Source organism: Paenibacillus sp. FSL R7-0026, from assembly GCF_038004485.1.
GTDB lineage: Bacteria > Bacillota > Bacilli > Paenibacillales > Paenibacillaceae > Paenibacillus > Paenibacillus xylanexedens_A.
On sequence record NZ_JBBORG010000001.1, the window covers coordinates 4,612,035 to 4,842,720 of the forward strand.

189 protein-coding genes (2 of these 189 only partly in view) are annotated in these 230,686 nt (G+C 45.0%); 63 read left to right on the forward strand and 126 right to left on the reverse strand.

All coding sequences use genetic code 11. The features are described from left to right. A protein-coding gene (locus MKY44_RS20320) for a hypothetical protein (RefSeq protein ID WP_017687129.1) crosses the window boundary here: on the forward strand, positions 1–277 show its 3' portion. The gene continues 74 nt to the left of window position 1, outside the view; only the last 277 of its 351 coding nucleotides appear in the window; its start codon lies beyond the left edge, outside the window; it ends in the stop codon at positions 275–277. Positions 278–575: 298 nt separating this feature from the next. Here MKY44_RS20320 and MKY44_RS20325 read toward each other — a convergent pair whose 3' ends face one another. The 4 genes from MKY44_RS20325 to MKY44_RS20340 form a co-directional block, all read right to left on the reverse strand. After that, a complete protein-coding gene (locus MKY44_RS20325) occupies positions 576–755 on the reverse strand; it encodes a hypothetical protein (protein ID WP_341008291.1) in 180 nt (59 codons plus the stop codon). A gap of 219 nt (positions 756–974) precedes the next feature. After that, entirely contained in the window at positions 975–1,922 is a 948-nt protein-coding gene (locus MKY44_RS20330; RefSeq protein ID WP_341008293.1) for an alpha/beta hydrolase, read from the reverse strand. Between the two features lie 402 nt (positions 1,923–2,324). Continuing rightward, positions 2,325–3,572: an MFS transporter gene (locus MKY44_RS20335; protein WP_341008294.1), complete on the reverse strand. Its 1,248-nt coding sequence runs from the start codon at positions 3,570–3,572 to the stop codon at positions 2,325–2,327. Between the two features lie 26 nt (positions 3,573–3,598). Beyond that, positions 3,599–4,525 carry an ADP-ribosylglycohydrolase family protein gene (locus MKY44_RS20340; RefSeq protein WP_341008295.1) on the reverse strand — a complete coding sequence of 309 codons (927 nt, stop codon included), beginning with the start codon at positions 4,523–4,525 and terminating at the stop codon, positions 3,599–3,601. A 504-nt stretch (positions 4,526–5,029) separates the two neighbouring features. Between MKY44_RS20340 and MKY44_RS20345 the strand changes: the two genes are divergently transcribed. Beyond that, a complete protein-coding gene (locus tag MKY44_RS20345) occupies positions 5,030–5,698 on the forward strand; it encodes an HAD family hydrolase (protein ID WP_091013734.1) in 669 nt (222 codons plus the stop codon). 47 nt (positions 5,699–5,745) lie between these two features. Continuing rightward, on the forward strand, positions 5,746–6,918 hold the full coding sequence (locus tag MKY44_RS20350; RefSeq protein WP_341008296.1) for a mannitol-1-phosphate 5-dehydrogenase: 1,173 nt from the start codon (positions 5,746–5,748) through the stop codon (positions 6,916–6,918). A gap of 244 nt (positions 6,919–7,162) precedes the next feature. Here the strand turns inward: MKY44_RS20350 and MKY44_RS20355 are convergent, their stop codons facing one another. The 3 genes from MKY44_RS20355 to MKY44_RS20365 all read right to left on the reverse strand — a co-directional run bounded on the left by MKY44_RS20355 (position 7,163) and on the right by MKY44_RS20365 (position 9,789). Further along, positions 7,163–8,053, reverse strand: coding sequence for a hypothetical protein (locus MKY44_RS20355; protein WP_341008297.1), 891 nt, complete (start codon positions 8,051–8,053; stop codon positions 7,163–7,165). Positions 8,054–8,195: 142 nt separating this feature from the next. Continuing rightward, positions 8,196–8,849: a YkyA family protein gene (locus MKY44_RS20360; RefSeq protein WP_341008299.1), complete on the reverse strand. Its 654-nt coding sequence runs from the start codon at positions 8,847–8,849 to the stop codon at positions 8,196–8,198. A gap of 37 nt (positions 8,850–8,886) precedes the next feature. Next, positions 8,887–9,789 carry a polysaccharide deacetylase family protein gene (locus tag MKY44_RS20365; RefSeq protein ID WP_235193735.1) on the reverse strand — a complete coding sequence of 301 codons (903 nt, stop codon included), beginning with the start codon at positions 9,787–9,789 and terminating at the stop codon, positions 8,887–8,889. 228 nt (positions 9,790–10,017) lie between these two features. On the opposite strand from MKY44_RS20365, the gene MKY44_RS20370 reads away from it, so the two are divergent. Further along, positions 10,018–10,962, forward strand: a complete 945-nt coding sequence (locus MKY44_RS20370; protein WP_341008301.1) for a DMT family transporter — start codon at positions 10,018–10,020, stop codon at positions 10,960–10,962. 63 nt (positions 10,963–11,025) lie between these two features. Further along, positions 11,026–11,865 (forward strand): sulfurtransferase, encoded by an 840-nt coding sequence (locus MKY44_RS20375; RefSeq protein ID WP_341008302.1) that lies wholly within the window; start codon positions 11,026–11,028, stop codon positions 11,863–11,865. A 498-nt stretch (positions 11,866–12,363) separates the two neighbouring features. Here the strand turns inward: MKY44_RS20375 and MKY44_RS20380 are convergent, their stop codons facing one another. After that, complete coding sequence (locus MKY44_RS20380) at positions 12,364–12,786, reverse strand: hypothetical protein (protein ID WP_341008304.1); 423 nt, start codon at positions 12,784–12,786, stop codon at positions 12,364–12,366. Between the two features lie 435 nt (positions 12,787–13,221). Between MKY44_RS20380 and MKY44_RS20385 the strand changes: the two genes are divergently transcribed. Further along, complete coding sequence (locus MKY44_RS20385; RefSeq protein ID WP_341008305.1) at positions 13,222–18,195, forward strand: discoidin domain-containing protein; 4,974 nt, start codon at positions 13,222–13,224, stop codon at positions 18,193–18,195. A 383-nt stretch (positions 18,196–18,578) separates the two neighbouring features. Further along, the gene (locus tag MKY44_RS20390) at positions 18,579–19,025 is read left to right on the forward strand and encodes an OsmC family protein (protein WP_076332250.1); all 447 of its coding nucleotides are present in this window, start codon (positions 18,579–18,581) and stop codon (positions 19,023–19,025) included. A 344-nt stretch (positions 19,026–19,369) separates the two neighbouring features. Here MKY44_RS20390 and MKY44_RS20395 read toward each other — a convergent pair whose 3' ends face one another. Next, entirely contained in the window at positions 19,370–20,929 is a 1,560-nt protein-coding gene (locus MKY44_RS20395; RefSeq protein WP_341008306.1) for an acetamidase/formamidase family protein, read from the reverse strand. Positions 20,930–21,186: 257 nt separating this feature from the next. On the opposite strand from MKY44_RS20395, the gene MKY44_RS31545 reads away from it, so the two are divergent. Beyond that, on the forward strand, positions 21,187–21,369 hold the full coding sequence (locus tag MKY44_RS31545) for a hypothetical protein (RefSeq protein ID WP_445670659.1): 183 nt from the start codon (positions 21,187–21,189) through the stop codon (positions 21,367–21,369). A 159-nt stretch (positions 21,370–21,528) separates the two neighbouring features. On the opposite strand, the gene MKY44_RS20405 is transcribed toward MKY44_RS31545, so the two are convergent. Beyond that, a complete protein-coding gene (locus tag MKY44_RS20405) occupies positions 21,529–22,176 on the reverse strand; it encodes a CPBP family intramembrane glutamic endopeptidase (RefSeq protein ID WP_341008307.1) in 648 nt (215 codons plus the stop codon). A 3-nt stretch (positions 22,177–22,179) separates the two neighbouring features. Further along, the gene (locus tag MKY44_RS20410; RefSeq protein WP_341008309.1) at positions 22,180–22,431 is read right to left on the reverse strand and encodes a hypothetical protein; all 252 of its coding nucleotides are present in this window, start codon (positions 22,429–22,431) and stop codon (positions 22,180–22,182) included. A 131-nt stretch (positions 22,432–22,562) separates the two neighbouring features. Here MKY44_RS20410 and MKY44_RS20415 point away from each other — a divergent pair, with 131 nt between their 5' ends. Further along, positions 22,563–23,141, forward strand: coding sequence for a TetR/AcrR family transcriptional regulator (locus MKY44_RS20415; protein WP_341008311.1), 579 nt, complete (start codon positions 22,563–22,565; stop codon positions 23,139–23,141). Between the two features lie 188 nt (positions 23,142–23,329). Here the strand turns inward: MKY44_RS20415 and MKY44_RS20420 are convergent, their stop codons facing one another. The 3 genes from MKY44_RS20420 to MKY44_RS20430 form a co-directional block, all read right to left on the reverse strand. Then, on the reverse strand, positions 23,330–23,917 hold the full coding sequence (locus MKY44_RS20420) for an imm11 family protein (RefSeq protein WP_341008312.1): 588 nt from the start codon (positions 23,915–23,917) through the stop codon (positions 23,330–23,332). A gap of 68 nt (positions 23,918–23,985) precedes the next feature. Continuing rightward, entirely contained in the window at positions 23,986–25,665 is a 1,680-nt protein-coding gene (locus MKY44_RS20425) for an AraC family transcriptional regulator (protein ID WP_341008314.1), read from the reverse strand. A 389-nt stretch (positions 25,666–26,054) separates the two neighbouring features. Then, positions 26,055–26,888, reverse strand: coding sequence for a helix-turn-helix transcriptional regulator (locus MKY44_RS20430; protein ID WP_341008315.1), 834 nt, complete (start codon positions 26,886–26,888; stop codon positions 26,055–26,057). 126 nt (positions 26,889–27,014) lie between these two features. Between MKY44_RS20430 and MKY44_RS20435 the strand changes: the two genes are divergently transcribed. The 3 genes from MKY44_RS20435 to MKY44_RS20445 all read left to right on the forward strand — a co-directional run bounded on the left by MKY44_RS20435 (position 27,015) and on the right by MKY44_RS20445 (position 29,913). After that, positions 27,015–27,788: an SDR family NAD(P)-dependent oxidoreductase gene (locus MKY44_RS20435; protein ID WP_341008317.1), complete on the forward strand. Its 774-nt coding sequence runs from the start codon at positions 27,015–27,017 to the stop codon at positions 27,786–27,788. 527 nt (positions 27,789–28,315) lie between these two features. After that, a complete protein-coding gene (locus MKY44_RS20440; protein ID WP_341008319.1) occupies positions 28,316–29,086 on the forward strand; it encodes a phosphotransferase in 771 nt (256 codons plus the stop codon). A gap of 32 nt (positions 29,087–29,118) precedes the next feature. Continuing rightward, positions 29,119–29,913 carry an ankyrin repeat domain-containing protein gene (locus MKY44_RS20445; RefSeq protein WP_341008321.1) on the forward strand — a complete coding sequence of 265 codons (795 nt, stop codon included), beginning with the start codon at positions 29,119–29,121 and terminating at the stop codon, positions 29,911–29,913. Between the two features lie 158 nt (positions 29,914–30,071). Here MKY44_RS20445 and MKY44_RS20450 read toward each other — a convergent pair whose 3' ends face one another. Both MKY44_RS20450 and MKY44_RS20455 read right to left on the reverse strand, forming a co-directional pair. Beyond that, a complete protein-coding gene (locus MKY44_RS20450) occupies positions 30,072–31,109 on the reverse strand; it encodes an NAD(P)/FAD-dependent oxidoreductase (protein ID WP_341008322.1) in 1,038 nt (345 codons plus the stop codon). A 24-nt stretch (positions 31,110–31,133) separates the two neighbouring features. Continuing rightward, a complete protein-coding gene (locus MKY44_RS20455; RefSeq protein WP_341008323.1) occupies positions 31,134–31,517 on the reverse strand; it encodes a winged helix-turn-helix transcriptional regulator in 384 nt (127 codons plus the stop codon). Between the two features lie 140 nt (positions 31,518–31,657). On the opposite strand from MKY44_RS20455, the gene MKY44_RS20460 reads away from it, so the two are divergent. Continuing rightward, positions 31,658–32,011 (forward strand): DoxX family protein, encoded by a 354-nt coding sequence (locus MKY44_RS20460; RefSeq protein ID WP_341008324.1) that lies wholly within the window; start codon positions 31,658–31,660, stop codon positions 32,009–32,011. Positions 32,012–32,338: 327 nt separating this feature from the next. Then, positions 32,339–34,300, forward strand: a complete 1,962-nt coding sequence (locus MKY44_RS20465) for an AraC family transcriptional regulator (RefSeq protein WP_341008325.1) — start codon at positions 32,339–32,341, stop codon at positions 34,298–34,300. Between the two features lie 181 nt (positions 34,301–34,481). On the opposite strand, the gene MKY44_RS20470 is transcribed toward MKY44_RS20465, so the two are convergent. Next, a complete protein-coding gene (locus tag MKY44_RS20470) occupies positions 34,482–36,167 on the reverse strand; it encodes an exosporium glycoprotein BclB-related protein (protein ID WP_341008326.1) in 1,686 nt (561 codons plus the stop codon). Between the two features lie 34 nt (positions 36,168–36,201). Beyond that, entirely contained in the window at positions 36,202–36,561 is a 360-nt protein-coding gene (locus tag MKY44_RS20475) for a hypothetical protein (protein ID WP_341008327.1), read from the reverse strand. 903 nt (positions 36,562–37,464) lie between these two features. On the opposite strand from MKY44_RS20475, the gene MKY44_RS20480 reads away from it, so the two are divergent. The 3 genes from MKY44_RS20480 (at position 37,465) to MKY44_RS20490 (ending at position 42,459) form a co-directional block, all read left to right on the forward strand. Beyond that, entirely contained in the window at positions 37,465–39,399 is a 1,935-nt protein-coding gene (locus MKY44_RS20480; protein ID WP_341008328.1) for a carbohydrate-binding protein, read from the forward strand. A 33-nt stretch (positions 39,400–39,432) separates the two neighbouring features. Next, complete coding sequence (locus MKY44_RS20485; protein ID WP_341008331.1) at positions 39,433–41,496, forward strand: beta-xylosidase family glycoside hydrolase; 2,064 nt, start codon at positions 39,433–39,435, stop codon at positions 41,494–41,496. Between the two features lie 243 nt (positions 41,497–41,739). Next, positions 41,740–42,459, forward strand: a complete 720-nt coding sequence (locus MKY44_RS20490) for an SDR family oxidoreductase (RefSeq protein ID WP_249912069.1) — start codon at positions 41,740–41,742, stop codon at positions 42,457–42,459. Between the two features lie 79 nt (positions 42,460–42,538). Here the strand turns inward: MKY44_RS20490 and MKY44_RS20495 are convergent, their stop codons facing one another. Continuing rightward, entirely contained in the window at positions 42,539–43,567 is a 1,029-nt protein-coding gene (locus tag MKY44_RS20495; protein ID WP_341008333.1) for a hypothetical protein, read from the reverse strand. Positions 43,568–43,823: 256 nt separating this feature from the next. Between MKY44_RS20495 and MKY44_RS20500 the strand changes: the two genes are divergently transcribed. Both MKY44_RS20500 and MKY44_RS20505 read left to right on the forward strand, forming a co-directional pair. Then, positions 43,824–45,899 carry a methyl-accepting chemotaxis protein gene (locus MKY44_RS20500; RefSeq protein WP_341008334.1) on the forward strand — a complete coding sequence of 692 codons (2,076 nt, stop codon included), beginning with the start codon at positions 43,824–43,826 and terminating at the stop codon, positions 45,897–45,899. A 94-nt stretch (positions 45,900–45,993) separates the two neighbouring features. Then, positions 45,994–47,166 carry an aminotransferase class I/II-fold pyridoxal phosphate-dependent enzyme gene (locus MKY44_RS20505; RefSeq protein ID WP_341008335.1) on the forward strand — a complete coding sequence of 391 codons (1,173 nt, stop codon included), beginning with the start codon at positions 45,994–45,996 and terminating at the stop codon, positions 47,164–47,166. A 287-nt stretch (positions 47,167–47,453) separates the two neighbouring features. Here the strand turns inward: MKY44_RS20505 and MKY44_RS20510 are convergent, their stop codons facing one another. The 3 genes from MKY44_RS20510 to MKY44_RS20520 all read right to left on the reverse strand — a co-directional run bounded on the left by MKY44_RS20510 (position 47,454) and on the right by MKY44_RS20520 (position 51,226). Continuing rightward, positions 47,454–49,502 (reverse strand): iron ABC transporter permease, encoded by a 2,049-nt coding sequence (locus MKY44_RS20510; RefSeq protein ID WP_341008336.1) that lies wholly within the window; start codon positions 49,500–49,502, stop codon positions 47,454–47,456. After that, positions 49,499–50,500 carry an ABC transporter substrate-binding protein gene (locus MKY44_RS20515; protein WP_341008338.1) on the reverse strand — a complete coding sequence of 334 codons (1,002 nt, stop codon included), beginning with the start codon at positions 50,498–50,500 and terminating at the stop codon, positions 49,499–49,501. The genes MKY44_RS20510 and MKY44_RS20515 overlap by 4 nt, the downstream gene beginning before the upstream one ends. Positions 50,501–50,683: 183 nt before the next feature. Next, positions 50,684–51,226 carry a CueP family metal-binding protein gene (locus MKY44_RS20520; RefSeq protein WP_341008339.1) on the reverse strand — a complete coding sequence of 181 codons (543 nt, stop codon included), beginning with the start codon at positions 51,224–51,226 and terminating at the stop codon, positions 50,684–50,686. 164 nt (positions 51,227–51,390) lie between these two features. Here MKY44_RS20520 and MKY44_RS20525 point away from each other — a divergent pair, with 164 nt between their 5' ends. After that, complete coding sequence (locus MKY44_RS20525) at positions 51,391–52,023, forward strand: TetR/AcrR family transcriptional regulator (protein WP_341008341.1); 633 nt, start codon at positions 51,391–51,393, stop codon at positions 52,021–52,023. 103 nt (positions 52,024–52,126) lie between these two features. On the opposite strand, the gene MKY44_RS20530 is transcribed toward MKY44_RS20525, so the two are convergent. Both MKY44_RS20530 and MKY44_RS20535 read right to left on the reverse strand, forming a co-directional pair. Beyond that, on the reverse strand, positions 52,127–52,897 hold the full coding sequence (locus MKY44_RS20530) for an SDR family NAD(P)-dependent oxidoreductase (RefSeq protein WP_341008342.1): 771 nt from the start codon (positions 52,895–52,897) through the stop codon (positions 52,127–52,129). A gap of 218 nt (positions 52,898–53,115) precedes the next feature. Continuing rightward, positions 53,116–54,966, reverse strand: a complete 1,851-nt coding sequence (locus MKY44_RS20535) for an AraC family transcriptional regulator (protein ID WP_341008344.1) — start codon at positions 54,964–54,966, stop codon at positions 53,116–53,118. Between the two features lie 203 nt (positions 54,967–55,169). On the opposite strand from MKY44_RS20535, the gene MKY44_RS20540 reads away from it, so the two are divergent. Further along, the gene (locus MKY44_RS20540) at positions 55,170–56,144 is read left to right on the forward strand and encodes an ABC transporter substrate-binding protein (protein WP_341008345.1); all 975 of its coding nucleotides are present in this window, start codon (positions 55,170–55,172) and stop codon (positions 56,142–56,144) included. A gap of 663 nt (positions 56,145–56,807) precedes the next feature. Here MKY44_RS20540 and MKY44_RS20545 read toward each other — a convergent pair. From MKY44_RS20545 to hcp, 6 genes are all read right to left on the reverse strand, one after another. Then, the gene (locus MKY44_RS20545; RefSeq protein ID WP_341008346.1) at positions 56,808–57,839 is read right to left on the reverse strand and encodes an NAD(P)/FAD-dependent oxidoreductase; all 1,032 of its coding nucleotides are present in this window, start codon (positions 57,837–57,839) and stop codon (positions 56,808–56,810) included. Then, on the reverse strand, positions 57,840–58,856 hold the full coding sequence (locus tag MKY44_RS20550; RefSeq protein WP_341008347.1) for an ABC transporter substrate-binding protein: 1,017 nt from the start codon (positions 58,854–58,856) through the stop codon (positions 57,840–57,842). It abuts the gene before it with no gap. A gap of 102 nt (positions 58,857–58,958) precedes the next feature. Then, positions 58,959–60,584: a helix-turn-helix domain-containing protein gene (locus MKY44_RS20555; protein ID WP_341008349.1), complete on the reverse strand. Its 1,626-nt coding sequence runs from the start codon at positions 60,582–60,584 to the stop codon at positions 58,959–58,961. A gap of 226 nt (positions 60,585–60,810) precedes the next feature. Continuing rightward, the gene (locus MKY44_RS20560) at positions 60,811–61,236 is read right to left on the reverse strand and encodes a hypothetical protein (RefSeq protein WP_341008350.1); all 426 of its coding nucleotides are present in this window, start codon (positions 61,234–61,236) and stop codon (positions 60,811–60,813) included. 14 nt (positions 61,237–61,250) lie between these two features. After that, positions 61,251–62,207 (reverse strand): PTS transporter subunit EIIC, encoded by a 957-nt coding sequence (locus MKY44_RS20565; protein WP_341008352.1) that lies wholly within the window; start codon positions 62,205–62,207, stop codon positions 61,251–61,253. Between the two features lie 300 nt (positions 62,208–62,507). After that, positions 62,508–63,800 (reverse strand): hydroxylamine reductase, encoded by a 1,293-nt coding sequence (hcp, locus tag MKY44_RS20570; protein ID WP_341008354.1) that lies wholly within the window; start codon positions 63,798–63,800, stop codon positions 62,508–62,510. A 309-nt stretch (positions 63,801–64,109) separates the two neighbouring features. Here hcp and MKY44_RS20575 point away from each other — a divergent pair, with 309 nt between their 5' ends. After that, positions 64,110–66,761, forward strand: a complete 2,652-nt coding sequence (locus tag MKY44_RS20575) for a cation-translocating P-type ATPase (protein ID WP_341008356.1) — start codon at positions 64,110–64,112, stop codon at positions 66,759–66,761. 63 nt (positions 66,762–66,824) lie between these two features. Here MKY44_RS20575 and MKY44_RS20580 read toward each other — a convergent pair whose 3' ends face one another. Then, entirely contained in the window at positions 66,825–67,208 is a 384-nt protein-coding gene (locus tag MKY44_RS20580; protein ID WP_341008357.1) for a VOC family protein, read from the reverse strand. 285 nt (positions 67,209–67,493) lie between these two features. Between MKY44_RS20580 and MKY44_RS20585 the strand changes: the two genes are divergently transcribed. Then, a complete protein-coding gene (locus MKY44_RS20585) occupies positions 67,494–68,834 on the forward strand; it encodes an MFS transporter (protein ID WP_341008359.1) in 1,341 nt (446 codons plus the stop codon). Positions 68,835–68,989: 155 nt separating this feature from the next. On the opposite strand, the gene MKY44_RS20590 is transcribed toward MKY44_RS20585, so the two are convergent. Next, positions 68,990–69,646: a DUF2625 family protein gene (locus MKY44_RS20590; RefSeq protein ID WP_341008360.1), complete on the reverse strand. Its 657-nt coding sequence runs from the start codon at positions 69,644–69,646 to the stop codon at positions 68,990–68,992. 102 nt (positions 69,647–69,748) lie between these two features. Between MKY44_RS20590 and MKY44_RS20595 the strand changes: the two genes are divergently transcribed. Continuing rightward, positions 69,749–71,236: a DUF5123 domain-containing protein gene (locus MKY44_RS20595; protein ID WP_341008361.1), complete on the forward strand. Its 1,488-nt coding sequence runs from the start codon at positions 69,749–69,751 to the stop codon at positions 71,234–71,236. Positions 71,237–71,370: 134 nt separating this feature from the next. On the opposite strand, the gene MKY44_RS20600 is transcribed toward MKY44_RS20595, so the two are convergent. Further along, positions 71,371–72,354 carry a sensor domain-containing diguanylate cyclase gene (locus MKY44_RS20600; RefSeq protein WP_341008362.1) on the reverse strand — a complete coding sequence of 328 codons (984 nt, stop codon included), beginning with the start codon at positions 72,352–72,354 and terminating at the stop codon, positions 71,371–71,373. 25 nt (positions 72,355–72,379) lie between these two features. Then, a complete protein-coding gene (locus MKY44_RS20605; RefSeq protein ID WP_341008363.1) occupies positions 72,380–73,186 on the reverse strand; it encodes an alpha/beta fold hydrolase in 807 nt (268 codons plus the stop codon). Between the two features lie 219 nt (positions 73,187–73,405). Here MKY44_RS20605 and MKY44_RS20610 point away from each other — a divergent pair, with 219 nt between their 5' ends. Together MKY44_RS20610 and MKY44_RS20615 are read left to right on the forward strand one after the other, a co-directional pair. Beyond that, positions 73,406–74,620 (forward strand): MFS transporter, encoded by a 1,215-nt coding sequence (locus MKY44_RS20610; protein ID WP_341008364.1) that lies wholly within the window; start codon positions 73,406–73,408, stop codon positions 74,618–74,620. Continuing rightward, a complete protein-coding gene (locus tag MKY44_RS20615) occupies positions 74,613–75,176 on the forward strand; it encodes a TetR/AcrR family transcriptional regulator (RefSeq protein ID WP_047843882.1) in 564 nt (187 codons plus the stop codon). The genes MKY44_RS20610 and MKY44_RS20615 overlap by 8 nt, the downstream gene beginning before the upstream one ends. A gap of 85 nt (positions 75,177–75,261) precedes the next feature. On the opposite strand, the gene MKY44_RS20620 is transcribed toward MKY44_RS20615, so the two are convergent. Continuing rightward, positions 75,262–76,896 carry a DUF1593 domain-containing protein gene (locus tag MKY44_RS20620; RefSeq protein WP_341008365.1) on the reverse strand — a complete coding sequence of 545 codons (1,635 nt, stop codon included), beginning with the start codon at positions 76,894–76,896 and terminating at the stop codon, positions 75,262–75,264. A 333-nt stretch (positions 76,897–77,229) separates the two neighbouring features. Here MKY44_RS20620 and MKY44_RS20625 point away from each other — a divergent pair, with 333 nt between their 5' ends. Together MKY44_RS20625 and MKY44_RS20630 are read left to right on the forward strand one after the other, a co-directional pair. Beyond that, positions 77,230–77,880: a hypothetical protein gene (locus MKY44_RS20625; RefSeq protein ID WP_341008366.1), complete on the forward strand. Its 651-nt coding sequence runs from the start codon at positions 77,230–77,232 to the stop codon at positions 77,878–77,880. Between the two features lie 35 nt (positions 77,881–77,915). Continuing rightward, a complete protein-coding gene (locus MKY44_RS20630) occupies positions 77,916–78,473 on the forward strand; it encodes a DUF1697 domain-containing protein (RefSeq protein WP_341008368.1) in 558 nt (185 codons plus the stop codon). Positions 78,474–78,608: 135 nt separating this feature from the next. On the opposite strand, the gene MKY44_RS20635 is transcribed toward MKY44_RS20630, so the two are convergent. The 3 genes from MKY44_RS20635 to MKY44_RS20645 all read right to left on the reverse strand — a co-directional run bounded on the left by MKY44_RS20635 (position 78,609) and on the right by MKY44_RS20645 (position 81,721). Further along, positions 78,609–79,052 carry an Hsp20/alpha crystallin family protein gene (locus MKY44_RS20635; protein ID WP_341008369.1) on the reverse strand — a complete coding sequence of 148 codons (444 nt, stop codon included), beginning with the start codon at positions 79,050–79,052 and terminating at the stop codon, positions 78,609–78,611. Between the two features lie 191 nt (positions 79,053–79,243). Beyond that, complete coding sequence (locus MKY44_RS20640) at positions 79,244–80,446, reverse strand: MFS transporter (RefSeq protein WP_341008371.1); 1,203 nt, start codon at positions 80,444–80,446, stop codon at positions 79,244–79,246. 315 nt (positions 80,447–80,761) lie between these two features. Further along, a complete protein-coding gene (locus MKY44_RS20645) occupies positions 80,762–81,721 on the reverse strand; it encodes a helix-turn-helix transcriptional regulator (protein ID WP_341008372.1) in 960 nt (319 codons plus the stop codon). 320 nt (positions 81,722–82,041) lie between these two features. Here MKY44_RS20645 and MKY44_RS20650 point away from each other — a divergent pair, with 320 nt between their 5' ends. Then, positions 82,042–83,628 (forward strand): choice-of-anchor I domain-containing protein, encoded by a 1,587-nt coding sequence (locus MKY44_RS20650; RefSeq protein WP_341008374.1) that lies wholly within the window; start codon positions 82,042–82,044, stop codon positions 83,626–83,628. A 133-nt stretch (positions 83,629–83,761) separates the two neighbouring features. Here MKY44_RS20650 and MKY44_RS20655 read toward each other — a convergent pair whose 3' ends face one another. The 3 genes from MKY44_RS20655 to MKY44_RS20665 all read right to left on the reverse strand — a co-directional run bounded on the left by MKY44_RS20655 (position 83,762) and on the right by MKY44_RS20665 (position 88,893). Next, on the reverse strand, positions 83,762–83,974 hold the full coding sequence (locus MKY44_RS20655; RefSeq protein WP_341008375.1) for a hypothetical protein: 213 nt from the start codon (positions 83,972–83,974) through the stop codon (positions 83,762–83,764). A gap of 143 nt (positions 83,975–84,117) precedes the next feature. Further along, positions 84,118–86,361: a carboxylesterase/lipase family protein gene (locus tag MKY44_RS20660; protein WP_341008376.1), complete on the reverse strand. Its 2,244-nt coding sequence runs from the start codon at positions 86,359–86,361 to the stop codon at positions 84,118–84,120. A gap of 618 nt (positions 86,362–86,979) precedes the next feature. Continuing rightward, positions 86,980–88,893, reverse strand: a complete 1,914-nt coding sequence (locus MKY44_RS20665) for a helix-turn-helix domain-containing protein (RefSeq protein WP_341008377.1) — start codon at positions 88,891–88,893, stop codon at positions 86,980–86,982. Positions 88,894–89,121: 228 nt separating this feature from the next. Between MKY44_RS20665 and MKY44_RS20670 the strand changes: the two genes are divergently transcribed. Further along, the gene (locus MKY44_RS20670; RefSeq protein WP_341008379.1) at positions 89,122–90,774 is read left to right on the forward strand and encodes an alkaline phosphatase; all 1,653 of its coding nucleotides are present in this window, start codon (positions 89,122–89,124) and stop codon (positions 90,772–90,774) included. A gap of 155 nt (positions 90,775–90,929) precedes the next feature. Then, complete coding sequence (locus MKY44_RS20675) at positions 90,930–91,295, forward strand: VOC family protein (RefSeq protein WP_341008380.1); 366 nt, start codon at positions 90,930–90,932, stop codon at positions 91,293–91,295. Positions 91,296–91,420: 125 nt separating this feature from the next. Here the strand turns inward: MKY44_RS20675 and MKY44_RS20680 are convergent, their stop codons facing one another. The 4 genes from MKY44_RS20680 to MKY44_RS20695 form a co-directional block, all read right to left on the reverse strand. Beyond that, positions 91,421–92,644 (reverse strand): GNAT family N-acetyltransferase, encoded by a 1,224-nt coding sequence (locus MKY44_RS20680; RefSeq protein ID WP_341008381.1) that lies wholly within the window; start codon positions 92,642–92,644, stop codon positions 91,421–91,423. Positions 92,645–92,827: 183 nt separating this feature from the next. After that, on the reverse strand, positions 92,828–94,306 hold the full coding sequence (locus tag MKY44_RS20685) for a methyl-accepting chemotaxis protein (protein ID WP_341008382.1): 1,479 nt from the start codon (positions 94,304–94,306) through the stop codon (positions 92,828–92,830). 307 nt (positions 94,307–94,613) lie between these two features. Continuing rightward, a complete protein-coding gene (locus MKY44_RS20690) occupies positions 94,614–95,657 on the reverse strand; it encodes a pectate lyase family protein (RefSeq protein ID WP_445255250.1) in 1,044 nt (347 codons plus the stop codon). A 290-nt stretch (positions 95,658–95,947) separates the two neighbouring features. Next, complete coding sequence (locus MKY44_RS20695) at positions 95,948–96,790, reverse strand: AraC family transcriptional regulator (protein ID WP_341008383.1); 843 nt, start codon at positions 96,788–96,790, stop codon at positions 95,948–95,950. A 114-nt stretch (positions 96,791–96,904) separates the two neighbouring features. On the opposite strand from MKY44_RS20695, the gene MKY44_RS20700 reads away from it, so the two are divergent. After that, the gene (locus tag MKY44_RS20700) at positions 96,905–98,890 is read left to right on the forward strand and encodes a beta-galactosidase (protein WP_341008384.1); all 1,986 of its coding nucleotides are present in this window, start codon (positions 96,905–96,907) and stop codon (positions 98,888–98,890) included. Between the two features lie 124 nt (positions 98,891–99,014). Here the strand turns inward: MKY44_RS20700 and MKY44_RS20705 are convergent, their stop codons facing one another. From MKY44_RS20705 to MKY44_RS20735, 7 genes are all read right to left on the reverse strand, one after another. Continuing rightward, positions 99,015–100,157, reverse strand: a complete 1,143-nt coding sequence (locus MKY44_RS20705; protein WP_341008385.1) for a DUF4179 domain-containing protein — start codon at positions 100,155–100,157, stop codon at positions 99,015–99,017. Further along, the gene (locus MKY44_RS20710) at positions 100,147–100,695 is read right to left on the reverse strand and encodes a sigma-70 family RNA polymerase sigma factor (RefSeq protein WP_341008386.1); all 549 of its coding nucleotides are present in this window, start codon (positions 100,693–100,695) and stop codon (positions 100,147–100,149) included. The genes MKY44_RS20705 and MKY44_RS20710 overlap by 11 nt, the downstream gene beginning before the upstream one ends. 179 nt (positions 100,696–100,874) lie before the next feature. Beyond that, the gene (locus tag MKY44_RS20715) at positions 100,875–101,150 is read right to left on the reverse strand and encodes a hypothetical protein (protein ID WP_341008387.1); all 276 of its coding nucleotides are present in this window, start codon (positions 101,148–101,150) and stop codon (positions 100,875–100,877) included. A gap of 161 nt (positions 101,151–101,311) precedes the next feature. Then, positions 101,312–101,638, reverse strand: a complete 327-nt coding sequence (locus tag MKY44_RS20720; RefSeq protein ID WP_341008388.1) for a hypothetical protein — start codon at positions 101,636–101,638, stop codon at positions 101,312–101,314. A 17-nt stretch (positions 101,639–101,655) separates the two neighbouring features. Then, a complete protein-coding gene (locus tag MKY44_RS20725) occupies positions 101,656–102,372 on the reverse strand; it encodes an SMI1/KNR4 family protein (protein ID WP_341008389.1) in 717 nt (238 codons plus the stop codon). Then, positions 102,332–103,012: a hypothetical protein gene (locus MKY44_RS20730; RefSeq protein ID WP_341008390.1), complete on the reverse strand. Its 681-nt coding sequence runs from the start codon at positions 103,010–103,012 to the stop codon at positions 102,332–102,334. Before MKY44_RS20730 ends, MKY44_RS20725 begins: the two co-directional genes overlap by 41 nt. A 28-nt stretch (positions 103,013–103,040) precedes the next feature. Further along, complete coding sequence (locus MKY44_RS20735; protein WP_036617374.1) at positions 103,041–103,508, reverse strand: DUF6386 family protein; 468 nt, start codon at positions 103,506–103,508, stop codon at positions 103,041–103,043. Positions 103,509–103,696: 188 nt separating this feature from the next. On the opposite strand from MKY44_RS20735, the gene MKY44_RS20740 reads away from it, so the two are divergent. Continuing rightward, positions 103,697–104,074, forward strand: a complete 378-nt coding sequence (locus tag MKY44_RS20740) for a PilZ domain-containing protein (protein ID WP_341008391.1) — start codon at positions 103,697–103,699, stop codon at positions 104,072–104,074. Between the two features lie 82 nt (positions 104,075–104,156). Here the strand turns inward: MKY44_RS20740 and MKY44_RS20745 are convergent, their stop codons facing one another. Together MKY44_RS20745 and MKY44_RS20750 are read right to left on the reverse strand one after the other, a co-directional pair. Then, on the reverse strand, positions 104,157–105,500 hold the full coding sequence (locus MKY44_RS20745; RefSeq protein ID WP_341008392.1) for a uracil/xanthine transporter: 1,344 nt from the start codon (positions 105,498–105,500) through the stop codon (positions 104,157–104,159). Positions 105,501–105,550: 50 nt separating this feature from the next. Beyond that, positions 105,551–106,138 (reverse strand): ankyrin repeat domain-containing protein, encoded by a 588-nt coding sequence (locus MKY44_RS20750; RefSeq protein ID WP_341008394.1) that lies wholly within the window; start codon positions 106,136–106,138, stop codon positions 105,551–105,553. Between the two features lie 184 nt (positions 106,139–106,322). Here MKY44_RS20750 and MKY44_RS20755 point away from each other — a divergent pair, with 184 nt between their 5' ends. Further along, positions 106,323–107,225 (forward strand): LysR family transcriptional regulator, encoded by a 903-nt coding sequence (locus tag MKY44_RS20755; protein WP_341008396.1) that lies wholly within the window; start codon positions 106,323–106,325, stop codon positions 107,223–107,225. Between the two features lie 72 nt (positions 107,226–107,297). On the opposite strand, the gene MKY44_RS20760 is transcribed toward MKY44_RS20755, so the two are convergent. The 6 genes from MKY44_RS20760 to MKY44_RS20785 form a co-directional block, all read right to left on the reverse strand. Continuing rightward, positions 107,298–109,202 (reverse strand): beta-glucoside-specific PTS transporter subunit IIABC, encoded by a 1,905-nt coding sequence (locus tag MKY44_RS20760; protein ID WP_341008397.1) that lies wholly within the window; start codon positions 109,200–109,202, stop codon positions 107,298–107,300. 128 nt (positions 109,203–109,330) lie between these two features. Next, positions 109,331–110,182, reverse strand: a complete 852-nt coding sequence (gene licT / locus MKY44_RS20765; protein ID WP_036617363.1) for a BglG family transcription antiterminator LicT — start codon at positions 110,180–110,182, stop codon at positions 109,331–109,333. Positions 110,183–110,415: 233 nt separating this feature from the next. Next, positions 110,416–111,840 (reverse strand): glycoside hydrolase family 1 protein, encoded by a 1,425-nt coding sequence (locus tag MKY44_RS20770; protein WP_036617361.1) that lies wholly within the window; start codon positions 111,838–111,840, stop codon positions 110,416–110,418. Positions 111,841–111,861: 21 nt separating this feature from the next. Continuing rightward, positions 111,862–113,550, reverse strand: coding sequence for an S-layer homology domain-containing protein (locus MKY44_RS20775; protein WP_341008398.1), 1,689 nt, complete (start codon positions 113,548–113,550; stop codon positions 111,862–111,864). Between the two features lie 156 nt (positions 113,551–113,706). Further along, positions 113,707–115,164, reverse strand: coding sequence for a glycoside hydrolase family 1 protein (locus MKY44_RS20780; RefSeq protein ID WP_074096040.1), 1,458 nt, complete (start codon positions 115,162–115,164; stop codon positions 113,707–113,709). A 288-nt stretch (positions 115,165–115,452) separates the two neighbouring features. Continuing rightward, positions 115,453–115,746 carry a hypothetical protein gene (locus MKY44_RS20785; protein WP_341008399.1) on the reverse strand — a complete coding sequence of 98 codons (294 nt, stop codon included), beginning with the start codon at positions 115,744–115,746 and terminating at the stop codon, positions 115,453–115,455. Between the two features lie 147 nt (positions 115,747–115,893). On the opposite strand from MKY44_RS20785, the gene MKY44_RS20790 reads away from it, so the two are divergent. From MKY44_RS20790 to MKY44_RS20800, 3 genes are all read left to right on the forward strand, one after another. Further along, positions 115,894–116,958 carry a suppressor of fused domain protein gene (locus MKY44_RS20790; protein WP_341008400.1) on the forward strand — a complete coding sequence of 355 codons (1,065 nt, stop codon included), beginning with the start codon at positions 115,894–115,896 and terminating at the stop codon, positions 116,956–116,958. A gap of 67 nt (positions 116,959–117,025) precedes the next feature. Continuing rightward, a complete protein-coding gene (locus MKY44_RS20795) occupies positions 117,026–117,787 on the forward strand; it encodes a LuxR C-terminal-related transcriptional regulator (RefSeq protein ID WP_341008401.1) in 762 nt (253 codons plus the stop codon). 116 nt (positions 117,788–117,903) lie between these two features. Beyond that, positions 117,904–118,683: a hypothetical protein gene (locus tag MKY44_RS20800; protein ID WP_341008403.1), complete on the forward strand. Its 780-nt coding sequence runs from the start codon at positions 117,904–117,906 to the stop codon at positions 118,681–118,683. Between the two features lie 114 nt (positions 118,684–118,797). On the opposite strand, the gene MKY44_RS20805 is transcribed toward MKY44_RS20800, so the two are convergent. Then, positions 118,798–120,549 carry an ABC transporter ATP-binding protein gene (locus tag MKY44_RS20805; RefSeq protein ID WP_341009908.1) on the reverse strand — a complete coding sequence of 584 codons (1,752 nt, stop codon included), beginning with the start codon at positions 120,547–120,549 and terminating at the stop codon, positions 118,798–118,800. Between the two features lie 151 nt (positions 120,550–120,700). On the opposite strand from MKY44_RS20805, the gene MKY44_RS20810 reads away from it, so the two are divergent. The 3 genes from MKY44_RS20810 (at position 120,701) to MKY44_RS20820 (ending at position 125,585) form a co-directional block, all read left to right on the forward strand. After that, positions 120,701–122,143 (forward strand): ABC transporter permease subunit, encoded by a 1,443-nt coding sequence (locus MKY44_RS20810; RefSeq protein ID WP_445670660.1) that lies wholly within the window; start codon positions 120,701–120,703, stop codon positions 122,141–122,143. A 36-nt stretch (positions 122,144–122,179) separates the two neighbouring features. Beyond that, a complete protein-coding gene (locus MKY44_RS20815) occupies positions 122,180–123,691 on the forward strand; it encodes an ABC transporter permease (RefSeq protein ID WP_341008405.1) in 1,512 nt (503 codons plus the stop codon). 73 nt (positions 123,692–123,764) lie between these two features. Then, positions 123,765–125,585, forward strand: coding sequence for an ABC transporter substrate-binding protein (locus MKY44_RS20820; RefSeq protein WP_341008406.1), 1,821 nt, complete (start codon positions 123,765–123,767; stop codon positions 125,583–125,585). A 59-nt stretch (positions 125,586–125,644) separates the two neighbouring features. On the opposite strand, the gene MKY44_RS20825 is transcribed toward MKY44_RS20820, so the two are convergent. The 3 genes from MKY44_RS20825 to MKY44_RS20835 form a co-directional block, all read right to left on the reverse strand. Next, the gene (locus MKY44_RS20825) at positions 125,645–126,286 is read right to left on the reverse strand and encodes a sugar O-acetyltransferase (protein ID WP_341008407.1); all 642 of its coding nucleotides are present in this window, start codon (positions 126,284–126,286) and stop codon (positions 125,645–125,647) included. 61 nt (positions 126,287–126,347) lie between these two features. After that, a complete protein-coding gene (locus MKY44_RS20830) occupies positions 126,348–127,355 on the reverse strand; it encodes an ROK family protein (protein WP_341008408.1) in 1,008 nt (335 codons plus the stop codon). Positions 127,356–127,902: 547 nt separating this feature from the next. Then, positions 127,903–128,358: a hypothetical protein gene (locus MKY44_RS20835; RefSeq protein ID WP_341008410.1), complete on the reverse strand. Its 456-nt coding sequence runs from the start codon at positions 128,356–128,358 to the stop codon at positions 127,903–127,905. Between the two features lie 207 nt (positions 128,359–128,565). Between MKY44_RS20835 and MKY44_RS20840 the strand changes: the two genes are divergently transcribed. Then, the gene (locus MKY44_RS20840) at positions 128,566–128,766 is read left to right on the forward strand and encodes a hypothetical protein (protein ID WP_026080945.1); all 201 of its coding nucleotides are present in this window, start codon (positions 128,566–128,568) and stop codon (positions 128,764–128,766) included. A gap of 265 nt (positions 128,767–129,031) precedes the next feature. Here MKY44_RS20840 and MKY44_RS20845 read toward each other — a convergent pair whose 3' ends face one another. From MKY44_RS20845 to MKY44_RS20860, 4 genes are all read right to left on the reverse strand, one after another. Continuing rightward, positions 129,032–129,490: a GNAT family N-acetyltransferase gene (locus MKY44_RS20845; protein ID WP_076252813.1), complete on the reverse strand. Its 459-nt coding sequence runs from the start codon at positions 129,488–129,490 to the stop codon at positions 129,032–129,034. A gap of 64 nt (positions 129,491–129,554) precedes the next feature. Beyond that, positions 129,555–129,770, reverse strand: coding sequence for a hypothetical protein (locus tag MKY44_RS20850; RefSeq protein WP_051447475.1), 216 nt, complete (start codon positions 129,768–129,770; stop codon positions 129,555–129,557). A 413-nt stretch (positions 129,771–130,183) separates the two neighbouring features. Further along, on the reverse strand, positions 130,184–130,921 hold the full coding sequence (pyrH, locus tag MKY44_RS20855) for a UMP kinase (RefSeq protein WP_341008412.1): 738 nt from the start codon (positions 130,919–130,921) through the stop codon (positions 130,184–130,186). A gap of 377 nt (positions 130,922–131,298) precedes the next feature. Beyond that, positions 131,299–132,036, reverse strand: coding sequence for a cyclase family protein (locus tag MKY44_RS20860; RefSeq protein ID WP_341008413.1), 738 nt, complete (start codon positions 132,034–132,036; stop codon positions 131,299–131,301). 200 nt (positions 132,037–132,236) lie between these two features. Between MKY44_RS20860 and MKY44_RS20865 the strand changes: the two genes are divergently transcribed. Then, on the forward strand, positions 132,237–132,872 hold the full coding sequence (locus MKY44_RS20865) for a type 1 glutamine amidotransferase family protein (protein WP_341009910.1): 636 nt from the start codon (positions 132,237–132,239) through the stop codon (positions 132,870–132,872). Here MKY44_RS20865 and MKY44_RS20870 read toward each other — a convergent pair. Continuing rightward, positions 132,856–133,782 carry an NADP-dependent oxidoreductase gene (locus tag MKY44_RS20870; RefSeq protein WP_341008415.1) on the reverse strand — a complete coding sequence of 309 codons (927 nt, stop codon included), beginning with the start codon at positions 133,780–133,782 and terminating at the stop codon, positions 132,856–132,858. The two genes, MKY44_RS20865 and MKY44_RS20870, sit on opposite strands and share 17 nt — an antisense overlap. Before the next feature lie 196 nt (positions 133,783–133,978). Here MKY44_RS20870 and MKY44_RS20875 point away from each other — a divergent pair, with 196 nt between their 5' ends. After that, complete coding sequence (locus MKY44_RS20875) at positions 133,979–134,857, forward strand: PhzF family phenazine biosynthesis protein (protein ID WP_341008416.1); 879 nt, start codon at positions 133,979–133,981, stop codon at positions 134,855–134,857. 69 nt (positions 134,858–134,926) lie between these two features. Here MKY44_RS20875 and MKY44_RS20880 read toward each other — a convergent pair whose 3' ends face one another. The 5 genes from MKY44_RS20880 to MKY44_RS20900 form a co-directional block, all read right to left on the reverse strand. Beyond that, a complete protein-coding gene (locus MKY44_RS20880) occupies positions 134,927–135,874 on the reverse strand; it encodes an alpha/beta hydrolase (RefSeq protein WP_341008417.1) in 948 nt (315 codons plus the stop codon). 109 nt (positions 135,875–135,983) lie between these two features. Further along, positions 135,984–136,700, reverse strand: coding sequence for an expansin EXLX1 family cellulose-binding protein (locus MKY44_RS20885; protein WP_017687038.1), 717 nt, complete (start codon positions 136,698–136,700; stop codon positions 135,984–135,986). A 557-nt stretch (positions 136,701–137,257) separates the two neighbouring features. Next, a complete protein-coding gene (locus MKY44_RS20890) occupies positions 137,258–138,463 on the reverse strand; it encodes a cation:proton antiporter (protein WP_076216431.1) in 1,206 nt (401 codons plus the stop codon). A gap of 3 nt (positions 138,464–138,466) precedes the next feature. Beyond that, positions 138,467–138,973: a cation:proton antiporter regulatory subunit gene (locus tag MKY44_RS20895; RefSeq protein WP_036617317.1), complete on the reverse strand. Its 507-nt coding sequence runs from the start codon at positions 138,971–138,973 to the stop codon at positions 138,467–138,469. Beyond that, positions 138,963–139,436 (reverse strand): GreA/GreB family elongation factor, encoded by a 474-nt coding sequence (locus MKY44_RS20900; protein WP_341008418.1) that lies wholly within the window; start codon positions 139,434–139,436, stop codon positions 138,963–138,965. The genes MKY44_RS20895 and MKY44_RS20900 overlap by 11 nt, the downstream gene beginning before the upstream one ends. Before the next feature lie 389 nt (positions 139,437–139,825). Here MKY44_RS20900 and gdhA point away from each other — a divergent pair, with 389 nt between their 5' ends. Both gdhA and MKY44_RS20910 read left to right on the forward strand, forming a co-directional pair. After that, positions 139,826–141,211, forward strand: coding sequence for an NADP-specific glutamate dehydrogenase (gene gdhA / locus MKY44_RS20905; protein ID WP_341008419.1), 1,386 nt, complete (start codon positions 139,826–139,828; stop codon positions 141,209–141,211). Positions 141,212–141,367: 156 nt separating this feature from the next. Then, positions 141,368–142,222 carry a pentapeptide repeat-containing protein gene (locus tag MKY44_RS20910; RefSeq protein WP_341008420.1) on the forward strand — a complete coding sequence of 285 codons (855 nt, stop codon included), beginning with the start codon at positions 141,368–141,370 and terminating at the stop codon, positions 142,220–142,222. Between the two features lie 160 nt (positions 142,223–142,382). On the opposite strand, the gene MKY44_RS20915 is transcribed toward MKY44_RS20910, so the two are convergent. From MKY44_RS20915 to MKY44_RS20940, 6 genes are all read right to left on the reverse strand, one after another. Continuing rightward, complete coding sequence (locus MKY44_RS20915; protein WP_372238418.1) at positions 142,383–143,360, reverse strand: diaminopimelate dehydrogenase; 978 nt, start codon at positions 143,358–143,360, stop codon at positions 142,383–142,385. 212 nt (positions 143,361–143,572) lie between these two features. Next, positions 143,573–144,151, reverse strand: a complete 579-nt coding sequence (locus MKY44_RS20920) for a hypothetical protein (RefSeq protein ID WP_341008421.1) — start codon at positions 144,149–144,151, stop codon at positions 143,573–143,575. A gap of 32 nt (positions 144,152–144,183) precedes the next feature. After that, positions 144,184–144,330, reverse strand: a complete 147-nt coding sequence (locus tag MKY44_RS20925) for a hypothetical protein (protein ID WP_165980244.1) — start codon at positions 144,328–144,330, stop codon at positions 144,184–144,186. Positions 144,331–144,380: 50 nt separating this feature from the next. After that, complete coding sequence (locus tag MKY44_RS20930) at positions 144,381–145,364, reverse strand: alpha/beta hydrolase (protein ID WP_341008422.1); 984 nt, start codon at positions 145,362–145,364, stop codon at positions 144,381–144,383. A gap of 232 nt (positions 145,365–145,596) precedes the next feature. Further along, complete coding sequence (locus MKY44_RS20935) at positions 145,597–146,352, reverse strand: exodeoxyribonuclease III (protein WP_036617303.1); 756 nt, start codon at positions 146,350–146,352, stop codon at positions 145,597–145,599. Between the two features lie 110 nt (positions 146,353–146,462). Then, positions 146,463–147,020, reverse strand: a complete 558-nt coding sequence (locus MKY44_RS20940) for a GNAT family N-acetyltransferase (protein WP_076318746.1) — start codon at positions 147,018–147,020, stop codon at positions 146,463–146,465. A gap of 131 nt (positions 147,021–147,151) precedes the next feature. Here MKY44_RS20940 and solA point away from each other — a divergent pair, with 131 nt between their 5' ends. After that, positions 147,152–148,285 (forward strand): N-methyl-L-tryptophan oxidase, encoded by a 1,134-nt coding sequence (gene solA / locus MKY44_RS20945; protein WP_341009911.1) that lies wholly within the window; start codon positions 147,152–147,154, stop codon positions 148,283–148,285. Between the two features lie 130 nt (positions 148,286–148,415). On the opposite strand, the gene MKY44_RS20950 is transcribed toward solA, so the two are convergent. The 8 genes from MKY44_RS20950 to MKY44_RS20985 form a co-directional block, all read right to left on the reverse strand. Then, a complete protein-coding gene (locus MKY44_RS20950) occupies positions 148,416–150,260 on the reverse strand; it encodes an RICIN domain-containing protein (RefSeq protein WP_341008423.1) in 1,845 nt (614 codons plus the stop codon). Between the two features lie 41 nt (positions 150,261–150,301). Then, a complete protein-coding gene (locus MKY44_RS20955) occupies positions 150,302–151,666 on the reverse strand; it encodes a glycoside hydrolase family 43 protein (protein ID WP_341008424.1) in 1,365 nt (454 codons plus the stop codon). A gap of 442 nt (positions 151,667–152,108) precedes the next feature. Further along, on the reverse strand, positions 152,109–155,147 hold the full coding sequence (locus MKY44_RS20960) for a beta-galactosidase (protein WP_341008426.1): 3,039 nt from the start codon (positions 155,145–155,147) through the stop codon (positions 152,109–152,111). Positions 155,148–155,451: 304 nt separating this feature from the next. Continuing rightward, positions 155,452–156,948 (reverse strand): glycoside hydrolase family 30 protein, encoded by a 1,497-nt coding sequence (locus MKY44_RS20965; RefSeq protein WP_341008428.1) that lies wholly within the window; start codon positions 156,946–156,948, stop codon positions 155,452–155,454. A 90-nt stretch (positions 156,949–157,038) separates the two neighbouring features. Beyond that, positions 157,039–157,884, reverse strand: a complete 846-nt coding sequence (locus MKY44_RS20970; RefSeq protein WP_017687022.1) for a carbohydrate ABC transporter permease — start codon at positions 157,882–157,884, stop codon at positions 157,039–157,041. After that, the gene (locus MKY44_RS20975; protein WP_036668619.1) at positions 157,877–158,764 is read right to left on the reverse strand and encodes a carbohydrate ABC transporter permease; all 888 of its coding nucleotides are present in this window, start codon (positions 158,762–158,764) and stop codon (positions 157,877–157,879) included. Before MKY44_RS20975 ends, MKY44_RS20970 begins: the two co-directional genes overlap by 8 nt. A gap of 101 nt (positions 158,765–158,865) precedes the next feature. Then, entirely contained in the window at positions 158,866–160,137 is a 1,272-nt protein-coding gene (locus MKY44_RS20980) for an ABC transporter substrate-binding protein (protein ID WP_341008429.1), read from the reverse strand. A gap of 180 nt (positions 160,138–160,317) precedes the next feature. Further along, positions 160,318–161,346, reverse strand: a complete 1,029-nt coding sequence (locus MKY44_RS20985) for a LacI family DNA-binding transcriptional regulator (protein ID WP_340031017.1) — start codon at positions 161,344–161,346, stop codon at positions 160,318–160,320. 277 nt (positions 161,347–161,623) lie between these two features. Here MKY44_RS20985 and MKY44_RS20990 point away from each other — a divergent pair, with 277 nt between their 5' ends. Together MKY44_RS20990 and MKY44_RS20995 are read left to right on the forward strand one after the other, a co-directional pair. Then, positions 161,624–161,998, forward strand: a complete 375-nt coding sequence (locus MKY44_RS20990; RefSeq protein ID WP_237177085.1) for an iron-sulfur cluster biosynthesis family protein — start codon at positions 161,624–161,626, stop codon at positions 161,996–161,998. Between the two features lie 538 nt (positions 161,999–162,536). Then, positions 162,537–163,130, forward strand: coding sequence for an IS3 family transposase (locus MKY44_RS20995; protein ID WP_101315049.1), 594 nt, complete (start codon positions 162,537–162,539; stop codon positions 163,128–163,130). Between the two features lie 64 nt (positions 163,131–163,194). Here MKY44_RS20995 and MKY44_RS21000 read toward each other — a convergent pair whose 3' ends face one another. Together MKY44_RS21000 and MKY44_RS21005 are read right to left on the reverse strand one after the other, a co-directional pair. Then, on the reverse strand, positions 163,195–166,266 hold the full coding sequence (locus MKY44_RS21000) for an S-layer homology domain-containing protein (RefSeq protein WP_341008431.1): 3,072 nt from the start codon (positions 166,264–166,266) through the stop codon (positions 163,195–163,197). Positions 166,267–166,926: 660 nt separating this feature from the next. Then, complete coding sequence (locus tag MKY44_RS21005; RefSeq protein ID WP_341008433.1) at positions 166,927–167,271, reverse strand: hypothetical protein; 345 nt, start codon at positions 167,269–167,271, stop codon at positions 166,927–166,929. A gap of 387 nt (positions 167,272–167,658) precedes the next feature. Here MKY44_RS21005 and MKY44_RS21010 point away from each other — a divergent pair, with 387 nt between their 5' ends. From MKY44_RS21010 to MKY44_RS21035, 6 genes are all read left to right on the forward strand, one after another. Beyond that, complete coding sequence (locus MKY44_RS21010) at positions 167,659–169,338, forward strand: PucR family transcriptional regulator (protein WP_341008435.1); 1,680 nt, start codon at positions 167,659–167,661, stop codon at positions 169,336–169,338. Between the two features lie 241 nt (positions 169,339–169,579). Beyond that, the gene (locus MKY44_RS21015) at positions 169,580–170,356 is read left to right on the forward strand and encodes an ABC transporter ATP-binding protein (protein WP_076216394.1); all 777 of its coding nucleotides are present in this window, start codon (positions 169,580–169,582) and stop codon (positions 170,354–170,356) included. Continuing rightward, positions 170,356–171,222: an ABC transporter permease gene (locus tag MKY44_RS21020; protein ID WP_341008437.1), complete on the forward strand. Its 867-nt coding sequence runs from the start codon at positions 170,356–170,358 to the stop codon at positions 171,220–171,222. Before MKY44_RS21015 ends, MKY44_RS21020 begins: the two co-directional genes overlap by 1 nt. Before the next feature lie 34 nt (positions 171,223–171,256). After that, complete coding sequence (locus MKY44_RS21025; protein ID WP_341008439.1) at positions 171,257–172,288, forward strand: ABC transporter substrate-binding protein; 1,032 nt, start codon at positions 171,257–171,259, stop codon at positions 172,286–172,288. Between the two features lie 193 nt (positions 172,289–172,481). Beyond that, positions 172,482–173,858, forward strand: a complete 1,377-nt coding sequence (locus MKY44_RS21030) for an amidase (RefSeq protein WP_341008441.1) — start codon at positions 172,482–172,484, stop codon at positions 173,856–173,858. Positions 173,859–173,877: 19 nt separating this feature from the next. After that, a complete protein-coding gene (locus MKY44_RS21035) occupies positions 173,878–174,264 on the forward strand; it encodes a RidA family protein (protein WP_100529182.1) in 387 nt (128 codons plus the stop codon). A 99-nt stretch (positions 174,265–174,363) separates the two neighbouring features. On the opposite strand, the gene MKY44_RS21040 is transcribed toward MKY44_RS21035, so the two are convergent. Next, complete coding sequence (locus MKY44_RS21040; RefSeq protein ID WP_341008442.1) at positions 174,364–176,421, reverse strand: methyl-accepting chemotaxis protein; 2,058 nt, start codon at positions 176,419–176,421, stop codon at positions 174,364–174,366. 276 nt (positions 176,422–176,697) lie between these two features. On the opposite strand from MKY44_RS21040, the gene MKY44_RS21045 reads away from it, so the two are divergent. Continuing rightward, the gene (locus MKY44_RS21045) at positions 176,698–177,123 is read left to right on the forward strand and encodes a hypothetical protein (protein ID WP_315938571.1); all 426 of its coding nucleotides are present in this window, start codon (positions 176,698–176,700) and stop codon (positions 177,121–177,123) included. Positions 177,124–177,275: 152 nt separating this feature from the next. Here the strand turns inward: MKY44_RS21045 and MKY44_RS21050 are convergent, their stop codons facing one another. Beyond that, entirely contained in the window at positions 177,276–178,439 is a 1,164-nt protein-coding gene (locus MKY44_RS21050; protein WP_074096076.1) for an iron-containing alcohol dehydrogenase, read from the reverse strand. A 97-nt stretch (positions 178,440–178,536) separates the two neighbouring features. Here MKY44_RS21050 and MKY44_RS21055 point away from each other — a divergent pair, with 97 nt between their 5' ends. Next, the gene (locus MKY44_RS21055; protein WP_341008443.1) at positions 178,537–179,493 is read left to right on the forward strand and encodes a phosphotransferase family protein; all 957 of its coding nucleotides are present in this window, start codon (positions 178,537–178,539) and stop codon (positions 179,491–179,493) included. Between the two features lie 169 nt (positions 179,494–179,662). On the opposite strand, the gene MKY44_RS21060 is transcribed toward MKY44_RS21055, so the two are convergent. The 4 genes from MKY44_RS21060 to MKY44_RS21075 form a co-directional block, all read right to left on the reverse strand. Then, positions 179,663–180,541 (reverse strand): amidohydrolase family protein, encoded by an 879-nt coding sequence (locus MKY44_RS21060; protein WP_341008444.1) that lies wholly within the window; start codon positions 180,539–180,541, stop codon positions 179,663–179,665. Beyond that, positions 180,528–183,695 (reverse strand): GNAT family N-acetyltransferase, encoded by a 3,168-nt coding sequence (locus MKY44_RS21065; protein WP_341008445.1) that lies wholly within the window; start codon positions 183,693–183,695, stop codon positions 180,528–180,530. The genes MKY44_RS21060 and MKY44_RS21065 overlap by 14 nt, the downstream gene beginning before the upstream one ends. 298 nt (positions 183,696–183,993) lie before the next feature. Next, positions 183,994–184,329 carry a type II toxin-antitoxin system PemK/MazF family toxin gene (locus tag MKY44_RS21070; RefSeq protein WP_340913662.1) on the reverse strand — a complete coding sequence of 112 codons (336 nt, stop codon included), beginning with the start codon at positions 184,327–184,329 and terminating at the stop codon, positions 183,994–183,996. Continuing rightward, positions 184,326–184,628, reverse strand: a complete 303-nt coding sequence (locus MKY44_RS21075; RefSeq protein ID WP_341008446.1) for an AbrB/MazE/SpoVT family DNA-binding domain-containing protein — start codon at positions 184,626–184,628, stop codon at positions 184,326–184,328. The genes MKY44_RS21070 and MKY44_RS21075 overlap by 4 nt, the downstream gene beginning before the upstream one ends. 392 nt (positions 184,629–185,020) lie before the next feature. On the opposite strand from MKY44_RS21075, the gene MKY44_RS21080 reads away from it, so the two are divergent. Beyond that, positions 185,021–185,626 (forward strand): DedA family protein, encoded by a 606-nt coding sequence (locus tag MKY44_RS21080; RefSeq protein WP_211082661.1) that lies wholly within the window; start codon positions 185,021–185,023, stop codon positions 185,624–185,626. A gap of 175 nt (positions 185,627–185,801) precedes the next feature. Here the strand turns inward: MKY44_RS21080 and MKY44_RS21085 are convergent, their stop codons facing one another. From MKY44_RS21085 to MKY44_RS21100, 4 genes are all read right to left on the reverse strand, one after another. Beyond that, entirely contained in the window at positions 185,802–186,185 is a 384-nt protein-coding gene (locus MKY44_RS21085; RefSeq protein WP_341008447.1) for a hypothetical protein, read from the reverse strand. A gap of 103 nt (positions 186,186–186,288) precedes the next feature. Next, entirely contained in the window at positions 186,289–187,488 is a 1,200-nt protein-coding gene (locus MKY44_RS21090) for an MFS transporter (RefSeq protein ID WP_341009913.1), read from the reverse strand. A gap of 307 nt (positions 187,489–187,795) precedes the next feature. Beyond that, positions 187,796–188,833 (reverse strand): ROK family protein, encoded by a 1,038-nt coding sequence (locus MKY44_RS21095; protein ID WP_341008448.1) that lies wholly within the window; start codon positions 188,831–188,833, stop codon positions 187,796–187,798. A gap of 197 nt (positions 188,834–189,030) precedes the next feature. After that, entirely contained in the window at positions 189,031–189,300 is a 270-nt protein-coding gene (locus MKY44_RS21100) for a hypothetical protein (protein WP_341008449.1), read from the reverse strand. A gap of 108 nt (positions 189,301–189,408) precedes the next feature. Between MKY44_RS21100 and MKY44_RS21105 the strand changes: the two genes are divergently transcribed. Next, positions 189,409–189,627 (forward strand): helix-turn-helix domain-containing protein, encoded by a 219-nt coding sequence (locus MKY44_RS21105; protein ID WP_341008450.1) that lies wholly within the window; start codon positions 189,409–189,411, stop codon positions 189,625–189,627. Between the two features lie 3 nt (positions 189,628–189,630). On the opposite strand, the gene MKY44_RS21110 is transcribed toward MKY44_RS21105, so the two are convergent. Genes MKY44_RS21110 through MKY44_RS21125 form a run of 4 tightly spaced genes read right to left on the reverse strand, consistent with a single transcriptional unit; the run spans position 189,631 to position 195,291 of the window. Beyond that, positions 189,631–190,035 (reverse strand): hypothetical protein, encoded by a 405-nt coding sequence (locus tag MKY44_RS21110; RefSeq protein WP_341008451.1) that lies wholly within the window; start codon positions 190,033–190,035, stop codon positions 189,631–189,633. Beyond that, positions 190,032–191,876 carry a DUF2357 domain-containing protein gene (locus MKY44_RS21115; RefSeq protein WP_341008452.1) on the reverse strand — a complete coding sequence of 615 codons (1,845 nt, stop codon included), beginning with the start codon at positions 191,874–191,876 and terminating at the stop codon, positions 190,032–190,034. The genes MKY44_RS21110 and MKY44_RS21115 overlap by 4 nt, the downstream gene beginning before the upstream one ends. Continuing rightward, entirely contained in the window at positions 191,860–193,911 is a 2,052-nt protein-coding gene (locus tag MKY44_RS21120) for an McrB family protein (RefSeq protein ID WP_341008453.1), read from the reverse strand. The genes MKY44_RS21115 and MKY44_RS21120 overlap by 17 nt, the downstream gene beginning before the upstream one ends. Next, positions 193,912–195,291, reverse strand: a complete 1,380-nt coding sequence (locus tag MKY44_RS21125; RefSeq protein WP_341008455.1) for a hypothetical protein — start codon at positions 195,289–195,291, stop codon at positions 193,912–193,914. Between the two features lie 915 nt (positions 195,292–196,206). Between MKY44_RS21125 and MKY44_RS21130 the strand changes: the two genes are divergently transcribed. Next, the gene (locus MKY44_RS21130) at positions 196,207–196,818 is read left to right on the forward strand and encodes a TetR/AcrR family transcriptional regulator (RefSeq protein WP_341008456.1); all 612 of its coding nucleotides are present in this window, start codon (positions 196,207–196,209) and stop codon (positions 196,816–196,818) included. A gap of 106 nt (positions 196,819–196,924) precedes the next feature. Here the strand turns inward: MKY44_RS21130 and MKY44_RS21135 are convergent, their stop codons facing one another. The 8 genes from MKY44_RS21135 to MKY44_RS21170 form a co-directional block, all read right to left on the reverse strand. After that, positions 196,925–199,222 (reverse strand): glycoside hydrolase family 66 protein, encoded by a 2,298-nt coding sequence (locus MKY44_RS21135; RefSeq protein WP_341008457.1) that lies wholly within the window; start codon positions 199,220–199,222, stop codon positions 196,925–196,927. A 108-nt stretch (positions 199,223–199,330) separates the two neighbouring features. Beyond that, complete coding sequence (locus tag MKY44_RS21140; protein ID WP_017686990.1) at positions 199,331–200,209, reverse strand: carbohydrate ABC transporter permease; 879 nt, start codon at positions 200,207–200,209, stop codon at positions 199,331–199,333. A 15-nt stretch (positions 200,210–200,224) separates the two neighbouring features. Further along, positions 200,225–201,124 carry an ABC transporter permease gene (locus MKY44_RS21145; RefSeq protein WP_090996769.1) on the reverse strand — a complete coding sequence of 300 codons (900 nt, stop codon included), beginning with the start codon at positions 201,122–201,124 and terminating at the stop codon, positions 200,225–200,227. Between the two features lie 73 nt (positions 201,125–201,197). Further along, positions 201,198–202,844 carry an ABC transporter substrate-binding protein gene (locus tag MKY44_RS21150; protein ID WP_341008458.1) on the reverse strand — a complete coding sequence of 549 codons (1,647 nt, stop codon included), beginning with the start codon at positions 202,842–202,844 and terminating at the stop codon, positions 201,198–201,200. A 53-nt stretch (positions 202,845–202,897) separates the two neighbouring features. After that, positions 202,898–204,520, reverse strand: a complete 1,623-nt coding sequence (locus tag MKY44_RS21155; protein WP_341008459.1) for a glycoside hydrolase family 13 protein — start codon at positions 204,518–204,520, stop codon at positions 202,898–202,900. Positions 204,521–204,803: 283 nt separating this feature from the next. After that, positions 204,804–205,808: a LacI family DNA-binding transcriptional regulator gene (locus MKY44_RS21160; RefSeq protein WP_341009915.1), complete on the reverse strand. Its 1,005-nt coding sequence runs from the start codon at positions 205,806–205,808 to the stop codon at positions 204,804–204,806. Between the two features lie 119 nt (positions 205,809–205,927). Beyond that, positions 205,928–206,269 (reverse strand): ATP-binding cassette domain-containing protein, encoded by a 342-nt coding sequence (locus MKY44_RS21165; protein ID WP_341008460.1) that lies wholly within the window; start codon positions 206,267–206,269, stop codon positions 205,928–205,930. A 188-nt stretch (positions 206,270–206,457) separates the two neighbouring features. Continuing rightward, positions 206,458–207,051, reverse strand: a complete 594-nt coding sequence (locus tag MKY44_RS21170; protein ID WP_341008462.1) for a YdeI/OmpD-associated family protein — start codon at positions 207,049–207,051, stop codon at positions 206,458–206,460. Between the two features lie 265 nt (positions 207,052–207,316). Here MKY44_RS21170 and MKY44_RS21175 point away from each other — a divergent pair, with 265 nt between their 5' ends. Then, positions 207,317–207,538: a hypothetical protein gene (locus MKY44_RS21175; protein WP_100529170.1), complete on the forward strand. Its 222-nt coding sequence runs from the start codon at positions 207,317–207,319 to the stop codon at positions 207,536–207,538. A 295-nt stretch (positions 207,539–207,833) separates the two neighbouring features. Further along, on the forward strand, positions 207,834–208,061 hold the full coding sequence (gene yidD, locus MKY44_RS31550) for a membrane protein insertion efficiency factor YidD (protein ID WP_445670695.1): 228 nt from the start codon (positions 207,834–207,836) through the stop codon (positions 208,059–208,061). Between the two features lie 42 nt (positions 208,062–208,103). Here yidD and MKY44_RS21180 read toward each other — a convergent pair whose 3' ends face one another. The 4 genes from MKY44_RS21180 to MKY44_RS21195 all read right to left on the reverse strand — a co-directional run bounded on the left by MKY44_RS21180 (position 208,104) and on the right by MKY44_RS21195 (position 213,908). After that, positions 208,104–208,580, reverse strand: coding sequence for an EVE domain-containing protein (locus tag MKY44_RS21180; protein ID WP_341008464.1), 477 nt, complete (start codon positions 208,578–208,580; stop codon positions 208,104–208,106). A gap of 26 nt (positions 208,581–208,606) precedes the next feature. Next, on the reverse strand, positions 208,607–209,143 hold the full coding sequence (locus MKY44_RS21185; protein ID WP_341008466.1) for a DinB family protein: 537 nt from the start codon (positions 209,141–209,143) through the stop codon (positions 208,607–208,609). A 67-nt stretch (positions 209,144–209,210) separates the two neighbouring features. After that, on the reverse strand, positions 209,211–210,158 hold the full coding sequence (locus MKY44_RS21190; protein WP_341008468.1) for a helix-turn-helix transcriptional regulator: 948 nt from the start codon (positions 210,156–210,158) through the stop codon (positions 209,211–209,213). Between the two features lie 210 nt (positions 210,159–210,368). Next, positions 210,369–213,908: an S-layer homology domain-containing protein gene (locus tag MKY44_RS21195; protein ID WP_341008470.1), complete on the reverse strand. Its 3,540-nt coding sequence runs from the start codon at positions 213,906–213,908 to the stop codon at positions 210,369–210,371. 607 nt (positions 213,909–214,515) lie between these two features. On the opposite strand from MKY44_RS21195, the gene MKY44_RS21200 reads away from it, so the two are divergent. Together MKY44_RS21200 and MKY44_RS21205 are read left to right on the forward strand one after the other, a co-directional pair. Further along, positions 214,516–215,475 carry a hypothetical protein gene (locus MKY44_RS21200; RefSeq protein ID WP_341008472.1) on the forward strand — a complete coding sequence of 320 codons (960 nt, stop codon included), beginning with the start codon at positions 214,516–214,518 and terminating at the stop codon, positions 215,473–215,475. 13 nt (positions 215,476–215,488) lie between these two features. After that, complete coding sequence (locus MKY44_RS21205; RefSeq protein WP_341008474.1) at positions 215,489–215,833, forward strand: hypothetical protein; 345 nt, start codon at positions 215,489–215,491, stop codon at positions 215,831–215,833. Between the two features lie 112 nt (positions 215,834–215,945). Here the strand turns inward: MKY44_RS21205 and MKY44_RS21210 are convergent, their stop codons facing one another. The 10 genes from MKY44_RS21210 to MKY44_RS21255 form a co-directional block, all read right to left on the reverse strand. After that, positions 215,946–218,084 carry an RCC1 domain-containing protein gene (locus MKY44_RS21210; protein WP_341008475.1) on the reverse strand — a complete coding sequence of 713 codons (2,139 nt, stop codon included), beginning with the start codon at positions 218,082–218,084 and terminating at the stop codon, positions 215,946–215,948. Between the two features lie 366 nt (positions 218,085–218,450). Further along, a complete protein-coding gene (locus MKY44_RS21215) occupies positions 218,451–219,278 on the reverse strand; it encodes a sugar phosphate isomerase/epimerase family protein (RefSeq protein ID WP_341008476.1) in 828 nt (275 codons plus the stop codon). Positions 219,279–219,424: 146 nt separating this feature from the next. Then, complete coding sequence (locus MKY44_RS21220) at positions 219,425–220,747, reverse strand: LLM class flavin-dependent oxidoreductase (RefSeq protein ID WP_341008477.1); 1,323 nt, start codon at positions 220,745–220,747, stop codon at positions 219,425–219,427. Next, complete coding sequence (locus MKY44_RS21225) at positions 220,729–221,925, reverse strand: MFS transporter (RefSeq protein ID WP_341008479.1); 1,197 nt, start codon at positions 221,923–221,925, stop codon at positions 220,729–220,731. The genes MKY44_RS21220 and MKY44_RS21225 overlap by 19 nt, the downstream gene beginning before the upstream one ends. 153 nt (positions 221,926–222,078) lie before the next feature. After that, positions 222,079–223,104, reverse strand: a complete 1,026-nt coding sequence (locus MKY44_RS21230; RefSeq protein WP_341008480.1) for a hypothetical protein — start codon at positions 223,102–223,104, stop codon at positions 222,079–222,081. Continuing rightward, positions 223,097–226,780, reverse strand: a complete 3,684-nt coding sequence (locus MKY44_RS21235; RefSeq protein WP_341008481.1) for an amino acid adenylation domain-containing protein — start codon at positions 226,778–226,780, stop codon at positions 223,097–223,099. Before MKY44_RS21235 ends, MKY44_RS21230 begins: the two co-directional genes overlap by 8 nt. Positions 226,781–226,817: 37 nt before the next feature. Continuing rightward, entirely contained in the window at positions 226,818–227,690 is an 873-nt protein-coding gene (locus MKY44_RS21240; RefSeq protein WP_047843969.1) for an ABC transporter permease, read from the reverse strand. Continuing rightward, positions 227,687–228,667 (reverse strand): ABC transporter ATP-binding protein, encoded by a 981-nt coding sequence (locus tag MKY44_RS21245; RefSeq protein WP_017686951.1) that lies wholly within the window; start codon positions 228,665–228,667, stop codon positions 227,687–227,689. The genes MKY44_RS21240 and MKY44_RS21245 overlap by 4 nt, the downstream gene beginning before the upstream one ends. A gap of 87 nt (positions 228,668–228,754) precedes the next feature. After that, positions 228,755–230,029 carry an ACP S-malonyltransferase gene (gene fabD / locus MKY44_RS21250; protein WP_341008482.1) on the reverse strand — a complete coding sequence of 425 codons (1,275 nt, stop codon included), beginning with the start codon at positions 230,027–230,029 and terminating at the stop codon, positions 228,755–228,757. A 30-nt stretch (positions 230,030–230,059) separates the two neighbouring features. Then, a protein-coding gene (locus MKY44_RS21255; protein WP_341008483.1) for an HAD-IIIC family phosphatase crosses the window boundary here: on the reverse strand, positions 230,060–230,686 show its 3' portion. Its footprint extends 444 nt past the window's final position; 627 of the gene's 1,071 nt are visible here — the last part of the coding sequence; its start codon lies beyond the right edge, outside the window — the gene reads right to left on this strand; it ends in the stop codon at positions 230,060–230,062.

Here is a 230,686-nt window from a genome sequence, read left to right on the forward strand (position 1 = left end):
CTTTATATTTAGTTTTATTGGATTAGCCTCCCTAGCTTTATTCCATATGGCAATGGAAGCAAATAAAAGCTACAATACAAATGGAAACGGAATAATGATCACAATGGCATTGGTTTTATTAATTAACGCAACTAGTTTTTTTCTTGGCATGAGTGCTAGACGCTCAACATCGGGAAGAGGGTTGGCTATTGCGGCGATTACTATAAGCGCAATCCCACTGGCTCTTATGCTTCTATTAATAATAGCTACATTACTTGCGATGCTTTTAATGAACTAAGCCCTCACTGGGCTTATATTTATTTCATCAGCACTATTGTCAAGTGGCTAGATCCCAGTACACCATTATAAGTGGTGTTAGATTCCTTAAGTCACATCTGATTATACTTCTTTTGGGATTATACTTTTATCTACTCTTTTGGTTACATAAATAAGACTTGTTGTTTTCGTGAATAAATTTATTTTTCATCTCTATCCCCCTTCAATCTAAATGTCTATTTTCAAGAAAACTTAAAAAAAAAACGACACCCTAGGGCCATCTCACACTAAATAAATTTTCATAAGATCTTGCGAAGATTTCACAGACTCACAGAAACTATGGAGCCCACCCGCTGAAGCAGGAGAAATTCTTTTTCCACACTTTCGATAAAATATGTTTTCTCCCCAAATATAACAACATCGTTCTCCGTTAAGGGAACCTCGCTTTTGAAATAAATCACATTGTCAGTTTCCCGGAATGCACCTTTGTAATAGAACATCCTATTTCTCTCCTTCATGTATCTACCTATGTAATTAACTACCCGCTCCATGTGGATCTGCTTCCTTCATGCTAACATATTCTCTCTCATTCATCATGTCATATTCGCACACTAACCAACATACAGCCCCAGCCCTGTGCAGAACAGAACTGAGGCTACATATCGATATGAATTCCTGTTTCTCCTGTCGATTGCTTCAAGAAGCTAATTCAAATTAAATCACTTGAAGATTCGTTGTGAGAACTGATACAGGCCGCTGTTCCAGACAGATGGTTCGTGTCCACCTACATCCAGATAAAAGGTATGCGGAATGTTCATGCTGCTCAAGCCATTTTTGAAATTCTGGCTGACCCATAACAGACCATCACTCGATCCACAGGAGATCCACAACAATTTGAGTTGGCTAGCGACTTGTCCCGGGTTGGAAACCAGCTGCGATACAGATTGCGTATTCGGTGCAGCCGAGAAGGCCCCTACCCAAGCGAAGGTATTCAGATTTTTCAATCCGAAGTTAAGCGACTGCCCACCACCCATGGACAGTCCGGCTAGCGCACGACTATTCTTGTCTTTGTACACCGGATAATTGGCCTCGATATGAGGAATCAGATCCTTGAGCAGGTCTTGCTCAAACCGTTCAAATGCAGCCACTTTGTCCGGAGCAAAAATGTCACCTACTGGACGATCGTCCTTCATGGCACGGCCATTCGGCATGACAACGATCATCTGGGACAGCTTACCTTCAGAATACAGGTTGTCCAGAATGTTCTTTGGTTTCATTGCATTAACCCACTCATACTCATCTCCGCCGATGCCGTGCAGGAGATACAGGACGTTATACTTTTTATTCGGAGAATATCCTGGCGGTGTATACACCGTCGCTTTCCGTGTATTGCCTACCGTTGTGGAGTAATAGGATATCAGATTGGTATTTCCGTGCGGAATATTGTTTCGATAGCCATCATAACCCGGTGGTGCAGGCACAACCGGAGTGTTAGCCAGCGCATTTTGCCCGGTATTATCCATGGTGCCGGTCGCTCCCTGATCTACAACCGCCTGGATGGGGGTTGGAGCTGCAGTTTCCTGCATATCGGCTGCAGACGCGATCGTTGGTACAAGAAGTGCTGCTGTGATGGAGAGACTCAGAATTTTGGACAGACGTTTTTTCATTAATATCAATCTCCTTTGGAATATGATTTTAAACCGTGTACGAACCTCATAACAGGTCTTTCAGATACACACAAACCCCAATTGAAAGCCCTTACATTTAAAAACGAAGTTCCTCCTTTCCACGCATGAATACGGACCGCTATCCTTCACCTTTCCCAATAAGGAAGTAAACATCCGCGATCCATAATTTACAATCAATTCCAATTACATCTTTATTATATCACCTCACAAGGCCTGTACATCATCAAAAAACTTAAATAACTATATCTTATAGTTTAAAAAGTATACTTCTTCACCCCACCAGACCGTCTATTCGCTCCCCTACTCTGGATCTCATCATGATATAAAAAAGCCTCAACTCTCCGTGTTCAACGAAAGAATTGAGGCGAAACGATTCCATATTCAGCTTGCCGACGCTGCCTCTGCAACCTGGGCAACCTCTGGCCCATGATGTTTACGCTCCATGAACAGACTGAAGAGCAGTCCTAGCAAACCTAATCCGGCAATAACTGCGGCATACAAAGGCACTGAGATAAGTCCTGTATGCGTAATTGCATACCCACCCATATAGGCACCAGCGGCATTTCCCAGGTTAAATGCCGAATGACTTGAGGTTGTCGCCAGCAGCGGCGCTTCGCGGGTCATATTCATAATCCGAATCTGAAGTCCCGGCATAATACCAAACGCGGCTACACCCCAGAAGAATATGGTGATTACCGCAAGATAAGGATTCTCTAGTGTAATCGTAAGTGCAGCTAACAGAACAGCTAAGATCCCAAAGTTGACGATTAACGAAGGCATCAGCTTCCAGTCTGCCAGACGGCCGCCAACCAAATTGCCCAAGGTTACACCGAAGCCAAACAACACCAGAATCCAGGTCACACTTTGCTCTGCAAAGCCGCTAATATCCACAAGCATCGGTGTAATATAGGTGAAGACTGTAAACAAACTTCCGCACCCCAACGCCCCAATAAGCAGAACCAGCAACACTTGTGGACGAACCAGATTCCGAAATTGCTGTCCGAGGTTCGCTGGTGCTCCTTGCGGGAGGACGGGAATGAAACGAATGATACCAATCAACGAAATGATGCCCAAGATCGTAATCGCCCCGAAAGATGACCGCCATCCAAGCTGTTGCCCGATAAACGTACCAAACGGAACGCCAATAATGTTGGCAATCGTTAGCCCCGCGAGAACAACCGATACCGCTCCTGCCCTTCTCTCGGGCGCAACAAGCCGCGTTGCCATAATTGAACCTACACCAAGGAACGTACCATGAGCAAATGCCGTTAATATCCGTGCTGAGATTAACAACCCATAGGTGGGAGCAATAACGGACAATGCGTTCCCGATAATGAAAATGCACATCAGCAGTACCAGCAGTTTTTTCTGCGGAATCTTGTGTGTAAATACGGTCAATATCGGCGCACCTACCGCTACACCAAGCGCATATCCCGTAATGAGTTGTCCAGCCTGCGGAATACTTACATTCAGGTCTGTTGCCACATTAGGCAGCAGGCCCATAATAATAAATTCAGTCATACCAATCGCAAAAGCCCCTATCGTCAGGCATAACAGGGATAATGGAAACGCCCCTCGTTTACCTGACGGTGAAACCTGTGGTTGTACTGTGTGTCCAGTCGTGCTCATAGATGTTCTCTTCTCCTGTCTCTTAATCAACGATTTTCTGTCGCCTTCAACCACAAGGCATCTGTTAGTTGTTCGAACGTTTCACGCATAGCCAGCTTGTCCCGCCAGTGTGCCGGAATACCACTCAATCCATAATAAGCACCTGCGATCTGCCCATACACCGCACCTGTAGTGTCCGCATCATCACCCAGATTAACAGCTAACAACGCGCCTTCTTCAAAGCTTGATGACTTATGAAACGCCCATAGTGCTGCTTCAAGTGAACGAACCACATAACCACTGCCCTTAATTTCGGGAGGTTCTTTTCTCTGATAAGAACCCAAAACAACCTCTTCAATTGCAGGCGAAAAAGTAGGTTCTTCCCTCCATTGTCTGCATGTCTCCGTCATCAGCATGACGCTCTTGTTCGCTCCGCGCAGACCGGCAACAATTATGGCGGCCAGCACTTCACATGCTTCCACACTTTCCGTTGCAGCATGTGTTGTCCGGGAGCTCAGCCCGGCATAACGAACCGCCGCGTTTGGTTGATTAGCATAAGCCATCGCGACAGGTGCGAGCCTCATGATAGAGCCATTGCCCGCCGTCATCGGGTCAGTTGATCCGCTGTAGGCTTCTCCAGTTATCTCAAACCTCTCCAAGGCACTTCGCGTGGCCCCACCGATATCAAAGCAATCGCCTGTGCTGCTCATATACCCGACCTTGTACCAATTGGTGTATCTTCGCATCTGATCCGCAGGATCAAAGTCTGCCTTACGCACCAAACTTTCTGCCAGACACAGAGCCATGGATGTATCATCTGTCCACTGCCCTGCCTCCAGCCCGAATACACCGCCACCCACGATATCCGTTACGGGTTCAAATGTGCCCGGGCTGCTGAATTCCACGGTAGTTCCCAACGCATCACCCGCTGCAAGCCCGATGAAGCAACCATTGAAACGGTCCTTTTGCAACATGCTTGTCTTCCTCCCTTACTCCATATAATTTCAGAATCTTTCTTCCATTCTCCCACAGGGCCTGATCTGGCGTAAAGCTAATAAAATCCAATAAATTCAGCTCCATTTCTTCTATTATAAAAGTGTCGAAAGCTGTTGAACGGCCAGACTATCCAATTTTCATAAAAAAAGTTTTATTTTTTCGAGCTGTAAAAACAGTTTATTCAGTACACCGCTTACATGCAAAAGGGTTAACGGTTTGCAACGTTCATCATTTTCTGAAAACAAATCATACATGTGAAAATTTTCAATGTAAACAATCATGACGCGCTTGACCCTTCGGTTTGTCCTATGTTACGGTTCTATTAGCTTCAAACGCATATTTTTTCCCAAATTAATATTCATTTTCGGTTTGTTGCGTCAACTAATATCCCGCAGGTTAATGAATACAGGGAATGAATTTGCAGAAAATTTTCATTTTTCGTTTTATCCCCAAACTAATTCTGAAACAGGAGGAACAAATTTATGATTAAGGCACTGGTGTTTGATTTCGACGGAACGATTATTGATACAGAGACAGCATGGTATATTGCTTTTCGTGATGCTTACAAGGAACACGGCGTAGATTTAACCCTGGAGATGTATTCACAATGCATCGGTACCAGTCTGAAAACATTTAATCCGTATGAGTACCTCATCACAGATTTGAATCTTCCGATCGATCGGGAAGCGTTCAGGGAATCCGTTCAGTTGCAGCACGCTGCATTGATGAACAAAGAAAAGGTGCGTCCTGGTATTCAGGAATATCTTGAACAAGCACGTGAAGCCGGACTAAAACTGGCTGTAGCATCCAGCTCCAAACGGGAGTGGGTTGAACAGCATCTGGAACAACTGAAACTGAAAGATTATTTTGAAGTCATCCGTACCGCAGATGATGTTGCAAATGTGAAGCCTGACCCGGAACTCTATACTCAAGCGCTTGAAGCCCTTGGAGTAACTGCAGACGAAGCCGTAGCGATTGAGGATTCACCTAACGGCGCGCGTGCAGCTGCTGCGGCTGGTATGCACTGCGTAGTCATCTCGAATACCATCACAGGAACACTGGAATTCGATATGCCTCACCAACGGCTGTCTTGCTTGACCGACCTTGCATTTAACGATTTGATTTCGAAGCCACTCGTCACTACCGTCTAAGGTCTGCACGAATTTCGCGATTTAATCCTTAAAGGGGGAGTTCACACATGAAAGCTGTACATTTTGGTGCGGGCAATATAGGCCGCGGTTTTATCGGTCATATGTTGTCCGCTTCCGACTACGAAGTCTGCTTTGTCGCACGTAACCCGAAGAAAATCTCCATGCTTCAAGAGAGACAGGAATATCCGATTACACTTGCCAATAGAGATCAGGACACTACGATTGTCAACAACGTGACGGCTATCAATGTGAGTGAGCAGAATCTCGTTGCTGAAGAGATCGCTTCAGCCGATGTGATCACAACCGCGGTGGGTGTATCTGCACTCGGAGATATCGCCGAACCTATCGCCAAAGGCATTCAACTTCGCATGAAAAATAATAATCAGGCTCCACTGCATATTATCGCTTGCGAAAATGCCATCGGTGGTAGCACCAGGTTGAAGAAACGCATCTATCCATTTTTGGATGAACAAACTCGCAAAAAAGCCGAACGTTATGTTTCTTTCCCCAATGCAGCTGTGGACCGGATTGTTCCGGCTCAAAACCACAAAGACCCGCTGCAGGTCACTGTTGAACCTTTTTACGAATGGGTCGTTCATCGTCCAGCACTTCTGGATGGATTTAAGAAAATAGATGGCGTCCATTATGTGGATTCGCTTGAACCTTATATTGAGCGTAAAATGTTTACGGTCAATACAGGCCACTGTGTCGCCGCTTACTTCGGCTATCTCGAAGGATTCAAGACGATCCGCCAGGTGATGAGTAACTCTACCCTGCGGGCCAAAGTGCGCCATGTTATGGAAGAGACCGGTCAGATGCTCATCCAGAAGCACGGATTCAACGCTCAGAAGCATAACAAATATATCGACACCATACTGGAACGCTTCGCCAATCCCAACCTGACGGATCAGGTCACCCGGGTTGGACGTTCCCCCCTTCGCAAGCTTTCGCCTCATGATCGGCTTGTTCGCCCAGCGATGCAGGCCCGTGAATTCGGAATTGAAATTCCTCATTTAACTTCTGCTATGGCGGCCGCAATGCTGTTTAATGACAAACGCGACGAGGAAGCCATGAAGCTACAACACATGATTAGCGAAGATGGCGTCTCCGCCTTCATCCGTGAACGCATGGGAATTCCCGACGAACATCCCGTTCATCAGAATGTAATCGCCCGTTATCAAGAACTCAGAGGGCGCAAGGAATCGACTATACTAACCTGAGTAACGATCAGGGCATGGGTTCGATCCTGCAAACTGAATAGAAGCACGGCCAAGAAGCCGGGAGGAACCTATGCAGCTGCATCGCTCCTTCCGGCTATTTGTCTATGCACGGCACGGTACATTCTATCTATATTGTAGTAACTTTAATAAAACAGCGCATCTCCTCTCTCAAGGAAACACGCTGTTTAGGGAATCTTTTTAATTTACTACATCGTTTGGCTTAGCCGAGTGTCTCATCCCTTTTCTACTCATTCATAATGGAATTGAGGGATGCATATGCCATTGGCAGGAAACCTTCCGAAGGTTCACCAATAGGTGCTTGGATGTGGAAAATGAAACCATTACCGTCCAGTTCTTTCACGATAAAATACTCTGTTTTCTTATCATTCTGGGACATCATGTATAATCTTGCATCCTTCATCGGGCCGTTGCTGAGTTGTTCAGCCGTTAACTGCTTCACTTCTCCGGTCTCGGACACCTCTTCCTTGGCATCCATCTTCAGTGCATCCAGATTGTAATTCGCCGGCAGCTTCTCAATCTCTACCTCATAATCCGGATCAATCTTCATTGTTAATTCATGGTCTTCGGCGTCAAAAGCCATCGGTTCAAACACATAAAGTGAATAACCTTTCGCTTGTGCCAATGTCACTGGGCGTTTCTCGGTCATTCCTTCTACCGTCACTTCCAGCTCTGATGTCTTCGGACGATCGGACGTTACTGTACCGCCTGCATTGGAACCGTTATTGTCATCACTCGATTCAATCTTTGCAATCTCTGTAAGTACCAACTGTTTCGTTGTTGCATCAATCGTTTTCTCTACATATTTGAAACGAACGGAATCTTCGTCATCGATATCATCCAGAGACTTCTGCAGATCTTCGCTCACCTGGAATGACATCGGCTTCTCATTCACTCGAATCTCAACGGTATGCGGATCAGCCCATCCAGTCAGAATACCTTCTGCTTCTATTGCAGCACTTTCATTTGGTTGTTGCTCCGGTGCTGGTGACTGTTCTTCCGTATTATTCACTGGTGGCTGTGCAGCAGGATTACTGTTCCCACAGGCCACAAGCGAGAATCCCATAAGTAAAACCAGGAGTGATGCACTGACTTTCATTGTATTTCCTTTTCGCATATGAACACCTCCGTTAGCTTATACGCAATGATGCTTGTCCATGTTGCTTCTCATCCATTGGCTTGGCTGTATACTAGTACTTACACGGGAGACAGGCAGCTCAATCATGCAAAATGTCTGAATGGTTGCTCAGATCCTCTGCTCAGCTGGCCTGATCCAGCTGTACCAGTTTGGCATTGGCTCCGTTAAACGCTTTTGTCTGGAGGTTAAATTGCTTTCGGAATTCAGCAAGCTTCGCATATTCGCTATTCCGTACCCGAATGGCTCGCTTAATCTTAACCAGATTAGGTTCTGCATGTTCTCTCATCAGATCATACAACTGCTCATCGGCACTCAGACTCAACTGATACGAAGCAATAAAATTTTCCAATGCACGTGCTCTTGCTTCATATTGATCCAGCACCTTTTCAGCCTGTGCCAACGTTTCTTCTTTTTCAAATGATAGTTCTTTCAATGAACTGCGCAGGGCCACCGTCTTCTCGTTGGTCTGTTTCATGGCCTCTTCCGCCTGTTTCAACAACGTTCTTCGTTCATGAATATGACCTACTGCCTGATCCAGCAGTGCTTCGAGATCACTGTTTTTGTTCTTGCCTTTGTCTAAAATAGACTTGTATAACTTCATATCTTCCTGCTCATGACTGGTCAGCGTCTTCAAACTCTGATCGATCTCCTGACCGCTGAGCACCAATTGGTTTATCTGATTTGCCGCAGGCTCCTGCGGATCTCCACAACCACTCACCAGCAGAATTAGCAATACACTAACTGCCGCAAGCGCCACTTTTTTACTCGTTAGCACCCAAGTCCTTCCTCTCTTGCATCATCTTGTTGTTATATTACAAGCGGGTATCTCCGCTAAAATTGGCTACCCAGTGTGCATCCGGATCGTATACTTCGAACTCGTAACCCCGATCTTCGAGTAACTTCAGAATGCGTGGTAAAGCCTGCACCGTCTGCTCCCGCTCATGCATCAGAATCACTTCCTTATCCCGATGTACACTTTTGCTCACCCGGGCCACAATCTTGTCCGGCTGACCGGGAAGATTCCAATCGAGTGAATCTGTCGTCCAGTCCCACATCTTGAATCCGGCCGCTGCAATGTCACCTCTGAACTTTTCACCGATCTGTGGACTGCTGCCATAAGGTGCACGAATAAGATGAGGCGTAAAACCAATCAGGTCTTGCACCATCTTCTGCTCTTTCTTGAACTCTTTCACAAAGTTCGCAGAGCTGCCACTCTTATAGAGCTTTTTATAGTTATGCGTCATGCTGTGAAGCCCAGGATAACTGCCTTCCTTCAACAGCCGTTTCACTGCTTCCGGATGCTGATTCAACTGACGTCCGATCATAAAAAAGGTAGCTTTCGCCTCATGCTGCTTCAATATATCCAGCAGTTGTTCTGTATATTCAGTTGGCCCATCATCAAACGTTATGTAAGCCAATTTGCGAACCTGGCCCTGGAACCGTGCCGGCTCCTCCTTCGCATCAGGGGTAACTTGTATCATGCCAAGCTTGGCCGGCTGTTCGATTACAGTAATCGGAGGCGGCGCCACAACGCTTTTGATCCAATGCGTCATGCCAAAGAATACATATGTAATACCGGTAACGAACAGTACCAGGAGCATTAGAGCTATGATTACCCTTCCATACCGGATTTTTCTTCGTTTATGTGTTTTCGTGCGACTTGTGCTAGGCGGAATACTGCCACGTTCTCCCGCTCTCTCTTGTTGAACTCTCACTGTCATGCCACTTCCTTACTTTCATTTTTTCCCGATTATTGGTATATTATCTCGTTTCATGTCTCTATATAGAAGATTAATAGAAAAATGGATCGGGAGAATGACAGAATAGTTACAAGCCCGGTTACAATCTACTTATCTCTTCGTTCTCTTTATCTTTCCTGCGGTTGTCTTCTCCTGTATAATGAAGTGATTTACGCTATCAGACTTCAAGAAGGAGCTACACCCATGACAAGCTTGAACCGTGCCGGCAGATCCATCTATCTGTTATTCTTTGTCGGCATTATCGCCATTTCTTTTTCTTCGATCTTTGTACGCTGGTCTACCGCAGATGTTGCGGTCATTGCCATGTACCGTCTATTTTTGACCAATCTGCTAATGCTCCCGTTTGTCTGGAAATACAGACATGAGATGATGCGTCTGAGCTTACGGCAGTGGGGCTTGCTGCTTGCATCCGGTGTGATGCTGTCCCTTCATTTTCTGCTCTGGATGGGTTCGCTGCGGCTCACCAGTGTTGCCAGTTCCACAGTTATTCTCGCGCTGGAGCCTATACTGATTCTTGCCGGTTCGGTATGGCTGTTCAAAGCCAAAATTAACCGCATGATGATCATCGGCATGGGCATCGCCCTGCTTGGATCAATCGTCATTGGCGCAGGAGATTTCCAGTTGGCAGGTACTGCTCTGCAAGGTGATGTCCTGTCTTTGCTTGGCACAATCGCAGTCGCCGTTCATATGCTGCTGGGTCAATTTTTGCGTGCGGGACTTAGTGCATTTTCGTATAACTTCTGGGTGTTCTTCGTAGCCGCTTGCACGCTGGCGGTATATAATCTGATCATGGGCCACCCGTTCGGAGGTTACGCTGCGTCAGAGTGGGGAATCTTCCTGCTGCTCGCCATTGTGCCAACGATCTTTGGACATTATCTCTTCAACTGGCTGCTTCAATATATGAATGCCACGACGGTATCCATGGGCGTACTGGGGGAACCCGTATTTTCTTCATTGCTGGCCTGGATGCTGCTCGGCGAATCCCTCAGTGCATTACAGATGTCTGCCGGGGTTGTCATTATATTCGGGGTATGGATCTTCATTCGATATGGCAAAACCAAACCTCAACCCATTCCTGCTGATGCTCCTATCGCTGGCAAAGGGCCTGTTGAACCTACAACGGTATAACGTATTTTTTCGTAAATCATAGTAATAAAAGACTCTACCACTCTCATAAGGCGGTGTATTTTGATGAAAAATATTGTATCCATGCGCTGGCTGCTCGCCAGAATGTATGAACCGGATGTAGTTATTGCAGATTGCCGATTCTTGCTCGGTCAGCCGGAGGCTGGAAGACAAGCCTATGAAGCTGGACATATTCCAGGAGCTGTCTATCTCGATTTGGAAAAAGACCTGTCTTCTCCTGTATCAGCGCACGGAGGACGTCATCCGCTTCCTGATCCAGCTGTGCTCGCAAGTCGTCTCTCCAAAGCTGGCATCGGCTCCAATAGTCGTATTGTTGCTTATGACGATCAGGGCGGCATGAATGCATCTCGTCTTTGGTGGCTGCTTCGCTATATCGGTCATGAACAGGTATATATCATGGACGAAGGTTTCTCCGCTTGGCAAAACGCCAAGTTCCCGGTGACCACGGATGTGCCAGTTCAGATCCCCTCTTCCTTTGATGTGAACGTACAGCCAGCCATGCTGGCAAGTGTTGAGGATGTGCAACAAGCCTCGGCAAGTGGCAGCTCTGTGTTAATTGACTCTCGCGATGCTCGCCGCTATGCGGGTCTGGAGGAACCGATTGATGCCAAGGCCGGACATATTCCGGGTGCGGTGAATTATTTTTGGAAAGATGTGTTGGATTGGGATGGACGTTGGACAGATACTGGGGTGTTAGAAGAGCGTTTCAGTAAGCTGGACAAGGATGGTGCGATTATCGTGTACTGCGGATCAGGCGTGTCGGCTTGCCCGAACGTGATTGCACTGGAAGAAGCGGGATATACGAATGTGAAGCTGTATTCCGGGAGCTGGAGCGACTGGATTAGTTATGAGGAGAATCCGGTGGCGACGGGGGAAGAAGACTAATTTTTATTCAGAATACGGAGCTACTTGAATCGTCGAGCCTTGTTTGGCTTGCTAAGGAATATCGCTTTATACTTCAATATCGCCACAATTGCTCTGGCTGCACTCGTACTGCAATTTAATCTTCAGCAAAAGGTACCAAGATATTAATATCTTTTGTAGTTATGTTAGTTGCAATTTGAGGAAAAAGTGAAGAACCTGTCTGAATTGACTTCGGCTTCTCCAACCCATTTTCATAACGGGCTGGAGAAGCCGAATATACGAATTTAAAGCTGTATATCATTAGCTAGTGTTTGAGCCATCGTAACATGTCCGCTTTTTAATGTTTATCCAGAGGGACAGTTAAATTCGACTAAATCAAAGGCCATACATTATGCGAATCAGGATACATAGCTTCAAAAAGCTGGCTCATTTGTATTATAAGCGATTACTTCTCATTTCTAATGATGGCTCTTAATACTTCGCGGTTTGGGAGAAAATCAATCTAAATCAGAAATAGTTTTATTCAATAAGTTGGCTATTTGGAGACGTCTCTGAAAAAATTAATGAGCTTTCAATGAGATTCTTTATTTTTTTTCGCTGTTCTTCAATTACTATGACCTCTTTTGAAAGTTCATTGAAAAAAGAATCATGACTTTTGACTCCTAACATTATTAAATATGAAGCTCCTTCAGATAGGCTGTTTACATGTCCACTTGTCATTAAATCATCGATAATATTCATAACATCATCTGAAATAGGAATTGGAACGACATTTTTTCTAATTTCTTTATTTAGATCATTTTTTTGAGCTAATAAACGCTGAGCAGCCTCTTCGGTAAGTAATTTTTTTTGTATAAGACCTTCAAGCATAGTTTCATCAATCGGAACTCCAATTTGCATTTTACGTTCAAGCTTTTCTTCCGTAGCTTTTTGAATATCCATTTTTTCACACTCCCTCACATCGACATTACATTATTACACATAATTTATAAAGTCATTAGGTCGCGTTTCTCCCCCAAAAATCGAGTGAAGTTCTTCGCAAGTTGATTCCTGTGTTGTTTGTTCCTATAGCACGAAAAGAAAACATTTTATTGCTATCGGACCGTAATCCCAATTCAGCATTTCATAGTTGCACACCACACTTACCTCATGTAGGACATATGTCTCCTTTTCTACGAAAACGATTAAAAAATCTTTATAATCCACACAAAATGTTCGATATACAACAAATGAACATCCGCATATCCCATGTATGCATCCTGAAATCTACCTCAGAAATGTGGCACGGGAGAACAGAACAATACATATAACAGGTGGTTAGGAAACAGAGAAAGTTCTGTCTGGTTGAAAGGCAGGAACTAACAAAGGAGAGAAGATATGAAGGGACGAACGAGTCACAAACGAAACACACGCAGCATCTGCGTGCACTTGCTGTTATCCATGCTATTGTTGGTCAGCAGCTTGCAGCTATGGCCTAGCAAGGCAGCAAACGCTGCTGCAGAAGAGTCATATCTCTTATCCCTGAACAGACCGGTGTATAGCTCCTCATCCCTTGGTGGGAATACAGCCGATCATGCCGTGGATGGCAACAAAAATACCCGATGGGAAAGTGTGTGGCAACAGGACCCTCAGTGGATCTATGTTGATCTGGGTGCAGTTGCTTCCATCTCCAACATCTCGATTGAGTGGGAAAATGCCTATGCTTCCGCCTTCGACCTTGAAGTGTCGGATGACGAAGTCAACTGGAAGCAAGTGTACTCCACAACGAAGGGTCTAGGCGGTCTGACAGAAGTGGAGGTTTCCGTCAATGCACGATATGTGCGTTTGTTCAGTCATGAACGGGCGCAGCAAGCCTATGGTATTTCTCTGTACGCGTTCGATGTGTATGGAACGGGTGGAGCAAACCCACCTCCAAAACCAACTGCCGCCAACCTTGCTCTTGGTAAATCGGTTATAGCGTCGTCGGAAGAGATTGACGAACCTAGCCGCTCCGCCGAAGACAAGGCCAAGATGGAGAAGCGCGATTATGAAGCGCGCAATGTGACAGATGGCGATCCAGGTACACGCTGGTCTTCCATATACAAGGATCAGGAATGGATTGTTGTGGACCTTGGTCAACGTCAGGAAATCGGAGAAATTTCTCTGCAATGGGAAAATGCGTTTGGACGTGCTTACGACATTCAGGTATCCGACGACGCAAAGCAATGGACTACGCTGTATCGGGAGTTACACAGCAATGGAGGACGGGATGAAATTCCTGTATATTCAGAAGCCAGATATGTCAAGCTCGCAGGTCATGGCCGAGGTACAACCAACGGTTATTCACTCTATGCCTTTGATGTATATGAGTATATTCAAGGAGATGAAAAACCGGTCTACACCATTCCGTCTATCCCGGAGATGAGCTCGGCACAAGTCGGAGCTGGCAGTTATGCCATTAATGACATCACGATGCTGCAGCCGAAAAACCCTAAAAATCGCACAGCTGACATCACCGCCCCGATTCCATCCAATGACTGGTGGCAATCGATTCTCGTCTCGGATTTAGGAGATGGAAACAGTCTGGTCACGCTCCCATTCAAAAATCGATACACCAAACAGGGGCTTCATATTTTGAATCCTGGTGCTGGATACGTTTCTGCTGATGGCAACTCGATGGATGCAGACGGTGAAGCAGACCTCATCCTGACAACAAGCGATATGAACCCAGCCAAGGTCAATACCAAGATCGCAGGATACGGGGATTACTCCGCTAACATCATCATGAGTGATGATGACACGGCAAAGGTCAATACAACCTTTGTAAAAGGCTCCCCTTTCCTGTACAACACGTTTGAGAACCCGGACACCATCCTGATTCGTTCACCGAACATTACACGTCTCTTTGATGATCAAAACCGTGAGATTGTGTTGCAGGATGGGGAATCATGGACAGGAGATCATATCGGTGTAGAAGTCACCAATCAGGACAGAGCGCCTTCGCCGCAAACTTTTACAAGAAACTATGGTCTTTATGCACCTGAAGGAACCACATTTATAAAGCTGGGCAATACACTTAAGATTAAGCTGGGATCAAGCGAAAATTATTTGTCGCTCGCTACCCTGCCATCTGCATCAGAATTAGCATACTATTACCAACACGCCTATGCTTTTGTAACGGATACGAAGGTCGATTACGACTATAACGAGAGCACTTCACAAGTTACAACGACCTTTAACTCCGTTACACAAACGAAGCGTGCCAACTTTTCCGCCGACACATTAATGGCTTTGTTCCCGCACCAGTGGAAACTTGCAACAACTCCACTCACGGAGCTCGCTTATCCTTCTATTCGTGGAATGATGAAAGTGAGCGAAGGCAACAGCTTTACGACACAGGATCGTTTCTACGGCATTATTCCGCAATTTGTGGAGCCGGATGATCCGACATACTCACGCGCGCAATTAATCAGTTATCTGGATCAGCTTGATGCAGATACGTCAGGCAATTTAATGAGCGAAGATCCCTACTGGCAGGGGAAAAAGCTTCATCCGCTTGCACTAGGTGTGCTCATTAGCGATCAGCTTGGAGATCAGGAACGCCGGGACCACTACCTGTCCCTGTTAAGAAGCATTTTGACCGACTGGTACACCTATTCACCTGATGAACGTCTGCACTCCTATTATTTCTATTACTCGGAGCAATGGGGAACAATCTTCCCTTATGGAAGCGGGTTCGGGGTCAATACCGGACTGACGGATCATCATTTTACGTATGGCTATTACGTCTTTGCATCTGCGGTGCTGGCTATGTATGATCCAACTTTTGTACAGGATTATGGCGATATGGTTGAACTGCTGATCCGGGATTATGCCAATCCTTCACACACAGACGATCAATTCCCATGGATGCGTAATTTTGATCCTTATTCTGGTCATTCCTGGGCGGGCGGTTATGCCGACAATCGCAGCGGAAACAATCAGGAAGCTGCAGGCGAAGCTCTGTTCAGTTGGGTCGGACAATATATGTGGGGCGAAGTAACGGGGAAGAAAGCCTATCGCGATGCAGGCATCTGGGGCTTCGTCACCGAGGAAAAAGCGGCCGAGCAATATTGGTTCAACTACGATGGGGACAACTGGCTGGAAGGATACAAACACGCTACCGTAGGGCATGTATACGGCAGTGCTTACCTGTATGGCACGTACTTCTCCAACGAGGCCGAGCATATTTATGGCATTCACTGGCTGCCGCCCGCAGAGTGGATGACCTATTATGGTCGTGATCCGAAGAATACCGCGGCACTATACAAAGGTCTGATCAAGGATCTTGGTGGTCAGCAGGAGCACACATGGCAGCACATCATCTGGCCATTCCAATCCATCGGGGACCCGGAGACTGCTCTTGCAAAGTGGGATACAAAAGAGATGCAGCAAAACGAAGTCTTTAACGCCTACTGGTTCATGCATAGCATGGCATCCACAGGAACACGTACCATGGATATTTGGGCAGATTCTCCCGCAGCAACCGTATACGAAAAGGACGGTGTCTACACGGCGCAAATCTGGAATCCGTCAGACACCGCCAAAACGGTTCGTTTTTATAATGCAAGCGGAGCTTTGGGTTCAACTACCGTCTATGCGAAAGCTCAAGTGAAAGTCAATCCATTGGAGCATACAGTAGTCAAGCAGCCAGATGCCTCACAAGGCGTCACCTATCTGGATCGCAGCGAATGGACGATTACCGCCTCTTCCAGTTCGGAAGCAGTCGAACGCATGATTGACGGAGATTTGACTACCCGCTGGTCATCTGGACAAACGCAACAGCCTGGAGACTGGCTCCATATTGATCTGGGCAACGAGCAGATGATGGACACACTTTTCATGAACTCCGGCAACAGCGGAGGTGATTATGCCCACGGGTATGAAGTTTACGTTTCGAAGGACGATGAAAACTGGAGTAAGCCAATTGCACAGGGAACAGGCTCATCTCCAAGCCTGTCCGTCGATTTGGGTATGCAGACGGCGCGTTATATCAAAATTGTATTGACTGCTCCCGCAGACAGTTGGTGGTCCATCTCGGAACTCAAGCTCGCCCGATTTGGAAAATTGCCTCAGACCCCTGAGTATCCAAATCCAGCTCCGTCGTCCGATCGCTCAAACTGGATCGTGACCGCTTCCTCCACGCAAGGAACGGATGTCACGGCTCACATGCTTGATGGAAATAAAGACACAATATGGACGAACGGGCGAAAGCAAACGAGCGGACAGTGGATTACGATTGATCTTGGGGAAACGAGTGCTTTTGACGCAGTAGAGCTGGACCCGGGGAACGCGAAGGATGACTATCCGCGGCAATATCGCATTTTCGTTTCCGATGACGGGCAAAACTGGGGAACCTCTATTGCTGGAGGCGAAGGCGTGTCAGGACGTCTCTCCATCACCTTCCCTGAGCAGCAGGCTCGTTATGTGAAGATCATGCAGATGGGTGAATCCGATCAATGGTGGTCGGTCTCCGAGCTATTTGTTAATCACTATGGAACAGGAAAACAAAAACGTCTGCTTTCAGATGCATGGTCCGTCACAGCGTCTTCCGATGAGGAAGCTGCAACGGTGATACTGGATGGCTCGAACCAAACACGCTGGACTTCCGGTCAGGCACAAACAGGCGGTGAGTGGCTTCAACTGGATCTGGGCAATTCAGAGACAGTGAACCGGATTGTATTGGATAGTGCACACAACAGTGAGGATTATGCTCGCGGTTATGAAGTATACACCTCTCTGGATGGCATGGATTGGGGTAAAGCTGTGGCTACGGGTGAAGGGAAAAATGCCTTGCTCTTCATTTCATTCCCTGCTCATGAGGCCCGCTATATCAAAATAGTTCAGACCGGAACGGATTCTCACTGGTGGTCTGTAGCTGAAATCGCAGTTTATACTGCCGATCAGACACCATGGACACCCGGGGAACAGGATGATCTGCTGCCTACCGAACTGGATCGGACATCTTGGACAGCTACAGCTTCCACGTCTGAAGACGTTGGTGCACTGCTGGATGATGATCTGAACTCACGCTGGACCTCTGCATCCGGACAACAAGCAGACCAGTGGATTCAGATCGATCTGGGAAGCATTCAGAATTTCAGCCGGTTAACTATGGACTCAGGCAGCAGTACCAATGACTATGCCCGCAGTTTTACAATCGTCACTTCAACGGATGGCGAGCATTGGAATTCGGTTTCAGAAGCTGTGGGAACAGATTCTTTAATCTCAGCGACATTCACCAACCAGAAGGCACGATATGTCAAAATTGCTTTGACTACGGACAATGCTGAGTGGTGGTGGTCTATTGCTGAATTGAAGCTGTACCATTGATACGAAAATTAAAAAACCATCAATTTTACGCAACATTAAAAAATCATTAATCTAAGGAATTAAATATCGTTCATCCAGCCACCTCTCTCCCTCAATTTTGCGGGACAGGGGTGGTTTTTTGGTAATCACCCGCTTCTAGATGTAATAAGCAGTTATCTCGAATTAAATACTAATTTCCAATCACGAATACAAACGGCGGTAAAACACACTGAATATCCGCCTAAACAACTTTAGAGACCAGCATATGCTTCTTTGCGCTGTTCCCGAAATCAAAATATTGGGAAATTGAGGATTGACAGCGCAAGTTATCCAATTTAATATAATCATAGCGGAAAACTATGAATAAATTCAGTATCAATAAACCCACTAAAGGAGACTAGAAAATGGCTGCCCTCCAAACGTTTAAAGCATCTGCTCATCTGCAAAACGGAGTTCAAGTGAAAGTAACATCTCGAAACTTCGAGTTTATTATCGACGAGCCCAAAAACTTGGGTGGAACCGATACCGGCATGAATCCGGTGGAAGCTTTACTCGCCTCACTGGGAGCATGTCAGTCGATCGTAGCTAGGGTATATGCACCTAAATTTGGGGTGAATCTCAAGGATTTCTTTGTGGATGTAGAAGGCGATATTGACCTGGATGGCTTTTTCGACAAATCAGAGGTGCGTCCGGGCTATTCCGATATTCGGTATACATTCCGTATCAAAACAGATTCTCCCCAAGAGCAGGTTGAAGCATTTGTACAATTCCTGGAGAGCAAGTGCCCGGTTGGAGATACGTTGGCACATCCGGTTAATCTCAAGTTGGACAGAATTATCATCGAAAACTAAGCAGCCTATAAATACCGCGAGACCGGACTGATATTGAATTCCTACCGTACAACATATTTAGATATAACAAAAGCCCGCGTTTTTCGCGGGCTTCTGGTCATAACCTAATAAACTCGGCTATAAACTTCGTTTGGTCCTTTGAGAAAATATCCTGTTCGAATTAAAGACACTCTCCATTGAAAGCAATCATAGATACTATAGAACTGGCGATCGACACTCTCCTTATTTGTTTCCAGCAAGCGCCTTTCTGTACGAAGTAGATATAAAGTGGCAGCTTTTTTTGATTCATGATAATAAAAAACCGTGATGGACACCTGTCCACCACGGTTGAATAATGAAATCTATTATTGCTTTTTACTTAACGATACATTAGCTGTTAACGTCTTGTCGATCGTCGTCCAGTTGACATAAGCGCCTAGTATTTCATTAATAACAGAAACCGGAACTACAGTTTCGCCATTTAAAAGCTTTGGTACGTTACTATTGAACACTAGTTTATCGTTAATTGAATACACATCTGAACCAATTTGAGCACTTATATTTTTCGTGCCTAATTTGATTTGCGTAGTACGCGTCTTATTATCCCATTCTACTGTGCCGCCCAATAGCTCCGACATTTTTCGAATCGGTACGTAGAACTCATCGTTATGAACAACCGGTTTGATTGTCGTACCACCTACATTCATGGCAACGTCAACATATTCAAGGAAATCGGTCTTTCGAATGAGTCCATGAACGCCTTTCGTTCGGTCCACGACCTGAGATACTTCGTAATCCGTTGCGGCCGATAGGTACGCATAAGCTACACTTCTATCCATATCAAGCTTATCGGATAAGAATTGAATCGATTCACGTACGGATTCTTTCATTGCTTCATCCAAATCAGTGTCCAATCCAATTGGAATCCAATAATCCTCTGTTTCAGCAAAAGGTTGCGTGAATTCTCCACTATGCGGTAGTGATGGGTCACCTTTCTTCAACACCGTTAACCGAACTGTGCCCCTCAAGGAAGCTTCCAATGCAGTTAATGCAACTTCTCCATCTCCTTGAGCAAAGTGTGGATCTCCAGTATAGAATAGCCCGCCTTTAACTTGAATCGGATAATAGATAGTTGCACCAACACCCAACTCATTAATATCCATATTCCCTCCTGTTTCAATAGGTGGGATCGAACTCACAACCTCGCTGGTGTTAGGTGCAACCCCCATAACACCTAGAAACGAGTTAATTGGGAAACGTACATTTTTTCCAGTTTTTGTTGGTAATACCCCATACCAATTACCGTTGATCTCTTCAATAGGCGTAAATATAGATACATTATTATATAATTCCGGTTTTGTTGCGCTAGCTCCCTCTTGTGGGCCTGTATTTTCTGGAAATTCGTTAGGAAGGGCACCTTTACCATGGCGGTTAGAAATGACACCATACGGAACTCGAGTCTGCAATGAAAGGACTTCTACTTTAAGAACATCTCCTGGCTCCGCTCCCTCAACCGCTACTGGCCCAGTGATAATATGAGGTCCGTCTTTTACATAATCATGCTTAATGCCAGAAGCCGCAATTACCTTCGCATCATCCAACACTCCATCGGGTGAGATACCGAATTTGCCGAAGTACTCCACTGGATTTCTCCCTTGATCCTCGATCAGTCCCTCATGCGATACCGTATCAAATGTTACAGCACTTCCTGATGGTACAGTAAGAATCGGAGAGCTGTCTCGATTAGGCAGTGATCCCCAGCGAATGTTCTCAATCGCAGACGTTACATAATAATCACCTTCTACCTTATCGATGGTTGTTGGTTGCAGCGGCATACTAAAGCCCACTGAAGGTAGAGCAAATGTAAACATACTTATAATCCCTACTGAAACTCCAAATTTCCTAATCGTTCGGTTAATAAACATTACGCTCCCCCTCTACGATATGTAATATTTTCTAACACAAATAAACACTAACATATAAATATATTTACAACAATATTTTTTTGTTAACAAACATAACATTATAGAGATAAATATCAAGAATAAACTTATAAACAGAAAAAAAACGTGTCAATATACTTATCATATGAAAGACGTGTAAAACTAAAATACTTCTAGTAACTTGAGGATTCTCCTTCAGAGATTTGAACAAACGAAATTAAGTTGCATGGAAATTATGTATGTCTTTCATGTTTCTGAACCCGCGCAGGTATACTACTACACTCTCCGTTTCAGGCTCGATCACCTGTCCGCACGTGATTGCACTGGAAGAAGGCGGATTCTCGAATGTGAAGTTGTATCCCGGAGACTGGAGCGACTGGATTAGCTATGAGGGGAAGTCGGTGGCTACCGGGGAAAAGTAGTACGGAGCAGAAGTCTTACAGTATCTCAAAGACAAATACACCGCCATACAGGCTGATGCCTGGGGCGATGTATTTTCAGTGCCTGAGCGTCACCCGGGAATATGGGAGAGATAGAGGCATGTTTCACGGGAAGACTGATCCAACCCAATCCTTTCTCGCTCAATGAAACAGGATCTGCAAAAGAAAATGAGGAGAAGCATTCATGAGTCCATGAATCAAGATAATCACCCATATTTTACGATAGCGGGCCCATAAATAACCAAGAAACAGACCTGTAACCCCATGATTTGCAATTACTGTTGCCACATCAATATCCCACTGACCATTTCCTTGAATGGCGACATGCCAAGTGGACCATAGTATTGAAACTAGTAGTATGGCGGGCCATCTTCCAAGCAACGTCTCCAATCGGGTCTGCAGCCATACCCGATAAAAAACTTCCTCCAATACGCTATTGATCATAAAACCAATCAACACCAAGAGAAGTAATTCTTTCATATCGGTTGCTACGATTTCTCCTTCTGGTTGTGCAATTGGAGAATAGAACTTTAGATAATCCCAGACCACAATAACGATTAGTGGTACGATGACGTGTCTGCGAGTGCGAGGTTTTACCGAGATAATGTCTTGATGCCCGCCAGCCATTTTGCGATAAATCAGAAATAAAATCAACGGAGTGAACAATAATGTCGTTAACTTGAACGCCAAATAATATAGCTGGAAATGTAATCCTTGCTGGTCTATCGTTATCAGAGAAACCGTAAATAAAACGCCTGACAGCAATAATACAATCGATTGAACGACCAAGTGCTATTTCTCCATTTGTTGGAAAATCGAGGAATCATGACTTTGATAAGGAATCATATGGATTAGAAAAATACCAAGGAATGCCGGTAACATACTATGCCATATTGGAATCACTTCCTCATGATCAGCCGTGTACCTTATATTCAAGTTTCCGGTCCACACTAACCACAATACAGCAGCAAATATAATGATCATACATAATAAGCCGGTTGCCTTTCCCCATGCTGGAAGCATTACTTTGAATTGCTGATTCATTCCAATTCCCCTCCTTTGAGTGGTATATTTCCTTAGTTTTTTAATTCAGTTGAGTTAAATAAACTCTAGCACATCCCATCTTCAACGTCTATTTATTTCAGTTGAGTTAAATAATATGATATTCTGTGTGTATGCCAAAAATCGTGGACCATGAGAAAATGAAGAATATTATTGCTGAAGCAACTTGGAAAATCATTAGTGAGCAAGGCATTCATCATGCAACGTCAAGAACGATTGCGAAGGAAGCCGGACTTTCACAAGGAGCCTTAAGACATTACTTTTCAAAACAAGAGAGCCTACTGGCGTTTGCAATGGAGTTAGTTAAAGAGAAGGTACTTACTCGGCTGAGCAATCTGAATGCAAGAGAACTGGCGCCTCAAGAAAGAATTGTTGAATACTTGCTCGAGCTAGTGCCGACTGATGAACAAACATTATTGGAAATGGAGGTTTGGTTTGCATTTGTAAGCTATGGAAAAACGCAAAAAGGGTTGGATGCCAATTATGAGGACCTGCAAAACGCAATCAAGAACTGCATCATGTACTTGAAAAATGAAGGTCTTCTTCGTACAACCGATGAAGAGAAGGAACAAGAAAAACTATATGCCTTTATGAATGGGATGGCTCTCAATTTGTATCTCGAGCCGCATAAGATAAATCGAACACGAAGCAAAGAAATGATACAAGACTATATCAATTGGATTATACGTTGAAGGAAAGCATGACACACAGATCGGGGAGTTAAGTTAGCTTGCCAAAGCGTAGCAGAATCCAATCTGCAGCAGGAGCGACTGAATAAGTTATGAGGAGAATCCGGTGGCTACCGGGGAAAAATAAAGATTAAGAACCCGCGTCTGACGCGGGCTTCTTTGTGCTTTCTTTGTAACCATATCCATGCATTTTAGGAGCTTACCTCTCCGACTTCTGTAACGTTTAGATTCAGCTTATGTTTTCGGCATACTTCGTAAAAATCTTCTGAAACAATGGGTTTGAAGATATTTATATAATCCAGCATAAAAAATTCATGCTCGCCAATTCGCTCTTCATGAAGGCAGATTTGAGATACAACTTTGACGATCTTACGTGGAGGCTGTTGTACAGATGCAGCAATGACCGCTTTGCGCCCATATTCCGAACGTTCATAATCGAAAACATCCAAATGATCAAGCTGATGTGCAGTCCAATAGGTTTTTTCAACCGAACGACCATCGTGGTAATACACCGTTGTCGGAATAAACTGTGTGTTTGTATTCGTTTCCTCCAACAGTTTTTTAAAACGATCTGATACGTGTCTCGTTCCTGTGATCGTCTCAAAATAATCTACGTTCAGGTTGCGCACCGTAGACAGTAGCTCAACCTCTGCTGTTGTCCCCTCGGGCAACGGATTCTCTATCGCCAAATAATTCATATCCAATTGGGGAGTGAAGGTTGTTCCGCCACTAATAAACCCTCTACGTGGATATTGAGATTCCAGAAAATAATAGTTCAAAAGAATGATGTCTCCTTTCCAAATAAAGTGCCTTTCAATCAATTATACAGGTTAAGCGGCCCCTCCAATTACTCCGCGGTTTTAAGCAAGTTATCCACAATAAAATCAAGCTGTTTGTCTAACGAATAAATATCATTGTAGAAAAATAAACCAAAGCTCATATCAATCAGACGTCCTTCTTTGACTGCGGGGATGTTATTCCAAATTGAATTGTCTGACAGATCAACCATTCCTTCAAAGGAAGAACGGAATATATAATCACCCACATATTCAGGTAATACTTCATAAGAAACGTCCTTGCTTGTTGCATCGTTTCTTGCATTTTCAATTTCACGTTGCAAGACCTCAGGTGCTTTCATCCCTAAATACTGATAAATAATCTGCGACCCCCGGCCATAACCCAAGCCTGTCATTACAGCCATTGAACCTTTGTTGCTTTCCATAATTGTGACGGTTTTATCCAAAATACCTGCTTGTTCAAGTTTTTCCTTGCTTTGCTCAACCTTTTTGTGAAGGTTATCTAACATTTCCTGAGCTTGTCCCTCTTTACCCAGAATTTCTCCAAGCAAATTCATACGTTCTTCTACTGGCAGGTCATAAGGAATATATACTGTAGGGGCAATCATTTTAAGTCCTTCATATATTTCTTCATTGGTAACAATAATGAGATCGGGATTAAGCGCAGTTACTGCTTCCGGGTCCGGCTTAAATGCTCCTAATGAAGTGGCACCTTCCAGTTCGCTCGCAAAAGCCGCTCCTTCTTCTATAGAAGAAATCCCCACAGGATTTACGCCTAAAGCAAGCAAATCACCCATTAGATACAGGACAACCACTCGTTGTGGATTAACCGGTACTTCAATATCACCTTTTATGGTGGTTACGGTCTTCATTTGAGATTGTGTATCTGTGTTGTTAGCGTTGTTGGCCGATACCTGATTCGTTGGCTTCTGAGAACCTTCATTGGCTGCCGGACTTCCTGCCCCACCAGTTGAACAAGCACTAAGCAATAGGCTTAAACAAAGTAATAATGTGATAGCCAAGGGTGTCTTTCTACTTCTGTACATCAATAATTCCTCCTCAAATATATGCTGATTATGATAATCATTATCAATATATAAGGAAGTTAGATCCTGTACAATGCCTAATCGTGCCACATTCGATGGTACATTAGGACTTTCATGCTGCTTTCGATAACGAATAGGTGCAATCCCCATATATTTTTTAAATATTTTAGCAAGATAATAACCATCCGGATAACCAACAGCCTTGGCAATCTCCTGTAAAGTAGCATCTGTAGCAAGCAGCAGTTCCTTCGCTTTGTTCATCCGGATTTGAATGACAAAATCAATCGGACTATAACCAGTCTGGCGTTTGAATAACCTTGATAAATGACGTGGACTGCTGTCCATTAGCTCTGCTAACAAGTCCATTGTAATGGGTTCAGCATAGTGTTCCTGCATATAATATTTCATTTGTGCTACCAGGTCTGGCTTTATTGTTGGCACGCGCCCATTGTGGATTTGCCATAACAACTCGTATACAAATTGATAAAATAATGACTTAACATGGAACTGTTCCAGTGCCTCTTGCTCTTCCCAAGCTGTCATCATATATTGTACTTTGCTTAACAAGGAAACAGGCTGATCAGGTGCAAAGCCGTATTGAAGCTTGAAGGGATTACGGTGCTCCATCAAGGCCAGAATATCCTGACGTTCAGGCAGCGGGATGATGGCTTTGTAATAAATCATATAATATTCAAGGACCTCTTCAACAGGCAAAATGTTCAGACAACAGCCCTTCCCACCATGTAAAACATGGAATCGCGAGACCTGATGATCTTTTCCATCCAACTGGATAACAGCATTGCCACGCACCGTGTATAAGAAACAGCTCGCAGGGAATCGATAGGAGTGAAGTCCCTCCTTCCTTTGCATAGTTATATGGCGAATATCCATTATTTTAATAGATGCCCTGTTCCATAATAAAAGATGTTCATTGAAATGTAAGATGGCTTCCCAGCTCCTTAAAATCATTGGTCATATATAATCTAGTGAAATTAGTATGCGTAGGGCATACAAAAAATCGATTGACAGAAATACCGCTTGAGATAACTTCAGGCGGTATTTGCTTTCAATTTTTACGGTTGACTACTCGTGAAGTAATGCTCTAAACGGGATTTTGTTGCTGGATGAGGCATATAAATCATGATTCGCTGATCTGGTTCATTTGGAAATTGAAGGGTGACATGCTCAAATTCAATAACTCCAAAAGTGGGGTGCAACAGCCTCTTATAGCCGTCAAGGGAGCTTGGCACTTCATGATACTGCCACATCCTTGTAAAATCAGCACTTGTCCTCTTCAAATCTTCGATTAACTTGTCGAATGAATCATCGTTCAGATAGCGTGCTCTTGACGTTCTAAACTCGGCAATCATTCTCCGTGAAACACTTTCCCAATCCTCCGATCCCTCTTTCCACACAGGATCGGTAAATTGGCGCCACATCAAATTATAATCATGCGGAGGTGATACCTTATTAATCGTAAATACAGCATCTGCCGCTTTATTCCAAGCGAGAAAATCCCACTTTTTCCCGATTACATAGGCCGGATTAGGATTCAATTCATTCAGCATGTCCTGAATGGATGGGCTGATTTTCTCTTCAACAATAGACGATTGAGGAGGCAATGATTCTCCAGCAAGCAGAAAGAGATGTCTTCGCTCATTGGGTGTCAGCTTGAGCGCCGAAGCCAAGCTTTCCAATACACCTACCGATGGACGGATATCACGACCTTGTTCAAGGCGTGTATACCATGAGAGCCCTATGTTGGCGATCCCAGCGACTTCTTCTCGCCGCAAACCTCGTGTGCGACGACGATTGCCAGGCAAAAGGCCGACATCAAGGGGAGAAAGTGAGGAGCGTAAATCTCTTAAGAAATTACCTAGCGCTAAACGGCGCTCACTGTCGTTCAAGTAAAACCTCCCCCTTATCCTATCACTCGTAAACCCACCATCAAGCAGGTTCTCGTGACCATTTAATAGTCAAAGTATACTTAAGCCAGTTGATGAGATCAACAATTCCAGGCAAGGAGAATGAATATGACAACCATTGCAGGACAAATGTTGGCGAGCAAGGTAGTAATGATTACAGGTGCAGGGCGAGGCATTGGAGCTGAGGCAGCAAAGCTGTTTGTACAACAAGGAGCTTCTGTAATGCTCGTCGCAAGAACAGAGTCTGAGTTGCGTAAAGTCAGGGATGAAATTGTGACGTCGGGCGGAGATGCTGCATATTTTACAGCCGATCTGTCAGATGTAAGCAATGTTGAAGAAGCTGTTAAGGCTACAGTGGAACGATATGGTCGTCTTGATGCTGCTTTTAATAACGCAGGCGTCGGAGTTACTGTATCATCGCTGGTGGATGAAAGAGAAGAAGACTTCGATCTGATTCAGTCAGTAAATTATAAAGGCGTCTGGCTGTGCATGAAAGCCCAGATTAAAGCTATGATGGAGACTTCGGGGTCAGGCTCTATTGTTAATACCAGCAGCGTGGGTAGTCTGAAAGGGAATCCGGGATTGGGTGCTTACGGGGCATCTAAACGAGCGGTAAACAGTCTGACTCAAACGGCTGCGGTCGAATATGGGCCAGCGGGTATCCGTGTCAATGCCATTGCTCCGGGAACCACAATGACGGATATGATTCAGCAATGGGTTTCTATTAACCCCGACATTATTGAACAAATTAGTGCTAAGACACCTCTTCGACGTCCGGCTGAACCTATAGAGATTGCTAACGCAGCCGCTTGGTTGCTTAGTGATTATTCCTCTTTTGTTACCGGGGTCGTTTTGCCTGTAGACGGTGGACTTAGTGTATAGAATTCGTGGCTACGGTCGAAGTGTAAAAGGCTTATTCGGTATAAACCCATAACTCAGATCTGACTAGGTGTAACGAAAAAAGATACCTTGCAACATAATATCCGTGTCTTAATTGATGTCAATAGAGAGTCAACTTGCATGCAAAATAGGGGCCGGATCACCCACTAACGTGAGTACCCGACCCCTTGCTTTGATGTACATATGAATATACAGACCTTAATCAACACTTTAACAGATCGAAAAGAAACAGTCTATATTTTTGGGAAAATATTCTATATATTCAGGTAGCTGGCCGGCAAAATACAGATGAAACGGAGCATACATCAATGATGTCCAACAACCATCTTACTCGTGAAGAATTACAGGATTATGTGTACAATGTATTTGGTGCCGGTTACCACATAACGCAGAGCGCAAGAACTCATGGAGGCGCACAAAAAGTCATTTACAAAATTGACTGCACGAATGGTTTCACTTGTATGCTGTACGTTTGGGATATTTCCAGCAACTATTTTCAGGAAGAGATCTTGAATGAACCCACTTTCCACAGTTCCTATGGCAGCGAACTTTTCTCTTTGAATACTCGCTTTCTCGCTCAACATGGAATTCGAACACCAATCTTGTATGATCTAAATAACGATAGAGACCAGCACTCTTATGATTTTGCTCTTGTTGAGTATGTGGATGGACAGAAAGCCGAAACCTATTTCAAGCATAAAAATCACAAAGATCGGGATGAGATGTTTCAACGGATCAGGAATATGTTGTCTAATATGCATGGAATCCAAAGAAATACTTATGGAAACGCCAACGATAACAGTAAAAAGGCTGGGCCTTGCTACCAAGTTCAGCGGTTGGATGCCGAAACAGCCTTATCCTATGCATCCAAACACATGACAGATATAAGGAATAATGACAAAAGGTTGCTTGAGAAACTTTACGAATTGGAAGCAGCCATTCAACCCAGAGATCTCTATAGTTTCATTCATGGAGAGTTAGGTCCGGATCATATATGGATAGATCATGCTATGCAACCATGCCTTATTGATATTGAGGGCGCAGGATTCTTCGATCTCGAACATGAGCATAGCTTTCTGGAGTTTCGATTTGGAGACTTTTATCACTACTTAAAAAATAACGATCTCGACCCGGAGCGGATGACATTTTATCGATTTTGCCATCATTTGTCCTTGATATCCGGAGGACTGAAACTGCTTCACAGACAATTCCCCGATCAGCAATTCGCTAGGGGTCTTGCAGAGTATCATGCCAGATGTGCAGTTCAGATGCTTTCCTGAATATGGATATAAGCCTGGAAGGAGATTTGAGCATGGAGTTTATTCACGAAGATGAAAAACTTGCAGTGAGCGTTATTCAAGCCATTCACACTGGAGATATTCCAACGTTAGAGCAACTGCTGGCAGAGAATCCGGGATTGGCAAACATAAGAATATTGGAAAGAAAGCCTGACAACGTAGATGCAGACTCCAGTATCTCTCGAACGCTGCTGCACGTGGTGACGGATTGGCCTGGGCACTTCCCTAATGGAGCGGATGCCGTGCGAGTATTGACCAAGTTCGGTGCGGAAGTGAACGCTCCTTTTGTCGGTCCAAACATCGAGACACCTTTGCATTGGGCTGCAAGCTCCAATGACGTTCAAGTGCTCGATGCCCTCCTTGATGCTGGCGCAGACATTGAAACGCCTGGCGCGGTGATCGCCAGTGGCACGCCGCTGGACGATGCTATTGCTTTCGCACAATGGGATACAGCACGACGCTTGGTTGAGCGCGGCGCGATCTTTGCCCTTTGGCATGCAGCCGCCCTTGGAGATATTCACGCCCTACAAGAACATTTTAAAGGAGCCAAACTCCCGGAACGTTATCCTTGGGGAACAAGCACCTCCCCTTCTCCTCCCGATGCAGTAACCGTTGCCTTCTGGTGTGCTTGCCATGGAGGTCAAAGAGAAACAGCCGAATGCCTTCTTGACCAAGGCGCCGAACTGAACTGGATAGCCAGCTGGGATGGAATGACTCCACTGGATACAGCAAAACGTAATTTTTCAGCCGAACTGATCCCGTGGCTTGAAAGTCAAGGTGCCAAATCCGCTAGCGAGATTCACAGGTAGATGAATGGCTAGCATAGAATTGCCAATCGCCAGCGGCTGCGAATACAGTTATGAGGAGAATCCGGTGGCCACTGGGGAAGTGTAGAAGACTCCAACAAATATACACAACGAAAAGGACATCGCCACTTGAGCGATGTCCTTTTCGTTGTGTGGTGATTCTAAAACCGGGAGAGGCGACAAGGGTCTAATTCATTTCTTGATTTGCCATCAATAATTTCACTTGCAGCCAGATTCGCAATCAGCGGCGCCAGCGTAATTGCAGAATGCATTAGCGTCAGATAAAGTCCATTCATGTGATCATGGAAGCCCACAATCGGATAACCGTCATCAGGCATGGGTCTCCATCCAACTTTTATGCTCTCCAGTTCCAGTTGATTACCGTGCTTGAGACTGCGACGCAATGTGTCGTAAGCTCGCTTACCGACCGCCTGTGGTCCGTTTTCCTCCGACTCGTCGATATAGTCTTCCGCAGCCAGCAGTGTATAATCTGTCAGTTGACGCGCTTCAAATTGCGCATTGGAGATTAATGTGTGTATCAGTTTATTAGCAGTTTTCATCCGAATCAGAATCGAAGGTGACGAAGTTACCGGCACGTGACAACCTAACGGGTTACAAAGTTCGGGTGTACCTGTTCCTGCCGCCAATACCACAACATCCGACTCCACAAAACCCTTGGTTGTATGAACACCAACCAGACGGGAACCCTCTTGCTTCAGCTGTGTAACGTTGGTGTCGTACTGAATCTTTGCTCCGTACTCTTGGGCTTTGCTCAACAACAGCTCCGTTACCGCAATAGGGTCCACCGCACCTTCTTCGCTGACAAACATGGCTTCATGCGGATATTCCTTCAGACTGGGCTCCAATGCCTCAAGCTGCTCCCGGTTTAATTTTTGAAAGTGTTGATCCCTTAGAGGCGGAGTGTCCCAAGTTAGCGCACCATGCCAATGAATGTTCAGTTCGGACAACTCTTGCTGAAGTGTGTGATATTCTTCCACAGCTGCATCGTACAAATGCCAGTATTCAGGAGCCACTCTATGCGTCGTATGTATCCAGGCAAATGATTTTTCTGTGACTTCACGCGCCGCGGCTGAGTGTCGTTCAATAACAGTTACATCTTGATTTCGTTTGGCTAGATGATAGGCCATACACGCCCCAACAATCCCTGCACCAATGATCACAATTTTTTGTTTATTCAAAACTAACTCTCCCTTGTCACCCTATCACTCCAAGGAATTAATTTTCCGAAGTTCGGATGGGTTTGCTCTTTTTTCGTCTTCTTCGCTGTACAGCTTCTCCATATGCTGCATATGGCCGGCTCCCCAGTCGCTCATTGTCTGGAGCACAGGTTTCATCAGCTGTCCGTACTCCGTAATCGAGTATTCTACCTTAGGCGGGATCTGGGCATATACTTCGCGATGCACAATATCGTGATACTCCAGTTCTTTTAACTGCTGGGTCAGCATCTTTTTCGAAATATCTGGAATGGCTTTTTGTAATTCGCTGAACCGCATTGTACCGTTGCTCAGCAGGCGTAGAAGAATCAAAGATTTCCATTTACCCGTAAGGATATCCAAGGCCGTTCCGAATTTGCAATATACCGTCATTCTTATTCCTCACTTTCTGACCATATCCGGGTATACTTTTGGTTACCTGGTTAGGTTTAAGTGCCTACTTCCAGATTGGGCCTTCTCACTTTAGTATAGAGGCAGATATTAAAATCGAGCAAGTGAGGGGATAAGAAAAGATGAATGTAACGTTATGGATCGTACAACTTATATTGGCGCTAGGTTTCATATATTCAGGATCGATGAAAACCATTCGTATCGAGTCGTCAAAAAAGACCTGGGCCTGGGTCAATGATGTGCCGAAAAGTCTAGTTATTTTGATCGGTAGCGCGGAGCTGCTCGGAGCGCTTGGCCTTGTTTTTCCTTGGGCGCTGAACATCACTCCGGTGCTTACGCCGATCGCGGCAATCGCTTTGGCTACGGTCACCCTGTTCGGGATGCTGTTTCATATTCGGCGTAAAGAGTACCAGGAGCTCGGCGTGAATATCTTTTTTATAGTTCTGGCATTGATCATAGTTTTTGGAAGACTATAAAGGAAACGGTGGACTGATCCGATGTACTGCGTAATACGAACCCCATGTTTCGGGTGCCTAGTTTCCGTTGAACGAACCGCTAGCGGCCTGTGTACCACAGCGCATAATAAAGACCATGTACATGGAGAATTCGGCGATTTTCTTTAGATCATGGAGAGGACATGACATCAAACATTTCTCGCTTTTATACTCGAAAGTTATGAGAAGAATCTGGCACTACCGGGGAACGTTTTGGAAAGTGACAAAAAGTCACTAATATTATTATATAATAACCTCACCACATAAAAGGCTGGCTTCAACAGCTCATGGAAGGAAGACAACTCTCTATTGAAAGCAACCTTGAATGTACAAGAACACATACTCATCTGGAATTGTGCATCGCTCAAAATCATGGATGTACGACATATTGTCATACAGGCCGACGAGTGCGTACGTCCTTACCTGTTCCCTGCCAGCGCCTTTTTGTACGTAACGAATGGCAATGCAACCGTGATCTTAGACGGAAATGAGCATGCTACCAAACCATTTTATATGCTTCATGGGGGCAAAAACACCCGTCTGGACATCATCCCAACGAACGAATCCTTTCATTATTACCTGATTTTCTACAAAGCCTCCTTACCGCTACCTGGCAAGCAGCATACACTTCAACAACCGGATCAACCATTGCCATTCCATCTCCAGTACGGTTTTATTCCATATCATCCTGCCATCTTCTACGAAATCACTGAGCGAATGCTGGGCGAGTGGAATAAACCGGGACGCTTGGAGCGACTCCATACCAAAACACTATTCTATCAATTTGTATATGAATTGCTCAGACAAATGGATCAACAGCAGGTCAGCATTGTTAGGCCTAACCTTGCTTCTCAGCTTATTCGCTATATGCAGGAGCACTACGCCCAGCCGCTGACCCGGGAAACCCTCGCTCGTACATTCCATTACAGCGTCCCTTATCTGTCCAAGTACTTCCGACGTGAAACTGGCGCAAGTCTAATCGATTACTTAATCGGTATTAGGATGAACAAAGCAGTGACGCTGCTGCAAAAGACCGAGTTATCTCTGCAAGAAGTCGCTGTAAGCGTCGGATATGCTGATGTATCCTATTTTATAAGAATGTTCAAAAAGCATACAGGAGTCACACCAAAGCAATTCAAGGATGAGTCCGGACAAGTGACGAGAGATTCTTATCGTCCTATCCTTAGGCTTCGATCATCCATTGCTCCGCGTAAACTCCGTCGTTATATTGATATCAGAGATGATAATCATTATCAACATAGCGAAAAAGGAGATTTACGGATGTATAGAAGCAAACTACCTGTAGGAATTACCCTACTGTTGTGCCTAACTCTATTGGTTAGCGCATGTTCCAGGCCAGCAAACACGAATGGAAGCACTGGCAGTACGCAAAGTCCCACTGTAGGTGCAGAGAGTAATATCAGTAACACCACAACCGGCAGCTCGGAGATGGTAACCTATTCTGCGGTTAACGGTGAAGTACAAATCCCCAAAAAACCTCAAAGGGTCGTAATGGTTGCAGGAGCCTTTACCGGTCATTTGCTAGCTCTTGGCCTTAAGCCTGTTGGAACTGGTGATGAGTCCTTTAACAGTTATACAGAAGGAAAGCTCGATGACGTTGTCAACATCGGTAACGATGTACCCTACGAGAAAATCATGGAGTTGCAGCCGGATTTAATTGTCGTTTGGAATGACCCTGAAACGATCGAAAAGCTGTCCAAAATTGCGCCGACCGTCGCTGTTGAATATGGAATACCTCTGCGGCAGCAATTGATGGATTTTGGCAAGATGACTGGTAGAGAAGAGCAAGCGAAGGCCTGGATCGCAGAGTGGGACGCTAAAATCACTGAATATAAACCACTCGTGGAGCAAGCGGTAGGTGATCGCACTGTTTCGATTTTTGATACGGGAAGTGCCAAAGAATTTTATGCCTACGGGAGCTTTGGTAGAGGTGGAGATATTATTTATGGCGAGTTCGGCCTGAAGGCACCGCCGATAATCCAGAAGGAAGCCATCGACAGCGGCAAAGGTTGGGCCAAGTTATCACTTGAATTGTTACCACAATATGCAGGAGATTATATCTTTATTAGTGGATGGACAGGTGATGAGAGTGGGGATTCCGTTTTTGAAGGTCCTATCTGGGATAACCTCCCTGCTGTCCAGAATAACCACGTTTATCGCGAGGAAAGCCGTGGCTTCGTGTTTAGTGACCCAATTTCGTTGGAAGCCCAACTTAAATTTGTCGTAGACAGCCTAACCAAAACGGAGTGAAATTGAGTAGACCACGGTATGTACGAGGCGAGGAGCATTCCTCGCCTTTTTATGTTTTTGTATAGTCCTTATCTTTCATTTGAAAAGAATTTGAAAACAAAAGCACACACATAAACAGGGACCACTCACCATGATCGCAAGGGGTCACTGTTTATGAACTTGTTATAGAGCTAAATTTCCGTTAAGTGATGGTAAGGCCGCCGCTTGCATATCCGGCTACGGTTGTAGCCACATCAATTCCGGCTGTTACTGATGCTGAGAATACCATAAGCAGGCGATCACCGGCAGATACCGGAATACTCAGCCCTGTAGTCACCCCGCTGGATATTGTGCCCAGTGCCAAAATGCCGGTCAGTGGAGGAGCTAAGGTTACCAATGCACCCGGTACAGCTGTAAAGGAGTTATTAGGTGTAGTGGATCGGAATAATTGTGCAGTTAGGGTTACTGTAGATCCAACCAAACTAAGTCCGGCTGTTGTGCTGAAATAAGCGGCCAGTGAAGTAATCGTTCCTGCGCGCGATGCTGAGAAAGCAAAGTTAAGCAATGTGCCTGCAGCGCCTGTGAGATCAATAATTCCTCCGTTAACACTTACTCCGGTAGAACTGTTACCAAAACCAACTAAACTGGAAGTATTCAAAAGTCCACCCAAAACTGTAGTCAACACAACGGGAAGTCCTGATGCATAAGGAATAATTGTTCCAGAACCAGTCGCACCCGTAGCCCCGGTTGTACCTGCTGTGCCTGTTGCTCCTGTTACACCCGTTGTACCTGATGCGCCTGTCGCTCCTGTTGCTCCAGTTGTACCTGCTGCGCCTGTTGCTCCCGTTACTCCCGTTGTCCCTGCTGTGCCTGTTGCTCCCGTTACTCCGGTTGTACCTGTTGCTCCTGTTGCTCCTGTTGCTCCTGTTACTCCAGTTGTACCTGTTGTACCTGTCGCTCCTGTTGTACCTGTCGCTCCTGTTGTACCTGTCGCTCCTGTTACTCCAGTTGTACCTGCTGTGCCTGTCACTCCTGTTGCTCCGGTTGTACCTGTTGCGCCTGTTGCTCCCGTTACTCCGGTTGTCCCTGCTGCGCCTGTTGCTCCCGTTACTCCGGTTGTACCTGCTGTGCCTGTTGCTCCTGTTACTCCGGTTGTACCTGCTGTGCCTGTTGCTCCCGTTACTCCGGTTGCACCCGTTGTACCTGCCGTGCCCGTTGCTCCGGTTGCACCCGTTGTACCTGCCGTGCCTGTCGCTCCGGTTACACCCGTTGTACCTGCCGTGCCTGTCGCTCCCGTTGCTCCGGTTGCACCTGCTGTGCCTGTTGCTCCTGTTACTCCGGTTGTACCTGCTGTGCCTGTAGATCCCGTTACTCCGGTTACACCCGTTGTACCTGCCGTGCCTGTCGCTCCCGTTGCTCCGGTTACACCTGTTGTACCTGCTGTGCCTGTTGCTCCAGTTACACCTGTTGTACCTGCTGTGCCTGTCGCTCCTGTTGCTCCGGTTGCACCTGTGACTCCAGTGATGCTTGGGATGTCACCCAGCAATTCGGAAGAAACCAAACGATGGGCTGTTACCAATGCGCCTGTGCTGCTCTTACCCCATACGGATACTTGAACAGGATCATTAACCGTCGCTGTTGTTGTAAAAGTAAACTCGAAGGCATCTAAATTGGCAAAATAGTTGTTGGTTACTATTTGATTAGGTGCGATGTCAAAAGACTCACTGACATACAGAATCCTCATTCCACCACTCATGTAATAGCCTTGTATTTGTATGGTTGAGGTACTCACATCACTGCGGTTATCAATTTTGACTGTAACTGTCTGAGTCGGCCTTACACCGCTAACAGCATTATTTTCTATTGGCCCTGTTGATAAAAAGCTCATCGCTACATCTCCTCTTTTGGGGATTTCTGATCTCCTAGATGTCATTAACTGTTTTTTCGTGCTCCACCACCCGGTGTGCATCTACCAATTGCCCAGAGGCTTGTTTGCCCCACACTGAAATCCCTACTTCCTCCACACCTTCCACGTCTGTTCCAAAAACAAACTCAAAAGCATCTAAATCTGCAAAATAAGTTCTAGTCACTGCTTCATTAGGAGCAATACTGATCACTTCACTCACATATAGCGTTCTTGTTGTGCTTAGCACATAACCCTGAATGGACACTGTTACAGAATCCACCTCAGCCCGACTTGCCAATCTAATCGTTACCTGTTGGGTCGGTCTAACCCCGGAAACCGGATTGTTTTCAATCGGCCCAGTTGACAAAATAGCCATTTTCCCATCCCACCTTTTATGAACCTCTGACTCTAGCAGTATTTGGCATAAGCTCACTCGATAGTAATATTCAAACACTCAACCAACGGTGTGGACAAAACACAGGGGGCACTCCACCATTATCACTTAACAACCTTCTACGCTCAGGGCTTTAGGTATACAAAAACTGGAATATGTACAACATGGGCAGAAATTTATGCTAGTGCAAGTTGAACAACAAGTAAGAGTAGATTTTGTTATATAACCAGGATCGATTCCAGAAAAAAACGAAAATAACCGTTCCCCCGGTAGATTCCAGGGAAACGGTCGCAGCTTAAGATGTCTTTTTCTCGTATCTATTTGGTGGGCGGGTAGAGCTGTGCTTGAAAGTGTAGTCTTATAGAATACGAGATCGTATTTTGTCATCAAGCCCAATGTTAAACACATAGAATAATGATCTTCTTCATCCTCTACTAAAAAATAGAAAAAGATTGTATTATCTTAAAATTGTGATATGATATCGTCAAGTTAATAAACATTTAAAAGAAAATATGAAAAATAATTACATTTAAGTGTGACCAAATCTCTTTCTTCGCCAAATTTCAGTGTTCTAACTCATTTTATTGAAAGCGATTACAAAAAGAAACCTGACAGATTATAGCTTTTCTAATCGCACCCACAGATCCAGGCTTACTTCGGGTTATAGCCACTCCCCTTGCTGCCGTGACCACGTACCCGGTGCACAGGTTGTCTGGCTTAAACCATATATGACAACATGAAGACTTATCCTAACAGCCAACCTAACCATTATTTCAAGAAGGGGGTGACATGAGGGAAATCTCTTCTTTTTTTTCGGCATTTCATCATCTCAGCTATTCTGAATTTCAGCTCACCAACTAATCCAATCTCATGGAGGCGAAACGTATGATTCGTAAACCGCTAGTTTTGTTGTTGTCGTGTCTGCTAATCTTTGTCACCCTGCCCGTTGAATCGAGCCATGCAGCCAATGCAGCCGTTGCCAAACTTCCTGGAAACTCTAATCCCCTCATCGATCATAAACTGGGAGCCGATCCTTATGTGCTCGTCCATAACAATCGGGTCTATGTCTACATGACAGGTGATGCATATCTGTACAACAGCGACGGCTCTGTCCGAGAGAACCAGTACAGCACGATCGGGAAAATTAACGTCATCTCTTCAGCTGACATGGTGAACTGGACAGACCATGGTTCCATCCCGGTAGCGGGTGCGAATAATGCCAATAATGGACAAGGGATTGCCAAATGGGCTACCCAATCCTGGGCTCCTGCCATGGCGAAGAAAACCATTGCTGGCAAAGAAAAATTTTTCCTGTATTTTGCCAACTCGGGCGGAGGTATTGGGGTACTAACAGCGGATTCTCCCATCGGTCCTTGGTCCGACCCAATTGGACGTGCCCTCCTGACACACGGAACACCGGGTATGTCCGGCGTAACCTGGCTCTTTGATCCGGCTGTACTTGTCGATGATGATGGCTCTGCTTACTTGTATGCTGGAGGCGGCATTCCGAACGATACCAACGCTGCTTCCATTGCCAATCCCAAAACAGCTCGGGTCATTCGTCTCGGTGCCGACATGACCAGTGTGGTGGGCAGTGCTGTGACTATTGATTCTCCTTATATGTTCGAAGATTCTGGCATCCACAAGTATAACGGCAAATATTATTACTCCTACTGTATCAACTTCGCGGGAACACATCCCACTGCATATCCAAAAGGTGAGATCGGATACATGGTCAGCGACAGCCCGATGGGGCCTTTCACGTATAAAGGGCACTTTCTGAAAAATCCCGGCACGTTCTTCGGCGTAGGCGGCAATAACCACCATGCCGTGTTCCAGTTCAACAACGAATGGTATGTGGCGTACCATGCACAAACGGTGAGTAAGGCATTCCTCGGTGATGGTAAAGGGTACCGTTCCACCCACATCAACAAACTGACCCACAACGCGGATGGCTCCATCCAGGAAGTGCAAGGTAACATGACTGGTGTATCCCAAACGTCCAACCTCAACCCGTATGTCCGGGTGGAAGCTGAAACCATTGGCTGGCAAGCAGGAATTAACACTGAACCGAGTCAAGCGAGCGGTGGACCTGTAGCCAATCAGAATGTCACTAATATTCATAATGGGGATTGGATCGCGGTCGGCAATGTTGATTTTGGCTCAGCTGGAGCCTCCAAATTCAAGGCCAATGTCGCTTCTACCGGAAATGGCAACATCGAGGTACGACTGGACAGTCCGACAGGTCCTCTGGCTGGAACACTTAATGTAAGCTCAACCGGCGGTTCGCAAACTTGGCGCGAGATGGAGACGAATGTAACCAACGCAACGGGTGTACATCGTTTGTATCTGGTGTTTACAGGCTCAGGCAATGGAAATCTGTTCAAACTGGACTACTGGCAATTCACATCCGGTTCGGGCGGCAACCCTAACCCAAATCCTAATCCTAATCCAAACGTTACCCGTTACGAAGCCGAGAATATGACGCTTGGCGGCCAATACGCTGGCGTAATCAGTTCCCCTTTTAATGGAGTCGCTCTTTACGGGAACAATGATTATGCAGCATACAATCAATATTTTGCATTCCCAACCCATCAATTCTCTGTTCGCGGCGCTTCCAACAACAATAATACAGCTCGTGTTGATCTGGTCATCGGGGGTGTAACCGCTGGTTCTTTCTACTTCACGGGAACGGAGCCGACCGTTCAAACCCTCACCGGCATCACTCACGCTACAGGCAATCAGGAAATCAAGCTGGTCGTAACAACGGATAATGGCACTTGGGATGCTTACATTGATTATCTGGAGTACTCGCTTTAATTCATAGGACATGATCGATTGGGAGGATAGAATATGTGGAAAAAAATCAGTACTCTTCTACTCGCTCTTCCTTTGCTTATAACATCATTCCCTTGGACAAGTCCCGCTGCTTCAGCCGCAACGTTCAATAATCCGGTTATTTACGCGGATGTTCCTGACAGTGACGTCATTCGGGTGGGCAATGCATTTTATATGACAAGCACAACGATGCATATGAATCCGGGAGTCCCGGTCATGAAGTCTTATGATCTGGTCAACTGGAGCATCGTAAACTATGTATACGATACGCTTGGGAACGGGGACATACAGAATCTGAACAATGGACAAAACGAGTATGGGCGTGGTTCCTGGGCGAGTAGCTTGCGGTACAACAACGGTATATATTATGTGGCCTTTGGCTCGCTTTCCACGGGCAAGACGTATATTTACCAAACCAGCAATATTGAAACAGGACCATGGACACCTTACACATTGAACAGTTATTACCATGACCCCTCCCTTTTGTTTGACGGGAATCGGACCTTTCTTGTTCACGGTAGTGATAACATCAGTATCGTTGAACTAACATCTGATGCCAAGGCCGTCAAGTCCGGCGGTCTCAATCAGGTCCTGATTCCAAACGCAAGCAGTGTTGCCGGCTCCAACATGATTGTAAAGGCAGAAGGAGCACACATTCAGAAGATCAATGGCATGTACTATGTATTCCTGATTGCATGGCCTTCGGGTGATGGTCGCATTCAGCTTGCCTATCGTGCAAACACATTGACTGGTCCATACACAGGTAAAGTTGTACTCAGAGACTCGGGAATCGCCCAAGGAGGCATCGTGGATACCGCATCCGGCGCTTGGTACGGCTTGCTGTTTCGTGATAGCGGGGCCATTGGACGCATCCCCTATCTCGTTCCTGTGACGTGGTCGGATAACTGGCCTGTGTTTGGAGTGAACGGCAAGGTTCCCCTTACCATGAATATGCCCGTTGAAGGTCAGCCTGCTGCCAAAATCTACGGGTCCGATGAGTTCAATGCAACCACATCAGGTACACCCTCAGAAACGCAACTGTTAGTGAACGGCGGCTTTGAGGAAAGCAGCACTCAGCCGTGGACCAGCAACAATACGGCGAACATCACCGTAACAAATGCCGAAGCGTTCAGCGGTACAAAAAGTCTGCTCGTCAGCGGCAGACAGCAGACAGCAGGCGGAGCCAAACAGATGGTTACAGGCAAGCTGGTACCAGGAGGAACATACTCTTTTTCGGCAAAGATCAAATACACTACTGGTCCTGCAACCAAAACGTTCAATCTTAGCATCCAGAACGGTGCAAGTTATACCGGAATTACCATTATGGGCAGTGCGACGTTAACCCGCGGACAGTGGGGTACCATTCAAGGTACGTATACCGTTCCGTCGAATGCAGACCTGTCCCAAAGCTTTATTTTTGTGGAAACACCGTATAACTCGAATCCGGACCCGACCAATGATCTGATGGCGTTTTATGTGGATGACGTCTCCTTGACGAGCAATTCATCTTCCGGTACATCCAGTCTCGCTACTTTCTGGCAGTGGAATCATAACCCTGATGCTGCCAACTGGTCCCTGCTCCAGCGGCCCGGTTTCATGCGGTTAACCGCAGGCAAACTCAGCAAAAACCTGTTAGAAGCCCGCAACACGCTGACACAACGAACCTTTGGTCCAAAAAGCACAGGGATTACCGCTTTGGATACAGCAGGCATGAAGGATGGTGATTATGCTGGACTCGCTGCTTTTCAGGCCAAATATGGTTTTGTCGGCGTAAAAATGACGGGCAGCACCAAATCCATCGTTATGACTAATGCCAGTTCCGGCACCATGACTGAAGTAGCAACTGTGCCATTAAACCAGAACAGAATCTATCTCCGCCTCATCTGTGATTTTACGAACCAGACCGACAAAGCCTACTTTGCTTATAGCCTGAATGGCAGCAACTGGACAACCATTGGCAATACACTTCAAATGTCTTACACCCTGCCACACTTTATGGGATACCGGTTTGCACTATTCAATTATGCAACGAAGTCTACCGGAGGATATGCAGATTTCGATTATTTCCGCGTAGAATAAATGTAGTTTTATTCGGTTATTAATTTTTCGTTTATTGATCAGGACCTGGACTTCACCATGTGTGGAGCCAGGTCCTTTCAGTACATTTTATGAAGAGCTTCACCTTTTAACTTCATAAATCCCGAATCTTGATAAGGATGAAGCATAACTCATGTAAACTTCATGTTCCATATATCACCTCTATAGTAAGATATAGATTAATGTAAATACTTAATCATTTCTAATCTGTAAGGAGGGTTTCATGTGAAAAATATAATTGTCTTCGGTGCAAGTAAAGGATTGGGCGATGCATTCGTCCGAGGTGTGCCACAGTCTGGTGATAAAGTCTGGGTGGTCTCCCGCAGCAAGCCGGAAAGTCTGTCCGTGGAGGATGGCGTCCAGCGAATATGGATTCAAGCTGATCTTTCCGAGCTTCAGGCCGCGGAGCAAGTTGCCAGCCAACTTCAAGGTGAGACGTTGGATGTGCTTATTTATAACGTGGGGATCTGGGAAAAGGAAGGATTTGAAGAGCACTACACGTTTGATAAGGATGAACCCGCAGATATCAGTCAGCTGATCCATGTGAATGTGACTTCTACAATTGTATGTATACAGGCTTTACTGCCTCAGCTCCGCCAGTCTGAAGCAGGGAAGATTATCCTGATTGGTTCAACAGCCGGTTTGAGCAATGCAGGCAGCAGCCAGGTTTCTTTTGTCGCCTCCAAATTTGCCATACGGGGTATTACGGAAGCTCTAAGAGAACATACGAGAAATGACCGCATCGCGGTGACATGCATCAACCCGGGAGAACTGGCGGCAGAAATTCCGTATGAAGACGGGATGGAACGTGCACTGGCCGAGTATGATGGGACCCGCATTCCCCTGCAGGATATGGTCGCCATCGTTCGATGTATCATCAGCTTGTCCAAAGCGGCCTGCGTGAAAGAGATCAACATACCCGCATTAACGGATACGAACACCTAGATAGCAATGACATCTACACGCCTCAATCGGTCCGTTCACCGGAGTGCGCTCTGTATACACATGCTGGACAGAAGTTCGTTTACATTAATACATGCGACAAGTGTGTAATACCTATGGAATTCAGGCGTTCATGCTCAGGGATATTTTCATATAACAAATGGGATTTTCCGGCCTTGTCCAGGTGATCACGCATAGCTGCAATCCGTCCTTTGTTAACATCAATAAAACGAAAATCAATTTGGCGCAACTGCTCCATCCCGGTTAGCCCAGCAAACGAATCCGCCTTGAGCGCCGTATTCATCTCTTTCAGTTCAAGAGACTCCAAAGCACGGGCTGTCCATAGATGTGTGGTATCCCGTAACGATTTCATATAGTCCAGTTCGAGCTGTCTGAGAGAGGTGAGATGGGAAAAGTCACATAATTGCTCCAGCTTGGGCAAGGACAGATGCAGATATTCCAGCCCGCGCATCTGTTCGAGTCCCTGAATACTCGTCAGCTTGCGAACAGAGCTTAGCTTCAACATCGATATGGTCGACTGTGTCAATGCATCCAGTCCCCCTTTTAACTCACAGTGATCCAGGGACAGATACTGAAGCATAGGCAGTTCCGCCAACACATCAGCACTTTCGACCGTGCAGTTCAGAATGAGCGTATGCAGTTGGAGACATGCCGCAATGGAGTCAAATCCGTTGAATTTGCCACGCAGTTCAAGAAAGGTCAATCGTTTGTAGTGTTTAATAAAATCGAGCACGGTCGCCTTTGCAGGTGAATTCAATCTTAGAAACTGCAGTTGCTCCATCGCACCCAGAATCGTCAAATCCTGTGCCTGTGAAAGATCAAGCTGCAAGGCAGACACATGTTTCAACTGTGCCAGTCGCCCCAAAAATCCGGATGAATATACCCCTTTAGGGTCCATATGTGATATGTGTAGAATCAGATCCGGCCGGGCAAAGAATACTTTGGCATCGAGCTCGGCAAGGTCCTCGTATGTATCCGCGTCAACGCGAAAATGAACCGTTGCTCTACGACGCAACAGATGCACCGCCTGGTGCATCTTTTCGGCATTCCATGGAACCCCCTGTATTGAAGCATGCCATAACTCACTCACAGATAATCCCCCTTTTCCACCCATAGTTCCAATTCATTCCATTATAAACAAGATCGCCTGGATGAACCACTACCGATCCCCGTTTTTTCATTCCTTTCCTCTTTTTTCATCCCTCCCTTTCATCCTTCTCATACTCATACCTTTCCTTTCCGTGCTTTCAGGATTATTCGACAGAAATCTACATAAAACTATAGATCATGCCGACATATAACTTAGACGTTTTGAGCTTTTTATTACTCATCTGGGGAGATGGAATATGTCGAACATGTTGAAGAAGTGGGGGAAAACGGGAGCACGGACATCCAGTATGGCAAATACGTTGTCCATTGTGCTGCTGGTCATTATCGTAGTTGTATTTACCGTGCTGGGGACATTTATGTTTGCAAGCACACGAAACATTCTGGTGAAACAGCAGGAATCCATGCTCGAGACCAAGACACAAGCCATTGTTAGTGAATTTGATGCACTATTCAAGGAAAAGGGCGCGCTGGTCAAGCAAATGTCCACCAACACATTATTTAGGCAATACATAGAAACAACAGCATCTGCAACAGATGCCGCAAGTTCAACCTACGCTGCAGAGACACAGGCGACACTGGCCGCTATCGTTAAGGCAGAGCCTTCGTTTGCCGATGCCTGGGTGGCGGGTCTGGATGGAAAAGGGTTTTGGATTCAAAATGATGGTGTTGTATCTGCACCGGACTTTGATATCCAGTCACGTCCATACTACAAGCCGGTTACCGCCGCAGACGGACTTTATTTCTCCGATCCGTACATTGATATTGCAGCAGGCGATGTACTCATGGGTATCTTTTATCCGATCAAAGACGACAACAATAACACGATCGGCTTTGCCGCAGCGGATATTGCATTCAAGGATATTCCAGCGATTATGGAGAGTTATTCCCTTGGAAGCACGGGCTATTCCATGTTGCTGTCCAAGAGCGGGGAAATTCTGTACCATCCGGATCAAGAGAAGGTATTGAAGGAGAACATCCTGGACAGTACGGGGGACATGGGGGACATCGGCAAGAAAATGCTTGCCGGTGAAAACGGCGTACAGCTTATGAACGACAATGGGGAACGTCGTTATATCGGCTACGCTACCAGCAAGGATACGGGATGGTCCGTTGGTCTGACCATATCCGAAGAAGAAGTTCTCGCGGAATTAAAAACGTTCACGTGGATTACGCTTGGCGGTTTTGCTGCAGCCACCCTTCTACTTGTGATTATCTGTTACATTACCCTTCGCCGTCTGTTACGCTCCATACCACAGCTGCTGGCCAAGATTAAACAGATTGAACAAGGTGACCTGACTGTCCAACTGGATATCAAATCCAATAATGAAATTGGACAGATCGCTACAGGCTTGAATTCCATGGTGCAGAAAATTCAGAGCATGCTGCAAATGGTCGGCAGCTCGGCGCAAATCCTGAACCAGTCGTCGAATGATCTGCAGGCCATCTCCTCACGAACGGCTGTGACCATGAATGACACATCAACAGCCATCAACGAGATTGCCAATGCAACGAATTATCAGTCCATCGAAACGGAAAATATCTTACGTAAAACAGGCTCGTTATCCAGCCAAATTGACGAAATTGCAACCGATGCGCAGGCTATGGGAACGGTCGTGCAGACATCTGCTGATCAGAGTAGCCAAGGACTTGCGGTCGTGGAACAATTATCGAAATGGTCTGAGGAAAACCATCAGTCCACCCAAGCAATGTCCTCTATTATCCAGGAGATTGACCTGAGTCGGAATGAAATATCCAGTTTTGTGGATACAGTCAAACAGATTGCCTCTCAAACGAACCTGCTCGCCCTGAATGCCTCCATTGAGGCTGCACGTGCTGGCGAACATGGAAGAGGATTTGCCGTCGTTGCCGAAGAGGTCCGCAAACTTGCAGAACAGACGGCTCAGGCAACAGAGGAAATCAACAAAAAAGTGAATGTGATTGAAGAGAAAACAACCCTGTCGGTTGAACATACCATGCGCGGTATGAAGATTGCGGAGGAGAATGCCAAATCCGTAGAAGATACCAAACATGTATTCTTCAGTATTAACCAAGACCTGAAAGATCTACAACAACGTATGATGCAGATTACTACTAATACCGCCAATGTACACAAACACAAAGATGAGATATTCCAGGCACTGGAGATTATCTCCTCCACCACAGAGGAGAACTCGGCATCGACGGAAGAAGTAAGCGCCAGCACGCAGGATCAGCTGGATAGTATCGAACAGGTAGCGGATCTGTCGAAACAGTTGAACCAGCTATCTGGCAAACTGCAAGACGAACTAAGCCAGTTTAAAGTAAAGTCATGATCCGCAAGCTTTCCCCTGCTCTTCTCTTTTAGTCGCTGTCCATTTATTATTAATGAATATGCGTACGAAGAGGATTGGAGGCTGAATCATCATCATGAACTTTGCCAAACGAATGGATCATTTCAACGAAGGAATTTTCACCCGGTTGCTGGAGATCAAACGCCGCAGACTGGAGAACGGGCAGCCCGTTATTGATCTCAGTGTGGGTACGCCGAATATCCCACCTGCGCAGCATATTATAACTGCACTATGCGAGGCCGCTGCTGATCCGGCTAATTATATATATGCTGTGAATGATCAGAGTGAGTTGCTGCAAGCTACAAGCGATTGGTACAAGCAGCGCTATCAGGTCGAATTAGACCCGGCAACACAAATCTGTTCCTTGCTTGGTTCACAGGAAGGACTCGCACATATATCCCTCTCCATTGTAGATGAAGGTGATCTGGTGCTTGTCCCTGACCCCTGCTATCCCGTCTTCGCGGATGGACCGCTACTGGCAGGTGCAGAACTCTATTATATGCCGCAAAAAGAAGAAAACGGGTATGTTATTCAGCTTCAGGATATTCCGGAAGATATCGCTCATCGAGCAAAATTCATGCTGGTCTCTTATCCCAACAATCCAACAACTGCGATGGCACCAGATCAGTTCTATGTCGACCTGATTGCCTTTGCCAAGAAGTATGATATTATCGTGCTTCACGATAATGCGTACAGTGAACTCGTATTTGACGGAAAGTCATGTGGAAGCTTCCTCGCATTCCCTGGTGCCATGGACGTCGGTGTGGAATTCAATTCCTTATCCAAAACCTATGGCCTGGCGGGAGCCCGAATCGGCTTCTGTGTGGGCAATACAACCATGGTCTCCATGCTGAAAAAGCTAAAATCCAATATGGATTACGGGATGTTTCTGCCCATCCAAAAAGCAGCAATTGCCGCCATTACCGGAAATCAATCCGAGGTTGAACGGGTCCGAGCTATCTATGAACAGCGCAGAGACATCCTCTGTGAGGGCTTCAGCAGTCTGGGTTGGCCGATTGCCAAACCTGAAGCAACGATGTTTGTCTGGAGCCGTATTCCCGCTCACTACGACAGCTCAGAGCAATTTACCATGGATCTGGTTACACATGCAGGAGTCATCGCAACGCCAGGCAGTGCCTTCGGTCCTTCAGGTGAAGGGTATGTGCGCTTCGCCCTCGTTCAGGATAATGAAATATTGCAACAGGCGGTACAATCCGTCGATGACAGCGGGATTTTGAGATCCAGCTAACCGGAGTACGATTCGAATGTGCTCTAGCAAATATCCCCTCAAGGTCCACAGGGAGTAAGAGTTTCACGTTTTATAACGTGGTCTCTACTTCTTGTAGACGTGAGGGGATTTTGTCATTTGGTGCGGGAGTAGACATTCATTGGGTGAGGTTATCTGTGGGTACCACGTCAGGTCCAATGATCCAATATATATGCAACCAGGTTAAACAGGAACATAAGATCATGGCTGGAGGGCATACCGTGACAGCAAAAAACCTGCTCGGGGAGCAGGCTTTTTGTTTGAACTTTTTATACAGACTTGCGCCAGTTGGAACGATACATCAGATACAGGAAGTACGGTGTTCCAATAATCGCAATGAGTATGCCTGATGGAATCTCTGTCGGTGCCATGACGGTTCTGCCGATTGTGTCGGCGAGCACCAGCATGACTGCACCCGCTAATGCGGATAAAAAAATCGAACGTCTTAACTTATTCCCCGTCAGTAACCGTACCATATGTGGTGCAATCAGACCGATAAAACCGACGGTTCCTACACAAGCAACAGCACCTGCTGCAAGTAACACACCCACTGTCATGGCTAATAATCGTGTACGACGTACCCCGAGACCAAGCCCGGATGCACTATTGTCGTCAAATACCAGCAGTTCGAATCTTCGTGCCAGCCACCAAGCCACCGGTACCAGAATAACTAAAAATAATCCGATAACCCTCACCTGTTCCCAGGTACGAGCATAGGTGCTTCCTGTCAGCCAGATATATCCGCTGCTACCGTATACCGCACCACGGACAATCAGAATCTGAATACCTGCTCCAGCAATGGCAGACATTGCAATCCCCAGCAACACAACCGCCGAAGGGTTCAGTCCTTTCTTCCAGGCGAGGGAGAACACCACCACTGCAGCAATGGCTGCACCGATGATTGCCGCAATTGGCAGCAAGTATATCGGAAGACCCGGCCATAAGATGATGACCATCATCGCTCCAAGCCCTGCACCTGAGGACACACCAACAATTGAAGCATCTGCCAGCGGGTTACGTACCGCCATCTGAATGAGCACACCACTGATTGCCAGTGCAGCTCCTGCACCTGCGGCAACAAGTGTACGCGGAATCCGAAGCTGAATCAGCGCGGAGAACAATCCATCGGATTGGAACAGACTTGGTAACCAATCGGCCAGCGGAATTCGCATACCGCCAAACATCGTACTGAGCAAGATAAGCACGACCGTTATGACTGAAAATAATACAGCCATCGGGCCAAATGCAAAACGACGCGCAGCTCCTCCTGTGCTCATTGAAGTTGACATGCCTGATCCGTTTGCAGCCTTCATGCGAGTAAGAACAAGCCAGATGAGCCACGGTGCACCAATGATCGCCATAACGGCACCCGTTGGCAGTTCCATGCTGGAGTTATGCACCATCTTGGCGAGGACATCTGCTCCAACCAGGAGCGCTGCGCCCCATATGAACACACCAGGTAATAGTAATCGGTTAGAACGTACACCACTCAATCGAACCAGATGTGGTGCGACCAGTCCCACGAAGCCAATCGGTCCGATTACACTGACAATCACAGCAGCCAGCAATACAGCGAGAATTAACCCTACTGCACGAGCCAATGTAACCTTTTGTCCCAAGGAAGAAGCCGTTGATTCATCCAACTCCAGCATATCCCACTGTCTGGACAGGATTAACGCAAGAAGGGTAATACCAACCACCCAAGGCAAAGCATAAAACACACCACTCCAGTCATTCTGGACAAGTGTTCCGGAACCCCAAAGGAACAACCCTTGTGTCTCCATGGAGAAAAAAATATGTAATGCACTTGTAAATGAACCAAGCACCATCGATACAATCATACCGGACAACGCAAGTCGAACCGGGCTTGATGTTCGTCCGCCGCCCATGAAATAAGCCGCAAATGCTGCCAGCAAACCACCTAGGGCTGCGAAAAGAAAAGGCGACTGACTTAATAGACCTGGAAAAGCGATAGCTCCCAGCACCACCACAAAGTATGCTCCCGCATTAATGCCCAGCGTATCTGAAGCAGCCAATGGATTACGGGTAATCGTTTGCAGCAAAGCGCCCGCAACAGCCAGTGCGCCACCCGCCAGAATACCAATCACTGTACGCGGCATGCGCAAGTCCCAGACCATATTGTGCTCTAATGAATCCTGTCTGCCTGTAAGAGCGTCCCAAACGACATGCAAAGGAATGGAAGCTTCTCCATAACACAGACTTACAAAAAAAAGCACGATGAGAGCGGTTAGACCGCCCCCATATATGCTTATTGTGCGCCAATTCATAGCTGGCTTAGATCCTTGAACCGAACTCATTTGGTAATCGCCTCGACTACCCCATCAACCAATACTTTGGAGGAGATCGGTCCACCAAATGTCCATGTTGTGCTATCGAGTTGATATGTGCGTTTTTCCTTCACAAAGTTCAGTCCGTTCCATACCGAGTTATCTTTCATGGCTGTGCCAAAGACGTCATCGTCTGGTTGTGTAATGTAAATGAAGTTACTGTCCTTCACATCGGTTAAGGACTCAATGCCTACTGTAGAGAAGCCATAGTTTTCAACTTTGTCCGGCTTCCAGTCGTTAACCAGTCCGATTTTGTCCAAAGTACCAATCACAACCGAGTTATCGGTAAACATACGCAGGCTGACTGCATTTTGATATGTGAACGCTTGTGTCAGTGCAAAGTTGAAGTTTTCTTTCCCAGCAGCAGCCAGTTTTTCTTTGGCTTCTACATAGTGCTGATCGAGATCACTCAGAACTTCTTTTGCTTTGTCTTCTTTACCGAGAGCTGTTGCAATGTTATTAAAGATCTCTGTCATCTTGTCATAATCATAGCCGTCACCATCATACGGATCATATTCAATCGTTGGAGCAATCGCGTTAAGCTGATCGTAGACCGCCGTGTTATTATCTGCATTAGCAATGATGAGATCTGGCTTCAATGCAGCAATAGCTTCCAGATTTGGTTCACTGCGTGTTCCGATATCCGTTACACTGTCATCCAGTGCTGCTTCGGATGTTACCCACACTTTATAGTTAGCATTATCTGCGTTACCTACTGGTTGAACACCCAGAGCAACGACATCTTCCGTATATGTCCATTCAAGCGTAACGACACGTTCTGCTGGCTTGTCCAGCTTAAGCTCTCCACGTTTATGCTTCACGGTAACAGGACCTGCTGTCTCTTCAGCCGGAGCACTACCGGAGTCACTACCTTGACTTGTATCTGTTGTAGTCGTGGTTTTACCACAACCCGCCAAAACCAGCACAAAGGCCAGCATAATCAACAGTCCATTCAACCCTTTTTTCATATCTCTTTTCTCCCCTGTTAATATGTATTTATATGATAACAATTATCATTATCACTATTGGATTATGCCGTAGGAATGGATTTTTGTCAATGGAAAGTACCTTATTCCCATTCTTTTATGAAATAAAAAAAGGAAAGGGATAGCTTAACGGCCATCCTTCCCTTCTATTGATTGCTGTTTGCATTAACTCAACTGCATTGTAGTGATGCATGTATTATCATCTTCGTATGTAGACAATTGCGTTTCTGCAACCTTTCCATCTCCAACAATACGAATCAGATAGGTTCTGTCTCTAGGCACCCAAAAATCCATAAATCCGTTCGCACCAGACTTCATTACTTCATCTTTCACAAAAGTGTTGCCTTGAGAATCGTGAATGGTAACGCTAAATTCCTTATTGCTCATTTCCCCCTGACAACCGGTCAAGCTATGAATTGCACAGGGATGGGTCTGGTCCACATAGGGTGCAATGGAAAGGAAAAATTCATTTTCAGGCAAATCATATGTAATGGTCTTTTTATCTTGATCGGTGACGATTAACTGTCTGGCATTGATGGAAGCAGATTCCGGTGTCTCTTTTCCTGTGCTGATATCTTCCACCAATTTTCGGATGTTGGGCGCATTGGCTGTACCCGCCTCTTCCTTACCCGTATTGTTTGCAAACAGATAGGTTCCAATTACAATTACAACTGCAACACTTGCAATGATCCACATTTGTTTTTTCATCTGGAGTCCATCTCCTCGTCCGTTTTGGTTTATTATAAGGGAGAACACAGTGATACGGACAGTTTACGACACCAAATTCACCATATATTCACATTTTTGTATTGTAGCAAGTGTAATCTGCTGCCTGTGCACTGTATCATTGATAAGTAAGGGAGGTTGTGTATATGTTTAAGTCTCCATCTGTATCTGACACCGATCGAAGAGTACACAAATCCAAACTGGCTCTGAAGACAGCCCTTCTGGAATGGATGTCCCGTAAGCCATTGGACAGTATAACCATCTCCGATATTGTCAAATCCGCCGATTTGAACCGCAGCACATTTTACAAGCATTATGTATACAAAGAAGACCTGTTTGATGAATTGTTAAATGACGTGATTGACGATCTAAAATTAGCCTATCGAGCACCCTATCAGCATTTCCGAGATTTCGATATTAAGGACCTTAACGCCTCAGCAATTCAAATTTTTGACCATGTGCTGGCTCATGCCTCCTTCTATACATTGCTGGTTCATTCAAACGTGCTACTGGATTTCAGGGATACACTCTATATAACACTTAAGAACTTGTATCTGGAGGATGTAACCGATCTGTCGCCTGATCCACGGTTGGATAAGGAACTTCTCGCCTGTTATCAGGCTAATGCCGTTCTTGGTTTAGTTACGGGTTGGGTGCAAAGCAACTTCAAATACAGCGCCTCCTATATGGCTGAACAACTGTTGGAATTCACACGCATGAACCGATCCCAAGAGATTTATCGGTCTAATCTCCATTCTGCAACGAGTCCATCAAGATAAAGTTACGCCATAACTCTGTAGTGGGATCTGCTCAAAAAAAGAGGTACTGTCTCCCCTGAAGCTTGAGATACAGTACCTCTTTAGTATGTCGAATTTATTTTAATTAGTTGCTGATCCAGCCACCATCTACAGGCAACTCAACACCTGTAATGAATTTGGATTCATCAGATGCCAAGAACAGGTAGGCGTAAGCAATATCCATAGATTCACCAGCATGTGGAGGCAATGGAGCAAGATTTTTGTAATTCTCCCCCATCTCCACCTGGGATTTGATGCCTGCTTTCTCCACCATACCCGTAAACACAGCACCCGGATGTACGGAGTTCACACGAATATTGTCTTTGGCAAACCACTGTGCCCCGTGTTTGGTCAATGAACGTACAGATCCCTTGGAAGCACTATAAGCCGCGCCCTGAGCATCCGCTATTCCACCAATGATTGCTGCAATGGAAGAGGTATTAACGATGGAACCTTGTCCATTCTTCTGCATATAAGGAATGACCGCCTTCATGCCGAGCCATACACCTGTACCATTAATGGACATAACCTTGTCCCAGTCCTCTAGCTCAGCTTCCAAAATACCTTTGGCCATATGAATTCCGGCATTATTGACCAGAATATCTACTTTGCCGTATTTCGATACGGTTTCTTCCACAACAGCGTTCCAAGATTCTGGGCTGGATACATCCAGCTTCAACGCAATGGCTTCTCCCCCATTGGCTACGATCTGTTTAACCTGTTCCTCCAAAGCTTCGACTGCCACATCGGTTGCCACTACCTTGGCTCCTTCTTTTGCAAATAATTGAATACCTGCCAATCCCATGCCACTTGCGGCACCGGTTATAATTGCAACTTTTCCAGTTAATCTGCCCATTTCATATCATCCTTTCCTATTACGATGAATGCCTCATTATGACACCCAACCTGTTAATACCTTTAGTATAGGGATGAAATGAAAGCTCTTTCAATCAGCAAATAAACAGCCTTTTGTGGGATAACCGATAGGCTGAACCTCCTAATGTCTGTTATGTCAAAGTTAATCCACAAATCTAAGCCAATCTGTTGTTTTCTCCTCTCATACTGTATTCCATCTCAACGTGCGATAATCCGTTCCGCCATTTCCTCGGCTTGCAGCACCGCAGACAACGGGTCGGAGAGGAAATATCTATTCCAGTCAAGGCTAATAATCCGACAGTGATCTGTCTCGATGGACTTCTGCCATGGTTTGCCTGAAGCTTGATCAAGCTCATGTCTTGGACCATTATCCAACACCAACAGGTAGTCCTCCAGGTACCCACCTACCGCACTCCGCGCAATATCCAGGTATTCCAGGCCCGGCTCCAATAGTTCCTGGCGAACCTTGCCTGCTGGCTTCAAGTTCAGTAACCCATAGGCTGCCTTACCTCCACGAGTTCCCGTATTTCCCACAAGGGTAATATGTTCTCCCCAGTTCGGATCAATGACGGTAAATGTCTTCTCTGCGGAGACTTTGCCCGTGATGGTTTGCTGCAATGTATGTAATCTCCGCCCGTATTCCTTAATCCATGTTTCGGCTTCTGTATGGCGATTCAGAATACGTCCCATCTCACGGATCTCCTCCGCGACAGAGCCGTAACCAGTCCCTCCATAGACCACCGTAGGTGCAATCCGGGCATAGGAAGCATAGGCAGCAGGATTCCAGGTGATGATCAAATCGGGCTCCAGTTCAAGCACTTTTTCGAGCGAGATAAAATTATGATTGCCGATATCCTGTACTTGATCATAGATATAAGGCTCCAGCATTTGGTTACTTTCAATGAGTGAATGCGGCGCTCCGAGAGGCGTCACTCCCAATGCCAGTACTTCTCCCAAATTCCAGTCGACGACAACACGGCTAGGCTTGTTAGGTACCGTAATCTCGCCCATGCTTGTGGCAAGTTTTCGAGTTCTGGCTCTTGGCAACGCGGGCGCTAGGGGTTTCCTCACATGGACTCCTTGTAGATCTATAATCTTCTGTTTTGGCTGGTTTTTGTCAGCTTCAACTATAGGTACCGTTCGTTCGCTCCATCCCGAATAATGACTTTCCAGAACGGCAAGTGGTTGGAATGTTTGCAGGGCTACATCTGGAGCACTGCACTCTCGACGCTTTCTGTAAAACTCAGGAGATACACCATAATGTTTCTTGAAATAACGACTTAGCGTGTAGCCGTTCTCATAGCCTACTCTCTCCGCGATTTCCTGTAAGGTCCCATTCGTGCTCACCAGTAGTTTTAATGCCTGTTCCATCCGAATCTGTGACAGCACACGGCTGGGACTCGTATTTAATTGAAGCTGAAACAATTGGTTCAGATACCTTGGACTACAATTCAGCATTTCAGCTACCTGTTCTATCTTGAGTGGTTCCCCGTAGTGACGTTTCATATAATGCACCGCTTGATCTACCCGATCCAGCTTAGCATCGTTAAACCTTTGCTCCTGCATTTGTTTCAGCATCTCGGCGAGCCATTGGTAGAACAACGCCTTGGTTTGAATTCGGCCTGCTGACTGTAGTTCATTCCATTGTCTGTATATCAACTGCATGATTTCAATTAATGGCAATGGACACGCTGGTTCAAAACCAAAACTGAATTGCAGAGACTCCACCCCAGTATATGTTTGGGATCTTTCAGTATTTGGCTTCTCTGACTCTGGTGACGAATAAGACAACATATGTATTTCCATCGGCTTCTTAGCCAGACAATCCAGGCGCGTTCCTTTGGAGGCGTGCAGAATATATGTCCCTTTAATGTGATGCATCGCCTGACCAAGCCAGATCTGCCCCTTGCCATCCGTTATTAATAAAAAAGCATTCGAGGGAAGCGTCCACGTATTAGGATCTTCACTGATGTTAACGGTAATGATTCGAATATCCAGTAATCGGATTGTTATATGCTCCCATAATGCCCCGTATTCTTCTATGTTCATCGTCATGGACCTTTCTTTGTGTTTCCTCGTTACTACATCCAAAGCTTCGCCTCATCATATATGATAATCATTCTCAATTCAACCTGTACATCTGTTCTGAAATGGTTATGCTTTCGCTTCCGAATCGGTTATTGTGCAATCGTCAGATTGCCTCTAGAGTTATATTAAATGAAAATCATTATCAATTAGAAAGAGGGTTCGTCATGTTGTTTAAGAAAGCTTGGTATCGTATCACCCTGCCTGTTTTGCTGATCATGGCCGTATTCATTAGTGGTTGTACCCAGAAAGAGACCGTGAAACCTGGGGCGACAGAAACAGGAAACACCGCACCGCAAACAAGAACACTCTCCACGATGATGGGAGACGTTACAGTCCCCCTCAACCCGGAGCGGGTTGTCGTTGATTGGAATATAGGACATGTTCTGGCTGTCGGCGTAACACCCGTTGGTGTGCCGAGTAGCCTGCTGGATTATGGAGTATTCCTGCGTGACAAACTTGTGGATAGCGCGGATTTGGGTAACCACAGTGAGGTTTCACTTGAGAAAATGGTAGAGTTGGAACCGGACCTGATTATCACATGGGACCAGGAGAAATTTCAGACCTATTCCAAAATCGCTCCGACTGTCGTATTCGTACCCGATCAGTATGATTCCATGGAAGCCGAAGTGACAGCCATGGGCGAGATTCTGAATCGCGAAGCAGAAGCCATAGCGTGGAACGAATCGTTTAAACAGCGGATCGTAGCTGCTCAGGCCAAAATCAAAGATGTGATTCCGGACGGTGCCACATTCACCGTTGCCGATTTTAACTTTTTGAAGAACCCAGCCATTATCGGCAACAGCGCCAATCGTGGTGGAAGAGCAGCCTACGAATTGCTTGGACTAACTCCGGCACCCAAGGTAAAATCAGATCTTCTGGACCAAGGCAAAGAAAATCTGGAAGCTAGCGCGGAGGTCTTTGGAGAGTATGTAGGTGATTACCTGCTGATGATGGTTACAGAAGGCACGAAAGATCACTCCCTGTTGCCTAACGTCTGGGACAATCTGCCTGCGGTGCAGAACGACCATATCTACAAACTGGATATTCATAAATATTTCACTGCTGATCCCTATACCTCCATTCTACAAGCCGAAGAGATCGCAGATCGACTCGCAAGTGGACAGACCGAGCTGAAATAGAACAAGTCTTAAATCTAATGAAACCAGCAAACCTGAACGTGTCTGGAACAGGCAAGCGCACTGAATCCTGAATGTATGAGAACGTGCCCTTCAAGTGCGAGCAAGCGATTGAGACGTCGTAAAAGTAGATTTTCTCCCTTACAATGAAAAGCTTCGCTTTGGGCGGAATTCAGGGCAGGATTCAGGATCGTCCTCTAGGCTCGCCGCCGGTTGGATCAAAGTATGAAGCAAGCACTAACGAATCTGAGGCGTCTTATTCAAGGGTTTGAAGCGCATACAGAAATCTAAGGAACCTGAGACACTCTATATCAGATTAAAAGGCCGTTTTCAGTGTTTTTACTAGGGAGTTTTCATTGATAACGTGTCTGGTGTTCCTTAGAATTTGAAAAGAGGTTCCGAAGGCCCATTAAGATGTCCTGAGTTCCTTAGAAAATCATCTATCCATTCGCCAAGATCGGCAGTCTGGTGATTCAAGACTCTTTATCCATCTCGGTGTATCCTTATTGATAATAGTGACATGTTTAAACCAAATAAAACAGCGCCACCTGAATCGCTCTGGTGGGCGCTGTTTGTGTAAACTTTTTTTGAAGCCCGACAGAATTTCGAGGAGATCTCGAAATTCTGTCGGGCTCTTCAGATGGCCTTCCCTCCGTGCAAACCTACTTACGTATTGGAGAGCGCTTTGTTTTTCTCATAAAACCGGGCATTGTGAGAGGATACACCCGCCATGTCGGAAGCAGCAGGTTCCAGATACGTCTTGGCACTGTTGACTGCGAGCACCGCATCGTTAAAAGCACCTGCGATCAGCCTGACTTTGCTTCCATATGTGATGAAATCACCCGCTCCGAATATGCCTGGAATGTTGGTACGCATGCGCTGATCAACGGATACGCCGTAATCTTCCCGCGCCAGTCCCCATTGCACAAGGTTACCAAAATCACGATCATACCCATGGCTTACGACAACTTCATCCACTTCAACATGTGTGATCTCACCAGTTTCTACATGGACCAGCTCGACACGATCGATTTTGTCACCTGTACCGTATAAGCGTGAGATGCTAAATGGCGTCATGACGTTGGCCTGAGCTTTCATCTGAGCAACTGGCGACTCGTGTCCGGTAAATTCATGACGTCTGTGTGCCACCGTAACTTCACTTGCTATTTTGCCCATTTCATTCGCCCAGTCGACTGCGGAATCGCCGCCACCCGAGATCAGAACACGCTTCCCGGCAAATCGGGACAAGTCGGTTACGGTATAGTGCAGATTTGTCAGCTCATACCGATTGGCACCCTCGACATCCAGCTTCTGCACCTGAGTCATCCCTCTGCCCGCACATAACAGGATGGTACGTGTGTAATGACGCTCCCCTGTTTTGGAAATGAGTATAAATACACCGTCCTCACGTCGTTCCAGCTCTGCAATTTCCTGACCAAATACAATCGTTGGATCGAACGTTCTCGCCTGTCTCTCCAGCGATTCAATCAGCTTCTCACAGCGAATCGGGTCAACCCCGCCCACATCCCAGATCAGCTTCTCCGGGTATGTACGCATGAATCCGCCGAGTTCCTGTTTGGCTTCGATGATCTTGGTACGCATGGCTCTCATACCACTATAAAATGAAGCATACATTCCAGCAGGCCCACCACCAATAATCGTAATATCGTAGATGTCCAATTGTGTCTCCGTTGTCATTTAAGGCACCAACTTTTCAACAACATAGTCCATCAATTTTACAGATCCAATCGGACCCACACCGGATACGAATTGGCTTGTCTTCAACGGGAAGACATGATCATTCTTCACAGCCTCCAGATTTGACCACACTTGGCTTGCCTTCAGATCTTCCATGGATTTCTTCGTGTCATAACCTACGAGGGTTCTGTCTTCCAGGAAAATATAATCCGGATTCATCTCAGGCAAGAATTCCAGGGAGAACTGGCTAAACCAATCTGTAGAGTCTTTGATCGCTTCAGGACTATTCAGACCCAGGATATCATAGAAGAAAACACTGCTACTTCCTCCTTTGGGACCCATGAAACGGTAACGATTGTGCTCTACCCGGAGAACCAATACGGTCTTGTCTCCCAGGGCTGCCGCAATTTTCTCTTTCGCTTGTGAGGCCTTCTCATCAAATTCAGCCAGTACTTTGGCAGATTCTTCGGTCTTATCGAATATGGCAGCCAGCTTTGGCATAGCACGTTTCATTTCACTGTTGGCATCCAGTGCCACTGTAGGAGCAATTTTGGACAATTCATCATATACGCCCTGTTCCATACCTTCGCCAGCTGCAAGGATCATATCCGGTGACAACGCAAGCAACTGCTCATAATTATATTGATATTGCTCGACTTCAATGATTTGGACCCCGTGTTCTTTCAAATAATCAGGGCGGTATTCCGCTTCAACTTCTGGAGTTAACAAAACGATTTGGGGTGTAACACCCATTTCAATCAGATACTCGGCATAAATCGAATCAAACACAACCAGATTTTGAGGATGAGTTGGAATCGTTACTTCTCCAAACTGATCCTTCACCACCTTAGTCCCACTTTCAGTCGCTGTTTCATTTGCAGTGCTCGTTGCTCCTTCAGTTGGAGCACCTGCTGTTCCAGCTGTAGCGCTCTCTTCCTTGGTTCCACCGGAACATGCCGCCAGCATCATACTGATCACCAACAGCATAATGCCCAATCCTTTAAATCTTCGTGACATGATATACTTCGCCCCTTATGTATATTGATAATGATAATTATTATCAAATAGTATCAAATAAGAAGTATTGCTTCCATAGCATATCGTGCGTATTCAGTTGGATTATTGTGCTCTCTCATAAAAAGGTTCCGTAAGATTGCGAACGATCTGATTGAGAATCAGAGTGTGTCCCGTAATTCCGTGACCGTCTACCCACAGGTGAGTATCTACGTAAAATACCCGATTATTTTTCACAGCCTTGAGGTCATTCCATTGCGGACTCTCCCATAGTTTCCTCATATTCTCTTCAGCACTGAAGTGCTGCATGATCCGCTTCTCAACAAAGAGGTAATCGGGATTGGCCTGTGTGAGCAGTTCAAGCGAACAAGGGTTAAACCATGCTGTACCTGAATCGAGTGCTTCCGGCAGTGTTAATGCAAGCTGTTCATATAACAAGTGTGATACCCCGTGTGAATGCCCACCCAGATATCGATAACCAAACGCTTCTACCCTCAGTAGCATGACAGTGGACGCGGATTGGATGATGGGTTGCAACTGTCGCTTAGCTACGCTGACTTCATGTTTCAACTGCTGATGCAGTCTACAAGCCTCTTCTTCTTTGAGAAACCAGACTGCCAATTGATTGAGCATGGGTTCTACATCTTGATGAAGTCCGGTTAGAATCGGTGCAATTGTGCGCAGCTCCCTTTTGACCTCTTCCGTCAATACGTTTCCTATCAACATCTCCGGTTGAACCTGTCGAACAAGTTCTATCTCCACCTCATACTGTGTTATCTCCAGCATCTCTACTCCATGCGCTGTAAATTGTTCATGGTGATGTGGGGACAACAGGATTGGGGTGACCACTACGGCATAGGGGATGACACCCAGATGAATCATAATTTCTGCACAGATTGGAGAAAGTGATACGATCTTGCGCTGCGTCATCGTTTGCCTATATATCTTAGGTGATACGCCAGTCAGTTGTTTGAAGCGTCGGCTAAAATAATGAGCATCTTCAAATCCAGTCTTTTTGGCAATATCCTGTGAGGTTGCAGCGGTTAATATCAATTCTTCCTGCGCACGGTAGATCCGATAGTGGGCCAGATAATCCAGAGGTGGCTTACCATATAGCTCACTAAATTTGCGGGAATAATGCCATGGACTAATACCGGCGATCTGAGCTAACTGTGTACGTGTAATGACCTGATCATAATGCTGTTGCATGTAGTCAATGGAGCGAAGTATACCGTGTTCTGGCTTCAACTCGTCATCCGGCTGTTTCCGATATAGATTACTTAACAACTCATATAACAAATGCTGATTGCCAACCCTTTCTGCACTCTGATCCTGTGTATGCACTTCACTCCAATGCTGAATGATACTTGCCAGAGCTCCACCGGACAGTTGCACTTTCTGATACGCCTCTCCTGACGGTAACCGCCATTCGAACTTCTCAGCTTCCCGTCTATCATGCAGCACCGAATATGTATCGAACTGAACATGCCATCCTGCCAGATCCAGGTTGCCACCTTCAATGACCTCCATTACGGAATTCTCTTCAAGCGCAATTAATTCTCCATAGGAAACGTGAACTCGGTGTCCATTTATATTCCAGATCGCTTTTCCATCAATGATAAATATCAAAGTGTGACTGAAAAAGTGATGCAGCTCGCCTTTTGTTATCCAAGCGTTGCTTAGTGTATTCGTTGACTTCCATTGAGCAATCCATTCCGTGTTGTCAGACATAGGTTATCCTTTCAAAGGGATTAGTAATCCAGATTTATAGGTTTCACTATATCAAAATACATGACAACGCCATAACCAACAAGCTATGGCTTGAATAAAATGGAGGACAGCTACTGAGCATTTCATACTTGTATTATTCAGATAAAAATCAAAAAAGCCCGTACCATCAGGTACAAGCTCTTTCTTACAACTTTAACACTACTTTTTCAAAAGTACGTTCTACGTATTACTCAATGCTAGCTTTCGGTGCTGCCTGTCCCGATTTCTGTCCTTTTCCTGCCATCCAATACGTCAGTCCACCTGACACACCGAATGCAATAACCACACCAATGCAAGTATGCAACAGATTCAAGCTACCCTCTTCGTTGAAGAGCGGGAGGCTGATCAAGTTCGGATTCCCCACCATAGCAAATGCCTTGACAGATAACAATCCGAAATATAGTCCACCCACAGCTCCACCCAGCAATGCCGCGTAGAAAGAGGATCTTTTTCTCATGTTGACCGTATACAATGCAGGCTCTACAACTCCAAGGAGGGCAGTTCCCGTTGCCCAGAAAGCAAGCCTTCTGGATGTTGGCTCTTTCGAGTGGATTCCGTTTGCAAGCGCAGCCCCTGCTTGTCCAACAATCGCCACTAACATGGCAGCAATCACCACAGAACCACCATTCATAACCATTTCATTAATGATGAGGGCAATAATCCCATAACTAACATCAGTGAGAAGACTGCTCCCAGTAACATCACCGACAACACTGGAGCATTAGCTACTAGTGAATCCAATGCCTCCGGCAGATATTCATCAATCCAGGTACCGATAGGACCAAGTATCATCAATACTAGCGGAACAAGAATCAGTAACGTCAGGAATGGAGCTAACATCCCTTTGGAGAATTTTGGAATCCATCGTTCAACGACTCTTTCCAGGTAGGCCGCTGCACAGATTGCAAGAATGACCCAGATGGGCGTAGAGTAAAAAGCAGGCTGGGACACAAGTGGCAAACCCAGGAAATGCACCTCTTTTTCCCCTGACATCAGCATGGTCATCTCCGGATAAAACATGAGTCCGCCAATCGATGCTGCAACATAGATATTGCTCTTCAACCGATAAGCTGTGCTGATTGCTACCAATACAGGTAATACATAAAATACACTGTCTCCAATGATCCTGAAGATCATAAAGGTCTGGCTGTCCATCAACGCAGAAGAGTCCGCAGAACTGTACGTATCCATTAATGCAATAATGGCGACTATAATTTTAATAACAGCGGCTCCGAGAATAGCAGGCATCAAGGGCCTGAACACATCGGATACAAAATGTAAGATCGAGAATCTGTTCTTCTTCGTGTGTCCTTCTTCCTGCAACGCTGTCCCTGTCGAATCCCAAGCATCCATACCCAGTAACGTATTGTAGATTAGTGAAGATTCATCTCTTATTACCAGATGACACTGCTCACCTGTTACCCGAATATCTGCTACAACATCTGCGGAGGCAAGAACCGACATGTTCAATTGTGTACTGTCCTTCAGTACCAGCGTCGTTGTGCCCTTATCGTGTTCTACGAGCTTGATGTTCTCCTTGCCACCTGCGAGTTTCAACCAATCTTCAATCTGTGTGTCATGCATTATGTACGATCTCCTCATATTACGGTAAACCCGTGTTTTGTGATGTGTTATGATCTAATATGCCTCTATCTATATACACATTTCCATGAAAAAACTTCAATAGGATAAAAAAACTAATTTCCCTGACATTGCATGTTCATTTATACAAGGTATATAGACCTATGACATTGTTTACGTAGCAAAAAAGCCTACTCTTATGTAGGCTCTTATCCATCTGTACTTATGAGTCATACTCTTCATACTCACAACCGACATTCGCAGTCATCAGAGGGCGATACACGTAAATATACACCCTTCATCCTATGACAGTGCCAACATCGCGTTCATATCTTCTTCTGCCGTTGTAATTAACTTTAGACCAAACATATCCACGAGTACATCCAAGACACCTTCCGATATGAACTCAGGCGGTTTTGGTCCAATACGAATGTCCTGAATGCCAAGGCTGAACAGGCCAAGCAGGATCGCAACTGCTTTTTGCTCAAACCAGGACAGCACAATGCTGACAGGTAACTCGTTCACGGTACAGCCAAAAGCATCCGCCAAAGCCATTGCAATTTTCACCGTAGAACCGGAATTATTGCATTGACCCAGATCGATATAACGGGGTATACCCGTGTCTCCAACCGTACCATAATCCACATCGTTGAAGCGGAACTTACCACAGGAGGTTGTCAGAATTACAGTATCATTAGGCAAGGATGTCGCGAGTTCACGATAATAGTTACCGCCTTTGCCTGGCGCATCACAACCTGCAATAACGAAGAATCGACGGATATGACCGTCTTTTACCGCTTGAATAATCTCGGGCGCAAGCCCAATCACAGTCTCATGATGATATCCTGTCGTTAAGACTTGCTCCGATTGTACATTAGCCGCAGGTAGAGACAATGCACGTTCAATCAGCGGTGAGAAGTCATCATCCATAATCTTGGCAACACCCTCCAGCCCCGCCACTTCGTAGGAGAAAAAGCGGTCTGCATATGTGCCTTTGATCGGCATGACACAGTTAGTTGTTGCAAGAATAGCACCCGGGAATTGTTCGAACAGTCTTCTTTGATCGTACCAGGCTTTGCCGATATTACCCTTGAGATGGGCGTATTTCTTCAACGCCGGATAACCGTGCGCAGGCAACATTTCCGAGTGCGTATAGATGTTAATTCCTTTGCCTTCAGTTTGACGAAGCAACTCCTCCAATGCATACAGATTATGTCCCGTCACCACAATGCACTGTCCTTCAATCTGGTTCTGGCTAACCGTAATCGGTTGCGGTACACCAAAGCGGTCCGTATGCGCACGATCCAACACATCCATAATGCGGATTGCTGCATTTCCTACCTTCATCGCCATCTCCAGATGTTCCTGTACATTAAAATTCGAGTTCGTTAATGTCATATATAATGCCTCATGTGTAATCCGATCCACCTCAGGATCAGAATATCCCAACTGGCGTGCATGTGTCGCATAAGCAGAGATGCCTTTTAACGCAAAAATCATCGTATCCTGCAAACTTGCGATTGTTTCGTTTTTGCCGCATACCCCTACTACGGTACACCCGCCACTGGGCGTCTGTTCGCACTGATAACAAAACATATGGTTTCCCCTCCAAACTTAGATTAAACGCAGTTCGTTATGTAATAGCGTAACAGACCCTGATATGAGCTAGTGTGATGGTGCACACAGTTTCTGATCCAACATCTATATTCGGTTCTCCAGACTATCATCCAAACTGGAAATAATAACATTCAAAAAAAGGCATATCTCGGATCATTATGAAAAATACTGTGTACAGCTAAAAACGTATAAATCCATAATCTTAAAAAAATACGAAAATGAAACGATTCTAGATTTTGCCCGTAAGGGTAATACACAGAGAAATCTAATATTCAAGGAGCTGGTCAATTGCAACATTACAGACACAGTGCGGAGGAAACCCTTCAGGATGTACAGAGTTCCTCCAAGGGACTCACGACCTCCGAAGCTGCCAAGAGAATTGAAACGGAAGGATATAACGAGTTAAAGGGTAAAGATGCAACACCCGTCTGGAAATTGTTCCTCGAAAATTTCAAAGATCCGATGGTCATCGTGCTGCTGATTGCAGCCGCGGTACAGGTTGTACTTGGACACCTGATTGAATCGTTGATCATATTCCTGGTTATTTTGCTCAACGCAGTGATCAGTGTAGTTCAGACCAAAAAAGCCGAGAGTTCGCTTGACGCGCTGAAACAAATGTCTGCACCCGAAGCCAAAGTCATTCGTGACGGCCAGAAAAAGACCATTCCAGCAAGGGAACTTGTTCCTGGTGATATTGTTATGCTGGATGCAGGTGATTATGTCCCGGCAGACGGGCGTATCCTGGAATCAGGAAGTCTGAAAATCAACGAAGGCATGCTGACCGGAGAATCCGAAGCTGCGGAGAAACACGCCGATGCCATTCCGGATGAAGCGCCTATTGGAGATCGTCGCAATATGGCCTTCAGTGGCTCACTGGTCGTATATGGACGGGGCATGCTTGTCATTACAGGTACGGCTCTCAAAACCGAAATCGGCAAAATTGCCGAACTGATTGAAAATGCCGAAGCCAAAAACACGCCATTACAGCGCAAGTTGGAATCATTCAGCAAAAAACTGGGCTTTTTCATCCTAGGCTTGTCGATTCTCATCTTTGGCATTGAAGCCGGTCGTGTATGGTTGACCGAAGGTACGGAGAATATCGGGCCTTCCATCGTAAATGCACTGATGTTTGCTGTAGCTGTTGCGGTTGCTGCCATTCCTGAGGCGTTATCCTCCATTGTGACTATCGTATTGTCACTCGGAACGAATAAGATGGCCAAACAACATGCGATCATTCGCAGACTGCCTGCAGTTGAGGCGCTCGGCTCTGCCAGTATCATCTGTACGGATAAAACAGGAACACTAACTCAGAATAAGATGACTGTCGTGGATTATTACATTCCCCATGGCACCAAGGACGAATTCCCGGATGATCCCGATCAGTGGTCGGAAGAGGAACGACGTTTGTTACATATTGCAGTGCTCTGCAATGATTCAAATATTAACCAGGAAGGCAAGGAACTAGGTGACCCAACCGAAGTGGCCCTAATTGCCTTCAGCAACCGGGTGAACAAGGATTACAATGAAATCCGTGACCAGTTCCCGCGTGAAGCTGAGCTTCCTTTTGACTCGGATCGAAAACTCATGAGTACGGTGCATACCTTCGAGGGACAGACGGCTTTGCTGACCAAAGGTGGACCGGATGTGCTGTTCAGCCGCTGTAGTCATGTGTTTATCAACGGTGAGGTTCAGCCCCTCACACCCGAGATTCGCATACAATTTGAAGAAAAAAATGAGGCCTTCTCCAAACGTGCCTTCCGTGTGCTAGCCTACGCGTACAAAAAATTCGATGATAAAAACCAGGTCACCATTGATGACGAGCATGATCTGACACTGGTTGGTTTGACAGCGATGATTGACCCACCGCGTGAAGCGGTATACGGTTCTATTGAAGAGTCCAAAAAAGCGGGCATTCGCACCATCATGATCACTGGAGATCACAAAACGACGGCTCAGGCGATCGGTGTGGATATCGGCCTTGCCGAACCGGATGATCTCGCCATTACAGGTGCTGAACTGGACAAAATGTCTGATGAAGAGCTGGATCAACAACTCGAACACATCTCGGTTTACGCAAGGGTATCACCTGAGAACAAAATCAGGATTGTACGTGCATGGCAGCGTAAAGGCAAAGTTGCAGCTATGACCGGAGATGGAGTTAATGACGCACCAGCGCTGAAACAGGCCGATATTGGTGTAGCGATGGGTAGCGGAACAGATGTCGCCAAGGATGCGGCTGCCATGATTCTGACGGATGATAACTTTGTCTCCATTGTAAATGCGGTCAGTGTTGGACGGATGGTATTTGATAACATCAAAAAAGCCATCGCATACCTGTTCGCCGGTAACCTCGGCGCGATTATCGCCATTTTGTTTGCCTTGATCGTCGGCTGGGTTAATCCATTTACGGCCCTTCAGCTGCTGTTCATCAATCTGGTGAACGACTCCCTACCTGCCATTGCCTTGGGTACCGAAAAGCCCGAACCAGATGTCATGCGACGCAAGCCGCGTGATATTAACGAAGGCATCTTCGCAGGCGGAACCCTGCAAGCTGTGATTACACGCGGTGTCCTGATTGGTGCAGCTGTTATCGTATCCCAATATATTGGACTTGGTATTTCGGAGGAAATCAGTGTGGCTATGGCCTTCACAACCCTGATTCTGGCACGCAGTCTGCAAACTTTTGCAGCACGTTCCAATACACAAACCATCTTCCAAGTGGGCTTTATGACCAATAAATTCGTGCTTGGCTCCATTCTGGTATGTCTCTGTCTCTATGCAATTACACTGATTCCAGGTGTTCGCGGCGTCTTCGCCATCCCGGATACTTTCGGCTGGAATGAGTTCCTGATTGCAGGCGGACTTGCTCTTGCTGCCGTCATTCTGATGGATGTCATCAAGTGGATTCGCAATCGCGGCAAACAAGTTACTGCGGCGTAAGATCTGCAGTTATAACATGCACAAACAGGCGCCCGTTATCGGAGCGCCTGTTTCTGTATCTAATTATCCCTGTTTGATGCCAAAAGCGATCCATCGTCCATCAATATCCTCGATTACAAACTCCTTGTTATTATAGTCTGTATGATTGAGGGCACGTACGATGTTCACATCTGCGTTGATCAATTCCTGTTGAAGCTCTTCCTGGTTCTGGGTAATAAAATATGCATCATATCCATAGCCATATAATTCTCTGTTGGGTATAACTTTCTGTCCATTGCTTTGGGTCAAAATAATCTCGGTAAGATCACGATACAGGCAGATATGAGGTTCCGCGGCATCGAGATATTTGATAACCCGAAAGCCCATCTTTTCTTCATAAAACTGCGCGGTGCGCTTCATATCCAGCGTCGGAAATACGCTGTGGGACATTAATAATGCATGAGTCATGGGTATAATCTCCTTCATTTTCAACATGCTAATTACTTACATATCTAGTTACCTAACCGCTGATCCATCTGCTTATGTATGCTTCCATGATCATTTTAGTTAAATTCAGGAAATCCGTCTATTGTTTATTATTAATATCTTTCTATGCTCATCACATCCGAACGAATTAGTATGACATTATTGCCATATGATAAATTTGAGTGTAAAATGATATATTGCTTTTCATCACATTTTCATCAAAGCTCAATCCGAATTCATATTTATACCCAAGACAGGAATGGTACCGTGAAAGATAAAATTGTCATGCCACTCTGGACATGTTGCCTGTTCATCGTTGTGATGAATACCACCATGTTCAATGTTTCTTTGCCAGTCATTATTCATGATCTGCAGATTACCTCGGACCTGGGGTCTTGGGTCATCTCAAGTTATTCGATTGGTTACGCCCTGTCGACGGTGATTTACAGTCGATTGTCAGACCGTATCCCGGTACGCAAACTGTTAACGGTTGGGCTTCTGATCCTGGGGTTATCTTCATTGCTGGGGTTGTTCGCGCATAACTTTGCGATCCTGTTACTGACACGTATTCTGCAATCTGCGGGTGCAGGAGTTATGGCCGGGCTGGGTCTCGTCATTGCAAGTCGTTACATCCCGGTGGAACGACGCGGAGCTGCCATCGCGCTGATCTCATCAGGTAGCGCCATGGCTTTTGGACTTGGCCCCATTGTCGGCGGACTCATTAGTGAGTACTGGGGCTGGAACGGACTTTTTGCCATAACCGTGCTTGTCTTGCTCGCCCTGCCTGTATTGCCCTATTTTCTCCCACGTGAATCCGTCAAAACAGATCAGCCGTTCGATGTTATTGGTGCCATATTAACCGTCATTAACGCCACTACACTTCTGATCGCGATCACCCAGCAGTCCTGGTTGTGGTTCGCCATAGGCGTTATCTCGCTTATTGCACATCTCCTGTATATTCGGAAAGCGAATCTGCCGTTTGTGAATCCACAAGTATTCCAAACGCCAGGATACACCCGGTTAATCCTTATCGGATTCTGCGTATTGGTCGTGAATCTGGGCAATCTGTTTTTGATGCCGCTTGTGCTCGCTGATCTATATGGACGCTCTTCGCTCGCCATTGGTTTGTTGATTGCTCCTGGGGCAATCGTTGCAGCATTCTGCACCCGTTTCGTTGGACGGTGGATCGACCGTTATGGCAATATGCGATTTATGATCATCGGACACATTCTGCTCGCAGCTGTACTTGCCCTATTCATGCTCGGACTTGATCAGTCCGCCTTGATCATTACCAGTGGTTATCTCTTTTTCTCACCGGCACTCTCAGCATCTATGGCTTCCTTGAATAATGAAGCGTCACGTGTGCTTCCCAAAGCCCAGATTGGTTCAGGTATGGGCATGTTACAATTGATTCAGTTCTTCGGTGGTTCGGTGTCTGTAGCCGTGTGTGGGCTGCTGCTACACAGTATTCCGGGAGTCTCGGTTGAGGAAGCTTATCATGTTGTCTATGCATGTCTGTTGTTTGTCTGCGTTGTTTCACTCGGGTTGACCGTCTGGCATAGCAGAGCTTCACGCTCAGGCATTAAACCTGTTACATTGGACAATTGATAATTGATGTTTAAAGTTCAGAACCAAAAAGGCCCGCGCCAAGCGCGAGCCTTTTTTAGTTTGGAACAGAAATGCCGTTTTTCTCAAAGTAGATCACTCAATGAACTTGAACTTACCGGTTACTTTCCTGATTTCATCCTACAGCAGCATGCCAACTATTTTCCGTCCAGTGCGAACTTCCAGGCCTCCATTATGCTAATTGGGGCTTTACTGCTGCTCTCGCCGCCACCTTCCTGCGTCCAAAGTGGTGGGTAATACGCGAATACTTGACCTGTCTGTAGCTGAGACATATCCTCTTGCCAGCCTTTCCAGCGAAAGGTCTGATAGAACTGCTCCAGATCGCCATTCGCCAGCCAGTTGATGAAACCTGAGTATGTCAGTTCTGTTGATTCCCATTCGAGTGTATCCGGTGCAAAATAATAAATCTGTCCCGTACGACCATACTTGCCTGTATCCATTCCGAAGAAACCGCCTGCCGCATCATATGCAACGACCATCATACCTTCCAGTACATCTACCCAAGGTTGCTCACTCACACCATTCCAACTGGTGAGACTCCCAGATGTACTGTCACCACCCGCACCAAGCAGCGTGATCCAGCCATGGTCCAGTACAATACCTTCTGTCTCATAAGCAACAGCCCCCAAATAGGATTTGGTGCTTATTTGCAGACGATAGAGGGTATCCTCTCCAGCCTCTTGTTTTGCTGGAACATACACATATGTATTTTGCCCGCTATCCAGGAGTTCCTTGAGTTCTTCCCATGCGTGATTCTCCCGATCTACTAATTCAGCTATCGTTAATGTATTCATGAGCAGTCTCCTCGCTGATTTTATAAGAGCATATCATGGCTTATTAACCCGTTCAAATCTGCTATAATCTATCTTCAAAGCTAAATTCAAGGGGGAAACGATTTGATTCGCGTAGTTATACTTATAATTCCGATTCTGATGGTGCTCGTATCCGGTTGTCAGAATCATACATCTTCCATGAAGGAACCTGTTTCTGTTCAAAAGTCCGATCCCCAGGTCATCCATTACATATCACCCCAAGGAAATGACTCGAATAAAGGAACCATTCAATCTCCATGGAAAACGTTACAGCACGCTGCCGACCATGCTTCACCAGGAAGCACGATCTATTTGCGTGAAGGGGTCTATCATCAGAAAGTCAAAATCACCAGGAGCGGTAATTCTTCCGCTAATCCAACCCTATTTTCAAGTTATCCTCAGGAGCAGGTTATCATTGATGGTAAAGGTTTATCCGTTCGGGGGATTGAAGGGTTGATTGAAATTGAAAATGCCAGTTATATCACGATTCAGAATCTCGAAATTGGTAACTTCACGACCACACTTGGGGGCCAAGTTCCAGCCGGGATCTATGTCCACGGAGCAGGTGAGCATATTCAGCTGTTAGGCAACACCATACACGCGATCGCTAGTTACGCAACTCCTGAAGGTCCCGATTTGCGGGGCAGGGATGCCCACGGTATTGCCATTTATGGCACAGAGCACCCCCAAGCATTACGCGATATCATTATCAAGGATAATGAATTGTATGATCTTATACTTGGTTCAAGCGAGTCACTTGCAGTCAACGGCAATGTCGATACCTTTGCCATACAGAATAATGTCATCCATGATGCCGACAACATTGGTATTGATCTGATCGGGTACGAGGGTACGTCCGAGGACGACACGTACGATCAGGCCCGAAATGGCATTGTACGAGGCAACGAAGTATACGATATTACGTCCAATAACAATCCCTCCTATGGAACAGACCTGCCCAATGATACCAACTCAGCCGGTGGCATCTATGTAGATGGCGGGAAAGATCATATCATCGACCAGAACCGGGTATATCGGAGCGATATCGGAATTGAGATTGCCTCAGAGCATGCCGGACGTTCAACCAGCAACATTACCTTGCGGGATAACCTGATTTATTCCAACAGATTGACGGGTATTGCCATGGGAGGTTATGACGAGGAACGAGGAGCTACCGAGGATAGCAAGATTATGTACAATACACTTGTGGGGAATGATACCCTGAATGCTGGCAATGGACAGTTATTCATGCAGTCACGGACAAAGAACAATACGTTCATGCATAACATTCTCGTATCGAGCAGCTCGGAAGTACTGATATACAATGAATATACCAGCAATACCGGCAATGTGTTTGACCATAACGTCTATTACTCTCCAGGTGAGCAGGGAGATGCCCTGTGGGTTTGGAAAAATAAAGCCTACTCCGGCATCGCCGCCTACATCAAGGGATCTGGCAATGATGCACACTCCATATATGTGAACCCGGCATTTATGGATGAACTGAGCGAAGATTTTCGTCCTCAGGCCAACTCTCCGGCTAAGGCGTATGGTTACCTTGCTCCGCGATAAAGTTAATCTGATGTTACTCAAGTGGAATTAGCCCTGCCTATTTCCATACAAATAAAAGGAGCCTGTGCTATGTGGGATCATCTCCCTCACATTGCACAGGCTCCTTTTCGCTTTCTTTTGATGTAATTCAATTCTTAACTTTTTACCATCTGAGCTGCATGTGTCACCCGGTTTCGTCCTCCGGTTTTGGAGGCATACAGGGCGTTGTCCGCTCTTTGGAACAAGGACTTTTCCGTATCTTCCTCTACTACAGTGGCCGCACCGATACTCACCGTAATGTTATATTCACCCCAGTCGGCTGAAGCAACCTGTGAACGATATCGTTCTGCAATACCAATCGCCTGCTCCTCTTCACAATCTGGAAGAATGACAACAAATTCCTCTCCACCGTAACGTGCAACCACATCCGTACTTCGCGACAACGATTGCAGCAGCCCTGCCAGATTGCCGAGTACCAGATCTCCGATCGGATGTCCGTACGTATCATTAATGCTTTTGAAATGATCAATGTCCACAACAAGAAGGGAGAAATTACGTTGTTTCTGCTGGAACACCATCAAGCTTTCAACCATTTTTTCCTGGAAAAACCTGCGGTTCTTCAATCCTGTCAACAAGTCGGTGGAGGCCAGTGTCTCCAACTGATCATTCACTTTGATTAACGCCTGCTCTTTAATTTTATATTCCTCATGCAGTCGTTCAAGCTCCTTGTTCGCTTCTTGCGTCGCTTGATACAACTCCTGTAGTTTGGTTTTGGTATGCAAAATATCCTTCTCATGTTCAATTCGCTTACGCATGACAACAACAACACAATCCACAATGCTTTCCCCGTTACGGGTCTGACGAACACCGTTAAGCAGAACAGGAACAGCCTGCTGATCACGGGTACGGAACGTGAAGTACATCTCGTCCACATGTCCATATAACTGGATATAGGGATAGAAATACGTATGGAAAAACACCTTGTTGCTCACCGACATGGTCGATTCAATATGTTGCCCTATCAGCTCATCACGTTCATATCCAAGCATCGTAAGAAAAGTTTGATTAATCGACTGTACGACGCCCGAATCAGAGATAGAGAAGTATCCACAGGGAGCCAGATCTAATTGTATATCCATGGAATAACTGCCTTTCTTCCGCGTTTTATGCGCTCGTTAAATAATCCTTAATCATTCGGATGGTTTCTTCCGGTTGACTTAGATGTGGATAATGTCCCTTAGCCGTCATCTGTTGCAACCGGCTATTCTTCAGATGAGCGTGTAGATAATCCCCTACCTCTACCGGGGCAATGCTGTCATCCGAGCACTGAAGAATCAATGTTGGCACAGTTGCCTGCTCCAAATCAATACGACAGTCAGATAAAAACGTCACTTCGGCAAATTGTCTCGCAATATGCGGATCTCTGGAGCAGAAGCTTTTCTCCAACTCTTCCGTCAGCTCTTTCCGTTCCGGATTGTTCATCACAATGGGTGCCAGATAACTCGCCCACCCAATAAAATTCATCTGCATCATCTCAAGTAATTCATCGATATCATTCCGATCAAAACCTCCATAATAATTCGGCAGATCATTCACGTAACGTGGGGAGGGCCCTAACATTATAATTTTTTTGAAATATTTGGGGTTCTGAATCGATGCCAGCATACCAATCATACTACTGACGGAATGCCCGACAAATATGGTGTCCTTTAGCTCGAGCGCTTCCATAACTTCCAGCACATCCTGGGCGTATCCTTGAAGGTTGCTATATTTGATAGCATCATAATAGTTAATTTGAGAATCGCCAGATCCAACATAATCAAACAACACCACACGGTAGTTCTCCATAAAACCTGGAATAATGTAACGCCACATATCCTGATCGCATCCAAAACCATGAGCAAATACAATCGTTTGGCTACCCGAGCCAAGTACCTTAACATTATTTCTTACAAGTATATCAACCGTCATTGCATATCACCTCTCCGAGGTAGTATTCGCTTGAATCATTTTATCTGATTATTATACCGGAAAATGTTGGGATATGAATTAAAAATGTTTAATAATTTCTCTCATCCACCAAAAAATCATGACCCTCTGCTCTGAATACGCGCTTTACAATCTGACCATCGTCAGGTAAAATCAGTTCAACATGTCGCGCGACAGAGATCAACATTACGGAGGAAAACCATGAGTACTTCAACACATAGCTCTACACCTCAGCAACTCTGGGGAAGATCATTCCTATTTATCATGTTAGCCAACGCATTATTGTTTATGGCATTTGAAATGTTGCTTCCCACCTTGCCTTTGTTTGTCTCAAGTCTTGGTGGCGAAGCCTCCCAGATTGGGCTGGTTACCGGCGTATTTATGTTTTCTGCCATCTTGATTCGACCCTTCACATCTGTTTTGGCAGCTCGAATAGACAAAAAATATCTATTGATTATCGGCATCACTATCTGTGCATTAATGACAGGCGCATACTACCTATCGTCAGGTATTTGGATGATTCTTGTATTTCGAGTGATCCACGGATTCGGATTTGGTTTGGCAACGACATATTTTGCAACGATTGCCACTGAAAACATACCAAGGGATCGCCGGGGAGAAGGTATGGGGTATTTCGGCGTAGGGGAGACGGTCGCTATATCCATCGGTCCATTGATTGGAACAAGCCTGTTGTTTAGGTACGACTACCAGAGCCTGTTTATGGGAGGTATGTGTATTTTGCTGTTAGCTCTCCTGATGACAGTGTTTGTATCCAGAAAGCCGAAAACAGGAGGTAGTAGCGAGTCTATGCAAACTCATGTCCCTTCGGTGAAACTGATTGAAAAGAAGGTACTCTTCCCTTCCCTTCTCATTATGCTCGTTGGCATTGCAGCGGGTTCAATCATGTCCTTTGTAGCTTTATTCGCCGCCGAAAGAGGGTTCGAGAATATAGCCTGGTTTTTCTTCATCGTCGCCATCGCAAGCTTCGCCGTTCGACTGTTCTCGGGGAAAATGTTTGATCGATGGGGACCAGGTTCCGTGTTGTTACCTTCTGCCGTGTTCGCAATCGCGGGGCTACTGGTTCTGATTATCGCCCAGAGTGATGTGCAATTCCTGATCGCTGGTGCGTTATACGGCTTTGGTTTTGGTGCCATATTCCCGGCGATTCAGACCTGGTGTGTGAATCTTGTAGAAGAACATGAGCATGAAAATGCGATGGCTTCCTTCTTTAATTTTTTTGACCTCGGAATTGGTGGGGGTTCGTTGATTCTGGGCGTGGTGGCTTCTGCATTTTCCTATACGGTGGTGTATGCTATCTCTATAGGCATTTTTGTGGTATATATCTTGTTATATTTGGTATACTCCCAAAAACAACAGAGGTATTCAGCTCGCCAACTGGAGGTAGACATTGAGTAAAAAACGAATCAAGGAAATTGCCATTCAACATTTTAATCGTCTGGGTTACGAGGGGACCAAGATGGCGCAAATTGCCGAAGAGGCAGGCATTCGCAAGCAATCCCTGGCTTATCATTATTCATCCAAAAAAGCGTTATTGCTGGAGTTATATGAGGAAGTTGTGCAGGAGGAACAGCAGTTTGTACGCCAATTTTTCAGTGAGTCTGTTACCCAAACTCTGGATCAGCAGCTATATGCCTTTTTGCATGAACACAAAAATCGCTTTCTGACTCATCCAAACGTCGCTTTTATGTATATCCTGTCCTTTATCACACCGCTGGAGGTGCATGATTTTGTGCTGGCCCAATATCGAACGTACCTCGGGACACTGAAGGAAGAGCTGGCAGCCGTATTTACCAGACATTCCGATATACGCCTGAGTCCGGAAGAAGCCACCGTAGCTTTTGTCACCGTGATGGATGGATTGGATGTACAGCTCGTGTATGAGACACGGCAATCCTATGAACAAGCTTTGGCAATCACCTGGAATGTCTTCTGGTCAGGCATCCAGCGTTAACGGATCAATTACGATCAGACTACACAAATAAGAGGGGTGTCCCGCCAGCCATGTTGATGACTTTTGGGACTGCCCCTCTATTTCTTTATTTCACGGTTAGGATCACACGTTGATAATGCTTCAACTGATGCTCTCCATCATCCTGTACTTCGGCAACGATATGAAGAGTATCACCCGATTTGGCATCGTCAGGAACGGTAAATGTCACCGCTTCGGTGTCACTGCCCTGCAATTTTATCGTATCCACCTGCTCATCCTTGGCAAGTTCACGATGTATTCCAAGCTGCAGATCACCCGCCATTTCAGGCTGAACTTTATTCGGTGTTACTTTGGAATCCTCATAAGTGTCCGCTTCGAAATATCTCCACCACGTATACGTCAGTTGATCTCCATCCGGGTCTTTACCCTCCGCGTGAAGAGTCACTTCCTCCCCAGGACTAACACTTAGATCCACCCCTTCCTTAATCGTTAAAGACGGATTATGGTTGGCACCTTCGTAAGTGTCTGCAACTGCCCAGTCTGCACGTGCTGCAAAATCATCCTGCACATCGTCAAACCATCTCATCAGAGAGTATTCGGCTTCATAGCGTTTGGTGTAGGGATCGTAATCAAGCACATTGTTTCTAAACAGCTTGTCGTTCACAACGCCAAAGCGTCCACCCCAACCGCCGTAAGAAGGGTCTTCCATACTGCGCAGCCCATTATCGATCAGATAGAAGAAGGATGGAGAATCTCCCTCAGATATAAAATCGTATTTGTCATATTGCGGATTGTTCTTGAGATATTCGGCACTTCCGCGCTGTTCTTCGGCCAGTTCGCCTTCGATCATCTTGCCGTCACCCATCGACGCATACATATCCATCAGCTTGCCATGTCCATTCAGAATGTTCTTGACCATCCAGTCGCCATGAAGCTTACTGTTCACTTCTTCAGCATGCATCTTCCATGCATAGGCAAAATGCCAGAAGTTCGATTGGTCATTGAGAATGCGGATATCCGGCCAATTCTTCGCAATGTATTCGTTGTAGCTGTCATCCTGATCGAGGATGATGTACAGGACCAGTTTGTCACTGACTTTTTTGCGAATCGTATCCCACTCGGCCGTGTCTTTATACTGTTCCTCAATCGATTTTAGCGCTCTGGCCGTAGTATTGGTGCCACCCCATGTCTGAACAATCAGGTCTCGGGAATCATCATCGAGGAAAAGAGTTTCGAGGAATTCGGAACCTTCGGTTTCCTTCTCCATCTCCCCTTTATCGGAAATATTACCGATCTTGGTCATCGCTCGAAGCTGTTCCGGCTCCGGGTACCCATCCGCATGTTTGGACAAGTTCGGGTAAATCTCGCCATAGGCATCGATCATGTCGTACACCCACTGTGTGCCTGTCCAGCGGAACGGTTTGATCCCTGCTTCCTCGTCTCCAGCATAATGATACACCGAGCTGGTCAGTACAATTCCGGCGAGATCCATCTCATTCGAATACAAGAGGAAACGAATGACGGAGTTCATATCATCCACTTCACCGTCGGTTGTAATCACTGTTCTGCCTTTGGCAGCTTGGTTGTTTGCGGGTTCCTGTGTTTCATTCTCTGTCTGTTCTGTCGCCTGATTTGGTGTGTCACTCGCGGTTTGTGGCGCTTTGGATGCGCATCCACTAATCACCAGGATGATACTGAGACAACCTGCGGCAAAACCGTTTAACCATTTTCTCTTGTTCATAATGCTCCCCTTTCTTCTGTACAGCGTGATGTTAGTTGGGTTGGAAATAAGTACGTCCTCTGTTTTTCTATCCTTAATATGGACCGTAGAATGCAAAAAAACCCGAACAACATTATGAATGGAACAACGTCCACGCATAGTGATGTTCAGGTTTTGCCTGCCCGAAGCAGTAACAATCCTTATTTGAGTGAAAGTATATCATGTCCACTCATGAATGTAAACGTATTCAATTTTTTTTTTGAATTTATCTTTGATATAGTATAATGCTTATAGTCAAGAATCAAATGGATCGGCGTAGTATTAAACCAATGTTACCAGGAGGAATCAGACACTATGCAACAACTGGATGCGGCCTTGACCCGTTTTGTGGAACAGCAGGATTTATATAATGAAGCTTATGGACTTTTCAAAAATCATGATCTGCGTCCCCGCGAACAACATCACCAGCCGGAAGTGGATACACGAATACCTCTTTCTCCAGAACTTCAGTATCTGTACAGTCATTATGAAATGATGGATGCGGATGCGGAAGGTACACTCAAAATGAAAAATGCCGCCGTCGAAATCGGTGATGCCGCACTTATTTCCTTTGTCGCACCTGAACATCTGCTTCGTCAGCAACTGGGGTTCCGCTGGATTGGCATGAATGAACCTTATGAGGAGTCCTCCACTTGGCCAAAAAATCACGTCGTCATCGCAAACTTTAACGATGATCCGTTAATTGTAGATGTGGAGGCACCAAACTCTCCCGTATATGCCGCTTTTACAGGTGGAGAACCAAACCGTGTTGCTGATTCGCTGTCAGACTTTTTCAGTGCACTAGCCATCCTGATTGAGGCAGCGCGCACCTATGCCGGGGAAGTGAAAGATGAAGAAACCTATGAAACCAAACCCGAGTATCTGGAGCAAGTGGAACCTTTATTGCAAGATCTGTTGGGAGAAGAGTATACTGCTCACCTTTTCGAGTATCTGTCCTTTTGTTAACACGGTGAATTAAAGGGAATTGGAGGGTCATCCAGATGATATATGTAGCCTTATTACGAGGCATTAATGTAGGCGGGAACAATAAAATCAATATGAAGCAGCTGAAAGAAACATTTGAACAAGCAGGCATGCTGGACGTCGTTACCTATATCAACTCTGGCAATATTATTTTTGCCGATCATCAGGTACGTGCCGATGCGAATAGGGAGATATCCCATGTGGTAGAACAGGCCATCGCCGCCGATTTTGGCTTACAGATCAGGGTAATGGTGCGGAATATGGATGAAATCTATAGCGTTATTCAGGCGCTGCCAGAAGAATGGGTTAATGATGACACAGCCAAAAGTGATGTGATGTTCCTCTGGGATGAGATCAATGAGCCCTCCGTGCTGGACCAGCTGCCCATCAAACCGGAAATTGGTACACTGATCTATGTTCCTGGAGCGATTTTATATTCAGTCAGCAGAGAAGATGCATCCAAAAGTGGCATGAACAAGCTTGTGGGATCCAAAGTATATGCCTATATGACGGTTAGAAATGTGAATACCACACGTAAGATATATGCCCTGATGCAAGCAACAGCAGAGAAATAACTCGGTACCAGCACAATGGATAGTCAGTTATGCATCGTCCAATTCATATGAAAAATAAAGCATGCAGAAAACATCCTTATGGATGTCTCCTGCATGCTTTTTGCCGTGTTAGGAAACTATTTTTTCCACTGTATATTAGTCAATTTGAATGCGTCTGCGAGATTGATCATCACCAGGACGTTTCGGAATCTCGAGCTTCAGCACACCTTCTTCCAATTTGGCCTTAATGTGCTCCTCATCAATATGATCAACATAGAATCGCCGGATAAACTCGCCGGAACGGCGTTCCTGCCGTATGATTCGATTGGAGTCATCCTTCTGCTCCACTACATCATTGCGTTTGGCACGAATAATCAATTCATTACCTTGAACCTGAATCTCTATGTCCTCTTTGGCGATGCCCGGAAGCTCGGCTTCTACCGAATATTTGTCTTCTTCCTCACGAATGTCGGTCCGGAATGGCTGGGAGCCAGTTCCAAAAGGGGAGAGGAATGAGTTCTCAACCATGTCATTGAAGGATTTCAACATGTGTCCGAACGGGTCTTCATTTCGTTTACGAAACGGAATCAGATCAAACATGAAAATCAGCTCCTTTTGTGTGGTTGGTTTATTGGTGTTGCTTACATTGATTATTATAATACCCTTGCAAATAAGGCTCAAAGTCCGTAAAAGACGAAAAAAGACGATTTTCTTTCATCATGGTTCACTATTTTAAAATAGATCCTTTTTTCTTTTATTTTGACCTTATTTGATCTTCTGACTTTGTCTGACTATAACGAATGAATGGGGTCCGTTACAGTATTGGATTCATTTTTCCGCATTCCCAGCATCATGATTGCCAGCAAGACAACCAGAACAGCTACGAGCATAAACGGAACATGTTCGTCCACCTGATAAAGTGTCGTTGTAAGTAAAGGCGTAATGACGGCGGATATCCCCTGAATCGCTGCTACCAATCCCGCTGCCCCTCCCTGCTGTTCTTTGCTAACTGCCAGCGAAGCACCTGCCATGAACCCCGGCATCATCAGACCCGAACCCATGCCAAACAGGAAAAACGAGAAATAATACATGGATAACACATTGAAGACCAAAAACAGGATCATGCTTGCGATCAGGAAAAGGGACCCGAGCAAAATCATCGGGCGTGGCTGCCATTTCAACCATTTCATCTGAATGACCTGCATGATCAACATCGCTGCTCCAGAGAACATGAGTCCAAACGAAACCATTCGGGCCGTCGCCGCTGAGGATAGAGCCAGTTGATCCTGAAAATAAAATCCCCCGACAACCTGTAGTGTCATGATACCCATCATCGTGACCAAGCCGGCAACAAGGTACATTCGTAAACCACGTTGGAACGGGTTGACTTTAGGCGGTTTTGCCTGAATGACCGGTTTGGCTGACGGGATTAACAACAAGGCAATAATAAACGCAGCTATCGCTATAAAAATGCCAAAATAAAGCGGCCAGAGCAGACCGATAAGGGTAAATGCTCCTGCAATCGCAGGTCCGAATACTAGGCCAAGTCCATTCGCAGCACTGATAATCGCCATCCCACTTCCCCGCTCTTCCCCTTCTGTCACATCACCCATATAGGCCTGGGCAGACGACAGCACCGCCGGAATGAACATACCGATCAGACTGCGCGTCACAATTAGAAGGGTTAACAGGAGCCCCCCTCCGATCCAAGCATTCAATCCACCGTACAATGCCAGTGCAAATAATGCACAGCTCACAGACATACCTATAAATCCAATCAATATGATGGGTTTTCTTCCTCTTATATCACTCCATCTGCCCCATACCGGAGCCATGACAGCCATCATAATGGACCCAAGCGAGATAATAAGACCGGAATGGCTTTCTTTCATGCCCAACTCGCGAATAAGCGGCGGCATAATGGGTGCAATTAGCATCAGACCCAACATGGCTGCAAATACGCTAAAAAAAATACTTCCTCTGATTCTATTCATGTTTGTACACTCCTCTATATTTCAGTACAGTACCCACTGTACCTGGAGTATACAAGGCTGAGAGAATCCCCACTGCCTCTATACGGAACAATTCACGGCAAGACGGATTATTAATTTTATTTTAAATAAGTTCAACCCATAAAATGTTACACCAGACCACTACGATTGCAGTACCATCTTCCGATCGCTGTTATCACCGGATTTCTGTGATTCCCTTCTATTAAAGGGAGAAATCCGTTGATAAAGGCGAACGCTCTGCTTCTCCAGACTGGTTCTGCACTCTTCGTTCTTGTGTAATGTTTCAGTTCATCTTATTTAATAAATCTTTTTCATTTCAGAGGGCTTCACGCCGAATTTGCGATAAAATTGCTGCGAAAAGGCACTGACATTACTGTAACCAACCGCAATCGCGGCCTCGGTGACGTTGTTATTCTGATTGCGCAGCAACTTCATGGCGTTGTCGAGACGAACCTGACGCAAATATTCGAAGACCGTGCTTCCGTAAAGGGCCTTGAATCCTTTTTTTAATTTAAAATCGTTAAGACCTACTTGTCTGGACAATGCTAGCAAAGATGGAGGATCTACCATACAGGCCTCCATAATCTCCCGTGCCGTATGTAACTTCCGGATGTCCTCTCTGGAGAATCCCGCGGGGATTGGCGCCAAATCAAACAATTGGATCATAAATCGATTCAAGATTTCCAACGCTGTCGCTTCCATCATTAAGGATGATCGATAACTATTGTTTAATTCCACAATCAAATTGTCGATCATCGTTCGTATCCGGTTATCCAATTGAAATACAATTGGCTTGAACACCTTTCGCCCCAATACCTGATTAAACGCAATCGACTTGAAACCGCCCAGTTGCGCCGCAGCATAATTGAACAGAGAAACTGGAATCCCCAGCGAAAAGGACGTATACAGCTCCCTTGCCGGAGGATGGAACCACGCTTCGAAATCATGCATAAAAATAAGGGCCCCTTGCCCTATCGATAATGAATAGTCCTGACCGGATATATCCACATGTCGCTCTCCTGACAAGGCAAATTGCAATTCCACAATGGGTGTATCGGACGCAAAATACGTAGGATAAGGCTGATGATATTCAACCTGGGAATATAAAATCTCAATGCCACTGTAAGTTGTCACTCTTTTGACCTTACCGCTACCCGCCTTGGGAGAGAGCAGATACGTGTGTTCATCTTGCTGACTGTAAGGTTCCTGGGTCAGGTAATGCTGATATACTACGCCTAATGCATCATCCGTGCGCATGGTATTCACCTCGCCTATATCTTGATCAGACTTGTCAGTAAAGAAAGTCCGAATTAATTGATAATGATTCTCAATTATAATTCTAGCGTATTTTCTCCCGTTCGACCAGTCCTATATATATGAAGGTTCACGTCTGCTTTTTTCTTCATGTGGCAACATCATTTTATACACTAACTTACATATCCAATTTGGAAAAATATCTCTTATCTAACCTTTTACACAAATCGCAGACTTCTCTTACCTCTCCTTAACATTAGCTCCCTATACTAAAACAATTGTACACACCATCACACACGAAACGATAAAGGGGATCTGGAACTTTGAAAAAGAGAAATCAATGGCTTGCCGTTCTGTCGATGACAGCCATTCTTAGCGCAGGAGCAACCAGCTACACATCAATGGTCCATGCCGCTGACGCAACTAAACCCGCCAACGATCATGTCGTACTGCGCACAGCCATCCAAAATATGCAGGGTACGGTCACATGGAACGGAAGCAGTCGCAGTGTTGATATCCAGATCGCAGATACTAAAGTACAACTTCCTATAGGAACGTCATCAGCCACCATCAACGGTGTGAAAACTCCTTTGGACAGTAAAAGCTACATCACCAAAGGTACAACGTATGTATCTCCACAAACGCTAAAATTAATTACGGATCAACTGATCCTGAAACAAAATAAAACCGGTTTTGAACAGACCGCATCGTTTCAGATGCCTGGAGGAAAAGCAGAAATATCAGCCTCTACGCCAGATGGACAGCGCCTGCTCGTAACCGAAGCAGACAATGGCAGCATTTCCGTACTGGACATTGCTGACTTGAAAAACATCAACGTATTGAAGACGGTCAGCTTCCATGACCTTTCCGCCAAAGCTGAAGTTACAAGCGTAACCGTGTCCAAAGATGGTAAATACGGTCTTGCTGTTATTCGTACAGGGGATACAGACAGTGAAGCAAACAAAGGGTTGCTTGCCATTGTGGATCTGACAACCTACAAAACCGTCAAAACGTATGAACTGGGCATTGGTCCTGACTCGATTGCACTGTCACCAGACGGTCAGCATGCAGTGATCGCCATAGAGGATGAAGAGCTGAATAAAGCTGCGGATGAAATTGACTATGCCAACACCAAACGTCCGGGTAGCATTATGGTTGTATCTTTTGCTGGCGGGAACGTATTGGAGGGTGAGATCACCAACTTGCCAGTATCTCTGGACAATGTAAAAGGTGCCATCTATCCGCATGATCCACAACCGGAGTATGTTGCCATTAGTCCAGATAGTAAAACAGCAGCCATCACGTTACAGGAAAACAATGTCGTTGCCATCGTAGATCTGGAGACAAAAAAGATCAGCTCAATCTTCGCTCTAGGTACTACTTCACATCAAGCGGATCTGAAAGATGACGGTATCGTTCAGTTTAAAGAGACGTTGACCGCTCGTTATGAACCGGATGGAATTGCTTTCTCGGCAGATGGTAAATACCTGCTGACAGCTAACGAAGGGGACTTGGGCAAGAATGAATTTGAGGATGGTGTAAAAGCAGGCGGACGTAATATTGCTGTCTGGGATCTGCAAGGCCAGCGGATCTACGATAGCCAGAACCTTATTGACGAGGCAACTGCCATGGTTGGCTTGTATCCCGATGATCGCAGTCCCAACAAAGGCAGCGAAGTCGAGAACCTGACCGTTGCTACTGTAGACGGCACTACGTATGCAGCCGTAGCTTCCGAACGGGCAGATGCCATTTTGTTCTTTGATCTTGCTGATCCGGTCAATCCGGACTACCTAGGTCTGATTCCTACAGCCGGAGAATCACCAGAGGGAATTCATCGTGTTAACGGACGCAGCCTGTTTGTGAGTGCAGATGAAAGCACGGGAACACTTAGTTTTTTTTCCAAGAAATAGTTCGAGTGCCCTCGGTATGTAAAGGCTGAATGAGCGGTGTCACGTTGTATTGAGTAGGTGGGGGCGAAAAGCCCCTATCCTCTCATAATATGGTACGCGCTATTCCACGTACCCACATATAATGCTGCAAAGGTTATCGACGCTTCATATTTTCCAATTCCCGCCTGTTCCGCTCTACTTCCTCTTGTAACACTCGTACTTCCATCCTCAATGCGGATACTTCCTCTTTGGCGCCAAACCGCTTCATCACAAGATAGAAAACCAGATATACTACAAGACCAATCATAATAAAGAAAATTAATAGCGTTATAATACCTGCAATACCAAAATTACTAACTCCATCCATAATGTACGTTTCCCCTTTCCGACATTCTATTAATTTATATTTACAACAATACCATATTTAAGTATGACGAACAGTACAAAAAGCCAAGAGAGCACGCTCCCTTGGCTTTCAATTTATCTATATACCTTCCTATCCGGTGATCCTTATTCCCAGAAGAAACGACCTGCGAACACTTTTTCCGTCAACAGTTTATACGTTTCTTCAGGCAATTCTTTTTTCATCTTTGCCATAACGGCGTCTTTGCCTTGATTATATTGTGTGGACATGCCAATCTCTGCCGTTGTATTGCTTGCATCCAGACGCATGATTGGGGCTTGGGCATCTTTCGTCCAAGGTGTCCATGCCGCCAGATCAGGTGATCCACCCGTACCTGGATTGCCTGTGTACAGGAACTGCTTCAGATATGCTGCCATCGCGGCGGACAACTGATCACGTCCTGGTTTGTTTGTATCGCTAAAGTACCCATCAGGGAAATAAGCAGCAATTCCGTCTGCGTGTCCTGTATAGAAGTCCATATCCGCACCATGTGGTGCGCCCAGTAATGTAAGCAAACGCTCAGAGATGACCCCAGGTTGTGTGCCCCATGCAAAACGATACGCATATACCGGCGGCTGACCTGCTTCCCTTGTCAATTGTTCTGCTACACGCTCTGCATTAAAGCCTGCATAAGCTTCGCTACCGTATTTCAACGCAGCAGCATATTGCTCCGCCTTGGTTTTGTCAGTAAACAGGGTTCCATCCGTAATCGATGGAGAGAAGTTTGGATCACCGAAAGCAAATCCGGAGAACTCCGTTTCCAGGCTGCCGAGCAATAAAGGAACTTTTGTGTAATTGCCATTATTGATGGCGTCAAATCCTTCTTTTGGAATCACTGTACCATCCCGGAACAGATGCGGGAATGGTTCCATACGGATTGCGGTTGCACCAAATGCTGTGACCAACTTGTCCGCAGGCAGTGCACGCAGGTAACTCTCCAGCTGTGCCTGAGATTGCTTGCCAATCCATGTTTTGGCTTCTTCTGCATTAGCCGCTTTCCCCTCTTGCACGAGTAGCTTCACAAGTACATCCTCGGATTTTTGCTCGCCTTCTTCCGGTGATGCTGTCGTCAATCCTCCGCTGAAAGCAACTGCTTTTTGATACAATCCTTTGCTAAGTGGAGAGATCAGGGTTGCCAGCACATCACGTGCACCAGCAGATTGTCCGGCTAATGTAACATTGCCTGTATCTCCGCCAAAACCTTCGATATTATCCTGTACCCACTCCAGTGCACGGAATGCGTCGAGCAGACCGTAGTTACCTGAGTCATCCAGGGCATTGCCTGTTTTCAGCGCTGCATTCTCGAAGAATCCGAGAGCTCCCAAACGGTAGTTCACCGAGATAATGATGCTGTTGGTGCTCCGTGCAAGCTGTTCACCCTGAAAATCTTTTCCTGATCCGGTCATATTCCCGCCGCCGTGCAGGAACACCATAACCGGAAGTTTTGAACTGGTTGTGTCGGGACGCCAGATATTGAGATACAAAGAATCCTCGCTGCCTACTGTATTTTTACCGGAGATCTGCAAGCTGTTCGCTGCAAATTCCTTAGCCGATCTGGTTCCTGTCCATGATTCCGGTTCTTGCGGGGCTTTCCAGCGCAGTTCCCCTACCGGAGGTGCCGCATAAGGAACACCGAGCCAGCCGAGCGTGCCATATTGCTTATAGGTTTTGCCATCAATCGCGCCATACTTGGTCTGTTGCACCGTTTGAGGTCGGAACGCCCCAGCTTCTTTATGTTTCAACCAGCTCTGTTCCAAGGTTCCACTGCCATTCTTGAGCTGTGTCTGCAAAGCTTGTGCGGTTGCCTCGGCCATCAGACGGTTGGTAAGTTGACTCGCGCCCTTCCCTTGAAGTGCCTTGATTCCTTTCCCAGCCGCATAGGTGGAAGCCGCTCCCTGTTCATAATCTGTACCTGCTTCATATCCTAGCACCTTCAGCAGCATTTCGGCATATCCTTCCGCTGTAAGTGGCGCATTAGGTTCAAACTTCTCCGTTCCTGTTACGATCTCAGCCACATACGGATGCTGCTTCAAGTAACCAACGACCGGTTGCAATACTTTGCCTGCCTGAGCCGCATCGTCGTACGTTTCCGATCCCTGATAAGCGAGTGCTTCTTTCTCCAATCCGGACAAACGCAAGTAAAGTACTGCGGCCTGAATGCGTGTAGCCTTTTTGTTCAGATAAGCTGCATTAACACCTTGACCGCTGCCGCGAATAAGCTCGGATTGGATCAGCTTGTCCATCGCTGCTGAAGAAGAGGTTGCTGTATTGCCTGCTGCATAAGCTGGTAGAGCGGATACACATAACCCCAAAATTGTTGCTACGGCAATCGAACGTTTAATGGTTTTCATGTCATAAATCTCCTCGCTGTCGAATAGTGTGTGATGGGATAAGTTCATTGGAAATGCGCATCTTTTCAGTATTCCAATGTCTGGATGACTCTATATCTCTTTTTATGATAAATTAAATCTGCTGCGCTCCTTTCTGCTCGAAATATCTGCTACGGCGCTTGCGGTCATGCCATCAGGCATTTTTCTTATATAAAAAAACCTGAACCGAAGGCAAACAGACATCGCTTTAGCGTGGTCTACTGCCCTCAATTCAGGTTTTGCCTGCAATCAGTAACAACCCTGAGGAATGAGGCTCATTCCATATGAAAATGTAAACGCAATCAATCGATTGATAACTAAAAAACCAACGAATGAACTGACACAGGTATTGCCCTAAACACGGTTACAATCCTGTTGTTATGGTGATGTTAGCACATAATGTAAGCGTTCGCAATATCTTTTTTTAGAACGTCATCATAGAACTCCTGACAGAGGTAACATTAAAAATAAGCTCTGCAAGTTCCATACCACATCGAATCAGAACCGACGATATAACAAAACAGGCCATAGGCGCATCCACCTATGAACCTGCTCTGATATGACGTGATTTGCGTCAAATTTGTAGAATGAAATGTTTTTTTATTCCTGTAGCTTGCTCACTTGCTCAATCAGGCTATCTAGCCCCTTGTCGACCAGATACGGTCCATAATTCCAATAGTTGCGAGATACATTAATAATCCGATTATTTTTGATCGCAGGAATACTCTGATACACCGGCTCATTGAATAGCTCCATCATCTGCTCCATCTCTTCATCATCCATCTGGGTGAAGAAGTAGTCTGCAGGTTTATCCGCCAGCTTCTCCAATGAGAGCACGGTTCCACCATCTGCATAGGCTTTGTACTGTTCAGGCATGTCAAATCCGAAATCCTGGTATATCAGCTTGCCCAATGTGCCACCTTCTCCCCCAAGTAATACCTCCTTGTTATAGATGACGAAGGACATGGCCGTGGTTCCCGGTTCAATATTGATGTTCAGTTCATCCCGAATTCCCTTCAATTTATCTTCAAAAGTAGCAATCCATCGCTCTGCTTCCTCTTTCCGATCCATAATCTCACCCATCGTTCTCAGGGTGTTGATGACATCCGGGTCACCGCCCCAAGCTACCGTAATCGTGGGCGCAATTTTCTCATAGGTACCGATCACTTCCGTGCTTGTATAATCAGGTACGATGATCAGATCTGGCTCCAGATCCGAGACCACTTCTACGTTCCCCGTTCCTGAGCCGATATCCGGTACATTAGCCATCTCTTCCGGGTACAGATCCAGTGTTTCCTTGTTGGCACCCGCCGGCTTCATTCCGAGTGGCAGCAAATACCCACCATATGTGATCACAACCGGTTTGGCAGATTGAGCTGGAATCTCAACCGTTCTCCCCGATGCGTCGGTATACATTTTGGTTGCAGGCAGTGAAGCATCTTCAATTGCTGTTGACTGTGGATCAGCTCCTCCCCCGCAAGCTGCTAACAGCAGGGATAAACTGAATAATAAACTGACCGCCAAAGTAGGCTTAAAACGAACATTCAAGTCATTCACGCTCCAAGTGTTGTATTGATAATGATTATCGTTATTATCAATATAGCGTTGTGTGAGTTCTCCAGCAATGAACGATTCCGACTTCTTATTGGTACGATTGGAACCTTTAAGCAGATGACTGTGCATTTTATATTGAGCGGGAGTTTCTCCCATCATTCGTTTGAAGATTCGGCTAAAGTAGTACAAATCTTTATATCCAACGCTCTCAGCCACATCACGAATCTGAGCCTCTGTCTCTGTTAGCAATACTTTGGCTTGGTTCATCCGGGTTTGGATGACGTAATCCATCGGACTGCATCCGAACCTGCGCTTGAATACCCGTGCCAGATAATGACTGCTGTAATGAAATTGGGCCGCCATCTCCTCCATGGACACGGGATGTGCGTAGTGCTCCTGAATGTATGCTGCAATCTGCTCGGCTAATTCTGGAGGATCAGCTACCTGATCACTCGCCTGCTTCCATTGGCGAAACTGTTCGTATACAAACTGATACAACAGTCCTGTAACCTGCAACCTGTCCAATTCTTCGCAGCTTGCCCAGCATTCATGCATTCTCTCCATTATGGGAATTAGCGACAGCGGATATGTTGCTGCAAAATGATACTGCTGCGGGGAAAATTTATACTCCTGTTGTACGTTTTCCGCTCTCGACGGGTCAGTACCAGTGAAGCCTGGCTGGGATTTATATAAAATAAGATAATATTCCAAGGGGAGATCCAGACAATGGATATGTATAGTTGTGCCTTTGACACCATGCAGAACCTGCGTCTGGGTGGACCTGAGCTTTTCTTTGCCCATATGAACAATGGCTTCTCCTCTGACCATCAGCAAAAAAGCATGGGCTGGCAAAACATACGGCTTAATTGCCTGTCCCGGCTTCAAGACCAGATGACGAATGTCCATGAGCTTCACCTGATTTTTATTCCACCACTGAATGGCTTCTGACCATTCTTTCATTACAAACCACCTCAAAGCCGATCATTAGACGAGGTTCATTCCCTAGTCCGATTTTCTCCTTAACATACAAGAGTGGTCCTCACTTTGTCCAGTTCACCGGAATTCCAGCACCCTTCACTAATCGTAAATTTTACATATAGTTAACCCATTTCATACGTTAGTTTAGCAATTGTTGTATACACTTGGTTTGGGATACCAACTATACATATATTCTAGGAGGATGCATTCATGTTAAACCGGTTTAATGTCCGTGCAGCCAAAATGATGCTCGCGGTGACAACAATTGTTACGGCTACACTCGGAGGTAGCAGTGCAGCGTGGGCTGTGGAAGACACCACCTCAACGACATCTGCATCACCGATTAAAAATGTGATCATTCTGATTCCTGACGGTATGGCTAACGATGCTACCGCTCTGGCTCGTTGGTATAAGGGCTCGTCCCTGACACTGGACTCCATGGCAAGCGGCATGGTTCGAACACACTCCGCCGATGCGCCGATTGCCGACTCGGCCCCTGCCGGAACCGCTTTTGCTACAGGTTATAAATCTCATACCGGATTTGTCGGTGTACTGCCGGACAAAGCTACTATGCCTGGACAGAAGGCTATTGCGCCTGGAGACGAAAGAAAACCTGTTGCTTCCGTGCTGGAAGCATCCAAACTGGCGGGTAAAGCAACTGGCATTATCGCTACATCCGAGATTATGCACGCCACACCAGCGGACTTCTCCTCTCACTATCCGGACCGCAAAAACTATGATGCACTCAGCAAACAACAAGTCTACAATGGCATGGATGTTGTGTTGGGTGGAGGTAGCAAATATCTTGAGCCAGCCGGACGTAAAGACGGCGAGAATCTGATTTCGTCCATCAAGGCACTGGGTTACGATTACGTCACTACACCAGATGGAATGAAAGCATCCGATTCGAACAAACTGTGGGGTATGTTTGCACCCGCAGGTATGGCTTACAATATGGACCGTGATCCTGCGAAGCAGCCAAGCCTTGCCGAGATGACATCCAAAGCCATTGAAGTTCTGTCCAAAGACGAAGACGGCTTCTTCCTGATGGTCGAAGGCAGTAAAGTGGACTGGGCAGCTCACGCCAATGATCCGATTGGTATTATCAGTGACGTGCTGGCTTTTGATGATGCCGTAAAAGTAGCCATGGATTTTGCCAAAGCAGATGGAGAAACTGCCGTTGTGGCTGTAACTGACCATCAGAACGGTGGACTCACGATCGGTAATGCCTCCACAACTGGCACTTATGACAAAGAGCCGTTGTCCACATTTATCGGACCTTTGAAAAAGGCCAAGCTGACTGGTGAGGGCGTTGAAGCGAAGTTGAATGCCAAGCGCACAAACATCAAAGCAGTGATGAAACAATATTATGGTATTACCGATCTGACTTCCGAGGAGGTTGCCACCATTAAAGCGGCTGAGCCGGGCAGTCTTAACTATGCAATCGGTCCAATGATCAGCAAACGTGCAGGGATCGGTTGGACAACCGGTGGTCATACAGGTGGAGATGTCGTCTTGTACACATATGCTCCGAACAATGACCGTCCATTCGGTGTAATTGATAACACGGATGTCGCCAAATATATGGCACGAGTACTGGATCTGGATCTCGACAGCGTGAGCAAACAATTGTTTGTACCTGCCAAACAGGCATTTACAGCCAAAGGTGCGACGTACAAACTGGACCTGACTGACGCTAAAAATCCGAAGATCCTCGTAACAAAAGGCAACACCAAGCTGGAACTGCAAATCTACAAAAATATTGCACTGGTAAACGGCAAAAAGACAACTTTGGAGGGTGTCATTGTTTATAACGGTGTAGAGGCATTTGTACCACAAACGGCCGTTGATCTGATTCAATAATTCGTTAAAATGACCGGAGATTACACCATCTGGCTGCCGAATATTTCGGCAGCTATTTTATTGTTTACTGATAAGGAGTAGGTTCCTGCTAACGCCTATCGTATAATGAACGTAACAAAAATACATATCATGTAAGAAAAAGGAGAGATTCACCCATGTTGATCAAATTAAACTGGATCACGCTGAGGGTCAGTAATTTGGAAGCTTCACTCGGGTTCTACCACGACATGCTTGGACTTCCCATTCAGCGCAGATTCGAAAGCCGTGGACGGCAGATTGCCATGCTGGGCAAGGAGAATGAAGCTAAGCTGGAACTAATTGAGGGCAGTGAATCCATTCTTAAACCAGAGGCCGGCGTGTCAATCGGCTATGAGGTGAACTCGCTGGATGAAGCCATGGAACGACTGGCAGAGCTGAATATTCCGATTGTGCGCGGCCCCATCCAGCCCAATCCTCATCTGCGGTTTATTTACATTACAGATCCAGATGGCTTCGAGGTGCAACTCGCAGAGCATTTCTAATTAGGCGAGTGTGAAATGAGTGTGCGTATCACTATGACCAGTTTGGTGTGCATGTGTGAAGCTAAAACTGCATACATGCACACACTACCTCAAAATGGTGTGGTATCGGTAAGCTTTATGTCTGTTTACAGCTTCATGCGGCGCATCAGCGGCACACCTATGCGATTCAACAACCGATCAAGCAGCAGCCAGCACCAGCGTCTGCCCCATGGAAGGTGGCGCTCATACACAGCCGAATACTCAAAATCCGCCACAGCACCGCGATTGCGTTTGAACTGCGCAGCCCCGGCGCTCTCATGTAACAGATTGCCGTTCTCGCGAGCCTGTCCGATCAGACAAACCGATAACATGCGGTATAGTCCGACGGACTGAGACACCGCCGTATCGTAACCAAACAGCGGGGTTGTCATGATTCCATTTCGGCAGAAATAACCCATCACCGCGTCCAGGCGCCCCTCCTTTCGCAGTCCATAGAGTCTGAGTGTTCCTGATGCCATCGCAGTAGCAATGAACCGCTCGGTAAACTGCGGATTGTGATAGGAGTATTTTTCAAGGTATAACAGCTTGTATAGCTCCACAATTCGCGGAATATCTGCATCCGTCATATCTGACTCGGAAACGAATTCGTAATCGTGCTTGGCCAATAATTCGAAATCCCGCTTCAGCAACCAGCGCGACTTCGAGTTGCCAAAATTCGGATCATGCGCTTGGTACAGGTAGATTTGTCGGCTCGGAATCAGTCGACACCCCGCTTCCGTTAGCCTCGCTGTCAGATCGGGATGAAGTCCCGGGCACAAGGAGCGAAACACAATGACATGTTCAGGGTATCGCTCTTGTAGCGTTTCAAGCAAACAAGCTGCCTGTTCACCAGACATGGCTGGATACAGATTCGTAGACAACAACCAGTTGTTCACATGCACAACTTTGTTGATCTGTGATTGCTTCATTCCCCAACCTATTAGACTGAGCAGCGTAGAAAGAGCTTTTTCCAACATGGGCTTCTGCAACATGCTTAATTCCTGCTTGGCGTAGCTCACGTAATGCGTGTATGGCGAACAGACATAAGCATTATCATACTCTTTATCGTTCACGGTCAGCGGAAAAACGAGATCATCAATCCGGGCGAGCAGCAATGTCGTTTCCACGTTGGACACAAAGCTTTGGGTCCCGTCCAGCATCATAGGTTCCAGATAAGCCCTGGCATATCTGCCGTCCTCTGTATCGGGCCAGTCCATGTCTTTGAACGAATGCTGATCATAAAGACGCACGCGTTCAGTGTTATTATCATTCCTAACCTCATATGTACGGTCATCACAGTCCAATCTATCTTTCATTCCTTTATTCTTCAAGCTTTTACTCCCCCATGAGGTAACATCTTCTTTTAACTACCATTTACATTTTTAGTTCTACGCTCTTCATACTCTACACAACACTGTATAGGAAAAAAATGCCGGTATCAAGCTGTATTCTAGACGAAAAAAAGCCCGTCTAGCACGATAAATACGCACCGACAGGCTCCCAACTATTAATTATTAATTTTTGTTCGCAACGGAAGAAGCCTGATGATCCGAGACTAACTCATTCAGGTTCACAATCAGTTGCTCCAATTCTCCAAAGCTCTCTACCATCTTCTGTGTCAGGTTACGTTGTTCTTCCATGCTCGCCAGAATCTCTTCTGTCGCTGCACTGGATTGCTCCGTTACACTTGAAATCTCGGAAACCTCATTCACTACTCTGGTGGAAGATTCCTTCATTGTAGCCGAACTAATCTCAATATCTGTCGCTTGATTCAACACATGCTGAGAGTTGCTGTTGATCGTACGGAACACTTCATCTGCCGTTTGCACACTGTCTCTTCCGTGCTGTAACGATAGACGAATACGTTCGAATCGATCTGTCAGTGCCTGCGTTTGTCCTTTTAATCGAGACAGAATGGTTGAAATATCGTTCGCAGACTTACCCGAGCTCTCGGCCAGCTTGCGTACTTCCTCTGATACAACGGCAAACCCGCGTCCATGCTCGCCTGCACGAGCCGCTTCAATGGCTGCATTAAGTGCGAGCAGGTTGGTCTGAGTTGCAATATCCGCTATGCTGTTCAGCATAAGCGTCATGGATTCACTTTCCTCATTGAACTTTCGCATATCATTTGCAGTTGTATTGATCGTTTCATATAGATCTTGCATCTGAATATTCAGTTGGTCCATATGTTCGCTTCCTGTTTGCGTGCTCGTTGCCATACTTGCAGACAACTCTTTCATCTGTTGGGAATACAACGCAACGTCCTTAATATGCTGATCCGATACAGCTAAGGATTCCGAAATGTCGGCGACACTGGTTGCCTGGAACTCCACGCCTTTGGCAACTTCACTGAATCCCAGGGTCACTTCATGGGTAATGGAACCTGTTGAATCCACCTTTTGCTTCAATTGATCCGTATAACGAGATAGTCCGCCAACAGACTCCTTGACCCGTTCCAGCATCGTTTCCACGCGGGTCCGCGACGCTTCGACCTCGCTCCATCTTTTTTCACTTTCATGAAAGAGCTTTTGGTTCAGATAGGACACCATGAACAAGATTCCGCCCGTAACGGCGAACATTCCTAAATTGATTGCATTAGTCACAAACTGATCCTGAGTTGTTGTAGGAATAATCACAAGTTGAAGAATGTTGTTTGCGAGCATAACCGAAAATCCGATGACAAACAATTTTTTGTTTGGATAAATAAGCAAGATCGAAGAGATGAGAATGGCCAGCAGCGGTTCAACACTTCCCCATCCGGCGAATACCCCACACAACGAGATCAGCACGGTGTTCACCCAAGGAATGAGATGAATGTGCTTCTTTTTGGCGTTTGCATAAGCGAGCCAGATTCCATACAAGACCACAACACCATTGGAAATAAATAACTTGGGCTCAATTAAAGCTACAGAAAATCCTACAATTAATACAACCCATAGAATGATGCTGATGATCTTGTTCCGTTTCCATATAATTTCGTCAATACGATTCATGCATACCCCGTCCTTTAGATAAAATAACTTACGATTGTAGGGCATACTCGCACTCACATCGGCCTCTTTAAGGTTTGCTCTCGTGCATATTTCAACGCAACGCTCAGGCCACCGCCATAGTACAATGTTACTTCACAAACATGAAAGCAGCGCTACATTATGTATATCGGTATTCCGGATACAAAATTAAATATTAACTGTCAATTAATATACTCCCATATCAAATAAAACAAAAAAAGCCCGTCTTATACGCTGTTACGTACAAGAAAGGCTTCTTGGTTACGCCAATAAACATGAATACAAGGTCTTATTTTCCGAATACAAGTGTCGTATTGGAGGAGCCTGCATACTTGGTGACGAACTCACGCGCGTAGCTGGCACTCTCTACTTGATAACTGTAATTGGAGCTTGGTCTCCAGTTCGTTTTAGGAGAAGTCGGACTATTAAGCGCTGGTGTACTTCCTGTATCCGTAAACTCACCTTTTCCTTTGTCATCCAGGATGCCACCCTTTTCAGCGCCAGCACCAAAGTAATTGTTTTCGGAATAAATTCGTGCTTTTTCACCAATTGTGATGGCCTGATTAAAGTTGTTTGCATAGTTGTTTTTGAGATGGAAGTAACCATATCTTAAAAGTCCAGGACCACGTACATATAAATTTTCAAAATAATTGTTGGACATCGTCACATGAGGTACTCCATTGTAACTGCTGTTACCATCATTCGGATGACCGAGGATGACGCCATACTTATGGTTCGCAAATTTGGAATTGCTAATCGTAATATAGTCGGCGCGATCGCCAATATACAGAAGTTTGTCCAGATCACTACCGCCAGAGCTGTAGCTGTGACCAGCAAACGTCACATGATCAATCCAGTAATTGGAGCCTGAAGTGATATACATCTGGATATCATCATTGGCATTAATATTGGAAGCGTGTTCAAAAGTCAGATTCTGAAAAATCACATTGCTTGAACTGCTTGTGGATCTGAAATGAATATTCGTTAATGTATGTTTGCCAAAGGAACCTACAAGTGTCTTGTTCGCTCCAAATTCAACCTTTTGTAGCGTGGAGGAAGAAATATTCTGTTCAACGACGACAATCTTGGCTGTAGAGCCCGCCATATGTGTTCTCAAGTCATTGAGATTACTAACGTAAACCACCTGACCGTTCTTACCACCTGTCGTAGCTGACTTGGATACACCATTTTCATTCTTGGCACTGCCTGCAAAACCAGTCAACCCGTTCGTACCTGTGTTTGGATAACTGGCCGCACCATATGTAGACGGGGCTGTGGAGACAGTTAACAACAATAGAGTTAGAGCGAGTAAAAGCATCGAAAATTTCTTCAAAATTTCACCATCCTTTATAATATTATCCTCAAAGACAACTCGATTATATCGTGTAACTTTGGCTGTGACAATACAAAAATTGCAAAAAGACAACAATTATCATTTTTATGCAACAGCAGATCAGATATAGTGAAAAAACATAAAACCAGGCCATTCGTTCACACAAAATTGAGCCGCTAATTAGCGGCTCTATTAACGAGTACTATGTGATCCAACTTGGAACTGATCCACCCTTGGATCAGTTCCTAAAGCCTCTGACGAAAAACCATCCGCTTGCGGATAATAATATGTCACGACTTCTGATAGCTGCGGCGGAAGGCGCCAGGTGTGATTCGTTCCAGCTTCTTGAAGATGGCTCCATAATAGCTGGTCGATTCGAAACCGACTTGACGAGCGATATCCTCCATCCCGCGTTGCACATTATCGAGCAGCAGTTCCTTGCTCTTGTTGACTCTTACCTGATTAACATAGCTGATGGGACGAATACCTGTCGTTTTCTTAAACAAATGACAGAAATATTCTGGTGTGACACAGATCAATCCGGCAAGCGTTGGCAAAGTAATCTCTTCAGCATAATGTTGTTCAATATAGTCCAGAACCGGCTTTATTCGCTCATACTGCTGTCCGACGGTATCGCTGCCCTCAACAGATACGCGTTGAATAATCTCTGTCAATAAGGTATAGAGGACAGCGGAGCAGGCGTAATTGCTTAATGTCTGCTCTTGTGGTGTTAAGGCAGCTTGTAGCAGCTCCCGCATTCGGGATAGAAGGTATTCAGGCTGTGCAAGCGTGTATACGCATGTGTCGACAATGCCAACGGTTTCAAACAAGCTTGCTGTCCCGTTGCCATCGAAAATGATCCAGTCGACTTCCCAACTGCCGGATAGCGCATAGTATTCGTGCTTCTGTCCAGGGAATAACAGCATGCCCACACCTGGCTTGACAATATGTTCCGTTTCACTGAGCTTGAGCTTACCCACACCGCTGCGGCATTGTATCCACTGATAATCCTCAATGCCTTGGTCTCGGCGGATATGCTCCTGTTCATGATGCAGGCCGATGCCAAGTAAATAAAAAGGGAGCAACTTGTCTCGGGCAGATAACACCGGAAAATTACGATTGGGATGAGGCATACGACTAACTCTCCTGATCTTAATATTGTTATATCATATTAATTATTTAAGATATTCACTCGAATTAATATAACATATAATCGCAATATATTGATAAATAAAGGAGATCACAGGATGACAATTAAGATCGGAATTGATTATTATCCAGAGCAATGGACCCCGGAGTTATGGGAGAAAGATGCCGTACTTATGCAAGAGACAGGGGTTGCAGTTGTGCGAATGGCGGAGTTCGCCTGGAGCCGAATGGAACCGACTGAGGGTAATTATCAGTTTGAATGGCTGGATGCGGCTATAGAAGTATTCGCTTCGCGTGGTATGGAAATTGTGTTATGCACCCCCACCAATACCCCGCCAAACTGGATGACTACCCGTTATCCGGATGTGCTGCCCATGGATGAGCAACGCCACATCATTCGGCCAGGTGTGCGTGGACATCGTTGCAACAACAGCCCTTCCTTGAGAATGCTGGGCTCCAAATTTGTGGAAGCGATATCACAGCGCTATGGTAAGCATCCCGCCGTCATAGGCTGGCAAATCGATAACGAGATGCACTACCAGGAGTGCCATTGTGATACATGTAATCGTGCATTTGTCGCTTGGCTGCAAAAGCGTTATTCCAATCTGGAGGAATTGAACCGGGAGTGGGGTACAGTCGTCTGGAGTGGTGAGTACAGCAGCTGGGCTGAGGTAACAACACCACTCGGTGCCAGCAAACCGATGAATCCTTCCTATCTTCTGGAGTACAAGCGATTTTGTTCTGACAGCGTAGGCTATCTGCTGGGATGGCAGCTTGAGATTTTACGCCGTAACTGTCCAGGCCAATTCGTGACGCATAACATGTGGCAATATCCGAATAGCCTGGACTATTATGATATGCACAACGAATTGGACTTCGTCTCTGTCGATTATTATCCGAATGAGCTGTATCGCGATTATGGCGATCGGTTTCCGAGAAACGGAGCGCTTACGCTGGACTTGGTTCGTGGCATCAAACGCCGGAATTTCTGGGTAATGGAACAGCTCAGCGGAGCGCAGGGCGCCTGGATGCCGATTCAGCGCACCCCGTATCCTGGACTGATCCGAGCTCGCTCCTGGCAGACAATCGCCCGCGGTGCGGATATGGTCGTGCATTTCCGCTGGCGGAGTGCTACCGTGGGAGCAGAGCAGTTTTGGCATGGACTGATCGACCACAGCAATGTTCCTGGACGCAGGTTCAGGGAGTTCGCGGAGCTTACTCGCGAGGTGAACCAGTTAGGAGAAATGCTGGCCGACTCGACCATTGTTACCCAAGTTGCGATTCTGCATTCGCATGATCAGCACACGGCGCTTTCCCTTCAGCCGCAGGCGGAAGGGGGAATGCACTATATAGACAACCTGTCCTCAATGCATAATGCATTTCTTAAAATGGGCGTAGGTACAGACGTTATCAATTGGACCGAGGAGCTCGATGGGTACAAGCTGGTCGTTGTCCCTTCCCTCTTCCTGTTAAGTGAAGAAGTAGCACAACAACTGGAGCGATTCGCAGCCAAGGGCGGTACGGTTGTCCTCACCAATCGGACTGGCGTGAAGAACATGAGGAATGTATGTGAGATGTTGCCTCTGCCTGGGCTACTGGCTGAAGCGGCGGGTATTGTCGTAAGTGAATATGATGCCATCGGCAACAGTGAGCATCGGATACGGAACGCGGAGGGCAAGACATTCGCTACAAAGCAATGGTGTGATCTACTGGAACTGCGAGGGGCAGAGCCGATCGCCTGGTATGACAACGACTTTTATGAGGGTGTACCGGCGGTTACTGTCAATAAGCTTGGTGAAGGTGAAGTGTATTATGTCGGCACTTGGCCCGAGCCATCTTATTTCTATCAGCTGTTTGAAGGCATATTGAAGGAAAAGGATTTGGCGCCCAAAATCCAGTTGCCGGAAGGTGTCGAGCTGTCGATTCGAACGAAGGGGGAGCAAAATTTCCTCTTCCTGATCAATTTGATGAATGAGCAACGAGAGATTACGCTGGACGTTCCTTATCGCAGCTTGTTGACTAACGAGAGATTGGATCAGAAGTTGACTCTTCCAGCTCTGGGAGTAGATATTATAACTGTATAAGATCAGCAGCTTTTCTTATTTAAGAAGGGATGTCTCACAAGGCTTACAACCTTGAGGGACATCCCTTCTCTGCTTTCACTAACATCCACCTAATCTGAATAAGAGTATTGCCAGTTAGTTCATCTTATTTGATTTTGATTTCCAGTTCATCCTTCTTGGCTTCCTGCAAATCATCATAGACCTTATCTGGTTTACCACGAAGTTTTAATACCATGGACTCCGGATGGTCCAACAGATTGCTACTGAAAGAATACATCATTCCGTCTTCCGTTCCGCTCCCGCCTACCATGGATAACTTGGTCTGTTTCCCGTTTTTAGTGGTAGTTACAATCTCAAGAGGCTGAACGACTTCACTGATCGACAACTTCGTTTTGTAATCGATCTCTTGCTCCGGCTCAAAAACAATTCTAACCCGAGTCATAAGCGGTGATAATTCCACTTCGGACAACGTAACTTCATGACCCCCAACGGTAAAGGTCCGATTAACGTTGATGATTTCCGTTTTGGGGATAGAGAACTTGGGATCCAGTGCAAAAGAAAGATTCATTTTTTTGGAATATTTATATTTTCGTTCCTTTTCCCCTTTTTCTGAATTTCCCACCACATCTGGAACAACGGAAGAAAGCTGGAATTGAAGATTCACTTGCTCAGGCAGTGGTTTATTTCGATTACGCTCAATTGTATTCCGGCCATAAATGGTATGTTTATCATTCGAAAAATGCATACCTCCTATATTTCCGTTATCAAGGACATAACCTGTTTTTGCATCCGTCATCTTGGTATTGACTATCGAATAAATCTCTTGCGAAGCATCCGTTCTGGCGGTATACAATACGGTTATCCTGTTCTCATCCGCCATAACCGCGTTCACGGTAAACTGATATATTCCTGATGTCACCGTCCGATCCACGAGTTGCACATAACCATTATTGAGCGTTGAAGTAATCGTTGCACGGTCCATATCCGAAGTTGCCAACTCACGAAAGGGTTCAAGTACTCCCCAATGGGTCACAGGCTCAGTATATGTTGCCGGTTGTTGCCCATAGTTTCCAAGCGGGCCTATAAGAAACCAACCCGCAGCCAGAACCGTGACTAGCACTGCCGTGATCCATTTGATACGAACAGTCCTACCTGATCGTTTTGTTCTGGCCTTTGCGAGACCACGTTGAATTGCGGCAGTCGTGTCCGCCGGATTCCAGTGCTGTTTCTCTCTTTTCACCTGATATGCGTCTGCAAGAAGTGCTTTCTCCTCCGGGTTAGTGGTCATGCCAATCCCTCCTATTCCTCATCAACTTGCGCAACTGTTGGAGTCCCTTGTGCTGCCAGGTCTTGATCGTACCTTCCGGTTTGCCGAGGATGGAGGCAATATCCGTCAGTGTCATGTCGTTATAATATTTCAGCAATAATACATGGCGATATTTTGGTTTCACCTTTTGCAAAAGAGATTCCATAGCGATTCGATTATCATCTACACTGATCATCCAAGACGCCGGAATGCTGTCCTCCAGATTCTCCTTGGCCAGAGGTGTCGCCCGCTTGCGGCGCCTCTGTTCATCGATGCAGACATAGATGAGAATCCGAATGATCCACGACTTGAACGCCTTCTCATTATTCAGCGTACGACGTTTGATCCAAGCCCGGCACGTCATCTCCTGCACAGCTTCCAGCGCATCTTGCCGATTACGCAGGTAACTGTAGGCGATGGAAATGAGCGTATCTTGATGTTCCATAATGGATTGCACAAATGCCGTCTCGTCTTCAGTCTGTACATATATCCTCTGGTTCATCTCTGCTTTTGTTTCCACCCCGCATCCCTCCTTCTCTCTCTTTCTGTGGTATAAGACGGGTGAGTGAAGCAAACGGTTTTTAATATTTGTTCATCAAAAAAGCTCCGCCATCATTATGAGGGAGCTTGATTACATAGCACTTCGGCCGCCGGTATACTGAATTACGTACACGAATGAACAATCCAAGATCAACTAACTTACAAATTGCCGGTGACTTCGATCCCGTCGGCCAATTGCAGATGGTTTTTCACCCAAGCTGTAAACTGATTCAAAAAGTTCCGTAATTCAGGCTCTGCAACCACCTGTTGATCCAGCTCTGATAAAATCCCCACCCACACATCCTTCGTAATCGGATTCTCCCAGCAGGAATCAAGTGCCTTCATCTCTTCTCCAGTTCGCGGGTCAATTAAGGGAAATGTACGATCCAATGCAGGACGAATATAGTCAAAGTCTTCATTATATATGAACAGCATGTCTTCCATCTCTACTTCAACCGATTCTTCTATGTATAAAGCGGATAAAACAAAACCCACATTCCGCTGTGGACCTTGATACTGGTATATGAGCGTAGGAATATTCCTCTTTGATTTTTAGCCATATAGAATCCTCCTGTTTCAGGCAAATCTACTACCGTTCAGAGTTCAAACCAGATTAAACCATCATCAACCTGCCTGGTTTCCTGCTCCATCTGTTGCATCCAGCCCCGCGCCTCCTCACCCCAGATATGAAACAAACAGTAGATATATGACTCCCCATCCACAACCTCTTCTAACCCGGAAGCCTCTTCTATCCACACTTCAAGGGCTCTAGGCCAGGAAGGATCTTCACGTTTCAATACAAAGCCGTTGGCATGGTGTTCTAAGCTGTACATGTTGGTAAACGTTAATGCACTTGTCAGACGCTTCACGACTTCCGGTAAAATTGCAGGCTCCGTTGTTCCGATCCCATATTCCCAGCCCATATGTACAACCTCCTCCTTCAGACTTCGTTCGCTCCAGATTGTTGCTTTTGTTCGTGGATTTGATGGATTGAATGATCCAACCATAATTCGTACCAGTCCAGAAAATGTAGTCGATTCGTATTGCCCCAATACTGATCAGGATATATTCCATTGCGGTTGGCCCGGTCATCAACCCATATTTCTCCGTAGGAGGCTCCCTTAACGATCAGATTCATGGAAATAGCACAACCAAAATCACTAATGCGCAGCATCCCTGCTGACCATTTCGGATCAAGATATTCATGTTCCAGCACATCCCATTCCTCTTCTTTCTTGCTGTCATCAAACCAATCATAGTTCCAGTTCCATGCTTCCGTGAATTGAAAAGGGTCCGAGATCGCATTCAGCTCATCATCATAACCAAGCACAGCGTATACACCGTCATTCGGGTTTTCCAGACCATAATAGGGTCCTACACCACCCGTTCCCATATGAAGAAGCCATACCTTATACTCCTCCGGCAACTTAATTCGCCATTTCTGTTCAAATTGCGTGATATCCTCCTGCGTCCACACAGGCTCCAATTCATATTCATGGTTTTCTGCACCGAACAGGTCCAGATCCAGGTCCAGACTTCGGAGAGTGATCAACTTTTCACGCATACGTTCCAATTGCATCTTGTACATGGCTTCCCCATCTCCCTTAGCTACTCTTTTACGTTTGTCCCACGGCGTACCCGCGTTGCTGTAACTCATCCAGTGCTGCTGCCACATCTCGCTCAGGACACAACTGCTTAATCAAGCTGGCGGTCACCGGTTTTTCTTCATATATTTCAGCTACGGCTTCCAACGGAAGATCCTGCAAGTCGTAGTACCCTTTGGCCCAATCAACGTAATCTTCCGAGTTCTTCTCTATATATCCAAGTAAAAATTCCGCACCACCTCTGGCGTCCGCTTTGTCTTCCTCGGTCATCGCCAGCTGAATCCAGTTACCAACCTTCCATGACAAGTCGTTCCCTTCCTGCCATAGGCAAAAGGTCACATCCTCCATATCCAACGTTTCCTCATGATCTCGCAGTACAGCCATCAAGGCCTCTGGTACTTCATCGTACATGCCCGGGTAGATTTCTCCGTCCTCACGAGCATGTGGGCTCAAGGGTGACTCATGATCAAATCCTTTGATCAACGTGCCTGAGTTCGTAAACAAGACATGCAGATGATCACCTGCGCCGTTATTGATGTTTCCCCATGCCAGACCTGGCTGAAGTTTATCTTCATAATGATGAACGCGTAGCCATTCTTCCTCCGAAAAAATGATATCCAATGCAGCAAGTATTCTCATTCGTTTACGCAGGGCATCTGCATTCATCATCGTTATCTCGTTCCAATCCTGCATATCAATCCCTCCTGTTTGTATATGTACACTATATCCGGATTAATTCATCCAGCGTGTTATTTCCCTGAATACTTGGTGTCATGACAATGGTGATCCGACTGGCTTCTCTGGAGACGATACACGCATAATTTCCGGGTTTTAACTGAAACAGAACCCCTTCACACGTCTCATCCGGCTCCAATTCACCGCCAGTGACATCATCCGCCGCTCCCAGATAGACGTGCCCAGACGGAACTTGCAGATGATACACCTTTTCCCGTTCCGCTGCGTGATCTGGATCTGAATCCTCCTCTACATCCTCCAAGCTCCATTCCACCTCATACACTCCATCCGCACCCAGATTCAAGAACAGACAATGACCTGCATTCACCTCAGCCAGCTCATCCACTGGAATGGACCACCAGTCCGAAGTATCCTCAAGCCGATGTTTTAACGCTGCCAGATCATACAGGCACAATGTTGCCGTATCTGTAACCATTTGAAATGTTCCTCTCATATTCGCCCGTCCCTTCTGCCTGATCCAGGTCTGACCTCAGAAATATATTCCATCATTATATCAAGCCTGATACACGTGTAAAAGGAACCCATGGACCATCTCTGCTTGCGCAACTCTTCATTTCTCGCTCCAAATGGTCGATATAAGCATAACTGACTTTTTTTGAACCTGATGGAGGAAGCCAAGCCATGTCAATTAACAATAGAAAAGAACCCTTTCGCTACACATTGAAGGAACCGATCCACTTTGAGATCTATATTCTCAGCATCAACGGGGTTAACGCACCAGCCAAACCCATTCAGGCCGAACTCTGCGATATCAGTCGATCCGGCTGTCAGCTGTCATTTCCGCTGTCCCTTCCTGTAGAGAATAACGATATTCGGATTGGAATGAATATGCTGCTCTTTGAAGACCCTCTATATATGGAAGGCACTCTCCGCTGGGGTCGAGAAAAAAATACCTCATGGCATTATGGTGTTCAACTCGAAATGCAGGATGGGAACCAGGACCGTCTTTCCCGAGAGATGCGAATGCTTGCAGGACAAGGTAAAATCATCGTGAAATAGTGAACTAGCCATATAACCTGATAACAAAAAGAACAACAAAAAAACAGCCCAATCAAATTGGACTGTCGCAAGATGAAACTCTTTAAGCTGCTTTACTAACTGTCACTGGTTGTTCCATTTTGGACCAGTTCACGGTTTTTTCGAGAACGAGTGAGACCAATACCCCAATGACTAGACCGTTGCTTATGATTGGAATAAGATACATGGGCAAGGTTTGAAAGGCCTCAGCAGGAATATTCATGACCGCAACTCCCGTGAGGACCGGCAGCGCTACACGATAGATCGTTTTAGAATTAAACGTCGTACCTTCAAGCGTTCTAAGTGCCGTGCCGAACATCTGAAGATAAGCCACGAACAGAACAGCACTGCCGACGCTTGGTGGTATTTGTGCAAAAAATGCTGTTACTGAAGGTGTAAGACCTATCACACATAATATCCCCGCTCCAATAATCAAGGCAGCACGACGCAGAATGCGAGTACTCTCCAGGAACCCGATCGATGATGCAAATAAACCAAAGGGCAGCACACCTACACAGGCTGACAACATCGTGAACAGACCCGTTAGTGCATAGGAATGCCTATACTGACGGCTTGTTGTTTCTGTCCGGTATAGTTTCTCAACTGTGCTTAATGTGGTGATCGAATTCGTCATGTTCACCAGCCCTACGAAGAAAGCAGTAATGACAATGCCCGGTTCCCATCTGGGTGCTCCCCATGGAAACAGCGTTAGGCCTGTTGTTGTCTGATTCGGCTGTCCGCTATGCTGTCCAGGGAACAATAGACTATACGCGATCCAGCCTGCCACAATCCCAATCAAGATTGCGTAGTTCCCCAGTTTCCCCCTGCCCTTCAATTGAATCCATGCCACCAAAAATGCAATGACAACGGACAATGCGGCAACAGGCAGATCGAAGCGGCCAAACTCCGTATATCCAATCATACCTTTGAAAAAATTCATGGTTAATTGAATCGTCATTAGGAACAACATGGCACTCTTCACCATAGGTGTGAACAGCTTTTGCAGCACTTGCGCTGCTCCCAGCCAACCCAGAATCACCATCGTTAGTCCCGCTAACAGAAAACCTGCAGCCAGTCCACCGCCAATACGCTCCAGACTCATACCGGCCGATGAAGCAGATACCGTCAAACTTAGGGTCAATCCCCACCATAATCCTGACGGACCATCCATAATCGCATATCGATGACCGAATACAGCTTGAAGAATACACACTGCTCCGGTAAGGATAAATGCGTGCTGCATGGAGGCAGCGATGGCATCCGGAGACAGATGAAAATTATGTCCAATGGATAGCGGAACAACAACGGTATTGGTAAACAGGAAGAAAAACCACTGTATACCTGCCAAAATCAGTGAAGATACGTCCTTCATATTCTTTTGTAAAAAATGCTCTTGATGTCTGTTCATTCGTTTGGAATATCCTTTCACTGTTCTGTATCATAAATGTATAAGTCTCTTCAGACTTGGGTTAATAGTCGTTCCATCTCGGTATATTGATTCTTGCGCGCATGTGCAAGCGGTGTAATCCCGTCCCGATTCGCGATCTTTGGATCTGCACCATATTGCAAAAGCAAAGCAACAATCTGTTGGTGACGCGGCCCACCATCTCCCAAAATGACCGCTTCCAGCAAGGCTGTCCACCCCAGGTTGTTGATATGGTTCACATCCACATCACTGCGTGTCAGCAGAAGCTCCACAATGTCCACATGACCCCGATCCGCTGCTGGGATAAGGGCTGTGCCGCCAAAACGATTTGTTAACCTCGTATCTGCACCTGCTGTAATCGCCAATTCGACCATGTCATACATACCCTCAGCACTCGCGTATAACAGCAGGTTGTCCAATCGTGCATCCCGAAGATTAATGTCGGCTCCGGCGTCCACTAACATCCTTGCCGTGTCTATCTTGTTACCATGCACCGCAGCCAGCAGAGGTGTCCGCCCCAATGCATCACGTTCGTTCAACCGGCTACCCTGTTGTGTAATAAATCGAATGACCTCATCGGTATGGCCCGCTTGAGCAGCATCATGTATTGTTCTAACCACGTTGTTTTATCCTCCAATTCAAGGTCTTTCTCATACAGTAATATTCATATAGAAACCAAACCCTGTTAGTCAGGTATGCAAATCTAATGTATGGTAACATAAGATCGTAGTATATTAAAAATACATGTTTTGTTGCCTTTCCATACGAATTACATATACATTGCAGGCGAAGGAGAACAACCACTTGGATATCAAACAATGTCGCTATTTCATTGCCATTGCTGAGGAGAAACAGATTACAGCAGCAGCCCGAAGACTTCACATGGCTCAGCCACCCTTAAGTCAGCAGCTTAAGTTAATGGAGGAAGAACTTGGCGTAATCTTGTTTGAACGCAAAGGGCGTATGATGGAGCTAACGCAGGCGGGTCGCAGCTTCTATGATTATGCGGTTACCTTGACCAAATATATGGAGGAAGCTGTAATGGAGATGCAAAGTTTCCGTCACGGCATACGGGGCAAACTCGCCATCGGCATCAATACCATATCGGATCGCCTGATCCCGCAAGCACTGCAACAGTTTCGCACCACCCACCCACAGGTTACCTATAAAATTCAACAAAATGAATCTGCGCAATTATGCCGATTGCTGGAAGATGGCAAAGTTGAACTTGCCTGTGTACGCATGCCTGTCCAGACTGAACGTTATGAGGTGCTACATCTGCCACAGGAGCCCCTTTTCTATATTTCTTCAACACCGCTGGATAGCCCGACAGAGATGGGCGTAGGAGCAGAGATGGGGACTTATTTTGAGCAGCTTACAGGCATCCCTCTACTACTTCCAAGTACAGAAGGACTCGGCATGTTCGAGTTGATTCTGGACAAGTTCCGGGAGCACCAGGTTACCCCCTCCATCATGGGCGAATGCTCGGACATTAATATGTTGCTGGAGCTAGTCCGACTCGGCTTCGCCAGTTCCATCGTGCCTCATACGGTACTACAGCTATATCACGAGCACCCATTTCACGTATATCGCATTCAGGACCAGCATTCCACGGTTGGCTCGGCGCTGGTCTGGCTGCAGAACCGTTATCTGTCCAAGCCTGCACAACACTTTGTGCAACTGGTGCAGGGTATGCTTCCCGTGTAAAAGGCTATAAGCAAAAAAAACAGCAGCTTTACCGGATTACATTCCGGTGAAGCTGCTGTTTCATTTTTATGGTTAAGCTTTAGCTGTGAACAACAAGTCTTTTTCTTTGATCGTAGTGCGACCAGCAGACTCGATGGACTCATACTGATGCATGTTTGTAATAATGACTGGTGTAATCGTTGTATAACCGGCTTTTTCGATCTGTTCCCGGTCAAACTCCATCAGTACATCACCTACGGCAACCTTCGCACCTGCTTGAACTTTAGGAGAGAAGAATTGACCTTTCAGCTTCACGGTATCAATTCCGATATGAATCAACATCTCTGCGCCTGTATCACTTACCAGACCAATAGCATGTCCGCTCTTCGATAACGAGAACACAGTACCGTTAATTGGAGAAACCACACGTCCTTCAGATGGTTGAATCGCAAATCCTTTACCCATAATCTCTTCAGAGAACGCAGGGTCCGGCACTTCGCTCAGCGGTTTAACTTCACCTGTGATTGGGCTGAAGATTTGCTCATCTTGTGCTTTTGCTTCTTCAGTTACAACAGCAGAAGTTGTTGTTGCTGCTGGTGCAGGCTCTGCTGCTGGTGCTACCGGTTGGGATTCACTTTCTTCCTGGAAGCCCAAGATATACGTAATGATTGCCGCAACTACGATGGCAATCAAACCGCCGGCCAACGCATAGAGCAATGTGCTAATTGCCGGACTGATAAATGCTGCCACACTCGGCAGACCTGCAAGTCCTGTAATAACGTACGATTTAACATTGAAGATACCCATGAACCCACCGGCAACCGCTCCCCCGATAAGGGCTGCAATAAACGGTTTTTTGAACTTCATGTTGATACCGTACATCGCTGGTTCTGTAATCCCCATGATAGCTGTAAGACCTGTGGAATAAGCAAGGGATTTAGTTTTGCCATTTCTCGATCTAAGACCTACACCAAATGCCGCGCCACCTTGAGCCAAGTTAGCTGCAAACATCAATGGAATGATAAAGTCGTAACCCAGTGTTGTCATTGAACCAACAACGATTGGCAGCAACGCATAGTGCATACCTGTAATGATCAGCAGTGACATCGTACCACCAATCAGAATACTTGCGAAGATGGACATGTTATCGAACAACCATGAAATACCACCGGACAAACCATTACCAAGAACTGTACCCAATGGACCTACTGTCATCAATGTCAGTGGAACCATAATTAACAGTGTTACTGTTGGAACAACCAAGAGTTTAAGTGAAGCATGTGTTACACGATCAACGGCTTTCTCTACATAAGAAGCAATCCAGATGGCGAGAATGATCGGAATTACTGTGGAGGAATAAGTTGCGGCAATGACTTTAATGCCTGCGAATGTCGAATCCCCTTCCGCAAGTAACGCGGTAATCGTTGGATGCATAATACCCGCGGCGAGTGCTGCCCCAATGTACATATTGCTACCCAGTTTACGTGCAGCACTGATCGCCAGAATGATTGGCAGGAAGTAGAATGCACCGTCACCGATTGCTGACAAAATAATGTAGGTCGAGCTGGTATCGGACAACCATCCCAGTGCTACCAGGATAGCCACGATCCCTTTGATCATACCAGCACCTGTAATCGCTGGCAGAATCGGCGTAAATATACCTGAAATGAAATCGAATAACGCACTTACCGGATTTCTCTTTTTCTTCTCCCCAGTTGAAGCGCTTGAGGTTGCATTATCTGCGTTTGGTGATTTGGACATGTTGCCAACAAGTGCGTTATACACGATAGGCACATCGTTACCGATGATAACCTGGAACTGTCCACCGTTCTCCATCACGCCCATAACGCCTGGTGTATTTTTCAGCGTCGCTTTGTCCGCTTTTTGGTTGTCATTCAGGTTAAATCTGAGTCTTGTCATACAGTGTGTGACTTGATCGATATTCTCTTCGCCACCAACAAGCTTCAAAATATCCTTGGACAATTGTTGTTTATCCATTGTGTTTTGCTCCTTTTATGTGTAATGAAGGTTAAAAAAAAACCTAAACGTTGAATAATGACAAAGCAGAAAAGCTTATCATTATTCAACGTTTAGGTTTTGCCTTTTTAGCAGTAACAATCCCAACTTTATTCAATTGTTTGTTCATTTCTGACAATTCGTTCAATATGAATGGTCAGATACAGTATTTCTTCCTTGGACAACACCCGATTATAGATCTTACGCGTATAGTCACTGATCCTTACTGCACATGCATGTGCTTCAGGATACTGCTTGCTCACCAAGTCATGAAGCGGATTATCTACTTCTTTATCTTCAATCGCCGTTCCTTGCAACACACGTTGGGCAAAGAACTTCAGATGAGTTAAAAATCGATAATAACTCAATGAATCTTCATCAAGTTCAATCACAAAGCTACGTCTTACGATGTTAAGTATGTCCTTAACAATGTTCGTAATACTGATCGTTTCCCTCATCTCACCGTTCATCTGGGCATTAACCAGATGCATTGCAATGAATGCGCATTCGTCTTCGGGTAGCAGGACACCTAATGTTTCCTCAATAATCTGTAGCGCCTTGAGTCCAATGGCATATTCCTTCCGGTACATGCGCTTGATCTCCCAGAACAATGCGTTACGGATCTGCAATCCTTGACGATGTCGATCAATGGCAAAATGAATATGATCCGTCAGTGAAATGTAGATGCTCTCATGCAGCTTCTCACCTAACACCGTCTCGGCATAACGGATAATCTCATCCGAGCACTCGACATATTCAACCGGGATATCAGACAGAAGTGTTTTAAGTTTCTGTGATACTTCCTTACTTTCAAGCGAGAATATTTTTTCGACGAGACTTTCGTCAATCGATTCACCAGTATGCTTTTTGAAGGCAATTCCACGTCCCATAACGACCAGTTCGTTTCCTCCCGGATCAATTACGGTAACTACGTTGTTGTTGAGCACCTTCTCAATTTTCATTTCTTCACATCACCTTGCACCGTCAAAGTAGTAAAAGGCAAAACCAAAGCAGATCACGAAATATGCCCTGCTTCTGGTTTTGCCTGATTGAACAGTAACAATCCAGTATTCATTAGCCTTAGGCCCATCTTACCATATAATTATCCATATGACAATGTTTTTGTGAAAGCGGTTAATGTGCGTTAATGTGACAGATGAAGGTGCTTGTAGAACTAAGCTCTAAGAACTAGTATTTACTCATTGTTGTTCTTAAGACTTGCGCCATTGGTACTAATAACTTCCTTGTACCAATGGAATGATTTTTTCTTGTAACGATCCAATGTTCCTGACCCGTCATTGTTGCGGTCTACATAGATGAAACCATAACGTTTCTTCATCTCTGCTGTTGAAGCACTTACCAGGTCAATACAGCCCCATGACGTATACCCCATCACTTCTACGCCATCCTCAAGAGCTTCGCCCACCTGTACCAGATGGTCATTCAAGTATTGAATACGGTAATCATCGTTCACCGTTTTATTGCCATTTTCGTCCGTGATCAGCTCATCTACTGCACCCAGACCATTTTCGACAATAAACAATGGTTTTTGATAACGGTCCCAGTATTTGTTCAAGGTTACGCGCAGTCCTTGCGGATCGATTTGCCAGCCCCACTCACTCGCTTTGAGATAAGGGTTTTGCACACCCGCGAACAAGTTTCCTTTTCCTTCGATACGTTTCTCGGGATCACCTGTCTCACAGATACTTACATAATAACTGAACGAGATAAAGTCTACGGTATGCTTAAGAATTTCAGCATCGCCGTCTTCAAACTTGATATTGATATTATTCGCTTTGAAATAACGATTAATGTATTTTGGATAGTAACCACGTGCATGGATATCAGCAAAGATATCATTGCGCTGTTCCGCATGCATTGCTGCAACCACATCATCCGGGTTAGGAGTCAGCGGATACGTAGGCATGCTCAATACCATACAGCCGATTTTGGCTTCAGGCATAATTTCATGACCCAGTTTCACTGCGAGCGCACTGGCTACCAATTCATGATGGATCGCTTGGTACAGATCCTGTTTGGACAGTTCTGCTTTTGGCGTATAGATCCCGCCGCTCATGAATGGCTCCTCCAGAATGGAGTTAATCTCATTGAATGTCAGCCAGTATTTAACTTTGCCTTTGAAACGGTTGAACAGAACTGTTACATAACGCTCGTAGAAATCGATCATTTTACGGTTAACCCAGCCATCATACGTTTTGGACAAATGCAGCGGTGTCTCATAGTGAGAGATCGTTACGAGTGGTTCAATCCCGTATTTGTGGCACTCATCGAACAGGTCATCGTAGAATTGCAGACCTTTCTCATTTGGCTCCAATTCATCACCTTTAGGGAAGATACGGGACCAAGCGATAGATGTACGGAATACTTTGAAGCCCATTTCAGCAAACAGTTTAACATCCTCTTTGTAACGGTTATAGAAGTCAATTCCAATCAGTTTCAGGTTATCTTCTGTAGGTGCTTCCGTTCTAGGCGTTGTAATCCCGTGTGGCATTACATCTTGAACAGACAGACCTTTGCCATCTGTATTATAAGCTCCTTCAAGTTGGTTGGCTGCTACAGCGCCGCCCCATAGGAAGTCTTTCGGAAATGGTGTAGTCATGTCAATCATTCCTCTCATTATTTAGTCTTCTAAGTGTCGATTCGCCTTTGTCAGATACAAGCGGTCCATAATATCATGAAATTCTTCTCCATCAACCACATCATTAGGTGCAAAAAGTTGTGCCTCTTTGCCACCCATAATATCGTATTGTGAGCTGTTTCGTATTGCTTCATATGCCCAATGAGTCGGAGGTACGTCATCAAACATAGCCGCCTCTGATTGATCAGGTTCTATACCCAAGTTTTTCTTCATTTTGTCCAAAATAACCGCTAATTGAGCTCGTGTTATATCACCTAAAGGGGAAAATTTATTATTCCCCGTTCCTTGCATTACACCTGCTTCTGTAACCTGCGAGATAGCCTTTTGAGACCATCGTTCAAACGTATCGCTATAACTCTCTTCATATTGAGGATTTGGGAGTTTCAAAAAATCAGCAATCCATACGGCAAGCTGAGTCCGATCCACAATTTCATGCGCTTTAATTCTTCGGTCCATCCGGGTATATATATCGACATCAGATATTCCTTTGTCTTGATTAAACAAAAAGTCAGGTGTCTGATAACTTGCCAAAGCAGGAACCCATGACCAATGTTTCAATCCACCATAGAGATTATTTCCTTCCATGAAATCATCATCGTATACGAAAATGTCCGGATCACTCCCTAGTTCCAACAACGCTTCATACGCAAGTATACTCGTACGACTATCTGTTGTAGGATCACCCTTAGCATGGTGAAGCCAAATAGGAACATTCACAATATCTTTAAGTGCATCTTTAAATCCATCCACTGACCCCGTATAATCTGCAACTGTATCCTTGGCCGCAATGACAACAGCTCCTGCAAACAGATCCGGATATTGCATCATAAACCGAAGGGCTCCGCCACCCCCACTAGATACACCAGCCAAATAAATCCGATCCGGATCAACCTCCCCTTCAGCTACAAGCTTCTGGATCAGCTCATACTGTGCAACAAAATATGCTTGCATTTTAGCCAGTTGTTCAGGGTTATCGTAAATTTTGAAACTGTAATTCTCGGGATACTGTACAGCAAGCACGGAAGTATCATACCCCGATTCTGTCCAGACTACTGCTCCACGATTAGCCGTAAGATGACTTCTACCATCCGTACCTACTTCTCCCCCGCCATGAAGCCATACGACAAGCGGTTGTGCGTTGGTGGAAGGACTACGCTTCAGACGGTAAGACAACGCTTCACCGTTGCTGCCCGTGTACGTACCTTTTTCAAAATCATCGACGGTTCGGGTAACAACCTTATCCACATTGGTCTCATCAAAAGATAGCTCTGGATACGTTTTGTTCGTTACCTTAAATTTTGAAATCATACCTCCAGGATATTTAAACGGCTCGACCTCCATATGGATGGTATGATCCTGAATCGTCAATTTTATCCCGTCGTCTTCATACTCATTTTGTATGATCTCTTCCGCTTCATTTAAAGGATAGCCATCATAATTGCCAGTAATTTCGAAGTCTGAAGCTTTCAGATTCTGATATTTCTCTGGATTCGCTACAGTAATGTCAAAGGACTCTACCATCTCTCCAGGATCACCAACATAGGTATTGGCCTGAATCCGACTGACCTCAATACTTTCCGCAATCGCTGCTGTAGGCCAGATTGTGGTTAGGCACAGGGTTAATGCTAGCATCCATCTCGTACTCTGTGTGCTCATGTTCCATCTTCTCAAACGACAATCCCTCCAATGTAATGTTGGGCAACACATGAAAAAGCGGACAAGCACTAACCAAAAGGGCTCTCAAAACCATGAAGTTCATTGAGATACCTACTTTCGTGTTAGGTTTTGCCCGCTTTTTATGCGGTAACAATCCTGGAAATGAGAGAACTACAGTTGCTCACCATTACTGGAGATTACGTTTTTGTACCAGTCGAATGAATCCTTTTTGGAACGTTTGAGAGTTCCGTTACCTTCGTCATCCAGATCCACGTAGATGAAACCATAACGTTTGGACATTTCGGAAGTGGACATGCTCACAAGGTCAATCGGGCCCCATGCTGTAAATCCAATCAGATCGACGCCATCTTTGATGGCTTCTTTCATTTGTTCAATGTGTTTTTTCAGGTAATCCACACGATAGGAGTCATGGATCGAACCATCTTCTTCAACACGGTCATATGCACCCAGACCATTTTCTACGATGAACAATGGTTTCTGGTAACGGTCCCAGAAGTTGTTCAAGGTTACGCGCAGACCGATCGGATCGATCTCCCAGCCCCAGTCGGATGCTTCCAGATAAGGGTTTTTCACGCCGCCAGTCAGGTTACCCGATGTTTCTTCCTTGTCTGCGGATGCAGATTTGGTTACGGACATGTAGTAGCTGAAGGAGATGAAATCAACGGTATTGTTCAGCAAGATCTCGTCATCGCCTGCTTCTTTTTGGATCACGATGTCGTTTTCTTCAAAATAACGAGCCATGTAGTTCGGGTACTTACCACGAGCATGCATGTCCGTGAAGAAGAGGTTGATCTGATTCTCGTGTTGAGCCAGACGAACATCTACCGGATTACATGTTGCTGCATAGGTTTCCATACGAGCAAGCATACAACCCACTTGGGAACCAGGGATAATTTCGTGTGCAAGCTTCGTTACCAATGCACTTGCTACAAATTGGTGATGCAGCGCTTGATAAGTGGTTTGCAGCTTGTTGTCCACTTTATCGATCAGAATGCCGCCGCCAGTGTACGGGCTGAACAGCATGACGTTAATTTCATTAAACGTCAGCCAGTATTTCACTTTATTTTTATAACGGTTGAACACCGTTTCTGCATACCGAACATAGTGCTGGATTACTTCACGGCCAGCCCAGCCGTTATATTTTTGCGTCAAGCCAAGCGGTGTCTCATAGTGAGACAATGTAACGAGCGGCTCGATGCCATATTTCAACAATTCGTCGAATACTTCATCATAGAATTTCAAGCCTGCTTCATTTGGCTCTTGATCATAACCGTTCGGGAAAATACGTGCCCAGTGAATGGACAAACGGAATACTTTGAAGCCCATTTCAGCGAACAATGCAATATCTTCTCTAAAGTGATGGTAGAAATCGATACCAAAACGTTTCGGGAAACGTTCTTCGATTTTGCCGGAGAGGATCTCTTCAATTCGGGAAGAGGAGATTTCCATGGCATGTCCGCCTGTACGCTTCTCTTTAGGAACATGAGCGATCATGTCCGCTGTGGAGAGGCCTTTGCCATCCTTATCGAATGCACCCTCCAATTGATTGGCAGCTGTAGCGCCACCCCATAGGAAGTTTTCGGGGAATCCTTTTTTTGCCGTGGTCATGAATAACAACCTCTTTTCGAAATTTATTTTGGTTTTTCCAGGTAAAAAACTGTAATTTAGAGCAGAAAACAAGAAAAACCTAAACTCAAGGTAAAATAGCACCAAAAAAGGAGCTTTCATTTCACCATCAGTTTAGGTTTTGCCTGTCTTCACAGTTACAATCCATCAAAAGATGTTATTGCATATTCTGTTGTATTTGCTCTTGTAATGTAAGCGTAACATATCTATTTTGCAAAATCAACTTCACTGGATCATATGATCGTTCGCACACTCTCACCATCGAAAAAATTAACGCGGCATACGCATAATCGCTGTCCTTAATGCCTGCTCTCCCTCCTCCGTTTCCAGGTAAACAGCGGGACTTTGGTCCCCTAAAGCCGGGATATCTTTCGCCATCCATTCAAAAGCGTACTCCCCCATTTCACACAAAAGCACCCGACTTATATCCGGCGGAATCCCTTGTAATCGCGCTCGTTCTACCCACGCGGGGTCCATCTTTTGTCCAAGTTCTTCGAACAATTCGGAAAATGAGTCCCAGCTTGCCTGATTAAACTCCTTTAAATAGATACCTTTCATACTCATGTAATTTCACTCCCCATATCGCCATTTGTAACCCTGTGGTCCTATCTGACACAATTCATCCTTAAGCCGCTTGAATCCGTTTCTGTAACAGGTAGACTTAATTTTAAATGTTTTTCGGGGGAAAGAACAGTCTAGGAGGATTCAATAATGACTCAGGAAGATAACACATCCGGTTGGGATGCGATTGATCAAACCATGCGTGAATTGTATGGGGAACAAGAGCCAAAACACTATGGCACTGCCCTTCCGTATATGCTCGGAGGTCCCGATCCACTCGATGGCATTAGCGTTTATGAGGTGAACACACCTATGCCTCACTGGCATTTTGTTACCTACGGTTTCTCTGAATTATATGAAAAAGAGATGCAGGATGCGTCCAAGAGCGGGTATGGTTTTGAGCTCACCTTTCGCCTTACACGCAGTGAAGCAGAGACTGCTCCGCCAGCCTGGGCGCTGAATCTGCTACAGAATGTAGGGCGTTACGTGTTCAACAGCGGAAATATCTTTCAGCCAGGAGATTACATGGACGCCAATGGCCCCATCTGTCTGGAATCCGATACTTTGCTGACTGCGCTCTCCTTTATAGAAGACCCGGATCTACCCGCAATCTCTACGCCTAATGGTTCAGTGCAATTTATTCAGATGGTAGGCATTACAGGTCGGGAACTGGAAATGATTCAAAGCTGGAATGCTCGTGGATTCCTGTCTGCCTCCTCCATGTTCATGCCCAAATATGTGACGGATCTGATGAGAAATTCGTACGCAGATATTCCTTCGGTTATACAAGCAGTTGAGCATGGAATAGAACAGGACGGGTCCAGCACAGCGTTTTTATTCATACAACAACTGGCTTGGGAGTCTCCTCGCAAAAAATTGCTGCAAAAATCGGTTCCGGCCAAACTCCAGCTTGGAGCCAAACAAGCCGTATTAGTTGGTACCATCCTTCGTAGCCGAATTTCGAAAGGTGCCTCTCTATCCTTGATCGGACCGGAGACTAATATTCTGTTCGAAGCAGGTGAACAGCCAGCCGTATTGGAATCGGACAGACAAGTTACCCTGACGGTGAACAAACAAATTGTTAATGAGCTGGCAGAGAACCTTCGTCCGGTTGAAGGGACATTCGAGATAACTTCATTGGATCATATTCTCGTTCAGATTGTTAGAACAGAAATCAAGGACCAGGAAGGACACGTCATTCAAACGATTGGATGAGAACATTCTCAAGTTCGATATAGGAACTACCTTTCTATTTAACGACTGTGCAGCAAGGAGGAACAACATGCCTGCCATTAGATTTTCTACAAGACACGAAGAGTCCCCGACTTGTTCGCATGCAGCAGGAACGGCTCCGTTCGACTATTTACCAAAATCCAGTCTGGACAGGCTTCATAAAATCAATCATTTCCTGATTCATGCATTCCAGAACAGTATCTCGGTTATCCAAGAGAATTTAACGGGCACTTATCTTTTTCTACTCGCCGATACCAACGGTGTGCTCCTCTCGATGAATTACAGTTCAGATCTTAAAACTGTAGTAGAACATTCCCCCATTCGTCCGGGCATGTTCTTCACTGCACAGAGCTGTGGAGTTAACGCCATATCTGTAACGATGGACAGCAACGAGCCTGTAGTGCTGCTGCCCGAGCAGCATGAAAGTCCTTTTTTTCAAAGCTGGCATTGTTACGCCGCACCTTTGTTCATGGGATCGCAACATGTAGGTTATCTGGATGTGTCCACCATTAATACAGATATGCAAGGTGAACTGATTGCCATTGCCAAGCTAATTCCAGCGTACATGCAGAACTGTTATCAGAGTCAACAGACTGCTGAAGCGTGCGACAAACCGGCGGTGGAGTTCACCGAGCGTCAGTTAACCATTCTGGAGATGATAGCCGGAGGCCTCACGGTAAAAGCCATTGCTTTGAAATTAAAGATCAAGGAATGCACCGTGAATCATCACAAAAAAGTGATTTTTAACAAATTAGGTGTGCAATCCAGCACAGAAGCTGTTTCAATTGCCAGCCGAATGTCTTATGTATAGAAGACCCCTATAGATTCCTATAGGTAGTATATGGGAACGTTTGTGCTACAATTTAGGAAGCAGGCAACATGTAGAGAGAGAAAAACAAACACACACACACATTTCAGGAGGGTAATATGACAATTCCAAAAAAAGCTTCTTTATTCGCCATGCTTATCATGATTATGCTGGTTGCAGCCGCTTGCGGTGACAAAGCAGATAACACAGCCGCAACAGAAGAGCCTACCCCGACAGAAACAACAACTGGAACTGATTCTAATAAAGCGAATACAGAAGAAACAGAGAACACAGAACCAGCAAGCGAAGAGTCCAAGGAAACTGATAATTCCCAAGACGTTGAACTGGGCACTACGGAAAAAGGTTCTTACACCAATGACTATTTCGGCGTATCTCTGAAATTCCCGGAAGCTTGGGAGTTCCAGGATGCTGCAGGTATGAATGAGCTGACAAGTGCTTCATCCGAAGCGATTGCTGGTGATGATGAAACAAAGAAAAAACAAATTGAACTGTCTCAGACCAAAACATTGAATCTGCTTATGGCTTCAAAGTACCCATTGGACGGAGGTCAAGTTGGCCCTTCCGCTATGGCCATTGCTGAGAAAGTAAGCTTGTTGCAAGGCATCCGTACAGGTAAAGACTACCTGGAAGCAACCAAAAAATTCATGGTGGATAGCCAGTTCCCTTACGATTATAAGGAAATGACAACGGAAACCATCGGTGGAAAAGAGATGGATCTAATGCAAATCACGATGGATCCAGGTGACGGTTCAACCGTTACTCAAGATTACTATAGTACAATTATTGAAGGATATGCTTTCAACTTCATCTTCACTTACATGGATGATAAGACCAAAGCCGAGATTGATACCATCAAAAAATCGGTTCAATTCAAATAATCGCTTTTGATTACTGCCATTATACGAAGAACATATAACTCAACCCCGATAACGATCTAAGGAGATCATCGTCGGGGTTCTTTTGTCGTTGAAAAAGACTATATGTTGCACTATCTAACTAGATATGGCTACCCAGTGCCCTTCCGTGACTTCTACCCACTTGGAATGTTCCAGATTATAACGGTCCTCTACTTCAACATTTTCTCTAGCTGTTTCTTTGACAACATGTCTCTTTTTCTTCGCTTCTACCGCCGGATCAGGCACAGGAATAGCAGACAGTAATGCCTTGGTATAGGCATGTTGCGGGTTGGAATAGAGTTCTTCACTCTCAGCCAACTCCACAATTTTCCCGTTATACATGACAGCCACTCGGTCACTGATATGTTTGACCATGGACAAGTCATGCGCGATGAAGAGATACGTCAAACCTAATCGTTGCTGCAACTCTTCAAGTAGCTGTACGATCTGAGCCTGTATCGATACATCCAGTGCAGACAATGGCTCATCACATACGATGAATTCCGGTTCCACAGCCAGAGCTCGTGCAATACCGATCCGCTGTCTCTGTCCACCCGAGAATTCATGTGGATAACGCTGCGCATGGGTGGGATCAAGACCCACCATCTCCAGCAATTCCTCCACACGCTTCTCCCTCTGAGATGCTGTACCTGCAAGTTGATGAATATCAAGGGCTTCTCCAATGATATCCATAATCCTCATTTTGGGATTCAGAGATGCATAGGGGTCTTGGAAGATGATCTGCATATGTCTGCGCATCGTTTTCATCTCCGAAGCCGACAGACGATTAAGCGGAACTCCCTTAAACAGTACATCTCCACCCGTTGGCTCATGCAATCGTAGAATGGCACGGCCCGTGGTTGATTTTCCGCTACCGGATTCCCCTACAACGCCGAGCGTCTCTCCTTGACGAATATGAAAACTGATATCATTAACAGCCTTTAAGGTGCTACCTTTGCCCAGATTAAAATGTTGTCTGAGTGATTTCACCTCAAGCAACGGCTGATCGTCTTCCAGATCTCTCGGGACCAACGATACCGGTTTTGGCTTTTTCTTCTGATCCAATCGTGGTAATGCATTCAGAAGTCTAATCGTATACGGGTGTTTGGGATTAGCAAAAATCTCTGTTGTAGTCCCGGTTTCCACAATCTGTCCTTCTTTCATAACAACAACCCGATCACACATGCCCGCTACTACGCCCAAATCATGCGTAATCAGGATAATAGATGTGCCCAGTTGGTCCTGCATATCTTTCATCAAATTAAGAATTTGTGCCTGAATCGTAACGTCCAGTGCGGTTGTCGGCTCATCGGCAATGAGCAATTCAGGACGACAAGCAAGTGCAATACCAATCATGACCCGCTGACGCATGCCTCCGGAGAATTCGTGTGGATATTGGTTGTAGCGTATTTCACTACGAGTTATCCCCACCCGCTCCATCATGGCAATCGCCTGTTTCTTGGCTTCCCTTTTGGACACCTTCTGGTGTTTGATCAGACTTTCGGAGATCTGTTTACCCACTTTAATGGTCGGATTAAGAGAACTCATCGGGTCCTGAAAGATCATACCAATATCACGCCCACGAATGCTCTCCATCTCTTTCTGCGTTTTATTGGCCAGGTCGACCCCTTTAAATAGAATCTCTCCCTTTTTCATCTGTGAAGGCGGCGATGCAAGCAGCCTCATAATGGAACGTGCGGTTACGCTTTTTCCGCTGCCCGATTCGCCTACAATGCCCAGCGTCTCGCCTTTTCGCACTTCAAAACTCACTTCTCGCACTGCCTGAAACTCACTCTCTCCGGAGTGAAAAGAGACAGATAGATCATTAACTTTCAGTAAAGGTTCCATGTCATCACCAGCTCTCATCCGTTTTTTCACATTCACTCATCTCATATGTATACCATTTAATTCCTTGACAATTGTTTAGACCCTAAATAATATATACTATATCAATCGGAATAATGCAATTTAAACCTGAATGAAAGGAGGCACGCTTGGTTTGAATCTTGCAGAAGGCAGCAGACTCTCGCGGTTGGTGCACAATTTAAGTTTCATTTATGGCAAAATGCTGCTTCATCCTTCCTACCGATATGTTCTGTTCATTCTTGGATTACCGATCAATCTGGTCGTGTTTCTAATATGGCGTTCGAATCGAAAAAATGACGCCTGGGTAGCTGCCAGGCAGACGGCTGAGCAAGAACTGCTTGCTTCTTCCTACCGGAACAAGCTGAAGTTGGAAGTGGAAGAACAGCTGCGTCGCAAACACCGTTTTTTCCAGCAACAGGTCAGTGAGGAAGAATTCAGACGTCAAACAGAGGAATGGTTGGAAGAAACGGTTCAGAAAGAGTTGAAGGAGCGGACGTCTCGCATACTTCAGGAACAGGGAAGTCAACGTCTTACGATGGCCGATACATTCCACACCCTTATCGACAAACCGTGGTTTTTCGCGATATCGATTATTCCTGGCTGTCTGATGTATGGCATCCTCTTTTTGTATGGAAATCCTTATCTAAAGTACATATTTGAAAGAATACTGATGACGGTATTTGTCATTCTGGGCGTAGCAACACTCGTATTTACGATTTTGTATCTGTCTCCGTTCAACCCGGCAGCTAACATTCTCGGAGAGACAGCAACGCAGGAACAGATTGCAGCATTCAATCAGGTGTATGGCTTGGATCAGCCTTATCTTACACAGCTTTGGAACAATATTAAGGGAGTTGCTCTCTTCGATCTTGGCAAGTCTTTTGCAGGAAATGAAGATGTCACAGCAACGATTGCAAGAAAGTTTCCAATTACATTGACGCTGGCGGTCATCTCCCTGCTGTTAGCACTCGTCATTGCATTACCCATCGGTATTATCTCAGCGATTAAGCCTAATTCATGGTTCGATTATACGTTTATGTTCATCGCTCTGATTGGATTATCGATCCCAAATTTCTGGCAAGGACTTATTTTCATTCTGAACTTTTCGATCAAATTGCAGTGGCTTCCCGCCACCTTCAACCCGCAGAACTGGCTGTCGATCATTATGCCAACCATTGTGCTGGGCACGGGACTAACGGCTGCGGTGGCACGGATGACCCGGTCTTCTACACTGGAAGTCATTCATGAGGATTATGTGATGACCGCCCGCGCCAAGGGGTTAAGCGAACGTCAGGTCATGCTGAAACACGCTGTACGTAATGCATTGATTCCAATCGTAACGGTGGTTGGACTTCAATTCGGAGCCATGCTTGGCGGGGCAGCAGTGACGGAGAAAGTGTTTAATATCAGCGGTCTCGGTAGCTATATTGTGGATAAGCAATTTATCCCCGATATTCCGAGTATCATGGGCGGAGTAATCTACACAGCAATTACGATCTCCATTATCAATGTAGCGGTTGATCTGCTGTACGCTTTTATTGATCCAAGAGTGCGCTCCAAGATGAAACAATATTAAAGTGTGTGTTGAACTACCTCTTAAAGCAGGTGTATTATGACAAACTCGTCCTTAACACAAGAAATGCGTTTCCGGCTTAAGTCTTCTCGAGAATACAGTCAGGCCAGCTTCGCCTGGATCACGTCCCTTCTCTTGACTGCCTTGCTGCTATTCAACAGTTATGACTGGAGCGGGCAGACGTTCAAACCATTTCTGCTAACGATACTTGGGATCTATGTATTCTTCACACTGGTCCAAAGTGTCATCACCCTTCGGATTCGAAAAGACTTGATCCGTACGAGTACGATCTCTACTTTGACCCGCAGGTTAGCCTGGGTTCAGCTACTTGCCATCATTTCTGGCAATATATTTATCGTAACGGCAGCCTTTCATCTGATTCGAAAAGCCAGGAATGTGGAGTACACCTTTGCGGTGTATATGCTGTTAACTCAGCTGTTCGTCATCGGTGTATCCGCGTTAAATGTTTTCAAACCCTATGTGGCTGACAACTTTCTTCCGGCCATGGCGGTGCTCATATTTATTCTGGTCATCGACCTGGTCGTACTGATTATCGTATCCCGATATAACGCGACCTCTATCCTCCCTCGCTGGATGATAGGTGTCAGTGTAATACTGATTCTGACCTCAATCACAGGTAATGTATTTGCCCTATTGCTCGGCATTTCCATTATTGGACGCATTCGCAGACAGGGGAAACAAAAATCAAACTTCTGGAATGATCTGTGGGAGCGACTTGCTCCAAATATGACTGCCATGTCCGGTTTGTTTTTTATCATTTTTCTGTTCTCGATATCGATTTGCAGCTTCTTTACCTTTGATTACAGCATGGCTGTGGAAAATAACTACTCCGCTCTGCTTCAACCCCCTTCCCTTGCGTATCCGTTGGGAACGGACGACTTCGGACGATGTTTATTTTCCCGGATTGTATTTGGTGCCCGGATCTCCTTGATCGTAGGTTGCATGTCGACCATCATTCCTGTGTTGATCGGTGGAGTCCTCGGAGCATTCTCCGGTTTCTACGGAAGGCATACGGATAACATCATCATGCGGCTGCTCGATATTCTCTATGCGATTCCAGGGATTCTGCTCGCCATTGCCATTATTGCGGCGTTTGGAGCCAATACGGTCAATCTCATTCTGGCGCTGAGTCTGGGTTCGATTCCAACGTATGCCCGTACCATGAGAGCCAGTGTGCTCTATGTATCTACTTTTGAATTTGTGGAAGCTGCACGTGCACTGGGGTACAACAATCGTACGATTATTTTCAAACACATTATTCCCAACTCCCTTGCGCCCATGATTATCAAATCCACACTCACGATTGGTGGAGCTGTTATCGCTACCAGCAGTTTGAGTTATCTGGGGCTCGGCGTGGAGCCGCATATTCCGGAATGGGGTAACATTCTGAAGCTCGGCAGTACATACCTGGAAACCCACTCTTATCTGGCGGTTTATCCAGGCTTGGCTATTATTCTGCTGGTTCTTTCGTTTAACTTTCTCGGTGACGGTCTACGTGATGCGCTTGATCCCAAGCTGGAGAAGGCCTAAATGAGTTGTTGAAATGAACGATATAGAAAAAAGAATTCACACATCACACATTCAAGATATGGAGGGTAATCCCATGAAAAAACGTACACTGATCTCATTGCTATTAATTCTCGTCATTGTGATTTCCGGCTGCAGTGTAAAAACGAAAACCGAATCCCAGGCGGAGACCGCACCAGCGGACACAACAGAAACTGCACAAAAACCGGCTGACATTGAACTGCTCGCCATGAGTTCTTCCGAAAATGATGTAAACATTGTCCGCGACCAGCTGACTAAAAACGGCTTCAATGTGAAGCTGAACCTGCAGCCGGATTACGGTAGCTTCAAATCCCAGCAGGATGCAGGGAATTATGACATTGCCTTGTCCAGCTGGACAACGGTAACGGGAAATCCCGATTATGCAGTGCGTTCCCTTTTCAAAACAGGTGGAGATTACAGTATCCTTGCAGATGGGGAACTTGATAAACTCATCGATCAGGCAGCTACTCAAACTCCAGATGAGTACAAAGACACGTACAAACAATTGGAAGATCGCTTGGTAACGGATCAGGCGTATATCGCTCCTTTGTACATTTCCCTGAAAAGTCAGGCTGTGAACAAAGACATTCTGAATGTCGACACCGTTCGTCTCTCCAAATCCCGCGCCATGGCTTGGGAACCGATTGAGTTCAAGGACAGCTCCAAAAATGCCACAGACCCGTTGATTCTGACGCAAAGTGCATCCGTACTGACTTCCCTTGATCCAATCAAAGGAAACGACGGCTCCATCAACCAGTTGAATACCAATATGTATGTACGTCTCGTTAACTTGACAGATGATGATCAGCTGACAGCAGATGGATCACTGTCCCATAACTTCAGTATTGCTGAAGGTAATTCGGACTACTACTTCATTCTCAGAGACGATATCAACTTTGCGAAGATTGATAACAAAAAAGCTGTAGATACAGGAGAACGTGTCGGTGCAGATGATGTGATCTTCTCCCTGGATCGTGCTAAAAATAAAGATTCCGTTCCGGATCACCGGACATACAGTCTGCATGAACACATCAAAGAAGCTGAGGTTGTAACGGATCTGAGTGCATTGCAATCCATCAAACAATCCAGCGGTAACGGCACAATCCTCGAAGCATTGGAACAAGGATTGGGCAGCAAAATTACAGAACTCGTGACGGACAAAACCAAAGCAGATAATAGCGCAGGTAAATATCAGGTCGTTAAACTGACAACAACTGAACCTTTCCCGCAAGTACTGAACTATTTGGCTCACCAATCTGCGGGTATCGTGTCCAAAAAACAGGTGGAGAGCATCAACACATATGATGTAGCTTCCTTTGACGTCAACAAAGATATTCCTTACGGTGACCAGAACACGGTGACTGAAGGCGCAGCATACAATAACACCCTTTATACTAGCGGACCTTATATTTTGTCTTATAAAAATGACTATGAAGGTGTATTCTTAAAAAATCCGGGTTACCGTAAAGGCACGGAAGATGAGCCAAAAATTGCTCAGGTTAACGTCCGATTCATCGCGGATGCAGACAGCGCCCTCTCTGCTCTTCGCAGCAGTGAAATTCACTTATACTACGGTGTACCTGAAACCAAGTATGACATCATCGAAAATGACAGCAAACTGAAACTGCAAAGTCTGCCAAGTAACGCTGTCTCCTATCTGTTGTTCAATACGGCCAATCGTGAAGTCGCCAAGAGCAGTGATCTGAGAAAAGCCGTGCTGTACTCCATTAATCAGGATGAGATTTTGAGTTTCTACAAGAACAACAAACTCAAAGCATACTCTACAGTAAGCCCGCTCGTTCAGACCGGGAATGAATTGAAAGCTGATCCTGCAAAAGTAAAAGAATTCTTGAGTAACTACAACGCCTCCAAGTAAACGCATAACAAAAAAAGGTTGTCACCAGGATCATCTATTTGATCCTGATGGCAGCCTTTTTATTCTTCCAGCACACGGCAATCTGCCAGAACATCGGGATAATTTCGCATGCTGTCCGCATCAGTAATTTTGCGAATAACTTTGCACGGTACGCCTGCTGCAAAAGAATGCGGTGGAATATCACGCGTCACCACGCTACCTGCTCCGATCACACAGCCGTCTCCAATCGTTACGCCCCCGCATACTGTAACGTTTGCCGAGATCCATACATCGTTACCAATCGTGACCGGTTTGGCATAACATAGCGACTTCACATCACCATTCTGGTCCATCATCTGTCTTCGTTCGCTGGCAATCATGGGATGAGTGGGGGTAACAATCGTAACGTTGGGTCCAAAACTGGTATAGTCCCCGATCGTCACTTGCGCGTCGTCTTGTATCGTCAGATTGTAATTACCGAAGAAATGCTCGCCTATCCGGGTATGCACACCATAATGAAAAAAGATGGGACCTTGCATGAATCCACCTTCACCGATCTGCCCCAGTAACTGTTGTAATATCTGATTCCTTTCCTCAGTCTGTTCTTCAAAGGTCTGACTGTAACGCTGACTGAGATTATGGGCTCGCCTTTTGATGGCTTTTAATTCCGGATCACTTGGACTGAACAATACGCCCTTCATGATTCTCTCTTCTTCACGCATTATGAATCCTCCTTTACAAGAGTTAGCTTATAAAATAAAAGCCACAGACATGAACTGTGGGTTATAAGGCTTCTGATAGAATGCCTGACTTCAATGCCTGAAGCACCATTCCTCGTAACCCAGCATCAAAATCATGTTGGAACGAATCCTGATGTACGATCTCGGGCAACGACGGCATGGGGTGATCCTTCCCGTACTGTTTCCACGCCAAATCAAGTTCTTCTCTCTCCACACGTTCCTGATAAATAACAATCTGGTGCGGAGCAACAACAGCATTAATCGTTTGCAAGATATGACATACCTGTACTACAAAATCATCTTTGCTCATGTCACGTTTCCAATCAGGTGAATAAGGAAGATACTTGATCTCACCAAACATCCCGTTTTTCCCACGGATCATCTGTCCATTCAACATCATGCCCATACCCGGCGGGTATCGGTTCGGAAAATAAATTCCCGCTACACTCTGTTCCTTCATATCCGCATGCTGTGTACAGTATCCGCTAATCGCTGCATTAACATCATTCTCCACGAGAACGTTCAGTTGGAACTCGCTCTCGATCTCCCGTATCAGATGTGAGTGGATAAGCTCTTCATGACTGCTCACCGTGATGTCCCCATCTACGGCTTGCCCCGGAATACCGATGCCGATCATATCAATGGCGGGGTACTCCGTAACGAAACGCGCGATAAGTTGCAGCACATGCTGTTTATCGAAAGCAGGCAAAATGCTCTCTTCCTTCAACACAACCTTATTCTCCAGATTCATGACCGTTGCCGAAATCAACTCCTGGCCTTTCATCTCTTTGATGTAAAGAACCAAAGCAAGCTTGAAGTTATAATTATATCGATATGCCTGAGCAGGACGACCGCCGTTAGAGGGAACCACTTTATCCTGGAACAACTCTCCGCCATCACATAATTCCTGGATCAGGGCATTAATGGTCACAACACTAAGATTGGTGAGTGAAGCTAATTGCGGTTTGGTCGCCGTCTCGAGCTGCTGCATGACTTCACGCACATTATTCAGATTGATGTATTTCATCATTGTAGCATTGGCTTTTTTCATAACCCTCTCGTTTCTACTCTGGTTCAATTGAGCCAAAGCAATGGTATGGATGCATTTCACACCATATCATAACATAATGCCTTACCCGAACACATGAGTTCCATCGTGCTGGCAATGGATCGAAATCGGCAGAGCTACTTTGTTCACTCAAACAAATCATCCATCGATTTCACAGGTTTCACTTCCATCGGCTGATTTGACAAGGCCATACTTGCATAGGTACCTGCCCAAATTATAACTGCCATAATAACGTAGACCATCCATACTTACCTCCCTGTTTCATGCGGATTATGATTTTGCGATACTTACCACATGTGACTATTTCTTTAGTTAATAAACAAGCTTTATAAAGTATATTACGTAAGTATGCGAGAATAATGGTTCTTTGTCAATATGATTTAGATTTATCCGAGCCCTTTTCAGTCCAAGGAACATGTGGACAACATGACTACAACAACACGTATTATCTCGATGCTTATAAAAAATAACTGCCGAAAGAATCATTCAACGATTCTTTCGGCAGCCGTTTGTTCAATATACAAGCAGTTTATTTCGAATAGATTCGCTGTACCCCGGGCAATAAGGTCACAACTTGAATACCCAATCCCCATGCAAAATAGACCAAGTGAATGATAGAGACATCCTGAATCCAGTACACCTGCGCCATAATCCAGATGATGAGAGCAAACCCCGTGTACAAGGAAAAAGTCCAAGCCCAATAGCGGTCAGGATAGAGATTCAGTCTCTCACCCAGCCCCCAATGAACGTAGCGGATGAGCGAAATAGCAATCATTGTAGGCATCACGCCAAGAACCAGCACTAGGATGATCCCCGGGAACAAAAAACTGGAAAACGGAGAATTCTCCAACAAAGATGCGGGCAAATTCACCATACTTCCGGATGGGTCGATGATTAAAATGACGCCTCCAACAATCGCCCCAATCCCCAGCATTCCATGCATCAACATGAGTAACCACGATCTGCCTATACGCTGCTTCATCATGAATTTCTCCTTCCGTTCTCTCGTTTCTCAATCTCATATATGGACGATTATGCTCAAGCCCTTTAGTACCATTCTCACACATGCCACGTATTGTTCCTGTGCTTCTTTTCACTATATAGATCTCGAAAATCATTCGTAATGGAAAAACTTGATAAAAGAACGTACGTTCGGTATAATGGGATTATCCTGAATAAGCGAGAGGCAGATATGGACGACAAATTTATTAAGGAATTACGCGAGATTAGTCGGGATGACAGACGAAGATCGGAATTTATGATTCAAGGTTTGAAGGAAACACTGCAAGAACGCAAAGAAGAAGGCATACTCAAGCGCTGGATACGGCGTAAGAAAACAGAGAAAAAAATCTCTCAAAGATTTAATCAAGATCCTCACTCGGATCAAAAGTAACAACATAAAAAGGAGGCGGAATACGCCTCCCTTGCTATTTACATAAGTGAATTATTTAGAATTCATTAGTTGTGACTTAACCCATAAGTTTGCCAAAGCACACATTTATGCTTCTAAATAAATCAAATCCTAGCTGAACTTGGTTCCTCATAAGCTTACTTGCCTCTTGCCAGTTAGCTAAATGAAAAAAGAGCAGCCTGCCATCCTGCAGTCTGCCCCGTGCTTTATGAACTAACGTTTCCCGTTAGCTTATAAGTAAGGGTCTCTATAGCTCTTTTACCATCTTCACAACTTCAATTTCATAATTTAAATGCTTATAGAAATTTACGGCACGAAGGTTATTGTTAAAGACATTCAGTATAAGCTGTCGATAGCCTTTTTGCTTTGACCACTCTTCTGCTTTGGTCATGAGTCCCTTGCCGACCCCTTTTCCTTCTCCTTGTGGAGAAACCGCAATCGCCACAATATAGCCTTGTTCTATATCGTTCAATTTATCTTTATGCGGCTGTACTTCAAGGAAACCCAGTAGCTCTCCTGTTTCATCTTCCGCCACAAAAATCTCCGTACCAGGAGAAAGATTGTCTACTGATTCTTGGGCTAGGCTGAGCTGTGATTCTTCCATTTTGTCTGGATCACGCCAGCTCATCAGCTCAAAGTCCATAAATCGTAAAGCCAGACTTACAATGAAATCTTTATCGGACTCTTGAAAAGCTCTAATCTGCATACACTTACCCCTTATATATAATATAAATTATGGAATACCTGTTCTAATCTTAAAATTAATGCCGTTATTTCTCCCAAAGCTCGACCAGTCGACCTTCAGGAACTTCATTCAAAATAAACTTTCCAAATTCACTAATCTCTTTTTTCTTTGCAAGAAGTACACTAATCTGTTCAAGATGCTTCATAGTCTCGTTTAGATTATGTACTTGGAAATTTAACATCACTTGTTGTTCTGTTGGAAAATAACTGTCATTCTCGATAAAGACTGTACCTTTTTTTATAACTTCAAGATTCTTAGTTCTCCAAAATACTCCTAACCTTTATCATCGTATCTAAGTCCTGTTTATCATCAAATTTTTAGCTATCCGATTACATTAAATATTCGAGGTTTAAATTAAAATACCTTTTTCAACTATTCTGCCCGTTAGTTGAACAAAAGCAGCCGATCACGTTGGTCAGATGCTTTGTTGGATTTATTGAGCTATCGTTTCCCGTTAGTGTAACGTTCTGTACTTCTACCTATGATACGGATCACCGTAATGAATCAAAACATAAAGTATCTTTTAATCACAAGATATACATATCAACATAAACAAAATCCCACTCCATGGCCGAGTGGGATTTTGAATAGAACTTCTCTTTTGTGGAACTATCGTTCCGCTAAATCAAGGAAGAGTAGTATTTCTAACATACTTCATTCCAACTCTAAAATTGATTCGCCACTAATTATCGTACCATTATTCTTACCCTCACAGATTTCTTTCATCGAACCTGGTTTATCGAAGTTAAACACATGCATTGGCAAATTGTAGTCTCTTGCCAAAATGAAAGCTGATTGGTCCATTACCTTTAAGTTGTGTTCTAAAACGTCGTTGTAATGAAGCGAACGAAATTTCTTTGCATTTTTATCAAATTTAGGGTCTGCATTAAGAACACCATCAACACCTTGCTTTGCAACTAATAAAGCGTCACAATTAACCTCGATGGCTCTTTGTACTGAAGGATAGTCTGTTGTAACGTAAGGTTGACCGTTCCCTCCTGCAAAAATTACAACATAACCTTTTTCTAGGTGGTGAATTGCTTTTAGACGGATGTATGGTTCTGCAACTGAAGTAATAGGTATAGCGGTCATTACCCGTACTTCCTTTTTGGTCTTGGCTTTAAGAACTCCACGAAGCATTAAACTATTTACTACAGTCGCAAGTGTTCCAATGTTGTCAGCTTCTGCCCTCTCTATCCCCCAGCTTTCCGCCATATTACCTCGAAAAATATTACCCCCACCAATAACTAATGATACTTCAACTCCTAAGTTTACTATTGACATAATTTCATCAGCGATTTGGTCCAATCTTTCCGGCTCAAAACCAAATTCAGAGTTTCCGGCTACTGCTCCGCCACTTAGCTTAACGAGAACTCTTTTATACCTTGACAATTAATACACCCCCATAAAATAAAAACACTAAAGCAATAAATGCTTTAGTGTCCTAATGGAATGGAAATATGAAATTACACAAGCCGACTGAATATAAGTCTTACTTTTCCACCTCATACCCCCACCCCTTCCATGTTTTTCCGTTAAGTAATTTTACATTACGTGAGGCTAAATTGCAATTACCATCAATATTAAATCTGCAAGCAATTTCAAAAAGTTATAGAATGATTTACGATGAGCCGTATCAAAGAGCTACCTTGCCACTATCCTGCCCGTTAGCTTAACTGAAAACAGCCGGCTATTTAGCCGGCTGTCTGCTTGAGTATCATTCTGAGTTCTGTGCCTTATTTATCTTATAGATTTTGATCTCCCCCGTTTTACGGCAAAATGGCAAAAGACCGGACTGGAAAACCAGAAGCTTTCTCCGCTTTGGGTACAATATTGAAAATAACAGCGCCCTTGGCCGGCACCTGATCCAGGTTTGTTAACAGCTCAACTTGATATGTATCCTGGGCGAGTACATAATATTCTGCCAGAAGTGCTCCATTCTTCTGATAATCCACGGCCGAATCCGTGTCGAAGGTTTCATGTCCAATGGCTTGTACTTTTCTCTCCTCAAATAAAAACATGAGCGCACTAACGGACCATCCAGGCGCATGACTGTTGCCCTCCGCATCCTTGTTATCAAATGCTTCATGGTTAGGCCAGCGTTTGCTCCAATCGGTACGTAAGGCTACGAAACTTCCCGCTTCAATCACGCCATGCTCTCTTTCAAATGCAAGAATATGCTCCACATCCAGTGTGAAATCCGGATTGTTCTCTACTTCGGCGGACTGGTCAATGACCACAAGCGGGAGCACAAGCTCTTTCAAGCCCAGCTCATCCAGATACCGGGTATCCCGAACGAAGTGGATCGGCGCATCAAGATGTGTCCCGTATTGACCCGGGAACTTGAAGCTCTGGGCAAAGAAACCTTGATCGTGATCAAACAGTGTATCGAATTGTGCTGCCTCAAAAGCTGAAAAATGTGGAGAGTCCGGTCCAAACGTATGGGTCAGATCCACCCATTTCTTTTCTTTTAACAATTGAATGGCTTGAATGAGTTCGTTGGACATCCTTATCACCTCATGCACAAAATGGAATAAATTTCTCCTATTATATCTTATTCCACTGCAATTGGGGAGCAGTCCCTATATTGGTTCTTAGGGCTGCTAATTTTCAAATTTAAAAACTTCACTGACCGTAGTTGTCAGTGAAGTTTATTTATAATACAAGAGTAATCCATTCAATCATGAAAACAAAAGGAGCATGTATGATGCAAACGAAGAACGTATATCTATATGTATTTGATACGATGGCAGACTGGGAGGTAGGATATCTAACTGCTGAATTGAACTCGGGAAGGTATTTCAGGAAAGAGATCAAGCCTTTACAGGTCATAACCGTAGGCGTGGATAAACATCCGGTAACTACCATGGGAGGAGTGAACATCCTTCCTCATATTTCTATTGATGAATGTACATTGAAAGGTGACGACCTCATCATTCTGCCAGGAGGAAACACCTGGATGGACACCATCCATGATCCCCTATTGAAAAAAGTTGCTGCCTCTATAGAAGAGGGTACGGTTATTGCGGCGATTTGCGGTGCGACAGTTGCACTTGCAAAAATAGGGATACTGGATTCCAGACAGCATACAAGCAATGATTTAGAATACCTGAAGATGATATGCCCAGATTATACTGGAGAAACCTATTATGTAACGGAGCCTGCAGTAACCGATGGAAATCTAGTTACTGCATCTGGAATAGCTCCGTTAGAATTTACAATGCATGTGTTGAAGCTGTTGAATGTCTATACACCAGAAACCTTACAGGCCTGGTACAATCTATATCAGACTCATGAGTCCAAATACTTCTACGAGTTAATGAATTCTATTGCACCTGAATAACCAGTTTCCCGCGGGTATGATGGGTTTCACTCTTCTCATGTGCTTCCCTTACTCCCTGTTGAGTTAGCGGGTACGTTCCATCAATAACCGATTTGAGCTTGCCTTCCGCAGCCAGTTCAGCCAACTGATCCAGTTGATCCCCTTTGGGCTCCATCATGAAGACATTGGCCGTTACTCCAGCTTCCTTGGCAAGTTTCTCATCCGGTTGTTCCACCAAGGATACCAGATGCCCGCCGGACTTCAACACCTTGAAGCTGTCGCGCTGAATATCACCGCCCATGGTGTCCAGCACAACATCATAACCGGAGAGAATCTCCGAGAAATCTTCTTTTTTATAATTGATAAAATGATCCACACCCAACGAACGAAGCAACGCTTCGTTTGATTCACTCGCCGTGGAAGCCACTTCAGCGCCGAGGGACTTGGCAATCTGAATGGCATACGTTCCCACACCACCTGCACCAGCATGAATAAGTACCTTCTGTCCTTTGCCTAAATGTCCGTGATCCACAAGTGCCTGCCATGCCGTCATCGCCGCTAGCGGGATCGCTGCTGCTTCCTCGAAACTCAGTTGCTCCGGTATACGGGCAATAATATCCGCATCAACAGCAACATATTCTGCATAGGTTCCGAATTGACGCGGACGCGCAAATACCCGATCACCTTCTCTGAACCTCGTGACATTTGAACCTGCTTCAGCCACAATACCGGCAACATCGCCGCCCAGAATTAACGGAAAATTCTCCGCTGCTTCTTTCATATCACCTTGTCTGATTTTGAAGTCTACCGGATTCACCGACGTGGCATACGTTTGGATTAATACCTGATTCACTCCACATGTTGGCTTGGCTACTTCCTGTTCCTTCAATTGTTCCGCTCCACCAAATTCCTCAATCACAATTGCTTTCATTAGAAATCCCAGCCTTTCCATTGATTATCGTTATACTCTCTCTCCCTTCATTACCCTTTCCCAGCGATCACTTGACCTATTCATTCAAAATTGACAGCAATCTGGGATTCACAAGCCCGTTCAACAATCGTGATATAATATCGATTATCGATTACGTTAAATCTTAACCCAATAACTGAACAAGCGAGGTAACACGATGGAAGTAGAAGTAAGTACATTACATGCATTTTCGGACAAGGCTCATGGCGGAAACCCCGCAGGTGTTGTTTTACAAGCAGCGCATTTGTCTGAAACCCAGATGCAGGAGATTGCCAGACAAGTCGGTTTTTCAGAGACTGCGTTTGTCATGCCGTCGGATCAGGCTGATTTCAAAGTGCGTTATTTCACCCCAAGTGATGAAGTTGATCTATGTGGACATGCCACAATTGCTTTATTTTATCTAATGAAGACACAACATCTCGTTGATGTTGGTACATATACACTGGAGACACTGGCCGGAATTCTTAAAGTCGTTATCGAAGTCAATGGAGAAGTCTATCTGTCACAGACGTTGCCGGAGTTTGGGGAGATCGTGGACCGTCAGCAGATTGCTGACTCATTACGCATTTCTATGGAGGATTTACATTCCGAACTACCTGTACAGATTGTGTCTACCGGGTTACCCGATATCATGATAGCTGTTAGAGATGCTGATGTTCTGACCAAAATCGACCCTGACTTCCAGCGTATCACTGAAATATGCAAGGCTCATCATGCCGTAGGTTATCATGTGTTTACACTCGAATCAGATGCTGAGGACGTCCTGGCAGAATGCCGTAATTTTGCACCGCTTTATGATATACCGGAAGAGAGCGCGACGGGCACATCCAATGGTGCAATGCTCTGTTATTTATCCCAGTACAACCAGCTTACAGATCCTCATCTTCACACTTACACGATCAGACAAGGGTATACCATGAACCGCCCCTCTGAGATCCGAGCCAGATTATCTTTGGACAGCTCTAATGAAATCACACAGATCCAGGTTGGCGGTAGCGCAGTTCATATCAAAAACATTCAAATACACCTCCCTTAATGGGAGGTGTATTCCGTACTTAGGATATGTAAACTATCTTATGCGAAGCAGTGTAGTAGCCTGTGGTCATCATTGAATTTGTTGTAAAAATCGTAGTACCGCTACCTCCAACTGGTTCAGTCCTGGCTGCTCTATAGGAAAATGGCCTGCCCCTTCCAAGATCACACATTCCTTGTCCACCATCAGACGATCAAAAAAAGATTGGCTGAACCTGATCGGTGTCATGGGGTCCAGTTCAGGGTGAACCAACAGGACCGGACACTGATTGAACTGTTCCGGGCTTACCTCCGGTTTTTTATTAAGGAATGTTCTTAATAATTCCAACGGAATACGTGTAGCTGCCGCTTGTGGATCATTCATAATAAGCCGGGTTAAGTCCTTGTTATTAGTAATCAGTTGCATTCGGGATACCTGTTTGACCGAAATACGTACATGATCCAGCAGACCTGGGAACAGATCCATCATACGTTTTCCCGCCCGACTCACCAGACGATTCGGCGCAAGTTGGTCACGCATTTTCGGATTACTCGTGTCTACAAATGTAGTTGCGATCAAACCCTTAACACGCTTGCTGCGTGCACTGGTGTGATAGGCAAGCATACCTCCGATGCTACTTCCCAATACAACGATTGGCTTGCCGTCATTCTTGTATTCCCGTTCGATGAGTGAAACAAGTAGCTCTATCCAAAGTTCGTAGTTAATACGTGTACCAGACATTGCGTAACTTAACCCATACGGCGGAAGATCTGGCGATACCACCTCGTATCCATGTCGCTGCAACATGCGGGCATACGGAGCGAGCAACCTGCCATTGCCCCCCGCACCATGAATGAACAGAATTTTGATTGAAGACTCCGGCGCAGGCAAGCGATCGATATGCAGATGAACCCCATTTGACTCCCACCATTCTTCCTCAGGAGCTGTATGCTCCCCTAACCTCACTTCTTCCGGGAAAACGGCCTGATACTGTTTCCAATAGGGATGTGTTGTCTGATATGAAGGCAAACTTTTTTTCATACGGTACATTCTCCTCTTTTCGTATACAAAAAAAGCCGTACAGTGTACGACTTTTCGTTAAGAATACGTCTATGACCATACTTCTTTTTATAACACCTTCGTATATCTGTCAATCGGGAAACTGTACATTGCCCGGTACAATATATGCACCACCTGACCCATCATTAGGCAGAGCCGGGATCGTGTCATTTAATACCTGACCGCGAATATCGGTAATACGAACGTTTAGTTTTTCTTTGCCCAGTCCAGTTCCGAGGAAATGATTATAGTCTTGCTTTTCAAGATTGAGCCACGTGCCATCCTTCTGTTTCACTTCGAACTTCAGCACCGGATATTTGTGATTACGAACCTGAATGGCTGCCCACCACTGACTGCTGCCTTCCTTGATCCGATAGGAGACGTTGCCTTGAATTGGAGCTTTGACCACTTTCCAGCTGATATTGATTTTGCCTGCCTTTGGGTCACCGATCAGGTTAAAGGCATTCGGTGAGAGATCCAGCGCTCCGCTGGCGCCCTCTGGATAGAGGTCTGTTACATAGACGGTTGTTTTGCCTTTAGGACCCTGCACCTCGAGATAGGCTCCCGCTAAAGCGGCTTTGACACCGTTATAATTGAGTTGGAACGGATTAAGTGCAGTAATCTTCATGTCCGCCGGGATGGGATCAAGCAACACTGCACCTCCCGAGTAACCTGAGCCTGTATACGTCGCGTAACCCTGATATGTATCGTTCCATGCAGCAGATGCAGGCAGAGCAAATAATACGAGACTGAGCAACATCCCTGTACCGGCCCATTTTAACCGTTGAAATCTACTTTTCTTGTTCATGAGCTATTCCTCCTCGTCATTCTACCTTCTGTTACATTGAAACATAAGTTGAACTAAAGAATATTTACACTTGCCACTCCGATGACAGAATAACCTTCCGATCACTGTTATCCCCAGATTTTTTGATTCAATTTTACAAAGGTGAAAATCTGTTGATAAAGGCGAAGTACATGCTTACGAAGTAGCTTTCTTCCAGAAAGCTTTTAGCTCCGCTTCTTCAGGCTTCTTCTGTCCTCTACGTTCTCGTGTAAATAATCCTTTCAACTGCTAGATTTGAATATAACATTATTTTACATAATAACTTTTTATTTTCAATCCCTCTCTATCAAATCACATCTATAGTCCTGCCTCTGGACTTCCACATTCACGACCACGCACAAGATATGGATACATACCATAATTTGGTGGAATGAGCATAATTACAAGCCGACATTGGGACGATTCCCAGTAATAAAAAAACGCCACACCCCGGAGTAATTCGCTCTCCAAATGGTGTGACGCCTATTAAACACTCCGATCAGAATACCCGGTCTGTCCAAGGACAGCCAGCGTTTGACTCAACCCGTTTCCCTTCGTTTCATCCGCTTCCTTAGTCGCTCATACGATGCGTAAATCCGCGGAGATTCTTTTGTCAGGATAGGCCCCAGCACAGCCAGAATTAACACATACAACACGGCAAACGATTGGATGGATGCCATCAGCCCTCCGGCCTTGCCGATGTTCGCCATGATAATCGAGAATTCGCCCCGCGAGACCAGGGTAAAGCCCACATTCAATGATGCTTTAGGGCTCATTCCAGCCAGTCTGCCAGCGATCATACCTGCACCATAGTTACTAGCAATCGTCAGAATAACGGCAATAATCGTCATCCCAACAGCTCCGCCAAGTGAAGCCGGCTCGATGGTCAGGCCAAAACTGAAGAAGAAAATTGCACCAAAAAAATCTTTGAAAGGCATGATCTGATGTTCAATCCGACTCACATGTCTTGATTCGCCCAACACAAGCCCCATCATCAATGCTCCAATGGCTTCTGCTACATGCAGTGTCTCTGAGAAACCAGCCACCAGGAAGAGCAGTGTCATGACGGTAAGCAGAAACAACTCTGATGACTTGATATTCAGTGCCTTATCAATATATTTGATGCTTTTCCTGCCAATAATCAGGAACAGCACAATAAACAGCAGGGCAGACAGCGATACTAACAGAACACTTAAGAATGAAGTTGCCCCGCTGAGCACAAGCCCAGTCAGGATAGAGATGTGAATCGCGATGAACAAGTCATCAAACATGATCATGCCCATAATAATCTCTGTTTCAGGGTTTGCCGTGCGTTTCAGATCAACGAGCACTTTGGCTACAATCGCTGTAGAAGAGCTAGTCATGATCCCGCAGACAACAAGTGTCTCCTGAAGGGGCAGATCCATGAACCACCCCAACAGCAATCCAGAGACAAAATTCAGACCAACATAGAACATGCCCCCGGTCAGAATGGCTTTACCAGACTTTAATAAACGAGAGACCGAAAACTCCAGACCCAGATAAAATAGCAAAAACAAAATGCCAAGCCTGCCCATAAATTCAATAAAGGTCGAACTTTCGATAAAACGTAAATCCACTATGCCGATCTGTGGTGCATGTGGTCCAACAGCCATACCAATCAGGATATAGAAAGGAATGACCGAAAATCGTAATCGTGAAGATATCAGCCCAGTAAGTGTAATCAGCGCAACGGCAATTCCCACTTCGAATATGAGCATATCCATAGGCTAAGTCCGTCCATCAGTCAACAATTGTTTGAGATGTTTGATCTGATTCCGTTCACCGGCAACTACAATTGTAGCTCCAGCGGTAAAAGCATAATCCGGGCCTGGATTAAAATGCTTCTCCTTATCCTTGGTCACAACAGCGAGAATTACGGCGCCCGTGGCCTGACGGATATCCAGTTCACCAATCGTCATGCCTACGCTTGCGGCGTGAGGCTCAATTCGCAGCCATTCAATTAACAGCCCTTCAAGCATCACTTCACGCTCATCCTGAAACTTCGGTTTATAGGTCATACCACCAACGATGGCGGCTACCGCCCGGGCTTCATCATCGTCCAGGGTGACAAGAGATACCATATCACCCACCTCTTCAGGCGTATCCCCTGACTCCATATGGAACAAGTCACGTCGCTCGTCGTTATGAATCACAATGACCAAGTGCTCACCACTACGGGTATGCAGCCAGTATTTACGTCCAATCCCTGGTAAGTCCGTCTCTTTAAAGTGCATGATCTGCACCCCCTAGGGCCGGCTCATTCAAGGTTTCGCTCCTCAGCTCAATCCCCGTAATGCGTATTCTCATGGAACCTGATGGTGTATGAACAGACCTAATTTCCCCTACACTACCAAGCAGTAATTGACTGCCTACGGGAGAGAGGAAGGAAATACGGCCCTCATCCGGATCCGTATCTTCTGGCATGACAATCATGAACGAATCAGACGTATGAAAATCGATATATTCAAAATCAATATGACTACCGATCAATACCGCCGAGTCCAGATCTTCATCCGGGCCTAGGAGCAGTTTCTCCACAAACTCCTTATATGCCGACAATTGTTTTTCCAATTGTATCCGCTCTGGATCGCGCACGTCGAAATAGGCGTCGAGAAATGTTCTTTTCTCTTCACCGAATGTAAATAGCTGGCTCACCAGCTTCTCTCTGCAATTATGGCGGGAAGTCCTATGGTTCATAATAGATTTCACCCCCTATACAAGCCTTGTTCTCCATGTTGATTGGCATGTTTCTCTTCATCATCTTGTTTTCCTCCTTCTTTATTATAAAAAGACCCCGGGATACGAGACCTTCTTACCATCTTACCAAAACTAATATTTTAATCCAGTATATTCGTCTAACTTGCTTTTTTATTATCATTTGTGGTCATATCTTCCATTTAATAACTTAATTCTTCACATCATATGATAGATCCATAGAACATTTTAATTACTGCATAAAAAACATTTTATGAATTTTCATCTCGTATTTTTATTTGCTTTCCTGTATATTTAACTACAAACTTTTATTCAATTTATGCAAATAAGCATCTGAAGACTTTAACACAATAAAGGAGTGCATTGAAAAAGTGTCCACGATAACAAAAGAAACTACAGAGTCCGTTCAAGTTACTGCCGCAGAATATGTTCATTCCGTTTATGAGTCGGTTGTCGCCAGAAATCCGCATGAAGACGAGTTCCATCAAGCTGTCAAAGAAATTCTGGATTCCCTTATTCCTGTGATTGAAGCACATCCCAAATACAGGAACCATAGTCTGCTGGAACAGCTTGTTGAGCCGGAACGTGTAATCACATTCCGTGTCCCATGGGTAGATGATCAGGGCAAAGTTCAGGTTAACCGTGGATTCCGGGTGCAATTCAACAGTGCCATTGGCCCTTACAAAGGCGGACTTCGCTTCCACCCTTCTGTATACTCGGGCATCATCAAGTTCCTTGGCTTCGAACAGATTTTCAAAAATGCGTTGACCGGTCTGCCCATTGGCGGTGGTAAAGGCGGTTCTGACTTCGATCCCAAAGGAAAATCGGATCTGGAAGTTATGCGTTTCACGCAAAGCTTCATGACTGAGCTGTACAAATATATCGGTTCCGATACGGATGTACCGGCAGGTGACATTGGTGTAGGCGCACGGGAAATCGGTTACATGTTCGGCCAATACAAACGTATCCATGGCGGGCATGAGGCAGGCGTTTTGACAGGTAAAGGACTGCTGTACGGAGGAAGCTTGGCACGTAAGGAAGCGACTGGCTTCGGCTGTGTGTACTTCGTGAAGGAGATGCTGCAATCCAAGGGGCTCAGCTTCCAAGACAGCACAGTCGTTGTCTCTGGCTCTGGTAATGTGTCCATCTATGCCATTCAGAAGGCACAGGAGCTTGGAGCTACAGTCGTGGCGTGTAGTGACTCAGGTGGCTATATACACGATCCACAAGGCATCAACCTGGATACCGTGAAACGTCTGAAAGAGGTTGATCGTCTTCGCATTAGCGAATACATCAAAGAACACCCGCATGCTACATATACCGAAGGCTGTGAAGGCATTTGGTCTATCCCTTGTGATATTGCTCTTCCATGTGCGACGCAAAATGAGATCGATGAAGAAGCTGCGGCCCTTCTGGTCAAAGGTGGCGTGAAGGCCATTGGCGAAGGCGCAAATATGCCTTCCACCCTGGCTGCCATTGACGTCTTCCATGGCGCAGGCGTGCTGTTTGGTCCAGCCAAAGCGGCGAATGCTGGCGGTGTAGCCGTGTCTGCTCTTGAAATGTCACAGAACAGCATGCGGTTGTCCTGGTCATTTGAAGAAGTAGACGCCAAGCTGCATGACATCATGAAGAACATCTACAACAGCTGTGTAGAAGCCGCTGAAGAGTATGGCTGTGAAGGTAACCTCTTAGCCGGAGCGAATATCGCCGGTTTCCTTAAGGTAGCCGATTCCATGATCGCTCAAGGTGTAGTCTGATTTAAATACGTGATTCTCCACGATCAAAGGGCGTTCCCATCTAATTTGGGTAACTGCCCTTTTTTCCTTGTCTTCAATTGCTCTAATCGCAAGGCAATGGTAAAGTGGTACTGACGTAATTCCATCTATTTGTACTATTATAAGGAAGTGTTTACATTGTCTAACCGACCATTTGCCAGCACTGCGAATCCTCATCTTAGCGCAGACTGTGAGCAATGTTTTGGCCTGTGCTGTGTTGCCTTGCCCTATGGCAAGTCATCTGACTTTGCTTTTGATAAAGCCAGCGGCACACCCTGTTCCAATCTGCGCACGGACAATCGCTGCGGTATCCATACCCAGCTTCGGCAGAAAGGGTTCAAAGGCTGCACGGTATACGACTGTTTCGGAGCTGGACAGAAGCTGTCCCAAGTGACCTACGCGGGCAAAGATTGGCGTGATCATCCAGAGTCTGCAAAGGAGATGTTCGATTGTCTGCCTGCCTTGCGACAACTTCACGAGTTGCTCAGTTATATGAAGGAAATGATGATGAGACCGGAAACGTCATCCCTTCACTCAGCATTCGGTGAGTTATATGAGGAGATTGAGCGCTTGAGCAACCTGGAGCCTGCGGCCCTCCTCCGTCTGGACATCGCCGATTATCGCTCCACTGTGAATCAACTCTTGGTTCAGGCAAGTGAGATGGTACGCGCGAATGTTCCACCCACCGCTCATGGACAAGGAAAGTCGAAGAAGAGTAAAAAACGTACCGGAAGTGACTTTTTTGGTGCCAATTTAAAAGGGGCTGACCTGCGGGGCGCAAGCTTCCGAGGGGCTTTAATGATCGCAGCCGATCTCCGACATGCAGATATACGAAATGCCGATTGGATTGGCGCGGACTTGCGGGATACGGATCTGGGCGATGCAGACCTGAGAGGTGGCATCTTCCTCACGCAATCCCAGATTAATGCGGCCAAAGGTAATGTGAATACCAAGTTGCCGGATCATCTTAACATTCCCTCACACTGGGTGTAGGGTGCCATTTCCACAAGAGCACGAGCAGGGATACAAGCAAGATAGCACCTGCCAATTCATATGAATGTATGAATCGTATACAGCAACAGCAAAAAAACAGCTCGTCCTATACATCCAAGGACGAGCTGTTTGTTATAGTAATCACTGGAACGAATCAGAATTATAACAAGTCGCGGCGAAGATCTTCAGCCGATTTCGGAGACAAGTGACCGAGCGGAATATCAAATACCGTCTTCGCGCCCTTATGTCCTTCCACGCTCAAGCGTTGTGCGGCTCTTGCATACGCCACAAGTACGCTTGCTGTAAATTCAGGATTGCTGTCGAGTTTCAGACCAAATTCAATAATTTGCTTTTGCCCGGCACCTGTAACCCCACTGCGAATTACAAATCCACCATGAGGCATACCTTCATGCTCGGATTTCAATTCTTCTTCGCTAATGAACGTTACAGTTGTATCGTAATCTGCAAAGTAGTTAGGCATCGACACAATCGTTTCACGGATCTCATCCTGATTAGCACCATCTTCTGCTACCACATAACATTGACGCAGATGTTTCTCGCGTGTAGACAGCTCTGGTGTCTCCCCTGCACGAATACGGTTGATTACCTCTTCAACAGGTACAGTATACTGTACACCCGCCTTAACGCCTGGAACACGACGAATAGCATCCGAGTGGCCTTGGCTCACACCTTTGCCCCAGAACGTGTACTCTTTTCCTTCTGGCAGGATGGACTGTGCAAGCAGACGGTTCATGGAGAACAAGCCTGGGTCCCAACCTGTGGAAATGACACTTACGTGACCGCCTTGCTCTGCCGCAGCATTAACTTCTTTGTAGAATTCAGGAATCTTCGCATGTGTATCGAAGCTATCTACCGTATTGAACAACTTGGCGATGGCTGGTGTCTGCTCTGGAAGGTCGGTTGCAGAACCACCACAGAGGATCATAACATCAATCTTGCCTATGTATTGCTCCGCTGCAGAGATATGCTCAAAACGTACTTCTGTGCTTTCAGCGACCATCTGCTCCGGATTACGACGTGTAAACACAGCAATCAGTTCCAGATCCTCGTTCTGGGAAATGGCTTTCTCTACACCTTTACCCAAGTTACCGTAACCAACAATACCCACTCTAATCATGTTCAATCCTCTCCTGTCTTCTTCTATAGTTGTCTATTACTCTGTTTATAATGATATAACATACCATGTAACCTGTCAGGTTTCCAGTTCGAAATAAAAATACCTTGCAGCGGTGCAGCAATAATGCGGCTCCGTATGCAAGGTATTATGGCGTTCATTCGTTATTTTAGGAAGAAAGAAAGCAGGAAAGAAAAATAGCCCTTATCTTCTGCTTATGATTCTGTCCAGGTCAACGTCAGTTCAATGACGCCTTCCTGTCCCGCCAATGTTCCTCCAATCAAGGACCAGACATCCTGCGTCTCCGGATCGGTTCCCTGAATGATAATATTTTTGTCATCGATCGTCTGACCCGCATCCGTCAACTTTTTGGCGTTGAAATAATCTTTATACAGCTCAGATACGGTTTTCATATCTTGTTCAGTGGAGAAAATCACCATGGCTGATTGCTTGCCTTCATTCTCACCAGAATTGGCTAAACGAATCGTTGCATCTTCCGGTAATGGGAAATCACTTGGCAAGTTCTCTGGCAACTCATTGGTTCCAGCAGCGGCTTCCTCACTATTATCCGAGTCCGAGTCGGTTGGTGCAGTCGTACCCTCCGTTTCGGTCACTGCACTTGTTGTTGCTTCGCTTGCACCTTCATCAGTCGCTTGTTCACCAGTTCCAGAGGAAACTTCAGTATCCACCTTCTCAGTATCACTCGGTTCATCTGCCGCGCTGCTGCAAGCACTCAAGGCCACCATCATCGCCAGTGCCGCACAGGCTAATACATATTTCCTTCTCTTCACCATCCATTACCACTCCTTCCTCTTCGTTTTATGTGCTAATCACGTTCAAACGACTGGATTACAGGCACGGCATGAACGTTATTCTTAACCCATATCACAGATACAGATAATACACTTAAAGACAATAGACAACTGGCTACGAGAATGGACAAGAAGCGGGTGATCACTCTAAACTTTTTCATCCATCCCTCCTCCTCATCCTGTTCATCATGTGTTTGTGGGATCATGTTACTCATAGGTCACTGGACGGTGTCACTAATTTCATGATCTCGGCAGCGACAATATCCGGTCGACTGTTGTGGATACTGTGTGTCGCTTGTGGAACCGTCAGCTGTGTTCCGTGTCTTGACCATGAAGCAAAATTCACTTGGTCGGCCTGCCATGCATGACTGTCCTCATCCGACTCCTCCGAACCGGCTGTCAGGATCGTCAGGGGAAAGCCAAACTTCGTTTTGTTCTCAAGCACACACGCTGCATTTGTTCTGGAATTCCGAACCTCCTCCATGACATTGTCATTGTACGCATGTCTCAGCGTGGATATCGTGACGGCTTTTTTCATCGGTTCCGTTACCAGATTTGGGTCAATGACCAGAGATGCCATCATGCGATCCGATTGCAGCAATGTTCGTGCGAGGCCTGTTTTCACCAGAAAACGGGACCAATCCATCATCCATTCTGGTGTATTCAAGTCCGTACGACTGTAATACTCCGGGCTTCCTCCATCGATCATGACCATGCCAGCCACCTCATCAGGATACCTTTGCGCAAACCGCAGTGTCTCCAGCGCACCCAGGGAGTGACCAACCATGATGTAAGGTGGACGTTGACCGGATGTTCGCAGCAATTGGTGGATCTCTTCCGAGATGGTATCAACATCACGAGGGTCATCCGTATAGTCGCTGTATCCGTACCCAAACCGATCATATACCGCAATTTTCACCTGTGATTTCAACTTGTCATATAGCGGACTGAAATCCACATACGGATTAGGTGTACCCCAGCCTGAGGCAAACACCACGGTTACCTCTCCTTTGCCAGCGGTGTAGAGGTGCATGTTGCGACCACTCACTTCATAATACTTGCCTGGCGGGGGATAGGACTTCATATCCTGCGTGGATTGATACGCTTCATACGCTGTACCTGCCAGCAGCAAAAGTCCTGTGGCAAGCATGATGCCTCCCAGCACTTTTAACCCTCTCCGTAACCCCTTCTTCATCTTCTCTACCCCTTATCCCAAAGGTTCATCTATATATGTATGCTTCAATCGTACCCAAGAAATAGCCGGATTGAAACAATCCCGAGTCCAGTCCTTTCCCCAACCAAAGTCCAGTTTCCTTCCCCTACCAGTGACGCAAAAAAACTGCAAATCTCCCATTCAGGAAACTTGCAGTTCATCTATATTAGTATTCTAAAACTCTTACCTCAATCTATCTCACGATGATCCTTACCTATAGTTGCAACGTAAGACCCACCGGGCAATGATCACTGCCCATAACGTGGCAGTCGATATGCGCATCTGCCACCTTAGGTGCCAATTGATTGGATACTAGAAAATAATCAATGCGCCAGCCCACGTTCCGTTCTCTAACCTTCGGCATATAAGACCACCAGCTGTATACATCCGTACGATCCGGATACAGATGACGGAAGCTGTCTACATACCCGGAAGCAAGCAGATCAGTCATCTTGCCACGCTCTTCAAGGGTAAATCCGGAATTGCCCAGATTGGGCTTCGGATTCTTCAGGTCAATCTCCTGATGAGCCACATTCAGGTCACCACAGACGATAACCGGTTTAGTCTGCTCCAATTGCAGAATGTACCCCCGGAATCGATCCTCCCATTCCAGACGATAAGGCAGCCGGGTCAGATCCCGCTTCGCGTTAGGGGTATAGACGTTCACCAGATAAAACTCATCATACTCCAGTGTAATCATCCGTCCTTCCGGCTCGCTGTCCTCCTCCATCCCGTAACGAACGGATAAAGGCTTGATTCGGCTAAATACAGCCGTACCGGAATATCCTTTTTTGATCGCATAATTCCAATATTGATAAACATCTTCCCCCAGGTCCATCTCAATCTGTCCGGCTTGTAATTTGGTCTCCTGAAGGCAGAAAATGTCCGCCTGACTCTCCTGATAATAATCCATGAATCCTTTGGTCACACATGCCCTTAAGCCATTCACATTCCAGGACACCAGCTTCATATCCTCATCTCCTCACATCTCTCCAATATAGCATGGGCTCATTCAGAGGGACAAGCCTTAAGGCTCTGGAATGAGATGGAGTCATTGGAATCCTTATGGGGCGAGCTTGCCTATATTTCGCTTCGTAACTTAGAGAACACCGCAAGGTCAATATATCTGCCTTTCTCAAACTCATGCTGCCGCAGTACACCTTCCTGTTGAAAATCAAGCTTATGTAACAGGCGAATCGACGCCTCGTTCTCCGGTTCAACCTTTGCTTCGATCTTGTTGAGCTGCATGCTTGTGAACCCAAAATGTAACACAGCACGGGCCACTTCAGTCATAACACCGCGGCCCCAGAAAGAGGAACGCAAGTCGTATCCAATCTCTGCACGGTTATGTACATCTTCATAGTTCAGGAACCCACAGGTTCCGATCACTTTACGAGTTTCACGGTCCTCAATCATCCAGCGTAAACCCGTGTGTTCCTTGAAAATCTTCGTATACCAGTTCATCTCACCCTGTGCATCCTCCACGGATTCAAAAGGAGTGAATGGCATATATTGAACCACAGCTTCATCGGAATATAACGCGAGCAGATCATGGCTGTCCCCAGCCTCTGCTGACCGGAGAATGAATCGTTCTGTCTGAATTAATGGAAATAGATCAAACCTAAATTGCTCACTCATACGAGGTCTCCTTTGCAACATTCATTGTAGAAGTCCATTTTACTACACTTGCCTTCATCAAGCTTTTACTATTAATATGTTCTATTAAGGCATTACTGTAGAAAAGGATACATAGGAGAGGACGTGCTATTATCACACAATCATATGACGTTATTATCGTTGGAGCCGGCTCCATGGGCATGAGTGCAGGTTATTATCTATCGCGCAGTGGATGCAAAACTTTATTAATTGATGCCTTTGATCCTCCGCATACGGAAGGAAGTCATCATGGGGATACCAGACTGATGCGCCATGTGTACAGTGGTGGGCCTGACTATATTGCCATGGCATTACTTGCACAGAAGTTATGGCACGAGCTGGAGGAAACGACTGGAGACCAACTTTTTGTTCCATCCGGTGTATTGAATGTAGTCGATCCGGAGATTCACTCCTTCCACAACCGATTGAGCCATGCAGATGATGCAGGCATTCGGTATGAAACGTTGCACGCAGCCGAGGTGATGAAACGCTGGCCAGGTATTACAGTACCTGAACATTACGAGGGCATGTATGAGCCTGATGCGGGTTATTTGTACAGTGAACCCTGTATTCGTGCCTTTCGTAAAGCAGCCGAGGCTCATGGTGCCACCTTGTTAACACACACACGGGTGGAGCATATCGAATACGGACCACATTCCGTGGCAGTTCAGACTTCAAGTGGTGAGACATACCACGCGAATCAAATCATCCTGAGCGCTGGTGCCTGGTTTCAGACATTAAAACCTTTCGTGGATCTCCCCATTCAGGCAGTGCGTAAAACGGTTGGATGGTTTGATGCACCAGAAGCTTTGTATGGTGAGGAACATTTTCCCGGATTCACAATGGCAGGGAAAGAAGGTATATATTATGGATTTCCAAGCATTGGCGGATCAGGTCTGAAGATGGGGCGTCATGATACAGGCCAGGTGTGGACACCAGGAAATACAATGGCTCCTTTTGGTACGGAAGAAACGGACGAGGGGGATCTGCGCAGGTTGCTCGAACTTCATATGCCTCAGGCAGCTGGAGAATTGAAACGTGGTAGTGTGTGCAAGTATGAATTCACTTCGGATGAAGATTTTATTATCGACCGACACCCTGCCCATGAACGTGTCTGGCTCGCAGGCGGTTTCTCCGGTCATGGCTTCAAGTTCGCAAGTGCCATTGGGCAGATTCTATCCGACTTGGTGCAAACGGGGCACACGGATCAGGATATTAGCAGGTTCGCCCTATCCCGTTTTCGTTAAGTACCAGCTGGGTGGATGAATATATGTATGTCTAAAATAGCTACTTTCCTTGAGGGTGCAGTGTTGCTTAGAGCACTGCACCTCCAAGAAAAAAGGACACGTAATAACGTTTAATTCATGCGTACTCACACTAATTAACTTTGACTAGGCTCCATTGCTGATTGGCTCCGCCATTGTCGGCCCACTGAATCGTGGAGGCACCTGCGGTCAGAGAACCCTGATTGATGTCAACTGTCAGGCCACTGTTTCGATTCGCAAGTACCACATATCCTCCCACATCAATGGGCAGCCATTGCTGATTGTTGCCCCCGTTATCCTGCCACTGAATCAGAGCGGCTCCGCCTTGTGTGGAACCCGAATTCACATCCAGCAAAAGCCCACTGCCTACATTGCGAATGTTGTAATATCCGTTACCTGCCGACTCCAGCTTCCATTGCTGGTTAGCTGCTCCATTATCATTCCACTGAATGATTGTTGCCCCACCCGTAGAAGAAGCACCGTTAACATCGAGTGCAAGTCCACTGTTGCGGTTGATTAATTTGTAGATGGCTCCGGATTCATATCCTGTACCGCCAGTATAAGTTGCACCGGAAATGACGTAGGTTGTGACCGAATTGGCCTTGGCCGTAGCGGTAAAGGTTTTGTTTTGCACTGAAATATTGGTCAGTTGCTGCAACTTCTCTGTTGAAGAGGTCCGATATACTTGAGCAGACGTGCCTGTGTTAGTAAAACGACTGAGATCATAGGTTACCGTTGTATCCGTCGATTCCGAATTGGTTGTAACCAGCACTACTTTGCCGGAAGCTGCATCATAAGCTGCAAGGGTATTGGCATCACTCATGCCGATAATCTTGTATCCAGGACGAATAAATTTACTGTAATTGCCCATGACATAATATTTTTGGTTCACGGTGTAACTGGTCGTTTGCGTATTGTTCAACACGTTCTTGAAGAATCCCCATCCTTCTGCACTATCCACGGCTTGCCAATACACCCATCCACTTGCGCCCATATTGCGAATATCCTTGAGGATGGTCCGTGACATCGTAAGTCCGCTTGCATCTCCGTCTCCATATTCCGAGGTCCACAGATGTTTGCCCGCAGACGTCGCTGTGTTGCGCAAAGCAGTACGATTACTTCCTCCATACGTATGGGTGTTGATCTGAGTGATCGCTGATTTAACGGCATTGCTGTAGCTGTTGAACGACACATTGGTATCATCGATACTGTATTCTTCCGGTGCGCTCAGCTTTGTGGACAGGCCCTTCGCATTCAACGAAGCTTGTAGCTGACTCAGAATTGTGTTCTGATCCGCCCGGTCAAAGTGCATGCCCTCCTGGTCATTACCCTGCTTCCACCACGTCGAGATCGGTTCATTCAGCGGAGTTACACTATCAAATGTGATCCCCCAGTTATCCCGAAAATGCTTCACAACCTCAGTTAAGTAATCGGCAAAATCATCGTAGTAATCGGGCTTGAGGTTGTTGCCTCCATTGGCCGAACCGGACACATTGCCACTGATGGTCATCCAGTAAGGTGCGGAATTCGCAAAAGCTTCGATGATATTCACGCCTTGAGCTTTGGCAGCTTGCAGCATATATCGTTGGTTTGCATCTGCATTCCAGTCATACACGCCGGGAGAAGGCTGGTAACCAGGAACGGCTTTGCGATATTCGAGGATATTGGACGATGGATTATCCCCGCCTCCAATGTTGTACCGCAGGATATTCAGCCCCAGTCCGGTATTTGCATTGAACATTTTCTCGACATACTCATCCCGATTGGAATATTCTCCAACCACCTTGCCCCACCACGCGAGAGATGTTCCCCATCCTTCCATCGTCTGATATTGCTTCGATGGATCGGCAACAGCCGTGTAGGCTCCTGCAGCAGATACCTCTGTCCCCACACCCAAACTGCCTGTTAGCAGACTTCCTGCCAGCAGCAGCGAGCTCATTCGTTTTAACCACTTCATCCGCTTCACTCCTTATGAATTTTTCAGTACACGAACACCTATTATTGTGCAACCTCTCGGAAAGTTGCGTCTGACTTATCGAGTGCAGTAACAACAGCTTCCAGTTTCAGCAGATTATTGTAATGTCTCAGGTACAGGTTCGGGTTACTAAACGAGGTATACGATGTCCAACTAGCGTTAGCAAGTCCATTTACACGTTTGAACGTGGCGTCATTTCGGAACGTAGCGCTGTTGTCATTTTTCACGAGCGTGATGTTGCCATTATTATTGCGCAGGAAATAACCCGGATAATTCATAGACTCAAACGAAATGCCTGTTGCATTTGACAGCCCGGGAACGATACGGAACTGCGCATCCTCCGCTGGACTGACACTCGCATCAATCCGTGCCTGATAGTTATAGTGACGAATGAAGCTGCCAGGCACATTGAATGACTCCAGCTTGCGGATATCCCCCGGTTGTCCGGACTCTTTCAATACGGTCATATGCCGGACGAGTCCGGTAAGACCTGCAATCTCTTGTTTGGCACCCCAAGTCTGGAAGTTGTCAGCAGAGTCGCTGTAATAATATTTTTGTGTTGCATAGCCGTCAAAGTAGATTCGCCATGAACCATTATCCAGCTGAACAAGCGCCGGACCTTCCACCCAAGAACCCCAACCTGCCCAATCCCCTGTGCCTTTAAAGGTATAAGGACCCGTTAGCGAAGTGGATGTCGCATATTCAATGTATTTGGTGGTCTCGTTTTTGGTAAAAGCATGATAGGTTGAGCCTGTCTTCACGATAAACGTATCAATATAATTGGGAGCAATGCCTGCCAGTTCAGTAGGTGCAGACCATGAGGTAGATGTTAGATTGCTACCTGAAGCTGTGAGGACATAAGGTTTGAAATTCTGATAGTTGCCTGGTGAGAGGGACACGATAATGTTCAGACTGCCGTTGCTGTCTTTGAACCATTCTGGTGCCCAGGTGTGTGCAATTGTGGTAGGTGTGGATAATGTAATGTTACGGACAAATGTCCAGTTTACCTTATCCGAACTGGAGGCGATGCCAATGGTGTTACCTGACCAGTTCGTGGTGTAAACAACGTAATATAGACCATCTGTGTGCTTAATGATGCTGGGATCACGGATCAGATTGGCCGGAGGTGTATAGGCTGGCCCTTTTAGCAAACCATAGTGGGTTGCATTATACGATTCATAGATGTACATATTGGACTCACTTGTGTTCGTAAAAGCGGATATCGTATATACACTTGTCGCTGCTCTGGCTGTATTGGGGAATAACATCGTTAATAGAAGTAATGTTCCAAGCAGCAGAATCATTCCGGCCTTGAAACCTTTGGACTTTCCTACTCCTACTCCTACTCCTACTCCTACTCCTATTCCTTCTTCCTTCTTCGTCAACATTGGGTCATCTCCTTATCCATGAGTGATGAACAGAGGAATACCTTACTGTATTACCAAAGAAAAAGCGTACCTGGGACTGCCTCTGAAGATCAACACCTCACGACTACCTGTTCAAATTCCAATTACATGAAGCATCACTCCCTTCACAGATCATGGATGAACACTTTTTATTTATGTAAACGGTTACAATCACTTAAATTACAAGTGTTACCTTAGTTCATTGTACCAACCTGATCACCACAGTTTCCCCATTCCCTTAGCCTAATTCACTCCGCAAAACTGAATCCGAAAGATTCACAAGCTAGGGTTATTTGACTAAGAAAATGAGGTAGTGTGACTGTGGTAAAAGGTGAAATGTTGCGTGCGACTCAAACTATCTCGATCCAGTTATTGTTCCCAACCATAGTTGGATCGGTAAGACAGCTAACGATCCATACATGAACTATTCCACCACAACCCACGGATAACGGGATAACGCATCCAACAGGAATCGTACACGTTCTGGCGTTCTGCCTTCTTCATCGAACAAAAGTAATTCATTCTCTTCCTGTAGCCATGCTACTGGAATTTTGTAATCCTCTTGCGGACCAATCTGCCAGTAACGGCCCAGATGATGTCCGTTCAGGTGAATCGTTCCTTTGCTCATCCCGGTCAGGCGAAGCATCAGGTTCACTTTATGATGCTCCGAAACCGCAGGCTTCGCGAAACGCCAGCGGTACCAGACCGGCTGACCATACGATCCTCGGACTGGAGTATGATTGGATACAGGGTGAGACTTCTCACTCAATGTAGCACGATTAACCGATTCATTCGTGGTGTCGGGCACCAGATTGGCAGTACAATTGCCACCTGCGGCGATACCAGGCTGTCCTGCACGCTGGATTGACCCCTGTGCTCCAGGATGGATCGATTCCGGTTCTACCTCGTAGCTCTCCCATTGTTGCGGAAGCAATGCATCCGTCCCTTCCATATGCCAATCCTTCAGTTCTCCCTGACTCGGATATGTGATCAGTTCCAGTCGATTCAGCGAAGAGCGGCTATACGGCATTTCCAGTGTATTTGTCTCTCCGGTCTTGATATACAAGGATATGTCTAACGTCTGGAAGGCAAACCAATCCTGATATCCTTCCATCGGAACTTCGATACCATTGATACGAAAACCTTTACTCAAGGCACCCACAAGAATCGCCCGATCCATGCCATCCAGCGTAAAACTTCTGCTCAGAAGTGGCGATCCTTGGAGAGAGTTCACCTCATCGAGATGCACAAGTCCACTCTCCATAACCCAATCCCGACGAATATCCTGAACCTTGCCATCCAGATACACAGCACCAGCCAGACCTTTGCTCTCACCCAAATACGGAGAGAAGTTCAATCTGCCCATATGTTGTACCAGAATTTGAAGTGTATTTTTCCCTTGGTCCAACTGCAACTGCACACCTGCTGCCCCTACCTGACGCACTAATGCCTGCTGAACACCATTAACAATGATTCTGGCAGTATCCTGGATATCCGGCAAAATGAGGTTAGTGACCCCTTCGGTTGGACTCTCGAAATCACATTCGTACAATAAATAACCAAAATCTTGTCCATACCGGGAAAAGTCTTCCGGTTGTCCACTCGCCGAGCGTTGCTTCGCAGTTAACGTAATACGTGACAGCTCAGGAGAATCAGACAATGTCGGCGCACTCGGTAATGTCCACGGAAGCTGCTGCTGTTTGCCTGCAATAGGCTTCTCGCTGGCACAGAACTCGTGACCTGTTAACGTCCGTTCTCCATCGGTCCAGTCACCAAGCAGCGTAATTGTGCGATCTGGGTCAGTAATCATGCCCTTGACCTGACCAGATGGCAATACATCTACGTCATCGAAGCCGATCGCATAACGAAGTCCTTTCTGGTCTGTTGCTTCCAATCGCCATGTTCGATTCATCGTTTCTTGATCCAGAATAACGAAACGGATCGGTGTGCCATTTGCTTCCAATCGGATCATTCCCAGCTCTTGGAAATGGAACAGATCGAAGCGGAATACGTTCCTTGCTGAATCATGCTCAACCAGCACTTGCATCGTACTGTCCGTGACTTTTAGTGCCCCTGCTTCCAGTTCAACAACAGAACGCTGCCCGGCAGCGGCCACGATGAACAGGTTCAATTCTCCGTTTATCATTTCATTGCCCGTAATCATCGTACCCGCAGTCAGGTATACGTGTTCAGCAATCTGTACTCGATCCAGCAACGGAACAATCTGTCCTGGATTCAGAGATACGGGAAGAGTACGGCCTTCTTCCAGTGTAATATGCATCGTTTCGCGTTCATCCTTGTGACTCTCCAGGAACCAAATCTTCTGGTTGTTAGCTTGTCTGCCTCGTACAGATATGCCTTCAGGATGACGTACAACGATCTGTTCTTCTGGAATTTCCTCTGTTTCCATCAGAAGGGCCCCGAAAGCATGGACGAAATAGGACAAATTCTTGGTTACTGCATATTTCGGTGTCACCCGTCCATGTTCGTTCAGTGGTGCATCATAGTCATAGGACGTAATCATGAAAATGTCACTGCTACCCATCGTTCTGCCGCCATATCCACCAAAGTTCGTGCCGCCATAGAACATGTAGTGACTGATTCCGGTATACCCGGCACGCAAAATCTCCATGATACGTTTCTCCAGCAAAGGCGCCGTCTTCTGAATAGCCGAAGGCCCTCCCCAATTCTCGAACCATCCGGTCCAGAATTCCGTGACCATCTTCGGGGTGTCCGGCTGTTTGACTCGAAGTTTCTCATAATGCCCGTCAGCACCTGACCAGAAATTAGCCCCTTCAATCGTGCCTTCCGCGCCGCCAACGCAAGTGATCAGTGTAGCGTCAATGCCACGTTGCAACAACCCATCTCTCAGCGTATTCATATGGTCACTTGCAGCAGCGTCATCCATCAGATACCCGTATTCATTCTCCACCTGCACAAGAATGACCGTACCCCCAGCCGATAACTGGCGCTCCCGAATAATCGGCACAATCCGGTCAAAGTACAGGTTCACATAGTGCAGATACGTCTCATTATTTTCCCGGAATTTCACGCCGTCCTTCGTACCAAGCCAGTATGGAAAACCGCCAAAATCCCATTCCGCACAGATAAACGGACCTGGACGCGCAATGACCCACATGCCCAGTTCTGCACACAAATCCAGAAATTCTCCGCAATCGTTGTCCCCTTCAAAGGACCACTGTCCTTCTTCCGGTTCATGCACATTCCATGCAAAGTAGGTGTCGATGCAGTTCATACCTGCCAGCTTCGCCTTCAGCAGAACCTCACGCCATTCCTCCTTTGGCATACGGAAATAATGGATCGTGGCACTGTTCAGAAATATACGCTCTCCGTTTAGGAAAAAACTGCGTGCATCGTATGTTAATTCAGATAGAACACCATTCTCAGCCCTCGCGATGTTCTTCTCCTGTTCCTGCAGCAAAAGGGATGCTTTCTCTGTCAAAGTAATCCCCTCCTTCTCTTTATTTAGGTTCATATGTCCTGTAACTAATTTAAGGTGAACCATATCCGTTAAACTAAAAGCCATTTACACGGGTACTACGATTACAGAACAACTTTCCGATCGCTGTTATCCCCAGATTTTTTTGATTCCCTTTTCTCAAAGGGAAAATCCGGGGATAAAGGCGCACGCTCCGCTTCTTCAAGTTATTTCTGTCCTCTTCGTTTCTGTGTAAATGATTAGTTCAATTTATATTGTTCATATTCACACCGGCACTACGATGACAAAATCCTTCCGAGTGCTGCTATCAGTTCGCCTGCAACGTCACGCCTTCCAGTACAACCGTTGTGATAGAATTGTCGGCCGTAGGTACTTCCAGTCCGTTGGCATACACCGAAATGTCTTCAAGCTGTTCCATGTTCCGGTCCGGTGAAGTCTGATAGACCTGCGCAGTGGCTGATTTTCCATACGTATACCCTTCCAGTTCAAACGCCGTTGTTCCCGCTGACAATTCGTTACGAATCACCAGCACCAGTCTCTGACGTTCCGCGTCATAGGCAGCCAGTGTGCGTCCACCATCGGTTGGAATAATCGTCGCGCCGGGACGAATGAACTTTGTAAACTGGGCCATGCCATAATACTGTTTGGTCATCTCATACTGCTCTTCACCGTTAAAGTTGGCGTGAATGAAGCCCCAATTGTTATTGGCGCCTTCATCTTCAACGGCCTGCCAGTATACCCAGGCGGATGGCTGCATGATTTTAAGATCAAACATGATCCGCTCCGCTAATTCTTGCACCGAGGTCATATCCTCATGACTGTGCGGCTCGCTGCCGCCGGTTCCGTACTCGGACATCCACAGCTTCTTGCCATGGCGTTCTGCCAATGTGCGCAGCTCTTCCATTTTGCTACCATTATAGGAGTGGGTATTGATCTGCTGGATTACGTCCAGCGTGTCCTGATCATAAAGGTTGAAATTAAACACCGTCTCATCAATGCTGTTATCGTCCGCTGCACTAATGACGGTTCCATCCAGTCCTTTGCTCTTCAACGACGCAGCAACTTTCTTGATAATCTCGGCCTGTTTCTCATTCGTAAAATGACTGCCTTCCTGCATATTGCCCTTCTTCCACCAATCGGAGGAAGGTTCATTGAGCGGATTCAGTGTGCGGAAGGTGATCCCCCACTCGTCCCGATAATGCTTCACGACTTCAGTTAGATAATCTGCAAACGCATCATACTGATCGTCACGCAGATTATTGCTGCCATCCACGGCTCCGGTCACCGATCCACTGATCGTCATCCAGTAAGGTGGTGAATTGGAGAATGCTTCGGCAATATTCACGCCGCGCTCCATCGAGCCTTGTAATACAGCACGCTGACCTGCATCAGCATCCCAGTCCCACTCTCCAGGTTCAGGTTGGAAGCCTGGTATATCCCCGCCGGGGCGAAGAGCTTTCATCTCCGGATTCTCCTCACCGCCAATATTGTAACGAACGATGTTAAGACCTAATCCTTTCTCCGAGTCAAAGACCAGATCCATCACTTCACTCACCTTCGCCTGATCCTTCCATCCTCCAAGATCGTTGGCCCACCAGGCAAGTGATGTGCCCCAACCTTCAAAATGATCATAGGATTGGTCCATCTTTAGACGTACCGGTTCCCCTTGGAACTCAAGTGTTTTGGATGATTCATTGGCAAAATGATTGATAACAATTCCTCCTCCTGCCAGCAGAGCAATCAGAGCGACACCCATGAGGATATAACTCCGTTTGCCTCTGCTGCGTTGTTCTTTATGCGCCATGGGCTATACAATCCTTTCTCCATGTACGTTGATTACTCCGTTGACCTTGAACATCAAGTTCAGTACATACAATCACTACAGACACTTCGGTTACTTGATTCCGCTGCTTCCGCCGCTAATGTTGGCTTCATAGACATAACGTTGTCCGAACAGATATACCAACACCATCGGAATGGTGAGGAACAGGGAAGCGATCATCACAAGGTTCCATGGCGGCATCTGCCCGCCACCTACCGTAGTCAACAGCTGCACCCCAAGTGCCAGCGGCATTTTCTCCGGATCATTGATATAGATGAGCGGCCCCATGAAGTTGCCCCAGTTATAGGAGAATGAGAAGATCGCAATGGCCGCAAGTATCGGATAAGTCAGTGGCATGATGATCTTCCAGTAGATTCCCGGGTGTCCCATACCATCGATCATGGCGGCTTCATCCAGTGATTTTGGAATACTCATGACGAACTGCCGGATCAGGAATACGTTGAACGCACCGGCGAAGAAGCTCGGTACGATCAGCGGGTAAAATGTATTAATCCAGTCCAGATGACGGAAAATGATGAACTGCGGTACCATCGTCACCTCACCCGGAATCATCATCGTACTGAGCAACACAATAAACAGGAAACGGCTGCCTTTTGCCTTGATTCGGGCAAAGCCGTAGGAGACGATCGAAGCTGACAATACCGATCCGACAATCGTAAAGACGGTAATGATAACCGAGTTTTTGAGATACGTACCAAGATTGTTATTCGTAAAAATCGTATAAAAGTTCGACCATTGGAATTCCATTGGAACGAAGGTAAAAGCTGATTTGACGGTTGTTGCGTCACTTGCCAGTGCAATGGAGATCATGTACAGGAAAGGCGAAGCAAGCAGCACCCCGACCAGAATCAGAAAAATGTAGGATATCGTCTTCTCCACAGTCGATGGATTACTCATTGGCTTTTCCCTCCTCGTAGTGCACCCATAGCGCCGATGAACGGAATACAACGAGTGTCAACGCCATGATGATGATGAATAGTACCCAGGCAATCGCCGATGCATATCCCATTTTGTAGAATTGGAACGCATTCTGGAACAAGTAGGGCACAACCATCTGACTTGAATTGTCAGGCCCCCCGGCAGTAACAATGAATACCTGAGCGAAGGTCTGGAGCGCTCCGATCATGCCAGTTACGAGATTGAAGAAAATGACGGGAGTCAGCATTGGGAATGTAATATGGAAGAACGATTGTGTACTTTTCGCCCCATCAATGGCAGCGGCCTCGTAGAGCTCCTGTGGAATGCCTTTCATCCCTGCAAGCAGCAATACCACGCCACCACCCACACCCCATAAGGACATGAGAATCAATGCAGGCTTAACCCAGTTGGGATCAAGAAGCCAGGCAGGACCCTGAATACCGAAGATCGCAAGTGCCTGGTTGATCAGCCCTTCCGTCGGCGCAAGCAAGTGGATGAAGAGCAATGAACTCGCAACCACCGGAACAACCGACGGCAGATAGAACAGAATACGGAAGAAGGTGATCCCTTTGATTTTTTTGTTGAGGTAATATGCAATCCAGAGCGAGATCGACATGCCCAGCGGAATGGATATCAGTGCATAGAAGAATGTATTGCCGACGGATTTCCAGAAGATCGGATCATCGGTCAGTAACGTTTTGTAATTGTCGATACCGATGAATTCAGGGGACTGGAACAGATCCCAATTCGTGAAGCTCATATAGATGGAAAACAGGATCGGACCCAGAGTCAGCCCCAGAAATCCGATCAGCCAAGGCGAGATGAAGATGTAGAACCATTTCCCGTCCTTTTTTCTCACGTTAAGCCCTCCCATGACGCAGAGAGCAGATGGAACCCGCATTCACGCCGATTCCACCTGTCCTGCTGTCGCTGCTATTTGTGCATGTTCAGAAAAATCCTCTATTTGTAGAGTCTTTCCAGTCCACTCTGAATTTCGGTTACGGTATCATCAAGCGAGGCTTTGTTGTTGAAATACACACCCAGCTTATCGTTAATGAGCTTCATCATTTCATTCCATTGCGGGTTGAATGGTTCCGCATAGATCGTCGATTCACTGAACGCAGCCATGTTGATTTTTTTGCCGCCGTATTCAGCATTGAGGAATTCATCACTGGACAAACCTGCTTTGGTTGCAGGAGCATCCTGACCGGCTTTGACCATTGGCATCTGTGCTTCCGGTGTGGTCAGTGCTTCGATGACTTTGAAAGCTTCTTCCTTGTGTTTGGAAGCGTTGGTAATCGTTAACCCGTTAAAGAATGCGTTTGTTTCGCCCCATACCGGAGAGATATCCCAATTAATGCCTTCCACCTTGGCAAGTGAACCGATGTTCCAGAACCCTGTCGTTTCCATGGCGATCTTGCCTTGAGCGAACAACGGATCGGCTCCGATATTCCCCATGTCGGCAATCTCGGTTGGCGTTGGTCCCGCACCGTGTGTGAAAGTCAGGTCATTCATGAATTGTAATGCTTTACGCACAGGCTCTGTATTGAAGGTTGGTTTGCCACTCTCATCGAACAGTGAGCCACCGTTCTGGTAGATCAGCTGCATCCATTGCGGCCACCAGCTACCCGGGTAGTAACCCCATTGAACCGTTTTGCCATTCTCCTTCACCGTCAGCTTCTGAGCTGCCGCCATCAGATCATCCTGCGTCCAATCTTTGGTTGGGTATTCCACCCCAGCCTTGTCGAACAGATCTTTGTTATAAAAGAGGACCATCGCACCTGCCCGATCCGGCAAACCAAATTGTTTGCCATCATACTTCATGAGGTTGGCAATATCATCGGAATAACGCTCGGACATGTTCACATTGTTCGCCTGAATCATGTCATCCAACGGTATAATCTGATTCTTGGAGGCGTAAGCCTGATAGTTCTCGGCAATCATCATGATGTCCGGCGCCGTTCCCCCGGCGATCATGGTCTGTACCTTCTGGTCATAATCCCCTGCAACCACGTTCAGCTTCACGTTAATATCGGGATACGTCTGTTTCACAATGTCGAGTCGTTCCTGATAAATCTTCTTCTCATCCTCCGAGCCCCAGATCGTCATGCTCAAATCAACCTTGCCATCGGACTCGCCGGAAGAACCGTTTTTACTCCCGCTGCTACAGGCTGTCAGACCCATTACCATGACCAGCATCAATAACGAAATGACCTTTAAACTTCTTCTCATACGTTACGCCCCCTTGATATAATGAATGGATGACTACACTGAAACCCGTTTCATGAAATGGGTTTCATTAAGCTGAAACATAAAACCCGTTCCACTTTATGAAAGGGGTTTCATTCACGCACTCATTATATTTCACCCTTCGAGGAAATGTCAACGCTTTCTTTTTCAATTACAGGCCCTTTATCTTGCAGCAGGTCCTGTACTTTGACGCACAATTAGCTCCGGTTGCAGAACGATCTGCTTCTTCGGTTTGCCTTGGTTAATCAACTCATGCAGCACATCCACAGCCTGTTTGCCAAGCTGATATGTGTTCTGGGACACGGTTGTCAGTTCCGGTATAACGGCACTGGCGAGCGGCGTATCATCAAAACCCACAATGGATATATCCTTCGGAATCGAGAGTCCATGCTCAATCGTTGACTTGATGGCACCAATCGCTGTGTTGTCATTAACGCAGATGACTGCGGTGGGTGGATTGTCACGATCCAGTAGTTTGGACATCTCCCGTTTGCCGTCGTCGATGGAGAAGCTGCCGAGCAGTTGCCGTTCTTTTGGTATTTCGAGCCCATGCTCCCGAAGTTTCTTCTGCACAGCTCTGACCTTAACCATTGTGGTGGACAACTCTTTAAGGCCGCCAACAAAGGCGATATCGCGATGCCCCAGTTCAAGCAAATGCTCAGCTGCAAGGGCTGCCCCTGCCCCCTCATCCGTATATACCCGGTGGAACCCGCCTTTGGCAATATTGCCATTGACCAGCACGATTGGCATACGTTTCCCCATATCAATCAATTCCTGAGCCATGTCATCCGGACAGACCTGCATGTTGATTCGCCCGCCGAGGAAAATAATCCCGTCTACCCGCTTCTCTCGCAGGATGGACAAATATTCAGATTCCCTGTTGTAGTCGCCTGCGGTATTGCATAGAAAGAAGGTATACCCCAATCCGCGAGCCTCATTCTCGGCACCCCAGAACACTTCCGGGAAGAAGGGATTCGTAATGTCAGGCAGGATGATGGCAATGGTGCCCGTCTCTTTCTTGATCAGACTGCGCGCCTGCGCATTGGGCTGAAACTGGTGTTTTTCAATGATGGACATAATCTTCTCTCGGGTGCTTGCACGCACAGGTGCCGTATCATTCAGTACCCGGGAGACCGTCGCTACAGATACATTTGCTTCTTTGGCGATGTCGTATATGGTGATCGGTGTCATAGCGGAACCTTCCTTTTTCTCTAATTTTCCCTATTTTCCCTGCTTATCATACCAGATAAGGAATGCCGATGAAATGGGTTTCAGTGACGGACGAATGATTTCACACTGAACCCATAGAAGTTCCGGGTATGACATTCATACATGAATGGTTCGTTGCATTACGCATTAGCGTCAATATTTTTACAGGACATGTTTGCTTTTCTTTATTTCACCTTCTAATCTGCGTTTATGGTCCATATATTAAAATGTAAGCGAATTCAATGGAGATTAGGGGAGTGTGAACAACGTCATGATCATTCAAGTCAGTCCGCTGGCAGAAGCAAGACTTACTGAAAAGCTGGGAGATCGACCAGGCTATTTCAAATTGTTTTATGATACCGATGGATGCGGTTGTGACGGAATTGCGGTACTTCTGATCTTAAACGAACCGGATAGCGATGATGTTACCGTAGAAGCGGGGTCGCTTCCCTTTGTAATCAACAAACAGCAGCAGATTTACTTTGAACCCTCTCTGCGTCTGCAATCCGAGCACAGTTTCCCTTCATTCCGATTGAGTAGTGATTCCATGATCTATGGCAGTAATGTCAAAGTCCATGATTTACGAGATACCGCAGACGTAGCCCCTCAGCCCACTGGATGGTTTGTACGATAAACGTTGAATTAGCACTATAATCAAAACCTCCCAAGCCCAGAAGTTATGTGGGTCGGGAGGTTTTTTATCAATTCTAAAGGCGACGAAGCCAGACCAGAATTTTGTGACCGGCGTTAAGCAATACCGAATTGATAAGCGCTGGTTGTACCTTTCACTAGTAAAGACTTATATAACAACGTAATTGTCGTTTACCGGATCGAGGAACGAAACGTTAATGAGCTTTTATATCACAGACTTTTGCCAGAGCATTTGCCAAAAAAAGACGTGATTAAATTTGTCGTTCACAGCGACAAATTTAATCACGTTTATCAAGACATGCTATCAAAAGGATTGCGTCTAGATCCAGCTTGTCTCGTCGGGCTAACTGCCCGGCCAACGAACACCTTCTCGCATCTTAAAACGAAAGTGCCCTCCCTAATTCAGTCATCTCTAGCATTCGCTCTTGTGGGGTTGTTATAGATCACTAGAGTTCTAAAAGGATTGAATTTTCTTTCCCTATTTCCGTTTATGTTCCAGTATCCGGCAATCCGAACATCTCATGATGCGGGAACTATCGATCCAATCGGTGATTCGCAGGAAGCGAAAGAAGTCTTTCTATACGCCATCTGTCATCTATCCAAATCGCCTGAAGCGTAAATTCCATGCCACAGCACCTCAGCAAAAAATGGTGACGGATATTACGTATATTTCGGATGGAAACACGTTTGTTTACCTGTCCGTGATTCAAGACTTGTTCAACAACGAAATTGTAGCTTGGCAGTTGTCTAAACGGAACGATGTTCAGCTCGTATTGGATACGGTAGAACAATGGACACAAAGAAGAGACGTTTCGGAAGCCGTGCTCCATTTGGATCAGGGCTTCCAGTATACGTCTCAGGCGTACAACACACGATTAGAAGAATTTGGCGTCAAGGGCAGCCACTCTCGCAAAGCAACCTGCCTGGATAACGCATGCATCGAATCCTTCTTTTCACATCTCAAGACAGAGAAGCTGTACCTTAACCAGTGTAATTCAGAAGCAGAGATTCGACAAGCCGTGGAAGATTACATGTACAATTACAACTACCGACGATTTCAAGCCAAACTCAAACAGCGCGAACCGATTGAATATCGATGCGCGCTGGCAGCATAGCTTTTTTCATCTGTCTACTTGACAGGGGTATGACCATGTATGACATGGTTTTTTGTTTATTCATTTACTCCTGATAGACAACTATACTTACATTAGAATTGTTATCTTCTGGCGTACTTGCTGTAAAAATGACATTATGATCCATCGTGGTGACATTCCACCCAGCCATTGAATTCTCAAATGCAGAACCAATTTTCTCAGCCAGTCCATTTAATGTCTCTGTTCCTGACAATCTTAAACGTTTGGAAACTTCATTCGTACCGTCTCGAAATACAACCTTAATAATCCCTGGCGCGCTGGGGCCAGAATCAATTTTTAAACTTACAGCTTGCTTTACGCCTGCAAACGTCTCCGATCCTGGTGTAGTAATCGAGCTTGATACCAATCCAATACCTGTTGTCGCTTCCACGATTGCCACGGATAGTTTAGGATTATTATCCGAAGGTGCTCGGGCTGTAAATATAACATTTCTATCATTTGACGTAGCGTTCCAATCAACTAAAGACGTGTTCAATGCCCAAGCTATCTTCGTTGCTACTTCGGCAGCAGTTTCTGTACCTATTAATTCAATATCTTTAAGAATGGTTGTGGTACCGTCTGTAAATGTAGCAGTAATCGTTCCGGCAGCTGTAGCCCCTGAATCTATCACTAAGGTAGCCACTTGTGCTTCGCCAGTAGGGTATGGAGCTCCTACGGTCGTTATTGTACTATCTGGCATGCCAATTCCTGTGTTTAATCCCGAAAGTCTCGCCATAGCTTTTATGTTATTCTCTGCCGGAAACTCGGCTGTAAAAATTACATCTGAGCCCCGTGACGAAACGATCCAATTCGGAATCATGCTCCCGAATGCTGCTGCTATCTTGTTAGCAAGATCACTTCCTGTTTCAGGACTTCCCATCATAGACACATAGGCTGTCCACGAGGAGACTCCATCCGTGAATTTGACGCCTATCGGCCCATGATCACTTTCTGAATTGGGAAGACGCAGCGTAATCACTTGGGATGTGTTATTCGTAAGATTTCCTGAAACTTCAAGTGTACTTGAAGGCGCCCCTACTCCAGATGCTTCCAAAGCGTATATTCGAACATTTTCATTATTAGTACCTGGCGTTTGCGATTTGAAATGTATTCGACTCCCATCAGCTTCTGCACCCCAACCAGCTACAGATGTTCCAAATGCGGCTGCTATTTTAGATGCTACTTCAGCCGCTGTTTCTGTTCCCAAGATGTAGATATTTTTTTGAACTGGCACTCCTCCATCTGTAAAATAAACATAATATGAACCCGGAGCCGTTGCACCGTTCTCTATCACTAGTGTTGCTATTTGTGCTGTACCCTGTAACGGTGCTGTTCCTACAGATGTAATCGAACTATCTGGCATACCAATCCCTGTGTTTAATCCCGAAAGTCTCGCCATAGCCTTTATGTTATTCTCTGCCGGAAACTTGGCTGTAAAAATCACTTCTGAGCCCCTTGACGAAACGATCCAATCCGGAATCGTGCTCCCGAATGCGGATACTATCTTGTCAGCAAGATCACTTCCTGTTTCAGGACTTCCCATCATAGACACATAGGCTGTCCACGAGGAGATTCCATCCGTGAATTTGATGCCTATCGGCCCATGATCACTCTCTGAATTGGGAAGACGCAGCGTAATCACTTGGGATGTGTTGGTCGCAGGATTTCCTGGAACTTCAAGTGTACTTGAAGGTGCCCCTACTCCTGATGCTTCCAAAGCGTATATTCGAACATTTTCGTTATTAGTACCTGGCGTTTGCGATGTGAAATGTACTCGACTCCCATCAGCTTCTGCACCCCAACCCGCTACGGATGTTCCATACGCGACTGCTATTTTAGATGCTACTTCAGCCGCTGTTTCTGTTCCCAAGATGTAGATATTTTTTTGAACTGGCACTCCTCCATCTGTAAAATAAACATAATATGAACCCGGAGCCGTTGCACCGTTCTCTATCACTAGTGTTGCTACCTGAGCCGTACCTACATTGTTATAAATACTACCTGGGACAGTTATGACACTTCCACTCGAAACCACACCTGTCATAATGCTTTCAACGGTGGCTTTAACATGATCGTTGTTAACAGCTGGATTTAATGATGTAAAATAAATGTTTGCACGCTCAGCATCCACATTCCATCCTGTTAGTGCATTATCAAACGCTTGTACGATTTTAGCAGCTACCTCAGTATCCAATTCAGTTCCATCAAGCTCTACGTAAACGGTCACTGGATTGACTCCATCCGTAAATGTGGCACGCAATGAACCTGCCGTATCTGCACCACTTGTTATTGTCAGAGTGGCAACTTGAGATATACCTTGAACGGCTTTGACTCCTTCAGTGGCGATTAATGTGGAGGTCTTCACTCCAGTAGTAATCGAAGGTGAACCGGATCCATTAGATGTAGTGTTTGAATCTGAATTTAAACTCGCAGTAGGTATAGATGGTGAAGGTATATTATCTTTATCTTCACTTTCTGTCTCTTGTTCTTGTTCTTGTTCTTGAATCAAGCTTATCGCTTTATCCAACATCACAACTGCCTCAGCTCGCGTAATTGGAGATGCCGGTTTGAATGAACCATTTGTATAACCAGTAAAGATATATTTTGAGAATGTAGCACCTATGGCACCCTTACTCCAATATGTAAACTCTGAAGAATCCTTAAATGCTAAAGCTGCTTTTTCATTACTAGGTAATTTCAGTAAGTCTGCTACAATAACTGCAGCTTCTTGACGGCTTATCGGTTTAGAAGTACGTATAGTTTGATCTTTATAACCTTGTATGTAACCTGCTTTTACCGCTTTTTGCACTTCTAGATAGCTCCAATTTGAAGACGACAAGTCAGTGAAATGTAGTTCTTCTACCTCATTAAAATCAAACTGACGATTAACCAATGCCATAAATTCTCCACGTGTAATTACATCGTTGGGTTTAAGTGTTTGGTCGGAATATCCTTTAAGCAACCCTTCTGAGAGCCATTTGTTAAGGGTATACTCGGCCCAATGTCCTTCAATATCTAAATTGGTTTTCTGACCATATGCTACCCCACTCAAGACGGATACCAAACTGGTTGCTAATATGAATGTGCTTACTTTTTGAATCACTTTTCTATAAAACATATACTTCCTCCAGTTCAAATATAAAGCTATTTATTTACTCAATAGAATAGATTAGTCTGTGCCTCCCCTCCAGTTACTCTTCCTTAAAGCGAATTTGAATTAAGGTATAAGCTTCAACCATCCGCCTTTTTCTTAATGCTATCTTATTATATCGGTTTACACTAGTTCACGAGTTATACTTATTACTTATGTTCTTTTACTCAGCACTATTTTTTTTCTGAATTAAGCGAGCCTTGTACTCAAATTTGCATTCTTGTAATGAGCTATCTATAGGGTGGTATCAACCGCCCCGGCATTCGTGATGATTAATTTCTTGGCTGAAGGTTACCCATAACCAACCGTTACCGGTGAAAATAATGGAGCGACAATACTTAAAAAAGGTATCGTTTCTGAAACATCTTCGAACTCTGCGCTAATGGCGACATCCCCGCTTGGCATGATGTAAGTTTCACCCGCGATCGGATAGCCCACAGGATTAAAGATACACTTCAGCGATCCTATTTTTACTCTCTTCCCGAAATTCGGTAGAATGTTCAAGCTAATTAAGTTACCGGTTGGGGAGATTGTTGGGGTAGCAATAACATGCCACCTACCAAATTGTTTATCCTTACAGTGTATTATTCTATTTTAGTAACTACGTTAATTGTAGTGTTGCCCGACTTACTGCCGTTGGCCGTTGAGATCGCGGTGATCGTATAAGGACCAGGTCGGGTATTTGCTGCTAATGCTTGATGAAATTGTAACAAGATCAATTTTATTTTTGAAATCCTCAGATCCATTTAACTCTATTTTTAATCTTTCTAAAACTATGATGACATCGTCTACTGATAGTGAATTAGATTCAATTCTACGTAAAAACATTATTGTAAGCTCTCTCACTTCTTTTAAGGCAATATCATTTCTGTTTTTTGATGCATACTTGCTTAGGTAATGTAAATCAACGTTCACCTTGGTTATCTTTATAAAGGGATTGTTACTGTTTGCAGTTCTCCAATCTCTCATCAAATTTAAAACAACACCTAATGAATAATAAATCTCTGTGAGTTTTTTTTAATCTTTTCTTCTCCCACTTCTCCCTGTATATTTGGCCTACAGTATCAAATATAATGAAAGTCAAAAATGCTTCCTTGATTTTAGGTAAGAACTCTATGTACATATTGTATTGATTTAATGTGTATTCCTGTCCTATCATCATACTAACCCAGCGGATAGGGTTATAAAAAATATTTGAAAAGATTGCTGATGTAAAACCACCTTATTGGAAAGTTTTTATATTTATGAGAAATTTGTTTACATCTATCTTTCAGCCTCTTTATCCAAACTCTTCTTTACGCCCACTCCACTTAATGTTAGATTTTATAACATATCATTATGAAAGCGAGTGGGTTGAAGATGGATCTGCAACAGTTATTGACTATCCCCATTCTCTCCAAAGCAAAGGTTATTGCCGGACATCGCGGACTAGATCGCTTGGTGCAATCGATTAATATTATGGACGCACCAGATATTGTCCAATTCCTGAAGCCGGGAGATATGCTGCTGACCAACGGTTATATCCTCAAAGACCGCCCAGATGCTCATCTTGGATTCATTACAGACATGCATGCCATTGGTTGTGCAGCGCTTGCTGTCAAGACACAGCGTTTCTCTCTTGAGTTATCTCCGCAGCTGCTTGAGACGGCCGACAAGCTGGGCTTCCCAATCATCGAGCTGTCTGAGATAGACAATACACTTGGTGAAATATTTCAACATTCAATCAGTGCCATCCTTCAGAACAAAACCCATGAGCTCCACTACGCCTTATCTATTCACAAGCAATTTTCCACGATGGTGATGCAGGGAAAAGGCATACCATCCATCGTAGATACGTTGTCTCAGTTGCTATCCTCACCTGTACTTCTGCTTGGTTCGAAGAAGCAGATTACGGCAAGCTCCCATTATGCACAACAGATGGATCACCAGTCTCTCGCCGCGCCCTTACTGACTTTTATAGATGAGCACCCTTCCTTCCATACCGCAATCTCGATCTGCCTGCTTACTGCTGATAAATATCGACATGCCGAGCTTCATCCCATCTTCACGGATCGGCACGAGGGTTATTTGATCGCACTATACGACAGTTCCACAAGCTCTAAGCTCTCCACTCTGGCACTGGAACAAGCGGTCAATGTGATCGGTCTGGAGTTAACCAAGAAGCAAGCCGTCAAGGAGCGCTCCCGCCGTTACAAAAATGAATATTTCTCCGATCTCATTCAGGGCTTCATTCGTTCGGAACAAGAAGCGCTGCATCGCGGCAAGAAATATGGGCTGCAAGCCAAAGGAAGTTCTGTTCTGATCATCGCCAAAAAGGATGAATCCTTAGCGGGCATACCTAAGCAGAACTCTACTCCCTCCGGGGAAGAGCGGTTCATCTCGGAACGAGACGCTAATTACGAGTTGATTAAACAGGAATTCGCCAGAATGGATCTTTCCTTTGTCATGTTCACCAAGAACGACCAGTTCGGCATACTTGTCTTTTTGGCCGAAACGTCTTGGGACGAACACACCGTTGTTCAGCAGCTTGAACGGATGGCGAGCAATCTGTATACAGAGTCGCAGCTCAGCCTATCCTTCGGAATAGGTAATCCCTACACCAATGTATTGGATATTGGACTCTCCTATAAGGAGGCAGTCAAGGCGCTCCAATCCGGTTATCAGATGCGTAAGACACGCTTCGCTCATTCCTATCAAACCATGGATATAAGCCGTCTGCTGCGCATGATCCCCCACGATGAGATGATGCAGTTCCATCAAGAAACCTTTAAGCCCTTCAACGACCGAGATGCAAACGAGCGTAACGAGCTTATGAAAACCTTGTCCTCCTTCTATGAGAATCATTGCCAGATCGTCGATACAGCGAAAGAGCTGTTCGTACATCGCAATACAGTGATCTACAGATTGGAAAAATGCGAGAAACTGACCGGCAGGAACATTAAGGACCCGATGGAGAGCCTGCGCTTCCGACTTGCCTTCGCGCTTGAGTCCCTTTTGAATGTTAATCCAGCTCCTAGTGAAGCTAATCATACGTCTTAAACCGAGAATGTGTCATGTATAATGACACGTTCTTTTGTTTTCTTCTCATATTCAATTCATGTTCAATCTTCATTTGTGCATTTTAACTGATTTAATTCTATTTTTATGTTCAGAGTAACTAATGACAATTATGCAAACAGTCTATATGATTAGGAATATATTCATTAATGTCATGTTAATTAACATCAATTCACATCAAGAAACGAACTACCATCAGGCTGTAGGAAAGGGGCTACCTATCATGGCTATACAGATACAAGGCGTATCCAAATCATTTGTCAGTGCAACCGGAGAAGATATTCAGGTCCTGGCTGAGGTTTCGATGCAAATCAAGAAACAGGAGTTCTTCAGTATCGTGGGACCGAGCGGTTGCGGCAAGAGTACGATTTTCAACATTATCGCAGGTCTGCTTAAGCCAACAAATGGCAAGGTTATCGTCTGTGGCGAAGAGATCGATCAGACCACCGGACATGTCGGTTATATGATGCAGAAGGACTTGTTACTTCCTTGGAGAAGCATCCTGGACAATGTCACGTTAGGCTTGGAAGTGAAGGGCATGTCCAAAAAGGATCGCAGCGATATTGCCATGGATTACTTGGATCGTTATGGCCTGGCTTCATTCGCAGAAGCCTATCCTTCCACACTATCAGGCGGTATGCGCCAACGTGTAGCCCTCATACGTACCCTCGTTACCCAGCCCGATATTATATTACTGGACGAACCCTTCTCCGCACTTGATTATCAGACCAGACTCATTCTGGAAGATGAAATCTTATCCATTCTCAAATCCGAGGGCAAGACAGGCGTCCTGATAACGCATGACATTGAGGAAGCCATCGCCATCTCCGACCGCATTGCCGTTATGAGTAAAAGGCCAACAACCGTGAAACAGGTCTACGATATTGGTCTCGCTTCGCAGTATGGCTCAGCACTGAAAGCCCGCTCCGACCACAAGTTCAAGCAGTATTTTGAATCGATCTGGTCAGAGCTTGATATCCAGATGGGGAGGATCAGCTAATGAAGAGCACATCACCTGAAATTACCCTTGCCGGAAAACCTGCTGGAGTTGTGAAGAGCAAACGCAGACAATCTACCTTCTCCAAAGAATGGCTGACGACGATGCTATGGCGGTTCATTATTGTTGCAGTCATCCTGGTGATATGGGAATCCGCTGTTCGTTTGGAGCTCGTTAACGGATTCCTCATGGGATCACCAAGCGCCATTCTCGATGCCGCCATCACGATGGCTAGCTCAGGGCAACTGCTTACAGACGCGTTCGCAACGGTAAATGCCACTGTTATCGGCTTTGTAGCCGGAAGCTTAATCGGCTCATTGGCAGGACTGCTCATGTGGTATTCCAAGTCCGTTGCCCGTGTGCTTGATCCATTCATTGTAGCCATGAACGGCATCCCGAAGATCGCCCTCGCTCCCATGATTATCATCTGGTTTGGTTCAGGCATCTTCTCCAAGATTGCTCTGGCCTCCGTAGCAACATTTATCGTAGCGCTATTATCCGCCTATCAAGCGACTCATCAAATCGACGAATCCCAGACTAATCTGATGAAATCCTTCGGTGCGAAGAAATCACAAATTTTCCGCAAAATTATCGTTCCTTCCTCTCTGCCATGGATCATCTCGGCCTTCCGGATCAATATCGGTTTGGCATTGGTGTCTGTTGTAGGTGGAGAATTCATCTCTTCTGACAAAGGACTCGGACATATGGTATTCGTCGAAGGTAACCTGTTCAACCTTCCGGCCGTATGGGTTGGCGTGTTCATGCTAATGCTGGTCGCCATGCTCCTCTACACCTGTGTCGGTTATATCGAATCCCGTCTCCTTCCATGGAATGACAACAAGACTAGCAGCAAATCCACATCTGTATAGCTGACCTACAACGATTAAAGGGGACTGATGACTAATGCGTACATTCAAAAAAATAGCTTTTCTAGCAACGATGACGGTTATATTGACCACACTGCTCAGTGCGTGCGGCAGCAATGCCACAACACCTGCGAGTGGCGAAGGTGCATCTGATAGCGGGGGGCAAGCAAATACGCAGGTGGACAAAATTATGGTCTCCGAGGTGTATCACAACCTGCTCTACCTTCCCTTGTATGTAGCGAACAACCAAGGTTTTCTAAAGGAGAATCGCATTGAGCTATCTTCCATCCGTGCTGCCGGAAGCGGTCCAACAGCATTGTCTTCGGTGATCTCAGGCGAGTCGGCGTTCTCCTTCCACGGTCCTGAGCATGTCGCATTCGCTAATGCAAAGGGCGGAGATGCTCGCTCACTGGTCCTTCTATCGGGCAGCGCTCCAGTATGGGCAGTTGCGCGAGAAGGAGTAACCGTAAATTCGACAGAGGATTTCAAAGGCAAAACCATCGTTGTCGGCTTGGCACCTACAAGCTCGAACAGCTTACTACGGAAACTATTCTCTGACAACAACATTGATATCGACAAAGATGTGACGATCACCGAGGTTCAGAATGGCTCCGAGCTAGGTGCTGTATTAGCCGGCAAAGCCGATATTGCTATCGTTTACGAACCTCAACTGGATCAAGGCATTGCTGAGGGACTGCATATTGTCCATGATTTTACGAAGGATTATCCTGACTTTGCCTTTGCAACGATGAATACAACCGCAAGCTTCATTGAAAAGAATCCTGATCTCACCCAGCGCTTTGTCACCTCTATTGAGCAAGCCCTGGATTACATTCAATCGAATCCTGAAGGCGCAAAAGCAGTTGCCGTGAAGGAATTCCCGAATCTGGACAAAAACGTCGTGGAGCAAGCGGTACAACGTATGATCGACAGCAAAGTATATCCTGCCGAGGGAATCATCAATGAATCAGCTTTCAAGACCGCAATCGATATGCAACGCTTCATCGGCAATCTGAAGGAAGACCTCACTTACGAGGACATTATCGATTCAAGCTTCACCACCAAATAGAGAGAGAAAGGGTGATTACTCTGAACCAGGACGACTATCTCACACACCGCCTTACAGAAAGCGCCAAATATGCGGACGGAGTTATTACAAGCGAGGAGCTTGCCCTATTTACAGCCGACTTGGAGCTAATTAGAAGCTTCAAGTTGCCAGAAGAAGTTGGACCCAATTCCCCGCATAGGAGAGTGCCTCTGCGATGATTACCAAACCACTGAACGAGCTGACGATTGCCGAAGCCGCAAAACTGATTAAAAATAAGTTGATATCTCCTGTCGAGCTTACGAAATCCTATTTGAATCGCATTGAGAAAATAGAGCCTGCTGTGCAAGCCTTCGTTACAGTCACCGCCGAACAGGCTTTGCAGGCCGCAAGAGAGTCTGAACAAAAACTGATGAATGGCGAATATCTCGGTCCTCTGCACGGCATTCCATATGGAGCCAAAGACATTATCCATACCGCTGGCATACGCACCTCGGCCGGATCAAGTACCTTTCCAGACTTCGTACCCGGAACGAATGCAACTGTGATTAATAAGTTGCAAGCTGCAGGCGCTATCCTGCTCGGCAAGACAACAACGACGGAATATGCCTTTCAGGGAGGAGAACCGCCAACACGCAACCCATGGAATCTAGAACATACCCCAGGCGGTTCCAGCTCCGGCTCCGCCGCTGCAGTAGCGACTGGCATGGCTTCCTTCACACTCGGAACACAGACTTTCGGCTCTCTGCTTAGACCCGCAGCTTACAACGGATTAACCTGTATGAAACCCACTTACGGCAGGGTTAGCCGTAATGGTGTCATCACAGCCAGTTGGAGCCTGGATCATATTGGCGCCTTCACTCGATCCGCCCAAGATAACGCAATCGTTCTGGAAGCGATGGCCGGGCAGGATGAGCTGGACTCCTTCACGCTTCCTTATGGCAAGCCAGACTTAACAAATGCTCTTGAGCATCCTATTTCAGGAATGGTAATCGGTCTGCCGAGCAGCTTCTTCCAGACTGATGAACCGGCGATCTTGTTAGCGGTAGAGTCGGCAATCGCTGTGCTTGAGAAGCTGGGCATGCAATGGAAGAAAGTTGACCTGCCTTCTTATATAGAAGAGACCATTGCTGCTCATCGTACGGTTATGCGGGCAGAAGCTGCCGCCTTCCATCAGGAACGCTTCGCGGAAGCCTCTGATCGTTACGGCCACACGATGCGAGAGCAGCTTGAGCTTGGCTATCAGACGAGTGCCGTTGATTATTTGCAGGCACAGCGCATCCGAACGATATTCCGAAGCAAGATGATGTTGTTGTTCGATGAAGTGGATGTGTTATTGACTCCATCAACACCCTATGTGGCCCCACATGGCTACAAGACAGGCAGCCCGATTTTCAACGGACCGTTCACCAATACAGGTCTACCGTCGATCACCGTACCCATCGGGTTCGATACCACTTCAGGGAAGCCATTACCTATCGGCATGCAGCTTGCCGGTCCACTCATGAGAGAAGACCGCTTGTTGTCCATCGCTCATCATTATCAGCAGGCTACGAACTGGAATAAGTTAACACCGAATATACACACCCATTAGGAAAGGAATGACAGCTACGATGTCTACCATCATACATGCAAGTGCAGCACCCAAGTTCCCGCTTCCTTTCTCCCATGCTGTCCGCGCAGGAGATTTGGTCTACGTTGCAGGTCAGGTAGGCGTTGATCCACAGACGCTTGAGCCTATCGGCGGCATTAAGGAGCAGACTGAGCAGTGCATTCGTAATATTGAGGTGATCCTGCAAGAAGCCGGACTTACACTCGATCATATTGTGAAGGTAACCACTCATCTGGCCCGAGTCGAGGATCAGCCCGAATACAACGAAGTGTATGCGCGAATGATTAAACAACCCTATCCCGCCCGTATTACCGTATTCAGCGGGTTAGGCCCATATTTAATTGAAATGGAAGTGCTGGCGTATGCGCCTTCCATTCGAGGAGAGTAACACATCACCAAAGAGCACCTGTAGCCATAGATGGGTACAGGTGCTCTCTTTGTCTAGAAACCCGGTTCTCTTTTGAGAAACGGGTTTCTTATCGTATTCCTATTTTGTTTTAAAGCGAGATGATTCCTCGGCAAGTTGTTTGGTCAGTTCATCAATTCTCTGCACCATATCTGTCAAATGTTCCGTCATGCCGGACTGTTCCTGCATTGTTGCTGTGACTTCCTCAACAGAAGCCGACACCTCTTCACCGGAAGCAGACAAGTTCTGTGCAGCTCCAATGACGTCATCCTTATCACGTTCAATGGATTCGATCTCCGTGGCAATAGCCTGAACCTGGCTCATCATCTCATTCATATTCTCTGTGACAAAATTGAATGTCTCCTTGGTCTGGCTAACACTGCTCTTATGCTGTTCCGCAATCGCTTCAATAGCCTGAACACTTCGGTTATTCTGCTCCACGTGATCAATGGTCTGCATCACGATTCGGTTGATATCCTCCGATTGAGCTGTCGTCTGCTCTGCCAACTTGCGAATCTCAGAAGCAACCACGGCGAAGCCTCGACCTTGCTCACCTGCTCTTGCGGCCTCAATCGAAGCATTCAACGCAAGTAATTTCGTCTGATTTGCGATTTCAGCAATCGTACCCGTGATCTGGTGAATGCCCGAGGAGCTTTCGGCGAGTTGCACTGTAATTTTGGAGATATTGCCCACTTCAATCTCATTCTGCCCGTTCACCGCAATGAGTGCATCAATAACTTCATGATTATTTTTGAATGCATCCGTAATTTCATCTGCCTTGAACTTCACTGCCTGCGACATTCCATTCACGTTGGCAATCTTGTTACCCACATTCATGAATTTGTCCACAATGGCTCCCGTATCGTTCGCCTGGGACTCCATCGCTCGTGAAATCTCAAATGCTGTTGTCGTTGTTTCGGCAATCGTGGTCGAAGTTTGCTGAGTAGACTGTTCCAGCTCGGATGTACTAGTTTTCAGGATGCCGATGGAATGGTTCATGCTGGAGATCAGCTGTTTATTGCCTGCTGCCATGGTATTGAAGCTGTCCACCAATTGTTTGAATTCTCCGCTATATTTACCTTGAGCCTGCACCGTCAGATCGCCGTCAGCAAGCTGTCTGAACAACACAGTTAGTCTTGTAATTGGTCTGGTTACCAGCAAAGAGATCAGAATACCCGCTACGACGGAAACCGCAATAGCACTAAACAAAACAATATACATCTGTTTTGCCATCGCACGCAAAGGCTTCTGCACATCGCTCATTTTATCTTCTACAACGACGGTCCAGTCGGATCTTGGGATTTTGGAGTAATACGCCACTTTCTCATCTGTACTAATATCACCTTGCTGTAGTTCAGCGCCAGGAGCAAGATCTATCAATGATTGGTATTCGCCGGACTCCATCTTCTGGCCTGCCAACTTCTCATCCGCTGAATCGTAGATGACCGTACCTACACGGTCCAGAATGATCACTTTTCCCTCATCATTAATATTGATATTTTGTAGCTGATTAACGAAGAACGAGGTGGACGCCGCAGATACGAGCACTCCCTGTACTTCTTGATTCTCATTGTAAATTGGCATGGCAAAAGCCGTACCAAGTTGTCCTGAGGACTTGGCTACAATCCCTTCACTAATCACGTTTTTACCCTGAATCGCTTCTTGGAAATATGCCCGATCTCCGCGTTCTGCCTTGATAACTGCCGGATCATTCGCTGCAATAATAATGCCATTCCGATCCAACAAAATCAGACTGTTGTTCCCTTCCATACCTGCCAGACTGTCCGCGAGAATACCACTCGCCTTATCCAGCAGCTCATTGTTTTCCGAGAAAAAGTTCTCACCTTCCTGCCCAGTCGTATTACGAATCTCCAGCAAATCCTGGAAGGTACGATGTGTTGTAATCAGAAAGGTGGACTGTTCTTCCAAACTTAGTGAAGCATACAAACCTGCCCCCACCCGGTCCGAGGTTGCCTTAATTTCATCTTTGCTTTTGTCGAGTGTAATAACTGCCGCTACGCTGTAACACACTACCGCGGTTACCGCCAGTACGATACACACCAGCAGACTGATCATGAGTGGCAGTTTGACTCTGAACGACATGTTGCGCATGCGTTCTCTTGCCTTGCTAAATACCATGATTACATTCACCATCCATTTTCATTTTCATCATTATGAAGTCCAAATTCTATGTATCTACTTTATATCGGTCGATATCAAATAATCTGTAAGCTGTTTCCCCAGTTATACTAGGTCAAAGGCCACTGCAAACGATTGGAAAATGAAGACTTTGGGTTAATACAAAATATGACATCAACATCGTATAATATATGAAATACATATCGTGCAGGAAGAGGGACAACGCATTGAATCCGAAAATGCCTACTTTATTAAATGCCGAATAGGAGAAGTGATATGGCAAAAACAGCATTACCTACGCTATTAAATGTCGTGCGCATTTTATTGAGTGTGAAACTGATCTACGTGATTGTGTCCTTTATCGTGTTCCTCATTGACTTCAACCAGAACATGGAGGCCTATCTGGGTTTCTTACGCAAAGGAGATGATCTGGCTTACGCCTCTGGCGTAATCTTAGCCAGAATGTTGTTTATCATCGGTCCCAGCCTGCTCGCTGTTATATTCATCACGAAGAGAAAGTTCAAGCTCACTGTGACGTTTCTGAGTCTGGCACTATTCGTTGCCATTCCGAATGAGAGTAACCTGTTCACCCTGATTCATCTCTTCGCCCTGCTTATCGTGCTTTTGCACCGTCCAAGCAAGATGTATCTGAAACGAAAGGATACCCCTGTCAATGAAGCCGTAGTTGAACCGAAGGATTAATTCGAAAAGGGGATCACATGACATTGAAGTCCAGATACACGGTGGAGCGCACAAGATATGATGTCATAATAAAAACAAGGACGTTCCTTAGTATTAAAGGAAGGTCCTTGTTTAATGTGACTCACTATTCAAAGCGATTGTAAGATTTACAATTACAGTGCAGCTTGATAAATTTGTACTACATCTTCACGCTGCAAGTTTTTGAAGAATCCGAACGGACCAAAGCGCATCGCTTTATCAGCCATCACATCAATCTGACTGTCGTCAATGTCATAGTCAGCCAAACGGCTAGGGGCACCAATCGAAGTCCAGAATGTACGCAGCGCTTCAATGCCTTCTTCAGCCACTTGTTTGTCCGACTTTCCAGTAGGATTAATATCAAATACATTAACGGCCATACGTTTGAATCGATCTACATCCACATCCAGATTATGCTTCATCCAGTGTGGGAAGAGGATTGCAAGGCCTCCCCCATGAGGAATGTCATACACAGCCGACACGGCATGTTCAATATTGTGAGAAGCCCAATCTCCGGCAAGACCCATATTCAGGACATCGTTAAGCGCCATTGTTCCGCAGTAAAGAATGGTTTCACGCAGTTCATAGTTTTCTGGATCTTTGATCAGGCGAGGGGCCGTATCAATGACGGTACGTAGAATCGTCTCACAGAATCCAAGCTGAACCGGTGTATTCGTATCCAGATGGAAATAATGTTCAAACACATGAGACATCATGTCTACCATGCCGTATACAGTCTGATCCAGTGGTACGGTGTATGTGTACTCCGGATCGAGAATGGAGAACGCTGGGAAAGAATACTCGCTGAACCATGCCCATTTTTCCTGCGTGTCCTGATTGGTTATTACTGAACCGTTGTTCATCTCGGAGCCTGTCGCTGCCATCGTTAGAATTGTACCCAGTGGAAGTCCGCCTTCCGGGGTTGCTTCGCGCACAACAACATCCCACATGTCTCCATCGTATTTGGCTCCTACTGCGATGGCTTTCCCGCAGTCTAGTACACTGCCGCCGCCAACCGCAAGAACCAGATCAATGTTATGTGTTCTGCATAGTTCTACACCCTTATGAACCGTAGACAGACGAGGGTTCGGTTCCACACCAGCCAGTTCCGTAACCTCTGCTCCAATTTCATTCAACTGGCTGATTACCTGATCGTACAGCCCGCTACGTTTGATGCTTCCACCACCATATACAAGCAAAATACGTTTTCCGTATTTTGGAACTTCGGTTTGTAGTGCTTGAAGTTGCCCTTTGCCAAAAATCAGCCGGGTCGGATTATAAAACTGAAAAGATCTCATAACGTATGTTCCTCCAAAGAAGTCTGAAATTTTGTGCATCCACCATTATAGTTCTCTTTATTCGTAAAAACAAATACAGGCAAGAAGGAGATAACAGATGAGTATGGAGTCTGTCACATTACAACAATTAATAAAACAAACCATTAATCAATATGTATCCTCGGATATTCACATTCTAAGTATCAAAAGTAACCCAATCGGTGCAGGATCTCAAGCCATTGAATTGCTTCGACATCATATTGAATTCCTTATAAATGGAGTGAAAAATGATATTTCTTACGTAACAAAGAAGGCCACATTCATTGAACGCTCTGCCTTGTCCAGATTATTTTTACAGGGAGCCAATGTACCCTATACTCTATCAAATGAAGTTCATACTCAAGATCGCAGTCTGATCTGCATTCAGGATGTGGACTACCAAACCAACTATAGTCATCTGGATATAGACCTGCTTCAGAATAAAGAATTACAAGCACTGGCTTACATACATGGAACGAATATGGGGTTGAAAAAAGAACTGCCATGGATACCTATTGTGAATCGATCTCATATCATCGAAATGATGGAAAGACGCTGGAGACCTTTGTGGAACACCGCCATAGAACGTCCATCATTCATTGAGGAATTTGGATCACCGCTCATTTCGGAAATTGAAACTGTAGCAAGTCATATTGTAGATGATCTTGAAATTCTCATTAAGGACGAACACACACATACGATGATTCATAATGATCTGAATCCTGGCAATGTATTAGTACACAACAATGAGGATGTTTATTTTATTGATTGGGAGGAAGCAAGGTATGGCTCCCTGTTCTTTGATATCCCTCTGCGCTGTACACATTTGGGACAAGTTGAGATCTATCGGGAGTTCCTAAGTTCTCACGGATACGATATTCCACAACATCAATTCGAAAAGTACTTCTCCTTGGCATCTCGATATCTCGGCATCCGTTATATGAGTTGGAACCTTGGGGTTTGGGAACAATACCCACATGCAAAAGACGACTTGAAAAAGTATATGAAAATGGTTACTCAACCTTTGTTCTCCTGATCCCTCATTCCACATTAGTAAGACGAATTCACTGTTTTCCTGGACAAAAAAGCTCCTGCCAGCAAAGTGGCAGGAGCTTACATCACAGGGATTCAATATAACCATCGCATGCTTCCATGACATGCATGGTCTACATCTCCTCAGATATTAAGAATTCGGTACTTAGGTTCTAACCCAGATTGGCAATCCGCTGTCCAATACGTGGAAACAGCCCAAAGGCATTCTCGTAGAAGACTTTATCATGATGCTGTTCCGGTACAAGTCGACGGACAAATTCGGCATACAGATCGATGGGCGCAAGCGGCCAGTCGGTGCCAAACAGCATTTTCTCGTAATGATCCGAATAGACCAAAGCCCGGCGGAAATGATCCATGAACAGAGGCTCGTTCATGAACCGTTCAAAATGAGGCCCATCCCCCACCACAAGACCAGACAAATCCGCATACACATTAGGATTCTTCGCCACCACTTCAGCTGCATCCATCACCCAGGGATCACCCAGATGACAGATCATGAAGTTCACACCGCGTTGCTGCAAGGCTAATTCATCCACCGTCAGTGGATGCGAATATTTGAGCAACCCATTCATGGAATACGTGTCTCCCGTATGGATGACAACAGGCAAGTTGTACTTGGCTGCGAGTTCATAGACCGGGGTATAGATTTTGTCATACACATAGTGATGATAGTATCCGGCATAGAGTTTGATTCCGGCTACCTCCGGGGATTGCAGTCTAGCTTCAATCCGGTCAAGCTCGTCCTGAGCGTTTTTACCGTCTAGCGCATTGGGATTGATGCCCACGCATTCCATGAGGAATGATGGGACCTTCTCTTCCAGATCAAGCCCCATCGGGTTAGGGGAACTGGAATCCGGGAACGCTCCCTTCGTCTGCTCCGTAACCCCCATTCCGATACCCATAATGACGTCGTTCTTATCAAACTCCGCTTTAAGACCAGCGGCAGAGTAATCCACTTTAGACAGATCAATCGCTGTTCGGTGAAAGCTGTCGATGTCCGACAGGTGAATATGAATATCAATAATCGGCATGTGAAGCCTCCTTTTCATTGGTAGAAGTTGCAAAATTCAGTTTTAGAAGGTCATGCACATCCGCTGAACTCAGCGGGATTGGTCCCAGAACCAGATATGTCGGCTCCGTCCAGACCGTCTCCCCCTGCTGGAGTGTCAGATGATGATGTACGTTCAGACCCGTCACCTGATTATTGGCAAAACCCCATGCACCCTGATTCGGGTAACGATGTACCGCATGCAGCATGTTTTCACGCGAAACCGATCCTACTCGCAAAAGGTCTTCAAGTGGCAGGCCCAAATCCACCTTGCCCAGCGGGAATCGATCTTTACCCGGTTGCTCTATCCAACCTTCCGCAAATACAGATGAAGGCTGGAGGAAACGTTCCTCCGCAAGCGAGTAATCCGTCAGCGTCAGGCCGCTTTCGTTGGTCACGGAAAGTAGCGTGCACAGTACAGGGACACCCGGCAGCATCAGATAATGCTGGTTGATCGTGATTCCACGATTCGCTTCATGCTTTTCAATCCGGGTGGTCAGCTTTATACCCTTCCAGACGTTGCCGTATTGATCTTTGTGCTCTGTCCAGGAAGCGGCTCTCTGTTCCAACTGGCGGCTGAAACCATTCATGCCCGGAACCCCTACACCCAGTCCGCCATACCACGGATTCCACCACGAGCGTGGAGCCGGTTCAGGGTACGAGCTGTCCAGCCATTCTTCTCCTGCAACTTTCAGAGAGTGTACTACGCTCCCGAATTCAGGAGCAACGGCGATTGACAATACTCCATTATCTACGGTGTACACTGGTCCAAATGAACTTTCTTCAATCATCTGCTTAACCTCTGTTCCACTCTGCGGGAACCAAAGGGCAGTTCGCTCCTGAATCCGATCTTCGCCACGGTATAGCCCACGAACTTTCCAACCACTCACGTGCTGGTCTCGGTCCGCTTCGTCTGGTGAAAATGTCAGCTTGGCGGAGTTTAGATTCTGCTCCGGATTGAATTCCTTAGCATTGGCCATAACCTCCGGTTTGCCACCCTGCTGCACATATAGCTCCAGCTTGCCCGCAAGCGGAACCAGTTTATGTTCAGTCAACGTTGCTTGCAGCACGTCCGGGGCAAATGGATTCCCCTCACTCAGTGTCAGATCCAGATGACTGTCCAGCAACGGAATGACCGGGTTACGCTGCTTCCGTGCAAACGCACGGAAATCATGCCATTTGGCAAACGTGTTCAAAGCATATACAGTTGCTTTGGTCCGCACAACGGCTCCTGCGGCAATACGGCCAAGCTCATGCTGCAACCCCAGCGTGTATTCCGGGCGAAGCAGCTTCAGAGAAGGGTCCCAATAGATACCGCTGGCACCATACTCTTCTTTGCAGAACAGCCAGTTCTCCGTAATCTGTGAGCTATTCCAATGGCTCGGATCGCCAGCGTAAGAATCCCCCATATCCACAAAACGACCTTGGTAAGGGAGGATTAGCTGGTTTCCGTAGAAACCGAAGTTATTCATCAGAAACAGGTCTTCTTCCCAGGCGGTGTCTCGTGTATTTTCAACCTCGTGGTGGAATTCGGCGACTCCATTCGCAGACAGCTTGACCACGGACTTGATCTGCAAGCCAGGGAAATCCTCCGAGTCATACAGTGCTTCAAGAACCTGACGTTCCCCTTCGGCATAAATATTCACTTCTTTTGCTTGTTTCTTGGATAACTCTTCGGCAAACGGCTTACCCAGCTTCGGATAAGTCCACCAGAATGAATGACGGGAACCGGGATATTCAATCCACATGTTATTATCTTGCTTGCTCATATGAAGAGAGAATGCGCCATTAACAGCCACCCATTGATCCTCAATCTGCCCACCATATTTTCCTTCGATTCCCTTCATCAGTACAGAGATTTTGCTTGTAAAAGAGATCGCATGGTTCCCCACTGGGACAGCCGTCACTTCTACTTCTTGGGAATAGAGACCATACGAACGCAAGGTGAATGGCACTGGCACAGACATTTTACCTTTGGCAGGCACCGTAAAGCGCACCGCACGCTCCGCCCATTCAAGGAATTCATCCTCTGGCAGGTCCAAGCTGAACTCCGTTTCTGCATCCACATTATTTTCCACGTTCAGAACCAACTCAGCCGAGACGCCTGGATAAAGCTCCTTCACAGGCAGGATGGTCTTGATCTTGGCCGGGAATTTCGGGGCGATACCCAACCTGAACTCCGCTTTCTTACCGCCGATCAACCAGGTGCTGGCAACCACGGGATGAGTCTTATTGTTATTCTGTTCCTCTGTAATTGGATCAACGTGAAACTCACCTTCCACGGTGATGGTTTCTCCCGGAGCGACTGCTCGTGCAACGTCCAGCGCAAATCGAATGTTTTTGTTATCCTCACCCTTGATCTCAACCGCCAGTTCGGACGCAGAAGTGTTCTTAATGCGATAGCGAACCTTATAGCTGGAACCGAAAACCAGATCATGATCGTCAACCTCTGTTGAGATCTCGTAATCCGGTGTTTCGAGGGCAGTCAGCCCGCGACCGGACTTTTCAAATTCAGCCCGCAGGGAGACATCTCCCTTTTTCCACGTATAGTCAAAGAAATCAAAACCACGCTCCCGTCGGCCATCCGGCTCGATCACGAGTTCACGCGTGCTGTCTGCATACCAATCCAACTCCTCAAAATAAGGAGCGAGTGCTTCGGTCTGCAAGATGGTAGGGATGAAATTCATCAGATGCACATTATCATCTTTTTTCTCCCAGAAGAATCCACATTTCTTGTACATCGGTACAGCCTTCGTATTCCCTGCCCATGTGAACAGATCCAGGCGAGGCCATCCGGCCTCTACGGTCTTGCGCACAGCATTCAGGATCAGATTACGTCCAACCTTGTAACCGTGATAGTCGGGGCGTACGTTAAGCAGCGGTACATATAGCGCTCTCTCGTCATAGCGGTAGTGGGCAAAACTGCAGAAGCCAACAACCTCTTTCTCATGAACAGCTAAAAATGCATAAAGATTGGACGAACTCTCCATCTCGCGGCGAACCGTTTCCTCTGTTCTAAGGTTGGTGCCACCTCCCCAGCTTTCGTTACTGCGGTTCCACATATCCGCGAGTGCGGCAGCGTAAGAGGGGTCGTATTCAATAATATGGATTTGGTCGATAATCGAAGTTACGGTCATGTTCTGATCTCCTTATCTTTATCTATAGGATGGTCTTTGTGAACTTTCGATATGGCCTTTGCCCGATAGCCGCAGAGATAATACAGGCCATGTTTGAAGAAGCTAGCGATAGTCTTATCATACTATAAATGGAAGCATTTTCAGAGAATTAAAAATCTTTCTTTCCAACTTATATGTGCCTTTCGGAAGCTCTTGTTAGAAGCGTCAAGGATGGACGAATCTATTTAGGCATGAAAGAAAAATCCACGTCTTTTAGTTAGACGTGGATTTAGGAATATGATCAGCTACTAATTTTCAATTATGCCAATATAGAACGGACATTGCGTAGAACTGATTTCATAAATTCAGAGGTTGGTTCGGCATGCCCCGCAATTTGGATACGTCGTTGCCGCACATCAAGACTCTTCAACTGATCCGTTAAAACAACACCTGAAAATGGCAGCTCTTCTGGTAGTGTAACTTCAAAAGGATAATCCTTGGCTTGGCTCGTTATGTGACATACAACGGCAAAACCCGTTATTTCGTTGAATTCAAGTTCCGATAGAACAATAGCCGGTCGTCTCCCGGCTTGCTCATGACCTGCTTGAGGATCAAAGTCAAGCCATATCAGATCGCCTCGCTTGGGAATAATCAAAGTAACTCGTTCCCTTCAGTGCCAAAGTCTATTTCTTCATGTCTTGTATCCTGTTTCACTTTAGAGAGCAAAGTCTTTAGATGGTTACGTAGTTCATCATTGGATTCTACAGGCTTGGTTTTTGGACGCAACAACAATTCATTATCTTCCGTCACCAAAATCTCGATTTCCGAGCCTTCTTCCAGATTAAGACGCTTAAGCAATTGGTTAGGAATGCGAATTGCACTGCTATTTCCCCATTTGCTAAGTGTGGCTGTAGTCATGGCAATCCCACGCCTTTCGTTTGATTGATGCTCCAATTATACCTCAACTCCCTACAGTTGTATATCTATATGATATACATGAAACAATAAAAGGATACATTGTATTCAACCATAAAATAATGATTGTACAGCCTATGATTACGAATAGATATACCATTGCTATAAAGCAAAATGAGCATATAAAAACCCTCGTTTGGTCGAAACGAGGGTTCCCCGTCAGATCATCCCCAACAATGAAAAACAGCTGGTATCCACTTCTGTATGAAGTGTCAATGAATCCAGGCCTTATGTACGGGTAAACATATTGCCGCAGTGTGTCCTGAAATGGACATACATGTGAACTTTGACAAGCTCTATTCGCTATTGTTACTCTTTGTACAGGAGTGTTTCTTTTATATATAAAAAAGATAGATTCATGGAGGGAAAGCATGACAGAATGGATCACGCAATTTATACTCTTTTTTAAAGATTTGTCATACGCAGGTCTGGTCATTGCCTTGTCGTTTGAATTCGTACCTGCTGAACTTGTGCTGCCCATGGCGGGATATTGGGTGTATCTTGGGGATATGAAGCTTTGGCTGGCTATACTCGCTGGTACCGTAGGGGGAACGTTTGGACCTCTGACGTTGTATGCCCTGGGACGATACGGCGGCAGACCGATGGTCGAAAAATTCGGCAAGTATTTCTTGATTCGCCCCCACCATCTGGACGCTTCCGATAAGTTCTTCGAGAAATATGGTAGCGGTGTAGCTTTCTATGGACGTTTTGTCCCCGGTATTCGGACAGTGATCTCCATCCCTTGTGGAATGGCGAAGATGAATGTGTTTAAATTCAGTATCTTTACATTCTTGGCCATGCTTCCGATCACATCATTGTACATTTACTTAGGCTTCAAATTAGGCTCTCAATGGGAGCATGTGGATGAGATTGTTAAACCTTATATCGTTCCGGCAGCGGTGGTTTTCTTAGGCGCATTTGGATTGTACGTGCTTTTGAAACGTTGGAAAAGAAGAACGGCTTTGAACAAGTCATAGGTTTGTTAAGTAAGGAAAAGAGATGCGCAGATTGATGTTTTTTTTGAAATAAGTCGTATGCTAAAATTCATCTGATTATATGTAAGACCCCACTCGATCCTAAGGATCAGTGGGGTTTTATCGGTTTAATGACTATCTAACTAATAAGATACTGATAGAAAAATTAATTTCTATTTTATGTCCCTTTTAGAATTATTTTTAAGTCTTTTATAGACTGACTTGATAGCTCATAAGCATAATTACTGTCAGATTCCATTACGACCATACCAACACTCTTATCAAAATCGATGTACAGATCAAAAATTTTGATAACATTGCTACTGTAATTAACAACTATTTTTTCGTCTGTTTTCCCTACATCAATAACCTTCTTGTTCTTTTGAGCAGATTCTAAAATATTTAGAATTTGATTAACAGTGTCTCTTTGAGTGATTTTGATTACATTTCCTTCCTTATGATATTCTATCTCTGCCACAACATCGTCATTGTTTTTTTGATTACAAGCTACAATGATAAGGAGACATAAACAAATTAAAAACAATAATCCCATCCTTTTCATTTTGCACTTCCTTCCTTGTTCATAAAAAAACTCTTTTCCCACTCTAATGTTTAAGTGAGAAAAGAGCCATTAAAAATTATTTATTGCTTTGGTTTATAAGTATTTAAATCAGTTCCTGCCTTCTTTTCAAATACACGTACAACACTACGCCAGATGCCGCACAGATCACAGCACATAGACCAATGAATCCATATCCCGCCTGAAGTCCGCGCAGCAGTCCCAACTGAGTCGTTGAACCGTACAGATTCTTCACACCTTCAATCACCCAACCAATTACATAGTTACCAATGACACTACCAACCCCCATCAAGGTAACCGTGAATGTGATCGCGGTGTCACTGCCGTTCGGATATCTACGTGCGATAAACGCCATCACTGTTGGATAGATCATCGCTATTCCCGCGCCAGATATCGCAAAGAAAATTGCAAGACGCTCTCCCCCTGCCAGCGCTACGAATGTACATACTCCCGAGAAAGCCGAGAACATAATCAGTGACAATACAAATCCGATCCGGTCCGTCAATGGTCCAAGCAGCAGACGTCCCAGCGAGAACGTGAGGAAGAACGCAGATAATAACCCGGAGGCTTGGACCGTGTCCCACTTGTAGGCTTTTTCCAGGAAATTAACCAGCCAACCCCCAACCGCCAGCTCCGATACCACGCCAAAAGAAAGAATGAGCACCATCAGCCAAAGGGCAGGATCACGTGTTAACGTCCTCAGTGAAGTCCGATCTTCATGAGGAAGATCATCCCCCGGAAATTTGCTGCGCAGCGCAGCAATGATCGGCAGCAGACAGAGTGACAACATCACCAGATACATGCCGCGCCAGTCCAGTTCGTGTCCAAACACGCTCAAAGACATCACACCCGTCGCCAGCAAAGGCGCTACCGTTGAACTCAGTCCATAGAAGAAATGGGACAGGTTCATCATCGTACCTGTGTTTTTCACAAAAATCCTCGCACCCAGAATCGCCAAAGCAATCTCCAGCATGCCGTTACCGATGTACATGAAGAAGTATGATGATGCAAAGAGTGGATAGGTATGAGACACATAAATGAACACTCCCGATAGGATCATCGATGCAAATGATATGATGCTAACCGCCTTGATGCCCCATTTGCGAACCAGAATAGCCGTGAAGGAGCATGCGATCAGGTACCCCAGTGCATTCAGGGACAATAACGTCCCGAGCTGTTTCTCATCCAGATTGAAGTCGAATTGAATTCGCGGAATGGCCGGCCCCTTAATATTTTCCGATATGCCAAATACGATAAATCCCAGAAAGATTGTTGCCAGTTGCATGGCGTACAGCTTGTTGAACTTTCGTTTGTTCCCTTGCGTACCTGCTTGCTGATTCAAAATAAGTTCCTCCATTGTGTTCAGAAAAATGATTGCCCGTTATAACTACGATTGCAGTACCATCTTCCGACCGCTGTTATCCCTGTATTTTTTTGAATCGTTCCTAAAGGTGAAAATACAGTGATAAAGGCGTTCTTCAGATTGGTTCTGCCCTCTCCGTTATCGTGTCAATAATTTGTACATTTGAAATAGGAAACATGGTTAAGCTTTATTCCTAAAAATAGAATACTCGAAAAAGCTCCTTTTTCCTTTACCACTGCTTCTCAACCACCTGAATGCGGTAGGTCAGGCTCTCCAGCGTCACCGCGACCAGCCCAGTCACATATTCGCGCCGAGTGTCTCTTTGGATGATCAACTCCGGCATATGCTCCAATGGAATCATTCGATCCAAACAACCTTGCGTCAGGTCATCCCGCATCGCCGGGTCCATCGTATCACCTGTAACCACAATTGTAGCCGGATTAATGATTGCGATGATGGATACCAGCGTCTGTACTACCAGTTCCTGCAACCCTTCCGCCGTTTTCAACATGCGTAGCTGCTCTTCCCGTGACACACCAAAAGGTAAGAAAGACACCTCACCCCCAAATTGCGTATTCCCGGTCAGCGGACGACCATCAATGATAAAGCCTGCACCCGGAAAATGATTCTCCGGAAACGTCACCACCGCAAAGTTCTTCTCTTCCTCAAATTGTTGTTGGTTATACAGTCCGTAGACCGTCAGGTTCATGTCGTTTCCAATGACCACTTCCACGTCTTCATATTGTTCCTTAAGCCTTGGCCCAAGCGGCTGATACATCAGCTCCGGTACATCGCAAATGCCAATAACACCGTTGTGTGCTACACCAGGTATACCGATACCAATCGCCTGCACATTGTGGTGTTGTTCAATCAGGTTCGCAATTAGATCCTCTACCACCGTTACATTAATTTCTTCCAAAATGAGCGTCTGTTCGTCCGCCATCTCTCCGTTCAGATTGGCATATGTATGTGTAATGGAGTGAATACCGCCCTCTGTTCGAATAATTAGGCACAGAACACTGGCGTAGTCCGCATTGAATTGATATCGACTCGCCGGTCTTCCCCCACTCGATTCGTCTGGACCCAGATCGATAATCTCACCTGTCTGAAGCAACTCGTTAAGGATCGTGCCGCATGTGGCAACACTGAGTTTTGTTAGGTTCGCGATAGAAGCCTTCGTGCCGACGCCCATGGATCGGAGCGTGTTCTTCACCAGTTCAACGTTAATGCGCTTCACCTGCTGGGTGTTGTGTGATGTGGGTAACATGGTAAGTTATATGCCTCCTTTCGTTCATTTGGAACCATTCAATGAATGTTTTTAAAAGTGTTTTAATAATTGAAGTTTAGGGGGATTTGTGGGGAAAGTCAATGCTTAATTCAGAGCGAAAAACGTTGGATGGACAGACAAAAAGACAGTTCAAGATCATCTTGTGTGATCCTGCACTGTCCTTTAGTTAAGGTGGTTTATGTAGACTGGCTCATTCGATTTGCCAAGATGCTCTTCTCCAGTCGGACTTTAAATAGCTTTCGGTTTAGATCCTGTTCCAAGGAATGAAGGTGGTATGCTGCTTGTTTCACCGTGTCCATGTGTAGCACCCCTGCCCGATTCGCGATAATGTCCATAGCATCCATGATGAGTTTGTTGCATGTGACCAGTTGATCGACGTAATCGTCTTCCTGTTGGACGAGTTGTGCGTACTGCGAAGCGAGATCTTTGCTGTTGGTACTTGTCATGTCACCACTCCTAAAATTGGTACGCATAAGAGTACCATATATACAAAAAGTATATGGTACGCTCATGCGTAACGTCAAGACCATATGGAAAATTTAGGAGTGATACTCATGGCTAAAAAAGTTGTCGTCAATATTCATAAGCTCACGGAAAAACATAATATCTCGCTGCGCGAACTGGCTCGATTGTCTGATATCCGCCACGCTGCTTTGAGTGAGTTGCAGTCTGGGAAACGAGAGAATATCAACTTTGCGCACATTGAACGGATTGCAGAAGCGTTGGGTATTGATGATATAAGGGAAATTATTGAGATTAGGGAATCTTCCTAATATTCATTCCGCATCTTCCCCAGAAAGATTTGAATAATGCTCTTTTACAAAATTAGCCCATAACTCTTCAAGCTCTTTCAAACTTCTATCCGCCAAATTTGGAAAAACTAGAGTTAATTGGTCAAGAAAACTTTCTTGTAAAGAAATAAAACCACCCACCATTTGATCATCTTCCACAATTAACATAATCAGCAAGTGATTTTTACCAACAAATTTTGAGGTGAATAAATTAGTGGATGGTCTCATAATTAAGAGCCTGAATATTTCTTTTTCTCCCCATAATTCATAGAATGCAGAAACCTTATTACCTGAAAAAAATTGAATACCTATTTGATTCTTTTTTTTGTAATCTGGACCTAATAAATATTCTTTCTTCAAAAGACGTTGTAGATCATCATGATTATTCAACTATAAGCCTCCATCCCTATACGGTTTGCTTCAATTGTATTATCTAAGAACTCATCAATTAGTTGTTTAAGTATATTGTATCCAAATGGTTTGATATTAATTTCAGGATCACTTGGTTCAATTTGAACAAATGCGAGCGTTCTATCATTTTTTTCAAAAAAACTTTCTGCACCTTTTTGTTTAGGGTAAACAGCTATCACTTTGCTTACTGGAGAACGATTAAGTCTGAATCGGTCAGGTTTATTTATATCCCAGTGCCATATTCTAAGATAGTCAGATAGTTGCTTCATTACATCATTTTCTTCTTTATCATCCCATAAGTATCTATGGCTTCTGTATTTTGCATCCAAAATCAAAGTGTTGAGAAATTCATTATTATTTTTATAGATTGATACTCGAATATCAGGAGCTTTTTTTATATTAGCTTTAAAATGGCTTATACTTTCATCTCTATCAACAATAATGGTATCGTAAGCTAGCTCAATATAATATTCTCCACTTTCGTCTTCAAATATAAGTGAAGTTTCAGAACTTAGATTGCCAATTAGTAAAGTAGGATCAGTCTCATCTGCTAACCAACCTTTAGTCCACTTATAATTATTCTCAATTAAAATATCTATTACTAGACATAGAACATAGTACTCAAAAAGAAGCGATGTCTTCTTATAGGGGAAAGTTACTTGCTTAGCAGACTCTCTTTTTTGCAATGATTCAATATTCCTGTAAAACTGATATAACCCTGAATATCTTGAGTCTTGCAAAAGGCGTAAAGTTGGTTTTTTTTCCGTAATTTTCTTAACAAGCGCTAAGCTTTCCCCTTGTTCAACCCTTGAAAGGTATGCTATATATTTGTTTATTTCAAAAATGTTTCTTTCCATTCTACGTCTGCTTTCTATTAATTGATCTATAGATTTCAGCCCATTTTGAATTAATTTATTAAGCTCTCTTTTTTTTGTTTCGAAGCCCATCTTATTGATAATTCGACCTATTCTATACTCGTATTCTAACTGTTCATTTTGTTTCTTATCTATCTTAATTTGTTGCTCAGAATAACTATTTCTAAACATTGTTTGTAGCTGTTTAAGATTTATTCTAGTTGTTCGCACGATATGTTTAACCCAACGATTCTCCAAATTATCTTTAGTAAGGGTGGTGTGCTTTTCTTTAAAATACATTGGTGTAAGGTAACTAACATTTTTACTTGCCCCCTTTTTTGAGAGCCATCTCTGACTTTTATTATCTGGTTTACGAGATATTTTAGTTTCCTCATAGATTTGAACAACATCAACTATTGGATTATCTACGATCTTCTCCAAATTAAATCGTAATTTCCCAAAATTCTTTTGGAAATGTTGATATATTTTCAGAGCATTTGGTACTTGATTCTGATCATCCTCAAAGACTCCAGTACGACTTTTCAATAGATCGAAAGATAAACCCAGTAATTTTTTTTCGAGGTAAACCTTTAAATTTGACAATTCTCCCCAACTCAAATTTTTAGGTTCTATCCTATACAAAGCTTCAAAGATTCCTGATGAAGATCTAACTAATACTAAATAATCACCAGGAACAAGCATACTTTCTGTTTCTCCTGGTTTAATTACTTGCAGGCTATCGCCAGGTTCAATTTCTACAAGCTCTTCAGTATCATATTTTTCAATGTACATTCTATCACTAGAATTGATAGATTCAAATTTAAGCTTTATACCCTCATATTCTTTTATAATTTCTATTTCATTTTTTTGCTGGTCTTTAGAATAAAGGTTTAGCTCTTTATAAGGAGACCAAGCAGCACCTTGATATTTTTGAATAGACAAAAGGGCTTTAGGATGCATAATCATTGATATGCAACTCCCTTGCTTTCCGTTTTATTTCATTAAGCGTGATAGTGAAGTTACTTATTTCTTGAGCACGATCAGAGGTGAAATAATTATAAAGATAACTGTCCTGTGGGATTCCATCAATTGAACTTAACGTTCCAATAAGATCTCCGAACTGTTCAAAAGAACCTCTAATTTTAGTCAAAATCCTTTGCTTAACTAATAGATCTATTGCTTTTGAACGTTCAATTTTAGGAACATTTAAATCATCATTGGGGATATTACTCAAATATAATCCCATACGTTCAAGTGCTCTAAAAGATACCCCTTTTTGTTTGTCAAATTGCTGTATTAATTCGTGCAAATCATCAAAAAAGTTGAGCTCAAAATCACTGAATATCATCCAAGCATCTTTATTAAAATTCCAGGAACGATATGTACTTCGCATCCGATATAGTTCTTCGTAATCAGTACTTACCATTTCTTGTTCTTTAACAAACTCAGTTATAGATTTTCTGTGAGAAGCAAATTTCTTTTTTTGTGGCGTCACAATATTCGCTCTATCAAGTAATCTATCTGAAAAGTTTTTAGTTGTCTCATCCACATTTGCCGTTCCAATAAAAATTACATTATCAGCTATCTCAATAGAAGAAGGATATTTTGAGGAATTATGGCATACTGAGTCACGACTCCATAGTTTCAATTCTCTGAACTTTTCATTTTCATCTATTTCAAGGAGTGAAATAAATGGAGCAAACCAATGCTCAACTTGTGACAAATTCATCTCATCAAAAATAACCATATGCATTTGAGAACGATAATTTTTAGCATGAATTAATAAGTCAACAAGTCCAGTTTCCGCAGGGACGTATAAGCCACTACTAGAGTTATGAAAACCAATTAAATCTTCAGGTTCTGTATAAGAAGGACTTATCGGTAAAACTAACAAAGTACCATCTTGTTTGGATAGACCTAATGTTTTGGCATATATTAACGCTAACTGACTTTTTCCAGTTCCACTCATTCCCGAGAGAATGGTTATTGGGTTTGTCTTAACGCTAATATGAAAATTAACTATATCTTCTTGTTCATAGCATAATTTTTTCATAATCGCTTTTTTCTCTAGATCATGAAGAAACTTTTGCTCTAGTTTCTGAAGTTCAACTATTTCATCTTCTTCATTTCGAATTATTTCTACGTTTTCTTTATAAAGATCAAGTCCAGGTGATAATTGTTTCTCAGTTTCTACGCCATCATTAATAATACTCTCGCCCTCTTTAGAAAAGTTTTCATGTAAACCTATTAAGTATCCTTCATCAATAAATACAAGATGATCAGGATTAGCTATGACCTGATGCTTCTTCAAATCAAATTCATTGAGTCTAATTTTTTTTATGTCCTTCGGTGTAGTATAAATCCACCCATTCTTTTTACCAGGATCCTTTTTCCAACCATCTTTAAATGAATACAAGTAACCATCACTAATCACATAATCTGGCTGAAACATATTGTGTTGGAAATCTTTCAGTAAAATTAATTTTGAATTTTTTAATGATTGTTCGAATTTATGTGCATCTGAAACTATAGGTACTGGCATGTATTCTGTATCAGAAGAAACGTCAAATTCCTCCAATGAAATTATATCCATGTTCTTAAAAATCTTTCCTTCACTTGTAAAAGTAACTTTAGGTCTAAATATAATCACTTTACTTTCTAACCGTTCTCTAATTTTTTTCAATTTACTTTCAATATCTGTTGAATAGTTAACATTAAGAGGCTTAGCACTGCTACGAAATGACTCTTCGAATCCAATATATAGCGTAGATAACCCGGTCTCTTTTGTGGACAAATCTAATTCGATTATTGGTTCTGGTTGAGAACTTATTGGACGCACATAAAAACAGATATTGTAACCGTTTTTAGTAATAGTGACTGCTTGATTTGGATTTTCACCTAAATTAGGATATTCGCTCGGGTTTGTTGACAAAATACCTAATAGGTAATTTGTATTACATTCAAGAATTTGCGATTTCAAAATTTTATCAATCTCAATCATTTATTGTACCTCCATTAAATTTAATTTATGATACGCTATTCTCTCTATAATTTCTTTTGTTCCTTTAGCGATAAAATAAGAATAATTTAGATTATTTTTTTTGCAAAATTCAGACATATTATAAATCATGTTACTATCTAATCCATCCCTCTGAATATATATAAAGCTATATTTTGTTAACTTCTCTTTTTCTATTTCCCATTTATCATGCGTGGATTGGAATATTTCCGAATAGAATACCTTTAAGAAATCATTATTTTCTGCACAAATAACCGCAATACGATCATTATTTTCTTCAGCTCTAAATTCGTTTTGGAAATAAGTAAGTTTTTCGTTTGATAGATTCAATTCATTTTGAGTTGCCTTAAGAATGTTATTCATTTCAGTAATTTCTTTATTTAAACTATTTATATTATCCTCATTTTTAAGATGAAATTGTAATAATTCCTTTTTCTCTGTTTCGAAATCCTTCTTTATTTGCTCAGTTCGGCTTACTTCTTTTTGGAATTTATCATTCATTAATTCAAAATCAGTTATTTGACTTTGTAAAACTTTTATCAAGGATTTCATTTTCGCATTTTCTTCAATTACTTCATCATGTAGTTCCTTATTATTCTCATTAATTTTTTTTGCCAAAACACTTACTTTTTCATCTTTATTAATAACTAATTGCTCAGTAGCATACAGTAACATACCAATTCGGATATCTTCGCTTAAATCAGGGTGAGTTTTAAGATATGAAAAATATAATAAATAATCTGGAATAGGCTTATAATCCTTTTTTTTGTTAATGAACTCTCCTAATGACAACGGAGCTACTTCTTTAATAATAAATTCATAATTGGACTCATCGCTTTGCATTGGACCTTTCAAGAGATTGTCAAGGAATTTTTCGAAAGCATTTTCTTTTAGATATTCTGATGTCGCTTTAAGATAGTCAACCGCTTCTTGATTTGTTTCAAATACGGAGTAACTCGCAAAAATAGGAATGCTTTTCTCGTAATTTCGAACTAAGTCAGGTAATATCAGAAATAATTCTTCAGGTTGATACTTTAGGGCTATAGCTAGTTTATAATACTCTGGTATTTCATTATTTAAGGATAGCATTCTGAATAAAATCTCAGAACCGACCTCTCCAAAATAAGAATCATTTTGTTGATTTTTAAATTTATTTAAATGGATATAAAAAGGGCTTCTTTGGCCACCTTTATAGTTTCTAACTTTTGAAGTCTGACCTCGAAATATGTTACGTATATGAATTTTCTTTTGTTTCAAATTTGCCTTTTTACTGAATCCTGGAACAGTTTCGGAAAATTCTTTTAAAATTTTATTAGCAGTAGCCTCATCTAGTAAATCAACATATAAATCTATTTCATTCATAGTTTTCTAATGCCCCTTACTTATTAGGTGAATTATCTGAATAGGGGACAGTCATTAATATATATTTTAGTATTAATGAATTATTTTGATGAGTATGACTGCTATTCCCCCATTCACTCTAATTAGTTACAATCAGCCAAGTTAATCTACAAAACTAATAACTTCAGAAATTAGGCTCTAAGTTCTTTGAAAGCTCCATAAATTTAGTCAAGAAACTTATTGAATTCAAATGAGTTGCTGCAAAGCAGCATATGATAGATCTTCGGAAAAGATCCCTGGACGGTTTTGAAGCTAAAATTTCCGCGCTTCGTAGAATCGGACTCGCAAAGGAAAGTTTTCACTATATTTAACAAAATTCTTCAACATAGTTTTCAACCAAGTAATATTACTTAGTAATATCTCCTATACCATCTCATCCTGAAGGATTTTCCAAACTTGCTTGACTTAATCAGACCATGATAATCGTAGCTCCTAGTGGATTTCACCTGAGGATAGAGCTAAGTTATCTTTCCATCTACACTATCTCCAACCGACAATATAACCGCAATTCCCATTAAAATCGACATATAAGTTAACTTTGGTTAATCAAAGAATAATTAGAGTAATAATAACTATACCAAAAGACCTATAAAAAAAATGTCGAATTATAGGACGTTTGTTTTTATTTTAGTTTATAAAGCATAGAACAAAAAAAATTATTAATGGAGAATCTCAACTTCTCACTTGAGATTTGTGTTTAAAATTTATTATCAATGAAATTCTGATTAACATCTCACAAATTTCCATTTTCTTAAAGTTGGGATTTTTCTGCTTGTATGTCTATAAGAATCATCATTGAAACCCCACTTTGACACCCCTCTCAAAAGTTCTATTCTAATAACGAACCAACCATTCACTATTAAGGAGTCGTTCCCGATGGTGCAAGCTAAGAAAGACGAAGTCAGGAAAGAGATTGAATACGCGGCGCTAAAAGTATTCTTTGAAAAGGGCTATGTGGATGCCAAGATGAGCGATATTGCGAATGAGATCAATATTTCCGTGGGCAATATCTATACTTATTTTAAGAACAAGAAAGAACTATTCTACGCCGTTGTGCCGCCGGATCTCGTGGATTATCTGAAAAATGTGCTGGTGGAGACGATTCACTTTGATAACCAGACCTTGTTAGAGGATACGGATAGCGAGCGAAAGTCGGCACTGTTGCAGGAACAGGTGGATGTATTACGTAAATACCGGAATCAGATTGTCATCATCTTTGAAAAGAATAAAGGCACCATCTACACCAACGCCAAAAATGAACTTGTTGAGCTAATGATCGAAACCAAGAAGGCCTATCTCAAGAACCAATATAAACGGTATGAGATTGGTACCGAGGAGAATTTAATTTTACTGAACATTCTCGCGCACAACGTGATCGATATGAATTTGGATCTGTTGAAGAGGGATATGAGTGAGGACAGCCGGAAGCAAATTTTTGAAGCGTTGTATGTATACAGACTGTACGGTATGAAGAGTCTCAACGAATAACACTCCATCTCATCATTTATATAATAAAAAGTTGGGCGGATGAACGTAATGTTCTCCTCCCAACTTTAAGTATTTGTTCGTCTGCAATCTCTTCGTTCAAAGAATACTATTTGTCTTTCAATTCTACAACCACGCTGTCAATTTGCAAATTTGTATCCCCTGACGCTGTTTGGGAGAATGTAATCTTCAGGCTGCCATTCGTCACTTTTACGGTTTTAGAAATGGTTGTATATTCCTCTCCATGAGGGATAGATACATAAACTGGCTTTCCCCCATAACCCGTTAATTGCATGCGACTGCTTGAGGGGTTACCGGTATTCTGCTTTACCTTGGCGCTAACGGTGTAGGTGCCCGGGTTCAGACCAGAGACCGTTTGGAATACGCTGGCAGTATACGGCTCAGACCCATAAATCCAATACTTACTTCCTTCATAAGCATCATTAGAATCTACGCCATGATCAGCTGTTCCAGTATATGTCCATCCCTGTTGTCCATTCTCAAAATTACCGTTAACCACGTACTCCTTCATTGACGGATTTGTCTCACAGCCCGAATCTTCAACACTCATATAAATCATATTCCAATACTCCAAGGAAGGGACAGTAACTTTTAAATATTTTCCATTTCTATCTTTCCCCTTCGTAAAGGCCAACGGTTTCGATCGTCCATCATTGGCATCCGGCGAAGCCAGCCATACGCTGGTTACTTCATTCGAGTAGTAATACTTCATTTCGAAGTTGGAGATTTGCTGCGGTGTTTCCTTTTGTCCGTCATTGGCTCTCCAATCCTTCCGGCTTACTCCGAGCAAATTGATCATTTGAACGATCTCATATTGGCTATCTTTCTTGCCATAAGCCCAAATTTTGTTGGCATCTCCATAGGCACTGCTGGCATATGCCGGAAACTCAATACGATTCGTTGTCTCTGTTTGACCATCGCGAAGCAGGTTTTCGTAAGCTACAATGAAGTCATACAACTTGCTTATGCGATGCTGCAATTCTTCTGTCATGTACAAGTTCTGATCGGGAAAATACTCGTTGCTTAGCATATTGCCGTTATCACCAAGCTCCATCCGTGCACCGCCAGCAGCATACACACTGGCACCTGTCAACATGACGGCCGCTGTATTAAACGGACTGCCTGGGTTCTGCTCACCGTAGTCGTAGCTCATATAAGCGGGAACAACAAGTGATTTCCCTCCACTCTCTCTACGAGACTGTTCAATTTCTTTTTTTAGAGAGTAATAGGTGTCATACAGCATGCCGTCACTATCTCGGTCCCATGGCCAAATCTCAGCATAAAGTGCATCTACACTAGATTTGTTAACGTTTTCAATTCCTTGTGCGCCGACCGGGTTAAAGACAAGTTTCTTGTCACCTATCGCTTGTTTGGCATTGTTTAAAAATTCCGTGTACGTGTCTTTTACATATAGGGTCTGGTTGTCAGCGGTTTTCATTTTCCCCCATTCACCCACAGTATCACCATGCCATCCGTCAAAATCAAAGGTCTGAAACACCTTATTCATTTCGCCAAAAATATAGTTCTGCCACCCTGGATTTCTTGGATTAAAAAAATAGAGATCTGTTATACCCGTCGATGTGGAATCCGACATTTTAAAACTGAAATTCCCTTTCCCATTCGGGTTATCATCTGCATAATAGAGGGCCCAATCCCGCTCAACTCCATCTAGGTCATAACCAGATGTCGCAGCATAGATCATATTGTAAGCCATATTCGACATCCCCATTGCTTTTGCCTGCGAGATGTAACTTCTAACTGTATCTCCGTAAATCACCCGACCTGACCAGTCGTCCCACTGAACCATGTTCGGTGAAACAGGCTTGTGATGTCGGTACTTCCAATCATAATATTGTAAAACATTGATATGATAGTTTTTAAGCTTGTCGATTCTTTCCGTGGTATTGGTATTTGAATTGAAGTCCCAAACATACCCGTAACGAGGGAATTTAGTCCACGTAGAAGATACGTCAACGCCGACCGTGTCCGAGTCAACAATCACTCCGGCAGCGTCTTTCACGTGCACTTCAATCAGATATCCTTTAAAATCGGACTCCGGGGCAATCCAGTTGGCCATCATCATCAGATCTGTATTGTTATTCAAATTTAATGCCTTCGTTATGGTTTCACCGACCTGCTCCTGTAAATACTTTGCTGTAATCTCTACCGAACCTCCAACAATATTCCGTCCTAATTTGTTTTTCAGATCAATGCGGAGCTCGACCTTCGATCCAGGATCATACATTGCCTTATCTGTCGTTACATCATACAACAGCTTCCCCGTACTTGCTGCTTCACTTATATTCGGATGTAAAGCAATCTGGCTAAAAAGTATAACTCCTATTAATAAAATCATTCGAGGGACTTTAATTCGATTTTTTCTCAAGAAAATCATCCTTTCATCATTCGTATGTCAAAAAAATGGAAGCGTATTCATAATTTCATAATTAGAAGAAGGAGGCCGATTAAACCTGCCCTCTTCGGATTTCGTTCCTTATTCTTTCACTGATCCGATAACCAATCCAGAAACAAAGTATCTCTGCAAGAATGGATAGATTAACAACACAGGGATAATGGAAACTACAATTTTAGCTGCATTCAGCGTTTTATTCGAAACGGACGCTAGCGATTTTAATTGTGAAGGGTCCGTAACCTTCGTCACATCAACAGTCAATTGCTGAATATAGGTTTGAAGTGGATAGTTAGACGAGCTATTCATATACAGCAAACCGCTAAAGTAATCATTCCAATGACCAACCATTGAGAATAAACCGATCGTGGCCAATGCAGGCAATGAAATGGGAAGGAATATACCAAACAAAATTCTGAGTTTGGATGCACCGTCCATAACGGCAGCTTCTTCAAGCGCATCCGGAATACTTTTGAAAAAATTCATCAATAAGATGACGTTAAAGATCGGTACCGCCCCCGGCAATATAAGCGCCCATATCGAATCGATTAGTCCTAAACTCTTAATAACCATGAAGATTGGAATCATTCCGCCAGAAAAAAGCATGGCAAATATCATACTATTCATATACATATTACGTGCATGAAAACTATGCTTATTTTTGGACAATGGATAGGCCATCAGAACAGATAACAATAAATTCAAAGCAGTACCAAGGACTACCCTCTCCACAGAAATAACAAACGAACGCCAAAACTGTGTATCATCGAGTAAAAGCTTATAGGCATTCAGATTAAAATTAACAGGCCATAGACCAACCAGATTGGCTTGGGCAGCTGATTTATCACTAAAGGAGATCGACACCATATTAAGCAGAGGTAAAAAGCATAGTGCGGTCAATAATAATAAAACAATCCATATACACGCATCCGCAAAGCGGCTTCCGAATGTTTTTGATCTCATTGGGCTCTCCCTTCCTTAAAAAATCCGCATTTTCACAAGTTTAATGGATAATTGATTTGCGGCTATAAGCAAGGTAAAAGACACCACTGATTTAAGCAAACCAACTGCAGTCGCAAAACTATATTGTTGTCCAAGCAGACCAACACGATAGACATAGGTATCAATAACATCCCCGGTTTCATAGACAATCGGATTATACAGGGCAAAAATTTGATCAAAACCGGCGTTAAGGATATTTCCTAAGTTTAAAGCTGAAATAAGCATGATCGTAGGCAAGATTCCTGGAAGTGTAATGTGGAGCAGTTGTTTGAATCTGCTGGCCCCATCAATTGACGAAGCTTCATAAAGCCCCGGATCAATGCCCGTTAGAGCGGCGAGATACACAATAGCCCCATATCCGAATCCTTTCCATACATCCGTACCAATGATAATTTCTCTAAACCAATCATTGCTTGCCAAGAAAAGAACAGGGTCTAATCCGAATAATTGTACGATTTGATTGACGGGTCCGTTGTAGTCGAATACGTTAATGACAACAGCAGCCACAACCGCCCAGGATAGAAAGTTAGGTAGATACACGATGGTTTGCATCGTTTTTTTCGCCCATTTTAGTCGGATCTCGTTTAATAATAAGGCAAACACGATAGGTACAATGGTTCCAAAAATGATTTTCCCAAGAGCGATTACCACTGTGTTTCTTAGAATCTTCATGCTATCGGGAATCTCGAACATATATTTGAAATTTTCCAAGCCCACCCAAGCTGATCTAAAAAGCCCTTTCGCCGGAGTATAATCTTGAAACGCCATCAGGATGCCAAACATCGGGACAAAGCTAAAGATGATCAAAAAGATAAAACCTGGCGCCATCATCAAATGATACCCAAGCTGTCCCACCACTTTTTTCCCTTTTCTCATACTTTCCCATAACCTTCTTTCAAAAATGTTAGAAGCGGGCACAAAGCTTGACTTGTCCCCACTTCAACCCTATTTATTTATTCATGATGGCCTGTGTAACTTCGTTGGTTATGTCACTTCCCCCGGTTCTGTTCCAAGTATCGACGAAAGTATCAAAATAACTCAATGGCTCCTCCCCCATCACAATCTTAAGAAAGGCTTCATCCTCCAATTTAACGAGGTTCGTCCATTTCAGCTTCATGCTCTTGGTTTGACCAAAGAATACAGGGTGCACATCACTCACCTTTGTTTCCGCCATTAATTTAGCTCCTACCATTCTGGACATGTATCCACTCCATTGATTGGCATCGGCTTTCTCCGGGTCTTTCATGTAACCTACGATTTTATCGTACGATGTTCGGTCATCCAGCGTTAACGTTTCATATTCTTTCTCCCCGTCAACGGTCGCCTTCAAATCCTTGTACATTTGTGCGGTTGCATCGTTATAGTTCACCATAATTCCCAGCGGTTTGCCGCCATCGAATCCACCTTTAATAAATTCGACAACCGGTTCATAGTTCAGATCTTCATTTACCAGCTTGTCATTCAGTGCGCTGGTGAGTTTAGGAAGCAGCTCCGGATGCTCGAACCCTTTTCTGACCACATAAAATTCAGCGGCTGGATTTTGGGTGTATGCCGTTACTTCTCCGCTGCCATCTTTAGAAATAATATAGGGTCTCCAATCCGCATCATTATTTTGGCGTTTGGCATCATTTAGCGGATAATCTGCCGACCACCAAGGACCGAAGAAAGCGCCTGCTTCGCCGCTGATAATTACGGATTCAATGCTATCGCGCACAGCCATTTGCCGATCAATCAAGCCTTTTTTATACCAGTCGGCAAGCAATCCTAAGCTCTGTTTGGTTTCCTCCGTAGTGGACCCGTATACAACTTCCCCATCTTTATCCAGCCATTGGCGAGGGAAGGATTGATAGGTTGCAAAAATATTATCGGCCTGAAATAGTGAGCCGTATAAACCACCGATAGATTTTGCAAGCACTAATCCTACGGTTTTCCCTTTTCCGTTGCCGCCAGGATCTTTTTGTACAAACTCGGTGAGGATCTTCTCCATATCTCCAACCGTCTTAGGTTCGGACAAACCCAGCTTATCAAGCCAATCTTTTCTTACCCATAACATCGTCGGAATATTGGCATTAGAGGTTGATGGCATAGCCATCAGCTTCCCATCAAACGTGGCTGCTTCCAGTACTCTTCCCCCATAGGAAGCATATTTCTCTTTCACGATATCCGAAGTGCTCGACTCATATACTTCTGTTAGGTCAGCGATCATATCATTATCAACCAATTGGCGTAATGTTTGCTCGTCTACTGCCATGATGTCGGGTAAATCGTCTGAGGCTACAGCCATTGCTACTTTCTGATCATAGTTATCTCCGGACTGAGCCTCGAATTTATTTTCATTTTGAACATTCAGCGTTTCTTTCAAATACTGTGTAAAGGCATTGTCTTCGTAGCTTTGGCCTGCAGGCAGCTTAGGAATGCCTGGTGTCGATTTTCCGACGGTATAGGTAACGGTTTCAGCATATTTCCCATATGGCGTTAGTTCTTCGGCTGTCGCTGTTGAATTTGCGCCTTCAGGACTGGAACTTGTTGAACACCCCGCCATAAGAACGCTTACAGACATGAACAGTGCAGTCGCTGATATCAATATTTTTCTCATTCCATACAACCCCCAACACTAAGATGTATTACAACAAGATTCTGATCATTAATTTACACTTCAACAGCAAAAGCTTCGTAAGGATTTAATAACAGATTGGCAAAATCAACGGATTCCCGACCATAGTTGCTGATGATTATGTTCTGGCTTTGACCAAAGTTCGGCATATTCAAAGTCGCCTTTTCTGGACCGAAATTCGCAACTATGGCCCATGTTTGGCCTTGATAATGCCTTAGATACATGAATACGTGCGCTGGTGTATCTACCAATTCATAGTCTCCCCACACGAGAATAGGATTAGCTTTCCTTAACTGAATTAGTTGTTTATAACAATAAAAGATCGAATTCGGGTCTGCCAGACTGGCTGTCACATTCACTTCCCGATGATTAGGGTTGACGTGCAACCACGGTATTCCTGATGTGAAACCGGCCTGTTCAGAATCATCCCATTGCATCGGAGTTCTGGAGTTATCCCGCCCCTTGGCATTGATAGATTCAATAATTTCTTCATGTTTGTATCCGCTTTCGAATCGTTCATGATACATGTTAATGCTCTCAATATCCTGAACCTCGTTAATATCCGTTACAGGGTAGTTGGTCATTCCGATCTCTTCCCCCTGATAAATGTAAGGCGTCCCTTTCATGAGATGAAGCAGGATGGCAAACATTTTTGCACTTTCGACCCGATATGCGGAATCGTTCCCCCAGCGCGACACAATCCGTGGACAGTCATGATTGTTCCAAAACAGGCTATTCCAACCTTCGTTCCCTAAGGAAACCTGCCACTTACTAAGAACCTGTTTTAATTCGTTCACATCCAGTGGCTTAAGATCCCACTTTTCCTTCCCTTCTTGTTGATCCAAACCAATATGTTCAAATTGGAAGACCATGGACAACTCGTTGCGCTTGGGGTCCGAGTACAGCTTGGCGATTTCAGGTGTAGCCCCCCAGGTTTCTCCAACGGTTAAGACATCGTATTTCCCAAAGGTTTCTCGGTTCATTTCCTGCAAATAATCGTGCAGCTTAGGCCCATTGCCGGTTACTCCCAGATCGGGGATTTTCCCCACCAAATCGATAACATCCATTCGGAAACCGCCGACCCCTTTTTCCAGCCAGAAGTTCATCATGTCCCATACTTCTTGTCTGACTTTCTCGTTCTCCCAGTTAAGATCCGGCTGTTTTTTACTGAAGAGATGAAGATAATATTGATTGCTCTCCGCATCGTACTCCCATGCACTTCCACTAAAAGCTGAACGAAGGGAGTTGGGGACGTCGTTGTTTAGCGGATCTCTCCAAATGTAATAATCACGGTATGGATTATCCTTGCTCTTCCGAGATTCAATAAACCACTTATGTTCATCTGAGGTATGATTGACAACTAAATCCATAATAATTTTGATATCGCGCTGACCTGCTTGCTCAATTAACTCATCCATATCTTCCATTGTGCCAAACTCTGGCATAATAGCTTGGTAGTCGCTGATATCATATCCGTTATCATCATTAGGAGACTGATAAACAGGACTTAGCCATATAGCCGTAATCCCCAATTCTTGCAAATAATCCAATCGGTTGATAATGCCTCTCAAATCTCCAATGCCATCGCCATTGCTATCCTGAAAACTTCGAGGATAAATCTGATATATGACCGCAGTCTGCCACCATTTTTGTTTCAAAACGTCCACTCCTCACTGTCCATCGTTTTGTGATAATTACTTAAACGTTTAAGTTTACTTAATCTCTCTAAATATGCTTAAAACACCTTGATTCAACATAATTCCCCTACCTAATGAATCCATTTTAAACTTAAAATAATGCAAAACACTTGGATTTTACGTAAACGTTTACTCTATATTGCAAAAAAAAGATTCTCACCTCCATAGCAGAATTACCTCCGATATTATAGAGCGATTATCTACATACCGGAGCGTAACCATTTGCCTTATTACAGAGTTAAAGTTATGTCTTAGATTTTACGGTTTGTCTTTCCACAATGGAATGGCTGACGATACTGCTAGGAACCTCTCCCTGCTCTTCAATTAATGTTATTAATTTTTCAACAGCAATACGTCCCATTTCAGCCAATGGTTGATGAATCGTTGTCAAAGGCGGGTAAATGATTTTTGCTAAATTTAAGTCGTCGTAACCGATGATCGAAAGCTCTTCTGGAACCTTTATCCCTTTTTCAAAAGCCATTCCCATAGCTCCAATCGCCATTTCATCACTAGCTGCGAAAAGGGCTGTGAAAGGTGGTGCTTCCTCCAATAGCTTCGCCATAGCTGATCTTCCACTTTCCATATGGAAATTTCCGTAAGCTATTTTAGTTTCTTCAAAAGGAATCCCGTGATCTGCAAGAGCTTGTCGGTAACCCTCAACGCGAGGAATACCTGCTACAGTGTCCCAAGGAGTTCCACCGATCATCGCAATGTCAGTGTGTCCTTTTTCAATTAAGTAGGCAGTTGCTTGATAAGAAGCTTGCCGATCATCGACCTTCACATACGGGATTGAGTATTTGGAAGAATGTGTGTTAACCAATACAACAGGCATCTTCATATTTTTCAACTGATGATAGTATTCATCTTTCAATAGCTCACTTGTGAATACAACACCATCCACCTGTTTTTCCCGAAGAACCTGTAAATATTTCATGGTCCTTTTTCCATCTGCTGCTGTATTACATACGATTACACTGTAATCCTTTTCATTGGCAGCTTCCTCAATACCATAAAGAATCTCGGACGTGAACCCACTGGACACATTGGGAAACAAAACGCCAATGGTTTGTGTCCTTTTATTGATGAGTCCCCGAGCAATAGCGTTAGGGTGGTATCCAAGCTCTTCAACAGCTTCAAGGACTTTAACCTTTGTTTTATGAGAATAGCCATTTAAATTATGGAGCACTCTCGAAACTGTGGCTACGGATACGTTTGCCGCTTTGGCTACATCCTTAATCGTTGGAGTAATAGTCTCACCCCATTTCTTAAATATACGTCTTACGTAAACGTTTAACTGAAGTATAATTACAACCCTTTCATTTGTCAACGACTCTTGTAAATGGGACAATGAAATCGCATTCACACCAATCAATCATTGAAGCCCTGAGGTACATTGGATATCGGCACACAGATCAAGGAAGTAGATGAGATACTTAACTCTGTATGGTGAGTCAAGACTGGGATTGGCACGCTCATTTTCTTGATCCGTATCAATGCACTGCGCGTTATTCTTGCATCGTGGTAAACTGCGAAGGCTTCGCTGAAATAGTTCAAGTAATCGGACTCGTGGGATTTGGGGGATAGAATAATCATTTTGCGTGCCAATTCGTCACGGTACAGTTCAAATACTTTGGCTTTCCTGCTCTCGTCCAAGGCACTGTCGAATTCATCCAGCATAATGTAGCCCGGATTCGCGTCAATGGTTTTCATAAGTGCCAGCGCAAACAGCAAAGAGCTGAAAAAGGTGCAAGAAGAACAAAAAAGCCAGGTATTAGTTGAAGATTGGTGCTTTCGGTTGGATATAAAAAAAGGCTATTCCCAGACGTCATACGGATGACAGGGAGAAGCCTCTTGGAATTTGTATAATTCTAACGAATTTAGGAGTGTTTAATTACTTATCAATCATTCAACCCTTTACCCTCCAGGATCGGCTGCATGTATTTCTCGATTCGTGACACTTTTGTTTTGGATTGCTTTGGTTGTGAGAAATAATAGAGATATGCCCGCTGCCGTCCGGGTGTCAGTGCTTCAAATGCGGCCTGGAAAGTAGGATTCTCATTGAACTGCTGCTGAAGTTCCTCGGGAACACTATATTCGGCAGTTTTTTTCATTTCCACTTGTAATCCAGCCTGTTCCACTTCAATCGCTTGCTGGATATAGGCTTTGATCATAGCCTCCTGCTCCTCAATCTGCTCCAGACTGGTGAAGCGAAGCTGGCGTTCTGCCTGTACATTCTCTGTTTGCTGGACCAAAATGCCGTGTGTATCCTTCAGCAGAGCACCTTTGAAGAACAGAATGGCCACGTATTCTTTGAATCCATGAATCAAAACGATGTTTTTCCCATCCAGCATGTAACAAGGATGCATCCACTTCATATCCTCTGTCAGTTCAAAATCCCGAATAATCTCTCTCAACTTTGTGGACTCTTCCTTCCACGTTTTGAGTTTCTTTAGATAGCCGTCAACTTTGCGATTCCCACTTGTATCGGTCATGGAGAAATACCTCTCTTTATCTCATGTTCTTATAGGTTCAATTGTACTGGTTTTCAGTGGATTGTACAGCGTTGCTTACAGAGCTTTTATTGACTTTTCCACTTGAATTTAAACCTTAATAACAACAAAGACCATCCTGTTAGATGGCCTATAATTTATTTTAATCCAATCTCATCTAATAAGTTTCAATCGACAGTTTACCATACCCATAGTAAAATAATGGAATGTCTATTGCCATAATCCAACATACGAAAGGATGATTTAATTGAGAGAGTACACAGTTGTTCCAGGTCCGAAAAATGTTCAAGTAAACCGAGGTGATACTCAGGCTGCTGTTAATTTATTTGCGGATATCATCAATCACAAAGCACAATCCGGATGGATCTATCAATCGATGGAGTCGCTAGCTGTCACCGAGAAGCCCGGTTGTCTCCAGCAACCTGTTACAACGCATCATTATATGCTTATTTTCTACAGAGAGATTTAATAATCGTATAACAATCATGAGAAACTCAGAATCTGAGGAACTGATATTTAATAACATGCCATCCGAAGAAGAACTTATTAGACTCTTACATACACATCATGAAGAAAACGACCCTCGAAGCAGTTTCTATATAAGAACTCATGTTATTCCAGAAATTGATTGGTTGAAGTCTTTGCTTAACGTTACACTTGCATTATTGACAGGTCTAATCATCTCTATGATCTGTTTCTATCTCTTGAATCTATTCACCCCAGTATATGCTTTGCTAAGTGCCCAGATTGTTTTCATAGCAAGTATGTTATTCATCGTTCTACGACGTGTTAGAGTGATCCTGATATGGAGTATTAGAATTTATCAACGTTTTGCCCCCATTGAGGTGAGGAACAAATGTCGTTTTGAACCAAGCTGTTCTGTGTATATGATTCAAGCTATTGAGAAATACGGGGCGGTTAAAGGTCTTTCCTTGGGCATCCAGCGTCTTCGTAAATGTAATATCAACGGTGGAGGATATGATTATCCATAAAACAAAAAGGTCCATAGACAATCTATGGGCCTTTTTGTTTGGTTAACATTTCTGGCTTAAGTTAATATTCAGTAGTGACTGTGTCTCATCTTCCAACATGGAGGAAGCTATCATCCTGAAGTCTTCAGCCCCAATTTCAAAGTGACCTTTACGAAATGGAAAACCCCAATTGCGATTCCCGCGTGTAAAACTAAGTTGGTCTAACAACGTTGCGATCTTTACTTCTCGACACGGAAGATAACGGAGATCTCGGCGAAAGGGTATAAAGGATTCAGACATCTGATATTGGTATATCCTGTCATCGGTAATTTGACCAATAGCGGTAAAAGCCTGAAGTGGCTTGCCAGTTGATATGTCTGTGCGTGGAGAATAGTATATCAGCCAATCACCCGCGGACATTTGTCGCAACAGCGCTGACTTGCCATGGCACAACTGCGCAAACCCTCCCTCTACGGCTACATTTACATGAGAAGCAGATACAACGCCAATCCAATATCTACTGTCCTGATTTGGTTTCATGGATACATCCCATTCCCTTCTCTCGTTTACATTTCCAGATTCGATTTCAATCGATCTAATTGTAAAAAATGATGTCTGTAGTGCATCTCTATCAACAAAAACCACTCCTGAGCATTTAGAGCGCCAAGCCTTGGATGGCGTATTTTGTTGTTTACGGACGCTTGATGTAGAACAGATGCCGTGCTTCTCATCCGTTCCACGACCATGTGAAGCCCATCAATCAAGGACTCCATGCTCTCCGGTGGTTGCGGAGTGTACTGCGGGGAAGCAGGTACTTTAACGGGAACGGGAGGGAATTGTCCTAATTCAAACACTTGCCTACCCAGTTCTGTTTTTTCCTCCCCCAAGTTTAAAGTCGAATCCTCACTACTCAAACACTGCTCAATATTATGCAGATGCAAGAAAAGCGCTGATTGAATCAAATGTACATACATCTGTCCAATGGACCATTCCTCTTCACTTTGTTTTTTAAGTAAGCTACCCATATCCAATTTGTTCAGTTCTGCCAAATATCGTTCTACTGCCGTTTCAAATGATTTCAATACTTCCGTTGTACTTCTCATCCTTCAACCCACTCCTCTTGATCTGTGATATACCAAAGTATAAAAAAACACTACTGACAGGTGTATGTCAGTAGTGTTTTAAGATGTTTTTGGCTACTTCCTGCATTCGGAAGCGCAAAGACTCCGGCTCCAAGACCTCGATATCTCCACCCCAGCCAAGTAAATAATGCAATATTTCTTCCGGGTAGCGGACACGAAAATGAAAAATGAAACCTTCCTCTAGCTCCTCAAATGCATCCATATAAAAATGTAGGGCCTCCATAACTTTGTCAGCAATTTCAGGTTTTGCTCTGATTAATACTTGTTCGTTACGGTCGTCAGGAGGTCGATAACTGTTTAGATCAAAATCCGGTGGCAAAAGGAATTGATCCTCCAGCACGGAAAGTTCAGTCATCCGTGACAAACGAAAATGACGGATGTCTTGTCGCATATCACAACGTGCAATTAACATCCAATTCTCCTGAACCAGTGAGAGTCCGTAGGGTGAAACCTCACGCATATTATACCGATTGCCATCCGTTCCTGGCATTTTTTTCAGGTACATAAAACTGATTTTACGTTGCTCCAGAATAGCATTACGTATCTGGTTAAGGTATGTCTTCACCCGCGCTCGGGTTAAAGGTTCAACCGTATGAAGCAGTCGCATCGTTTCCCGAACACGTGTGGATTCATTACGAACGGATTCTGGTAAGATCGCTTCAATTTTTCGTTGAGCCGACTTAGCCTCCATCGCGTATTCTGTATCCAATCTCTGTTCGATAAAATCAGCTCCCATGAGCAGGGATACGGCTTCTTCTGCGGTGAAGCTTACCGGGGGCAGAAAATATCCTTCCATGAGGGAATACCCATGACCCGGAGCTCCCATAATCGGAACACCAGCCTCACTTAATGCCTGAATATCTCGATATATGGTACGTACACTTGTCTCGAATTGAGCAGCTAAATCTTCTGCTCGTAACATCTTTCTTCGCTGCAATTCAAGCGTAATCGCAAGCTGCCGCTCCGTTTTGTTCATTTTCTAGCCCCCACCGTTTCATCATCCAACCCTAACTCATTCTATCACAGTAACTTGCCCTTTCGTTTCGTGAATTAAAGTAATGGCACGTCTTATATATCATCCAAGATGAGATAGTCTTAATCCAAAAAAACTGATACCCAAAAGGATATCAGTTTTTTTATCTGCTTTATATCTGCTGTAAATACGGTTAATTCTCTTTGTTACTTCTTACACGTACATGGCCAGCAACAAGTTATAGATCATCGTCGCAGCTTCCGCTCGGGTCGTTTCACTTCCTGCACGAACCGTATGGTCCGTATATCCACTCACAATCTTGGCCTGCACCGCTGCATCCAGTGCTTCTTGTGCCCAAGATGGCGTCTGCGATGCATCAGTGAAACTTGGTTTAACGGATGTATTACCAGACATTCCGGCTTGTGCATCTGAACTTACTTTCAGCGCATTCGCCATCATGACTGCCATCTCGGCACGAGTAATCGTACGATCGGGCTTAAATGTGTTATCACCGTAGCCTTTCACAATTCCGGCTTGTACGGCTGCGGCAATATCACCTTTGGCCCAGTCTGGCAGACTACCTTGATCTGCAAATGTCAGATCCGACTCCACGGACTTCAATGCCAGCGCCTTACTGAGCAACGTAACAAACTCTGCCCGTGTGATCTTCTTCGATGGTTGGAACGTACCATCTGTGTAACCTTGAATCACGTTCATGCCCAACAAACGATCTGCGTAGTCGGAAGCCCAGTGTCCATTCAGGTCAGACAGATTCACCGGTGTGTAACTGGACACAACGAATGTACCCAGATGATTAACATTGGCCGTTATGCTTCCTGCTGCATCCATCTTGCCACCGATAAATACCCAGCTCTGACGAGCTTCATTATAATAGTAGATTGCAGGTTGAGTGCCTTTCGGCAGATCTGCCGAATCCACATTCAAGCTCAATGCCGCCTGCTCATTCAACGTTCTTCCGCCACTGCGGCTGATCTGTACAGCTTGTCCAAGTACATTCAGGGAAGCTGTATTCTGCAACTTGTCCTTGGTAACCACAGACACTTGCAGCGTATCCTTGGAACCAATGGCTCCCGATGGAACATTGAATTGCACGATGTCTTTCAAACCCAATTGGACCGGCTGATTCGCTTCCACCTCTACCTTCACTTCAGTGGATGAATCTGACCCCGTTTCCGGATTGGTTGGTGTAGTTGGAACGGTAGGCGTTGTTGGCACACTTGGTGTGTTTCCTCCAGAATTCCCACCAGAGTTGCTTCCAGTACCTCCACCTGAACCCCCGCCACCATTGCCTGAGCGGGCTTGTACAGTCACGGTACGGATAACTTCCTGTGCCGCACTACCAGCGATATCCTTCACGTTATACCGAAGGGTGTAGATCCCTGCTGCTTGTGTGTTCACCGTGCCATCCACCTGCACGGAACCACGGATGCTGACATTATCAGAAGCCTGTGCTCCAGGCTCGTTGTACATATCTCCCACGTTCAGCGTCATCTGGCTGCTACCTTGCAGGGTGATGACGGGAATCTCACGGTCTATTTTAATGACCAGAGGTAAAGTATACGTTTGTTCCAGATCGTCTGTTGCTCGGAATAAAAGGTTGTGCTCTCCCGGCTCCGTTACCTCCAAAGGTGTATTCTCTGTATAAAGTTCATACGTCTGCCCTCCATCACGGGACAACTCGATGATCGCGGAAGTAGCAGGCGCGTATACTGCGCTGGTTACACTAACCGTTACAGACTGGTTCGTCCATGTATCCGTGTGATACGGCTGGTTGTCAGCGGTAGTCATGTTGCTTTTTAACACCAGCGCCTGATTATTCTTGCCTTCCACAATGACAGTGAACGTTTTGGGTTGTGACTCCGTGCCACGTTGCACGGTTGCCGTCAGTTCCAGTCGCTCATTATTGTCCGGTTGCGTTAGCAGCTTGCCCTCGTTATTCATTAGTTCCGGGTTGGAGCTGGACCAGCTAATGGTTGCCCCATGCTTCCCTTCAACAGGAAGGGTAAGATCGGAATGGACCGCGTTCAGATCGCCCAGATCGATTGCTTGAAGCGTATCGGTTACCGCCTGTACATCACTGTAAGGTGTGGCACTCACGAAGATTGGGTTAGAGTAGAACCACAGATCGCGATAGTTGCTATCGTTAATTTGATTAAAACGGGTCGTTGCATCAGCTGTCGTATTTTTCGGATCAAGCTGTGGTTCACCATTTACAGTCTCACCGGTCACGTTCATGCCCAGATTCGTACCGCGCAGGCGGAAATACTTGTCCTGATCTGTGGCTTTGATCTTGTACGTGATGACATTATAGCCTTCGGCATCTGTCGTCCAATCGTTGGATGTGAAGGTAGCCAGTACTTTAGTAGAATCGTTGGTGTCTTTGGTATATGCGGCTGTACCCTTCTGGGCCTTGGCTGTCACATCCCCAGCGATGAGATCGACGTGATCCACCACGGGTACTTGTCCAGCGGACGTGCCGCTGTTGATTGGATTTTCATAGTTGTTGCTCGTCGTTGGACTCTTGAAGCGGATCTTCAGCTCAACTTCATCGCCTTGAGTCACATTAAGGTCTCCGCCCATCTCAACCTGAGCACCCGCTCCGGAAGCCGTGAAATCCAGTGCGTTGATCAGGTCACCAAATACGGAAAATGATTTCCCCGAACGCAGTCCATCCAGAACAGCCTGCATACCTGTACCCTCAACCCAGGAATACGTCTTGGCATATTCGCCCGGAAAATAACCACTGGAATTCGTGCCAATCGTCTTGAAGTGGTAATCCGAATTACCATAGTTCCAGAAGTGACGTCCTTCTCCAAGCAATGCATCCCATAGCCCACCAACCTTGGCGACCATATAGTCTACACCGCCGTATGTACGGTATTTGTATCCATCATCAGAAGTCGGATTAGCTACATTGTAACTTGTGTTGTACCCTCCACGATCCGGTTCCATCTGGTTACCCAGCATGCCCTCGATACCAAATACCACTTGTGGAGCCAGATCGTTGAAATCACGGAAGTCCGCGATGGTATATTTGTTTTTGCCGCGTGAAGGATGGTTGATCATCGCATAACTTGTCATTGGATAGTTCGTAGCGAGCCAATTGATGGCGGTTAAGGCATCCTGATGGGTCGTGTAGGCACGCCCTCCGTTCTGATCCCATTTTGTTACGTCAGCCGCATTAAACAAATTCGCTGCACGATTCGTGAAACGGTATTCGAATTCCTTGGCAGCGTTCAGCGCTTCGGTTGAGTTCGGCTCATCTGTAAGAATCCCCACCCCAACGTGTTCATGTGTTGGCATGTCCCATTCGAAACCGGAAAAGATCGTTTTACCTGCGTATTTGCCCGCATCCTGAAGTGCCTTGATCTGTGGTACCTGATATTCATTCATCCCTTGGGACATGGGTATTGGTCCACCCGAAATGTCGTTCCCGTTGTGATCTCGCTTGGATAACCGCAAATGATCCGTAAGCGCGATCCAATCCAGCCCATATTTGGTTAAACCCGCATCGAGCACGTTCTCCAGTGAAACCTGTGCATCATCGGACTCAAACGTATGTACATGCAAATCTCCGGTTTGCCAAGAACCTGTTACCGAGCTGTTGGTTGGTGTGTTATCTCCCGCATCTGCATACGTTATCGCAGCAGGGAAAGCTCCCATGACCATCCCTGTAGCCAAAGGTATAAGTGTAAGCATAGCGAGCATTTTCTTGCCTTTATTATTGAACAAAATCATCCCACCACCCGTTCTGAGTTGTTGTGTCGGAAGTAAATATAAGAGGCTTTCGGGGGCAGGGTCAACGGCCTGGAAGCATGTATTTAAAATTTTACATATACCTGCATTCTTTCATATTCCGTTAAAGGTTACTCAATCTTTTTCTAACAGAGCCATGCTCTGCCCTGCTCTATTTTGAGATAGTGAATCTAGGAAAAACGCAGCAAATAGGAGGTGATACAAAATTCAGAGATTGTTCACGATTCAGGAAAGTTCCACCACTGCTGTGGATCATTAGGAGGAGATCTCGTGTGGAGAAATGATGAAACCGAGTACATAGTAGGTTTTGTAAAAAGATCAGGGTTACGTATACGCTGAGTATAGAAAAAAGCACCCACGAATCATAGGCATGATATGCCCAGAAGCCGCAGGTACTTTGAGTTGAGCGGGATTTTGTTTTAGCCTTTACATCTTTACTTTTGTAAACTGGGGACGAGTTGTTTGTGAAATCCGACCTATCTCCACTTTATATTTAAACTGGAAAAATACGATACATAAACCGATAATGTTGAAGATGGCTAATAACGCAAAGATCATTATTTATTGAAGGAGTTGCACAATTTTGAAAAGATTCTATCAAAGTTTTGGATTAACAATCATCGTTATCATTGTACTATTATCAAGCTCTTCTACAACTGAAGCAGCATCGAAGAAAGTAAACTTAAAATTGTCAGATGGAGCGACGTACTATGGTGAAATTTTAAACGGGAAACCTCATGGTAAAGGAACCGCAAGATGGGGAGAAACCGAAGTTTACTCTGGAGATTGGGTGAGTGGTAAGCGGCAAGGAAAAGGCAAATATACATATACATTAGTTGAAGGTGGAGGTGTCCCCTTTGAGGATTACAATGAATCTAATATGGGCCATGGAACAGGTGAATTCACTAAAAAAACCTACACCGGATCATGGATTAATGATACATATCATGGTAAAGGAAAAGAAATTACGCAATGGTTAGAAGTACAGTATCTTACTTCTGATGGTAAGGTTTACCCTGTACATGACCGTTACAACAACACCATTAACGATGGAACATTCAATCAGGGCAAGATGTCTCAGGGATATTACGCAATCCACTCTTCAGATACTGTCTCACTAGGATATACTGATCATACAATTACGATTGCTCTCAAAAATGATTATTTCAACGAAAAGTTAACCGGGGACAAGGACTTTTTTGACACGATTATCAATTATAAAAAGGAACACGGTTCTTCTGAAAAATATATTGGGATTAAACCATCCGAATTCTCCAAAGGTACATTAACTAATGGCAAATTCACGGGGGTTACACATCTGATCGATTATAGTAATTCAGTTAGTTATTCTAAACAAGTCATAATGAACGATAACGTATTAAAAGAGAATCATATAACATCTGCCGTCTTTGATGAGGATCGCAAGAAAACCATTAATGAATTCCTGCAAGCTATTAAGCCCTATTCAGTCAAAATCAATACCATCTCTGACGAGATTATGTCATTAAAAGACATTAACTATGAGGGAATGATCCCTAGGTAGTGGAGGTCACAAAATGAGGAAAAAGCGTTGGATTGTGAGCATAGTCATTTTGATTATCATACTTTTCGTGAGCGAGTTCGTGATGTTGTACTCAGGGAAGGTTGGAATTCTCAACACAACGCAGAGAGTTATTTCAGGTGCACCTCATGTTATCATTCAAGGGCAGACACTGTCTTACCAAGGTAAGATTCATTGGGATGATATCCAAAGTAGTATCGAAGCATATTCCGTAAGCGATGAAGGAACGGTCTTGTATAAAGCAAAAGGCACCCCTGTACCACCACCTTGGATATATGTGAGAAAAGAAAAGAATGAGGGTTTCCGTTATAAGGTGCCTCGGCTCCCTTGGAAACTATAAATTCATTAGGCTACATCGCGAGCCGGGCTCGTTTTGGAATGGCAAGTACCTACGAAGTTCCAAGACTATCTTGTCCTTGGTTCGCAGGTACTTGCAAGTAATTAATGCTTCATCAATCAGGAGACATAGTTAACGTGAACACACTCTCCCAAGGCGTTTTTATAATATCATTTTGCCTCGTGTCTACTTTCAAGCCATTCGACCAAGACCCCCATGCGCTTCCATTACTAAATACAGGATCCGAAGTTAATGGAACATCTACATACATCGCATAGCTACCTATAGTCTTCTTGTCTTTGGGAGCAGTAATGAGTTGTACAACACGATCCTTACGAAGCTTCAAATCATTTGGTGCATTGGCTTGCACTATCTCATATTGAATATAGGTGCGCATATACAATAGCCCATTACGATATGTCACCATACTTGGTTCAGGCCGAACATCTCCCTGAATAATCACTTTCTTGTTTTTTATCCATTTCACATACGCTTCCATCTGAAGCTGTCTGGCTGTCTTATCACCCATCTTGCTGGTAGAACCGCCAACATGGCTTTCTAATGCTTCTGCCCAATTCATATTGATGGTACGGTAATCTGTATTCAGCAAGAGTTCATAGTACTTTGAAACATGATTGGCGTATCGGCCAAAGTCATCACTGGTTAACTCAATAGGAATCCCAACGGCTTTTGACCGATAGAGCTGTGCTGCATTCAAAGATAAACCTTTGGAAGAATTCGCCTTAGGAAATTCTTTCTCATAATACTGATTAGGGACACCGGCGAGAACATATGGATATTTTGACGCTTTAGCAGGTAAAGCTTTCGTTCTAATCAGTTTACCGTAGTCATCCAGATTATCCTTTTGTGTAAAATCAGCAGTATATATCCCATATGATCTATCGAATGAGTAGTAATTAGATGTTAGATTAAATGCTTCAGAAAGCACCTTCAGCGGGACATAGACTTCCCCATTTCGGAACTGCGCTGAGGTATTCGAAGAAAAGACATTTCCCTTGCCATCAACCATACTACTTTTGGTCACAGATAGCGAATGGGTAGAATCGTTCATGTTTAATTTGCCGTTGGATATGGAAGCAGACCATTTTGCTTGTTTGGCAAAAGCTAAAGACGGGATCAAAACTTCCTGTTTAACCGTTAAAAGTGGTTTATTCGACGTAAAATAGAGATTTTTACCATTTAAATTCAAATGAATGCTCTGATCCCAAATATGGAGTGTTGGCCACTCGAATGGAACCTGGACAGGGATTGGTGAATTCTTCTTTTTATTAGCAAGTTCCATACCAAGGCCACCACTATGATTAAATCCCCAAGCCCATACACTCAGATCCTTTTTTTGAACAACCATGTGTCCACTATCTGCTTCACTTAACAAACGTACATTTTTGAGAATAATCTTGGGGATCGTGACTTGATTCGCTGTACCATCTCCTAACGTACCTGTACGATTGTCCCCCCAACCATACATGTTTCCAGCTTCATCCAAAGCAAACCGCGCATCAGATGAATTCGAGATGTCCACAATTTTGGGTAGCTGCTGTATTTGTACAGCAGAGTCCCCGCTCTTGGTCCATACAGTGCCATCTTCTTTAAGGAATACAGATCCATACTGATCTACCTTTTTGACATCCATTATTGTTATGTATTGTCTTGCTACAGAAGTTCCAGGCATAACATGCCATACCGTACCGTCTTGTCGAATGAAATACGACCCGAAGATATCTTTAACCTGATCTAGTCCAGGGATAAGCGTGGGTAACGATGGTTCAGAATATGAATTTTTCCAGGCCAGAACCTGCCCATCTTTTCGTAATGCATAGATATAATTTTGAGTAGCCTCCACTTGCACAATCTTCTCATCTTCACTGAAGTAAGTTTTATCTCCTGAATACACCTCAGTATACTCTGTTAATTCCCCTACTCCCCTTCCTTTCCATACCGTTCCATCCTGGGTTACCACAATAGCCACTCCGTACACTACAGAAACGTCTACAATTTGATTAATTCCTTGTAATATGGATTGTGTATAATTCATCTTGTTGCCTTCGTCACTACCAAAACCACCCCATGAGATCAAAATCCCTTCTTCCGTCAGTACCTGTGTACCTGAGTAAGAAGTTATTTTTTGGAGTTTTGGAACTTCATTAGCAGAGGTTGCTGCACGGGTGAACGATGGTGCTGTTGTGAGAAGAATTAAAACTAAGACTAACCAAACCTTTAAAAACTTTTTCATTATATCCTCCTTATATGTACTAAATTACTAATAATGCAAGTCTAGCAGTCCTAGGTATTTTTTACTATCCATAAATTTCTGTCACCCCTACAAAAGTAACAAAAAGTCATTCAGCACACATATGAATGGCTTGTGCACTGATAACAGAAGTTGTTAACACTAACCGTTTTATTTCACATATAATTTGCCTTGTATGTCGCGATCTATTACGTTTCTAATGAAAGAAATGATATGTAAGCGGAAAGCTTGGAATTATTAGAGGGTTGTCACTGTTTTCATATCAACACATTCATATGATTAAATACATCAATGCCCCATACACGATGTATGGGGCATTGATGTATGCCTAATTGTTTTCCTCACACATTATACTGTGGCAAACACCTGATCAAACCCAGCCTTCGACTTGGCAAATAGTTCATTCCTACCAAGATTCGATGCCGGGGCCAGTACTTCCTGAGCCACCACGCCATTGTAGCCAATCGCCTGCAGATTTCTCAGAAATCCACCCAGATCAATGACCCCTTCGCCGGGATACAAACGCTCATAATCCAGTAATTCTTCCACAGGCAGATCATAGGCATCATTGATATGTACATGAACAACCTGTTCTTTCTTCAACTTCAACAGATCTTCCATCGGTAAACCATTCGTATGCCAGTGATAGGAATCCACCAATAAACCTACGTTAGGCGCATGAATCGTCTCGATCCAGTCCAGCGTATCTTCCACACGCCAGATAAACGGATTCTTCCATTGCGTCCGCAAATGGTGGCATCCCACAAACTCCAGACCCAACTTAATCCCGTAAGCGTCCAAGATATCTGCGCAGAGTCTCAATCGTTTCGTAGCCGCGGCCATAAATTGCGCTGCCGGTTGATCCGTTGAGGGTAAAATATACGTGCAGCAGCTGTAACAGTCCAGCGAAGCAGAAGCTTCTGCCATAGCGACCAACGATTGCAATCCCTCACGGAATTGTTCATCTGTCGTCCGCCACTCTACTGTCAGGCCCGATGAACCGATGATCACCTGATTGCTTTCCAGCAGATGTTGCGCCCGTTCTTTGCCATACGTCTCAATCAATGAGAGCGGATTCAAATCTACAGATCCGAATCCGTGCTTGGCCGCATCTGTGATATATTGTTCATCAGACTCGATGTTGCCCAGTCCCGCATTCGTTAACCCTCTAATCATCCCAATCTCCTCCTGTGACTCGTCTGGAATTACAGATTGTGTATCATTTTCTTTATCATTTTATAATAGCAGTACTCTCCGAAAAAGAAACCATCAAAAAAGAGCCGCAACAACGTTATATTAACGTCATTACCGCTCTATCTTATCTATCTTACACTCTCTAACGTATACCGGTTACGCGGGATCTTAAGACCCAGATTCTCCCGTAGCGTCTCATGTTCATACTCCGTACGGAACAGCCCTCGTTCTTGCAGAACCGGGACAACTAGATCCACGAAATCTTCCAAGCCATTGGGTACCACGGTACGAACATTGAATCCGTCTGCCGCTTCGCCTTCAAACCATTCCTGAATCCGATCTGCGATCTGATCCGGTGTACCAATGAACGATGTACGTGGAGTGGATGCCAGCAATGCCACTTGGCGCAGGGTTAGCCCTTGTTCTCGTGCCTGCTGCTTGATCTTGTCTGTTGTACTGCGGAAGCTGTTGCTGCCAATCTCCCCAATCTTGGGGAAAGGTTCGTCCAGCGCGTGCTGGGAGAAGTCATAATGATCGAAGTACCGGCCCAGATAATTCAAAGCCTGATCAATACTCACCAGTTCGGCAATTTCCTGATATTTCTGCTCCGCCTCTTCCACTGTTCTACCCACAATCGGGCCGATGCCCGGGAAGATCAGGATATCCGCTGCCTGACGTCCATATACCACTGCTCTTGCTTTCACATCCCGGTAGAACTCCCTTGCTTCCTCCAACGTCTCATGTCCTGTGTACACGGCATCTGCCGATCGGGCAGCCAGATCTTTACCAGATTCGGATGAGCCCGCCTGGAAAATCACCGGATGCCCTTGCTTCGAACGCCCCACATTAAGCGGACCCTGTACCGAGAAGTGCGCTCCCTTGTGATTCAGCGTATGCAGCTTGGCAGGATCGAAGAATACGCCCTGCTCCTTGTCTCCAACAAAGGCATCGTCCTCCCAGGAATCCCAAAGGCCTTTGACCACATTCAGATGTTCTTCCGCAATTTCGTAGCGCAGCGCATGGTTCGGATGTTCGCCTTTGCCAAAGTTCAGTGCCGAACCTTCCAGAGGTGAAGTAACCACATTCCATCCGGCTCTCCCACCGCTTAATTGATCCAATGAGGCAAATTGCCGCGCAACCGTGAAGGGTTCACTATAGGAAGTAGACAATGTAGCAACCAGCCCGATGTGGGAAGTTGCCCCGGCGAGTGCGGATAGAAGCGTCAGAGGTTCGAAGCGATTGAGAAAATGAGGATTGGACTTCTCGTTGATGAAGAGGCCATCTGCAATAAAGAGCAGATCAAACTTGCCTTTTTCCGCGATACGCACCTGCTTCTTGTAGAACTCCAGACTAACGCTCGCGTTAATGGGAATATCCGGGTGACGCCAAAAGGAAATGCTGTTACCCACTCCGTTCAGATTAGCTCCCAACTTCAATTGTCGTTGCGACATATATATTCCTCCCTATGTTGTGATGATGACACTGCCCAAGCTGCTCCAAGCAATACAATTCCTGTGAAGAGAAAAATAAACGGAATGCCGATCCATCCACCGAGCAAACCACCGATTAACGGTCCAAGCACAATACCGAACTGACTCGCCGTCTGACTCAGACTGACAGCCCTCCCACGAAAATCGTGATCAGCATATTTGATGATCAGCGCATTAAGCGCCGGATAAACCGCGGCAAAGAACAAACCATAAACAAATCGCAAGCTGCCAAAATAAATCAGATTATTTGCTGTCATTTGCAGCAGACTGCCAATTCCGCCGCCAATCAGACCGATAAACAGGGTTTTCTCGTACCCGATCCTTCCACCAATCTTGCCCCAGCGCGGCCCCATAATGACGGTTGCCACACCAATCGCCGAGAAGACAATACCTGCACTAAGTGTTGCACTGCCAACATCTCCGCCAATCTGGACGACATAGAGCGTCAGCACCGGTTCGATGATGAGCACGGAGGTCGAGACTAGGAGAATCAAACCGTAGATTCGCATCAAACCCGGCGTGGAAGCCGCTCTTTTCAAATCCCCTATGATCCTTGTTGGAACTATCGTACGAGCTTGTCGTGACTCCTTAACACCGAGGACCATCAGTGCCGCGAGTAATGTAATGACAGCGGATGCAATGAAACATCCCCGCAGTCCGATCCAATGACTCAATACACCACCGGCAAGAGGACCAAGAATCCCACCCGCAGCGCTGGCCGTGGAGATTACGCCAAGTGCATAACCCACCTGTTTCTCCGGAGTATTGGTACCGATCAGTGTAATCGAGGCGGGATGAAAACCAGCCATGAGTCCCTGCAAGACTCTCACCGCGATAAACGTATATGGATCGTACACAAAGAAGTTAGCCAGATGTGCAATGCCTAGCCCTACACCAGAACGGACCAGCATCAGTTTGCTGCCATATTTATCAGCCAGTGATCCCCAGAAGGGTGCGCATAATCCACTGATCAGAAAGCTGATTGAGATCGAAATACCGGACCAAGCTTCCAGGCCGCTCTGGATACCGAGATCATTTTGCAGGAATATAGGAAAGAACGGAACGGACAACGAGTACGCCATATGATTGAAAAACAGGCCGAACCACAGAATATACAGATTTCTCTTCCATTGTGGCATCTTGGCATTCTCCATACTACATAATTCCTATATAAAAAGTAGGTTATTATCCATATTAGGGTAACGTTATCGGAAAGTATAATAGAAAAGTTCAATAGACCCATTCAAGAATTAAATGAATGGGTCTATCTTATCGGCGATACATCGTATTAGTTATTGTCCTAACTGTGATTGATACTCGTGTTCGAATACATGTTTCATAATAGCCAATTCCATATTTTTCAATTCAATGATTTTATCAAGCATTACATCATACTTTTTGTATACACCCTGCTCCATGATGAATTGATTCATATACATGACCAGATTACGGAGTTTTAAAGCTTCGCTAACCAGCTCTTCTAACCTTATTTTTATCGAAGGATCGGGGAGAAAGTCAAGTATGGCTTGAGCAAGCAGTTGTTTATGTTCGTAGAGCAGGTGAAAAGGATGTATAGCAAACGGCTGATTTTGCCTCCCTTCCTTCTGCATACCCAGCATATCAATCATCTTATCGTATATTTCACTTCCAAGATAACGGTGATCCTTTCTCAGAATACTGCGAACTTGATTAGTCTCTCCTACGTATTCTTTCAAAATATTCATTAGATCCTCTTTGGAAAACTGTAGAACCGTTTCATAATAATATTCACTGGGTTCCTTATACTCATCTGTCTTTTCAATAGCCCATATTCCGTTTAGGTAATCCGTAGACCATTCAGCATCAAAATTCGAATCTTGAATAACAGTGATCTCATCATAGGGAAGCCATTTCTCACCGTAGAATCCATCCCAAAAATCATGGCACAGAAACTCTTTACGATCCGAATCAAATCCAGAGATGAATACCTCATGTTTACCCCCGCCAGGAATATTTCTCAGGAAATAAATATAATTATTCTTTTGAATTAGTTCCACTATAAAATCTTGCAGTTCCCACTGTTTTAAAATCATATCTCTATCGTACACCCTTGTAATCAACATAGGGCATGTCGACATTTTGAATTTGTGCCAAGGATAATATTGTGAACAGACGTCCAATCCATAGCCCCCTTCATCATTGTGACTCAGGATGACCAATAGAAAATTATGATAAATCCAGCTACGTGAACGCTTGTCCAAATCTAGCATCGAAAAGAGACTCGCATGATGTGGGTAGGTAGTCATTAACGGCTCGTTCATTTGCAATTTTTTAATCATGACTGATCTCCAATCCTGAGCAATTTATTAAGTTATGCTTCTCCAGTTCATGAATGGCTTCCAGCTTGCTTGTGAATTTTCTCCACTGATTATGTGTCATATTCTCCCGATATACCGCCTTCGCCAGCACGTTACGTAACTCACTCCAATGATCCTGTATTGCCTGAGCAGCAGAAACAAGATCGGTATGTTGTTCGTATAACCGTTGCATACGATAGGTTTCGACCTTTTTGGCATTCACAATGTCTACAATGGATTGTAGAACAAGTTCAGCATAGACCATATCAGGTGAATCTTCTTCATTGAACTGATACGTCTTCTGTATGAAGGACAGAAGATGACTCATTTCCTGATTAATCTCCTCTGGTGTAACGCGCACATGATCAATAAACATGTCACGCAGTTCTCCCAGCATGATGTTGTTTCTTTTGTGTGAGACCGTTTCACAAGCTGAAAATGCGTAGAACGTGGGTACTTCTTCTTCCTCCATGAAAAGCCGTACGAATCCTTCATAAGCTTGTACAATATCATTCATAGGCATTTCCATCGGTTGATACGTGAGATTGTCCCGGTGATCATGTTCTATTACATGGAACACTTGCCGCTGGAGATCATACCCATAGATTAATAAGGAATGAGGCCAGTGGGTACGTAAATACATGTCTTTGCGCAAGGACTCGTAATAACAGTCCACTCGGATAATTACTGGGCGGTTCAAATTAACCGCCTCCATAATATCTTTTCGTACATCCTCGCTGTAGGTCTTCGTTTCATAAGTTAGCCCCATACGTTCAATTAGCTGGGCATCTGATAATACAGCTTGATACTCTAATCGGAGTATGCCCTGATGTTCATCGAATCTATAGTGCATTCGGTCGTTGATCATCACAGGCAGTACACCAATCGAATAGAATTTCAATACGGGAAAGAGTGAATTATAGAAACAGTTTTTGTAGAAAACATCATTAAACGGCTCTATTCCTGCGATGATAACTATTGGCCTATGGGAATGATGTAACATAAGATGATCCGCTTCCGCTGTTGCCCCGACTTCTTCGGTAAATTGCTCCATTGCACCATCTGTCTCTGACATATCCTGCTCTTCAAGAAGTATCTCTTTTTCAGAGTTATGCTCATCCGCTTCATACCCCTTGTTTCGAAGCACTTCAGCCAGTGATGCAATAGTCTCATGCCTCATCACTTCATCAGCAGTCAGAGGAATACTCTGCCTCTCCATATCGGCCTCAAGTTTGATGACATTCAGTGAATGCCCCCCAATTTCGAAGAAGCGGGCATGAACGTCAATCTCTTTCAATTGCAATAGATCCGACCACAATTCGGCGAGCACCTGCTCTAATGCATTGCGTGGAAGTGTAATATCTGTCCCTTCTCCCCGTAAGAGCAAAGGATTTGGAAGAGCCTTTCGGTCCAATTTCCCATTGGCCGTATATGGCATTTGATCCAACATGGTGTATTTGGAGGGCAGCATATATTCAGGCAACTCTGTCAGCAAAAAAGATCGCAATTGCTCCTGATTGATACTTTGGCTCTCCGTTACTGTGTAATAGGCACATAACAGGGACTGCCCATCCTGATCGGACTGAACTGTGACCGCAGCAGCCGTGATAGCCGGGTACTGGAGCAACCTGTTCTCGATCTCCCCGAGTTCGATCCGATAACCACGTATTTTCACTTGAAAATCGGAACGACCCAGATACTCCAGATCTCCATTAGCATTGAGACGTGCGAGATCTCCCGTTTTATACATATAAGCGCCTTCATGAAAAGGATCTTTTACAAACCTCTCGGCCGTAAGCTCAGGTCTGTTCCAATAACCTCTGGCTACTCCATCTCCTGCGATGCATAACTCTCCCGTTGCTCCGATTGGCATATGCCGATGCCGCTTATCCAGAATATAAATACGGGTATTGGCAATTGGATGACCAATCGAAATTGTCGTGGTAGGCGAAAGTTCCTTAATGCTCGACCATATTGTTGTTTCTGTGGGACCATACATATTGTAGATTCGGGCAGAGGTCATCCCCGCGACCTCCTCATACAAGGCATACGGTAGAGCTTCCCCTCCAATCATCAATGTTTGAATTACGCTCCACACCGGTGAATTGACTGTAAGCCCAATCTGAAGCATTCGCAGACGAGAAGGAGTTATTTGTATTAATTCAATGTTGTGAGTAACAATTAGATGCGCAATACGGCTTGGACTTAACTGATCCTCCTCTACCGCCATTATCAGTGTTAACCCATTAGCGAGTGCCCCAAGCGTTTCCAGTACAAAGATATCAAAGGAGAATGTTGTGAGGGCGAGAATTCGTTTGCCAGGTTCAAAAGGAATGCTGCGGGATACACCTTCCACAAAGTTTCTTAGTGTCAGATGTTCAATCATGACCCCTTTTGGCCTGCCTGTAGATCCGGAAGTATATATCAAATAAGCCAACTGCTCCGACGAAACAACCGGCAGAGAGATATGTTGTTCATCCCATTCTTCCATGCGAGAAATATCGATTATTTGGCCTGTGTATATGAGTGAGCCGATCAGATCGGGCTTCGTTAGCACAATCGCAGCCTGGCTATCCTCCAGCATGAACTGCAACCGATTATTTGCATATGCTGGGTCCATTGGCATGTAAGCAGCCCCCGCCTTAAGTACACCCAGCATAGCCAAGAGCATGTCTTCCGATCGGGTTAACAGAATTCCTACAACGGCACCTGATCTTACTCCCTGAGCTAACAGGTATTTCGCAAGCTGATCTGATTTGCAATCCAAGCTTTGATAGGTAAGGATATTATCTCCGCAGATCACTGCGGGAATATCCGGCTGTTGTGCAGACCAAGACTGAATCATCTGGATGATTGAACGAGCTTCAGGAAAACGTATCTCCGTATCATTCAGATGTTGAATAACCAGGTCTTCCTTGCGCGAGAGCATCTTTATATGATGTAATCCCTCATCTGGATGGGCTGTACACATCGAGAGCACACGCATCACATGGTCTACAATCTGTTCAATGCTTTCTCGAGAATATAATCCGGCATTGTAATTCATGCGTAACGCCAGCCCTACTTTAGACATTTGAAGTGAAAACACCATATCTGCTAGGGAGCCTGTTTCTTGTAGATTCTCCTGCAAATTGTCCATTCGAACTACAGTGGCCACCCTTGGCAAGTCTGTCCCTTCATGACCAAGCAATTCAAGAATTTTCTCCAGCGAAAGATGGTTAAACTTTCTGGCTGCACCCACAAGGGTCCTGAGCTGAAGAACGAGTTCCTTAAAAGAACACTCTTCACCAAAATTGATGCGAATAGCACGTAGTTGACTTGAATTTGCTGCACCAGACGAAGCGGGAATACCTACTGTTATATCGTCATTGTCCAGATAACGGTGTAACACGTATGTGACACCTGCGAGAAGAAGAATAAATGCCCCAGCTTCGGTATTCCCGGAGATACGAAAGATTTGTTCTGAAACAGGTTGAGGAAATGCAAGTTGCATCTCCTCAAACACTTGCTCACCCCATGTTCCCCTCGTTTTTTCACTAGGGAACATGCTAAATTGAAGGTCCCCCGAGAGATGGTTTAGCCAATATTGCTTCTCCTCTTCGAACTTTCGGCTCGATAATAGCAAATTTTGCATGAATGCACCTGGCTCTGCTGACAATTAGCACGCCTCCCATTCTCTTTGGGATCAAAAATAATCAGATTAGGTTGAGACCTTTTTTCTTTGCCATCTTTTCTACCTTGCGCAGCATAACGATTGAGATGATTGTATACGAAATGGCAAAAAAGATGAGGATGCACCATTCCATCCAGATCGGTGCAAGGGGTACCCAATCTGTTTTGAAACTGTAATAACGCACCATATCATACCCCCAGGTATAAGGCAGGAGATATGCGATCCAACGAACGACTGCCGGAAACTGGTCCACTGGGAAATAAGCACCTGCTACAAATTCAAACATGATAAACAAAATACCCACAATGGATGACACCTGGCGGTACAGAATCCCCAGTAGTGCAATCATGACGCCAAGCGCCATTAATGCAACGATGACCACAAGACAGGTGACTAGAATCATCATGGATTCAGCAAAGTTGAGACCTGCGTACAGAACAAGCAGGATATACATCGGTATGAACACAATGACATTCATTAATGCACTGGCTACAACCGTCCCTACATAATACGCGTAACGAGAGATTGGATTGCAGTACAGATACTCCAAAGTGCCGTTATGGAGATCATTCGTCACGGCACCGAGCGGTGCGTTTAACGCTACTCCGTAGAACAGCCATACAAGTATTGCACCCAGGTAAAAGATAAACAGGTTATCTCCTTGAAGTACATTCTCTCCCTCGTATACAACAAACGTGGACATCAGCAGGAAAAAGAGTACTCGTAGACCCAACTGTAGGAAGTTACCGAAGAAGTTTGGCAGATACCTTACAGCAATCTGCAATTCCTTCACGGTTGTTGCCCACACGACGGTGAAAAATCCGGTAGGTTTACCTATGGCTTGTAGCTTTAGCGTTTCCTGACCTGTCCCGGTTTTAGCGTATTCGATACTCACTGTTCTCTGCCTCCTGCCAATGTGTACTCTAAATTCTCATCAGACTTCACATAGAGCTGAACAAACAAATCTTCAAGTGTTAGTTGTCTATGCTGAATGGTCGTATGGATATTGCCTTCTTTTAATTCACTAATAACCGCGCCCATCCCGTCGTACAGGTTCGTGATTCCGAAGGAAACAGTGTCTTCCTCCTCACGAATAATAGTGGAAGTTACCTCCGGCAGAGCAGTGATTCGCTCCTGAATGGAAGGGGGCAAGTCTGCTCTGGGAATGTCGATGAATTCGACTGCGCCCAGATTGGATTTTAGTTCGGCAATTGTACCTGTTTTAAGGAGCGTTCCTTTGCGCATCAGGGACACCCGGTCCGTCATGTCCTCTACCTCAGTCAGAATGTGAGAGGTCAGAATAATGGATTTCCCCTCATCCCGCACATAACTTTTAATGAACTCGCGTACACGTCTGGAGATCACGGGGTCCAGTCCCTTGGTCGGTTCATCCAGATATATCACTTCAGGATCATGCAGCAGGGCTCGCATAATGACAACGGTTTGCTTTTGGCCTCCCGATAATTGCATAAATTGCTTGTTCAGATGTTCCGAGAAATCCAGATACGTACTTAATTTGTCGATCTGGTTTGAAATCTCTTGTTTGCTAAGTCCGGTAAGTCTTCCAAAGAATATCAAGTTCTCTCGAACAGTTAATCTCGCATAAGCAGAGCGTTCAGTATCTTGACCCACGTATCCGATTAGTCTCCTGATGATGTTCGCATCGGTATCCAAATCGTAGCCGCCGATATTGACAATTCCGGAGTCCTTGGTCAACAGAGTCGCCAAGACTTTAATAAAAGTTGTTTTACCTGAACCGTTGGTCCCCAGAATTGTGTGGATCTCACCCTTGCGAAGCTCAAAGGACATGTTATCTAACGCTAGGTGTTTACCATAGGACTTAGTGACGTTCTCAGCGGATAGCACTCTCACTTGTTCTCCCCCTTTATGTATTGCCTGTATTGCTGAATACATGGGAGGGCGAATACGCTATTGCAGCGCATTTCGCCCCTAATGTAATCACTTTACGCCGACAGCTTCGTGTACCAGATACTCCGCCAGTTCGTAGTAATGTCCAGTATCATCAATGATATGATTCATCCACTGATTTCTTTCTTTAACAGGTAACTTTTTGGTTTCAAAGATGCCCTTGAGCAGTTCCAACGCTTCTATCATTTGCTCTTTTGAAGGTTTGTCCCCTGCATTTTCAACCTGCTCCTGAATTGCCTGGATTCGTTTGTAACGCTGAACAACACCTTGTTGATACTCTGCTTCATCCCAATTCTGGTTCGGCGTTGCCACTGCAATTGCTAAACATTTAGTTATGACTGTGGGTACTCCTTTTTTCTTCTTGCCATCCGATTGAAACATGCTGATCAATTTTTGACGTTCCGCTTTTTCGCCAAAGCAGAGCGAATTGATATCAGGACAGTTCGTTTTGGTCAATTTATTCAGTACATTTTTGGGTCCCATTTCGATGGCAAGTGTTACACCAAAACGCTCAAGGTATTGAAGAATCCGTGTCCATTGCACAGGTTTGACCATCTGATCTGTCAGCAATCCCGGAATTCGCTCCACATCACCATAAGGTTGACCTGTAACATTGGATAGTACCGGCCATTTGAACATATTGTACGAATACTTTGCCAGTTCTTGGCCGAGCCGCTCTGCATCTTCCGCCATCAGCGAACTATGAATGGGTGCACTGGACATTAGGGGAGTAACCTGACCATCGGCATCCAATACGGCTGCTTCGATCTCCTCCAGTACGTATTGATGACCGGATACGGCAGCTTGTGTTGGCGAATTATAACAGGAGACCACAGCTACACCTTGCTCGCCGCTGTATTGTTCACAGAGTTGCTCCACGATGGATGCGTCAATACCGTCCATAATGGTCATTGATCCTGTGCCCCGATCAATATGAATCTGCATCATCGCACCACGCAATTTGGTGATTCGAACAGCATCGGAAAATGTCATGGCGCCTGAACATACCAACGCCGAATATTCACCCATACTGTGACCTGCACAGAATTGTGGTCGAATTCCCACTTCTTCCATATACACTCTGAAAGCCGCTACATTCGTTGCCAGAAGAGCAGGTTGCATGTTCTCATTCTGATTCAGTTCAGATAGACTTCCTTCAAAACATAGTTTTGCCAGATCCACACCTGCAACGTCACTCGCTTCCTCGTACGTTTGCTTGGCAATGCTATATTGATCATAGAAACTCTTTCCCATACCTACATACTGAGAACCTTGTCCCGGAAACAGCAGTGCTATTTTTTCCATGTCGTAACCTCCATTAATAGGGTTGGTGTATTAATTATTAATAATGTTCAGTTCCACATATGAAGGAATTTTCTGAATATAGCTCATGTCGTGTTCAAAAATGACAAGGTCCTCTTCCTGATGGATTTCTTTGAATCCGCCAAATTTATAGGTCAGATACATCATCCGATTACGATCGGTCATTTTGAATTCAGCCCGTATCTTGACCCCGGCTTCTTTCGCCTGTTCCAGGATATAATTCATGAGAATCGTGCCTACCCCTCGTGACATTACACGGCAAGACATCAGCAGCAGCTTCACGGTCCAGTACTCCTCTTCCATCTCAAGCAAAGCGAGTCCAATTTTTCCATATGCTCCATACTTGTCTTCCAATCCTGTAATGAGAAGTTTGTGATTAGGAGATTGACTGAGTTGTTCCAGATCTTCATAGGAATAGGTATACCCTGTGGTGTTCAGCTGATGAGTCCGCACCGTCAACTCTTCTGCACGCTGCAGATCATCTCCCTTGAGGGGTGAAATCGTGAATGTCATGCCAAGTGAAGCCAGAAAGTCATCTTTGGGACCTGTGAATTCATCTTCCGCCTTATTACGGATCTCATCGCTTTTGTACATTAAACGGCGAAGTTTGGAGTCCTCCGTAATAAATCGGGGATTCAT

Coding starts and splice junctions, on each gene's coding strand:
- MKY44_RS20325 (WP_341008291.1), bottom strand. CDS start 755: ATGTTCTATTACAAAGGTGCATTCCGGGAAACTGACAATGTGATTTAT.
- MKY44_RS20330 (WP_341008293.1), bottom strand. CDS start 1,922: ATGAAAAAACGTCTGTCCAAAATTCTGAGTCTCTCCATCACAGCAGCA.
- MKY44_RS20335 (WP_341008294.1), bottom strand. CDS start 3,572: ATGAGCACGACTGGACACACAGTACAACCACAGGTTTCACCGTCAGGT.
- MKY44_RS20340 (WP_341008295.1), bottom strand. CDS start 4,525: ATGTTGCAAAAGGACCGTTTCAATGGTTGCTTCATCGGGCTTGCAGCG.
- MKY44_RS20345 (WP_091013734.1), top strand. CDS start 5,030: ATGATTAAGGCACTGGTGTTTGATTTCGACGGAACGATTATTGATACA.
- MKY44_RS20350 (WP_341008296.1), top strand. CDS start 5,746: ATGAAAGCTGTACATTTTGGTGCGGGCAATATAGGCCGCGGTTTTATC.
- MKY44_RS20355 (WP_341008297.1), bottom strand. CDS start 8,053: ATGCGAAAAGGAAATACAATGAAAGTCAGTGCATCACTCCTGGTTTTA.
- MKY44_RS20370 (WP_341008301.1), top strand. CDS start 10,018: ATGACAAGCTTGAACCGTGCCGGCAGATCCATCTATCTGTTATTCTTT.
- MKY44_RS20375 (WP_341008302.1), top strand. CDS start 11,026: ATGAAAAATATTGTATCCATGCGCTGGCTGCTCGCCAGAATGTATGAA.
- MKY44_RS20380 (WP_341008304.1), bottom strand. CDS start 12,786: ATGGATATTCAAAAAGCTACGGAAGAAAAGCTTGAACGTAAAATGCAA.
- MKY44_RS20385 (WP_341008305.1), top strand. CDS start 13,222: ATGAAGGGACGAACGAGTCACAAACGAAACACACGCAGCATCTGCGTG.
- MKY44_RS20390 (WP_076332250.1), top strand. CDS start 18,579: ATGGCTGCCCTCCAAACGTTTAAAGCATCTGCTCATCTGCAAAACGGA.
- MKY44_RS20395 (WP_341008306.1), bottom strand. CDS start 20,929: ATGTTTATTAACCGAACGATTAGGAAATTTGGAGTTTCAGTAGGGATT.
- MKY44_RS31545 (WP_445670659.1), top strand. CDS start 21,187: ATGTCTTTCATGTTTCTGAACCCGCGCAGGTATACTACTACACTCTCC.
- MKY44_RS20410 (WP_341008309.1), bottom strand. CDS start 22,431: ATGAATCAGCAATTCAAAGTAATGCTTCCAGCATGGGGAAAGGCAACC.
- MKY44_RS20415 (WP_341008311.1), top strand. CDS start 22,563: ATGCCAAAAATCGTGGACCATGAGAAAATGAAGAATATTATTGCTGAA.
- MKY44_RS20425 (WP_341008314.1), bottom strand. CDS start 25,665: ATGATTTATTACAAAGCCATCATCCCGCTGCCTGAACGTCAGGATATT.
- MKY44_RS20435 (WP_341008317.1), top strand. CDS start 27,015: ATGACAACCATTGCAGGACAAATGTTGGCGAGCAAGGTAGTAATGATT.
- MKY44_RS20445 (WP_341008321.1), top strand. CDS start 29,119: ATGGAGTTTATTCACGAAGATGAAAAACTTGCAGTGAGCGTTATTCAA.
- MKY44_RS20455 (WP_341008323.1), bottom strand. CDS start 31,517: ATGACGGTATATTGCAAATTCGGAACGGCCTTGGATATCCTTACGGGT.
- MKY44_RS20460 (WP_341008324.1), top strand. CDS start 31,658: ATGAATGTAACGTTATGGATCGTACAACTTATATTGGCGCTAGGTTTC.
- MKY44_RS20470 (WP_341008326.1), bottom strand. CDS start 36,167: ATGAGCTTTTTATCAACAGGGCCAATAGAAAATAATGCTGTTAGCGGT.
- MKY44_RS20475 (WP_341008327.1), bottom strand. CDS start 36,561: ATGGCTATTTTGTCAACTGGGCCGATTGAAAACAATCCGGTTTCCGGG.
- MKY44_RS20480 (WP_341008328.1), top strand. CDS start 37,465: ATGATTCGTAAACCGCTAGTTTTGTTGTTGTCGTGTCTGCTAATCTTT.
- MKY44_RS20485 (WP_341008331.1), top strand. CDS start 39,433: ATGTGGAAAAAAATCAGTACTCTTCTACTCGCTCTTCCTTTGCTTATA.
- MKY44_RS20500 (WP_341008334.1), top strand. CDS start 43,824: ATGTCGAACATGTTGAAGAAGTGGGGGAAAACGGGAGCACGGACATCC.
- MKY44_RS20505 (WP_341008335.1), top strand. CDS start 45,994: ATGAACTTTGCCAAACGAATGGATCATTTCAACGAAGGAATTTTCACC.
- MKY44_RS20510 (WP_341008336.1), bottom strand. CDS start 49,502: ATGAGTTCGGTTCAAGGATCTAAGCCAGCTATGAATTGGCGCACAATA.
- MKY44_RS20515 (WP_341008338.1), bottom strand. CDS start 50,500: ATGAAAAAAGGGTTGAATGGACTGTTGATTATGCTGGCCTTTGTGCTG.
- MKY44_RS20520 (WP_341008339.1), bottom strand. CDS start 51,226: ATGAAAAAACAAATGTGGATCATTGCAAGTGTTGCAGTTGTAATTGTA.
- MKY44_RS20525 (WP_341008341.1), top strand. CDS start 51,391: ATGTTTAAGTCTCCATCTGTATCTGACACCGATCGAAGAGTACACAAA.
- MKY44_RS20530 (WP_341008342.1), bottom strand. CDS start 52,897: ATGGGCAGATTAACTGGAAAAGTTGCAATTATAACCGGTGCCGCAAGT.
- MKY44_RS20535 (WP_341008344.1), bottom strand. CDS start 54,966: ATGAACATAGAAGAATACGGGGCATTATGGGAGCATATAACAATCCGA.
- MKY44_RS20540 (WP_341008345.1), top strand. CDS start 55,170: ATGTTGTTTAAGAAAGCTTGGTATCGTATCACCCTGCCTGTTTTGCTG.
- MKY44_RS20545 (WP_341008346.1), bottom strand. CDS start 57,839: ATGACAACGGAGACACAATTGGACATCTACGATATTACGATTATTGGT.
- MKY44_RS20550 (WP_341008347.1), bottom strand. CDS start 58,856: ATGTCACGAAGATTTAAAGGATTGGGCATTATGCTGTTGGTGATCAGT.
- MKY44_RS20555 (WP_341008349.1), bottom strand. CDS start 60,584: ATGTCTGACAACACGGAATGGATTGCTCAATGGAAGTCAACGAATACA.
- MKY44_RS20565 (WP_341008352.1), bottom strand. CDS start 62,207: ATGCATGACACACAGATTGAAGATTGGTTGAAACTCGCAGGTGGCAAG.
- hcp (WP_341008354.1), bottom strand. CDS start 63,800: ATGTTTTGTTATCAGTGCGAACAGACGCCCAGTGGCGGGTGTACCGTA.
- MKY44_RS20580 (WP_341008357.1), bottom strand. CDS start 67,208: ATGACTCATGCATTATTAATGTCCCACAGCGTATTTCCGACGCTGGAT.
- MKY44_RS20590 (WP_341008360.1), bottom strand. CDS start 69,646: ATGAATACATTAACGATAGCTGAATTAGTAGATCGGGAGAATCACGCA.
- MKY44_RS20600 (WP_341008362.1), bottom strand. CDS start 72,354: ATGGATATACAATTAGATCTGGCTCCCTGTGGATACTTCTCTATCTCT.
- MKY44_RS20605 (WP_341008363.1), bottom strand. CDS start 73,186: ATGACGGTTGATATACTTGTAAGAAATAATGTTAAGGTACTTGGCTCG.
- MKY44_RS20610 (WP_341008364.1), top strand. CDS start 73,406: ATGAGTACTTCAACACATAGCTCTACACCTCAGCAACTCTGGGGAAGA.
- MKY44_RS20620 (WP_341008365.1), bottom strand. CDS start 76,896: ATGAACAAGAGAAAATGGTTAAACGGTTTTGCCGCAGGTTGTCTCAGT.
- MKY44_RS20625 (WP_341008366.1), top strand. CDS start 77,230: ATGCAACAACTGGATGCGGCCTTGACCCGTTTTGTGGAACAGCAGGAT.
- MKY44_RS20630 (WP_341008368.1), top strand. CDS start 77,916: ATGATATATGTAGCCTTATTACGAGGCATTAATGTAGGCGGGAACAAT.
- MKY44_RS20635 (WP_341008369.1), bottom strand. CDS start 79,052: ATGTTTGATCTGATTCCGTTTCGTAAACGAAATGAAGACCCGTTCGGA.
- MKY44_RS20640 (WP_341008371.1), bottom strand. CDS start 80,446: ATGAATAGAATCAGAGGAAGTATTTTTTTTAGCGTATTTGCAGCCATG.
- MKY44_RS20645 (WP_341008372.1), bottom strand. CDS start 81,721: ATGCGCACGGATGATGCATTAGGCGTAGTATATCAGCATTACCTGACC.
- MKY44_RS20655 (WP_341008375.1), bottom strand. CDS start 83,974: ATGGATGGAGTTAGTAATTTTGGTATTGCAGGTATTATAACGCTATTA.
- MKY44_RS20660 (WP_341008376.1), bottom strand. CDS start 86,361: ATGAAAACCATTAAACGTTCGATTGCCGTAGCAACAATTTTGGGGTTA.
- MKY44_RS20665 (WP_341008377.1), bottom strand. CDS start 88,893: ATGAAAGAATGGTCAGAAGCCATTCAGTGGTGGAATAAAAATCAGGTG.
- MKY44_RS20670 (WP_341008379.1), top strand. CDS start 89,122: ATGTTAAACCGGTTTAATGTCCGTGCAGCCAAAATGATGCTCGCGGTG.
- MKY44_RS20675 (WP_341008380.1), top strand. CDS start 90,930: ATGTTGATCAAATTAAACTGGATCACGCTGAGGGTCAGTAATTTGGAA.
- MKY44_RS20685 (WP_341008382.1), bottom strand. CDS start 94,306: ATGAATCGTATTGACGAAATTATATGGAAACGGAACAAGATCATCAGC.
- MKY44_RS20695 (WP_341008383.1), bottom strand. CDS start 96,790: ATGCCTCATCCCAATCGTAATTTTCCGGTGTTATCTGCCCGAGACAAG.
- MKY44_RS20700 (WP_341008384.1), top strand. CDS start 96,905: ATGACAATTAAGATCGGAATTGATTATTATCCAGAGCAATGGACCCCG.
- MKY44_RS20705 (WP_341008385.1), bottom strand. CDS start 100,157: ATGACCACTAACCCGGAGGAGAAAGCACTTCTTGCAGACGCATATCAG.
- MKY44_RS20715 (WP_341008387.1), bottom strand. CDS start 101,150: ATGCTGTTCATATATAATGAAGACTTTGACTATATTCGTCCTGCATTG.
- MKY44_RS20720 (WP_341008388.1), bottom strand. CDS start 101,638: ATGGGCTGGGAATATGGGATCGGAACAACGGAGCCTGCAATTTTACCG.
- MKY44_RS20725 (WP_341008389.1), bottom strand. CDS start 102,372: ATGAGTTACAGCAACGCGGGTACGCCGTGGGACAAACGTAAAAGAGTA.
- MKY44_RS20730 (WP_341008390.1), bottom strand. CDS start 103,012: ATGCAGGATTGGAACGAGATAACGATGATGAATGCAGATGCCCTGCGT.
- MKY44_RS20735 (WP_036617374.1), bottom strand. CDS start 103,508: ATGAGAGGAACATTTCAAATGGTTACAGATACGGCAACATTGTGCCTG.
- MKY44_RS20740 (WP_341008391.1), top strand. CDS start 103,697: ATGTCAATTAACAATAGAAAAGAACCCTTTCGCTACACATTGAAGGAA.
- MKY44_RS20745 (WP_341008392.1), bottom strand. CDS start 105,500: ATGAACAGACATCAAGAGCATTTTTTACAAAAGAATATGAAGGACGTA.
- MKY44_RS20760 (WP_341008397.1), bottom strand. CDS start 109,202: ATGGATAAACAACAATTGTCCAAGGATATTTTGAAGCTTGTTGGTGGC.
- licT (WP_036617363.1), bottom strand. CDS start 110,182: ATGAAAATTGAGAAGGTGCTCAACAACAACGTAGTTACCGTAATTGAT.
- MKY44_RS20770 (WP_036617361.1), bottom strand. CDS start 111,840: ATGACTACACCATTTCCGAAAGACTTCCTATGGGGCGGCGCTGTAGCA.
- MKY44_RS20780 (WP_074096040.1), bottom strand. CDS start 115,164: ATGACCACGGCAAAAAAAGGATTCCCCGAAAACTTCCTATGGGGTGGC.
- MKY44_RS20785 (WP_341008399.1), bottom strand. CDS start 115,746: ATGAGTATGAAAGGTATCTATTTAAAGGAGTTTAATCAGGCAAGCTGG.
- MKY44_RS20790 (WP_341008400.1), top strand. CDS start 115,894: ATGACTCAGGAAGATAACACATCCGGTTGGGATGCGATTGATCAAACC.
- MKY44_RS20795 (WP_341008401.1), top strand. CDS start 117,026: ATGCCTGCCATTAGATTTTCTACAAGACACGAAGAGTCCCCGACTTGT.
- MKY44_RS20800 (WP_341008403.1), top strand. CDS start 117,904: ATGACAATTCCAAAAAAAGCTTCTTTATTCGCCATGCTTATCATGATT.
- MKY44_RS20805 (WP_341009908.1), bottom strand. CDS start 120,549: ATGGAACCTTTACTGAAAGTTAATGATCTATCTGTCTCTTTTCACTCC.
- MKY44_RS20815 (WP_341008405.1), top strand. CDS start 122,180: ATGACAAACTCGTCCTTAACACAAGAAATGCGTTTCCGGCTTAAGTCT.
- MKY44_RS20820 (WP_341008406.1), top strand. CDS start 123,765: ATGAAAAAACGTACACTGATCTCATTGCTATTAATTCTCGTCATTGTG.
- MKY44_RS20825 (WP_341008407.1), bottom strand. CDS start 126,286: ATGCGTGAAGAAGAGAGAATCATGAAGGGCGTATTGTTCAGTCCAAGT.
- MKY44_RS20830 (WP_341008408.1), bottom strand. CDS start 127,355: ATGAAAAAAGCCAATGCTACAATGATGAAATACATCAATCTGAATAAT.
- MKY44_RS20835 (WP_341008410.1), bottom strand. CDS start 128,358: ATGATGAAGCAGCGTATAGGCAGATCGTGGTTACTCATGTTGATGCAT.
- MKY44_RS20840 (WP_026080945.1), top strand. CDS start 128,566: ATGGACGACAAATTTATTAAGGAATTACGCGAGATTAGTCGGGATGAC.
- MKY44_RS20845 (WP_076252813.1), bottom strand. CDS start 129,490: ATGCAGATTAGAGCTTTTCAAGAGTCCGATAAAGATTTCATTGTAAGT.
- MKY44_RS20860 (WP_341008413.1), bottom strand. CDS start 132,036: ATGTCCAACGAACTCATTCAAGCCATTCAATTGTTAAAAGAAAAGAAA.
- MKY44_RS20865 (WP_341009910.1), top strand. CDS start 132,237: ATGCAAACGAAGAACGTATATCTATATGTATTTGATACGATGGCAGAC.
- MKY44_RS20870 (WP_341008415.1), bottom strand. CDS start 133,782: ATGAAAGCAATTGTGATTGAGGAATTTGGTGGAGCGGAACAATTGAAG.
- MKY44_RS20875 (WP_341008416.1), top strand. CDS start 133,979: ATGGAAGTAGAAGTAAGTACATTACATGCATTTTCGGACAAGGCTCAT.
- MKY44_RS20880 (WP_341008417.1), bottom strand. CDS start 135,874: ATGAAAAAAAGTTTGCCTTCATATCAGACAACACATCCCTATTGGAAA.
- MKY44_RS20885 (WP_017687038.1), bottom strand. CDS start 136,700: ATGAACAAGAAAAGTAGATTTCAACGGTTAAAATGGGCCGGTACAGGG.
- MKY44_RS20890 (WP_076216431.1), bottom strand. CDS start 138,463: ATGGATATGCTCATATTCGAAGTGGGAATTGCCGTTGCGCTGATTACA.
- MKY44_RS20895 (WP_036617317.1), bottom strand. CDS start 138,973: ATGCACTTTAAAGAGACGGACTTACCAGGGATTGGACGTAAATACTGG.
- MKY44_RS20900 (WP_341008418.1), bottom strand. CDS start 139,436: ATGAACCATAGGACTTCCCGCCATAATTGCAGAGAGAAGCTGGTGAGC.
- MKY44_RS20915 (WP_372238418.1), bottom strand. CDS start 143,360: ATGATTAGAGTGGGTATTGTTGGTTACGGTAACTTGGGTAAAGGTGTA.
- MKY44_RS20920 (WP_341008421.1), bottom strand. CDS start 144,151: ATGGTGAAGAGAAGGAAATATGTATTAGCCTGTGCGGCACTGGCGATG.
- MKY44_RS20925 (WP_165980244.1), bottom strand. CDS start 144,330: ATGAAAAAGTTTAGAGTGATCACCCGCTTCTTGTCCATTCTCGTAGCC.
- MKY44_RS20930 (WP_341008422.1), bottom strand. CDS start 145,364: ATGAAGAAGGGGTTACGGAGAGGGTTAAAAGTGCTGGGAGGCATCATG.
- MKY44_RS20935 (WP_036617303.1), bottom strand. CDS start 146,352: ATGAAGCTGGTGTCCTGGAATGTGAATGGCTTAAGGGCATGTGTGACC.
- MKY44_RS20940 (WP_076318746.1), bottom strand. CDS start 147,020: ATGAGTGAGCAATTTAGGTTTGATCTATTTCCATTAATTCAGACAGAA.
- MKY44_RS20950 (WP_341008423.1), bottom strand. CDS start 150,260: ATGAAGTGGTTAAAACGAATGAGCTCGCTGCTGCTGGCAGGAAGTCTG.
- MKY44_RS20955 (WP_341008424.1), bottom strand. CDS start 151,666: ATGTTGACGAAGAAGGAAGAAGGAATAGGAGTAGGAGTAGGAGTAGGA.
- MKY44_RS20965 (WP_341008428.1), bottom strand. CDS start 156,948: ATGGCGCATAAAGAACAACGCAGCAGAGGCAAACGGAGTTATATCCTC.
- MKY44_RS20970 (WP_017687022.1), bottom strand. CDS start 157,884: ATGAGTAATCCATCGACTGTGGAGAAGACGATATCCTACATTTTTCTG.
- MKY44_RS20980 (WP_341008429.1), bottom strand. CDS start 160,137: ATGAGAAGAAGTTTAAAGGTCATTTCGTTATTGATGCTGGTCATGGTA.
- MKY44_RS20985 (WP_340031017.1), bottom strand. CDS start 161,346: ATGACACCGATCACCATATACGACATCGCCAAAGAAGCAAATGTATCT.
- MKY44_RS20995 (WP_101315049.1), top strand. CDS start 162,537: ATGATGCGGGAACTATCGATCCAATCGGTGATTCGCAGGAAGCGAAAG.
- MKY44_RS21000 (WP_341008431.1), bottom strand. CDS start 166,266: ATGTTTTATAGAAAAGTGATTCAAAAAGTAAGCACATTCATATTAGCA.
- MKY44_RS21010 (WP_341008435.1), top strand. CDS start 167,659: ATGGATCTGCAACAGTTATTGACTATCCCCATTCTCTCCAAAGCAAAG.
- MKY44_RS21015 (WP_076216394.1), top strand. CDS start 169,580: ATGGCTATACAGATACAAGGCGTATCCAAATCATTTGTCAGTGCAACC.
- MKY44_RS21020 (WP_341008437.1), top strand. CDS start 170,356: ATGAAGAGCACATCACCTGAAATTACCCTTGCCGGAAAACCTGCTGGA.
- MKY44_RS21025 (WP_341008439.1), top strand. CDS start 171,257: ATGCGTACATTCAAAAAAATAGCTTTTCTAGCAACGATGACGGTTATA.
- MKY44_RS21030 (WP_341008441.1), top strand. CDS start 172,482: ATGATTACCAAACCACTGAACGAGCTGACGATTGCCGAAGCCGCAAAA.
- MKY44_RS21035 (WP_100529182.1), top strand. CDS start 173,878: ATGTCTACCATCATACATGCAAGTGCAGCACCCAAGTTCCCGCTTCCT.
- MKY44_RS21040 (WP_341008442.1), bottom strand. CDS start 176,421: ATGGTATTTAGCAAGGCAAGAGAACGCATGCGCAACATGTCGTTCAGA.
- MKY44_RS21045 (WP_315938571.1), top strand. CDS start 176,698: ATGGCAAAAACAGCATTACCTACGCTATTAAATGTCGTGCGCATTTTA.
- MKY44_RS21050 (WP_074096076.1), bottom strand. CDS start 178,439: ATGAGATCTTTTCAGTTTTATAATCCGACCCGGCTGATTTTTGGCAAA.
- MKY44_RS21055 (WP_341008443.1), top strand. CDS start 178,537: ATGAGTATGGAGTCTGTCACATTACAACAATTAATAAAACAAACCATT.
- MKY44_RS21060 (WP_341008444.1), bottom strand. CDS start 180,541: ATGCCGATTATTGATATTCATATTCACCTGTCGGACATCGACAGCTTT.
- MKY44_RS21065 (WP_341008445.1), bottom strand. CDS start 183,695: ATGACCGTAACTTCGATTATCGACCAAATCCATATTATTGAATACGAC.
- MKY44_RS21080 (WP_211082661.1), top strand. CDS start 185,021: ATGACAGAATGGATCACGCAATTTATACTCTTTTTTAAAGATTTGTCA.
- MKY44_RS21085 (WP_341008447.1), bottom strand. CDS start 186,185: ATGAAAAGGATGGGATTATTGTTTTTAATTTGTTTATGTCTCCTTATC.
- MKY44_RS21090 (WP_341009913.1), bottom strand. CDS start 187,488: ATGCAACTGGCAACAATCTTTCTGGGATTTATCGTATTTGGCATATCG.
- MKY44_RS21095 (WP_341008448.1), bottom strand. CDS start 188,833: ATGTTACCCACATCACACAACACCCAGCAGGTGAAGCGCATTAACGTT.
- MKY44_RS21100 (WP_341008449.1), bottom strand. CDS start 189,300: ATGACAAGTACCAACAGCAAAGATCTCGCTTCGCAGTACGCACAACTC.
- MKY44_RS21105 (WP_341008450.1), top strand. CDS start 189,409: ATGGCTAAAAAAGTTGTCGTCAATATTCATAAGCTCACGGAAAAACAT.
- MKY44_RS21115 (WP_341008452.1), bottom strand. CDS start 191,876: ATGATTATGCATCCTAAAGCCCTTTTGTCTATTCAAAAATATCAAGGT.
- MKY44_RS21120 (WP_341008453.1), bottom strand. CDS start 193,911: ATGATTGAGATTGATAAAATTTTGAAATCGCAAATTCTTGAATGTAAT.
- MKY44_RS21125 (WP_341008455.1), bottom strand. CDS start 195,291: ATGAATGAAATAGATTTATATGTTGATTTACTAGATGAGGCTACTGCT.
- MKY44_RS21130 (WP_341008456.1), top strand. CDS start 196,207: ATGGTGCAAGCTAAGAAAGACGAAGTCAGGAAAGAGATTGAATACGCG.
- MKY44_RS21140 (WP_017686990.1), bottom strand. CDS start 200,209: ATGAGATCAAAAACATTCGGAAGCCGCTTTGCGGATGCGTGTATATGG.
- MKY44_RS21145 (WP_090996769.1), bottom strand. CDS start 201,124: ATGAGAAAAGGGAAAAAAGTGGTGGGACAGCTTGGGTATCATTTGATG.
- MKY44_RS21150 (WP_341008458.1), bottom strand. CDS start 202,844: ATGAGAAAAATATTGATATCAGCGACTGCACTGTTCATGTCTGTAAGC.
- MKY44_RS21165 (WP_341008460.1), bottom strand. CDS start 206,269: ATGAAAACCATTGACGCGAATCCGGGCTACATTATGCTGGATGAATTC.
- MKY44_RS21170 (WP_341008462.1), bottom strand. CDS start 207,051: ATGACCGATACAAGTGGGAATCGCAAAGTTGACGGCTATCTAAAGAAA.
- yidD (WP_445670695.1), top strand. CDS start 207,834: ATGTTATTCATCGTTCTACGACGTGTTAGAGTGATCCTGATATGGAGT.
- MKY44_RS21180 (WP_341008464.1), bottom strand. CDS start 208,580: ATGAAACCAAATCAGGACAGTAGATATTGGATTGGCGTTGTATCTGCT.
- MKY44_RS21185 (WP_341008466.1), bottom strand. CDS start 209,143: ATGAGAAGTACAACGGAAGTATTGAAATCATTTGAAACGGCAGTAGAA.
- MKY44_RS21190 (WP_341008468.1), bottom strand. CDS start 210,158: ATGAACAAAACGGAGCGGCAGCTTGCGATTACGCTTGAATTGCAGCGA.
- MKY44_RS21205 (WP_341008474.1), top strand. CDS start 215,489: ATGAGGAAAAAGCGTTGGATTGTGAGCATAGTCATTTTGATTATCATA.
- MKY44_RS21210 (WP_341008475.1), bottom strand. CDS start 218,084: ATGAAAAAGTTTTTAAAGGTTTGGTTAGTCTTAGTTTTAATTCTTCTC.
- MKY44_RS21215 (WP_341008476.1), bottom strand. CDS start 219,278: ATGATTAGAGGGTTAACGAATGCGGGACTGGGCAACATCGAGTCTGAT.
- MKY44_RS21220 (WP_341008477.1), bottom strand. CDS start 220,747: ATGTCGCAACGACAATTGAAGTTGGGAGCTAATCTGAACGGAGTGGGT.
- MKY44_RS21225 (WP_341008479.1), bottom strand. CDS start 221,925: ATGCCACAATGGAAGAGAAATCTGTATATTCTGTGGTTCGGCCTGTTT.
- MKY44_RS21230 (WP_341008480.1), bottom strand. CDS start 223,104: ATGATTAAAAAATTGCAAATGAACGAGCCGTTAATGACTACCTACCCA.
- fabD (WP_341008482.1), bottom strand. CDS start 230,029: ATGGAAAAAATAGCACTGCTGTTTCCGGGACAAGGTTCTCAGTATGTA.